This is a genomic window from Cryobacterium inferilacus, from assembly GCF_019599185.1.
Lineage (GTDB): Bacteria > Actinomycetota > Actinomycetes > Actinomycetales > Microbacteriaceae > Cryobacterium > Cryobacterium inferilacus.
Genome location: NZ_JAIEUL010000003.1, coordinates 112303 through 295437, shown reverse-complemented (window position 1 = coordinate 295437; position 183135 = coordinate 112303). Strand labels below are relative to the sequence as shown.

200 protein-coding genes, 1 tRNA gene and 3 pseudogenes (1 of these 204 only partly in view) are annotated in these 183135 nt (G+C 69.0%); 94 read left to right on the top strand and 110 right to left on the bottom strand.

The window, feature by feature from the left end:
* On the top strand, positions 1 to 1191 hold a 1191-nt coding region (locus K2F54_RS04870; RefSeq protein WP_220604722.1), incomplete at its 5' end, for a hypothetical protein.
* A 19-nt stretch (positions 1192 to 1210) separates the two neighbouring features.
* Here the strand turns inward: K2F54_RS04870 and K2F54_RS04865 are convergent.
* Positions 1211 to 1798, bottom strand: a pseudogene (locus K2F54_RS04865) (ABC transporter ATP-binding protein); the annotation flags it as partial.
* 28 nt (positions 1799 to 1826) lie between these two features.
* On the opposite strand from K2F54_RS04865, the gene K2F54_RS04860 reads away from it, so the two are divergent.
* The gene (locus tag K2F54_RS04860; RefSeq protein ID WP_308287516.1) at positions 1827 to 2747 is read left to right on the top strand and encodes a peptidase C39 family protein; all 921 of its coding nucleotides are present in this window, start codon (positions 1827 to 1829) and stop codon (positions 2745 to 2747) included.
* On the opposite strand, the gene K2F54_RS04855 is transcribed toward K2F54_RS04860, so the two are convergent.
* Positions 2744 to 4051 (bottom strand): GNAT family N-acetyltransferase, encoded by a 1308-nt coding sequence (locus tag K2F54_RS04855; RefSeq protein WP_220604742.1) that lies wholly within the window; start codon positions 4049 to 4051, stop codon positions 2744 to 2746. The two genes, K2F54_RS04860 and K2F54_RS04855, sit on opposite strands and share 4 nt — an antisense overlap.
* Positions 4052 to 4105: 54 nt before the next feature.
* On the bottom strand, positions 4106 to 5698 hold the full coding sequence (locus K2F54_RS04850) for an HNH endonuclease signature motif containing protein (protein ID WP_220604719.1): 1593 nt from the start codon (positions 5696 to 5698) through the stop codon (positions 4106 to 4108).
* Between the two features lie 148 nt (positions 5699 to 5846).
* Between K2F54_RS04850 and K2F54_RS04845 the strand changes: the two genes are divergently transcribed.
* A complete protein-coding gene (locus K2F54_RS04845) occupies positions 5847 to 6380 on the top strand; it encodes an NUDIX domain-containing protein (protein WP_220604718.1) in 534 nt (177 codons plus the stop codon).
* Positions 6381 to 6410: 30 nt separating this feature from the next.
* Here K2F54_RS04845 and K2F54_RS04840 read toward each other — a convergent pair whose 3' ends face one another.
* Complete coding sequence (locus tag K2F54_RS04840) at positions 6411 to 7586, bottom strand: alcohol dehydrogenase catalytic domain-containing protein (RefSeq protein ID WP_220604717.1); 1176 nt, start codon at positions 7584 to 7586, stop codon at positions 6411 to 6413.
* A gap of 199 nt (positions 7587 to 7785) precedes the next feature.
* Positions 7786 to 8706: a 5'-3' exonuclease gene (locus tag K2F54_RS04835; protein WP_220604741.1), complete on the bottom strand. Its 921-nt coding sequence runs from the start codon at positions 8704 to 8706 to the stop codon at positions 7786 to 7788.
* 161 nt (positions 8707 to 8867) lie between these two features.
* Here K2F54_RS04835 and K2F54_RS04830 point away from each other — a divergent pair, with 161 nt between their 5' ends.
* Complete coding sequence (locus tag K2F54_RS04830) at positions 8868 to 9245, top strand: PadR family transcriptional regulator (RefSeq protein WP_220604716.1); 378 nt, start codon at positions 8868 to 8870, stop codon at positions 9243 to 9245.
* Entirely contained in the window at positions 9245 to 10591 is a 1347-nt protein-coding gene (locus K2F54_RS04825; protein ID WP_220604715.1) for a permease prefix domain 1-containing protein, read from the top strand. The genes K2F54_RS04830 and K2F54_RS04825 overlap by 1 nt, the downstream gene beginning before the upstream one ends.
* A gap of 13 nt (positions 10592 to 10604) precedes the next feature.
* Here K2F54_RS04825 and K2F54_RS04820 read toward each other — a convergent pair whose 3' ends face one another.
* Both K2F54_RS04820 and K2F54_RS19505 read right to left on the bottom strand, forming a co-directional pair.
* Entirely contained in the window at positions 10605 to 11360 is a 756-nt protein-coding gene (locus K2F54_RS04820) for a GAF and ANTAR domain-containing protein (protein ID WP_220604714.1), read from the bottom strand.
* Positions 11361 to 11366: 6 nt separating this feature from the next.
* Entirely contained in the window at positions 11367 to 11951 is a 585-nt protein-coding gene (locus tag K2F54_RS19505) for an ANTAR domain-containing protein (RefSeq protein ID WP_220604713.1), read from the bottom strand.
* A gap of 276 nt (positions 11952 to 12227) precedes the next feature.
* Here K2F54_RS19505 and K2F54_RS04810 point away from each other — a divergent pair, with 276 nt between their 5' ends.
* On the top strand, positions 12228 to 12728 hold the full coding sequence (locus tag K2F54_RS04810; protein WP_220604712.1) for a DUF6328 family protein: 501 nt from the start codon (positions 12228 to 12230) through the stop codon (positions 12726 to 12728).
* Between the two features lie 25 nt (positions 12729 to 12753).
* On the opposite strand, the gene K2F54_RS04805 is transcribed toward K2F54_RS04810, so the two are convergent.
* The 3 genes from K2F54_RS04805 to K2F54_RS04795 all read right to left on the bottom strand — a co-directional run bounded on the left by K2F54_RS04805 (position 12754) and on the right by K2F54_RS04795 (position 13779).
* Positions 12754 to 12999 carry a hypothetical protein gene (locus tag K2F54_RS04805; protein WP_220604711.1) on the bottom strand — a complete coding sequence of 82 codons (246 nt, stop codon included), beginning with the start codon at positions 12997 to 12999 and terminating at the stop codon, positions 12754 to 12756.
* Positions 13000 to 13141: 142 nt separating this feature from the next.
* Complete coding sequence (locus K2F54_RS04800; RefSeq protein ID WP_220604710.1) at positions 13142 to 13402, bottom strand: GlsB/YeaQ/YmgE family stress response membrane protein; 261 nt, start codon at positions 13400 to 13402, stop codon at positions 13142 to 13144.
* 74 nt (positions 13403 to 13476) lie between these two features.
* The gene (locus K2F54_RS04795) at positions 13477 to 13779 is read right to left on the bottom strand and encodes a hypothetical protein (RefSeq protein ID WP_220604709.1); all 303 of its coding nucleotides are present in this window, start codon (positions 13777 to 13779) and stop codon (positions 13477 to 13479) included.
* Between the two features lie 163 nt (positions 13780 to 13942).
* On the opposite strand from K2F54_RS04795, the gene K2F54_RS04790 reads away from it, so the two are divergent.
* From K2F54_RS04790 to K2F54_RS04770, 5 genes are all read left to right on the top strand, one after another.
* A complete protein-coding gene (locus tag K2F54_RS04790) occupies positions 13943 to 14488 on the top strand; it encodes a MarR family winged helix-turn-helix transcriptional regulator (protein ID WP_220604708.1) in 546 nt (181 codons plus the stop codon).
* Positions 14489 to 14533: 45 nt separating this feature from the next.
* Positions 14534 to 15040: a MarR family winged helix-turn-helix transcriptional regulator gene (locus K2F54_RS04785; protein WP_220604707.1), complete on the top strand. Its 507-nt coding sequence runs from the start codon at positions 14534 to 14536 to the stop codon at positions 15038 to 15040.
* Positions 15041 to 15057: 17 nt separating this feature from the next.
* Positions 15058 to 15798, top strand: coding sequence for a phosphotransferase (locus K2F54_RS04780; RefSeq protein WP_220604706.1), 741 nt, complete (start codon positions 15058 to 15060; stop codon positions 15796 to 15798).
* A gap of 64 nt (positions 15799 to 15862) precedes the next feature.
* Positions 15863 to 16114: a type II toxin-antitoxin system Phd/YefM family antitoxin gene (locus K2F54_RS04775; RefSeq protein WP_220604705.1), complete on the top strand. Its 252-nt coding sequence runs from the start codon at positions 15863 to 15865 to the stop codon at positions 16112 to 16114.
* Complete coding sequence (locus K2F54_RS04770; protein ID WP_220604704.1) at positions 16111 to 16371, top strand: Txe/YoeB family addiction module toxin; 261 nt, start codon at positions 16111 to 16113, stop codon at positions 16369 to 16371. The genes K2F54_RS04775 and K2F54_RS04770 overlap by 4 nt, the downstream gene beginning before the upstream one ends.
* Before the next feature lie 17 nt (positions 16372 to 16388).
* Here K2F54_RS04770 and K2F54_RS19040 read toward each other — a convergent pair.
* Positions 16389 to 16493, bottom strand: a pseudogene (locus tag K2F54_RS19040) (oxidoreductase); the annotation flags it as partial.
* A gap of 9 nt (positions 16494 to 16502) precedes the next feature.
* Positions 16503 to 17222 (bottom strand): alpha/beta hydrolase, encoded by a 720-nt coding sequence (locus K2F54_RS04765; protein WP_220604703.1) that lies wholly within the window; start codon positions 17220 to 17222, stop codon positions 16503 to 16505.
* A 67-nt stretch (positions 17223 to 17289) separates the two neighbouring features.
* Here K2F54_RS04765 and K2F54_RS04760 point away from each other — a divergent pair, with 67 nt between their 5' ends.
* The 7 genes from K2F54_RS04760 to K2F54_RS04730 all read left to right on the top strand — a co-directional run bounded on the left by K2F54_RS04760 (position 17290) and on the right by K2F54_RS04730 (position 22979).
* On the top strand, positions 17290 to 17856 hold the full coding sequence (locus K2F54_RS04760; RefSeq protein ID WP_220604702.1) for a TetR/AcrR family transcriptional regulator: 567 nt from the start codon (positions 17290 to 17292) through the stop codon (positions 17854 to 17856).
* Between the two features lie 69 nt (positions 17857 to 17925).
* Entirely contained in the window at positions 17926 to 18612 is a 687-nt protein-coding gene (locus K2F54_RS04755) for a response regulator transcription factor (protein WP_220604701.1), read from the top strand.
* On the top strand, positions 18609 to 19715 hold the full coding sequence (locus K2F54_RS04750; protein WP_220604700.1) for a sensor histidine kinase: 1107 nt from the start codon (positions 18609 to 18611) through the stop codon (positions 19713 to 19715). Before K2F54_RS04755 ends, K2F54_RS04750 begins: the two co-directional genes overlap by 4 nt.
* Positions 19716 to 19836: 121 nt before the next feature.
* Positions 19837 to 20412 (top strand): M15 family metallopeptidase, encoded by a 576-nt coding sequence (locus K2F54_RS04745; protein ID WP_220604699.1) that lies wholly within the window; start codon positions 19837 to 19839, stop codon positions 20410 to 20412.
* Positions 20413 to 20538: 126 nt separating this feature from the next.
* Positions 20539 to 21192 (top strand): GPP34 family phosphoprotein, encoded by a 654-nt coding sequence (locus K2F54_RS04740; protein ID WP_220604698.1) that lies wholly within the window; start codon positions 20539 to 20541, stop codon positions 21190 to 21192.
* 48 nt (positions 21193 to 21240) lie between these two features.
* Positions 21241 to 22608, top strand: a complete 1368-nt coding sequence (locus tag K2F54_RS04735; RefSeq protein ID WP_220604697.1) for a glucose-6-phosphate dehydrogenase — start codon at positions 21241 to 21243, stop codon at positions 22606 to 22608.
* Between the two features lie 14 nt (positions 22609 to 22622).
* A complete protein-coding gene (locus tag K2F54_RS04730) occupies positions 22623 to 22979 on the top strand; it encodes a hypothetical protein (protein WP_220604696.1) in 357 nt (118 codons plus the stop codon).
* Between the two features lie 56 nt (positions 22980 to 23035).
* On the opposite strand, the gene K2F54_RS04725 is transcribed toward K2F54_RS04730, so the two are convergent.
* From K2F54_RS04725 to K2F54_RS04715, 3 genes are all read right to left on the bottom strand, one after another.
* Positions 23036 to 23109, bottom strand: a tRNA-Gly gene (locus K2F54_RS04725).
* A gap of 97 nt (positions 23110 to 23206) precedes the next feature.
* Positions 23207 to 23617: a VOC family protein gene (locus tag K2F54_RS04720; protein WP_220604695.1), complete on the bottom strand. Its 411-nt coding sequence runs from the start codon at positions 23615 to 23617 to the stop codon at positions 23207 to 23209.
* A 5-nt stretch (positions 23618 to 23622) separates the two neighbouring features.
* Entirely contained in the window at positions 23623 to 24066 is a 444-nt protein-coding gene (locus tag K2F54_RS04715; RefSeq protein ID WP_220604694.1) for a helix-turn-helix transcriptional regulator, read from the bottom strand.
* Positions 24067 to 24220: 154 nt separating this feature from the next.
* On the opposite strand from K2F54_RS04715, the gene K2F54_RS04710 reads away from it, so the two are divergent.
* From K2F54_RS04710 to K2F54_RS04695, 4 genes are all read left to right on the top strand, one after another.
* Complete coding sequence (locus K2F54_RS04710) at positions 24221 to 24703, top strand: DUF1801 domain-containing protein (protein WP_220604693.1); 483 nt, start codon at positions 24221 to 24223, stop codon at positions 24701 to 24703.
* Between the two features lie 71 nt (positions 24704 to 24774).
* The gene (gene dcd / locus K2F54_RS04705; protein ID WP_220604692.1) at positions 24775 to 25365 is read left to right on the top strand and encodes a dCTP deaminase; all 591 of its coding nucleotides are present in this window, start codon (positions 24775 to 24777) and stop codon (positions 25363 to 25365) included.
* Positions 25366 to 25480: 115 nt separating this feature from the next.
* On the top strand, positions 25481 to 26002 hold the full coding sequence (locus tag K2F54_RS04700) for a hypothetical protein (protein ID WP_220604691.1): 522 nt from the start codon (positions 25481 to 25483) through the stop codon (positions 26000 to 26002).
* Between the two features lie 123 nt (positions 26003 to 26125).
* Positions 26126 to 26536, top strand: a complete 411-nt coding sequence (locus tag K2F54_RS04695) for a GNAT family N-acetyltransferase (protein ID WP_220604690.1) — start codon at positions 26126 to 26128, stop codon at positions 26534 to 26536.
* Between the two features lie 59 nt (positions 26537 to 26595).
* On the opposite strand, the gene K2F54_RS04690 is transcribed toward K2F54_RS04695, so the two are convergent.
* Positions 26596 to 28281, bottom strand: coding sequence for a ribonuclease J (locus K2F54_RS04690; protein WP_255576681.1), 1686 nt, complete (start codon positions 28279 to 28281; stop codon positions 26596 to 26598).
* Between the two features lie 382 nt (positions 28282 to 28663).
* Here K2F54_RS04690 and nrdD point away from each other — a divergent pair, with 382 nt between their 5' ends.
* From nrdD to K2F54_RS04675, 3 genes are all read left to right on the top strand, one after another.
* On the top strand, positions 28664 to 30919 hold the full coding sequence (gene nrdD, locus K2F54_RS04685) for an anaerobic ribonucleoside-triphosphate reductase (protein WP_308287515.1): 2256 nt from the start codon (positions 28664 to 28666) through the stop codon (positions 30917 to 30919).
* A 1-nt stretch (position 30920) separates the two neighbouring features.
* Positions 30921 to 31523 (top strand): anaerobic ribonucleoside-triphosphate reductase activating protein, encoded by a 603-nt coding sequence (gene nrdG / locus K2F54_RS04680; RefSeq protein ID WP_220604688.1) that lies wholly within the window; start codon positions 30921 to 30923, stop codon positions 31521 to 31523.
* 133 nt (positions 31524 to 31656) lie between these two features.
* Complete coding sequence (locus K2F54_RS04675; RefSeq protein WP_308287514.1) at positions 31657 to 32910, top strand: endo-1,4-beta-xylanase; 1254 nt, start codon at positions 31657 to 31659, stop codon at positions 32908 to 32910.
* A gap of 27 nt (positions 32911 to 32937) precedes the next feature.
* On the opposite strand, the gene K2F54_RS04670 is transcribed toward K2F54_RS04675, so the two are convergent.
* From K2F54_RS04670 to K2F54_RS04655, 4 genes are read right to left on the bottom strand one after another with little or no spacing between them, the layout of a single operon-like run.
* Positions 32938 to 33579, bottom strand: coding sequence for a 2'-5' RNA ligase family protein (locus K2F54_RS04670; RefSeq protein WP_220604687.1), 642 nt, complete (start codon positions 33577 to 33579; stop codon positions 32938 to 32940).
* The gene (locus K2F54_RS04665) at positions 33569 to 34375 is read right to left on the bottom strand and encodes an alpha/beta fold hydrolase (RefSeq protein WP_220604686.1); all 807 of its coding nucleotides are present in this window, start codon (positions 34373 to 34375) and stop codon (positions 33569 to 33571) included. Before K2F54_RS04665 ends, K2F54_RS04670 begins: the two co-directional genes overlap by 11 nt.
* A gap of 44 nt (positions 34376 to 34419) precedes the next feature.
* Positions 34420 to 34707, bottom strand: a complete 288-nt coding sequence (locus tag K2F54_RS04660; protein WP_220604685.1) for a hypothetical protein — start codon at positions 34705 to 34707, stop codon at positions 34420 to 34422.
* 11 nt (positions 34708 to 34718) lie between these two features.
* Positions 34719 to 35006 (bottom strand): DUF1905 domain-containing protein, encoded by a 288-nt coding sequence (locus tag K2F54_RS04655; protein WP_220604684.1) that lies wholly within the window; start codon positions 35004 to 35006, stop codon positions 34719 to 34721.
* A gap of 302 nt (positions 35007 to 35308) precedes the next feature.
* On the opposite strand from K2F54_RS04655, the gene K2F54_RS19755 reads away from it, so the two are divergent.
* On the top strand, positions 35309 to 35452 hold the full coding sequence (locus K2F54_RS19755) for a DUF7882 family protein (protein WP_489667114.1): 144 nt from the start codon (positions 35309 to 35311) through the stop codon (positions 35450 to 35452).
* On the opposite strand, the gene K2F54_RS04650 is transcribed toward K2F54_RS19755, so the two are convergent.
* Positions 35438 to 36379: an SDR family oxidoreductase gene (locus tag K2F54_RS04650; protein WP_220604683.1), complete on the bottom strand. Its 942-nt coding sequence runs from the start codon at positions 36377 to 36379 to the stop codon at positions 35438 to 35440. The two genes, K2F54_RS19755 and K2F54_RS04650, sit on opposite strands and share 15 nt — an antisense overlap.
* A 194-nt stretch (positions 36380 to 36573) precedes the next feature.
* Here K2F54_RS04650 and K2F54_RS04645 point away from each other — a divergent pair, with 194 nt between their 5' ends.
* The 3 genes from K2F54_RS04645 to heR all read left to right on the top strand — a co-directional run bounded on the left by K2F54_RS04645 (position 36574) and on the right by heR (position 38664).
* Positions 36574 to 37413: a helix-turn-helix transcriptional regulator gene (locus K2F54_RS04645; protein WP_220604738.1), complete on the top strand. Its 840-nt coding sequence runs from the start codon at positions 36574 to 36576 to the stop codon at positions 37411 to 37413.
* A gap of 66 nt (positions 37414 to 37479) precedes the next feature.
* Positions 37480 to 37794 (top strand): TerC family protein, encoded by a 315-nt coding sequence (locus tag K2F54_RS04640; protein WP_374107268.1) that lies wholly within the window; start codon positions 37480 to 37482, stop codon positions 37792 to 37794.
* Positions 37795 to 37860: 66 nt separating this feature from the next.
* A complete protein-coding gene (gene heR / locus K2F54_RS04635) occupies positions 37861 to 38664 on the top strand; it encodes a heliorhodopsin HeR (RefSeq protein WP_220604682.1) in 804 nt (267 codons plus the stop codon).
* Between the two features lie 68 nt (positions 38665 to 38732).
* On the opposite strand, the gene K2F54_RS04630 is transcribed toward heR, so the two are convergent.
* The 3 genes from K2F54_RS04630 to K2F54_RS04620 form a co-directional block, all read right to left on the bottom strand.
* Positions 38733 to 39020 carry a DUF1905 domain-containing protein gene (locus tag K2F54_RS04630; protein WP_308287512.1) on the bottom strand — a complete coding sequence of 96 codons (288 nt, stop codon included), beginning with the start codon at positions 39018 to 39020 and terminating at the stop codon, positions 38733 to 38735.
* A 56-nt stretch (positions 39021 to 39076) separates the two neighbouring features.
* The gene (locus tag K2F54_RS04625) at positions 39077 to 39850 is read right to left on the bottom strand and encodes an isocitrate lyase/PEP mutase family protein (RefSeq protein ID WP_220604681.1); all 774 of its coding nucleotides are present in this window, start codon (positions 39848 to 39850) and stop codon (positions 39077 to 39079) included.
* 82 nt (positions 39851 to 39932) lie between these two features.
* Entirely contained in the window at positions 39933 to 40601 is a 669-nt protein-coding gene (locus K2F54_RS04620) for a GntR family transcriptional regulator (RefSeq protein ID WP_220604680.1), read from the bottom strand.
* Positions 40602 to 40801: 200 nt separating this feature from the next.
* On the opposite strand from K2F54_RS04620, the gene K2F54_RS04615 reads away from it, so the two are divergent.
* Genes K2F54_RS04615 through K2F54_RS04600 form a run of 4 tightly spaced genes read left to right on the top strand, consistent with a single transcriptional unit; the run spans position 40802 to position 46255 of the window.
* Positions 40802 to 42085 carry an NRAMP family divalent metal transporter gene (locus tag K2F54_RS04615; RefSeq protein WP_220604679.1) on the top strand — a complete coding sequence of 428 codons (1284 nt, stop codon included), beginning with the start codon at positions 40802 to 40804 and terminating at the stop codon, positions 42083 to 42085.
* Between the two features lie 16 nt (positions 42086 to 42101).
* A complete protein-coding gene (locus K2F54_RS04610) occupies positions 42102 to 42884 on the top strand; it encodes a LamB/YcsF family protein (RefSeq protein ID WP_220604678.1) in 783 nt (260 codons plus the stop codon).
* A gap of 9 nt (positions 42885 to 42893) precedes the next feature.
* Positions 42894 to 44540 carry a 5-oxoprolinase subunit B/C family protein gene (locus K2F54_RS04605; protein ID WP_220604677.1) on the top strand — a complete coding sequence of 549 codons (1647 nt, stop codon included), beginning with the start codon at positions 42894 to 42896 and terminating at the stop codon, positions 44538 to 44540.
* Complete coding sequence (locus K2F54_RS04600; RefSeq protein ID WP_220604676.1) at positions 44537 to 46255, top strand: acetyl/propionyl/methylcrotonyl-CoA carboxylase subunit alpha; 1719 nt, start codon at positions 44537 to 44539, stop codon at positions 46253 to 46255. The genes K2F54_RS04605 and K2F54_RS04600 overlap by 4 nt, the downstream gene beginning before the upstream one ends.
* 10 nt (positions 46256 to 46265) lie before the next feature.
* Here K2F54_RS04600 and K2F54_RS04595 read toward each other — a convergent pair whose 3' ends face one another.
* On the bottom strand, positions 46266 to 46682 hold the full coding sequence (locus tag K2F54_RS04595; protein WP_220604675.1) for a DUF1761 domain-containing protein: 417 nt from the start codon (positions 46680 to 46682) through the stop codon (positions 46266 to 46268).
* Between the two features lie 96 nt (positions 46683 to 46778).
* On the opposite strand from K2F54_RS04595, the gene K2F54_RS04590 reads away from it, so the two are divergent.
* Entirely contained in the window at positions 46779 to 47672 is an 894-nt protein-coding gene (locus tag K2F54_RS04590; RefSeq protein WP_255576679.1) for a helix-turn-helix domain-containing protein, read from the top strand.
* Between the two features lie 364 nt (positions 47673 to 48036).
* Here the strand turns inward: K2F54_RS04590 and K2F54_RS19030 are convergent.
* The 4 genes and pseudogenes from K2F54_RS19030 to K2F54_RS04575 form a co-directional block, all read right to left on the bottom strand.
* Positions 48037 to 48231: pseudogene (locus K2F54_RS19030) on the bottom strand (MerR family transcriptional regulator); the annotation flags it as partial.
* A gap of 60 nt (positions 48232 to 48291) precedes the next feature.
* Positions 48292 to 48582 (bottom strand): transcriptional regulator, encoded by a 291-nt coding sequence (locus K2F54_RS04585; RefSeq protein ID WP_220604673.1) that lies wholly within the window; start codon positions 48580 to 48582, stop codon positions 48292 to 48294.
* Positions 48579 to 49079 (bottom strand): hypothetical protein, encoded by a 501-nt coding sequence (locus K2F54_RS04580; protein WP_220604672.1) that lies wholly within the window; start codon positions 49077 to 49079, stop codon positions 48579 to 48581. The genes K2F54_RS04585 and K2F54_RS04580 overlap by 4 nt, the downstream gene beginning before the upstream one ends.
* Positions 49080 to 49106: 27 nt before the next feature.
* Positions 49107 to 49730 carry a TetR/AcrR family transcriptional regulator gene (locus K2F54_RS04575; protein WP_220604671.1) on the bottom strand — a complete coding sequence of 208 codons (624 nt, stop codon included), beginning with the start codon at positions 49728 to 49730 and terminating at the stop codon, positions 49107 to 49109.
* Between the two features lie 33 nt (positions 49731 to 49763).
* Between K2F54_RS04575 and K2F54_RS04570 the strand changes: the two genes are divergently transcribed.
* Entirely contained in the window at positions 49764 to 50744 is a 981-nt protein-coding gene (locus K2F54_RS04570) for a DMT family transporter (protein ID WP_220604670.1), read from the top strand.
* Positions 50745 to 50762: 18 nt separating this feature from the next.
* On the opposite strand, the gene K2F54_RS04565 is transcribed toward K2F54_RS04570, so the two are convergent.
* The gene (locus K2F54_RS04565; RefSeq protein WP_220604669.1) at positions 50763 to 51143 is read right to left on the bottom strand and encodes a DUF2255 family protein; all 381 of its coding nucleotides are present in this window, start codon (positions 51141 to 51143) and stop codon (positions 50763 to 50765) included.
* Between the two features lie 156 nt (positions 51144 to 51299).
* On the opposite strand from K2F54_RS04565, the gene K2F54_RS04560 reads away from it, so the two are divergent.
* Positions 51300 to 52418: a DNA alkylation repair protein gene (locus tag K2F54_RS04560; protein ID WP_220604668.1), complete on the top strand. Its 1119-nt coding sequence runs from the start codon at positions 51300 to 51302 to the stop codon at positions 52416 to 52418.
* Here K2F54_RS04560 and K2F54_RS04555 read toward each other — a convergent pair.
* Positions 52415 to 52711: an MDR/zinc-dependent alcohol dehydrogenase-like family protein gene (locus K2F54_RS04555; protein WP_220604667.1), complete on the bottom strand. Its 297-nt coding sequence runs from the start codon at positions 52709 to 52711 to the stop codon at positions 52415 to 52417. The genes K2F54_RS04560 and K2F54_RS04555 overlap by 4 nt on opposite strands.
* A gap of 28 nt (positions 52712 to 52739) precedes the next feature.
* Between K2F54_RS04555 and K2F54_RS04550 the strand changes: the two genes are divergently transcribed.
* The 4 genes from K2F54_RS04550 to K2F54_RS04535 all read left to right on the top strand — a co-directional run bounded on the left by K2F54_RS04550 (position 52740) and on the right by K2F54_RS04535 (position 54614).
* A complete protein-coding gene (locus tag K2F54_RS04550) occupies positions 52740 to 53165 on the top strand; it encodes a hypothetical protein (RefSeq protein ID WP_255576678.1) in 426 nt (141 codons plus the stop codon).
* A gap of 46 nt (positions 53166 to 53211) precedes the next feature.
* A complete protein-coding gene (locus K2F54_RS04545) occupies positions 53212 to 53811 on the top strand; it encodes a TetR/AcrR family transcriptional regulator (protein WP_220604665.1) in 600 nt (199 codons plus the stop codon).
* Positions 53812 to 53818: 7 nt separating this feature from the next.
* Positions 53819 to 54310 carry an FBP domain-containing protein gene (locus tag K2F54_RS04540; protein WP_220604664.1) on the top strand — a complete coding sequence of 164 codons (492 nt, stop codon included), beginning with the start codon at positions 53819 to 53821 and terminating at the stop codon, positions 54308 to 54310.
* A gap of 100 nt (positions 54311 to 54410) precedes the next feature.
* Positions 54411 to 54614, top strand: a complete 204-nt coding sequence (locus K2F54_RS04535) for an ATP-binding cassette domain-containing protein (RefSeq protein ID WP_255576677.1) — start codon at positions 54411 to 54413, stop codon at positions 54612 to 54614.
* A gap of 25 nt (positions 54615 to 54639) precedes the next feature.
* Here the strand turns inward: K2F54_RS04535 and K2F54_RS04530 are convergent, their stop codons facing one another.
* Positions 54640 to 55440, bottom strand: coding sequence for an isocitrate lyase/PEP mutase family protein (locus tag K2F54_RS04530; RefSeq protein WP_220604663.1), 801 nt, complete (start codon positions 55438 to 55440; stop codon positions 54640 to 54642).
* 218 nt (positions 55441 to 55658) lie between these two features.
* Between K2F54_RS04530 and K2F54_RS04525 the strand changes: the two genes are divergently transcribed.
* Positions 55659 to 55925, top strand: a complete 267-nt coding sequence (locus K2F54_RS04525; RefSeq protein ID WP_220604662.1) for a hypothetical protein — start codon at positions 55659 to 55661, stop codon at positions 55923 to 55925.
* A 273-nt stretch (positions 55926 to 56198) separates the two neighbouring features.
* Positions 56199 to 56498 carry a hypothetical protein gene (locus K2F54_RS04520; protein WP_220604661.1) on the top strand — a complete coding sequence of 100 codons (300 nt, stop codon included), beginning with the start codon at positions 56199 to 56201 and terminating at the stop codon, positions 56496 to 56498.
* Between the two features lie 4 nt (positions 56499 to 56502).
* Here the strand turns inward: K2F54_RS04520 and map are convergent, their stop codons facing one another.
* From map to K2F54_RS04500, 4 genes are all read right to left on the bottom strand, one after another.
* On the bottom strand, positions 56503 to 57276 hold the full coding sequence (gene map / locus K2F54_RS04515; protein ID WP_220604660.1) for a type I methionyl aminopeptidase: 774 nt from the start codon (positions 57274 to 57276) through the stop codon (positions 56503 to 56505).
* Positions 57277 to 57380: 104 nt separating this feature from the next.
* Positions 57381 to 58709, bottom strand: coding sequence for an MFS transporter (locus K2F54_RS04510; protein WP_220604659.1), 1329 nt, complete (start codon positions 58707 to 58709; stop codon positions 57381 to 57383).
* 59 nt (positions 58710 to 58768) lie between these two features.
* Positions 58769 to 59272 (bottom strand): GNAT family N-acetyltransferase, encoded by a 504-nt coding sequence (locus K2F54_RS04505; protein ID WP_220604658.1) that lies wholly within the window; start codon positions 59270 to 59272, stop codon positions 58769 to 58771.
* Between the two features lie 9 nt (positions 59273 to 59281).
* Positions 59282 to 59770 carry a 2'-5' RNA ligase family protein gene (locus K2F54_RS04500; protein ID WP_220604657.1) on the bottom strand — a complete coding sequence of 163 codons (489 nt, stop codon included), beginning with the start codon at positions 59768 to 59770 and terminating at the stop codon, positions 59282 to 59284.
* Between the two features lie 190 nt (positions 59771 to 59960).
* Between K2F54_RS04500 and dnaK the strand changes: the two genes are divergently transcribed.
* Genes dnaK through K2F54_RS04470 form a run of 6 tightly spaced genes read left to right on the top strand, consistent with a single transcriptional unit; the run spans position 59961 to position 65100 of the window.
* A complete protein-coding gene (gene dnaK, locus K2F54_RS04495; RefSeq protein WP_220604656.1) occupies positions 59961 to 61829 on the top strand; it encodes a molecular chaperone DnaK in 1869 nt (622 codons plus the stop codon).
* On the top strand, positions 61829 to 62515 hold the full coding sequence (locus K2F54_RS04490; RefSeq protein ID WP_220604655.1) for a nucleotide exchange factor GrpE: 687 nt from the start codon (positions 61829 to 61831) through the stop codon (positions 62513 to 62515). Before dnaK ends, K2F54_RS04490 begins: the two co-directional genes overlap by 1 nt.
* Positions 62508 to 63515: a DnaJ C-terminal domain-containing protein gene (locus K2F54_RS04485; protein WP_220604654.1), complete on the top strand. Its 1008-nt coding sequence runs from the start codon at positions 62508 to 62510 to the stop codon at positions 63513 to 63515. The genes K2F54_RS04490 and K2F54_RS04485 overlap by 8 nt, the downstream gene beginning before the upstream one ends.
* A 7-nt stretch (positions 63516 to 63522) precedes the next feature.
* Entirely contained in the window at positions 63523 to 63936 is a 414-nt protein-coding gene (locus tag K2F54_RS04480) for a heat shock protein transcriptional repressor HspR (protein ID WP_220604653.1), read from the top strand.
* 32 nt (positions 63937 to 63968) lie between these two features.
* Entirely contained in the window at positions 63969 to 64118 is a 150-nt protein-coding gene (locus tag K2F54_RS04475; RefSeq protein ID WP_220604652.1) for a hypothetical protein, read from the top strand.
* 31 nt (positions 64119 to 64149) lie between these two features.
* Positions 64150 to 65100, top strand: coding sequence for a LysR family transcriptional regulator (locus tag K2F54_RS04470; RefSeq protein ID WP_220604651.1), 951 nt, complete (start codon positions 64150 to 64152; stop codon positions 65098 to 65100).
* A gap of 4 nt (positions 65101 to 65104) precedes the next feature.
* Here K2F54_RS04470 and K2F54_RS04465 read toward each other — a convergent pair whose 3' ends face one another.
* The 7 genes from K2F54_RS04465 to K2F54_RS04435 all read right to left on the bottom strand — a co-directional run bounded on the left by K2F54_RS04465 (position 65105) and on the right by K2F54_RS04435 (position 70818).
* Positions 65105 to 65407, bottom strand: coding sequence for a putative quinol monooxygenase (locus K2F54_RS04465; protein WP_220604650.1), 303 nt, complete (start codon positions 65405 to 65407; stop codon positions 65105 to 65107).
* Positions 65404 to 66288, bottom strand: coding sequence for an aldo/keto reductase (locus K2F54_RS04460; RefSeq protein WP_220604649.1), 885 nt, complete (start codon positions 66286 to 66288; stop codon positions 65404 to 65406). The genes K2F54_RS04465 and K2F54_RS04460 overlap by 4 nt, the downstream gene beginning before the upstream one ends.
* Positions 66285 to 67304, bottom strand: a complete 1020-nt coding sequence (locus K2F54_RS04455) for an NAD-dependent epimerase/dehydratase family protein (RefSeq protein ID WP_220604736.1) — start codon at positions 67302 to 67304, stop codon at positions 66285 to 66287. Before K2F54_RS04455 ends, K2F54_RS04460 begins: the two co-directional genes overlap by 4 nt.
* Positions 67298 to 68269, bottom strand: a complete 972-nt coding sequence (locus K2F54_RS04450) for an aldo/keto reductase (protein WP_220604648.1) — start codon at positions 68267 to 68269, stop codon at positions 67298 to 67300. The genes K2F54_RS04455 and K2F54_RS04450 overlap by 7 nt, the downstream gene beginning before the upstream one ends.
* Before the next feature lie 93 nt (positions 68270 to 68362).
* The gene (locus tag K2F54_RS04445; RefSeq protein WP_220604647.1) at positions 68363 to 69322 is read right to left on the bottom strand and encodes an arrestin C-terminal domain-containing protein; all 960 of its coding nucleotides are present in this window, start codon (positions 69320 to 69322) and stop codon (positions 68363 to 68365) included.
* Between the two features lie 145 nt (positions 69323 to 69467).
* Entirely contained in the window at positions 69468 to 70028 is a 561-nt protein-coding gene (locus K2F54_RS04440) for a dihydrofolate reductase family protein (RefSeq protein WP_220604646.1), read from the bottom strand.
* 52 nt (positions 70029 to 70080) lie between these two features.
* Positions 70081 to 70818 (bottom strand): hypothetical protein, encoded by a 738-nt coding sequence (locus K2F54_RS04435; RefSeq protein WP_220604645.1) that lies wholly within the window; start codon positions 70816 to 70818, stop codon positions 70081 to 70083.
* A gap of 176 nt (positions 70819 to 70994) precedes the next feature.
* Here K2F54_RS04435 and K2F54_RS04430 point away from each other — a divergent pair, with 176 nt between their 5' ends.
* Entirely contained in the window at positions 70995 to 71303 is a 309-nt protein-coding gene (locus K2F54_RS04430; protein WP_220604644.1) for a hypothetical protein, read from the top strand.
* The gene (locus tag K2F54_RS04425) at positions 71304 to 71561 is read left to right on the top strand and encodes a hypothetical protein (RefSeq protein WP_220604643.1); all 258 of its coding nucleotides are present in this window, start codon (positions 71304 to 71306) and stop codon (positions 71559 to 71561) included.
* A gap of 10 nt (positions 71562 to 71571) precedes the next feature.
* On the opposite strand, the gene K2F54_RS04420 is transcribed toward K2F54_RS04425, so the two are convergent.
* The 3 genes from K2F54_RS04420 to K2F54_RS04410 form a co-directional block, all read right to left on the bottom strand.
* On the bottom strand, positions 71572 to 72072 hold the full coding sequence (locus K2F54_RS04420; protein ID WP_220604642.1) for a glutathione peroxidase: 501 nt from the start codon (positions 72070 to 72072) through the stop codon (positions 71572 to 71574).
* Positions 72073 to 72212: 140 nt separating this feature from the next.
* Positions 72213 to 73061, bottom strand: a complete 849-nt coding sequence (locus K2F54_RS04415; protein ID WP_220604641.1) for a DUF1206 domain-containing protein — start codon at positions 73059 to 73061, stop codon at positions 72213 to 72215.
* A gap of 7 nt (positions 73062 to 73068) precedes the next feature.
* Positions 73069 to 76431, bottom strand: a complete 3363-nt coding sequence (locus K2F54_RS04410) for a DEAD/DEAH box helicase (RefSeq protein WP_220604640.1) — start codon at positions 76429 to 76431, stop codon at positions 73069 to 73071.
* Between the two features lie 120 nt (positions 76432 to 76551).
* On the opposite strand from K2F54_RS04410, the gene K2F54_RS04405 reads away from it, so the two are divergent.
* Positions 76552 to 77706 (top strand): class I SAM-dependent methyltransferase, encoded by a 1155-nt coding sequence (locus tag K2F54_RS04405; protein WP_220604639.1) that lies wholly within the window; start codon positions 76552 to 76554, stop codon positions 77704 to 77706.
* Between the two features lie 16 nt (positions 77707 to 77722).
* Here K2F54_RS04405 and K2F54_RS04400 read toward each other — a convergent pair whose 3' ends face one another.
* Positions 77723 to 78340: a histidine phosphatase family protein gene (locus tag K2F54_RS04400; RefSeq protein WP_308287509.1), complete on the bottom strand. Its 618-nt coding sequence runs from the start codon at positions 78338 to 78340 to the stop codon at positions 77723 to 77725.
* Between the two features lie 59 nt (positions 78341 to 78399).
* Positions 78400 to 79710, bottom strand: a complete 1311-nt coding sequence (locus K2F54_RS04395; protein WP_220604637.1) for a glycosyltransferase 87 family protein — start codon at positions 79708 to 79710, stop codon at positions 78400 to 78402.
* Positions 79711 to 79871: 161 nt separating this feature from the next.
* Between K2F54_RS04395 and K2F54_RS04390 the strand changes: the two genes are divergently transcribed.
* Positions 79872 to 81146, top strand: coding sequence for an MFS transporter (locus tag K2F54_RS04390; protein ID WP_220604636.1), 1275 nt, complete (start codon positions 79872 to 79874; stop codon positions 81144 to 81146).
* Complete coding sequence (locus K2F54_RS04385; RefSeq protein ID WP_220604635.1) at positions 81133 to 81921, top strand: MerR family transcriptional regulator; 789 nt, start codon at positions 81133 to 81135, stop codon at positions 81919 to 81921. Before K2F54_RS04390 ends, K2F54_RS04385 begins: the two co-directional genes overlap by 14 nt.
* Here the strand turns inward: K2F54_RS04385 and K2F54_RS04380 are convergent.
* From K2F54_RS04380 to K2F54_RS04365, 4 genes are read right to left on the bottom strand one after another with little or no spacing between them, the layout of a single operon-like run.
* Positions 81918 to 83459: an APC family permease gene (locus K2F54_RS04380; protein ID WP_220604634.1), complete on the bottom strand. Its 1542-nt coding sequence runs from the start codon at positions 83457 to 83459 to the stop codon at positions 81918 to 81920. The two genes, K2F54_RS04385 and K2F54_RS04380, sit on opposite strands and share 4 nt — an antisense overlap.
* A 39-nt stretch (positions 83460 to 83498) precedes the next feature.
* A complete protein-coding gene (locus tag K2F54_RS04375) occupies positions 83499 to 84371 on the bottom strand; it encodes a universal stress protein (RefSeq protein WP_220604633.1) in 873 nt (290 codons plus the stop codon).
* Entirely contained in the window at positions 84368 to 86371 is a 2004-nt protein-coding gene (locus K2F54_RS04370) for a primary-amine oxidase (RefSeq protein WP_220604632.1), read from the bottom strand. The genes K2F54_RS04375 and K2F54_RS04370 overlap by 4 nt, the downstream gene beginning before the upstream one ends.
* Positions 86368 to 87798 (bottom strand): gamma-aminobutyraldehyde dehydrogenase, encoded by a 1431-nt coding sequence (locus K2F54_RS04365; protein WP_308287508.1) that lies wholly within the window; start codon positions 87796 to 87798, stop codon positions 86368 to 86370. Before K2F54_RS04365 ends, K2F54_RS04370 begins: the two co-directional genes overlap by 4 nt.
* A 274-nt stretch (positions 87799 to 88072) precedes the next feature.
* On the opposite strand from K2F54_RS04365, the gene K2F54_RS04360 reads away from it, so the two are divergent.
* The 6 genes from K2F54_RS04360 to K2F54_RS04335 all read left to right on the top strand — a co-directional run bounded on the left by K2F54_RS04360 (position 88073) and on the right by K2F54_RS04335 (position 94116).
* Positions 88073 to 89452 (top strand): LLM class flavin-dependent oxidoreductase, encoded by a 1380-nt coding sequence (locus tag K2F54_RS04360; protein WP_220604630.1) that lies wholly within the window; start codon positions 88073 to 88075, stop codon positions 89450 to 89452.
* Positions 89453 to 89465: 13 nt separating this feature from the next.
* Entirely contained in the window at positions 89466 to 90488 is a 1023-nt protein-coding gene (locus K2F54_RS04355) for a methionine ABC transporter ATP-binding protein (RefSeq protein ID WP_220604629.1), read from the top strand.
* Positions 90485 to 91219, top strand: a complete 735-nt coding sequence (locus tag K2F54_RS04350) for a methionine ABC transporter permease (RefSeq protein ID WP_220604628.1) — start codon at positions 90485 to 90487, stop codon at positions 91217 to 91219. The genes K2F54_RS04355 and K2F54_RS04350 overlap by 4 nt, the downstream gene beginning before the upstream one ends.
* 209 nt (positions 91220 to 91428) lie before the next feature.
* Entirely contained in the window at positions 91429 to 92370 is a 942-nt protein-coding gene (locus K2F54_RS04345) for a MetQ/NlpA family ABC transporter substrate-binding protein (RefSeq protein ID WP_220604627.1), read from the top strand.
* A gap of 81 nt (positions 92371 to 92451) precedes the next feature.
* Complete coding sequence (locus tag K2F54_RS04340; protein ID WP_220604626.1) at positions 92452 to 92922, top strand: MaoC family dehydratase; 471 nt, start codon at positions 92452 to 92454, stop codon at positions 92920 to 92922.
* A gap of 264 nt (positions 92923 to 93186) precedes the next feature.
* Entirely contained in the window at positions 93187 to 94116 is a 930-nt protein-coding gene (locus tag K2F54_RS04335) for a VOC family protein (RefSeq protein WP_220604625.1), read from the top strand.
* A gap of 26 nt (positions 94117 to 94142) precedes the next feature.
* On the opposite strand, the gene K2F54_RS04330 is transcribed toward K2F54_RS04335, so the two are convergent.
* Both K2F54_RS04330 and K2F54_RS04325 read right to left on the bottom strand, forming a co-directional pair.
* Complete coding sequence (locus K2F54_RS04330) at positions 94143 to 94352, bottom strand: hypothetical protein (protein ID WP_220604624.1); 210 nt, start codon at positions 94350 to 94352, stop codon at positions 94143 to 94145.
* A 47-nt stretch (positions 94353 to 94399) separates the two neighbouring features.
* Positions 94400 to 94966: a manganese efflux pump MntP gene (locus K2F54_RS04325; protein WP_220604623.1), complete on the bottom strand. Its 567-nt coding sequence runs from the start codon at positions 94964 to 94966 to the stop codon at positions 94400 to 94402.
* A 330-nt stretch (positions 94967 to 95296) separates the two neighbouring features.
* On the opposite strand from K2F54_RS04325, the gene K2F54_RS04320 reads away from it, so the two are divergent.
* Both K2F54_RS04320 and K2F54_RS19500 read left to right on the top strand, forming a co-directional pair.
* The gene (locus K2F54_RS04320; RefSeq protein ID WP_308287517.1) at positions 95297 to 95701 is read left to right on the top strand and encodes a LexA family protein; all 405 of its coding nucleotides are present in this window, start codon (positions 95297 to 95299) and stop codon (positions 95699 to 95701) included.
* Positions 95694 to 96989 carry a Y-family DNA polymerase gene (locus K2F54_RS19500; RefSeq protein WP_220604621.1) on the top strand — a complete coding sequence of 432 codons (1296 nt, stop codon included), beginning with the start codon at positions 95694 to 95696 and terminating at the stop codon, positions 96987 to 96989. The genes K2F54_RS04320 and K2F54_RS19500 overlap by 8 nt, the downstream gene beginning before the upstream one ends.
* A gap of 5 nt (positions 96990 to 96994) precedes the next feature.
* Here the strand turns inward: K2F54_RS19500 and K2F54_RS04310 are convergent, their stop codons facing one another.
* Complete coding sequence (locus K2F54_RS04310) at positions 96995 to 97879, bottom strand: helix-turn-helix transcriptional regulator (RefSeq protein WP_220604620.1); 885 nt, start codon at positions 97877 to 97879, stop codon at positions 96995 to 96997.
* 104 nt (positions 97880 to 97983) lie between these two features.
* Here K2F54_RS04310 and K2F54_RS04305 point away from each other — a divergent pair, with 104 nt between their 5' ends.
* The 4 genes from K2F54_RS04305 (at position 97984) to K2F54_RS04290 (ending at position 103004) form a co-directional block, all read left to right on the top strand.
* Positions 97984 to 98964: an aldo/keto reductase gene (locus K2F54_RS04305; protein ID WP_220604735.1), complete on the top strand. Its 981-nt coding sequence runs from the start codon at positions 97984 to 97986 to the stop codon at positions 98962 to 98964.
* Positions 98965 to 99075: 111 nt separating this feature from the next.
* A complete protein-coding gene (locus K2F54_RS04300; RefSeq protein ID WP_220604619.1) occupies positions 99076 to 101238 on the top strand; it encodes an ATP-dependent Clp protease ATP-binding subunit in 2163 nt (720 codons plus the stop codon).
* A 110-nt stretch (positions 101239 to 101348) separates the two neighbouring features.
* On the top strand, positions 101349 to 102581 hold the full coding sequence (locus K2F54_RS19495; protein WP_220604618.1) for a histidine kinase dimerization/phospho-acceptor domain-containing protein: 1233 nt from the start codon (positions 101349 to 101351) through the stop codon (positions 102579 to 102581).
* A 60-nt stretch (positions 102582 to 102641) separates the two neighbouring features.
* Positions 102642 to 103004 (top strand): sensor histidine kinase, encoded by a 363-nt coding sequence (locus K2F54_RS04290; RefSeq protein ID WP_220604617.1) that lies wholly within the window; start codon positions 102642 to 102644, stop codon positions 103002 to 103004.
* Here the strand turns inward: K2F54_RS04290 and K2F54_RS04285 are convergent.
* Together K2F54_RS04285 and K2F54_RS04280 are read right to left on the bottom strand one after the other, a co-directional pair.
* The gene (locus K2F54_RS04285) at positions 103001 to 104305 is read right to left on the bottom strand and encodes an O-acetylhomoserine aminocarboxypropyltransferase/cysteine synthase family protein (protein ID WP_220604616.1); all 1305 of its coding nucleotides are present in this window, start codon (positions 104303 to 104305) and stop codon (positions 103001 to 103003) included. The genes K2F54_RS04290 and K2F54_RS04285 overlap by 4 nt on opposite strands.
* Positions 104306 to 104316: 11 nt before the next feature.
* The gene (locus K2F54_RS04280) at positions 104317 to 105510 is read right to left on the bottom strand and encodes a MalY/PatB family protein (RefSeq protein ID WP_220604615.1); all 1194 of its coding nucleotides are present in this window, start codon (positions 105508 to 105510) and stop codon (positions 104317 to 104319) included.
* A gap of 141 nt (positions 105511 to 105651) precedes the next feature.
* On the opposite strand from K2F54_RS04280, the gene K2F54_RS04275 reads away from it, so the two are divergent.
* Together K2F54_RS04275 and K2F54_RS04270 are read left to right on the top strand one after the other, a co-directional pair.
* Entirely contained in the window at positions 105652 to 107028 is a 1377-nt protein-coding gene (locus K2F54_RS04275) for an NtaA/DmoA family FMN-dependent monooxygenase (protein ID WP_220604614.1), read from the top strand.
* Between the two features lie 17 nt (positions 107029 to 107045).
* Positions 107046 to 108041: an ATP-grasp domain-containing protein gene (locus K2F54_RS04270; RefSeq protein ID WP_220604613.1), complete on the top strand. Its 996-nt coding sequence runs from the start codon at positions 107046 to 107048 to the stop codon at positions 108039 to 108041.
* Between the two features lie 19 nt (positions 108042 to 108060).
* Here K2F54_RS04270 and K2F54_RS04265 read toward each other — a convergent pair whose 3' ends face one another.
* The 6 genes from K2F54_RS04265 to K2F54_RS04240 are packed head-to-tail and all read right to left on the bottom strand — an operon-like array spanning position 108061 to position 112839.
* Positions 108061 to 108912, bottom strand: a complete 852-nt coding sequence (locus tag K2F54_RS04265) for a ComEA family DNA-binding protein (RefSeq protein ID WP_220604612.1) — start codon at positions 108910 to 108912, stop codon at positions 108061 to 108063.
* A 7-nt stretch (positions 108913 to 108919) separates the two neighbouring features.
* Positions 108920 to 109414, bottom strand: coding sequence for a hypothetical protein (locus tag K2F54_RS04260; protein ID WP_220604611.1), 495 nt, complete (start codon positions 109412 to 109414; stop codon positions 108920 to 108922).
* The gene (locus tag K2F54_RS04255; RefSeq protein ID WP_220604610.1) at positions 109411 to 110154 is read right to left on the bottom strand and encodes a 4Fe-4S single cluster domain-containing protein; all 744 of its coding nucleotides are present in this window, start codon (positions 110152 to 110154) and stop codon (positions 109411 to 109413) included. Before K2F54_RS04255 ends, K2F54_RS04260 begins: the two co-directional genes overlap by 4 nt.
* The gene (locus K2F54_RS04250; protein ID WP_220604609.1) at positions 110151 to 110375 is read right to left on the bottom strand and encodes a DUF2997 domain-containing protein; all 225 of its coding nucleotides are present in this window, start codon (positions 110373 to 110375) and stop codon (positions 110151 to 110153) included. The genes K2F54_RS04255 and K2F54_RS04250 overlap by 4 nt, the downstream gene beginning before the upstream one ends.
* A 23-nt stretch (positions 110376 to 110398) precedes the next feature.
* The gene (locus K2F54_RS04245; RefSeq protein ID WP_220604608.1) at positions 110399 to 112027 is read right to left on the bottom strand and encodes an AAA family ATPase; all 1629 of its coding nucleotides are present in this window, start codon (positions 112025 to 112027) and stop codon (positions 110399 to 110401) included.
* Positions 112024 to 112839: a hypothetical protein gene (locus tag K2F54_RS04240; protein ID WP_220604607.1), complete on the bottom strand. Its 816-nt coding sequence runs from the start codon at positions 112837 to 112839 to the stop codon at positions 112024 to 112026. Before K2F54_RS04240 ends, K2F54_RS04245 begins: the two co-directional genes overlap by 4 nt.
* A gap of 125 nt (positions 112840 to 112964) precedes the next feature.
* On the opposite strand from K2F54_RS04240, the gene K2F54_RS04235 reads away from it, so the two are divergent.
* Both K2F54_RS04235 and K2F54_RS04230 read left to right on the top strand, forming a co-directional pair.
* On the top strand, positions 112965 to 113465 hold the full coding sequence (locus K2F54_RS04235; protein ID WP_220604606.1) for a nitroreductase/quinone reductase family protein: 501 nt from the start codon (positions 112965 to 112967) through the stop codon (positions 113463 to 113465).
* 9 nt (positions 113466 to 113474) lie between these two features.
* Positions 113475 to 114524 (top strand): zinc-dependent alcohol dehydrogenase family protein, encoded by a 1050-nt coding sequence (locus K2F54_RS04230; protein WP_220604605.1) that lies wholly within the window; start codon positions 113475 to 113477, stop codon positions 114522 to 114524.
* Between the two features lie 94 nt (positions 114525 to 114618).
* On the opposite strand, the gene K2F54_RS04225 is transcribed toward K2F54_RS04230, so the two are convergent.
* The 9 genes from K2F54_RS04225 to K2F54_RS04185 all read right to left on the bottom strand — a co-directional run bounded on the left by K2F54_RS04225 (position 114619) and on the right by K2F54_RS04185 (position 124702).
* The gene (locus K2F54_RS04225) at positions 114619 to 115194 is read right to left on the bottom strand and encodes a nitroreductase family protein (RefSeq protein ID WP_220604604.1); all 576 of its coding nucleotides are present in this window, start codon (positions 115192 to 115194) and stop codon (positions 114619 to 114621) included.
* A 163-nt stretch (positions 115195 to 115357) separates the two neighbouring features.
* Entirely contained in the window at positions 115358 to 117064 is a 1707-nt protein-coding gene (locus K2F54_RS04220) for a long-chain-fatty-acid--CoA ligase (RefSeq protein WP_220604603.1), read from the bottom strand.
* Positions 117061 to 118131: a threonine aldolase family protein gene (locus tag K2F54_RS04215; RefSeq protein ID WP_220604602.1), complete on the bottom strand. Its 1071-nt coding sequence runs from the start codon at positions 118129 to 118131 to the stop codon at positions 117061 to 117063. Before K2F54_RS04215 ends, K2F54_RS04220 begins: the two co-directional genes overlap by 4 nt.
* Before the next feature lie 40 nt (positions 118132 to 118171).
* Positions 118172 to 119197, bottom strand: coding sequence for an ABC transporter permease (locus K2F54_RS04210; RefSeq protein ID WP_220604734.1), 1026 nt, complete (start codon positions 119195 to 119197; stop codon positions 118172 to 118174).
* A gap of 107 nt (positions 119198 to 119304) precedes the next feature.
* Positions 119305 to 120189, bottom strand: a complete 885-nt coding sequence (locus K2F54_RS04205; protein ID WP_220604601.1) for an ABC transporter ATP-binding protein — start codon at positions 120187 to 120189, stop codon at positions 119305 to 119307.
* Between the two features lie 97 nt (positions 120190 to 120286).
* Positions 120287 to 120793, bottom strand: coding sequence for a universal stress protein (locus K2F54_RS04200; RefSeq protein ID WP_220604600.1), 507 nt, complete (start codon positions 120791 to 120793; stop codon positions 120287 to 120289).
* Between the two features lie 136 nt (positions 120794 to 120929).
* Positions 120930 to 122369 (bottom strand): HNH endonuclease, encoded by a 1440-nt coding sequence (locus K2F54_RS04195; protein ID WP_220604599.1) that lies wholly within the window; start codon positions 122367 to 122369, stop codon positions 120930 to 120932.
* Between the two features lie 155 nt (positions 122370 to 122524).
* Positions 122525 to 123262 carry a response regulator gene (locus K2F54_RS04190; protein ID WP_220604598.1) on the bottom strand — a complete coding sequence of 246 codons (738 nt, stop codon included), beginning with the start codon at positions 123260 to 123262 and terminating at the stop codon, positions 122525 to 122527.
* A 54-nt stretch (positions 123263 to 123316) separates the two neighbouring features.
* The gene (locus tag K2F54_RS04185) at positions 123317 to 124702 is read right to left on the bottom strand and encodes a sensor histidine kinase (protein WP_255576675.1); all 1386 of its coding nucleotides are present in this window, start codon (positions 124700 to 124702) and stop codon (positions 123317 to 123319) included.
* 91 nt (positions 124703 to 124793) lie between these two features.
* Here K2F54_RS04185 and K2F54_RS04180 point away from each other — a divergent pair, with 91 nt between their 5' ends.
* Both K2F54_RS04180 and K2F54_RS04175 read left to right on the top strand, forming a co-directional pair.
* Positions 124794 to 125435, top strand: coding sequence for a TetR/AcrR family transcriptional regulator (locus tag K2F54_RS04180; protein ID WP_220604597.1), 642 nt, complete (start codon positions 124794 to 124796; stop codon positions 125433 to 125435).
* 96 nt (positions 125436 to 125531) lie between these two features.
* Positions 125532 to 128069: an MMPL family transporter gene (locus tag K2F54_RS04175; protein ID WP_220604596.1), complete on the top strand. Its 2538-nt coding sequence runs from the start codon at positions 125532 to 125534 to the stop codon at positions 128067 to 128069.
* Positions 128070 to 128258: 189 nt separating this feature from the next.
* On the opposite strand, the gene K2F54_RS04170 is transcribed toward K2F54_RS04175, so the two are convergent.
* Together K2F54_RS04170 and K2F54_RS04165 are read right to left on the bottom strand one after the other, a co-directional pair.
* On the bottom strand, positions 128259 to 128936 hold the full coding sequence (locus K2F54_RS04170) for an SDR family NAD(P)-dependent oxidoreductase (protein WP_220604595.1): 678 nt from the start codon (positions 128934 to 128936) through the stop codon (positions 128259 to 128261).
* The gene (locus tag K2F54_RS04165; protein WP_220604594.1) at positions 128929 to 130335 is read right to left on the bottom strand and encodes a DUF6421 family protein; all 1407 of its coding nucleotides are present in this window, start codon (positions 130333 to 130335) and stop codon (positions 128929 to 128931) included. Before K2F54_RS04165 ends, K2F54_RS04170 begins: the two co-directional genes overlap by 8 nt.
* Before the next feature lie 236 nt (positions 130336 to 130571).
* Here K2F54_RS04165 and K2F54_RS04160 point away from each other — a divergent pair, with 236 nt between their 5' ends.
* A complete protein-coding gene (locus K2F54_RS04160) occupies positions 130572 to 131396 on the top strand; it encodes a hypothetical protein (RefSeq protein WP_220604593.1) in 825 nt (274 codons plus the stop codon).
* A gap of 9 nt (positions 131397 to 131405) precedes the next feature.
* On the opposite strand, the gene K2F54_RS04155 is transcribed toward K2F54_RS04160, so the two are convergent.
* On the bottom strand, positions 131406 to 132071 hold the full coding sequence (locus K2F54_RS04155; protein ID WP_220604592.1) for a GAP family protein: 666 nt from the start codon (positions 132069 to 132071) through the stop codon (positions 131406 to 131408).
* A 98-nt stretch (positions 132072 to 132169) separates the two neighbouring features.
* On the opposite strand from K2F54_RS04155, the gene K2F54_RS04150 reads away from it, so the two are divergent.
* The 5 genes from K2F54_RS04150 to K2F54_RS04130 all read left to right on the top strand — a co-directional run bounded on the left by K2F54_RS04150 (position 132170) and on the right by K2F54_RS04130 (position 136888).
* The gene (locus K2F54_RS04150; protein WP_220604591.1) at positions 132170 to 132841 is read left to right on the top strand and encodes a nucleoside/nucleotide kinase family protein; all 672 of its coding nucleotides are present in this window, start codon (positions 132170 to 132172) and stop codon (positions 132839 to 132841) included.
* Positions 132842 to 132863: 22 nt separating this feature from the next.
* Positions 132864 to 133622, top strand: coding sequence for a DNA alkylation repair protein (locus K2F54_RS04145; RefSeq protein ID WP_220604590.1), 759 nt, complete (start codon positions 132864 to 132866; stop codon positions 133620 to 133622).
* A gap of 258 nt (positions 133623 to 133880) precedes the next feature.
* The gene (locus K2F54_RS04140) at positions 133881 to 135518 is read left to right on the top strand and encodes a peptide chain release factor 3 (RefSeq protein ID WP_308287506.1); all 1638 of its coding nucleotides are present in this window, start codon (positions 133881 to 133883) and stop codon (positions 135516 to 135518) included.
* A gap of 99 nt (positions 135519 to 135617) precedes the next feature.
* Complete coding sequence (locus K2F54_RS04135) at positions 135618 to 135791, top strand: DUF1059 domain-containing protein (RefSeq protein WP_220604589.1); 174 nt, start codon at positions 135618 to 135620, stop codon at positions 135789 to 135791.
* Positions 135792 to 135793: 2 nt separating this feature from the next.
* On the top strand, positions 135794 to 136888 hold the full coding sequence (locus tag K2F54_RS04130) for an EAL domain-containing protein (RefSeq protein ID WP_220604588.1): 1095 nt from the start codon (positions 135794 to 135796) through the stop codon (positions 136886 to 136888).
* 13 nt (positions 136889 to 136901) lie between these two features.
* Here K2F54_RS04130 and K2F54_RS04125 read toward each other — a convergent pair whose 3' ends face one another.
* The 5 genes from K2F54_RS04125 to K2F54_RS04105 all read right to left on the bottom strand — a co-directional run bounded on the left by K2F54_RS04125 (position 136902) and on the right by K2F54_RS04105 (position 141748).
* Complete coding sequence (locus K2F54_RS04125; protein ID WP_220604587.1) at positions 136902 to 138371, bottom strand: amidohydrolase family protein; 1470 nt, start codon at positions 138369 to 138371, stop codon at positions 136902 to 136904.
* Between the two features lie 64 nt (positions 138372 to 138435).
* Positions 138436 to 138801, bottom strand: a complete 366-nt coding sequence (locus tag K2F54_RS04120; RefSeq protein WP_220604586.1) for a hypothetical protein — start codon at positions 138799 to 138801, stop codon at positions 138436 to 138438.
* Positions 138798 to 139658 carry a DODA-type extradiol aromatic ring-opening family dioxygenase gene (locus K2F54_RS04115; protein ID WP_220604585.1) on the bottom strand — a complete coding sequence of 287 codons (861 nt, stop codon included), beginning with the start codon at positions 139656 to 139658 and terminating at the stop codon, positions 138798 to 138800. Before K2F54_RS04115 ends, K2F54_RS04120 begins: the two co-directional genes overlap by 4 nt.
* Before the next feature lie 54 nt (positions 139659 to 139712).
* The gene (locus tag K2F54_RS04110) at positions 139713 to 140504 is read right to left on the bottom strand and encodes a citryl-CoA lyase (RefSeq protein ID WP_220604584.1); all 792 of its coding nucleotides are present in this window, start codon (positions 140502 to 140504) and stop codon (positions 139713 to 139715) included.
* Positions 140501 to 141748: a CaiB/BaiF CoA transferase family protein gene (locus K2F54_RS04105; protein ID WP_220604583.1), complete on the bottom strand. Its 1248-nt coding sequence runs from the start codon at positions 141746 to 141748 to the stop codon at positions 140501 to 140503. The genes K2F54_RS04110 and K2F54_RS04105 overlap by 4 nt, the downstream gene beginning before the upstream one ends.
* A gap of 141 nt (positions 141749 to 141889) precedes the next feature.
* Between K2F54_RS04105 and K2F54_RS04100 the strand changes: the two genes are divergently transcribed.
* Both K2F54_RS04100 and K2F54_RS04095 read left to right on the top strand, forming a co-directional pair.
* Complete coding sequence (locus tag K2F54_RS04100; RefSeq protein WP_220604582.1) at positions 141890 to 142696, top strand: IclR family transcriptional regulator domain-containing protein; 807 nt, start codon at positions 141890 to 141892, stop codon at positions 142694 to 142696.
* A complete protein-coding gene (locus tag K2F54_RS04095; protein ID WP_220604581.1) occupies positions 142693 to 143244 on the top strand; it encodes an NADPH-dependent FMN reductase in 552 nt (183 codons plus the stop codon). The genes K2F54_RS04100 and K2F54_RS04095 overlap by 4 nt, the downstream gene beginning before the upstream one ends.
* Positions 143245 to 143260: 16 nt before the next feature.
* On the opposite strand, the gene K2F54_RS04090 is transcribed toward K2F54_RS04095, so the two are convergent.
* Both K2F54_RS04090 and K2F54_RS19490 read right to left on the bottom strand, forming a co-directional pair.
* Entirely contained in the window at positions 143261 to 143701 is a 441-nt protein-coding gene (locus tag K2F54_RS04090) for an SRPBCC family protein (protein ID WP_220604580.1), read from the bottom strand.
* Positions 143702 to 143716: 15 nt separating this feature from the next.
* Positions 143717 to 144676: a CPBP family intramembrane glutamic endopeptidase gene (locus K2F54_RS19490; RefSeq protein ID WP_220604579.1), complete on the bottom strand. Its 960-nt coding sequence runs from the start codon at positions 144674 to 144676 to the stop codon at positions 143717 to 143719.
* Positions 144677 to 144806: 130 nt separating this feature from the next.
* On the opposite strand from K2F54_RS19490, the gene K2F54_RS04080 reads away from it, so the two are divergent.
* From K2F54_RS04080 to K2F54_RS04055, 6 genes are all read left to right on the top strand, one after another.
* A complete protein-coding gene (locus K2F54_RS04080) occupies positions 144807 to 146033 on the top strand; it encodes a sensor histidine kinase (RefSeq protein ID WP_308287505.1) in 1227 nt (408 codons plus the stop codon).
* A complete protein-coding gene (locus K2F54_RS04075) occupies positions 146012 to 146683 on the top strand; it encodes a response regulator (RefSeq protein WP_220604577.1) in 672 nt (223 codons plus the stop codon). Before K2F54_RS04080 ends, K2F54_RS04075 begins: the two co-directional genes overlap by 22 nt.
* A gap of 56 nt (positions 146684 to 146739) precedes the next feature.
* Positions 146740 to 147228, top strand: a complete 489-nt coding sequence (locus tag K2F54_RS04070) for a histidine kinase (RefSeq protein WP_220604576.1) — start codon at positions 146740 to 146742, stop codon at positions 147226 to 147228.
* 86 nt (positions 147229 to 147314) lie between these two features.
* On the top strand, positions 147315 to 148160 hold the full coding sequence (locus K2F54_RS04065; protein WP_220604575.1) for a DUF4097 family beta strand repeat-containing protein: 846 nt from the start codon (positions 147315 to 147317) through the stop codon (positions 148158 to 148160).
* Positions 148161 to 148190: 30 nt separating this feature from the next.
* Positions 148191 to 149168, top strand: a complete 978-nt coding sequence (locus tag K2F54_RS04060) for an ATP-binding cassette domain-containing protein (protein ID WP_220604574.1) — start codon at positions 148191 to 148193, stop codon at positions 149166 to 149168.
* Positions 149165 to 150001: an ABC transporter permease gene (locus tag K2F54_RS04055; protein ID WP_220604573.1), complete on the top strand. Its 837-nt coding sequence runs from the start codon at positions 149165 to 149167 to the stop codon at positions 149999 to 150001. The genes K2F54_RS04060 and K2F54_RS04055 overlap by 4 nt, the downstream gene beginning before the upstream one ends.
* On the opposite strand, the gene K2F54_RS04050 is transcribed toward K2F54_RS04055, so the two are convergent.
* Positions 149998 to 150897, bottom strand: coding sequence for a DUF808 domain-containing protein (locus K2F54_RS04050; protein ID WP_220604572.1), 900 nt, complete (start codon positions 150895 to 150897; stop codon positions 149998 to 150000). The genes K2F54_RS04055 and K2F54_RS04050 overlap by 4 nt on opposite strands.
* 230 nt (positions 150898 to 151127) lie before the next feature.
* Here K2F54_RS04050 and K2F54_RS04045 point away from each other — a divergent pair, with 230 nt between their 5' ends.
* Complete coding sequence (locus tag K2F54_RS04045; RefSeq protein ID WP_220604571.1) at positions 151128 to 151772, top strand: hypothetical protein; 645 nt, start codon at positions 151128 to 151130, stop codon at positions 151770 to 151772.
* A gap of 18 nt (positions 151773 to 151790) precedes the next feature.
* On the opposite strand, the gene K2F54_RS04040 is transcribed toward K2F54_RS04045, so the two are convergent.
* Positions 151791 to 152693 carry a LysR family transcriptional regulator gene (locus tag K2F54_RS04040; RefSeq protein ID WP_220604570.1) on the bottom strand — a complete coding sequence of 301 codons (903 nt, stop codon included), beginning with the start codon at positions 152691 to 152693 and terminating at the stop codon, positions 151791 to 151793.
* A 72-nt stretch (positions 152694 to 152765) separates the two neighbouring features.
* Here K2F54_RS04040 and K2F54_RS04035 point away from each other — a divergent pair, with 72 nt between their 5' ends.
* On the top strand, positions 152766 to 153725 hold the full coding sequence (locus K2F54_RS04035) for a DMT family transporter (protein ID WP_220604569.1): 960 nt from the start codon (positions 152766 to 152768) through the stop codon (positions 153723 to 153725).
* Here the strand turns inward: K2F54_RS04035 and K2F54_RS04030 are convergent.
* Complete coding sequence (locus K2F54_RS04030; RefSeq protein ID WP_220604568.1) at positions 153703 to 154014, bottom strand: hypothetical protein; 312 nt, start codon at positions 154012 to 154014, stop codon at positions 153703 to 153705. The two genes, K2F54_RS04035 and K2F54_RS04030, sit on opposite strands and share 23 nt — an antisense overlap.
* Positions 154015 to 154110: 96 nt before the next feature.
* Here K2F54_RS04030 and K2F54_RS04025 point away from each other — a divergent pair, with 96 nt between their 5' ends.
* From K2F54_RS04025 to K2F54_RS04015, 3 genes are all read left to right on the top strand, one after another.
* Positions 154111 to 154365 (top strand): hypothetical protein, encoded by a 255-nt coding sequence (locus tag K2F54_RS04025; RefSeq protein WP_220604567.1) that lies wholly within the window; start codon positions 154111 to 154113, stop codon positions 154363 to 154365.
* A gap of 30 nt (positions 154366 to 154395) precedes the next feature.
* The gene (locus K2F54_RS04020; protein ID WP_220604566.1) at positions 154396 to 154854 is read left to right on the top strand and encodes a hypothetical protein; all 459 of its coding nucleotides are present in this window, start codon (positions 154396 to 154398) and stop codon (positions 154852 to 154854) included.
* 110 nt (positions 154855 to 154964) lie between these two features.
* On the top strand, positions 154965 to 155438 hold the full coding sequence (locus tag K2F54_RS04015) for a SecDF P1 head subdomain-containing protein (protein WP_220604565.1): 474 nt from the start codon (positions 154965 to 154967) through the stop codon (positions 155436 to 155438).
* A 40-nt stretch (positions 155439 to 155478) separates the two neighbouring features.
* Here K2F54_RS04015 and K2F54_RS04010 read toward each other — a convergent pair whose 3' ends face one another.
* Positions 155479 to 158940, bottom strand: coding sequence for a bifunctional proline dehydrogenase/L-glutamate gamma-semialdehyde dehydrogenase (locus K2F54_RS04010; protein WP_220604564.1), 3462 nt, complete (start codon positions 158938 to 158940; stop codon positions 155479 to 155481).
* Between the two features lie 144 nt (positions 158941 to 159084).
* On the opposite strand from K2F54_RS04010, the gene K2F54_RS04005 reads away from it, so the two are divergent.
* Positions 159085 to 159981, top strand: coding sequence for a LysR family transcriptional regulator (locus K2F54_RS04005; protein ID WP_220604563.1), 897 nt, complete (start codon positions 159085 to 159087; stop codon positions 159979 to 159981).
* On the opposite strand, the gene K2F54_RS04000 is transcribed toward K2F54_RS04005, so the two are convergent.
* The 11 genes from K2F54_RS04000 to K2F54_RS03950 all read right to left on the bottom strand — a co-directional run bounded on the left by K2F54_RS04000 (position 159970) and on the right by K2F54_RS03950 (position 170280).
* Positions 159970 to 160794, bottom strand: a complete 825-nt coding sequence (locus K2F54_RS04000) for an HAD family hydrolase (RefSeq protein WP_220604562.1) — start codon at positions 160792 to 160794, stop codon at positions 159970 to 159972. The two genes, K2F54_RS04005 and K2F54_RS04000, sit on opposite strands and share 12 nt — an antisense overlap.
* A complete protein-coding gene (locus tag K2F54_RS03995) occupies positions 160791 to 161972 on the bottom strand; it encodes a cysteine protease StiP family protein (protein ID WP_220604561.1) in 1182 nt (393 codons plus the stop codon). Before K2F54_RS03995 ends, K2F54_RS04000 begins: the two co-directional genes overlap by 4 nt.
* Complete coding sequence (locus K2F54_RS03990; RefSeq protein WP_220604560.1) at positions 161969 to 163408, bottom strand: phosphoribosyltransferase domain-containing protein; 1440 nt, start codon at positions 163406 to 163408, stop codon at positions 161969 to 161971. The genes K2F54_RS03995 and K2F54_RS03990 overlap by 4 nt, the downstream gene beginning before the upstream one ends.
* Entirely contained in the window at positions 163405 to 164595 is a 1191-nt protein-coding gene (locus K2F54_RS03985; RefSeq protein WP_220604559.1) for an HpcH/HpaI aldolase/citrate lyase family protein, read from the bottom strand. The genes K2F54_RS03990 and K2F54_RS03985 overlap by 4 nt, the downstream gene beginning before the upstream one ends.
* Before the next feature lie 5 nt (positions 164596 to 164600).
* The gene (locus tag K2F54_RS03980) at positions 164601 to 165359 is read right to left on the bottom strand and encodes a hypothetical protein (RefSeq protein ID WP_220604558.1); all 759 of its coding nucleotides are present in this window, start codon (positions 165357 to 165359) and stop codon (positions 164601 to 164603) included.
* Between the two features lie 24 nt (positions 165360 to 165383).
* Positions 165384 to 165935: a TerD family protein gene (locus tag K2F54_RS03975; RefSeq protein WP_220604557.1), complete on the bottom strand. Its 552-nt coding sequence runs from the start codon at positions 165933 to 165935 to the stop codon at positions 165384 to 165386.
* Positions 165932 to 166447, bottom strand: coding sequence for a hypothetical protein (locus K2F54_RS03970; protein ID WP_220604556.1), 516 nt, complete (start codon positions 166445 to 166447; stop codon positions 165932 to 165934). Before K2F54_RS03970 ends, K2F54_RS03975 begins: the two co-directional genes overlap by 4 nt.
* Positions 166448 to 166480: 33 nt before the next feature.
* Positions 166481 to 167683: a toxic anion resistance protein gene (locus K2F54_RS03965; RefSeq protein ID WP_220604555.1), complete on the bottom strand. Its 1203-nt coding sequence runs from the start codon at positions 167681 to 167683 to the stop codon at positions 166481 to 166483.
* A 42-nt stretch (positions 167684 to 167725) separates the two neighbouring features.
* The gene (locus K2F54_RS03960) at positions 167726 to 168304 is read right to left on the bottom strand and encodes a TerD family protein (RefSeq protein WP_220604554.1); all 579 of its coding nucleotides are present in this window, start codon (positions 168302 to 168304) and stop codon (positions 167726 to 167728) included.
* Between the two features lie 55 nt (positions 168305 to 168359).
* Positions 168360 to 168950, bottom strand: a complete 591-nt coding sequence (locus tag K2F54_RS03955) for a TerD family protein (RefSeq protein WP_220604553.1) — start codon at positions 168948 to 168950, stop codon at positions 168360 to 168362.
* Between the two features lie 148 nt (positions 168951 to 169098).
* Positions 169099 to 170280, bottom strand: coding sequence for a TerC family protein (locus tag K2F54_RS03950; protein WP_220604552.1), 1182 nt, complete (start codon positions 170278 to 170280; stop codon positions 169099 to 169101).
* A gap of 149 nt (positions 170281 to 170429) precedes the next feature.
* Here K2F54_RS03950 and K2F54_RS03945 point away from each other — a divergent pair, with 149 nt between their 5' ends.
* Complete coding sequence (locus tag K2F54_RS03945) at positions 170430 to 170924, top strand: MarR family winged helix-turn-helix transcriptional regulator (RefSeq protein WP_220604551.1); 495 nt, start codon at positions 170430 to 170432, stop codon at positions 170922 to 170924.
* 10 nt (positions 170925 to 170934) lie between these two features.
* Here the strand turns inward: K2F54_RS03945 and crcB are convergent, their stop codons facing one another.
* From crcB to K2F54_RS03910, 7 genes are all read right to left on the bottom strand, one after another.
* The gene (gene crcB / locus K2F54_RS03940; RefSeq protein WP_220604550.1) at positions 170935 to 171312 is read right to left on the bottom strand and encodes a fluoride efflux transporter CrcB; all 378 of its coding nucleotides are present in this window, start codon (positions 171310 to 171312) and stop codon (positions 170935 to 170937) included.
* Positions 171309 to 171767 carry a CrcB family protein gene (locus K2F54_RS03935; RefSeq protein WP_220604549.1) on the bottom strand — a complete coding sequence of 153 codons (459 nt, stop codon included), beginning with the start codon at positions 171765 to 171767 and terminating at the stop codon, positions 171309 to 171311. Before K2F54_RS03935 ends, crcB begins: the two co-directional genes overlap by 4 nt.
* Positions 171767 to 172507 (bottom strand): 2,3-bisphosphoglycerate-dependent phosphoglycerate mutase, encoded by a 741-nt coding sequence (locus K2F54_RS03930; protein ID WP_220604548.1) that lies wholly within the window; start codon positions 172505 to 172507, stop codon positions 171767 to 171769. Before K2F54_RS03930 ends, K2F54_RS03935 begins: the two co-directional genes overlap by 1 nt.
* A 38-nt stretch (positions 172508 to 172545) precedes the next feature.
* A complete protein-coding gene (locus tag K2F54_RS03925) occupies positions 172546 to 173004 on the bottom strand; it encodes a universal stress protein (protein ID WP_220604547.1) in 459 nt (152 codons plus the stop codon).
* Between the two features lie 104 nt (positions 173005 to 173108).
* The gene (locus K2F54_RS03920; RefSeq protein WP_220604546.1) at positions 173109 to 173924 is read right to left on the bottom strand and encodes a siderophore-interacting protein; all 816 of its coding nucleotides are present in this window, start codon (positions 173922 to 173924) and stop codon (positions 173109 to 173111) included.
* A 46-nt stretch (positions 173925 to 173970) separates the two neighbouring features.
* Positions 173971 to 174441, bottom strand: coding sequence for a hypothetical protein (locus K2F54_RS03915; protein ID WP_220604545.1), 471 nt, complete (start codon positions 174439 to 174441; stop codon positions 173971 to 173973).
* Between the two features lie 178 nt (positions 174442 to 174619).
* A complete protein-coding gene (locus K2F54_RS03910) occupies positions 174620 to 175336 on the bottom strand; it encodes an MBL fold metallo-hydrolase (protein WP_220604544.1) in 717 nt (238 codons plus the stop codon).
* A gap of 53 nt (positions 175337 to 175389) precedes the next feature.
* Here K2F54_RS03910 and K2F54_RS03905 point away from each other — a divergent pair, with 53 nt between their 5' ends.
* Positions 175390 to 175938 (top strand): TetR/AcrR family transcriptional regulator, encoded by a 549-nt coding sequence (locus tag K2F54_RS03905; RefSeq protein ID WP_220604543.1) that lies wholly within the window; start codon positions 175390 to 175392, stop codon positions 175936 to 175938.
* 9 nt (positions 175939 to 175947) lie between these two features.
* Here the strand turns inward: K2F54_RS03905 and K2F54_RS03900 are convergent, their stop codons facing one another.
* From K2F54_RS03900 to K2F54_RS03885, 4 genes are read right to left on the bottom strand one after another with little or no spacing between them, the layout of a single operon-like run.
* Entirely contained in the window at positions 175948 to 176859 is a 912-nt protein-coding gene (locus K2F54_RS03900) for a carbohydrate ABC transporter permease (protein ID WP_220604542.1), read from the bottom strand.
* The gene (locus tag K2F54_RS03895) at positions 176856 to 177794 is read right to left on the bottom strand and encodes a carbohydrate ABC transporter permease (RefSeq protein WP_220604541.1); all 939 of its coding nucleotides are present in this window, start codon (positions 177792 to 177794) and stop codon (positions 176856 to 176858) included. The genes K2F54_RS03900 and K2F54_RS03895 overlap by 4 nt, the downstream gene beginning before the upstream one ends.
* 1 nt (position 177795) lies before the next feature.
* Positions 177796 to 179109 carry an ABC transporter substrate-binding protein gene (locus tag K2F54_RS03890; RefSeq protein WP_220604540.1) on the bottom strand — a complete coding sequence of 438 codons (1314 nt, stop codon included), beginning with the start codon at positions 179107 to 179109 and terminating at the stop codon, positions 177796 to 177798.
* A gap of 25 nt (positions 179110 to 179134) precedes the next feature.
* Positions 179135 to 181261, bottom strand: a complete 2127-nt coding sequence (locus K2F54_RS03885) for an alpha-galactosidase (protein ID WP_220604539.1) — start codon at positions 181259 to 181261, stop codon at positions 179135 to 179137.
* A 247-nt stretch (positions 181262 to 181508) separates the two neighbouring features.
* Between K2F54_RS03885 and K2F54_RS03880 the strand changes: the two genes are divergently transcribed.
* Positions 181509 to 182660, top strand: a complete 1152-nt coding sequence (locus K2F54_RS03880) for an ROK family protein (protein ID WP_220604538.1) — start codon at positions 181509 to 181511, stop codon at positions 182658 to 182660.
* An 18-nt stretch (positions 182661 to 182678) separates the two neighbouring features.
* On the opposite strand, the gene K2F54_RS03875 is transcribed toward K2F54_RS03880, so the two are convergent.
* Positions 182679 to 182876: a hypothetical protein gene (locus K2F54_RS03875; RefSeq protein ID WP_220604537.1), complete on the bottom strand. Its 198-nt coding sequence runs from the start codon at positions 182874 to 182876 to the stop codon at positions 182679 to 182681.
* Between the two features lie 95 nt (positions 182877 to 182971).
* Positions 182972 to 183135, bottom strand: partial view of a D-2-hydroxyacid dehydrogenase gene (locus tag K2F54_RS03870; RefSeq protein ID WP_220604536.1) — the 3' end only. It continues 922 nt past the right edge of the window; 164 of the gene's 1086 nt are visible here — the last part of the coding sequence; its start codon lies off the right edge, out of view — the gene reads right to left on this strand; it ends in the stop codon at positions 182972 to 182974.

The window sequence follows — 183135 nt, the reverse complement described above, 5'->3', positions numbered from 1 at the left end:
GAACGACACGATTCATGGTTCGACGCAGCGGCCTTCACCCGCACCACCCCTGGCTCCCCTAGAAGCCAATATTCACTTGTGACGCTGCACGCTGAAGATCTGCTCGCCGGACCTCGGGGTCGTCGGCTGTGTCTGGACGTGGCGCTCGCCCCGCGTGCGACGGAGGACACCGAGATGGAGGAACTGCGCACGGCCGTGTTCTACGCCGTCTACGATCTTGACCCCGGCCAGGGCGCGTCGCGAGTGCTCTTCGGGCCAGGGGTGGACGAGCGGTCGGGCCCGCCGCCTGCACCCACGCCGCACGAAGTCGCACGACTTCTAGATGCCGTGGGCCTCCCGGTCATCGACGACAACACCCTGCTGCTCGCTCTCGCGACGGCCGTGGACACCGCCAGGTACTGGCAGGAGCCGGGCGGCGAAGACGTGCTTGCGGGCACGCCGGAGGTGCGCGCGGCGCTCGGCCGGGTGGCCGAGGCCATCGCCGTCGCTCCAGGGAGCGCCCGGTGGGTCGACCCGATGCACGTCCGCGAGCAGTGGGCGGTCACGTTCGCCGACCTCCCCGGCATCCCTCGGCCGCCGACCGAAACCGCTCGGGAGATTCTCGACCGCTGGCAGGCGCTCCAGGTCGAGGAGGAGGCCAGGGCCCAGCGCGATCGCCCCGCCAATCCGGCCGGGAATTTCAGCGGCACCTGGTGGTCACGCCCGGCCCTCGGGCTGTTCAGCACCACCCGTGCGCTCGGCCAGGGGCCGATGGGCCTGCGGTTCGTTGAAGACACGCTGGGTTGGGAGTCGGCCACGGTCGAGCGCGTGCACATTACGGCGGATGCCCGCACCTTCGAGATCGACGGCGCCGCGGCCTGGGCGCACCTGGCGAGGCGTTACCCGTTGGAGGTAACGGCGTCCCGCCGACACGACTGGTACCGCATCACGGGACGCAACGGAACGTGGGTCATTCCGGACTGGTCGCTGGTGCGGCACGACTACGACGCCGTGCACTTGAGCGTTGCCGGCTATCTGAGCGCGGCCGGAACGGGCATCCGCCTCGATGATGACCGCGCGACGGTGCTCGCCGGGTCGGACCCGGGCGCCACCTATTGGTTGACAGACCTGGACCGCGACGCGTCAACCGCCGCGGACTGGCACCTCGATGGCGCGGACAGTGTGTGGAGGCCGTCGCCGGCAGGCGCCTAGAGGTGCGTCAGGCAGGAAGTTACGAGCCGGCGCGCACGTGGTGCCGACCACTCGGGAGCACCATCGGCTTGCCGGTGAGGGGGTCGTCGATCACCAGGCTCTCGAGCCCGAACACCTCGCGCACCAGCACCTCGGTGATGACCTCGGCGGGGCCGCCGATCGCGTGCACGTGGCCGTCACGCACGGCGACGAGCTCGTCGGCGTACCGCGCGGCCAGGTTGAGGTCGTGCAGCACCATCACGATGGTCGTGCCGCGCGTGCGATTGAGGTCGGTGAGCAGGTCGAGCACCTCGATCTGGTGGGTCACGTCGAGGAACGTCGTCGGCTCGTCGAGCAGGAGGATGTCGGTCTCCTGCGCGAGCGCCATCGCGATCCACACCCGCTGCTGCTGCCCACCAGACAACTCGTCGACCGATCGTTCGGCGAGGTCGGAGATACCGGTCGCGGCGAGGGCGTCGGAGACCGCCTCGTAGTCGCGGGGACTCCACCTGGCGAGCATCTTCTGGTGCGGATGCCGTCCACGCCCCACCAGGTCGGCCACGGCGATGCCCTCCGGAGCGAGCGGCCGCTGGGGCAGCAGGCCCAGTGTGCGGGCGACCTCCTTGGAGCGCGCCGCGGGGCGCCCGATCGCTGCGGTGATCACGACTCGTCGGCCGGCGACCGCGGCGTCGAAGATCGCGCACGTTTGGCAGGCAGCGGGGGTGGCCGGGGCGGAAGCCGCACTCGAGAACCTCGTGGCCGAGGTGATCGTCGACGCCGAGCGGCGGGGCGATGTGGCCGTTAAGTGGGAGTCCGATGTCGGCATCCGCCTGCCCGAACGACTCGGATTCTCGCGGATGCGCTCGCCGTATCGCTCGGCCGCCGGCACGGAGGGCGTGACGGGCTACATCCGCTGGCTCCGTGCCGACGCCCACGACGAACCGCCGTATTACTCGCAGACCAGCTCCTTCACCTGCGGTGCCGTCGCCGCCATTCTCGCTCTGGAGATCCGCGGTTCGGGCGGCTTCGCAGCCGACGACAGCAACCGCGACAGCGAGATCGATTTCTGGCGGCGGGCCAGCAACTACCCGTCCTGTGAGCCGATCGGTCTCGCCGTGGCCCTGCGGGAATCCCTCGTGGATGCCGCGGGCACCTCGCCGGTGGAGGTCTTCCTTGACACCGGGGAGGCGGTGCTGCTCGAGTCCTACCCCGACGGCTTTGACCGCAGGTTTCGCGAAGAGTTGCAGGCCCACTCGCTACGGAAGGCGCTGACGAGCGACATCGGTGTTCGACGTGAACGCGTTTCGATCGACGAGATTGCGGCTCGAGTGGGCGCCGGCGAGTTGGCGCTGCTGCTCATCGACCTCGAGCCGATGATGGGCTTCGCGGTGCCGCACTGGGTGTTGGCGCACGCTGCCGCCGACGGCGTGGTGTACATCGACGACCCGTGGATCTCCTCGACCTGGGGCGAGAGTTGGGTCGACTCGCACGAACTGCCGATTGCGGTCGACGATCTCGACCGGATGATCGCCTGGGGAGACACGGGGTACCGCGGAGTGGTCTTCCTCCGCCGCTAGAAGTGCGTGAGGCAGTGCGCCGGGCGCTCGACGGCGAACAGTCGGGCGAGCAGGAATGCTGCGCCCGCGGTGTGTTCACGCAGCTTGTTCGCCGCCGCCAGTGACACGGGGTTCACCGCGCCCAGGTAGATCGACGAGAGAGCGGCGATGTCCAGGTGCAGATCGGGTGCCTCATCGGAGACGGTCACCCGCGCCGTGCCGCCCTGCACCTCGAGCGAGAAGGTGCCCGCGGTGAGACCCAGTTCGTCGGTGACCCGCAGAACCAGTGTGCCGTCGGCGGCGAACTGGCGCGCTTCGAGTGCCTGGCGCACATCCAGGATGCGCAGCCAGAGCAGGTCGCGCGGGTTCGACGCCGCCACGCACCGCGCATCCACCAGGGCCCAGCTCAGTGGGTTGTCGACCGGTGACTCGTTCCAGGTGATCCGCTCCACCAGGTCGATGGCCGCCAGATACTGCCAGAGCTCCAGGTAGGCCGCCGGGGTCGCCGCCACCAGGTCCACGATCTCCATCGTGGCGGGAGTCTTGTCCCAGCCGCCGAAACGGTACGAGACGTAACCGTCGACCGTTCCCACGGCCGAACCGTCGCCGGTCTCGGCGGGCGCATAGTGCAGTGCCACCTTCACCTTGGTGTCTGGCCCGCCCTCACGGCTCGTCTTGCCTGCGGCCAGCTGGCGGTAGAACTCCTGCCGCCCGATCGATCCCGGCTGTTCGGCGTGCAGCTGGGCGAAGACCTGGGGTGCCAGCTCGAGCAGCACCTCGGGGTCGGCGACCTCCACGGTTCCCACCGGCTGATGAGCAAGCTTGAACTTGGCGCTGGTATCAACCGTGATGCTCTGCTCGGCGGTGGCCACACCGAACCCGAAGCGACCATAGATCGACGCCTCGGATGCCGTGAGCGCGGCGATGCCGACGCCGGCGGCCTTCGCCAGGGCGAGGTCTTCGGTCATCATCCGGCGCAACAGGCCGCGTCGACGGTGCGATGTGCGCACAGTGACTCCGGTGATCAGATGCGCATCCAGCAGCCTGCCGAACCCGATGTTGAGAGTGCTGCGTCGGGTGCCGAAGGTGGCGACGGGCACCTCGATGCCCAGCGAGTGCGGAGCCGGCTGACCGGTTTGGTAGGCACCCGTGTAGACGGCACCGTCCACCCGGCTCATGGCGATGGATTCCTTCATCCGCTCGTCGGTGCTGCGCTCCTCATGGAACCCGAACGACACCGCCTTGTCCCACGCCGTGGCCTCGGGGTAGCCGGGCTCGTCTGGTGCTGCCGGCTCAAACCGGCGGATCTCGTACTCTGCACTCATCGGGGACATGGATCCGAGTCTAGGGAACCACCTCCTCTGAGCTCGTCGCTCGACTCAGAACGGCGGGTTCTCGGGTACCGGCGGTGACGGGCGACGTGTGGGCTGATGTTCGGGCATCAGGTAGCTCGCCGCGGCCGGTCGTCTGCGGCTTTTAGGTGTCACCACCGGGGGTCTGGGTCGGGGTGGTGCGACCGGGTTGGCCGGGTCGGTGCGGTAGCTGCGCCTGCCCGGCGAGGTCCAGAGCAGCACCCCACCGGGCTCCTGAACGACCTGCCACCGGGAGAGGTGTTTGAGCCGGTGGTGGGCTTCGCAGAGATGGGCGAGGTTGTCGCAGTCGGTGCTGCCGCCGTTGGCCCAGTCGTCGGTGTGATCCACATCTGATTTCACCGCGGGCCGGTTGCAGCCGGGGAACCGGCAGGTTTCGTCGCGCATCCGCAACCACTTCTTCATGGCCTTCGTGTTCTTGTACTGGGTCTTCCCCAGCGAGAGCACGACGCCGGTCTCCGGGTGTGTGAGCAGCCGGGTGAAGCTGGGTGCGGTGGCGGCGATTTCCCTTGCGGTCTCGGGGGAGATCGGCCCGTAGCCCTCGAGAGTGGCGGGTTCATCGCTCTGGCCGAGGAGGGTGAGGACCGGCACGGTGATCATCACCGTGCCGCGGATGCCGGCGCCGAGCCCGTCGGGGGTGACACCGTCCAGCAGCAGGGCCCGGGTGATGTCCGCCCGGAGTTGGGCGAGGCCGCGCTTGCGCTGCTGCTCGGCCTCCGCCCGCTCAGCCGCCGAGCCCGAGCCCGTTGCCGCGCCCGTTCCCGCGTCGGTGTCGCCGTGCTTCTGCAAGGTCTTGGCAGTGGTATCGATGCGGTCGAACGCGGATTTGGTGTCGTGGGCGGTGCCGTACCAGTGCAACCAGCCCATCCCGTCCGCGGCGGGTTCCCACCGGGTGTGCCGGTCGGCGAGAGCGTTCTTGGTGCGGGTCACGATGGATTCCGGGTGCTGTTTCTCCCGCAGCCGTTGGGCGCGATTGGTGAACCGGCCCACCGGCAGGGTTTTCGCGTGCGGCAGCACCGCGTCTTCGAACGCGGCCTGGTCGGCCTCGGGCAGGGTGCGCATCTGGTCGATCAGCGCCTTGGCGTGCGGGTAGCTGATCTCGCCGGCCGTCAAAGCATCGAACGTCGCCGGGGCTGAGAGCAACCACAGTGATTCGTCCAGCAGCCGCTCGACGGTGCGTTCGTGCAGGTTGAGCAGGCACGCCGTCTCGCTCACGATCGTGCGCCGGGCCACCTCCCGGTCCTCCCACCGGCCGAACGCGACCGCCCGGGCCTGACACGCGCTGAGCGTCGCGGCGTCCCGGTCGGCCAGGTGAATGGCTTCCAGACTGCCCTGCAGTCGGCACGCCACCTGTGGTTCCTCGCTCCAGAGCTGCAGCTCGACCAGCCGTTCGGCCTGCCGGGCTTGCGCTTGCGCGATGGCGCGGTGCTCGGCCGCGATCAGCTCGGTGCGGCGCACGAGCTCCGAGCGCACCCACTCGGGGTCGGCCGGATCAGGCCCGGGCGGATGGTCAGGGGCGGGGGTGGATCCGGGTGGAACGGGTTCCGGAGAGTAGTCGTCATCATCCGGAACTGGCGGTGGTGCCTGGTCTGGGCTACTCATACTGAGATCATCTCAGCTACCACCGACACTGACGCTCGCCCGCACACGCCACCGGCGCGACGGTCTTCCGCAAACGATTGGTTTTCGAGGCCCCGGTTACCGGCCGCGGAACGAGGCTGATTGGATGGGAGCGGAGAGGCGGTGCCCCATGACTGAAGCCGTATCCACCCGCGAGGTGTACAGCAACGCCTGGATGACCGTGCGCGAGGACGTGGTGCGCCGGCCGGACGGGTCGGAGGGCATCTACGGCGTCGTCGACAAGCCCGACTTCGCCATCGTCGTGCCGTTCGCCGACGACGGATTCTGGTTGGTGGAGCAGTTCCGCTACACCGTGGGGCGGCGGGCGTGGGAATTTCCGCAGGGCTCCTGGCCGACCGAGAACGACGGCAGCCAGGAGGACCTCGCCCGCGCCGAGCTGGCGGAGGAGACCGGGTTGCGGGCCGGGAGCATCCGTCACCTGGCGCACTTCTACACCGCCTACGGTCACAGCAGCCAGGGCTGCGATCTCTACCTGGCCACCGAGCTGACGCCAGGGCCGCCCGAGCGGGAGATCACCGAACAGGACATGGTGCACCGTTGGTTCAGCGAGAGCGACTTCCGGCGGATGATCCGCGACGGTGACATCGTGGATGCGGCGACCCTGGCCGCGTACACCTACCTGCTGCTCGACCGACAAGACTGACCCGGGCGTCCACGGGTGGGCAGCTGGCGGTTACGGCGTGAGCACAACCTTGATGCAGCCGTCGTCCTTGGCGCTGAAGGTCTCGTACATCTCCGGCGCGCGGTCCAGGGCCACCCGGTGGGTGACGAGGTCCATCACGCCCAGCGGGTCGGCCGGGTCCTCTACCAGCGGCAGCAGGTCGTCGATCCAATGCTGCACGTTGCACTGCCCCATCCGCAGCTGAATCTGCTTGTCGAACATGTTCATCAGCGGCATCGGGTCGGCGACGCCAGAGTACACGCCGCTCACCGACACCGTGCCGCCGCGGCGCACCAGGTCCAGCGCCATGTGCAGCGCGGCCAGGCGGTCCACGCCCACCGTGGTGAAGACCTTCTTGGCCACCGCATCCGGCAGCAGGCCGGCGGCGTACTGGGTGAACGCGGCGGCGGGGTTGCCGTGCGCCTCCATGCCTACGGCGTCCACGACCGAGTCCGGTCCGCGGCCGTCCGTGGTGGCCTTGAGGGTGGCGACGATGTCGTCGTCGAGGTCGAAGACCTCCACACCGTGCCGTGCGGCCATGTCGCGGCGCTCCTTCACCGGGTCGACACCGAGAACCCGCAAGCCCAGGTGGCGACCGATACGGCTGGCGAACTGGCCCACCGGGCCCAGCCCGATCACGGCGAGGGTGCCGCCGGCCGGTACGTCGGCGTACTGCACGCCCTGCCAGGCGGTGGGCAGGATGTCGCTGAGGAACAGGTAACGGTCGTCGGGCAGGTCGGCGCCGACCTTGATGGCGTTGAAGTCCGCGAACGGAACCCGGAGCTTCTCGGCCTGGCCGCCGGGAACGGAACCGTACAGCTCGCTGAAGCCGTAGAGGCTGGCGCCGGTGCCCGAATCGCGGTTCTGGGTGGTCTCGCACTGGGTGGTGAGGCCCTGGTCGCACATGAAGCAGTCACCGCAGGCGATCACGAACGGGATGACCACCCGGTCGCCGACCGACAGCGAGGTGACGCCGGCGCCGACAACCTCAACAACGCCCATGGTCTCGTGCCCGAGAACGTCGTCCTTGGCCAGGAACGGCCCCATCACGTTGTAGAGGTGCAGGTCCGAGCCGCAGATGGCCGCGGAGGTGACGCGGATGACCACATCCGTGGGCTTCTCGATCACGGGATCGGCGACGGTTTTGACCTCGACCTTTTTGGAGCTCTGCCAAGTGAGTGCTTTCACGGTGTCCTCTTCATGGTGCGTCGAGATTCTGCGTCGAGACGGCGGGTATGGGCCGTCTTCGCGGTGCGCCCGGATGAGGGCGATTCCCACCAGCTTTGTTCAGCCCACAACAGAACTCAAGCAACCTGGACGTATCTCCAGGCTTCACCTGGAGGCGTGACGAATCGCGAAAATCCGCGTCGCAACCCTGTGATTTCGGTCAAGCGAGGGCGGCAAGGGCCTCGCGAGCGCGCTTCATCGACGTGCTCAGACCCCACTCGGCGCTCAGGCGTTCCAGCTCGGCCACCTGATCCGGCGTGCTGGGGCGGATGCGCGCGTCGACGTCGGGTAGGTCGAGGTCCCGCACCACGTTCACCACGGCCGGTGCCACCTCGAGGTAGTCCGCGGCGGCGACGATCTTCGCGCGCACGGATGCCCCCATCTTCACGGCGGGGTCGGCCGCGGCGGCCACAATGCCGGTGAGGTCACCGAACTCGGCCAGCAGCGTTGCGGCGGTTTTCTCGCCCACGCCGGCCACCCCGGGCAGGCCGTCGGAGGCGTCGCCGCGCATTGCCGCAAAGTCGGCGTACTGGGACGGGGTGACGCCGGTCTTCGCGGTGAGGGACGCGTCGGTGAGGACCTCCAAATTTGACATGCCGCGCCCGGTATATATCACCCGCACGTCGCGGGAGTCGTCGACGAGCTGGAACAGGTCACGGTCGCCGGTGATCACGTCCACGGGAATCTCGCCGTGGGAGGCGAGGGTGCCGATCACGTCATCGGCCTCGTGCTCGGCGACGCCGACAATGGGGATGCCGAGGGCGGTGAGCACCTCACGGATGATCGGCACCTGCGGGCTGAGCAGGTCTGGCACGTCTTCGATCGACGGGTCGGCATCCGTGGCCGGTTCGGCGGCCACCCGGTGGGTCTTGTAGGTCGGGATGAGATCGACTCGCCACTGCGGGCGCCAGTCGTCGTCCCAGCAGGCCACGATCTCGGTCGGCTGGAACTCGGTAGCGAGCCTGGCGATCATGTCGAGCAGGCCGCGCACGGCGTTCACCGGCTCACCGCCCGGCGACCGCACGGTGTCTGGCACACCGTAGAAAGCGCGGAAGTACAGGGCGGCGGTGTCGAGGAGCATCCGGCGTTCGGGTTGAGTGGTCACGGCGGCATTGTGCCACACGGAGGTGCTCGCTGTCCCGCCCATTCCGGTGTTATACCTAGAGGTGCTAGGGTTCCATACCTAGCAGCTCTAGGTAGAGACGCTCATGATCACAAATCCCTGACCACCAAGGAGGCGCCGTGCGCATCGAGAAAGACCTGGTTGCCGCCGCAGCGACCCCGCTCGTGCTGGGGATCCTGCTGGACGGTGACCTCTACGGGTACGCCATTCTCAAACGGGTCGGCGAGCTCTCCGGCGGCAGCCTGCAGTGGACAGACGGCATGCTCTACCCGTTGCTGCACCGCTTGGAGCGGCTGGGCTACGTCACCTCGCTCTGGGCCACGTCGGAGGTCGGTCGCCGTCGTAAGCACTACGCCATCACCGACGCGGGCCGTGAGCAGTTGGCCGAACGGCAGGCGCAGTGGACCGTGATGGCGGATGCCCTGCGTCAGGTCTGGCAGGACGCGCCCCGGCCGGCTCCACCCCGGTTGGCGACGGGCGCGGAGGGGTGGGCCTGATGGGCCTCGACGCCGACCTCGAAGCCCAGGTGGATCGCTGGCGCGGATACGTGCAGCGCCGCCAGGCGATTGCGGCGGCCGATGTCGATGAGCTCGAGGACCACCTGCGCGGGCAGATCGATGACCTGCTGGCCACCGGTCTCGATCACGACGAGGCCTTTCTCGTGGCGATCAAGCGACTGGGCAACCTCGACGCCGTCTCCCAGGAGTTCGCCAGGGAACACTCGGATCGGCTCTGGAAGCAGCTCGTTCTGGTTCCCGACGACAGCGACGCCCGCACCCCGGCCTGGCGGGAACTGGCCGTGGTGCTCGCCGTCGCCGTCTGTGCGGGCGTCGCCGTCAAGATCGGCTTCAGTTGGTCCGAGGGCGGCACCGGCCTGGCCCGCAACCTCGGGCTGCTGATCCTGCCGTTCCTTGCCGGTTACTTCGCCTGGAAGCGTCGGCTCACGGCTCCGGTGCTCGCCGCCCTGGTCGCCTCGGTCGCCGGACTCGCGGTCCTGCTCAACGTCTACCCCTTCGCCGAGAGCGGCTCCACCGAGCTGCTCGCCGCACTGCACGCACCGGTGCTGCTCTGGGCGCTCGTCGGGGTCGCCTACCTCGGTGGCCGCTGGCGGTCCGATGCCCGACGGATGGATTTCGTGCGGTTCACCGGTGAGCTGGCGATCTACTACACGCTGCTCGCCCTCGGCGGGGCCGTGCTCGTGGCGCTCACCGTCGCCGTTCTGGCCGTCGTGGGCATCGACCCTGAGCCGGTGCTTGGCGGCTGGATTCTGCCGTTCGCCGTGCCGGGAGCCCTTGTTGTGGCCGCCTGGCTCGTCGAGGCCAAACAGAACGTCGTGGAGAACATCGCCCCTGTCCTCACCCGGGTGTTCACGCCCCTCACCATCGTGATGCTGCTGGCCCTGCTCGCGGTTCTGGCCACCGCCGGTGGTCTCGGCACCGTGGACCGTGACCTGCTCATCCTGATGAACGCCATCCTGGTGCTCGTGCTCTGCCTGCTGCTCTATTCGATCTCGGCTCGTGACTCCCTGGCCCGGCCCGGCCTGTTCGACATGCTGCAGCTGGCGCTCGTGATCGTGGCCCTCGCTGTAGACGGCGTCATGCTCACCGCGATGCTGGCCCGCATCACCGAATTCGGCTTCAGCGCCAACAAGATCGCCGCCCTCGGGCTCAATCTGCTGCTGCTCGCACACCTGGTGCGCTCGGCCTGGCTCACGGTCGGATTCCTGCGCGGCAGAACGCCCTTCAGCGCTCTCGAGCGCTGGCAGACCCGGTACCTGCCGGTCTACGGGCTCTGGGCCCTGGTGGTTGTCGTGGTCTTCCCGTTGGCCTTCGGGTTCGCCTGACCTCTCGCGCGGTCTAGCGGGCCTGGCCCACGAGCTCGTCGACGGAGATGGTGCGGTTCACCACGCCCTCCGCCGCGCTGCGCAGGGTGACGCTGTGCTCGCGGGCGTAGCTGCGCAGCGCGTCGAACGCCTCGGACATGGTGCAGGAGCGCAGCTGCGCCAGAACGCCCTTGGCCTGCTCCACCAGGATTCTGGTGTCCAAGGCGAGGTGTAGTTGGGCGGCGACGATCTCGGGCTGGCGAAGACTGCGTTCGTGCAGGATGCCGACGGTCGCCACATCCGCCAGCGCCTGGGCGAGCTGGGCGTCGCGGTCGCTGAGCGCGCCGGTTGTGGTGCTCAACAGGTTCATCGCCCCGATGACCTCGCCGTGCAGCCGGAGGGGAGTGGCATGGGCGGCCTTGAAGCCCTGTTCGAGCGCCGTGCGACGGAACCGCGGCCAGTCCCTGAGGTCGCGCTCGATGTCGGGGACGCTGACCACCGTGCCGGTCTCGAAGCAGTCGATGCATGGGCCTGCACCGGCCGCCACGATCATGATTTCCACCAGTTCGGCTTCTTCGCTGGTCGAGGCGACCAGCTCCAGTTCATTGCTGCTGTCCAGAAGGAGGATGCCGCCGGCTTGAACGCTGAGAAGTTCAGTGCAGGTGTTCATGAGGGTGGACAGCATGTCGAGGACGTCGTAGCTGTCGACCAGGGTGCTGGCCACACGCACGAAAGCGTCGTTGATCAGTTCTTCACGGTTGCTGTCCGCAACGGGTTGGTTGTCGTTCATGTCTGCCTACTCTGGAAGCTGTGCGAAATTGAGGCGACGGCCGACGACGTCGTGTGCAATCTCCTGAACGGTGTATCCGCTGGAAAAAGCGTAGGCCCGAATTCGGGATAAAGCATCTGTTGCTGACACATCCAATTGGGTGAGGACCATGCCGGTCGCCTGGTGGATCTCCCGCCGCGACTCGATGGGTTCCTCATTATCGGGCGTTTCGCGGTCCGCCAGAACGATCGCTCGTCGGAAGGCGGGACCGGCGATGGCCCGGCACAGGGAGACGCCGAGGTCGCTGGCCTCGGTATCCAGCGTGCCGGGGAGGGTGCGATAACAGGTGACCGTACCCGTGCAGGCCGCGCCGAGCATGAGGGGAAAGGCGAAGATCGCGCCGACGGTCAACTCGGCCGCGCCCTCGAGGAACGCCGGCCACTGGTCGGCATCGGTGAGGTTTGCAACCGTCACCAGCTCCGCTCGCGCGTAGGCATCGACCGAGGGACCCTCACCCAGGTCGAACTGCAGCTCTTCCAGGCGGCGGGACGTGTCGTCCGTGGCCTGGATGAGGGTGGCACGGCGATTCTGGTCGAAAACCGAAATGGCCACCCCGCTGACGGGGAGCAGCTCGAGAAACGGGGACGCCAATTGAGCGCCGGCCCGGCGTGGCGTTCCCGATCCTTCACTCATCCGCGTCACCAGTCGTCTGCGTTGTCACGTCGAGGCCGGGCACCTACGTCGGTACGAACCCGGCCACACCTACACGTTAGTCCTGCGCGCCGGGCGCCGGGTGGCGTCGGTCTGACCGAGTCGGATGCCCCCGGGATGGGTAGTGTCTGAGCAGGTTCGCCACGCAGGTGCCGGCGACCGACGAAAGGTGCACCGATGCCCCATCACCCTGCCGTGCCCGAGGAACCAGACGCGTCCTCCGACAGCCGCGCGGAACCAACCTACGAACGCCTGGACCGCAACTGGGCCGAGTTGCTCCAGGAACTCCGCGTGATTCAGACCGGGACGCAGATCCTCACCGGATTTCTGCTGGCCGCGGTCTTCCAGTCCCGGTTCGAGGACCTCGACGCCTTCCAACGTGACGTCTACCTGGTCCTGGTCGTCTCGTCGATCCTCACCACCCTGGTGGGCCTGGCGCCGGTAAGCCTGCACCGGGTGCTGTTCCGGCATCGGGCCAAGGAGCGGATCGTGCGGTTCACGGACTATTTCGTGCAGGCCACCCTGGCCGGCGTCGCGCTCACGGTCGCCGGCATCGGCTTGCTGATCTTCGACCTGGTACTCGGTCGGGCATGGGGGATCGCCTTCGCGGTGTTCATCCTGCTCGTCGTGCTCACTATTTGGGTGGCCATGCCGCGCAGGATTCGCCGAAACGTCTAGCAGCGGGGTGGTGCTGACGGGGTGGCTATTTGGTGGAGAACTTATTCGGGTCGAGGCCGGCGATGCGGTGGGCGTGCTCCCGCAGGTCGTCGTCGCTGATCGACTGGCCGGCATCGGCGAAACGCTGACGCAGGGCATCCACAATCTGGGCCTCGTCGTGGCCGGCCAGGTCGGCCTCTTCCTGCACGAGGATTCCGGCGACCTTGTCGGCGTCCGGTTGAAAGTGCTGGTCCTGGATTGGTTCATCCTGGGTATCACCATTGCGAGTCATATCGTCCTCCGATCACCGGAACTGCCTGGAGTCAATTGTGCCTCACCCGGTCAGTCTCGCCGACCGTCGCCGTGGGTGACCGGCTTAACTGACACAGCACCGACCCCGAGGGGCCGGTGCTGTGCGGTCAAGTGCGAGTTGCCTACTTGCGGCGGCCGGTGAGGGCGCCGTAGATCACCAGAACGATGATCGATCCGCCGATTGCCAGCAGCCAGGTCTGGATGGAGAAGAAGTCCTCGAGCGGAGCGTTGAAGAGCAGGCTGCCGAGGAACCCGCCGAGGAGGGCGCCGACGACGCCGAGCACGAGGGTGATCACCCAGCCGCCACCGTTCTTGCCGGGGAGGATGAGCTTGGCGATGGCTCCCGCGAGGAGGCCGAGGAGGAGGAATCCGAAGAAGCCCATGAGTGTGTCTGCTTTCTGTTCTGGGTGGTGGTGAGGGTACTGCTGGTGGAACGGGAAATAGAGAAGGTGGGTGCCTAAGCGGCGAGGGAGGTGCGGAGGTAGACCGGGCGCGGCATCCGCTTGGCGAAGATGCCTGCGGGAGCGGCGACAGGTTCGTCGAGGTAGCGAACGAGTGCGGCCTGGGCGTGCGGGATCGTGGCGGCTTCGGCAATGGCCTCGCCGACGCTGTTGCGAACAACAAAATGCCCGTCGATGAACTCCACCAAGCCGGCGTGCTCACCGTTCGCTGCGGCGACCCAAAGATTGTTCTCCGGCATGTACCAGGCGATGTCGGTCGTTCGGGCGTCCGTGCCCGGTCGGTTGCTGAGAAGCGTCATCACTATCCCTTTAGCTAGCTGGTCTATTAGTTCGGCTGTCTAGTAATAAATTACACGAAGCAAAGCGAAACGCAAACAAGACTCATTTCCCGACCGTCCCGCTCTGCCTGTAAGACTCCTGACCATTGAGAAGACAACTTGTTAGATGAACTAGTCTCTGTGAATGGCTTATTCGGTGCAGGATGCGGACACGCACTACTGGTACTCCGACGACGCCCAGCGCGAGCGGAGCGTGGCCGTTCTGGAGGCGATGCGCACGTATCGGGCGGCAGAATCGGCCATGCGCAGCAGAACCCAGCGATCGATGGGACTCGGCGAGAACGACATTCTCGCCTTGCGCTACCTGCTCACGGCCAAGCAGGACGACCGGTCGGTGGGACCCAAGGAGCTGACCGCATACCTTGGCATCTCCAGCGCCTCCACCACCGTGCTGATCGACCGACTGGAGCGTTCGGGGCAGGTGCGGCGAGAACACAGCCCGTTCGACCGCCGCGCGTTGATCCTGGTGCCCACCGCCAGCACGGATGCCGAGATTCAGGCCGCGCTCGGCGACGTGCCGGCCCGCATGGTTGAGGTCGCCAACCGGCTGGACCCTGCCCAGGCGAAGGTCGTCGTGGACTTTCTGCAGAGCATGAAAGCGGCCGTCGACGAGATCGACACGCACTCCGGGGCCGAGGCACCGCCTGCAGGATCGCCCGCCGCGCCATAGCGAGCCTGCTCCGAAACGGCTCTGGCCCGGTAATAAACTGGGCCTATGGAGAACTTTCCTCACGAACCGGGGGACCTGTCGGACCTGGTGAGGGCGCCACATGCCGCCGAAGTGATTGCGACGCTCTTGGACTACCGACTGGCCGAGGAAGCGATGCGCCGGCGCACCCGGGACTCCATGCGGATGGGCACCATGGATCTGGCGGCCCTGCGGTTTCTGATCAAGGCGCAGGGCGAGCAGCGCATCGTGTCCGGGCGCAATCTGGCCGATCACCTGGGCATGACGAGCGCATCCGTGACCGCCCTGTTGGACCGGCTGACCGCGAGCGGCCACGTGCAGCGCACACCGCACCCCACCAACAGGCGCAGCAACATGATCACCGCCACGCCGGGTTCCGACGAGGAGGTTCGCCAGACCCTCGGGGCCATGCACGGTCGCATGATCGACGCGGCTCGGGCGTTGAGCCCCGCGGATGCCGCCCTTATCCAGCAGTTCCTCGAATCGATGACCACCGCAGTAGACGGCGTCGACCTGGCGGGCCCCTCGACCTGATCGCGTAGCCTGAGCGGATGATTCCCGATCACCCGATCACCATCCTGGCCGGCGGCAACATGAACGAGGTGAGCCGGGACGGCGACACCGTGCTGCGCACCGGCGGCCCGTGGACACCGACGGTGCACGCCTACCTGGAGTACCTCGCCCTGGCCGGAGTCACCTGGGCGCCGCGGCCGCTCGGGGTGGAGGGCGACCGTGAGCGGCTCACCTTCATTAACGGCGAGGTTCCGGTGTATCCGCTGCCGGAGTGGGTCTGGGCGGAGAGCGTGCTCACCGAGGGTGGCCGGTTTCTGCGCCAGTTGCACGATGCGAGCATCGGCTTCGCCCTCGACGACCGCATCTGGCAGTCCCGGGCCAAGGTGCCCAGCGAGGTGATCTGCCACAACGACTTCGCCCCGCACAACCTCGCGTTCACCGACGGCCGTCTCATCGGGGCGATCGACTTTGACATGTGTTCACCCGGCCCGCGCCTGTGGGACATCGCCTACTTCGCCACCCGGGCGGTGCCGCTGACGGGATCGACCCCGCCGAACGCGCCCGGTATGGAGCGGGCCCGGCGGCGCACCCAGCTGATCCTCGACGCCTACGGGTCGGAGGCGACCTGGGCGGATGTGCTGCGGGTCGCGATCATCCGGCTGCACGACCTCGCCGACATGTCGAGGCTGAAGGCCGACCAATTGGGCAAGCCGCACCTGCTCGACGAAGCCGACGGCTACGCCAGCGACGCCGCGTTTCTCGGTGCCTGGACCGGCTGACCTTTCGAATGGCCACGCACAAGTCGAGAACCGGACGTACACTATTACGTACAGGAGGCCCTTAATGCGAACCATGACCTATTCAGAATCACGCGCCAACTATGCGGCGACGCTCTCGGCGGTCGTGGATGACCGCGAGGAAGTCATCATCACTCGGGCTGGACACGAGCCGGTGGTCATCGTCTCCCTGGACGAGTACGAGTCACTCAAGGAGACCGCGTACCTGCTCCGGAACCCGGCGAACGCACGACGACTTCTCGGATCCATCGAAAGGCTTGAAGCCGGGCGCGGCGCCGAGCACGATCCGGTCGAGTGAAGTTCGTCTGGGACGAGGACGCCTGGGCCGACTACGAATGGTGGCAGGCCCAGGACCGCAAGATCCTCAAGCGGATCAATGCACTTCTTCATGACGTGGCTCGAAACGGGAACGAAGGCATTGGCAAGCCTGAGCCCCTCAAACACGGCTTTCACGGCTATTGGTCCAGGCGCATCACCGATGAGCACCGTCTGGTTTACAAGGTCGAGGGCGACGAAGTTCGCATTGCCGGCTGCCGCTATCACTACGGGACCTAATGAACCGACGGTTCGGCCTAAAGCACTCCCGTGAGCACCCCACCATCGACTCGAACCGCCGCCCCGTTCGTCGCGGATGCGAGCGGGCTTGCGAGGTAGGCCACCATCGACGCGATCGTCTCGGCTGGTCGTCATCCGCGTCTGTCGCCGACGCCCGACAGTGCCGAGATCTGCTCGACTATCAGGTCGGGACGCGTGATGAACGGGTGGTGGCCGGTGGGGAGCTGGACGGATCGGGTTGCTTTATCGGCATGATGCCGTTGGAGGGCCAGCGACGTGCTGCGGTCCTGGCCGCAGATGATGTAGGTCGAATCGACCCCGCGCCATCCGGCGGAGCTGGTCGGCGTCATGAACGCACTGGCGGCCTGGCTGGTCACGCGCGCCCAGGCGTGGCGCTGGGTGTCGCAGTCGACGTCCTGCAGGAACCGTGCGCCGAACGAGCTGGCGTCATAGCCCGCGACGCTCAACGTGCCATCGCCGTTGTCACCGATACTGACCGGATCGGGCTCCCCACTCATGATCATGCCCTGCGCCTGTCCGACGTCTGGCAGATAGGAGGACACATAGAGGAGGTGCTCGATTGCGGGGTGCGCACCGCACTCAGCGATGACAGTCCCGCCATAGGAATGACCGACAACGATCGCCGGTCCTACGTCGTCAAGCGCAGCGCGCAGAGCCGCCGCATCAGCCACGAGTCCTCCAGTGACCTCCTCGGGTGTCGTTTCGCCGCACGATGGCAGCGCAACGGCACGGCTCCGAATTCCTGTCCTGCTCCGCAACAGGTCAGCTGTCGGCTGCCACCACCACTCGCCATCTCGCACCAGGGCCCCATGAACAAATAGCAGCTCCACGTTGTCTCCCTCTGTCGTCGGTACTATCAACGATAGACGTAGTGATTATTACGCGAAAAGGAGTGGGATGGGTCGGCTCAAGCAACCGCAAATCGCCACCGAGATTCTTGAGCGATGCACCGATTATTCGTTGGCGCACGGGTTGCCGGATCGCCTCGATCCTCTCGCACGAGCCAGCGGCACGTCCGCGCGCATGCTGCTGTATCACTTCGGGACCAGAGACGCCCTCTTGCAGGCGATCCTCCGGCGCGCGCGGCAACGGCAGGTGTCGAGTTTCACCGAGTGGCTGCGCGCCCGGCCCGATGAGGCCTACACCGAGACCTTGGCGCGCGCCTGGGCCGAGATGACTGGCCCAGACGGGCAACCGTTTGTGCGCATGTTCAACCAGCTTCGCGAGAACGCGGAACAGTCGCTCTGGCCCGATTTTCGACGCATAGCCACGACCGACTGGCTGAAGCCGCTGGAAGAGGGCCTGCGTACGATCGGCCGTCCGGAGTCGGCGACCCTCGTCCTCGCCGTGATCCGCGGCCTGCTCATGGATCGAGAAGCGACCGGAGACGCCGCGAGAACCGATCGAGCGTTTCGTGAATTCCTCGGGACCCTAGGTTCCGGTGCATCGGGGATCAGCGACTGAACGATCCTCCGCAGCCGGCTGTCCGGGATGCATACGCTGGCGATACCGCCGGCTGCCTACGATGAGGGCATGCGCGTACTGATCGTCGAAGACGAGCTCTACCTGGCCGAAGCGATCCGCGACGGCCTCCGACTCGAGGCGATCGCCTCGGACATCGCCGGCGACGGAGACACCGCGCTCGAGAACCTGGCGGTGAACGAGTACGACGCCGTCATCCTCGACCGCGACATCCCCGGCACCCACGGCGACGATGTCGCCCGCTGGATCATCGCGGCCGGCCTGCCCTGCCGCATCCTGATGCTGACCGCCGCCGACCTGATCGACGAGAAGGTGCGCGGCTTCGAGATCGGCGCCGACGACTACGTGACCAAACCGTTCGAGCTGCGCGAGCTGGTGATGCGGCTGCGGGCGCTGGGCCGTCGCCCGGGCGAGGGCGCCCCGCCGGTGCAGGAGTTCGCCGGCCTGAAGCTCGACACGTTTCGGCGTGAGGTGTACCGCGACGGGCGCTACGTGGCCCTCACCCGCAAACAGGTCGCCGTGCTCGAGGTGCTGCTCGCGGCCCGCGGCGGCGTGGTGAGCGCCGAAACGCTGCTCGAACGGGCGTGGGACGAGAACGCGGACCCATTCACAAACGCCGTGCGCATCACCATCTCCTCGCTGCGCAAACGCCTCGGCGACCCGTGGCTCATCCACACCGTCGCCGGCGTCGGCTACCGGTTGGCTGTCGCGGACGCCACCGGCCCGGGCCGCTCATGAGCGCCCGCCTCCGGCTCACCCTCAGTTACGCCGGCTTCCTCCTCGTGGCCGGCATCGCGCTCATGGCCCTCGTGTTCTACATCCTCCGGTTCGTGCCAGACGGCAACATCGACACCGGCGGCCCGTTCGTGCCCAGCCGCAGCGACCTGCTGGCCGCGCTCTGGCCGCGCACCTGGCAGGTGCTCCTCGTGCTCGTGCTGATCGGGTTCGGCGGCGGCTGGTTTCTGGCCGACCGGATGCTGCGTCCGCTGCAGGAGATCAACGGCGTCGCCCGCCGCGTCGCCGCGGGGTCGCTCGATCATCGGGTGCATCTCGGCGGCCCACACGACGAGTTCCGCGAGCTGGCCGAGACCTTCGACTCGATGCTCGACCGGCTGCAGGGCTCGTTCGACGAACAACGCCGGTTCGCCGCCAATGCCGCGCACGAGCTGCGCACCCCGTACGCGATCGAACGGTCGATGCTCGATGTTGCCCTGGCCGATCCGACGGGAATCGACGTGGACCGCTTGCTGCACCGGTTGGATGAGACCAACCGGCGCGGCATCGAGGTGGTCGAGGCGCTGCTCGCTCTGGCGACCATCGACGCCGGGCACGCCCTCGAACGCGCCCCGGTCGACGTGGCCGAAACCGCGGCTGACGTCATTCGGGAACTGCGCCCGCTCGCCGATGAGGCCGGGGTCACGATCTCCAGCGTGCTCGGCGAGGGAGACATCGACGCAAGTCCGACCCTGGTGCGCCAGCTGGCGGCCAACCTCATCCTCAACGGTATCCGTCACAACACCGCGTCGGATGGCTGGCTCGAGGTGCGCACCGAGACCCTGCCCGACGGCTGCGTGGCACTCACCGTCAGCAACTCCGGACCTGTCGTCGCCCCCGAGCTGCTGCGCACACTCACGGAGCCGTTCATCCGCGGAGTCGGCCGCGTCGGCAGTCGATCGGCCGGCCAGGGCCAGGCTCCGGTGGGCAGCGGGCTCGGTCTCGCCCTCGTGGCCCGGGTGGCGGGCGTGCACGACGCAGCGCTCGACATCCGGGCTCGCCCGACCGGCGGGCTCGACGTGACCGTGCGGCTCCCCGGCCCTGGCTCGCTCGACCCCGCGCGGTGACCGGGCTCTGACCGGTCTGCCCCGGCCGCGGGGCATATCGCGAACGTATCGATAAGTCGAAACGCTCCGGCAACGGCGCCCCTGCTGGACTGAAGTCTCCATGAAAGAAGGAGACGCATCCGTGTTGAAGAAGAGAACCGCCGCGATACTCGGCCTGGTGGCGCTGGGCGGTCTGGCCATCGGCCTGATCATCGTGACCGCACCATCCCGCGACGAGGCCGCCGCTGCCGGAGCGTTCTTCACCCCCGACACCGTGGTGGGGGTCGAGGACGGCGTGGTCGACGAGGTCGACGGCATCTCGCCCTTCGCCGACGATCTGCCGGCCATCGCCAAGCTCGATCCCGAACTGCGCACGGCCATGCAGGGCGCGGCCCGTGACGCCATCGCCGACGGCGTCGAGTTTGTCGTGACGAGCGGATGGCGCAGCGCCGCCTACCAGGAGGCGCTCTTCAACACGGCCGTGATCGAGTACGGCAGCGCGGAGGTGGCGGGGGAGTTCGTGCTCTCGCCGGAGGAGTCCAGGCACGTCACTGGTGAGGCCGTGGACATCGGGCGCACGGATGCGAACAGCTGGCTCAGCCAACACGGTGCCGACTACGGGCTCTGCCAGACCTACGCCAACGAGATGTGGCACTTCGAGCTCGCGACCGAGCCTGGCGGGGAATGCCCGCCGCAACTGCCCAACGCCCACGGCTGACCCGGGCGTCGTGGACGGCCCAAATGGAGGGATGCCCCCAGATCGGGAATAGTCAGACCTCTGCTGCGTTACATCATATGCCGGCTAACGCATATATGCCATCCGGAATCACCGAAGGAGCCAGCCATGACGGATTGCCTCGTGCGACCGAGTGCCGATATCAGGACCACCACTACCGACCTGAGCCTGCCCGAAGAGCTGCAACTGGCCCTGCCCACCCTCAGCGGTCACCTCCGGTTCGGGGCGATGGACATCGCGGTCGCCGCGATCATCGACCTGGCGTTGCGGGGGCGACTCGTCGCCACGAAGTCCCGCTTCGGGCAGCCGTCTGGTGCCAAGCTCACCCTGGTGGATGCATCCGCCACCGGCAGCGCGCCGCTGGATGCCGCGGTGCAGGCGTTCGTGGCCCGGGGCAAGCCGTGGAAGGTCTACGCCGCCGTGGCCGGTCTGTGCGCCGTGGTGTCGGAGGCGACCACCGCCAGCCTCGTGGCCCGCGGGTCGCTGACCGCCAACGGCACCATGCGGGATCGCGGCAGCCACCTCGAACCTGTGGACCTGGCCCTGCGCGACGAGCTGATGGCCAGTATCGACCAGGCGCCGTCGGCCGCGGATCCGCGCGCCACCGTGCTGTTGGACATCCTGCAGCACTCGGCATTCGGCTTCACGCCCAAGCCCGGCCAGCGACGCCCGCCGGTGCTCGGCGACTACCCCGAGAACGCCGGCATCACCGCTCGCGGAGCCCTGAGCGCGCTGTACGTCGCCACCGGATCCGCGGTCTGACCGCGCCGAATGTCGGTTCTTCCTGGGTCGTTCGACTAGGTTCGAACAATGGCTGCACACCGTAAAACCCTGGTAATTTTCGGCGCCGGCGGAGACCTGAGCACTCGCTTGCTCCTCCCCGGACTCGGCCAGCTTCTCGCGGCCGACCGCGACATCGAGCTGGAGCTGATCGGAGCGAGCAATATCGAGCTCTCGCCGGACGCTTGGCAGGAGATGCTCCGCACCGCATTCGCCAAGGGCGGGGCCGACCCGGATGCCGCCGAATCGGTCATCGCCCGCAGCCGCTACTTCGTTGCCGACGCCACCGACGCCGACGACCTGCGCCGCATCCTCGGCGAATGCGCCACATCGCCCGCCCTGTACTTCGCGCTGCCGCCGGCGGTCACCGAGGCCAGTTGCCGGGCACTGGACACCATCGAGCTGCCCGAGGGCACCTCGCTCGCCCTGGAGAAGCCGTTCGGCACCGATCTGGATGGCGCCGTGGCGCTCAACCGCCTGGTCTCGCGCCTCGTGCCTGAGTCGCGGATCCACCGGGTGGACCACTTCCTCGGCAAGTCCACGGTGCTCAACCTGCTCGGCCTGCGCTTCGCGAACCGGATCTTCGAGCAGAACTGGAATGCGGACAACGTCGAGAAGATCGAGATCAACTACGACGAGAAACTCGGCCTGGAGAGCCGCGCCGGGTACTACGACAAGGCCGGCGCCCTCGTCGACATGATTCAGAGTCACCTGCTGCTGGTGCTTGCCCTGGCCACCATGGAACCGCCGTCGACCCTCGACTCCGACGACCTGCGCGGCGCGATGGCACAGGCGCTGCGCGCCACCCGCCTGTGGCCTGGGGAGCCTCAGCTGGTCGCGCGCCGTGCCCGTTACACGGCCGGCACGATCGACGGACGCGACCTGCCCGCCTACGCGGACGAGAACGGCGTCGACCCTGCGCTGGGCACCGAGACCCTCGCCGAGATCACCCTCGCCGTCGACAACTGGCGCTGGGCCGGGGTTCCGTTCGTGTTGCGCTCTGGCAAGGCCCTCGATGACACCCGCAAGGACATCGTGGTCACCTTCAAGCCGGTGCCGCACCTCCCCATCGGGCTCTCCGGACCGACCGCACCCACCCGGCTGCACATCGCGCTGGACCCCAACGGGATGAAGCTCGACATCAACGTCAACGGAGAGGGCGACCCCTTCACCCTCGAGACGGTGTCGCTCGAAGCCGATCTCGGGGCCGGACAGCTGGATGCCTACGGCGAGGTTCTCGCGGGCATCCTCACCAGCGACCCGTCGATCTCGGTGCGTGCGGATGTGGCCGAGGAGTGCTGGCGGATCCTCACCCCGATCCTCGAGGCCTGGAAGTCTGGCGCCGTGCCGCTGGACGAGTACCCGGCCGGCAGCGCCGGGCCGGCCGGTTGGCGCTAGTCGAGCGCACGATCATGTTGCCGGAGCACTGGATCGAACATCGCCGCGACGATCGCGAACCCGTGGGCTGGATTGTGCCCGAGGGGGAGGGCTTTCGCCCGGTTGACCGCCTGGGCCGGTGGGTCACGGCCGAACCGGTCGACTGGTTGGCGGCCGAGGAGATCCTGGAGGAGCTGGGGATCGGGTTCCTCGCCGACCGGTATCTGCTGCGCCTGCCGGATGGCACCGAGCGGCCGGTGCGCATCAGCGAGGCGAGCCCCGACGGGATCACCGTCGTGGCTGATGAGTACGGCGCCGCCTCCGCGGTCGGAGCCAACAGCGACAGCTATCGGCTGCCGTTCCCCGCGCCGGAGGAGCTTCGCGCGGAGTGATCGCGACACGAAAAACCCCTCCGACCCGAGGGGTGGAGGGGCATTCTGTCTGCGTCTGGAGCGGATGACGGGAATCGAACCCGCGCTATCAGCTTGGGAAGCTGAAGTTCTACCATTGAACTACATCCGCGCATCCAGGCTGCCGAAGCTGCACTGGAAGAGTGCCAGCCTATCAAGACTCCGCTGGTAGACGGGCACCGGCACGGATCCGCGCGGGCGCTGCGCGCCTAACTGCTCTGCTGGATGCGGATCAGGTTGCCGGCCGGGTCACGGACGGCGCAGTCGCGCACGCCCCAGTCCTGGTCCATCGGCTCCTGCACCACCTCCGCGTTCGCGGCCTCGACCCGTGCGAACGTGGCATCGAGGTCGTCGGTCGCGAGGAGCACACCCGAATAGGTGCCCTTCGCCATCATCTCGGCGATGGTGGTGCGCTCCTCGTCGGTCACGCCTGGGTCGGCCGCCGGCGGTTCCAGCACGATGGCTGCGCCGGACTGGCCGGGCGGGCGCACCGTGATCCAGCGCATGGCCTCGTAGCCGACGTCGCCGAGCACCTCGAAACCGAGGACGTCGCGGTAGAAGGCCAGCGAGGCATCCGGGTCGGTGTGGGGCAGGAAACTTGAGTGAATGGTGATGTTCATGGCAGTCACGCTACGCGCGGGGTGGGCCGCAGGGCTTCTCGATTCCTGACCGGTCGGGTGATCTCCCTGGTCACGCATCCGGGCAACCCGACCGGCGCGTTCGGGGAGCGGCGATACACACTGGGCGGGGTGCCCACCAGCTCGGTGAAGCGGCTGCTGAAGGTGCCGAGCGACGAAAACCCGACCGCGAAGCACACCTCGGTGACGCTCAGCTCTGCCCGGCGCAGCAACGTCATTGCCCGCTCGATGCGCCGCGTCATCAGGTATTGGTACGGCGACTCCCCGTAGGCGCGCTTGAACTCGCGGCTGAGGTGCCCGGCCGACAGGTGCACGCCGCGGGCGAGGTTCTCCACATCGAGGGGTGCCGCGAATTCGCGATCCATCCGATCGCGCACCCGCCGCAACAGAGCGAGATCGCTGAGGCGTTGCTCGCGGGTTGAGGTGGTCATCGGCACTCCAAGCTGGAGGGGCAGGTTTCTGGGTGTCCAGAATAGGACGGTCGCGGCGAGGAGCCAACGGATCAGAAATCGAGAAGCGCACCCGCAACGGGCGGCGCTAGCGTAAACCCCACAGAGCCGACACGACCACACGAAAGGACCAATCATGGCAACCTCAACGACAACCGGCACGGCCCGCAACGACGGTGCGAAAGACGGCGGTTTCTCCGCCGAGGAGCGCGCCGCGATGAAGGCCCGTGCCGCCGAACTCAAGGCCGACGCGAAGCGCGGCCGCGCCGAGGACAAGGCGGCCGCCGACAAGGCGACGATGATGGCGAAGATCGCCGAGACCCCGCAGCCTGATCGCGGCATGGCCGAGCGGCTGCACGAGATCATCACGGCCGCCGCGCCTGAGCTGCTGCCCAAGCTCTACTACGGTCAGCCGGGCTGGTCGCGGGCGGGCGGCAAGGTGGTGGTGTTCTTCCGCAGTGGCCAGACCGACAAGGAGCGCTACTCGACCCTCGGTTTCAGCGCCGACGCGAATCTCGACGACGACGGCGGCATGTGGGTGACCGCCTTCGCGCTGCGCGAACTGACCGAGGAGAGCGCGGCGACCATCTCCGCACTGGTCCGAAAGGCCGTCTCCTGATCGCCATATCCACGAGCACCGGATGCCGCTTCCCCGCCCATCGGGGAACATTGCGCCGATAGGCTGGCACCGTGCTTCTCTCGGATCGTGACATCAAGGCCCAGATCGACGCTGAGCGCATTGCGCTTTCGCCCTACGAACCGGAGATGATCCAGCCGTCGAGCATCGACGTGCGGTTGGACCGGTTCTTCCGGTTGTTCGACAACCACAAGTATCCGTTCATCGACCCCGCCGAGGACCAGCCCGAACTCACCCGGCTGATCGAGGCCAAGGACGACGAGCCGTTCATCCTGCACCCGGGCGAATTCGTGCTCGGCGCCACCTTCGAGGCCGTCACCCTGCCAGACGACATCGCCGCCCGACTCGAGGGCAAGAGCTCGCTGGGCCGGCTCGGCCTGCTCACCCACTCCACCGCCGGGTTCATCGACCCGGGCTTCACCGGGCACGTCACCCTCGAGCTCAGCAACGTCGCCACCCTGCCGATCAAGCTCTGGCCGGGCATGAAGATCGGCCAGCTCTGCTTCTTCCAGCTCAGCTCCTCGGCCGAGAACCCCTATGGCTCGGCCGCATACAGCTCCCGCTACCAGGGCCAGCGCGGCCCCACCGCCTCCCGATCGCACCTGAACTTTCACCGCACCAACACCTCCTCCCGCGAATCCTGAGAGCAGCGCCCCGTCGGGCGCTGGTGTTGCCGCTCGACGCGCGGTCGGCGGCAGGTGGAACACCGTGTTCACGCGGACGTTACGTGGGGATACCCCTGGGCGGTAAAATCGGGGCATGACCGACTCAGAGTCCCGCTTTGCCGAGGCGCTGATCGCCGACGGCCCCACCCCCGAATACCCAGGGCGGATGCGCCGGTTCGGCCAGCTCGTTGGCACCTGGGCGGCGCACGGCAGCCGGCTCGACGAGGCCACTGGGGAGTGGACCGAACGCGACTTCACCTGGATCGTGCAGTTCATCCTCGATGGACGTGCGGTTCAAGACGTCGAGGTCGTGGCCAGCAGTACGCATCCGTCTGGCTTCGAGACCGTCGCCACTGCGGTGCGGGTCTACGACCCTTTCGCCGGCGCCTGGCGGGTGAGCTACTTCGCCCCGACGATGGGGGAGTACTGCCACCTCGTGGCCACCCCGTACCGCAACGGGCTCCGCCAGGACGGCACCGGCACCGACGGTCGCCCGGTGCGCTGGAACTTCACCTCGATCACCGAGGAGGGCTACACCTGGGAGGGCTGGGTGAGCGACGACGAGGGCGCCACCTGGCACCTCGTGGAACACAACGAAGCCGTGCGGGTGCACTGACCCCACCCGGCCGTTCGGGAACGGCCGAGGGGCGGTGGCCAGGGGCACCCGGTAGCCTGTGCCTGACACCTGAGCGAATCGAGGAACACCGTGCGACTGGAACCACTCTCCGCAAGCAACATCGTGGCTGCCAACAGCCTGAGCCTGAAGCCCGGCCAGGAGCAGTTCATCGAGCCGGTCTCGTATGCGGTCGCCGCCGAGGCGACCAACCCCACCACGGCCTGGCAACGCGTGGTGGTGGCCGACGACGTGGTGGTGGGTTTCATCCACGGCAACTTCGACCCAGAGGCCGAGCTCGACGAGTTCCGGGCCTGCCTGTGGCGCATCAGCGTTGCCGCCGAGGCTCAGGGCACCGGCGTGGGCGCCTTCGCCGCCAACGCGCTCGCCGAAGAGGCCCGCAGCCGCGGCGTGGGTCGCATCACCGTCATCTGGGAGCCCGGCCCCGAAGGCCCCGAGGCGTTCTTCCACCACATCGGTTTCTCCGACGTGGGGCAGACCCAGTACGGCGAGACCATCGGAGCGCTCACGCTCTGACCCGAACACGTGCGAAGGGCCCGTTCAGTTGAACGGGCCCTTCGCTGTGTCCGCGCCGGTCAGGCGTCGACGACGACCGACGTGATCACGGGCATGCGGCGGTACTTGCGCTGCATCCACCTGGACACGCTGGCGGTGAAGATCTCTTCGGCCGCGCGGCCGTCGACTCTGGACGACTTGTTGGCCACGGCCATGGCGTCGTTGATGGCCTTGGTGGCGCCGGCGACCCACTCGGAGTCGTGCACGAAGCCGCGGGAGATGAACTCGACGGGCTCGGCCAGTTTGCCGGTATCGGTGTCGAGGATGCCCAGGATGGTCACGGCGCCGTCGTTGGAGAGCTGCAGCCGGTCGGCGAGGGCCTTGTCGGCTCCCTCGCCGCCGACGGTCATGCCGTCGACGAAGACCAGCTCGGCCGCGACTCGGCCGGTGACCTTGGCGACACCGTCGACGAGGTCGACGACGATGCCGTCTTCGACGATGAGCACCTGGTCCGCGGGCACACCGGTGCGGATGGCGAGGTCGGCGTTGGCCTTGAGGTGGCGCCATTCGCCGTGCACGGGCAGCACGTTCTTGGGCTCGATCAGGTTGTAGCAGTAGACGAGCTCGCCGGCGCTGGCGTGACCGGAGACGTGCACCTTGGCGTTGCCCTTGTGCACGACATTGGCGCCCCAGCGGGTGAGGCCGTTGATCACCCGGTAGATCGAGTTCTCGTTGCCGGGGATCAGCGAGCTGGCCAGCAGCACGGTATCGCCCTCGCCGATCTGGATGGTGTGTTCGCGGTTGGCCATGCGGGCCAGCGCGGCCATCGGCTCGCCCTGAGAGCCGGTGCAGATGAGCACGGCCTGGTTGTCCTTCATCCGTTCGAGCGCCTTGGCGTCGACGAGCACCCCCTTGGGGATGTTCAGGAAGCCGAGCTTCTCGGCGATGCCCATATTGCGCACCATCGAGCGGCCGACGAAGGCCACCTTGCGCTTGTTCAGCACGGCGGCGTCGATGACCTGCTGGATGCGGTGCACGTGGCTGGCGAAGCTGGAGACGATGATGCGGCGCGGGGCGGTGCGGAACACCGCATCGATGGCGGGGCGGATGTCTTCTTCCGTCATGGTGAAGCCGGGGACCTCGGCGTTGGTGGAGTCGACCAGGAACAGGTCGACGCCCTCGTCACCGAGCCGGGCGAAGCCGGGCAGGTCGGTGAGGCGCTTGTCGAGGGGGAACTGGTCCATCTTGAAGTCACCGGTGTGCAGCACCAGGCCGGCCTCGGTGCGGATCGCGATGGCGAGTCCGTCGGGGATGGAGTGGTTCACGGCGAGGAACTCGAGGTCGAACGGGCCCATCGTGCGGCGCTGGCCTTCTTCGACCTCGATGAGCTTGGGCACGATGCGATGTTCTTCGAGCTTGGCGCTGAGGAACGCCAGGGTGAGCTCTGAGCCGATGACGGGAATGTCTTTGCGCTCGCGGAGCAGGTAGGGGACGCCGCCGATGTGGTCTTCGTGGCCGTGCGTGAGCACGATGGCCTCGATGTCGTTGAGGCGACCGCGAATGGAGGAGAAGTCGGGCAGGATCACGTTGATGCCGGGCTGGTTCTCCTCGGGGAAGAGCACGCCGCAGTCCACGATGAGCAGCTTGCCCTTGTGCTCGAAGACCGTCATGTTGCGGCCGATTTCGCCCAGGCCGCCCAGCGGGGTGACGCGCAGACCGCGTTTGGGCAGCGACGGCGGGGTGGACAGGTCAAGTTCGTGCTTCAAGAAAGACTCGTTTCTAGTGGGGAGGTGGTGGGGGTGACGCAAAGTGTGTGGGCGACCTGCTGCCGCTGGGCAGGCTGAGGAATGCGCAGAATGTTGAGCTGTTCCTACTGGTCGTTTCGTCCCTCATGTCAGGGTACTGTCACCGGCCCGCCCTGGGCGGCTGCGATGCCCGCCCGACCGGTCGTCGCGGTGCCGGGCGCAGCTCTCAGTGCGGACACGCCGACGCGGTTCGGGTGCACAGATGTGCACCAGAACCGTGGGCAGTTTTGTGTGGCGTGATTCCGGCCATCCGTGCCGCTTGGCCACTACATGTAGCGGCGCTAGGGACCAAAGGCACCCAAATATAGGGATTGTGCGGGTTCGGCGTCCCTATGCTGAAGGCGTGAAATCCCCCATCAGCGCCCCGGCCCAGACCACCGCCACCCGCGACGACGCCGTCGACCAGACGACGCCGCTGCAGGCCCCCGAGGTCGGCCCCATCCAGGTGGTCAAACGCGACGGCCGCCGGGTGCCCTTCGACGATACGAAGGTGTATGAGGCGCTGGTCAAGGCTGCCGTGGAGATTCACACCGAGATGACGCCGCTGGTGCACCGCGCGATCGTGGACATCGTCGTCGCGGTCAACCGGGAGATCGCCGGCCGCTTCGCCACCGATATCAAGATCTACGAGGTGCAGAACATCGTGGAGCACGCGCTGCTCGAGAGCCACGAGTACGGCCTGGCCGAGAAGTACATCGGCTACCGTGCCCAGCGTGACTTCGCTCGCAGCAAGTCCACCGACATCAACCACTCGATCATCAACCTGCTCAGTAAAGACTCGAGCGTGGTGAACGAGAACGCCAACAAAGACAGCGACGTCTTCAATACCCAACGAGACCTCACCGCCGGGGCCGTGGGCAAGGCCATCGGCCACAAGATGCTGCCCCCGCACGTGTCCAACGCGCACCAGAAGGGCGACATCCACTTTCACGACCTGGACTACAGCCCGTACGCGCCGATGACCAACTGCTGCCTGATCGACTTCGCCGGCATGCTCAGCCGGGGTTTTCGCATCGGCAACGCCGACGTGGAGCCGCCCCGCTCCATCCAGACCGCCACCGCGCAGATCTCGCAGATCATCGCGAATGTGGCGTCCAGCCAGTACGGCGGATGCTCCGCCAACCGCACGGACGAGCTCCTGGCCCCCTACGCCAGGGCCAACTTCGCCAAGCACCTCGCCGACGCCAAACGGTGGATCGGTGACGAGAGCCAGCACCGCGCGTACGCGGAGGAGAAGACCCGCAAGGACATCTACGATGCGATGCAGAGTCTCGAATACGAGATCAACACACTGTTCACCTCCAACGGGCAGACCCCGTTCGTGTCGCTCGGCTTCGGCCTGGGCACCGACTGGTTCGAACGGGAGATTCAGCGGGCGATCCTGCAGATCCGCATCGACGGCCTCGGCAGCGAGAAGCGCACCGCGATCTTCCCCAAGCTGATCTTCACGCTCAAGCGCGACCTCAACCTGGTCGAGGGCGACCCGAACTACGACATCAAGCAGCTCGCGCTGGAGTGCTCCACCAAGCGGATGTACCCGGACGTGCTCAGCTACGACAAGCTCATCGAGATCACCGGCAGCTTCAAGGTGCCGATGGGGTGCCGCTCCTTCCTGCAGGGCTGGACCGACGCCGACGGCAATGACGTCTCCGAGGGCCGGATGAACCTCGGTGTGGTGACGGTGAACCTGCCGCGCATCGCACTGGAGGCCGCCGGCGACCAGGCCAAGTTCTGGAGCATCCTCGAGGAGCGCCTGCAGATCACCCGCGACGCCCTGGTCTACCGCATCGAACGGTGCAAACAGGCGACCCCCGCGAACGCGCCGATCCTCTATGTCTACGGCGCGTTCGGCCAGCAGCTGGCCCGCACCGACTCGGTCGACACCCTCTTCAAGGACGGCCGCTCCACGGTGTCGCTGGGCTACATCGGCCTCTACGAGGTGGCCGCGGCGTTCTTCGGCGGTGCCTGGGAGGGCGACGCCGACGCGAAGGCGTTCACCCTCGACATCCTCAGGGCCCTCGACGCGCACACCAAGGCGTGGAGCGCCGAGTACGGCTACCAGTTCAGCGTCTACTCCACCCCGAGCGAGAGCCTGACCGACCGGTTCTCCAAGTTGGACAAGGTGAAGTTCGGCTCGGTGGAGGACATCACCGACAAGGATTACTACACGAACAGCTTCCACTACGACGTGCGCAAGAACCCCACCCCGTTCGAGAAGCTCGACTTCGAGAAGGACTACCCGGTGTTCTCCTCCGGCGGCTTCATTCACTACTGCGAGTACCCGGTGCTGCAGCAGAACCCCAAGGCGCTCGAGGCGGTCTGGGACTACGCCTACGACCGGGTGGGCTACCTGGGCACCAACACCCCGATCGACCGTTGCTACAAATGCGACTTCGCCGGCGACTTCACCCCCACCGACCGGGGTTTCGCCTGCCCCGACTGCGGCAACGACGACCCGGCCAGCTGCGACGTGGTCAAGCGCACCTGCGGCTACCTCGGCAACCCGCAGGCCCGCCCGATGGTGCACGGCCGCCACCAGGAGATCGTCTCCAGGGTGAAGCACATGGCCGGTGCCACCGGCAGCAGCGGCTCGCTCTGACATGCGCCATCCGGACCCAGGCGAATGGCTCTCCGACAAGCTCAGCCAGGGCTTCGTGGGCGACTACAAGCCGTTCATGTTCGTCGACGGTGAGGGCGTGCGCTGCAGCCTCTACGTGAGCGGATGCCTGTTCGCCTGCGAGGGCTGCTTCAACCGGGCCACCTGGAACTTTCGGTACGGTACCCCGTACACGGCCGAGCTCGAAGACCGGATCCTCGCCGACCTGGCCCAACCGTACGTGCAGGGGCTCACCCTGCTCGGCGGCGAACCGTTCGTGAACACCGGGGTCTGTCTGTCGCTGGTGCGCCGGGTGCGCGCGGAACTCGGCGCGACGAAGGACATCTGGTCGTGGACCGGCTACATCTTCGAGGAGCTGCTGCAGGACAGCCCAGACAAGCTCGAGCTGCTCGGCCTGATCGACGTGCTCGTCGACGGCCCGTTCGACGAGACGCTGAAAGACCTGCGGCTGCAGTTTCGGGGCAGCAGCAACCAGCGCATCATCGACGTGCCGAAGTCCCTGGCCGCCGGGCGGACCGTGCTCTGGGCGGCCAGGGTCGACGCCACCCGCGGCTACGAGCAGCTCGAGAAGCAGGCCCTGATTTAGCGGCTCGCGCCGCGCGCGAAGGTAGCCGTGGGCGGCAGCGCAACCCAATCGAAAGTGCGACGAAAAGTCTGGGCTGATCGGGCACCGGCCGGTAGGTTTCAGGGAGATCCCCCCCGTACCGAAGGACGCCGCCGTGCCTGAACTCACCCACCGCCTTGCCGATGCCCGCGTCAGGCTGGTCGATTCGTTGGGGCGGCCACTTGCCGATGCGGAGGTGTTCGTGGAGCAGACCCGGCACGCGTTCGGGTTCGGCAACATCGGCTTCGACTTCATCGACTGGCTCGGCGGGCCTGCGGCATCGGGCGCGGTGCCTGGGTCGCCTGACGCACCGCCGGACCCGGCCGCGCTCGCCGAAGACTGGCTCGGCCTGTTCAACACCATGACCCTGCCCTTCTACTGGCGCGGCTTCGAGCCGGAGCGCGGCCACCCCGACACGACGCGGTTGCGCCGCACCGCCGAGTGGTTCACCGACCGAGGTGTGACCGTGAAGGGCCACCCCCTGCTCTGGCACACCCTGGCGCCGGAATGGCTGCTCGACCTCGACGACGCGGAGGTTGAAGCGGCCATTCGCCAGCGCATCCGCCGAGACGTCACCGACTTCGCCGGTGTTGTGGACCTGTGGGACGCGATCAACGAGGTCGTGATCCTGCCGGTCTTCACCGCGGAGGACAACGCCGTGACCCGGCTCGCCCAGCGCCGGGGCCAGGTGGGCATGGTACGGCTGGCCTTCGAGGAGGCGCGGGCCGCGAACCCGACCGCCCGGCTGGTTCTCAACGATTTCGACCTCTCCGCCGATTACGAGAGGTTGATCGAGGACTGCCTGACGGCGGGCATCCGCATCGACGCCATCGGCCTGCAGACCCACATGCATCAGGGTTATCGGGGCGAGGAGCAGGTGTGGGGGATCCTCGAGAGGTTCGCCCGGTTCGGGCTGCCGCTACAGCTGACCGAAACGACGCTGCTGTCGGGCGAGCTGATGCCCCCGGAGATCGTTGACCTCAACGACTTCCAGCCGGAGTCGTGGCCGTCGACGCCAGAGGGGGAGGCCCGCCAGGCCGACGAGATCGTGCGGCACTACCGCACGGTGGTGTCCCACCCCGCGGTCGAGTCGCTGACCTATTGGGGCATCACCGATCACGGGGCCTGGCTCGGGGCGCCGTCGGGGCTGATCCGCCGGGACGGCAGCAAGAAGCCCGCCTACGACGCGCTGCAGGCGCTGGTGCGCGGTGAGTGGTGGCACCCCGAGACGCGCATGACCACGGACGCCGATGGCGTCGTGCCGGTGCGCGGCTTCGCCGGGCAGTACCGAATCAGCACCCTGGCCGGGGTTGCCGAGGTGGAACTGGTTGCCGGGGCCGGTTCGGCGACCGTCGAAATCAGCCGGTGACCGAGGCACGCTGGCGCAGGGGCTGATCTAGCCCAACGGGATGTCCTCGATGGTGCGCCACTCGTACTGCCGGTTGTCCCGGTGCAGTTCGATGAGGGAGAGCAGCGGCGAGACCGCGACGGCGGCCGGCGTCGGCGTCTGGTCGACGGCGCGGGAAACGTGCAGCCCGGCGGAGTCCGCGTTGACGTAAGCCACGCTGACGTGAGGCACGAACGCACGTGGGGCAACGGCTGGTGCCGGCGCGGCTGGGAGCGATTCGCTGACCACCGCGGTCAGCATCCGCCGCAGGTCCGCCAGTGACTCATTCGGCTCAGCCACGAGCGCGACCGCTTCGTTCAGGACGACCGCACGCTGAAACGTTAGCGCGACCGGAGGCAGCACCGCGGCCTCTCGCCGCACCCGATCCGCGATGCGGCACACCTGCGCATGGGTGACGGCCGTGGCGTCACCCACGCCAACCAGGGTCAGGTGCAGCCACTCCATCGGCACCGCATCCAACTGGGCAAACCCGGAAAGCGTGTGTTGGTACGAGCCGACGAGTCGACGGAACGGCGGCTCAGCCGGAAAGGTGAGATGCCAGGTGTAATACCGTGTGCCGAGCTGCCACCCGGGCCGCCACCACCAGTGATTTCGCAGTTCGATGCCATCGTGACCAGGGTCAGCTGTCATGGTGCTCCGTCCCGTGAGCCGGCGCGAGAAAAGCCTTGAGTGCATCTATCCACTGGGGGAAGGCGTCGAGATGGGCGTCATGACTTCCTCCGTCGAGGTCGACCCGTTGAACGTGGCGACCACGGGACACGAACTCATCCTTCACTGCCGCGGAGAACATCCCCTCGGCACCGAAGACAGCGAGGGAGGGGACGTCGAGGCTGCACCACTCCTGCCAGCGTGGGTGAGCGTCGACGTGAGCGATGGTGGCGACCATGACGTCGGGATCGAAGCGCGGCCACAGCCCATCCGGCCGCACCTCGAGATCGGCCATCCAGGCGCGTGCAAGAGAGGAGTCACCGAGGAATGCGCGTGCGTGCGTTTCGTCAACGAACGGTGCCGGCCAGGAGGTGAAGAAACGATGCAGGTCACTTCGGCTTCGATCATCGCCATCCCCGCCGACACCGGCTTCCAGGAGAACGAGCCGTTCCACCAGATCGGGCCGTGCACTCGCGACGAGCAGGGCGGTGTGGCCGCCCATGGACTGGCCGACCAGGGAAACGGGTCTCCCGAGCACCGACTCGATCACGAACACCACGTCAGCCACATGGGCCTCCCGCGACACGTCATCAGGAAATCGCGTGCTCCGACCGTGCCCTCGCGCGTCAAGCGTGACCACTCGGTGATCGCCGAGGGCCGCGGCCGTCGCCGCCAGCTCGGTGCTGCTGCCCGCCAGACCGTGAAGGATCACGACCGGATGCCCAGAGCCTGCGGTGTCTGTGATGTGGAGCTCGATCGAGCCTCGTCTGATCTTCATCTCAGGTGTCGGGAATCCTGGTCGAGCACGGCTCTGCCGGAACGTCACAAGCGTTCGAGCCTGCTGATTCGGTCTTCGAGACGAACGCGCCGGAGGTTCAGCCACCACAGCGAGGTGACGCCGCGCACAAGGGCCTTGCCCTGCTCGGCCGCACTGGGCAGCGCTTGGTCGGCGAGGGCGACCTCGACGGCGTCCTTGCCCGCGTCGCGATGCTCGGCAACAACCGCGCGAGCATCCATCATCGGGTTGCTGTTGAGTGGGTGGTTGTCGATTCGCACGTTGATGTCGGCGAGCTCGGTCTGAGCCCGGGCGAGCTTCTCGCTGGCAGCCACTGGACGTCTCCTCAGGTCAATCGTTCTGACAGCTGCACGGTGACGTCGTCCCCGGCCTCTTTGCCGAGCTTCGTGCGGAGCTTGGCGCTGATCGAAAGCATGTGGCCACCCGATCCGGTGGGCATCAGCCCCGCGGTCACCGGCTGGTCATCCACCTGCGCGACCACCCGGACGGCCTTCCCGGTGCCGAACAGCTCCACCGAGCCGGGGACCTCGACACACGACCACATCTCCCCTTTCACCAGCACTCCAATGGGAGCGGTGAAGGAAAACTGCATCGGGCCTTTCGCGGTGCTCATGACAAGGATCTCCAATCGACACGCCTGGGATGGGCCATCCGTTCACAGTATCGGCCGCCCGTGGCTCATCCCAGTAGGGGGTGCCCATCTGGTCAGAGTCTCTTACGGTGATGGCATGACGCTCAAACTGGACTTCATCGGGATCGTAACGGGAATCATGACTGCCTCGCCGGCCTTTTGTCGAGCGCCAGACGACCGGCGCGAGGAAAGTCAGGGGTGGATATGGTGTTCTCGTATCGAGATCTACCCGATGAGGGGTGGAGGGGCATCCGTCGTATCTGCTGAGTAGGCGAGTCGGTGCAATGGGACGATTGATCTACACCTCAACCTTGACCATTTTTCTCGATGATCGAATTCTCGCGCAGCTGCAAGCGGTCATCAGTAGCACCTTGCACGCCAAGGAGAGCTGCTCTCCTTTCCCGCGAGTAAGGTCAGGCGGCAGGTAGGGCGGCCCCAGTTAGCTCCTCGGACACCTGCCAGATGCGGCGGGCGTCTTCCTCGCTGCGAAGGCGCGAGAAGAGCTTCTGTTCGGCCGGAGCGCCGCTGGTGTGTCCGGGGCCTTTCGGGCCGTAGAACCGACCCGCGGCATCCGGTGCGGTGGCCGCGGTGAGGGAAGGGAGCGCAGCGGTCTCTGGAGTGCCGGCGAGGATTCCGCGAGCGGACAACCAGCGGATGAGGCGCACGCTCCGCGTGTCCTCGCCCCTGCCGAGCTCGGGACGGGCGGAGAGCAGGCTGGTGGGGGCGACTCCCGGGTGGGACAGGTTGCTGCTGATGCCCCATCCGTTCGTGATGCTTCGCCGTTGCAGCTCGAGGCCGAACAGGCCGAACGCGATCTTCGACTGGCTGTAAGCGTGCATGCCGTGGTACCCGCGGTCCCAGTTGAGGTCGTCCCAGTTGATGGCGCCCTGGTTGGCCGCGACGCTCACCTGCGAGGTCACCCGGGCGCGGCCCGCCCGAAGCAGCGGGAGCAGCCCGGCCACCAGGGCGAAATGACCCAGGTGGTTGACGCCGAACTGGGACTCGAATCCGTCGACAGTGGTCTGCCGGGTGGGCGGGGTCATCACGCCGGCATTGTTGATCAGCAGATGGATCGGGTCACCCTCGCCGCGCAGGGTATCGGCCAGAGCCGTCACGGATTCCAGGGAAGACAGGTCGAGCTGTCGCAGCGAGATCTTCGCTGCCGGGGCCGTCCGGCGGATGCCGGCGATGGCGGCCTCGCCCTTGCGGGGGTTGCGCACCGGCAGCACCACCTCGGCGCCGGCCAGGGCCAGCCGGGTGGCGATGCGGAGGCCGATGCCGTCGCTGCCGCCGGTGAGAACGGCGCGCCGGCCGGTGAGGTCGGGAAGGGTGATGTCGATCGGTGTGCGTGGCATGGGCCTGCTCCTCAAGTCGTGTCGGTCCTTCGACTCTGACCGCCGCGAGGATGTCTATCCAGGACTCGTCAGGTCACTGATGCCGAGTCCCCGTTTCCCAGGGGTGGATCATCAATCAGTGGATGTTGCCGCGCGAGTGAGCTACAAAGAAGACCTAGTGGAAAGTGGGACCCCGCGTGATCGACACAACCGGCCTGATCGACAGAACCGGCCTGGCCGAATTCCTGCTGCGACGGCGGGAAGCGCTGCAGCCCGAGGACGTGGGCCTCACGCGCGGACAACGCCGCCGCACCAGCGGACTCCGCCGCGAAGAAGTGGCCGTGCTCTGCCACATGTCCACCGACTACTACGCCCGCATCGAGCGCGGCACCGGACCGCAGCCGTCCGAGCAGATGATCGCCTCGATCGCACAGGGCCTGCACCTGTCGGTCGAGGAACGCGACCACCTGTTCCGCCTCGCCGGCCACCATCCGCCGGCCCGCGGTGCCTCGAGCGACCACATCAGCCCCGGGCTGCTGCGCATTTTGGACAGGCTGCAGGACACGCCCGCCGAGATCGTCACCGAGCTCGGAGAGACCCTGAGGCAGAGCCCGCTCGGCATCGCGTTGACCGGCGACACCACCCATTTCGCCGGCCCGCACCGGAGCCTGGGCTACCGCTGGTTCGCCGACCCGTCGAGCCGGGCGCTCTACGCGCCGGACGAGCATCCGTTCCTCGCCCGTCTCTGGGTCTCCGGGCTGCGCGAGGTGGCGACCCGGCGGGGCCCGTCCTCCCGGGCGGCTCAGCTGGCCGAAGCCCTCCTGGAGCAGAGCGCGGAGTTCCGGTCGCTCTGGGAACTGCACGAGATCGGCGTGCGCCCCCGGGAGACCAAGCACTTCGTGCACAGCGAACTGGGTGATCTCGAACTCAGCTGCCAGACCCTGATCGATCCCGCCCAGTCGCACTTCCTGCTGGTCTACACGGCGTCACCCGGAACCGAGAGCTACGAGAAGCTGCAGCTGCTCTCGGTCATCGGCAGTCAGCAACTGCGCTGAGGCAGGTCGCGGCACGGTCAGCTCACTCTGATCCAGACCTCTTGACCGGCCAGGAAAGTACATGATCTGATAGTTCGCAGGAGGGGAGTATCCCCCGATCACATCGTCGCCAGTACGGCGCCTCGGCCGGCTTGGCTTGCCGTCTTCGCCATCCTGGGGTTGCGCGCCATGTACTTCCTGCTGGCCGATCTGATCCACCGCTTCAACTACCTCAATATCGGGCTGGCCGCCATCCTCATCTGGGTCGGCGTGAAAACGGCCTTCGCCACCCGCGGGCAAGGGCGGCGAGCTGTCGAGCCGACCGGAGCCGAGATGTTCCGCGATGCCACACCAGACGAGGTGGCGAGCCTCAGCCCGGTGGTCGGCCGGCGGCCTCGATAGCCCCGTGGAAGTGCCAAGATGACCACACGGGCGCGTGACGCCCGCCGAATGCAAAGGAGCTGGCCCATGGCCAAGAGGGACTACACGCCGGACCAGCAGATCGATCGGCTGCGCATCTACAACGTCGTCGCGGGGAGCCTGCACCTGGTTCAGGCCATTGGTTTCGCGGTGATCCTGACGATGCTCAGTTCGCAGGTTCTGTTCGCTGTCACCACTGACTACCTGGCCGGCCCGCCCGGAGTCCCGATCCCTCCGGAGCGGGTGACGCTCTTCGAGGTGAACATTGGCATAGGGGTCGTCGCCTTCCTCGCGCTGAGCGCCTTCTTCCATTTCCTCATCTCGAGCCCCTGGTTCTTCAACCGCTACAAGACCGGCCTCCTGAACAACCACAACTACTTCCGGTGGGTCGAGTACTCCCTGAGCTCATCGATCATGATCTGGCTGATCCTGGCGATCAACGGCGTCACCGACATCGGCGCGTTGTGCGCGGTCTTCGCGGTCAACGCGGCGATGATCATGTTCGGAGCGCTACAGGAGAAGTATGAGCAGCCGGGATCGGGCGGGATGCTGCCCTTCATCTTCGGTTCCATGGTCGGCATCGTTCCGTGGATCCTGATCCTGATCTACTTCCTCCGCCCAGGCAGCGCCAGCGACGTTGCGGCCCCCGGCTTCGTCGTCGGCATCGTCATCTCGCTGTTCGTGTTCTTCAACACCTTCGCCATCAACCAGTGGCTGCAGTACAAGCAGGTGGGCAAGTGGAAGAGCTATCTGCAGGGCGAACGCACCTACATCACCCTGAGCCTGGTGGCGAAGACTGCGTTGGCCTGGCAGGTGTTCTCCGGCGCCATCATTCCCGCGATCGCCAGCTGAGCCAGTCCACGGCACCCACGACCTGGACCCCTCATGGGCGAAGGGCATGTTCACCAGGAGCAGCCCGCTCAGGTCAAGCGTTCCGACAGCAGCACTGTCACGTCGTCGCCGAGGTCCTTGCCGAGCTTCTTACGCAGTTTGGCGCTGATCGACAGCATGTGCCCACCTGACCCGGTAGGCATCACCCCGATCGTCACCGGTTGGTCGTCCACCTGGGCGACCACGCGCACGGCCTTGCCGGTGCCGAACAGTTCCACAGAATCCGGTATCTCGACGCAGGGCCACAGCTCGCCCTTGACAAGCACCCCGATGGGAGCGGTGAAGGCGAAGTGCATCGGGCCGGTATCCGTGCTCACTGAGACTCCAAGCGTCGAGATTCTGATGATCCTCGACCCTATTCGGTGTGACGCGGTTACTCACTGAATGTCTCGAGGCGCGACTGCATCTCCCAGTAGGACGTCGCGGCCGGCGTCCGCTGGTTGTCACGGAGCGCGACGACGACGTTCACCGCCGCATCCACGGCTGCGCGGTAGGGCAGCGAGCCCGAACTCACCCGGCGGATGCCTAGGGCACCCAGCTCGGCCACCGTCAGTGTGGGGTGGGCCAGCGAATTGACCGGCAGGCCGAGGCCGGCGGTGATGCTGCGGATGTCCACCGGGTCCGTCACTCCGGGGACGAAGATTCCGTCGGCGCCTGCATCGGCGTAGGCATGGGCGCGGAGCAGGACGGCCCGCACCGTGGCCTCTTCCTCGAACCAGAAGTTATCCACCCGGGCGTTCACGAACACGTCCGGGCTGTGTCGCTTGATCGCGGCTACCTTGGCGGCAAGGATCGCCGGATCCACCAGGTGCCCGGCTCTGCTGTCCTCCAGGTTGACCCCGACGACCCCCAGGTCGGCCAGCTCGGCCACGAAGGCGGCGACTTCGGCCGGGTCGTCGGAGTACCCGTCCTCGACATCCGTGGTGATGTGCACGGGGAGGCGGCACAGGAGCGCCGCGAGGGCCGCGGTCGCCGCCCGGGTGGACCCGCCGCCGTCGGGCAGGCCGGTGCTGGCCGAGATGCCGAAACTGGTGGTACCGATGGCGGGAAAACCCGCCGCCTCAAAGGCCAGGGCGGAGCCGACATCCCAGGCATTGGGCAGCAGCAACGGTGCATCTGCCTGGTGGAGTTCCCGGAACGTGTCCATCCTTGATTTCCTCCCGCGCCGACGGTACTTGATTCACGCTACTAGCGTGCCGCCCGCGCGCAAGAGGGGCCACAGTGCTGGCTCAGGCGGGCAACTGCCGCGCGTAGGCGGCCACGATGGTGCGCTCGGAGAGCAGCAGGTAGTCCTCCAGAACGGATGCGGCTCCGGCCGAGTCGCCCGCGAGGTAGAGCTCGAGCACGGCGGCGTTCCGGTCCACGTAGGGGCGGTGCAGGTACTCCGGGTCATCGAGCAGGCCGAAGGCCAGGCGCAGTTCGGCGGAGATGTTCGCGTAGAGCCGGTCGAGGTGGTCGCTGTCGGCGAGGGCCACGATCGCGGAGTGGAACTCCATGTTGGCGGTGCCCACGGCGAGCCAGTCGTCGGCGTCGCGGCTGGCCTGGGCGGATTCCATGGCGGCGCGCATCCGTCGGCTGGCCGGGTGCCGGGCGGGGGAGGAGCGCAACGCCTGGCACTCGATCATGCGGCGCACCCGGTAGATGTCGATGATCGAGGCGAGCGACGGCACCGCCACGAACACCCCGGCGTGCGGCTTGTGCACGAGCAGCCGTTCGTGGGTGAGCATCCGGAACGCCTCGCGCAGCGTGTTGCGGGAGACGCCGAGCCGCTCGCTGACGGCGGTCTCGGACAGGCGTTGACCGGGCACGAGGTCCCCGGCGATGAGTAGCCGGCGCAGCTGCTCGGCGGCCTGATCGGCGCGCGAATTACTGTCTTCCGCTTCGTCGAGTTGAGCCACGACGACACTCTACCTAACGCGGCCTCCGCCCCGGCAACGATGCTCCAGCCTCCGTTCACCGAAACATGACTGAAACACACTATTTACTCGATTGATTGTTCAACAATCACTAACCTGTCGTTCACGCGCTTAGGCTCGTTGCGTGGGGTTCCGGTCCCCTCAAGCAGAAGTACACCCGCTGAATCCTTCCCCCCGACGAAATGGATGTGCCCGTGACCGACCCCACCCCGACCGCCACCGCGGCGGAAACCACCGAACGGCCCGACGTTCGCACCGTCGCCAAGAGCCGCCGCACCGCGCTGATCGGCGCCCTGTTCCTGATGGCCACCTCGGCCATCGGCCCCGGCTTCATCACCCAGACGGCCACCTTCACCGCGCAGATGGGCGCGGCGTTCGCGTTCGGCATCCTGGCCTCGATCCTGATCGACTTCGCCGTGCAGCTGAACATCTGGCGCATGATCACCGTCAGCGGCAAGCGCGCGCCGGAGCTGGCGAACCTCGCCATCCCGGGCAGCGGGTTCGTGCTCGCCTTCCTCGTGATCCTCGGCGGCCTGGTGTTCAACATCGGCAACATCGCCGGCGCGGGCCTCGGCCTGAACGTGCTGACCGGCCTGGACCCGAAGATCGGCGGGCTGCTCAGCGCCCTGTTCGCCATCGCGATCTTCCTCGCCAAGCGGGCCGGGGCCGTGGTCGACCGGGTCGTGGTCATCGCCGGGCTGATCATGATCGTGCTCACCGTGATCGTCGCGTTCATCTCCCAGCCGCCCATCGGGGATGCGCTGCGCCAGACCGTGCTGCCCGATGAGATCAACTTCGCCACCATCACCACCATCGTCGGCGGAACCGTCGGCGGCTACATCACCTACGCCGGCGCTCACCGCCTGCTCGCCAGCGGCACCGCCGGGGCCGAGCACATCAAGGAAGTCTCCCGGGCGGCGTTCAACGGCATCCTCGTCACCGGCATCATGCGCTACGTGCTGTTCCTCGCGATCCTCGGTGTCGTCGCCGGCGGCGTGGTCATCGACATCTCGGGCAGCGCGGCCAACCCCGCCGCCCAGGCGTTCCAGGCGGCGGCCGGCGAATTCGGCCTGCGCGTCTTCGGCGCGATCTTCTGGATCGCCGCGATCACCAGCATCATCGGTGCGGCGTACACCTCGGTGTCGTTCCTGCCGGTGTTCTCGAAGAAGATCGTCGGGCGCCCCGCCGACCTGGCCACGATCGTCTTCATCGTCGTCTCGCTCGTCGTCTACCTGCTCATCGGCACCGCCCCGGCCACCCTGATGGTGTTCGTCGGCGGCTTCAACGGCCTGATCCTGCCGATCGGCCTCACCATCTTCATGTACATCGGCTGGTTCCGCGGCGACCTGATGAACGGCTACCGCTACCCGAAGTGGCTGCTCATCATCGGTACGCTCGCCACGGTGCTCACCTGGTACATGGCCGCGAACGCCGTCGTCCCGATCTTCTCGCTGCTGACCGTCTAACCCAAAGGGCACCCTCATGAGCACCATCGACCTGAACAGCGACCTCGGCGAAGGCTTCGGCCGGTGGACCCTCGGCGACGACGCGGAAATGCTCGGCATCGTCACCAGCGCGAACATCGCCTGCGGCTTCCACGCCGGCGACCCGCAGGGGATCCGCGAGACCGTGCTCGGCGCCCGGGAGGCCGGGGTGGCCATCGGCGCGCACGTGGGCTACCGCGACCTGGCCGGCTTCGGCCGGCGCAACATGGACGTCTCCAGCGCCGAACTGGTCGCCGACGTGATCTACCAGATCGGCGCCCTGCAGGGCATCGCCCGGGCCGCCGGCACCATCGTCACCTACGTCAAGCCGCACGGCGCCCTGTACAACACGATCGTGCACGATGCGCGGCAGGCGCAGGATGTGGTGACCGCGATCCGCGAGATCGACCCGGCCCTGGCCGTGCTGGGCCTGCCGGGCTCCGAGGTGCTGCGGGCAGCGGATGCGGCGGGCCTCCGCAGCGTGACCGAGGCGTTCGCCGACCGGGCCTACACGCCCGCCGGCACGCTGGTGTCGCGGCGGGAAGCCGGTTCGGTGCTGCACGACGCCGAGCAGGTCGCCGCGCGCATGGTGCAGCTGGCCACCGAGGGCACCCTGACCGCCATCGACGGCAGCACCATCCGGGTGTCGGCCGAATCGATCTGCGTGCACGGGGACAGCCCGGGGGCCACCGAGATGGCCGCGCACGTGCGGCGCGCCCTCACCGCGGCATCCATCGGCATCACCGCCTTCGCCCCGCGGGCCGGCGAGACGCGCGCCTAGGGCTGGCGGATGCGTTTTCTTCCGGTGCGCGACGACGCCCTGCTCATCGAGCTCGACGACCTGCCCAGCACGCTGGCGCTGTTCGACTCGCTCAGCAGCGACCCCATCAGCGGCGCCGGCGAGCTGATCCCGGGCGCCCGCACCCTGCTGGTGTTCTACCGGCCGAGCGCCGTGACGCCCGAACAGATCGTGCGGGCCGTGCGCTCCCGCGACCTCGACGGCCGCGTCGCCGGGGAGGGCGCCCTGATCGAGATCCCGGTCACCTACGACGGCGAAGACCTCGACGAGGTCGCCGGCCTGCTTGGCCTCAGCGCCGCCGAGGTGGTGCGGCTGCACACCGGCCAGGACTACGCGGTGGGCTTCACCGGCTTCGCCCCGGGGTTCGCGTACCTCTCCGGCGGCCACCCGGTCCTGGACGTGCCGCGCCGCAGCTCCCCGCGCACCCGGATCCCCGCCGGCTCCGTGGCCCTCGCCGGCACCTTCAGCGGGGTCTACCCGCGGGAGAGCCCCGGCGGCTGGCAACTCATCGGCACCACCGCGGCGCGGATGTGGGACCTGTCCCGCGAGCGCCCCGCCCTGCTGCTGCCCGGCGACCGGGTGCGCTTCGTGGACGTGTCCGGGGGAGCCCGGGCCGCCGTGACGGTGGCCGCCGATGCCGATGCCGATGCCGATGCCGATGCCGCTGCCGGTTCTGCTGCGGAGGTCACGCACGGGCTGGAGATCCTCGACCCGGGCATGCTGGCGCTGCTGCAGGACCTCGGCCGGCCCGGCTACGCCAGCATGGGCGTCTCCACCTCCGGCGCCCTCGACCCGGTGTCGCTGCGCGCGGCGAACCGGCTGGTCGGCAACCCCACCGGCACCGCCGGACTTGAGCTGACCTTCGGCGGCCTGCGCCTCACGGCCCGCGGCGAGCAGGTTCTCGCCGTCACCGGGGCGCCGGTGCCGCTGACCATCAGCACCCCCGCGGATGCCGACGGCGGCAACCCCCGCAGCCGCGACGTCGCGATGCACCGCCCGTTCGCGCTCGGCGCGGGCGAAGAACTCGTGCTCGGCCGCCCGACCTCTGGGCTGCGCAGCTACCTCGCCGTGCGCGGTGGCTTCGACCTGGAACCGGTGCTCGGGAGCCTCTCCACCGACGTGCTGGCCGGGCTCGGGCCGGAGCCGGTCACCGCCGGAGCGGTGCTGCCGGTCGGCCGGCCCGCGCGCGGCATCCCCGCCGTGGCGGTGCCCGACGCGTCTGCCGTCGAGGGTGCGGCTACCCCGGCCGAGGTGGTGCTCGACGTGGTGCTCGGCCCGCGCACCGACTGGTTCTCCGCCGACGCCGTCGAGACCCTCACCGGGCAGAGCTGGCTGGTCAGCGCCCGCTCCAACCGGGTGGGACTGCGCCTGGAGGGTGAACCCCTCACCAGGGTCGTCGGCGCCGAACTGCCCAGCGAGGGCACCGTCTCCGGGGCGATCCAGATCCCGCCGAACGGCCAACCGGTGCTGTTCCTCGCCGACCACCCCCTCACCGGCGGCTACCCGGTGATCGGCGCCGTCGCCACCCACCACCTGCCCCTCGCCGGCCAGCTGCCGCCGGGTGCGCGCATCCGTTTTCGTCCCATCGGCCCGTTCAGTGAGTACACGCTCGCCGACAACCCAGAGGTAACACCATGAAGAAAGTCCTGATCGCCAACCGGGGTGAGATCGCCGTGCGCATCATCCGCGCCTGCGCCGACCGCGGGCTGGAGACCGTCGCGGTCTATGCCGACAGCGACGCCGACGCCATTCACGTGCGGCTGGCCGGCGAGGCCTGGGGGCTGGGCGGCGACAGCCCGGCCGAAACGTACCTCGACGCCGAGAAGCTCATCGCCCTGGCCGTGCAGAGCGGCGCCGACGCCGTGCACCCCGGCTACGGATTCCTCTCCGAGAGCGCCGACTTCGCCCGCCGGGTGATCGGCGCCGGACTCACCTGGATCGGACCGAGTCCCGAAGCGATCGACCTGCTCGGCGACAAGATCGCCGCCCGCCAGCTCGCCGCCAGCGTCGGCGCGCCCCTGGTGGCCGGCACCCCCGACCCGGTGGCCTCCGCGGCCGAGGCGGTCGCCTTCGCCGAGGAGCACGGCCTGCCCATCGTGATCAAGGCGGCCTTCGGCGGCGGCGGCCGCGGCATGCGGGTGGCCCGCAGCCTGGACGAGGTCGCCGAACAGTACGACGCCGCCGTGCGCGAGGCCGTCACCGCGTTCGGTCGCGGCGAGTGCTTCGTCGAGCAGTTCCTCGATGCGCCCCGGCACGTGGAGGTGCAGGTGCTCAGCGACAGCCACGGCAACGTCGTGGTGCTCGGCACCCGGGACTGCTCGCTGCAGCGCCGCAACCAGAAACTCGTCGAGGAGGCCCCGGCCCCGTTCCTCACCGACGAGCAGCGCGAACGCCTGCACCGATCGGCGGCCGACATCTGCGCCGCGGCGCACTACCGGGGCGTCGCGACCGTGGAGTACCTGCTCAGCGTGGACGGCACCATCTCGTTCCTCGAGGTGAACACCCGGCTGCAGGTGGAGCACCCGGTCACCGAGGAGACCACCGGCGTCGACATCGTCGCCGAACAGCTGCGCATCGCGGAGGGGCTGCCGCTGTCGGTGCAGGCCACCCCGGCGCCTACCGGGCACTCGATCGAATTCCGTATCAACGCCGAGGATGCCGCGCGCGGCTTCCTGCCCACGCCCGGCGTGATCACCCGGTTCGCCCCGCCCACCGGGCCGGGCATCCGGGTCGATTCGGGTGTCGAGACCGGCACGGTGGTCTCCGGCCGGTTCGACTCAATGCTGGCCAAGCTCATCGTCACCGGCCCCACCCGCCAGATCGCCATCCGCCGGGCCCGCCGCGCCGTGGACGAGTTCGCGCTCGAGGGCATCGCGTCGGTGTTGCCGTTCCACCGGGCGGTGCTCGGCGACGACGACTTCACCGGCGAGGCGCTGCGGGTACACACCCAGTGGATCGAGACCGCTTTCTCCGAGCGGATCCCCGCCGAGACGCTGCAACCCGAGCCCGAGCAGCCCGGGATCACCAGCAGCTGGATCGAGATCGACGGCCGCCGCCATACCCTGCGGATGCCGGCCGGTGCCGGGGCCCTGCCCGTGGCATCCGTCACCGTGGCACCCGGCTCGGCGACCCCTGCCCATGCGCCCGCGGGCCTGGTCGCGCCGATGGCCGGCACGCTGATCGCCTGGCTGGTCGAGGACGGCACCGAGGTCGCCGCGGGTGACCCCGTGGCGGTGATGGAGGCCATGAAGATGGAGACCACGATCACGGCGGAAGGCGCGGGCACCGTGCGGCAGCTCCGCGCGCCGGGTGACGCACTCGCGGCGGGGGAGCAGCTGGCCGCCCTCGACTGACCGTTCACCGCTAGCCGGCGAACGTGCCGAGGATCAGCCCCACCAGGGTGCAGCCGACGAGGTGGTAGCCGCCCATGATCGCGGCGAAGAGGTAGGGATTGGGCGTGTGCGGTGTCAGCGCGTTCGTGAGTGTGGCCCCGGCGATCGCCCCACCGACCCCCACCCCCACCGCCGCCGAACCCAGGAGGGTGCCCGGGTCGATCAATGCAGTGAAGATGGCGACGACGAGGGTGCCGATCGCGGCGCCGATGAGCGGGACCACGTAGTACGAGACCGGGAACCGCACCGAGGTGGCCGCCCGGTCGTAACCGATCGAACGGTCCCAGGCGCGGCCGAAGAGCGGGGTGAACCACAGCGCCCCGAGAACGTAGTACCCGAATGTGGCGAGCAGCACGGCCCACCAGTTGATGTCGCTGAGAGTGATCATGTTCGTGCCAATCTGCCGTCGGAGTGACTCTTCACCTCCCCAACATTTCTCTCCTTCTCTCTTCAGGTATTGCAGAATCGCGCCACGATGGACGCCATGAGGCGCAGGATCGATGCCGACGAGCGCTCAGGCGTGCTCGTGCCGTCGAACCTGGCCAGGTTCTCGGCCGAATGGGTTGAGCCGGCGGCCGGGCTCAGCGACGTCGTCGAGACCTACTGGTCGGTGAACTGGAGGCTGCCGCCGGGCGAGCAGGTCAACCAGCGGATCGTCGACTTCCCGGCGATCACGTTCAGCATCGAGGCAGGGGATGTGCCGGCGGCATTCGTCGTGACGACGGTGCGGCCCCGGGCGTGGTCCCGGGTGATCCAGGGAGCGGGGTCGGTCTTCGCGATCCGCCTGCGGCCGGCCGGACTCGCCGTGCTGTCGGACCTCGATCCGCTCCGGCTCGCGGCCGAGCAGGAGATCTCCCCGCAGGTGGACGGGCGACTGTTCGAGCTCCTGCGCGGGATCGCGGCCGAACCCACCACCGAGCTGCGCGCGCGGGCCGCCGACGAACGGGTCAGGGAGGCGTTGCGCGAGCATCCGCCCGCGCCGGCCCAGGGCCTGGCGAATGCGGCGGTGCGCCTGCTCACCGCCAGCCCCCAGGTGCGCTCGGGTGGCGCCGTGGCGGCGGAGTTGGGCACGAGCGAACGCACTCTGCAACGCGCCCTGCGGTGCACACTCGGGCTGGGGCCCAACGATGTCGCACGGCGCATCCGGCTGCAGGAAGTGGTGCGCCGACTCTCGGAGTCGAGCGCGAGCATGGCGGGCATCGCCGCGGACCTCGGTTACGTGGATCAGGCGGACCTGATCAATGAGTTCCGTGCGGTGTCCGGCACCACGCCCGGGCGGTACGTGCGGATGGTTCAGGCTGCTGACGCGCACCTGCGCGATCCACCGCCGGGAGTAGCTCGACCTGCGCCCGGCCCAGGTCTGCCCGGGGGTCCGTGAGCGCGGCGACCGGAACGAACAGGGTTGCGGTGCCCCGCTCGTGCAGGAACAGGTCGGTGTCCCACAGGCCGCCCCGGGGTCCGGCCGGGTGCAGGCCAGTGACCTGCAGCAGCCGCGCGAGTTCCCGGGTTGCCTCGGTGTACCAGTCGCCGAGGTCGGTGAGATCTATGGTGGCGCGGATGACGAGTGCCGGCATAGCGGGCTCGCTTCGGTGCGTGATCTCCGGCGTCGTCGCCGGCGGTGCGAGCAACCCCTGCAGGCCGGCCACCGCCGCCCGGGTCTCGTCGAGCTGGGCCTGCAGTCGGGTGAGGTGCCCGGCGATCAGGTCGTTGCGGGCCGTGATGCCGGGCGCGGCGAGGACCTCGCCGATGAGCTGCACGGGCATGTCCAGCGAGCGGAAATGACGGATCACCTGGGCGTCGTTGATCTGGTCTGCGGTGTACATGCGATAGCCGTTGACGGGATCCACCCGGGCAGGTGCGAGGAGGCCGACCCGGTGGTAGAACCGCAGCGTCTTGGAGCTGAGGCGGGTCGCGCGGGAGAAATCCCCGATCGTCATCATGTCGCTCACCCGCCTATCCTGCCTCGTGGTCGGGGTCGACGGGGAGACCTGAACGCGTTACCGGCCGCCCAACAACCCGCGCAACCGGTCGAGGTAGGTCGTGTAGGCGGTACGGCCCAGGGCGGTGATGGCGAAGATCGTGCTGCCGCCCCGGCCGATGCCCGTCTTACGCGTCTGCACGTATCCGGCGTCGACCAGGGCTTTCATCTGCTTGGACAGGTCGGAATCACTGATCTCCAGCCGCTCGCGCAGGTAGGAGTACTCCACGCTGTGCGAGTTGGCCAGGATCGACATCGCGGCCAGGCGCTTGACCGGGTGGATCACCGGGTCCAGACCGGCAGTGGTCATCCGGCGCTCGCACCGATCCGCCTGGCCGTGCGCTCGTACGCACGCCAGATCAGGCCGAACACCACGCTCGACGCCACGAACGTGGCCGGCAGTGCCACCCAGATCGGCGCGAAAATGACCAGGGCCAGGATGCCCAGCTCCAGTGGGGCGCTCAGGATCACCGCCCGGGTCTGAAATCTCTGCAGTTCGCGGGGCTGGTTGTTCTGGACGGGAGCCACCCCGTACCGGCGCCGCACCAGTCGGGACGCGAAGCTCCAGCCGAGTGGTGCCGCGAGCGGAACGAGCAGCAGCACCCAGAGGAGCCAGAGCACCTCGTCGCGAACGATGAGAAACAGCAACCACGCCAGAACCGTGTTGAGCGCGCTCGCCGCGACCACCGCCCACCAGCTCACGCCGCTTCCATCCGTGTGTGGTGCGAGCGTCGACCGGTTGATGACGGCGGCGCGCTCGCGCAGCTCAGCAGCTGTGGACGCTTCGGGCCGGCTATCGCTTTCCATAAATGAAACCTATCGGATGCGGCGAGGTCACGCCACCGGCGCGGGGCTCCCGCTCGTGAGGGCGATGGCGTGGAGAATCGCGGCGGCCGCGGCGCGCCCGGCGGCGAACGGGTCGGCGAAGGTGCCCATGCCCACGGTCACCAGGCCACCCTCGTAGAGCAGCATCAGCATGTCGGCCACCCGGTCCGCGTCGGTCGCGCCGGCCTCGCGGCAGAGTCGAGCGAAGACGTCCCGCATCCATTTCTTCTGCCGAATGGCCTCGACGGCCACCGGATGTGCCGGGTCGTTCGTCTCGGCCCGCGCGTTGATGGCGCTGCAGCCCTTGGCGCTGTTGGTAACCGCCCAGCGGGCCGAAATGTCGAACACCGCGAGGACGCGGTCCACGCTGCCGGACGGCGAGTGCGCCAGTTCCTGCTCCAGGAACTCCCGCCAGCGCGCATCCCGGCCGCGCAGGTAGGCGACGGCCAGGGCCTCCTTCGACCCGAACCTGTCGTACAGGGTCTTCTTGGTCACCCCGGCGGCCGCCGCGATGGTGTCGACGCCGACGGCGTGGATGCCCTCGCGATAGAAGAGGTCGGACGCCGCCGCCAGCAGCCTCTCGGCGCCCGGCGTGTAGTGCGGTATCGCCTCGGGCTGAATATCGGTGGTCATGTCTCAACTATACCGTTCTGTATACTCGACCGAATGAGTACACAGATCGGTATACCCCGGCGACTGCTGCTGGTCGGAGCCTCCGCCGCCTTCGTGCTGACCTGGAGCAGCGGTTTCATCATCGCCAAGGTCGGCACCGACACCGCCCCGGTGCTGACCGTGCTGGTGTGGCGCTACCTCGTGGTTGCGGCGATTCTCGCGGTCGGGATGCTGGCCATTCGGCTGCGTGCCCGCGCCATCTGGCCGGCCTGGCGGGACATCCGCCCGCACCTCACCATCGGCCTCTTCGCCCAGGTGGGCTACGTGCTGCCCATCTACCTGGCCGTGGCCGCCGGGGTGTCGGCCGGCACCACGGCCCTCATCGACGCGGTGCAGCCTCTCCTGGTGGCCACCCTGGTCGGGCCGCTCCTGGGCCTGCGGGTGCGCGCGCTGCAGTGGCTGGGCCTGGTGCTCGGCGCTATCGGGGTGGTGCTGATCGTGGCGGCGGATGCGTCGGCGACCACATCCGGGTCGCCGACCCCCGCGTACCTGCTGCCGCTGGTCTCGCTGGCCAGTCTGGTCACGGCCACCTTCCTCGAGCGGCGCACCACCGCCCGACTCGGCATCTTCGCCACCCTGACCACCCACGCCGCCGTCGCCCTCGTGGCCGTGACGGTGATGGCCGCCCTCTCCGGCGCGCTGGTCCCCCCGGCCACGAGCGGTTTTTGGCTCTCCACGGTGCTCATCGCCGTGTTCCCCACCCTGATCGCCTACGCGCTCTACTGGTACCTGCTGCGTCGCCTGGGTATCACCGCCCTCAACGCGTTGCTCTACCTGGTCGCGCCCACCACCGCCGTCGCCGGCACTCTGCTCTTCGGCGACCCGTTCACGCCCGCCACCCTGGTCGGGCTGGTGCTCGGGGCCGGCGCGATCGCGCCCGCCCGCCGCCGCCCCGAACGTATAGGGGGAGAATCTCGGGACACGCCGAGTTCAGTCCGCGAAACCACGGCCCGTCGCGAAAAACTCCGCCTGTAGCGACCGAGCGACGGCGGGTCAGCTGTCGCGCGGGCTGAGCCGGAACGTCGTCGCCGCGGCATCCGCCCCGGTCACGGTCCCCACGATGGCGGGGCCGTAACGGTCGTACTTGGCGTGGTAGGCCGCGTCGATGGCGGTGTGCGCATCCGTCGCCGCCGCGGTGAAGGTGACGTCTTTCTCCACTCCGCCGGCACGGATGCGACCGGTGCCGCTGGTCTTGGCCCGCACGAACCACGGGTTGGTCGCGCCATAGGCCGAGCGGATGTAGATCTCGTCGCCGACGCGCACCACCCAGATGGTGACGTAGGGGCGCAGGGTGCCGTCGGCGCGGGTGGACGCAACCTTCAGCTCCTCGGCCGCGCCGATGCGAGTGAGTTCGTCTGCGGTCCAGTCGCTCATCCGGGGCTCCATTCGTGTCTGCCTAGCGTTGACGCTACCCAGCGGGCCGCACCTGCAACAGGCACTGTGAGTACCGGTCGGCCGGTGTGCCACGCTGGAATCCTCACCGCACTGCCCGCCGCACTTCCAACCGCACTGCCCACCGCCAGGAGTCTCATGCCATTCGCCGACGAACTCATCGGAGTGCCCACGGCGCGCGCGCTCGCCGCGGCGATTCAAGCCGCCGCGCCGCAAGCGGGGCTCGCCGCGCTGCCCGCCGCCGCGGATGCCCTCGGCCCGCTGTCGCTGCGGGAGCGCAGCGACCTGCTGCGCGATGCCCTGCTGGCCGATCTGCCCGGCGACTACGACTCGTTCGCCGCCACCATCCGCGCCGCCGCCTCCGGCGCCCTGCCGTTCACCGGCTGGCTGATCTGGCCGGTCACCACCGCGATCGCCGCCAAGGCCATCGAGGCCGGCACCGAGGCCGCATTCGACGACGGTATGCGGATGCTCGCCGCACTCACCCCGCGGCTCACCGCCGAGTTCGCCATCCGTCCGCTGCTCAACCATGACATCGACCGGGCCATGCCGATCGTGCTCGGCTGGACCGGCTCGACCGACCCGGCCGTGCGGCGGCTGGCCACCGAGGGCACCCGGCCGTTCCTGCCTTGGGCCGTGCGGGTGCCCGCGATCCTCGCCGACCCCACCCTGACTTTGCCGGTGCTGCACGCGCTGTACCGCGACGAGGACGAGGTGGTGCGCCGCTCGGTGGCCAACCACCTCAACGACCTCAGCCGGCAGCAGCCGGAGCTCGTGGTCGCGACCACCGCCACCTGGCTGGCCGCACCCGACGAGAACACGGCCCAGCTGGTCAAGCACGCCCTGCGCACCCTGGTCAAGAAGGGCCACCCGCAGGCCCTCGCGCAGCTGGGTTTTCACCCGGCGGAGGTGCAGGTGACCGGCCCTGTGCTCGACGCCCAGACCGTGGAGTTCGGCGGTGCGATCGGCTTCACCGTCGGCATCCGCAACGCCGGCGCCGACCCGGCCCGCCTCGCCGTTGACTACGTGATGCACCACCAGAAGGCCAACGGCAGTCTCACCGGCAAGACCTTCAAGCTCAGCACCGTGACCCTGGCGCCCGGCGAAACCGTGCGGCTGGCCCGGACGCACTCATTCCGGGCCATCACCACCCGGCGCTACCACCCCGGCGAGCACGCCCTCGAGGTGCAGGTGAACGGGGTGGCTTCTGGCCGGGCTGAGTTCACGCTGCTGCCGGCTGCCGGGCCGCTCGGCTAGGTCAGGCTCACCACGAGCTTGCGGGCGGAGACGCCGCGGCGCAGGGTGTCCAGCGCCGGCTGCACCTGCTCGAGCCCCACACCCACGACCTCCGCCGTCGGTGCCGCCTGATAGCGGCCGTCCGCGAGGGCGGCCGGTAAGAAGTCGGACCAGAGCATCGGGCCGACCTCGTTGGTCATCAGCGAACTGCCCCAGACGAACTTGGCGCGGATGCCGTGCACGAGGCAGCGCGCCTGCAGCGCCACGTTGCCGCCCACCGTGCCGCAGATCGCCCAGCGGGCGGGCCTGACCACGCGCACCTTCTTTCGGCACTTCGCCGATATGCGTGAGGTCTTGTTCCTGCGGGACCGGGAATTCCCCATCGTCGTCGCCACGGTGCTGGCCTCCGCTCCGACCGGACTCACGCCACTGGGGCTGGTGATGTTCGGGCTCGAAACCGTGACGGCCGAGAACTTCGACGGTTGGCGTCGCGGCATGATCGTGCGCCGATCCATCATCCGGTCGGACGAGGGCCTGCGCGAGCGGGAGTTGCTGAAATCCTCACGGCTCGCCGCCGCCATCGAGAGCGCCCTCGTGACCGAGGAGGTTGACCCGGCGGCCGCCGCTCTCGTGGCGCCGTTCGGAGTGCTCGTCTTCGAGACCGCCCTCACCGAGTGGCTCGACGCGGACCCCGACGCCGGCGATGTGCGCCCATTGCCCGAGGTGCTGCGCGCCACCCTGGCTCGGCTGCGCACCCTCACCGCATAATTTGCCTATAGGCTGTAGGTAATTACCTACGACTCATTGGACGCCCGTGAAACGACCCGGACTGACCGAGGCCAAACTGGTGCGCGCCGCTGCCGAGCTCGCTGACGAGGCCGGCCTGGGCGCCGTGACGGTCTCGGCCCTCGCCCGCCACTTCGACGTTCGCCCGGCGAGCATCTACTCGCACATCGATGGCCTCGACGACCTGCTCGAGCAGACCACGGCGCTCGCCCTCCAGGAACTGGCCGACAACCTGGCCGCCGACCTGCCCGGCAAGTCCGGTCGAGACGCCCTGTTCGCCTTCGCGCAGACCCAGCGCGACTACGCCATTGCCCACCCCGGCCGCTGGCAGGCCGCGCAGCGCCGGCTCACGCCGGAGGCCGCCGAGCGCACGGCGGGTCGGGTCATCGCCCGGTCGGCCCAGGCCATTGTGAGCGGCTACGGCCTCACCCCCGACGACGAAGTGCACGCCGTGCGACTGCTCGGCAGCGCCATCAACGGCTTCGTCGCGCTCGAATCCGGCGGGGGATTCGACCACTCCGACCCGCCCGCCGCCGACAGCTGGACCCGCGTGCTCGACGCCATCGACACCTCTCTGCGCAACTGGCCCACGGCCGCCGCGCCACCTGACGACCGACCCACTGATTGAGACCCGTATGCTTCCGCTCGACACTGCCACCCTCAAGACCGTCTTCGCCAACGCATCCCGCAAGGTCGTCGCCGACATCACGCTGCCCGTCGGCTTCGACACGATCGAGTGGAGCGCGCTGGACTACCTGGGCTGGGTCGACCCGAAAATCAAGCGGCGCTCCTACGTTGTGGTGCCCGTCGACGGCGAACCCGTCGGTATCGTGCTGCGGCAAGCGGATGCGTCGCCGAGCCATCGCGCGCAGTGTTCCTGGTGCCGCGACGTGAAGCTGCCCAACGAGGTGGTGCTCTACAGCGCTCAGCGGGCCGGGGCGGCCGGCCGCAACGGCGACACCATCGCCATCTGGGTCTGCGCCGAATTCCAGTGTTCGGCCAATGTGCGGAAGCTCCCAACGATGGCCTACATCGGCTTCGACGTCGACGCGGCCCGCGAGGAGCGGATGCGGATGCTGCGCGAGCGGTCCGCGGGTTTCGTCGCGGAGGTACTCGCCTCGCGTTAGACCGCCCGGCCGGACGGCGACTCAATTTAGGTAAGGCTTACTAACAGCCCGAATTGAGGGCCGCTTTGTTCGCCCGCCACCTCAGGAGTTCCCATCTCTCGTGGCCCTGCGCGACCTCAATCTCGCGGCCATGTTCTGCGACAGTGTGCTGGTGCTGCGCGCCGGCCGGGCCGTCGCCGGCGGCCGGCCGCGCGACATCCTCACCCCGGCGCTCATCGCCGACGTCTACGGGGTGCGGGCCAGGGGCGCCGAAGACGCCGTGACGGGCCGCGCTCACGTCGTGTTCGACCCCGCCCCGCTCTGACGGATGCCCGCCCCGCCTCGCCGGGTTAGAGCTCGAACTTGAAGCCGAGGTCGTCGGGGTAGTCGCCCAGCGCGGTGAGGCTGGTGGCCGCACGCTGCAGGGACGCGAGGGCCAGGCCCAGGGTGCCGGGGCCGAAGCTGACCCGGGAGATGCCGAGCTCGGCCAGGCGCTTCAGCGGCACCAGACCGGGCGCACCGATCACGGAGATGCGGCCGTTGACCTCGTCGAGGGCGCGCTTCACCTTGTCCTCATCGGAGAGGCCGAGGAAGAAGATCACGTCGGCGCCGGCGTCGAGGTAGGCGTTCGCGCGCTGCACGGCCTCGGCCCAGTCGCCGCCACCGGCGAGGGTGTCGACGCGGGCGTTGATCACCAGTGGGACCCCGGCGGCCTCGGCGCCTGCGCGTGCCGCGGCCACGCGGGCGGCGGCGGTGGGGATGTCGAACTGCGGTGCCTTGGCGGCACCGATCGAGTCCTCGATGTTGATGCCGGCAGCTCCGGCCTCCTCGATCAGGCGACGCACGTTCTCGGCCACGCCCGCGGCATCCGTCGCGTAGCCCTTTTCGAAGTCGATGGAGACGGGCAGGTCGGTGGCGCCGGTGATGATGCGGGCGGCGATGATGGCTTCGTCGACGGTGAGGCCCTCACCGTCTTGCAGGCCGCGCACGTTGGAGACCGAGTGCGAGGCGCTGGCCAGGGCCTTCACGCCGGGGGCGTCGGCGACGATCTTCGCGGTGATGGCGTCCCACACGTTCGTCACGATGAGCGGGGTGCCGGGAACGTGCAGCACGTTGAGGAGTTCGGCCTTCTGGATCAGTGTGTTGGTCATGGCTTCAGTCTGCCGGTCCCGCTCGGGTTGGAGCTGGTGGGTTTCGGACAATGACGTGATATTCAGCGGAGTGCCAGAGAGTGTTCAGGTTCACGGCTGGTTCCGAATTCCGGGACCGTGGCCGTATCGGGCCGGCGAGGGCGGTGCCAGGCTGTTTAGGTTCGGTATACAGTCGGTGGCTTTGGCCCTAACCTGAGGTATCGGTTGAGGGAGGCGCAGTGCAGGCAGTCACGCTCAGCATCGGTGACCGCCAGTTCCGGTTGCGCATGACCACAGATCTGGCGGAGTTCTCCGAACGCCTCGTCGCCGCCGTACGCTCCGGTGGTGGCATGGTCGACATTCCCGTGGCCGGCGCGGTCGGGGTGCGGGTTCTGGTGTCTCCGGGCATGAGTATCGTGCTCGAAACCTACGAGGTGGATCCCGACGCGTTGCTGCAGCCTGCGTCGATGACCCCCTGGCTCGCGGCCGACGACATCGAGTACTGACCGGCAGGACCGGCCTGACGCCGGCATCGCCCCGAGCGCGAAATAGTATGCAATTCGGGTGTATTTACCGGCGACCGAGCCGCCCTCGTTCTGGCGCTGACCGCGTGCACACCGGTCGAAACGGATGCCGCCCGCAGCGCCGCGCCGACGCCCACGATCACGCCCACGCCCACCGCCACGGCAACGACCGCACCCACCTCGGGTGGGGACCCGGCCGAGACCGCCGCGTGGGCGGCGGAAGCGGTGCCGACGGGCGGGGCGGACGGGTTCGTCATGGCGCAGAACGGCCGCATGGACGCCGGGTCGCCCGGAGCCTTCACGATGGTGACGTCGACCCTTCCGGCGGGCGACTACTCGGTCTACCTCGCCTGCCGCGGCGACGCCGACTCCACGGTGACGCTCACCGTTGACACCACAGGGAGCGCCGTGACCGGTCCCTGTGACGGCGCATCCCAGGGTCTGGACGTCACCCTGCCCACCGACGGCGCCACGTTCAACCTGCTCGGTGGCGGCGGGCCGGCGGTGGAGTGGGCGCTGGCCATCACCGACCGGCTACCGCACGCGGAGGGGTGACGGACTACTCGGCCGCCCGCCGGGTGAGCACGATTGGCTCGGTCTCGGTGATGGCGATGGTGTGCTCGGAGTGGGCGCCCCTGCTGCCGTCGGCGCTGCGCAGGGTCCAACCATCCTTGTCGGTCTTGAGCTTGTCGGTGCCGCTGAGGAACCACGGTTCGATCGCGATGACCAAGCCGGGCCGCAGCGGGTAGCCGCGGTGCGGACGGCCGGCGTTGGGAACGTGCGGGTCGCCGTGCATGGTGCGACCAACGCCGTGGCCGCCGAAGTCCAGGTTGACCCGCAGGCCGGCCGCCTCGGCCAGGCTGCCGATGGCGTGGGAGATGTCGCCGATCTTGTTGCCGACCACGGCCGCCGCGATGCCCGCCGCCAGGGCGTCTTCGGTGAGCCGGATCAGGGCGAGGTCCTCGGCGCTTGCGGTGCCCACCACCAGGCTGATCGCCGAATCGGCCACCCAGCCGTCCACGGAGCTGGCGAAGTCGAGGGTGAGCAGGTCGCCGTCTGCCAGCGTGTAGTCGTGCGGTTTGCCGTGCAGCACGGCGTCGTTGACCGAGGTGCAGAGCACAAAGCCGAACGGTCCGCTGCCGAAGGACGGCGCGTAGTCGAGGTAGCACGACTCGGCGCCGCGCTGCCGGATGAGCTCGTGGGCGTATGCATCCAACTCCATGAGGTTCACCCCCACGTCGGCGCGGGCCTTGAGCGCCGTCAGCGTCTCGGCGACGAACGTGCCGGCCGCCTGCATCTCGGTGAGTTCTGTCGGGGTGCGCAACTCGATCATTCCGCCACCTTTCTTCTGTTCGCGTCGGCAGCCGCAGGTGAAGCGGCCACTCCCAGTGTGCCGGATGGGCCGGGCCGACGAGCGAGCCCACCCCGTCGGCCGGCTCAGCCCAGCTTGTTCTGCCTGGCCTTCACCGGCAGCAGCAGCACCAGCCCGACCAGCAGCACCAGCATGATGCCCAGGATGCCCCAGTAGGTTTCGCCGAAGATCGTCACCATGAGCGCGAACGCGGTGGGGGCCAGGAAACTGGCGGCCCGGCCGGTGGTGGCGTAGAGGCCGAACACCTCGCCCTCCCTGCCGGCCGGGATGAGGCGGGCGAGGAAGGTGCGGCTGGCCGATTGCGCCGGGCCGACGAACAGGCAGAGCGCCAGGCCGGCGGTCCAGAACACGATCTGGCCGCCGTCGTGCAGCAGGAAGACGAGGCTGCCGCTGACGATGAGGCCGATCAGGGCGGTGACGATCACGGGCTTGGCGCCGAGCCTGTCATCGAGCGCTCCCACGCTGATGGTGGCAATGCCGGCGACCACATTCGCCGCGATCGCGAAAATGATCACCTCCCCGGCCGAGAAACCGAACGCCGACGCCGCGAGCACGCCGCCGAAGGTGAACACCCCGGCCAGGCCGTCCCGGAAGATGGCGCTGGCGACGAGGAAGTACACGGTCTGCCTGCTGGTGCGCCAGAGCCCGGCCACGTCCCGGCCCAGATCCAGGTAGGACTGCAGGAAGCCGACCCTGGGGCGGAGCGCGGTATCCGGTGCCCGGTACTCCGGCACCCGCAGGAGGAGGGGCAGCGCGAACAGGCCGAACCAGGCCGCCGCGATGAGCATGGTGACCCGCACCGCGAGGCCGTTCTCACCGGTGACGCCGAACAGGCCCACCTCGGGGTTGATGAAGCCGAAGTAGACGATGAGCAGCAGCACGATGCCACCGATGTAGCCCATGCCCCACCCGAAACCACTGACCTTGCCGATGGTGCGCGGCGTGGAGACCTGCGCGAGCATGGCGTTGTAGCTGACGCCGGCGAGCTCGAAGAACACGTTGCCGGCGGCCAGGAGGATCAGGCCGAGCAGCAGGTATTCGGGGGAAGGGAAGACGAAGAACATGCCGGCGGTCAGGGCCACCACGATGAAGGTGTTCACGCCCAGCCAGAACTTCCGCCGGCCGGAGGAGTCAGAGCGGGCGCCGGTGACCGGGGCGAGCACGGCGATGAGGAACCCGGCGATGGCGAGGGCCCAACCCAGCTGCGCGGCGATGGTGTCTTCATCGCCGAAGGAATCACCGGTGAGGTAGACGGCGAAAACGAAGGTGGTGACCACGGCGTTGAATGCGGCCGAGCCCCAGTCCCACAGGCTCCAGGCGAAGACTGCGGCGCGAGTGGGGGTCGGGGCCGCGGGTGCTGAGGCGGCGCCGTTACCGTCGAGTGTCTCGGTCATGAGGCAAGACTAGGACCGCCCGGTGAACAACGGGGGACGGATGTGCGCGAGCGCGCCGCCTAGTCTGGGCGGACGCCCTCGAGGGAGCGGTGCATCACGTGCAGGCCGACGAAACCGTGCACGGGGTGACGGAACGCCTGCGGCACCGTACCGACGATGCTGAACCCGAGCGACTGCCAGAGCCGCACCGCGGTGTGGTTCGTCTCGACGACGGCGTTGAACTGCATCGCGCGGAAACCCGCGTCGGCGGCCTGCGTGAGCACGTGGCCGGCGAGGGCGCGGCCGATGCCGCGCCCAGACGCATGCGTCGCGACCATGAAGCCCGCGTTGGCGACGTGGGCGCCGGCGGCCGGCTGGTTGGGGTGAAGTTCGGCGGTGCCGAGCACCCGGCCGTCGTCCTCCGCCACGAAGACCCGCCCGCCTGGCTTGCCCATCCACCAGGCCCTGGCGGCCTCCTCGGTGCTGTCCCGCGGCCAGCAGTAGGTCTCCCCGGCGGCCACGACCTCCTGCAGGAAGCCCCAGATCTGTTGCCAGTCGCCCTCCTGGGCCTCCCGTATCTCCATGGGTACAAATTACCGGAGCTGCTCGTGCAGCCGGTGAGCGGCCAACACCGTGCGCCCGGCCGTGTGGGCACGGGGGAGCATGTCGACCAGGGCGAGTTGGCTGAGGGTGAGGGTGGCGCCTTGGTGCAGGCGGGCGGGCGGCTTGTGCGTGACGTGCGCACGAAAGCCACCGCCGGTGAAGGCCGGTTCATCCGGCACCGCGGCGAACGGGCGGATGGCGTCTACCAGCGCGTGGTGCAGCGCCGTCAGCACCTCGTTCGGGAGGATCAGGCTGACGGGGATGTCGTGCCTGCGCCCGAACAACTCGTCGTCACCGACGGCCACAGTGAGGGGCGACCGGCCCAGAGCGACGCCGGCCATGGCCGCCGCGATCTCGCTGCTCGGCGCATCCGTGAGAAACGGCGGCAGCACCGTGACGTGCAGCGGCCACGCGCTCACCGCGAAGGAATCGCCGACCCGCAGCGGCGTCACCGGGAGCACAATCACGAGTCGAGGCATGCCGTCACGTTACGCGAACAGGCTCCCCACACCGCTCCTGAAATGTGAAAGTCCTGGGAGTTGAGCCAGATGGACTCAAGTCTGGGGCAGCCAGCTTGACTCGATTTTCGACGGGTGCCACACTTGAGTCAGCAACACTCAAGTCTCAGAAATGGGCCTTGAACCCACACTTTGAAGGAGATACTCTCACATGGCTCGTGCAGTCGGAATTGACCTCGGAACCACCAACTCGGTGGTGGCCGTCCTCGAGGGTGGAGAACCCACCGTCATCGCCAACGCTGAAGGCTTCCGCACCACGCCTTCCGTCGTCGCATTCACCAAGGACGGCGAAGTCCTCGTCGGAGAGACTGCCAAGCGCCAGGCCGTCACCAACGTCGACCGCACCATCTCGTCGGTCAAGCGTCACGTCGGTACCGACTGGACCGTCGCCATCGACGACAAGAAGTACACCCCGCAGGAGATCTCCGCCCGCATCCTGGCCAAGCTCAAGCGCGACGCCGAGCAGTACCTGGGCGACAAGGTGACGGATGCCGTCATCACCGTTCCCGCGTACTTCAACGACGCCGAGCGTCAGGCCACGAAGGAAGCCGGCGAGATCGCCGGCCTCAACGTGCTGCGCATCATCAACGAGCCCACCGCGGCCGCCCTGGCCTACGGCCTGGACCGCGGCAAGGAAGACGAGCTCATCCTGGTCTTCGACCTCGGTGGCGGAACCTTCGACGTCTCCCTCCTCGAGGTGGGCAAGGACGACGACTTCAGCACCATCCAGGTGCGTTCGACCGCCGGTGACAACCGCCTCGGCGGCGACGACTGGGACCAGCGCATCGTCGAGCACCTGATCAAGCGCTTCAAGGACTCCACCGGCGTCGACGTCTCCAAGGACAAGATCGCCAAGCAGCGCCTCAAGGAAGCCGCGGAGCAGGCCAAGAAGGAACTCTCCTCGAGCATGTCCGCCAGCATCCAGCTGCCGTACCTGTCGCTGACCGAGAACGGCCCGGCCAACCTCGACGAGACGCTCACCCGCGCCCAGTTCGAGAAGATGACCGAAGACCTGCTCGACCGCACCAAGAAGCCGTTCCAGGACGTCATCCGTGAGGCCGGCGTCAAGGTCGAGGACATCGCGCACGTCGTTCTCGTCGGTGGCTCCACCCGTATGCCCGCCGTGTACGAGCTCGTCAAGGCCGAAACCGGTGGCAAGGACCCGAACAAGGGCGTCAACCCCGATGAGGTCGTCGCCGTCGGCGCCGCACTGCAGGCCGGCGTGCTGAAGGGTGAGCGCAAGGACGTTCTGCTCATCGACGTCACCCCGCTGAGCCTCGGCATCGAGACCAAGGGCGGCATCATGACGCGCCTCATCGAGCGCAACACCGCCATCCCCACCAAGCGCAGCGAAACCTTCACCACGGCCGACGACAACCAGCCGTCCGTGGCCATCCAGGTCTTCCAGGGCGAGCGCGAGTTCACCCGCGACAACAAGAACCTCGGCACCTTCGAGCTCACCGGCATCGCGCCGGCGCCGCGCGGTATCCCGCAGGTGGAGGTCACCTTCGACCTCGACGCCAACGGCATCGTGCACGTGTCCGCCAAGGACAAGGGCACCGGCAAGGAGCAGTCGATGACCATCACCGGTGGCACCGCTCTGGGCAAGGAAGACATCGAGCGCATGGTTCGCGAGGGTGAAGAGCACGCGGCAGAGGACAAGCGCCGCCGCGAAGCCGCCGAGACCCGCAACGGTGCAGAGCAGCTCGCCTACTCGATCGAGAAGCTGATCAAGGAGAACGACGAGAAGCTGCCAGAAGAGGTCAAGACCGAGGTTCAGGCCGACGTCGACGCCCTCAAGTCCGCCCTCGCCGGTGACGACGACGACGCGGTGAAGACCGCGTTCGACAAGCTCACCGAAAGCCAGGGCAAGCTCGGCGAGGCCATCTACGCCTCCAGCCAGGCGGATGCCGCGGCCGGCGCGTCCGAGACCGCCGAGCCCACTGCCGAGTCGGGCAACCCAGACGAAGACGTTGTCGACGCCGAGGTTGTCGACGACGAGGACGAAGCGAAGAAGTAATGACAGACACCAACCGTCCGGACGAGAACCGTCCAGAAGACGAGTCAGCCGCTGCTGCGGGAGCGCCCGAATCGGGCGCCCCCGCGGCGGGCGGGCCCGACAACGGGTTCGACGTTGACGCGGAACTGGCCGCAGCGGTCGACGCGACCGAGGCCTCAGAGGTGAAGCAGGGCGAGAGCCCCGACGCCGCGACCGCCGAGGGCATCGAGGAGGACGAGCTGACCGTGCAGGACATCCTGGACGCGGCCAACCTCGAAGCAGCCGAGCCGAGCAGCGAGCACCTCGCCGACCTCAAGCGGGTCACCGCCGAGTACGCGAACTACCGCAAGCGCACCGAGGCCAACCGTGAGGTGGAGCGGGAACGCGCCACCGGCGAGGTGATCAAGGTACTGCTGCCGGTGCTCGACGACCTGCACCGGGCCGAGAAGCACGGCGACCTCGAGGGCGCCACCGCCTTTGCGACCATCGCCGCCAAGCTGCGCGCCAGCACCGAGCGGATCGGCCTCAAGCCGTACGGCGCGGTCGGCGACGTCTTCGACCCCACCGTGCACGAGGCCATCTTCCAGCAGCCCAGCGCTGACGTCGACGTGGAAACCGTCGGCGATGTCGTCGAGACCGGCTACTACCTCGGGTCCTCGCTGCTGCGGGTGGCCAAGGTCGTCGTGCAGGTACCGAGCGATGGCTAGCCAGGACTGGTTCGACAAGGACTTCTACAAGGTTCTCGGGGTCGCCAAGGATGTCTCCGCTGCCGATCTGAAGAAGGCGTATCGCAAGCTCGCGCGCAAGTACCACCCGGACTCCAACCCGGGTAACGCGGCGGCGGAAGCCAAGTTCAAGGAAATCAGCGAAGCGCACTCGGTGATCGGCGACCCCGAACAGCGCAAGGAGTACGACGCCGTGCGGGCCATGGGCGGTGGGGCACGCTTCACCGCCCCCGGCCAGGGCGGCCAGCAGGGCGGCTTCGACGACGTCTTCGGCGGCATGTTCGGTGGCGGAGGAGCCAGACAACAGGGCTACTCCTACGACCAGGCCGGTTTCGACGATATCCTCGGCGGCATGTTCGGTCGTGGAGCCCAGGGCGGTGGTGGCCGGTTCGGCACCTCCACCGGCGGCTTCCGCGGCGCCGGTGGACCGACCAGGGGACGCGACGTGATCGCGTCGACCACGGTCGACTTCATCACCGCCACCCACGGCGACCAGATCACCCTGCAGACGCAGGATGGTCGGCCGATCAAGGTCAAGATCCCGGCCGGGGTCGCCGACGGGCAGAAGATCAAGCTGCGCGGGCAGGGGCAACCCAGCCCGGACGGCGGCGAGCACGGCGACATCGTGCTCACCGTCACCGTGCGCAAGCATCCGGTGTTCGAACGTGAGGGCCTCAACCTGCGCGTGAACGTGCCGGTGACCTTCGCCGAGGCCGCACTGGGAGCCACCATCGAGGTGCCGACCCTTGGCGGGCCCCCGGTGAAGCTGCGCGTGGCGCCCGGCACGCCGAGCGGACGGGTGCTGCGGGTCAAGGGCCGCGGCGTCGTCACGCCGAAGGGCACCGGCGACCTGCTCGCCGTGGTGCAGGTGGCCGTGCCATCGCACCTCTCCAAGGACGCCGAGGAGAAACTGATCGCGTTCAACGAGGCGCTGCCCAAGGAGAACCCGCGCGACGAACTGCTCGCCAGGGCCAAGGGGTAGAACCTGCATGGATGAGAACAGCCGGGTCTTCGTGATCAGTACTGCCGCAGAGTTGGCGGGCATGCACCCGCAGACCCTGCGGCAGTACGACCGGTTGGGTCTCGTCAGCCCCGGCCGCACGCCGGGCCGCTCGCGCCGCTATTCCATGCGCGACGTGGCCCGGCTGCGGGAGATCGCGGACCTGGGTGCCGAGGGCGTCAGCCTGGAGGGCATCCGTCGTATTCTCGCGCTGGAAGACACCGTGCGCGTGCTCGAGGGCCGGGTGAACGAGCTCGAGACGGCCCTGGCCGACGAACTGCTCAACCGTCCGGGCCGTCGGGTCTTCGCGGCCGGCTCTGCCGGGGACGTCATCTCGATGCGTGCGGGTACCCGCACCCGCCGCTCCAACCAGATCGTGATCTGGCGCCCGCTCGACAAGTAATCCCGGGATCGCTCCCATCTCGTTGGTCGAGCTTGTCGAGACCCCGTGAGCCGGTCTCGCAGCGCACGTCACCTGGTCTCGACAGGCTCGACCAGCGCGACAGGCTCGACCAGCGCGACAGGCTCGACCAGCGCGACAGGCTCGACCAGCGCGACAGGCTCAACCAGCGTGCCGTCTTCTGATCGCTTCCGCACTGAGTTGTAGGGTTGCTGAATGGAATTGCGCCAGCTTGAGCATTTCGTGACGGTCGCCGACGAGCGTCACTTCACCCGGGCAGCCGAACAGCTGCAGATCTCCCAGTCGGGCCTGTCCGCGTCGATCCGGGCGCTCGAGATCGAACTGGGCACCTCCCTCTTCATTCGCAGCACCCGCCGGGTCGAGCTCACCGCCGCCGGTCAGGCCCTGCTCACGGATGCGCTCCGCACCCTGGCCGCCGCCGCCGCGGCCCAGAACGCGGTCGCCGCGGTCCGCGGCCTCATGCGCGGACGCCTGACCGTGGGCGCCGAACCCTGCCTGGGCTCCGTGGACCTGCCCGCCGAACTGGCCCGCTTCCGCACCGCCAACGAGGGTGTGGAGGTGCGCCTGCGGCAAGTGGGCTCGGTGGAACTGATCGAGGGGGTCGCGAGCGGCACCACCGATGTGGCGCTCGTGGTCGTCACCGGCGATATCCCGCCAGGGGTGCGCCTGCACCCGCTGAGCAGCCAGAAGATGGTGGCGCTCTGCCACCCAGACCACCCCGTGGCGCAGCTGGCCGAGGTGGACCTGGAGACCCTCCGCGCCGAACCGCTGATCGGGTTCCAGGCGGGCTGGGGCGCGCACATGCTCGCCCGGCGGGCGTTCGCCGCCGCGGGCTTCGAGTATCGGGCGGCGATGGAGGTCAACGACGTGCATCCGCTGCTCGAACTGGTCGGCTACAACCTGGGGGTGGCGATCGTGCCCACCAGCTTCGCCCTCAAGCGCCCAGACGACCTCGTCGCGGTACCGCTGCCGGCCACCGTGCCCGAATGGACCGTGGCCGTGGCGGTCGCCGACGAGCCGAGCCCGGCCGCGTCCGCCTTTCTCGAGCAGCTGCTCGAGGACGTCGCCGTGGCCAGGGCCGCCGCGTCCGTCGCAGCCGAGCCGGTGGCCGCCGTGCCGGCCGATACGATCGGCACGGCAGCCTGAGACGCTAAAGGCCCAGCGGAATCCGCTCGGAGAAGATCGTCTTCACCGGCGGGGCGGCGAGAACCTCACCGAGCCGGCTGACGCCCTCCGGCGTGGTGCGCCACGCGGCGTAGGCCTCGTGGTCCGCGGCCGTGGCCCACAGCTCGACGACGATCACGTGGGCGGGGTCGGCGTCGTCGACGATGACCTCGAGCCCCTCGTTGCCCGGCCAGGCGCGAGTGGCGGTGAGCACCTCGGTGAGGAGGGCCGGCACGGTCTCCAGTGCGGCCGGGTCCAGGTGCAGGTCGAGGTGTACGACGGCGGTCATGCGGTCACCGCGGCGTCGGTCACCGCGGCCGAGAGCGTGCTGATCTCGTCCGCCGTCAGGGTCACGTCGGCGGCGCGCGCCGAGTCGATGATGCTCTCCGGCCGGCTGGCACCGGGGATGGGGATCACCTGCGGCGACGCGGCCAGGTGCCAGGCCAGGGCGGCGACCTGCGGGCTCACGCCGTGGGCATCCGCCACCTGCTGGAACGGTGCGAACCTGGTGCCCAGGTCGGCCGCGGACTTGATGCCGCCGAGCGGGCTCCAGGACAGGAACGCGACGCCGAGCTCGGTGCAGAGGTCGAGTTCGGGCTGGCTGCTGAGGAACGCGGGCGAGTACTGGTTCTGCACGCTGGCCAGCCGGCCGCCGAGGATGTCGTAGGCCTCGCGGATCTGCTCCGGGTTGGCATTGGAGATGCCGGCCAGGCGGATGGTGCCTGCGTCGAGCAGGTCGCGGATGGCGCCGATCGAGTCGGCGTACGGCACAGCGGGGTCCGGCCGGTGGTGGTGGTACAGGTCGATGGCGTCGCCGCCCAGTCGCTTGAGCGAGGCCTCGGCGGCCTGCTTGAGGTACTCCGGGCGGCCGTCGACGTACCAGGTGCCGTCGCCGGGCCGCAGGTGTCCGCCCTTGGTGGCCACGATCACCTGCGCGGTGTCGCCGCCCCACGAGGCGATCGCCTGGGCGATCAGGGACTCGTTGTGGCCGACCTCGTCGGCGTGCAGGTGGTACGCATCCGCGGTGTCGAACAGGGTGACGCCGGCCTCGAGGGCGGCGTGGATGGTGGCGATGGAGCGGGCGTCGTCCGGCCGGCCCTCGATCGACATGGGCATACCGCCCAGGCCGATGGAGCTGACGGTGCGGTCGCCGATGTGTCGGGTCTTCATAGGGTGTCCAATCTGTGCTGCTCGATGAGCGTGTCAAGGGTGGCGTTCAGTTCCGCGTCCACGACCTGGTGGTCTGGATGCGCGTCGTACCAGGCCATGGCCTGCCGAAAACCGAGAGCTACGGGGGTGGTGCAGACGAAGTCGGGTACGAGCGCCTTCACCTTGCTGTTGTCGAAGATCACCGAGTGCGAGCGGTCGCCGAGCAGCCCACCGCTCCACTCCGGGTTCGCCGCGGCCATGGCGTCACTGGTCACGTGCACGATCCGCGGTGCGGGCGCTCCGGCGGCGCGGGCGTACTCGGCGTAGATCGCGTCCCAGGGCAGGTACTCGTCCGAGGTGATGGTGAAGCTGTCACCGATGGCCTGCGAGCGGCCGAACAGGCCCACGAGCGCCTTGGCGAGGTCGGTGCTGTGCGTGAGCGTCCAGAGCGAGGTGCCGTCGCCGTGCACCACCACCGGCTGGCCGGTGCGCATCCGATGGATGTCGGTCCACCCGTTCAGCAGCGTGATCTGGGTGCGGTCGTAGGTGTGCGAGGGGCGGATGATCGTGACCGGGAAGCCCTGGTCACGGTAGGCCGCCATCAGCACGTCCTCGCAGGCGATCTTGTCCCTGGAGTACTCCCAGAACGGGTTGTGCAGCGGGGTCGACTCCCGCACCGGCAGCGCGGCCGGTGGCTTCTGGTAGGCCGAGGCTGAGCTGATGAACACGTACTGACCGGTGCGACCGGCGAACTGGGCGATGTCGGCGCGCACGTGCTCGGGGGTGAACGCCACGAAGTCCACGACCACATCGAAGGTGCGCTCGCCGAGGGCCGCCGCGACCATAGCCGGGTCCCGTACGTCCACGGTTAACGACTCCGCCGCGTCGGGAAGCGAGCGCAGCGTGGACTGGCCGCGGTTGAGCACGGTGAGGCGGTGGCCGCGGGACACGGCCAACTCGGCGGCCGCGGCGCTGATCACGCCGGTGCCGCCGATGAAGAGGACGCTCAGCGCGGATTCGGTTGCGGGCGTCACCAGGCGTAGTCTTCCGGCGCGGTCTTGTATCCGGGGAAGATCTCATCCAGACGCTGCAGCGCAGCCTGGTCCAGCTTCACGTCCACGGCCCGCAGGCCGGCGTTCAGCTGGTCCATGGTGCGCGGGCCGATGATCGGCGCGGTGACGGCGTCCTGGTGCATCAGCCAGGCCAGGCCCAGATCTCCAGGCTCGTGGCCGAGCTCGGCGGCGAAGTCCTCGTAGGCGCCGATGGCCTCCCGGTTCTTCTCCAGCTTCTCGGCGTTCGCGCCTGACGTGCGGCGGCTGCCGTCCCGCTCCTTGCGCAGCACTCCGCCGAGCAGGCCGCCGTCCAGCGGCGACCAGGGCAGGATGCCCATGCCGTTGGCCTGAGCGGCCGGGATGACCTCGCGTTCGATGTCGCGCTTGAGCAGGTTGTACAGCGACTGCTCGCTGACCAGCCCGGTGAAGTGGCGGCGGCGGGCCTCGGCCTGTGCGGTGGCGATGTGCCAGCCGGCGAAGTTGCTGCTGCCGGCGTAGAGGATCTTGCCCTGCGTGACGGCGGTCTCCATGGCCTGCCAGATCTCGTCCCAGGGAGTGTCCCTGTCGACGTGGTGGAACTGGAACAGGTCGATGTAGTCCGTCTGCAGGCGCGTCAGGCTCTCATCCAGGCTGCGGCGGATGTTCAGCGCGCTCAGCTTGCCGTCGTTGGGGCGGTCGGACATGGTGCCGTAGACCTTGGTGGCCAGCACGGTGTTCTCGCGACGGTCCCCACCCTGGGCGAAGTACCGACCGAGGATGCTCTCGGTGGCGCCGCGCCCCTGCTTGGAACCGTAGACGTTGGCGGTGTCGAAGAAGTTGAGACCGGCGGCCTGCGCGGCGTCCATGATGTCGAACGACGTGGCTTCGTCAGTTTCCGGGCCGAAGTTCATGGTGCCCAGACAGAGACGCGAAACCGAGAGGCCGGAGCGACCGAGGTGTGTGTATTCCATAACCTCAGGCTGCTCCTGCGGCCACGCACTGTCCAACAGGAGAGATGGATGCTATCCATCACTCCGGCTTCTCAATCGCGCCGTCTGGTCGGGTCAGTCGGTGTCGAGCAGGCCTGGCCGCCCGGAATCATGCGGTTGCCGGGTGGCGGTGACGGCGAGCAGGTCGAGGGCGAGGGTCGGATCCGGGCGTAGGGCCAGGCTCAGCACCGCCCGGATTTCCCAGCGCACGTGCAGGTTGTCGACCGACAACGACGGAGCGGGCAGCCCGGCGGGTGTTTCCACGGCGAACGGGAGGTTTACCACGGTGCCGGCGGTGAGGGCGCCGGCCGGTCCGGCGAGCGCCGTGGCCATCACCGCTTCGGAGTGCCGGTAGCCCTCGGATTCGCTGGCGTCGCGGTCGGCGGCCTGACCTGGGCCGCCCCAGACCTCCTCGCAGCGCACCAGCTGAACGCGCACTCCGCGGGTGTTGAGGTCGTCGCGGGCGCGCATCCGCAGCACACCGGTGAGCGGGGTACCGGGTTCGAGCACTCGGGAGGACAGGGCGATGAACTCCAGGGCGACCTGGTCGAGGTGCGCACCCACCGGCGGGTGGCCGATATCGGTGGCGCTGGTCTGGCCCCAGGACTGCACGTCAATCAGGCGTTCACGCTTGATCACCTGGCCGTTTGCGGTCTGCAGAACGACCTTGACCGACCAGCCCACGTCGATGAGGTCTCCGCGCACGGAGGCGAGGCCATCACTGGGAATGGCGAGGCTCTGGGTGAGCACCCGACTCTGCCCCGCCGGGATCGCGCCGGGGGCGGGTACCGAGACCGAGGTGAGCAGTTCGGTGGTGCGTTCCCTGGCCGGGAAGACACCGCCGTAGATGTTGCCACGACCGTAGGTGTAGTTGACCTTGCGGATCAGGGAAAATTCGGCCCTGTCGATCAGTGCGGGGCGCAGTGCCGTGATCCGCACCGTGACCCCCAGCGAGTTCCCCTCGATCACCACTCCGTCCGAGGGAGAGAGTTCCACCGAAACCTGCACTGCTGTGTCGGTTGTTGTGACAGCCATGTCGCACCAAACTTCCTGTAACCCGTTGCCAGAGACCCACTCGAGGGGACAACGTAGAGACAGTAAAGCCGGGGTGTGTGCCGCGTTCAAGGGGATTGACTTGCCCCACACTGTCTGCATCGCGGGCTGGTCGCAGGGCTGCGTGTCAGCGCACCGCGTACCCCAGGTACACCACGCCGTTCCGGAACGAGTACTCGTCCTTCAGCTCGAGGGCGAGGTGCAGATTGTCTGGCAGGCACCGGGTGCCGCCGCCCACCACGACGGGGGAGACGAACAGGTGCAGCTCGTCGACGAGCCCGGCCGTGAGGGCCTGCGCGGCCAGGTCGGGGCCGCCGATCGAGAGGCTGGCGGAGGCGGACGCCTTGAGCGCCCGCACCGCCTCGGGGTCGAAGGTGCGCTCGATGCGGGTGCGCCGGCTGGACACCGCTGCCAGGGTTGTGGAGTACACGATCTTGTCCGCGGCCTGCCAGATCGCGGTGTAGTCCCGCATCACGGCCGGCTGGTCGTCGTCGTTCAGGTGCATGGTCTCCCACGCCGTCATCACCTCGTACAACCGGCGGCCGTACAGGTAGGTGCCCACCGACCGCTCGAGGTCGTTGATGAAGGTGTGCACCTCGTCGCTCGGTGCGCTCCAGTCGAAGTTGCCCTCCGTGTCGGCCACGTAGCCGTCCAGGGAGGTGATGAAGGTGGCGATCAGCTTGGCCATGCGACCATTCTGCTCGCGAGAGGGCGAATGTTCCACAGCCTCGGTGGGCGCCCTACTTGATGGTGCTCGCGACCTCGAGGGCTTCCTTCTGGTCGTGCAGCAGGTCGCCGGCGTCATCGGACGGCGTGAGGCCGATGGTGAAGGTGATCGGCGAGCCGGCCTGGTACTCGAAGTTGTCACCGTAGGAGAACGACTCTCCTGGGGCCCAGACGAACGGCGCCTCTGCACCGGTGGAACCGAGAGCGAAGGAATTGACCTGCAGCTGCTCGCTCAGTGCGCTGTCGACGATGCCGTCCATGCCCTGCATGTAGGGCCAGTCGTCGTACTGCGGGACGACATCCACCAGCAGGGCGGTGAGCTTCTGTGACTCGGTTCCGGTGTTGGTGACGACATAGTTCACGAACACGATCTCGTCACCGACCTCGATCAGCGGTGTGTTCGTTTCGGCATCGACGAACGATCCGGTCGAGGTGGCCGCCGCGGTGCCCACCTGGTAGATGTCGACCCGGAAGTTCGAGCCGTCGACCGAGGTGAGGAGATCGCCGGGCGAGGTCGCCGTGGCGGCCCAGGCCGGGGTGACGAGGTCACCGGCGGGCGCGGCCGCCTCGGTCTCCTCGGGTTCGGCGGTTGCCTTATCTGTGGCCTCCGCGGTGGTCTCCGGCGTCTCGGCCGGAGCCTCTGCGGCGGCCGACGGGGTGGGTTCGGGGGCATCCCCAGGCGCGCAGCCGACCAGGCTGGTGCTGACGAGTGCGGCAAGGAAAAGTGGGGCGACGGAACGAGAGATTCTCATGGAAGATCACCGTGATTGGATGGGGAGCAACCCGTTGAGGGGCTACCCGGATGTCGCGGGAATAGTCGTTCTCATCAGCACCCCCACGCTGGCCTTCAGTGTAGTGGTGCTCGTGCTCGTGCTCGTGCTCGTGCACGGCGCTGCGCTACCCTCGGCAACAGACGATGGGGGCTGGGATGGCTGGCAGCGGCATGGTGCGGACGATTCTGATCGTAGGCGGGACCACTGTCGTCGCCGCGGTGGCCGGCGGGATGGTGGCCGTGCCGCCGCTGCCGGCCGGCGCTGCGCCCGGCACCGCGCCCACTCCGGTGACCTCCACCCCGGTAACCTCCGCCACACCGGTGCCCGAGCCGACCCGCGCACCCGTGGATTGGGACACGCTGTCCGAGAAAGAGGAGGCGGCCCTTTTCGAGGGGCAGAATGCCCAAGGGACGGCGCTGGCGCTGGTACAGGAGACCTACCCGGACGACTTCGCCTACGGGTAGATGCTTGACCTGCAGCCACAACTCAGCCGGGCCGTCGACTTGGTGCAGCAGGCCGTGGGAGAAAGCGGCATGAGCGCTGCGGCGAATGTGTTCACCGTGACGGTCGAGATCGAGCTGTACCCCGACGCTGGCGACGCCGACCCGGTCGTGCTCGACGGCGCTGCGCTGCACGCCCTCGAGGACGACATCCGTGCGGTGCTTTATCCCGGCTTCGACGTGGAGATCACCCAGGTGGGCGGGGTCCAGATCGGCTTCTAGCCGCTAACTGTTAGGCGGCGGGCTTCAGCTCGGCCAGGCCGGCCTCGATCGCGGCGATCACCTCGGGGGAGTCCGGCAACGTCGTCGGGCGGAACCTGGAGACCGCACCGGAGGGGGAGATCACGAACTTCTCGAAGTTCCACTTCACCTTGCCGGCCTTACCCGCGCCATCCGGCGTGTGGGTGAGCTCGGCGTAGAGCGGATGCTGCGAGCCGCCGTTCACCTTCGTCTTCTCCATCAACGGGAAGGTGACGCCGTAGGTGGTGGAGCAGAACGCGTCGATCTTCTCTGCGGAGCCGGTCTCGCCGAGGCCGAACTGGTTGCACGGAAAGCCCAGCACGGTGAAGCCCTGGTCGGCGTAGGTGCGCTGCAGCTGCTCGAGGGTCTCGTACTGCGGGGTGAGGCCGCAGCGGGAGGCGACGTTGACAACGAGCACAACCTTGTCGGCGTACTCGGCCAGCGACGTGGTAGAGCCGTCGGCGGCGGTGAGCGGGATCTCGCGAATGTTCATGACCACAGATTACTTCGAAATCGAAGCAGTCTGGCCGGTGCGCACCCAACTCCCAGCCTCGCGCGACTGAGGGGCTAACTGTTGCCAATGCGGACAATTGGGCCCGGTGTGCCGGAACCAAATGTCCGGACGGGGAACAGTTAGTGCCGCAGGAACGCCGCCCGGGCCACGAGGTAGAGGCCGAACGCGATCAGGCCGGCCGCGACGATGTTCAGCAGCACTGGGCCGGACTGCAGGGTGAGCAGGTAGCGCAACCCGGCGTCGAGGCCGCCCACCCAACGGGAGTCGGCGAACACCGCGGCGGCGACCAGCAGGCCGCCGGTGACCAGGAACGCGACGCCCTTCATGGTGTGGCCGAAGACGCCCAGGGTGAGGACGATCACCTTGGTGGGGCCCCAGAGATAGCGCAGCTCCTCGCGGAAGTTGCGGCGCACACCGCGCCAGACCAGGCCGCCGCCGATGATGCCCACCGTGGTGCCGACCGCGAGCAGCACGAACAACCCGATCGGGCTCTCCACGATGGCGGTGTCGGCACGGCGCACACTCTCGGCTCCGCCCGCGCGGGCACCGAGCGCCACCCAGAATGTGACGGTGCCCAGCAGGGCGAAGCCGAGGGCCTTGCCGACGTTGAGCGAGCGCCGGAACACGAGGATGCGCCGGTTGGGCGCGACGCTGAACGCGGCGTTGGTGCCCTGCCAGAGGGCCAGGCCCCACAGCGCCACGGTCGACAGCCAGAGCACGGCGAGGCCGCCCGGGCGAGTGGCGATGGCGCTGAGCGCGCCGAGCTGGTCGGCCTCGCCGGCCCCGCCGTTCGCGACCTGCAGGCCGATGGCGCCGATCAGGGCGTGCACGAGGCCGTTGGCGAGCAGGCCGATCCGGGCGGAGGCGCGCACCGACCGGTTGCGGTGCGCGCGCTGAGCGGCCTGCTTCATGCGCCCGCGGGCATCGCCGGGCCTGTCCGCCTCAGGGAGGGCGGGAACGCTGGTCACGGGCGGGCTACTCGAGCAGTTCGCGGATGTCGGAGGCGGTGAGGCCCTGGCCGGTGCCGCGGGTGGCGCCGTCGGTCATCACGCTGTCGAAGAGCTTGGCCTTGACCGCCTTGAGCGCCATGACCTTCTCCTCGATGGTGTCTGAGGCCACCAGGCGGTAGACCATCACGTTCTTGGTCTGGCCGATGCGGTGCGCCCGGTCGACGGCCTGCGCCTCTGCGGCCGGGTTCCACCACGGGTCGAGCAGGATGCAGTAGTCGGCCTCGGTGAGGTTGAGGCCGAACCCGCCGGCCTTGAGGCTGATCAGGAACACCGAGGTGTCGCCGTTCTTGAAGTCGTCGATGGCCGCGGCCCGGTTGCGGGTGCGCCCGTCGAGGTAGGAGTAGCTGACCTGCGCGGCGTCCAGGCGGGCCCGAACCTTGGCCAGGTAGCCGGTGAACTGGCTGAAGATCAGGGTGCGGTGCCCCTCGGCCACGACGTCTTCGAGCAGCTCCATCAGTACGTCGAGCTTGCTCGACGGAATGTCGGAGTACTTCTCGTCGTACAGGCTGGCATCCAGGCTGAGCTGGCGCAGCATGGTGATCGACCGGAAGATCTCGAACCGGTTCTGGTTGAGGTCGCCGAGCAGGCCGAGCACCTTCTGCCGCTCGCGCTGCAGGTGCATCTGGTACACCCGGCGGTGCCGCGGGTGCAGGTCGAGCTCGAGCACCTGCTCCTGCTTGGCGGGCAGGTCGCTGGCGACCTGGTCCTTGGTGCGGCGCAGCATGAACGGGCGGATGCGCCGGCGCAGCTGGCTGAGCCTGTCGTTGTCTGCCTGCGTCTCGATGGGGCGCTGGTAGTACTCGGAGAACCGGGCGGCATTGGGGAACAGACCTGGCGCGGTGATCGAGAGCAGCGACCACAGTTCCATCAGATTGTTCTCCAGCGGGGTGCCGGTGATGGCGAGCTTGAACGGGGCCTGCAGGCGCTTGGCGCACTGGTGCGCGCGGGACTTGTGATTCTTCACGAACTGCGCCTCGTCGAGCAGCAACCCGGCCCAGCTGACGGCGTCGTACTCGTCGAAGTCCAGCCGGAACAGCGTGTACGAGGTGATCACGACATCCGCCGTTGCCAGGGCGTGCGCCAGCGAGCCGCCGCGCTTGGCGGTGGTCTCGGTGATCGCGGCCACCGAGAGGCTGGGCGCGAACCTGGCGCACTCGGTGGCCCAATTGTGCACCACGCTGGTGGGCGCCACCACCAGGAACGGCTTCGTGTCGTTCCCATCGGCCTGACGCCCGCGGGCATCGACGATGAGGGCGATGGCCTGCAGCGTCTTGCCGAGCCCCATGTCGTCGGCGAGGACCCCGCCGAGGCCGGTGTCGTAGAGGAAACCGAGCCAGTCGAAGCCGGTCTGCTGGTACGGCCGGAGCGACGCGTTCACCGCGGCCGGCAGCGGCCGGTGCGCGATCTCGGCGCCGTCGGCCAGCCCGGCGAGGGTGTCGCGCCAGGCGGCGGCCTCGGCTTCCGCGGTGCCGAGGTCCTGCAGTTCCTCCCAGAGGTCGGACTGGGCCCGGTTGATGCGCAGCGAGTCGTTCGGCGAATCCTGCAGGCCGCGGGCCTCTTCGATGAGCCGGCGCAGCTGCTGCAGTTCGGGTCGGTCCAGGCTGAAATAGGTGCCGTCCTGCAGGATCATCAGCTCCTGGCCGGTGGCCAGGGCGCGGAAGACCTCGTCGAAGGGCACGTCGTCGCCGTCGACCGTGACCCGCACGGACAGGTCGAACCAGTCCCGGCTCTCCGAGCGTGCCGAGGTGGCGAAGGTGAGGGTGGGCGGCTCGGCCGCTTCACGGTATTCGGGAGCTTCGCCCACGAACCGCACCAGGATTTCGTCCGCCGACTCGAGCACGGGCAGCACCGACCCGAGGAATTCGATCATGCGGGCGCCGTCGAGGCTGGAGTCGGCGCGCAGGATGCCCGGGGAGTCGGCGACGCTGGCGGAGCCGGTGAGCTCCGCTGCGAACAGTGCCGGCTGGTGAGCCGGGAAATCCGCGAATATGCCGGTGACGGCATGCAGGATGCGGGCCTCGTCGGCGGCGTCCCGATACCCGGCGGGAGCGTCGGTGGTGGCCGGACCGCGCAGGGGCGCGATCGCCGGTTCGCCCGAGCCGCCTGCGCCGCCGGTGTACTGCCACTCCCAGTGCAGGTTGATGCGGGCATCCGCCTGGGCGCTGATCGAGAGGGCCAGCACGGGACGGGCGGTGTCTGGCAGGTCGAACGACGCGTCGGTGCTGGTGAGCGAGAGCTGACCGCGCAGGAACGGGTAGAAGTCGGCGAGGAAGACGTTCTCCTCGTCTGGCGGGATCGTGATGGGGGTGTGCGCGGACGCGAGCACGCGCAGGTCACGGCCGACCTGCCGGGCCAGCGGGGCCAGGGTGAGGCGTAGGTCGGCGGTGTCGGCCGCCCAGGTGAACAGGCCGTGCGCCGGGTCGCCGATGTAGCCCAGGGCGCTGCGGTCGAGGGTGCGGCCGTCCAGCGAGATGGTGGGGAAGAGGGTGAGGCCGTTCTCGTCCCGTCGGATGTCGAGCGAGAGTTCGGCCGGTTCCTCGCTGATCTGCACGGGATCTTGCCCGGGGGAGGTGCCGATGAAGGGGATGCCGGCCTCACGGGCCTCCCCGAGCAGACCCCAGAGGGCGCGGTTGGCGAATCCGTCCAGGTGCAACCAGGGGTCTGTGGTCACGTGGTAGCGCTGCCCGGAGGAATACAGCTCGAACAGGGCGGTGAGCACCCGCAGCTGCGCCCGGTTGAGCATGCCGCGGGAGTAGGCCAGGTTGTCCCAGGTGAGGTTGCCGCGGATCCACTTGCCCTTCTTGCCGCGCACCATCGGGCGCACGCCGAGCCGGGCGAGCGAGACCGTGGGGGCGGGAGCTCGTGCGGCGCGGGGCGGCGGCAGCAGTTCGAACTGCAGGGCCAGGGCGGTGCCCGTGCTCGGCTCGGCCTCCGGGGCACGGGTGAGCGGCGCCAGCGCGCTCTGCCAGGTGGCCGGAGCGGCGGTCCTGGCGCGCTGCGCCTCCGCGTGGTGCGGTGCCCTGGCCAGCTCGGCCGCGGTCGACCGGCTGGCGAGCAGCAGGGCAACGACGTGCTTGCAGTTGATGGCCATCGGGCAACTGCAGGTGCCGGAGGCGCGCACGACCGTGCCGTTGGAATCCTGCTGGAAGGTGACGGTGACGTCGTATGGCCGAGCCTGCGTGCCGCCGACGGTGCCGAGCAGCCGGCTGCCGCCGAGCTGCCAGACCTGGTCCTCGACCCGACCCTCCTTGGCATACCGCACCCCGCGCGAGTACGCCTGCGGCCCGACGAGGCGGGCGATCTGCAGGTCGCTGAGGTTGTGGGCCATGGGGTGCGGTGTCCGAGACGGTCGGTGAACAGGAGTCTCTTATTGTCCCACGCCGCGGCGGCCTCCCCGAGCCGCTCCGGTGGGCGGGGCCGCGGGCGTGCGGGCGGCTATCCTGAGCGGATGTCTGACTTTCCTTTCGAGCGCCTGCGCCGGTGGCCCGATGTCGAGGCGGCCAATCTCTTCGCCGTCGACGCGAGCGATCGCCTCATCCTCGACGAGGCGGCGGCGGTGCTGGCCGCCGCCGGCCCTGCCGAGGTCGTGGTGCTCGAGGACCACTACGGTGCGCTGACGCTCGCGACGGCCGCCGAGCTGGGGGAGCGGCTGGGCGCGCCGGCCGGCATCCGCGTCTACCAGGATGCCCTCTCCGGCGAGCACGCGCTGGCGCGGAACGCGACAGAGCTGGCCGCCACCGTGCCCGGTCTGGCCGACTCCTACCGGCAGGTGGCGTTGGGTGCTGAGCTGTTCACCGGCGCCCGCGTGGTGCTGATGCAGCTGCCGCGCAGCCTGGCCGCGCTCGACGAACTGGCCGGCGCGATCGTCCGGTTCGCCGCCCCCGACGTGACGGTGGTCGCCGGTGGTCGCATCAAGCACATGAGCGTGGCGATGAACGAGGTGCTGCGCCGCCACTTCGGCGAGGTCGCGGTGAGCCCGGCGCGCCAGAAGTCCCGGGTTCTGCTGGCGACACGGCCCATCGGGTCGATGGAGTCCGGCCCGCCACGCTCCGTCGTGCACGAGGACCTCGGGCTCACCGTCTGCGCGCACGGCGCCGCGTTCGCCGGCACCACCATCGACATCGGCACCCGGTACCTGCTCGACTTCCTCGACCGAATGAAGCCGGCCGCGACGACGGCCATCGACCTGGGCTGCGGTACCGGAGTGCTCGCCGCCGCCCTCGCCCAGCGGCGGCCCGGCCTGCGCGTGCTGGCCACCGACCAGTCTCAGGCGGCGGTGGCGTCGGCCGCGGCGACCATGCGCGCCAACGGGGTAGCCGACCGGGTGCGGGTGCTGCGTGACGATGCTCTCGGTTCCCAGCCGGACGCATCCGCCGAACTGATCGTGCTCAACCCGCCGTTTCACATCGGCTCATCGGTGCACGCGGGCATCGCCCTCAAACTGTTCGAGGATTCCGCAAGGGTGCTTCGCCCCGGCGGGGAGCTCTGGACGGTCTGGAACACCCACCTGGGCTACCGCTCCCCGCTCACCCGCATCGTGGGCCAGACCCACCAGGTGGGCCGGAACACCAAGTTCACGGTCACGGTCTCCACCCGCCGCTGAGCGCGACGGGGAACAGCTACAGGGCGGCGAGGGCCCCGGCGTCGAGGGTGTCGGCGTCCAGCAGCTCGTTGTTGATCACCGAGGCGCTCCACCCAGACTCCGGGTTGTACGCCACGATCGACATGGCGGCGTTGGTGATCGGCGGGATGTCGCGCTCGAGCGCGGCACCCAGGCTCAGCCGGATCAGCGTGCCGTGGCAGACGACGATCACACGGGCGCCCGGGTAGTCCTCGGCGAGCTTGAGCAGGGCGCCCAGGCCACGGCCGGACACGCTCTCCTCGGCTTCGGCACCGCGGAACGATCCGTAGCTGCCGTCCACACGCAACGCGTCGAGCTTGGGCCCGGCGGACAGGCCCTCTGCCGGTCCGTAGTTGCGCTCGACCAGGCCGGGCAGGTGCCGGATCACTTCGAGCTTGAGGTCGTCGGCGATGATGTCGGCGGTCTCGACCGCGCGCGACAACGGCGACGCCACGACGAAGTCCCACTCGTGCTGCGACAGGGGCCCCACGGCCTCGGTCGCCTGGCCGCGGCCGATGTCGTTCAGCGGTACATCCGTCGCCCCCTGGATGCGCCCGGCGGCGTTCCAATCGGTCTGGCCGTGGCGGACAAGGGCGAAGGTCGTTGTAGCAGTCACCTCCCTATTCTGCCCTGCGCCGCCTGGCAACCCGTATTCCCGGTCGGTGGGCATGACCGTCACCGGGCCGGCAGGCCGCTGTCGGTGCGGCGGCGACGGGCGACGGATGCCGGTCGGCGCAGCCGCGCCGTGCCCCACAGGGCCGCCACCGACCAGCAGAGCAGCACCACGAGCAGGCCGTTGCGCAGGGTGAGCAGCAGCACGGCGCCGGCGTCGCCGTGCACCAGCGGGAGGTAGAAGATCGGGAAGACCAGCGTGGTCAACCCGCCGATGACGACGGTGAGGTACGCCGGCACCCGCCAGCGTGCCCAGTCGTGCAGGATGCCAACGGCCACGACCGGAGCGATCCACAGCAGGTACTGCGGGGAGCCCACCTTGTTGAACACGACGAACACGCTCACCAACGCCAGCGCGCCCAGGAGCACCAGCTGCGCACTGCTGCCGGTGCGGCGCACCGCGACCAGCAGAAGCACGACGATGCCGGCGACGGCCAGGAACATCAGCGGGGTCATGGCGGCCGCGGCCACGCCGGCGCCCGGCCCGCTCACCTCGCGGGTGGCGATGTCGAGGTTCTGGTAGACGGTGGTGTCGCGGTGCCCCAGCGCCGCCAGCCACACCCACGGTGTCGTCACCGGCGCCTCCAACTGCAGCGCCCGGTCGGTCTGCTCCGTGATGAAACCGGTGAGGAAGCGCAGCCCCCCTGCCGCCCAGACGACGACACCGATACCGGCGGTGATCGTGGCGCCGGTGAAGATGACACCCAGCCGGCGGCGCCAGGCGACCACGATGGCGAGGAGCACGGCCGCCGGCCACACCTTGATCCAGGTGGCCAGGGTGAGCAGTGCGGCGGCGATCACCGGCCGCCGGGCCAGTAGCACCAGGCCCATGATCACCAGCGGTGCGCTGAGCCCCTCCAGCCGGAGCAGGCCGACCGGGCTGAGCAGCAGGCTGAAGCCCAGCCAGAACCAGGCGGCCGGGTAGCCGGCGCGATCGCGACCCCAGTCGGTGAGGACGCCGACGGCCGCGGCGTTGAGGGCCAGCGTCATCAGGAACCAGAGCAGCTGATAGAGCAACGGGCCGGCGGCATCCGCCAGCACGATCGGCAGGATCGCGCCGACGGGATACACCCAGCCCACGTCGATGCCCTGCCAGACGTTGTGCACCAGCGCCTGCTCGGCCCAGACCCGGTAGAGCGGCAGGTCGCCCAGCACCCGGCCGGTGAGGATGGTGGGCAGCAGGGCGAACAGGAACACGGCGTGCAGACCGGTGAAGCCCAGCAGCAGGGTGCGCGGCCGTAGCAGCGCGGCGCGCCTGACCGGGGTGAGGTAGCCCGCCAGCCGGGAGTCGACCAGATCGATGACTGAGGACATAAGGCAGGTCACTTTCCACACGTCGAGACGATCACGGTTTCACTGGGGAGTGTACGAACCGAAGGTAAAAGGGAAAGGGCGCGCAGCTGTCCGGGAGGGGGTGGGGCCTGAGAGTGCGCACAGCTTGACTACGACGCAGGGTCATAGTTTTGAGTAGCAGTATGAGTCCCGTTCCCGTGCTGTACCTCGCCTCGTACGCCCTGTCACTGCTGGGCAACTCGATTGCCGCCGTGGTGTTCCCCCTGATCGTGCTGCAGCTCACCGGCAGCCTGCTGTCGGCGGGAATCCTGGTGGCCGCCACCGCCGTGCCCGCCTTCCTGGCCGGGCTGTTCGCGGGCGTCGTGATCGACCGGATCAACCGCCGCACCTCCTCGGTCGTGGCCGACCTGATCTCGGCGGTGTCCATCGCCGCCCTGCCGATCGTGGACCTGGTCACCGGGCTCAACCTCGGTTGGTTCATCCTGTTCGGCATCATCGGCGCGTTCGGCGATGTGCCGGGCATGACCGCCAGGGAGGCGATGCTGCCGGCCATCGTGCGCAACTCGACCCTGTCCGCCGAACGGTTGATCGGCATCCGGGAGAGCATTGCGGCCCTCGTGATCATCGTGGGACCCGCCGCCGCCGGCACCCTGATGGTGTTGTTCGAGGGGTCGACGGTGCTGTGGATCACCGCCGCGACCTCCCTCGCCGCAGCGGTACTCACCCTGCTCATCCCGCGCCGGGTCGGCGCGCTCGCCGCCATCCCCGGCCGCTCCGTGGCCGGCGACACCGCCACCCGGCCGATGGGCTCGGTCTGGGCTCAGCTGCGCGAGGGCTGGAGCGTGCTGTTTCGCAGCAACCGAATGCTGCGGGCGGTCACGCTGCTCAGCCTGGCCATGGTCGCTGTGCTCACCGGGCTGCAGGGGATGCTGTTGCCGGCGCATTTCGCGTTCATCAACGAACCCGGGCTGCTCGGGTTCGTGCTCACGGCGATCGCCGCCGGCACCCTGGTGGGCGGCGGTCTCTACGCCGTCTTCGGTACCAGGGGCAGCCGGCGCGCCTGGTTCGTCACCGGGCTCAGTGGCACCGTGCTCGGCATCGGCCTGGTCGCCGTGCTGCCGGCGGTACCGGTGCTCTTCGCCGGGGCGTTCCTGTTCGGCTTCTCCTCCGGCCTGTTCGGCAGCCTGATCGGGGTGCTGATGCTCGAAGGCATCCCCGAGCGGATGCGCGGCCGCATCATGGGCACCCAGAACTCGCTCATGATGATCGCAGCGCCCGTTGGCATGGTGGCCGTGGCGGCGCTTGGCGAGCAGTGGGGTCTCCGCACGGCGGGCATCTGCGTGGCCGCGGTGTGGCTGGTCGCGGCGATCATGGCGCTGATCGCGCCGGTGCTGCGTACTCTGGAGGCATCGGACACCGAGCCCGCGGAAGGGAGCCTGGTCGATGAGAAGCCATGACCTCGCCACGCTCGCCCAGGTGACGGTGCGCACCCTGCGGCACTACCACCGGGTGGGGGTGCTGCCGGAGCCCGAGCGCAGCCGCAACGGTTACCGCGACTACACCGTGCACGACCTGGTGCGCCTGCTGCGCATCAAACGGCTGGCCGCACTCGGCATCCCGCTCGAGAAGATGCCGGCGATGCTCGCTGACGAGACCGGCAGCCAGACCGAGCTTCTCAACCAGCTCGACGCCGAAATCGACGCCGAGATGGCTCGGTTGCAGGCCCAGAAAACGCTGATCGGCCTGGCCCGGATGCACGACGCCGCGCCAGACCTGCCGCCGGCACTGGCCAGCAGCCTGGCCCGCTTCGCGGCGTCGGGAGCGTCACCGGCGATGAACCGCATGGACCGCGACCAGGTGATCTTGCTCGCCCACCTGGCCGGGGAGGACGGGATCGACCGTCTGGCCCGGGTCTACGGCCGGCTCGCCGAACCAGACGTCCTCTCCGGGGTCGCCGCCGTCAGCCGTCAATTCGACGACCTCGCCGACGACGCGTCCGAGCGGGAGATCGACGCGATGGTGGCGGAGTTCGTCGCCCGGCTCTCACCGCTGCTGGCCGATCTCGACGACGGCAACGACGAGCCGCTCTTCGACGAAGCCGCGGTGGCACCCCTCTTCGACGCCTATCAGGCGGATGTGCTCAATCGCGCTCAGCGCAACGCCCTCGCGCAGGTCACCGAGCGGCTGCAACAGCTGACCGAGGCACCCGTCGACGACAGCCAGGACCCCTAGGACGCGTCGCGGGAGGTGCCCTTGGTGAGGGTTTTGCCCTGGAAGAACGCCGGGTCGACCCGGCGCATGATCAGCATCAGCACGATGCCGGTGATGAAGAGCACCATCGCGAGGATGAACACCAGCCCGACCCCGCCGATCTCCGATCCGCTGCCGTAGTCCGGGCTGGTGCTGTCGATCAGGGTGGTGGCGAAGATCACCGCCAGAATGATGCCGCCGGCCAGCGGGGCCAGCAGCTTGAGCAGGAACGCCCGGGTGCTGCTGAAGACCTCTCGGCGGAAGAACCAGACGCAGGCGAACGCGGTGACCCCGTAGTAGAAGCAGATCATGATGCCCAGGGTGAGGATGGTGTCGGTGAGCACGTCGGTGCTCAGCACCCGCATCACCGCGTAGAACCCCCAGGCCACCACGCCCGCGATGACGGTGGCGAAGCCCGGCGACTGGAACCGGGGGCTGATGGCGGCGAAGCGCTTGGGAAAGGCCCGGTAGTGACCCATCGACAGCATGGTGCGCGCCGGGCCGACGAAGGTGGACTGCAGCGACGCGGCCGAGCTGGACAGCACGGCGAGGGACATCAGAATGGCGAACGGTCCCATCACCGGTCCGGCCAGGGCGGCGAAGACGTTGCCCTGGATGTCTTCGTTGCCGAGCCCCAGCTCGCCCGCGCCCACACCGGAGAACATCAGCGCGGACACCGCAACCAGGATGTAGAGCACGAAGATGATCGCCACGGTGAGGGTCGCCGCCCGCCCCGGGGTGCGCTCCGGATCCTTGGTCTCCTCGTTCATGGTCAGGGTCACGTCCCAGCCCCAGTAGATGAAGATCGACAACGACACCCCGGCGGCGAAGGCCGAGAACGACGGGGTGAGGAACGGGTTGAACCAGGAGGCATCGAAGCCGAGGGCGTCGAAGGCGGTGCCGTTGGAGAAGTGCAGGAGCGCCGCGACACTGAACCAAACCAGCACGAGCAACTGGAATCCAACCAGCACGTACTGCACCATCTTGGTCGCCTCCATGCCCCGATAGGACACGTAACAGGCGCCGACCATGAAGGCCAGACAGGTGAAGATGTTGATCCAGACATTGCCGGCCAGATCGGCCAGGCCCGGGTTGTCGAACACCTGCGCGAGCATGAGGTAGAAGAAGTCCACGGCCACGCCGGCCAGGTTGGAGAGCACCACCACGGTCGCCACGATCAGGCCCCAGCCGCCCATCCAGCCCAGCCACGGCCCGAACGCGCGGGTGGCCCAGGTGAAGGAGGTGCCGGCATCCGGCATGGCGTTGTTGAGTTCGCGGTAGCCGAGGGCCACCAGCAGCATGGGGATGAAGCCGACCATGAAGATGCCGGGCATTTGCGTGCCGACGGCCGCGACCGTGGGGCCGAGAGACGCCGTCAGCGTGTATGCGGGGGCGATGCAGGAGATACCGATGACGGTGGCACCGAGGAGGCCCACGGAGCCGGAGCGCAGGCCCTTGGCCGAGAGTCCGCCGGCGCTGGTGGATACCGGCGTGGGGCGGGGAGCGGATGACTGTGCCATGGACTAGTCCTTTGGTCGAACGGCTACGGGTCGAATCAACTACGGGCGGGCGGATGTGGGAACGACGACGAGCGGCACCGGCAGGGCGTGCAGCATGCGGTGGGCGGTGATGCCGAGGAAGATCGTGCGGGGTGCCGCCAACCGGCTGGACCCCACGAAGGCCAGTTCGTCCGGCCGCCAGTCCAGGGCCTCGACCGCGTCCTCCACGTTCTTGCCGGCGCCCACCTCGGTGGTGATGGTGCCGCGGCTCTGGGCGTGCCGCTGGTAGTAGGCGAGCACGGCGTCGAGGTGCGCGGTACTGCCGGCGGCGGCCGGTGACTGCTTCTCGCGGGCGGCGTCGACTTCCACCAGGGTCACGAACCGCAGCTCGAGGTCGAGATCCCTGGTGAACGCCACCAGCGAATCGAGCAGAGCCTCCCAGCCGGGTCGGGTGCCGATCGCGCAGGTGATTCGGGTGAGCTGGGCCGGGGCACGATAGCCGCTCGGGGCGAGGGCCACCGGCACGGGGGAGGCATGCAACAGGGCGTTGGCGACACTGCCGATGGTGAACCGGTTGAGGATGCCGCCGCGGGCCGCGCCCACGACGATGCGGTCGGAGTCCAGGTCGGCGGCGGCCTGGATCAGGCCCTCCGAGGTGGAGTCGGCCCAGAGCTGGTGGGTGCTGGCGGTGACATCGTTCGGCACCCAACCCGCCGCCTCGTTCAGCCACTGGGTGGCCTGATCGGCCAGGAGCCCCTCGTAATCCGACCGGGCGGCGTGGATCTTCGCCGGTGCGGCACTCAGGCGTTGCAGCACCAGGCAGATGCGCAGCTCGGCGCCGGTGGCGCGGGCCAGGGCGATGCCCAACTCGAGGGACTCGCGGCCCTGAGCGGTGGCCTCGTAGGCCACCACGTAGTTCGCTACTCGGCTCACGCTGTTCTCCTCGGTTCGGTGCCGGCGGCATCCGGCTCGTGGTCATGCCCGTCGTGGTCATGCCCGTCGTGCTCGTGCCCGCTGTGGTCCATGCCAGGGGCGCAGTGGGCGGCGCTCGGTTCCACGTCCAGCGACGGGTTGCGGTCGAAGAACCCCACCGGCTTCAGCCAGAACGAGACGATGTCCGCCGGCATCACCGGCCACTCCTCTGGCCGGGTGATGTGGTGGATGCCGAAGGTGTACCAGAGCACCAGGTCGGTGTCGCGCACGTCCCGACCGGCCTCGACCCACTCGGGGAGCCCGTGGTCGACGCCGCTCTGGTTGACGAACTCGCCGCAGGGCCAGCGCTGGGACTCGGTATTGGGCGTGACCCAGACCGTGTGGCCGATCACCTGCGCGCGCAACAGCGCCGGGGCGGTGGGGTGGAAGAACGACGGGATCGCCCCACCGGGCACCAGCTTGTACGACACCGGGGTGCCGAGCGCATTCAGGGACTGCTCGTTCACGACCTTCCAAGCCCGCTGCGTGTTCCAGTCGAAGTCGTCGAAGCCCTCGGTCTCGATCGGGGTGTTCTGTTGGGTGATCGCCAGTCCCAGCGGGTTCGACTCGTCGATCGGTTCGATCCGGGTCTCACTGCGGAACACCGTGTTGGTCGGGCCGTCGATGTCGAGGTCCATCCTGGCCACGATGAAGTGCTGGTGGAACGGCGCGTAGGTGCGGTCGTCGACGAGCGTGCCGTTGGGGTGCGGCTGGCCGGGTTCGAGGTGGGTGACCACCATGATGCCGGTGGCGCGCACCTCGCACTCGATGTTGCCGTCCTGGTAGAACCGCCAGTAGACCAGGTATTCGTAGTTCGCCACGGTGACGTGGAAGGACACCACGAGTCGGCGCATCCGGCGTACCTCCGCGCCGCCGTCGTGGTCGACGTGCTTCCAGAGCACGGCGTTGTCCTCCTCGTGAATGCAGAACGCATTGGGGATCGTGTACGGCTCGCCGGCACTGTTGTGGAGCACTGCGTCGAGGTAGCGGATCTCGCCCAGGCAGTCGCAGCCGAGCTCCAGCGAGGTGGTCATGAACCCCAGACCCCACTCGCCGATGTCGAACGCGGTGCGGCGGAAGTGGTCGACGCTCGGGTCGCGGTACGGCACCACCATCTCGGCGAACGACAGCCGGTTGGCGATGGAGCGCTCGCGGCCGGCATCCGTGTAGGTCACCCGGTGCAGCGTCATGCCCTCGCGGTAGTTGAAACCCACCCGCAACGACCAGCCCTGCCAGCGCACCCGGTTGCCGTCGACGGTGAAGCTCGGGCCCTCCGGTTGCACGATGTCCAGCGGTTTGAGGGGCGGCCGGGTGCCGGCGTTGCGGATGCGTTCCGGCACCAGGTGCGGCACGTACTCACCCATCACGTTCGGCGGGTCGACCGTGAATGTGTCTTCGACCTCGAGCAGGTTCATGGTGTTCACGTCGATCACGAAGTGCAGCCCGCTGACCGGCCCCGCGTACGGGTTGGCGCCGGCCTGGCCGCGCACCCAGACATCCGCCCAGCCCAACCGCAGGCCCCGGTAGACCTCGGGGATCACGGCGTCGCCGTAGGTCCAGGTGTCGATGAACACGTTCTCGAGGTCGGTGATGCCGCGCTTGGCCAGTGCCGCGATGACCTCCGGATGCGCGCGCAGCGCCGCGTCGGCCTCCTCCCACTCGTCCACGGTGAAGTTCGCCTGCACGCCGACGGCTTGCTCCCAGGTGAGCAGGGCGTCCGCATCGAGGGACACCACCGCGACCCAGGTGCGATTCTCGGGGCGGTGCAGCACCACCAGGCGGGCGCGGCGTTCTGGAGCGACGCCTGAGGCCTCGAACGCGGCGACGGCTGCCTTGGCCGGTTCAACGAGTTCGATCGAGGCGAACCGCCAGCCCGCCCCGACGCCGTGCTCTCGGGCGAGCACGGCGGCGGCCTGGCTGAACTCCGCGGCGGTGAGGGAATCGAGCGGGTGGAAGGTCATGCGAGCGAGCTCATCACGTGCTTGATCCGGGTGTAGTCCTCGACGCCGTACATGGAGAGGTCCTTGCCGTAGCCCGAGTACTTGAAGCCGCCGTGGGGCATCTCGGCGGTGAGCAGGATGTGCGTGTTGATCCAGACGGCACCGAAGTCCAGGTCCCGCGACACCCGCAGCGCCCTGGCGTGGTCGCGGGTCCAGACGCTCGAGGCGAGCGCGTAGCGCACATCGTTGGCCATGGTGATGGCCTCCTCCTCTGTGCCGAAGCTCTGCACGGTGATCACCGGGCCGAAGGTTTCGTCCTGCACGATCGGGTCGTCCTGGCGCACCTGGGTCACCACGGTGGGTTCGAAGAAATAGCCGTCATCGCCCACCTGGTGCCCACCGGTGCTGATCACCGCGTGGGCGGGCAGCGCCGCCACCCTGTCGACCACGTCGGTGAAGTGCCGCACGTTGTTGAGTGGGCCGAAGTAGTTGTCGGCGTCGTCCGCAGACCCGGTGGTGCGCAGCTCGGCCTCCGCGGTGAAGGCCGCCACGAACTCGTCGTGGATGGTCTCGTGCACGAGCACCCTGGTGATGGCCGTGCAGTCCTGGCCGGCGTTGTAGAAGGAGAAGTCGGCGATCGCCGAGGCGACCTTGGCCACGTCGACGTCACCGAAGACCACGGCGGGCGCCTTGCCGCCGAGTTCGAGGTGCGCGCGCTTGAGGGTGTGGGCGGCGCCGGAGGCGACGGCGATGCCGGCGCGCACGCTGCCCGTGATCGAGACCAGGCCGGGCACCGGATGCTCGACGATGAACGAGCCCGTGCTGGCGTCGCCGAGCACGATGTTCATCACGCCGGGCGGCAGGATGCCCCGGCTGATCCTGGCCAGTTCGAGGGTGGATTCAGGGGTGGTGTCGCTGGGCTTGAGCACCAGGGTGTTGCCCACGGCCAGGGCGGGGCCGATTTTCCAGATCGCCATGAGGAACGGGAAGTTCCACGGGGTGACCTGCCCGACCACGCCGATCGGCTCCCGACGCACCCAGGAGGTCATGCCCTCGAGGTACTCGCCGGCCGACTTGCCCTCGAGCAGCCGGGCGGCGCCGGCGAAGAACCGCAGCTGGTCGGCGCCTGCGGCCACCTCGTCTGCGCCGATCGTGGCCCGCGGCTGCCCGGTATTGCGGTGCTGCGCCTCCACGATCGCGTCGCTGTTGGCCTCCACGGCGTCGGCGAGCAGGAGCAGGGCACGCTGCCTCTCGCCGGGGGTGGCCCGGCTCCAGGCGGGGAAGGCGGCCTTGGCGGCCCGCATGGCGTCGTCGACGTCTTCCGCCGTGGAGATCGGGGCCCTGGCCACGACGCGTCCGTTGGTCGGATCGATGACGTCGAGCATCTCCGTGCCGGCCGGAGTGACGAATTGGCCATCGATGAAATTGGACAGGTTCGGGGTACTCACGGGGCTCCTCTGCGTCGAGTAACACGGCCGGATCGCCGCCGTGCAACCTGGCGGCGGCAGAGCAGCGATTCGGGGCCAGTATGGCACTTGGCCGGGAGAAAAGGCACCCCCGCAGTGCGGGTGAGTCGTCGGCCCCCGTACGTCACTGAGCGCAGTTTCTTGCAAGGCTGAGCCGCTCAAACGGGCGGCGTCGCAGCTACTGCGATGCATCCGTCTGTGACGTCGTGTTTCGCCCGAGGATGTGTTCCGCGCGCGGATTCGTGAGCATTGGTCCATGCCCAGACAGATTCGATTCAACGCCTTCGACATGAACTGCGTCGCCCACCAGTCCTCCGGCCTGTGGCGCCACCCGGATGACCGGTCGCAGAGTTACACCGACCTTGCCTACTGGACCGAGCTGGCCAAGCTGCTCGAGAAGGGCCGCTTCGACGGCATCTTCCTGGCCGACGTGCTGGGCACCTACGACGTGTATGGCGGCACCAACGAGGCCGCGATCCGCAACGGGGCGCAGATCCCCGTCGCCGACCCGCTTCTGGTCATTCCCGCAATGGCATATGTCACGGAGCACCTCGGTTTCGGCGTCACGGCCGGCACCGCGTACGAGCACCCGTACCCGTTCGCCCGGCGCATGTCCACGCTCGACCACCTCACCAAGGGCAGGGTCGGCTGGAACGTCGTCACCGGGTACCTGCCCTCCGCCGCCCGCAACATGGGCAACGAGGACCAGCTCGAGCACGACGACCGGTACGACTACGCCGACGAGTACCTCGAGGTGCTCTACAAGCTCTGGGAAGGCTCCTGGGAAGAGGACGCCGTGGTGCGCGACGCCGCATCCGGTGTCTTCACCGACCCGAGCAAGGTGCACTCGATCGGGCACTCCGGCAAGCACTTCCAGGTGCCGGGCATCCACCTCTCCGAGCCGAGCCCGCAGCGCTCTCCCGTGATCTACCAGGCCGGGGCCTCCAGCCGCGGTATCGCCTTCGCCGCAGGCAACGCCGAGGCGATCTTCGTGGCCGCCTCCACCAAGGAGGTGCTCAAGGGCACCGTCACCAAGATCCGGGACGCCCTCGAGTCCGCCGGACGCGACCGCTACTCCGCCAAGATCTACACGCTGCTCACCATCATCACCGACGAGACCAGCGAGAAGGCGCAGGCGAAGTACCTGGACTACCTCAGCTACGCCAGTGAGGAGGGCGCGCTCGTGTTCATGTCCGGTTGGATGGGTGTCGACCTGTCCGAGTTCGCGCTCGACGAGCCGATCGGCAACGTCAAGAGCAACGCCATCCAGTCGGCCGTGGCCAACTTCCAGGCCGCGAACCACGACGGCTCGGAGTGGACCGTGGGCGACATCGCCAGGGCCGGCGCGATCGGCGGCCTCGGGCCGTTCATCGTGGGCTCCGGCGTGGAGATCGCCGACCAGCTCGAGGAGTGGGCCGCCGAGACCGACGTGGACGGGTTCAACCTGGCCTACGCGATCACGCCAGGCACCTTCGAAGACGTGGTCACCTGGGTGGTGCCCGAGCTGCAGAAGCGCGGCGTCTACCCGACCGAGTACACCGAGGGCACCCTGCGGCAGAAACTGCACGGCCGCGGCGACCGCCTGCCAGACGAGCACCACGGCGCGAACTTCCGCGTCGGCGTGCCCGTGTCCTGAGGAGACCCGAAGCATGATCAGCCTGGAACAGCTGACCAAGGTCTACGGCCACGGTGAGCAGCGCACCGTGGTGCTTGACCGCCTCGACTTCAGCGTCGACGCCGGCGAGATCTTCGCCGTCGTCGGCCCGAGCGGCGCCGGCAAGAGCACGCTGGCGCAGTGCGTCAACCTGCTCGAACGCCCCACCAGCGGGTCGGTTCTGGTGAACGGGGAGAACCTCTCCCGGCTCACCGAGAAGCAGCTGCGGGTGGCGCGCCGCCGCATCGGCACGATTTTCCAGTCGGATGGCCTCTACTCGCGGCGCACCGCCGCCCAGAACGTGGCGCTGCCGTTGGAGTACCTCGGCGTGACGGCCGCGGAGACCCGCGCCCGCACCGCGGAGTTGCTGGACCGGGTGGGCCTGGCCACCAAGGCCGGGCACTACCCGCACCAGCTCTCCGGCGGTCAGCGGCAACGGGTGGGCATCGCCCGCGCGCTGGCCCTGCGCCCCTCCGTGCTGCTCAGCGACGAGGCCACCTCTGGCCTCGACCCCGATTCCACCCGGTCGATCGTGGCGCTGCTCAAGGAATTACGCGACGACCTGGGTCTGTCGATCCTCTTCATCACCCACGAGATGGACACCGTGTTGCAGGTCGCCGATTCCGTCGCCCGCCTGGACCACGGCCGGATCGTGGAGAGCGGCCGCATCGTCGAGCTGCTGCGCGACCCCGCGTCTGGACTCGGCCGGGCCCTCCGCCCGGCACGCTCGCACGAGCGCGCCGCCGCCGACGCGACCGAGTGGTTCGTCAGCTATACCTCCGCGACCGTTCCGGCCGACTGGCTCACCCGGCTGGCCGACCGGCTCGGCGTCACGGTGTCGCTGCTCGGCGCATCCATCGAAACCGTCGACGGCGCCACCGTCGGGCACGCCAGCATCGGCGTCGTCGGTGCCGACCACGAGCACCTCATTGCCGCAGCCCGCAGCCTCGGCCTCGACGCCCGCCCCGCGCAGGCCGAGCAGGCCGCGCAGGCCGAGATTCTGGAGCGGGTCGCATGAGCATCCTGACCATTCCCAGCAAGAACGTGCCGATCGATCAGATCCCGGCGCTGGTCTTCCCCGCGTTGCTCGATACCCTGCTCATGGTCGGAATCGTGATGGTGATCGTGGTGCTGGTCGGCATCCCGCTCGGCGCCCTGGTGCACAATCTCGCCCCGGGCGGCCTGTTCGAGAACCCCGCCCTGCACAGCACGATCAGCTGGATCGTGAGCATCGGGCGGTCGCTGCCGTTCCTCATCCTGATGGCGTCGATCGTGCCGTTCACCCGGTTCATCACCGGCACCAACATCGGCATCGCCGCCGCGGTGGTTCCCATGTCTATTGCCGGCATCGCGTTCTTCACCCGCATCGTGGAGAACTCGCTGCGCGGGGTGCCACCCACCCTCGTGCGGGTCGCCAAGGCCTCCGGTGCGTCGCCGCTGCAGATCATTCGTACCGCGCAGCTCAGCGAGGCGTTGCCGTCGATCATCGGCGGGCTCACCATCAATACCATCGCCATGATCGAGTACTCCGCCATCGCCGGCACCATCGGTGCGGGCGGCATCGGCTACGTCGCGGTCACCTACGGCTACCAGCGCTTCGACAACACCGTGATGCTCGCCACCATCGTGATCCTCGTGGCCACCGTGGCCTCGGTGCAACTGCTCGGCGACCGACTCGTGCGCCTCACCACCCCGCACGCCCAAACCCGCGCGCCCCGCGCCTCACGCCGCGAAGCGAGCCTGGTATGAACCGCCGACCCGCACGGACGCCCGCACGGATGCCCGCGCGCACGCCCCGCCGAATGCCCGGGGCGACCTGTCCGGCCTGACGCGCTTGTCCTGAGTCGCTCGGCCTGATTCGCCCGCACGCTTCGCCCCGCGCCCCACGCACGCGCCCGCTCCGTCCCGTCATCCCGCACGCCTGCACAGCACGCAGACCACACTTCCGAAGGATCCCCATGTCTACGCCCACCAACTCCACGCCCACCAACTCCACTCCCACCAATTCCGCTCCGGCCGCCGAACCGCACGGTTTCGCCCTCAAGAAGCGTCGCCGCTGGCCCTGGATCGCCGGCATCGCCGTCGTGGCCGTCGGTGCCGCCGCGGCCATCGCGGTTCCGCTGCTGAACCCGCCGGTATCCGCCAACGCCACCGAGGGGGCCACGCTCATCGTCGCCACCGCAGAGGGCAACGCCGCAGAGCAGGCGCTGGTGAACTTCGTCGCCGAGGAGGTCGCCCCCGACTACGGCATCACCGTGGAGTTCAAGGGCCTGGCCGACAGCAACACCATCAACCGGGCCGTCAGCGAGGGAGAGATCGCCGGCACCGTCTACCAGCACAAGCTCTGGCTCAGCCAGGTCCTCGAGTCCAACCCCGACTTCAGGGAGACCGCCGCCGTGCCCGTCTTCCGCTGGGGTTTCGGCCTGTGGAGCGACAAGTACACCAGCGTCGACCAGGTGCCGGATGGCGCGACCGTGTCGCTGTACTCCGACCCGGCCAACGAGGCCCAGGGCCTCTGGCTGCTGCAGGAGGCCGGCCTGATCACTCTCGCCGAGGGCACAACGGCCGGCGCCGCCACGCAGGACGATATCGTCGACAACCCGAAGAACCTGCAGTTCACGCTGCTCGACTTCGCTGCGCAGTCTCGTGCGCTGCCCGACCTCGACCTGGCCGCCGGCTACACCGAGTACTACCTCGCCGCCGGCATCCCGATCGAGCAGCAGATCTTCGCCCCGGCCGCGCCAGACGAGTTCGCCGGCCAGCTCACCATCGGCAGCGACTTCGCCGACACCGAGAACATCAAGAACCTCGTTGCCGCGTTCGCCGACCCGGCCGTGCAGGAGTTCCTGGCCACCGACCCCGCCGTCGCCGGCATCCTGCTCCCCATCGACGCCGAGTAGTCCCCGCCCCGCCCCGCCCCGCACCCCGTGCAGGGACCGAGATAACGCCGGGTGCGGCGGGGTGCGTACAGTTGCATCCCTATGGATGACATCTTTTCCGTGCCGCTGGCCGACCGCTACCTCGAGGACTACCGGGTGGGCCTCGTCGCGGAGTACGGGGCGGTGCCCGTGAGCGAAGAGAGCATTGTGGCGTTCGCGGCTGCGTTCGACCCGCACCTGATGCACGTCGATCCGGTTGCCGCGCTCGTCGGACCGTTCGGCGGTCTCATCGCCAGCGGCTGGCACACCACCGCCGTGATGATGCGGATCATGGTGGACAACTACCTGAACGAGCGCACGAGCCTGGGCTCACCGGGAGTGAACGACCTGCGCTGGCACCGTCCGGTGCGAGCCGGCGACATCCTCTCGGCCCGCTTCACCGTGCTGTCGGCGCGGGTATCGGCATCCAAGCCCGATCGTGGTCTCGTGCACACCCGTATCGAGGTGAGCAACCAGGCCGGCGAGCTGGTCATGTCCCAGGTGATGATGAACCTGATCCTGCGCCGCCCCTGACGCTGCCCCTCCGACCGCTTTCGTGGTGCGGGACCTACTGCGCGGAGTAGCCGCCGTCGACGAGGTGGTAGCTGCCGGGGCCGACGGCGTTGGTGCGCACGCCCTGTGCGGTGTACTCCACTCCCGCAAGATCTCCGCGCCGATGCCGCAAGCACTTCCTAACCTGTGGATGGTGGGATATTCCTTGCCGCCGGTCGGGCATCCGCCGTCATCGTGATGTATAGTTGTAGTTACAAGTATTTCGAGGACCCACTGGGAGCCACCATGACCGACACCACACCGAGCGACACCGTACGCGAGCAGATTCTCAACGCCGACACCTCGATGGGTGCGGTGACCCTGCGGGTCGGCGACCTCGAGACGATGTCGGACTACTACTCCCAGGCCTTCGCCATGGAGCCGCTCGAGGAGCAGAGCCGCAGCCGAGAGGTGCACCGGGTGCTCGGCCGCGGGGCCACGCCGTTGGTACGGCTCATCCACACTCCCGACCTGCCCGCCGTCGATCCGCGCCAGGCCGGCCTGTTCCACACCGCGTTCCTGTTCGAGACCCCCGGCAGCCTGGCCGCGACGGTGTACCGTGCCGCGCAGGACCCGCGCAGCCGCTTCGTCGGCTCGAGCGACCACCTGGTGAGTGAGGCGTTCTACTTCACCGACCCCGAGGGCAACGGTGTCGAGTTGTACACCGACCGTGACCGCTCCACCTGGATCCACGACGGTGAACAGATCCGGATGGCCACCGAGTACCTCGACCCGAACGCCTACCTGCAGTCTCACCTCGACCAGGCCGTCATGGATGCCGGGCCCGCCCTGCCCGGTGTCGTCGGGCACGTGCACCTGCAGGTCGGCGACGTCGCCGTGGCCCGCGCGTTCTATGTGGACGCCCTCGGCTTCGAGGCGACCCAGGGTAGCTACCCGGGTGCGCTCTTCGCCTCGGCCGGCGGCTACCACCACCACATCGCCATGAACACCTGGAACAGCCGCGGCTCCGGTCCCCGCGCGGCCAGCCTCGGTCTGGGTGATGTGGCTGTCACCGTGCCCACGGCCGCCGACCTGCAGCTGCTCACCGCACGCCTCGGCGCCCGCCGCATCCCGTTCAGCAGCGACGGCCGATCGGTGGCGGTCATCGACCCGTGGGGCACGCAGGTCACCGTCAGCCTGCCCGACCTCAGCACCGACGAGCTGATCGCCCGCTGACCGCAGGCGCCGGTGGCGTTGGGAATCTAGTCGATGACACGGCCTGCGCGGGCAGACGCTGCGCGATGCCGATGCCAGGCGAGAGCCGCGACGGCGACGACGCCGCCAAGGACGGCGACCGGCATGAACAGCACGATGTTGGCGATCGACTCCACGGCCGTGGGGGAGAGGTAGGGCACGGCGACAGTGCAGGCGACTTCCGGCTGGGGGTCGCCCTCAGGGTAGAGCGTCAGCACCGCAACACCCAGAGCTGCGCAGGACCAACCTGCTTGAGCGGCTCAGCTCACCAGATGCCCAGGTGGTCGAGCAGAATGCGGGTGCCGATTAGAATCAGGACGATCCCGCCCACGATCTCGGCCGGCTTGCCGAACCTGGCTCCGGCGCGCCGGCCGATCACCACCCCCGCCAAGGCCAACACGAACGTCGTCGCCCCGATCAGCGCGATGGACCAGCCGATCGAGATGGGCACGAAGGCGAGGGTGATTCCCACGGCCAGCGCATCGATGCTCGTGGCCAGCGCCAACACCAACAGGGTGCGGATGTCGAGCCGATCGAAGTCGCGCTCGGTGTCCGGATGCGCCGAGAAGGCCTCCCAGAGCATCTTGCCGCCCACGAGCAGCAGGAGCCCGAAAGCCACCCAGTGATCGAATTCGGTGATGTATCGGGCGAACTGGCTGCCGAGCATCCACCCGATCAGGGGCATGACGGCCTGGAAGAGCCCGAAGGTGAGGGCGATGACCATGGCATGGCGCAGAGTGAAGGTGCGCATGTGCACACCCTTGGTGAGGGCCACGGCGAATGCGTCGGCCGAGACGCCGAGGGCGATGAGAAAAAGGGCCCAGAAGGACATGGCGGGATACGGCCTTTCGTACAGGGCCGAGCCGCAGTGAAGGGTGCGTTCGGCATGGGTGGGTGCCGAAGGTCTCGTTCGCCCTGCCGTTCGGCCGGGTGGCACGCCGGGTGACGAAATCACCAGTATGTCGACGTACCTCCGTGTCCCCACTTTCGGGACAGGTCGGGAACTACTCCCCTTCGCTCACCAGTATGCCAGCCGCGTTCCTCACGGTAGGTTCCAAGGTCGCCGCACGACACAATGAGTGGTGTGCGACCGTTAGGTCCCGCGCCGCAGAAAGCAGACACCGTGCACGCTCAGAACCCGCTCGTCTTCCCGGTTTCCGGGGTGTCAACGGACGCAGGGCAACGGTTTGCGCAGGAGGCGCCCGAATCCGTGCACGCCGGCTTCCCCTCCCCGGCCCAGGGCTACTACAACGGGCCGGTCGACCTCAACCGGCACCTGATCAGGGATCCGACCGCCACGTTCATCGTGCGGGTCAGCGGCGACAGTATGACCGGTGCGGGCATCTACGACGGTGACGAGGTGATCGTGGACCGCTCGCTGGAGGCCAGGGACGGCAGCGTGGTGATCGCGGTGGTCGACAACGAGCTCACCATCAAGCGGCTGCGGCTCGACGGTGACACCGTGCGCCTGGTGCCCGAGAACCCCGCCTATCCCGATATCGTGCTGCACGAGCTGACCGAGCTGTCGGTATGGGGCGTCGTCACCAGGTGCCTGCACCGTGTCTAGGCGCACCGGGTCGTCAGCACCGTCGATAGCGATCGTCGACGCCAACAACTTCTACGTCTCCTGCGAGCGCATCTTCGACCCCAGCCTCGAGGGCAAGCCGGTGGTGGTGCTGTCGAATAACGACGGATGCGTCATCGCCCGCTCGCAGGAAGCCAAGGCCTTGGGGCTCGACATGGCGGCGTCGTGGCAGAGCATCGCCGCCGAGGCCACCGCCAAGGGGGTCATCGCCCGCTCCAGCAACTACGAGCTCTACGGCGACATCTCCGCCCGCTGCGTGGAACTGCTCGGGCGGTTCACCTCCTCCCAGGAGGTGTACTCCATCGACGAGAGCTTCATCAGACTCACCGGCACCGCCGCGCAGGTCAGCGGCATCGCCAGGGAGATCCGGCTGGCGACCAAGAAGCTGATCGGCCTGCCCGTGAGCATCGGCATCGCGCCGAGCAAGACCCTGGCCAAGCTGGCCAACCGGGGCTCCAAGTCGTCGCCGGCGCTGCAGGGGGTGTGCAACCTCGGCATGTACTCGCCCGCGCAGCTCACCGCGATCCTGGCATCGGTGGAGGTGGGCGAGGTGTGGGGGATCGGCTCCCGCACGGCACAGAAACTCGCCGGCATGGGCATCCACACCGCCGCTGACCTGCGCGACACCGACGCCGTGCAGCTGCGCCGGCGGTTCGGCGTGAACCAGGAGCGGGTGGTGCAGGAACTGCGCGGCATCGACTGCCTGCCGCTGGAAGAGGAACGGGCCGACCGGGAGCAGATTCAGTTCTCGCGTTCGTTCGCGGTGCCGATCAGCACCGTGGCCGAACTCGAAGAGGTGCTGTCGGTCTACACCCAGCGCGCGGCGGCCCGGCTGCGCGAGCAGGGTTCGCTGGCCCGCATGATGAGCTGCACCGCGTCGACGTCACCGTTCCGCGACAACCACGTCAGCCACGCCGTCTCGCTGGCGTTCCCGAACCCCACCGACGATCCGGTGGAAATGTACCGGGCGGCGGTCACCGCGCTTGGTCCGCAGCTGCAGGCCGGCCAGCAGTACGTGCGGGTGGGTGTGAGCCTGTACGAGTTCTCGTCACGCGACTCGCACGCTGCCCTGGACATCTTCGGCACCGACCCCACCCCGTTCGCGGCCGGCGCCGTGCTCGACTCCATCGCGGCCAAGTACGGCCAGGAGAACCTGGGCCTCGGCCGCGCCGGCCTCAAGACCAACCGGGCCTGGACGATGCGGCGGGAGATGGTCTCCCCGCGGGCGACCACGCACTGGGACGAACTGATCACCGTCGCCGCCAAATGACGGGCCTAGCCGATGCGGAGGCCTGGCTCGGTCGCATCGGTGCGTAGGCTCGCCCAGTTCGCGAGTAACTGCAACCCGTCATGGGACGGTGAACCGGGCTCGGCCGAGAACACCAGCATGTGCAGGCCCCGGTCCGAGGTGAGGTCCATGCCCTGATAGGTGAGGTCGAGGTCGCCGACTACGGGGTGGTGGATGCTCTTGGTGCCGGTGCGGTGCTCGCGCACGTCGTGCGCGCCCCACAGCATGCGGAACAGGTCGCTCTGGGTGGAGAGTTCGCCCACGAGGTCGCTCAGCTGGCGGTCATAGGGGGAGCGGCCCGCCTCAGCCCGGAGGATGGCGACGATCTGGCGGGCATTGCCGTCCCAGTCCGGGTAGAACGTCTGCGCCCGGGGGTCGAGGAAGATAAATCTGGCGGCGTTCACCGGGGGAGGGACGTCGTCGAGCATCACGGAGAACAGGGCGCGGCCGAGCCGGTTGGCCGCGATGGCATCCAGACGGCCGTTCTGCACGAAGACCGGCACCGTCGACATGGCGTCGATGGTCTGCTGCATGCCCCCACTGAGCTGGGGCTTGCGGGTGGGTCGGCGTCGCTGCGGGTGGGCGCCGGCGTTGGCCGCGCGCACGAGGTCGTAGAGGTGGGCGTGCTCCGCCTCGTCCAGTTGCAAGGCGCGGCTGATGCCATCGAGCACACCCTCGGACACCCCGGTCGCGTTGCCCCGCTCGAGACGCTTATAGTACTCGGCACTCATCCCGGCGAGGAGCGCGACCTCCTCCCGACGGAGGCCGGGAACACGACGACGGCCGCCGAAGTCCGGCAGGCCCGCCTGCTGCAGGCTCAATTTCGCCCGCCGCGAGACGAGAAACTCGCTGATGTCGTCGGTGGGGTGCATGCACTCGAATTTACGCCGCCGGGACACTGCAAGAGGGTCCCTGTCAGGGAACCCGTAGACGGGGCCACGCTCAATCCGGCCGATGCGGCTTGACTCGATCCATGATGAAGATTGCACAGCTCGGCGCGCTCAGCGTCTCCCGCATCGGCCTCGGAGCCATGACCATGGCCGGCACATATACCTCCGAAGGTGGTCTGGACGACGCCGAGTCGATCCGCACCATCCATCGTGCCCTCGACCTCGGCGTCACCCATATCGACACCGCCGAGATTTACGGGCCTTTGCTCAGCGAAGAAATCGTGGGTAGGGCCCTGGCCCACCGCCGCGATGACGTCGTCATCGCTACCAAGTTCGGCCTCGTCTCCCACTCCGGCGGGGGCCCAGGAACCGTGGACAGCTCGGCCGCGAATGTGCGGGCGGCCGTCGAGGGGTCCCTCCGACGCCTCGGCACCGAATACATCGACCTGTACTACCAGCACCGCGTCGACCGGAACACTCCCGTCGAAGAGACCGCCGGGGCGGTGGCGGACCTTATTCGTGAGGGCAAGGTGCTGCACTTCGGGCTCTCCGAGGCCGCGCCCGCAACGATCCGCCTCGCCCACGCCGTGCAGCCGCTGGCCGCCCTGCAGACCGAGTACTCGCTGTGGACTCGCGACGTCGAGGCCGAGATCCTGCCGCTGTTGCGGGAGCTCGGCATTGGGCTGGTGCCGTACTCGCCGCTGGGCCACGGCCTGCTCACCGGACAGGTCCAGAGCGTCGACGACTTCGCCGACGACGACTGGCGCAAGACCAACCCGAGGTTCACCGGCGGGAACTTCGTGCGCAACCTGGCCATCGTCGACGAGGTGCGTGCAATCGGCGCGGAGATCGGGGCGACGCCCGCGCAGACAGCTCTGGCCTGGCTACTCAGCCAGGGCGACGACATTGCCCCCATTCCTGGCACCCGCCGTGTTTCTCGGGTCGAGGAGAACACCGCCGCCGCCGGCATCCAGCTGAACGACCGGCAGCTGAATCGCCTGAACGATCTGACACCCGCGTCCGGTGCACGCCACGACGAAGCCAACATGGCCAGCATCGACCGCTGATCGTGCGCCGTGCGTCGTTGGTCGAGCCGCCGCGAACCCGGCTAGCGCATCCGTCACGCGCGGTCTAAACTTGAGTCGGGTCAACTCAAGTATTGCGAAGGATGTGTGTACATGGCCAACATGCAGGGCGCCCCCGGAACCGACGAGAAGCAGAAGACCGCGCTGGAGCAGTACGGCGTGAACCTCACCGAGATTGCCAAGAGCGGCAAGCTCGACCCCGTGATCGGCCGGGACGCCGAGATTCGCCGGGTGAGCCAGGTGCTCACGCGCCGCACGAAGAACAACCCGGTGCTGATCGGCGAACCCGGCGTGGGCAAGACTGCTGTGGTGGAGGGCCTGGCCCAGCGCATCGTCGCCGGTGACGTGGCCGACTCGCTCAAGGGCAAGCAGCTGGTGGCGCTCGACCTGGCCGCCCTCGTGGCGGGTGCCAAGTATCGCGGTGAGTTCGAGGAACGGCTCAAGGCCGTGCTCAAGGAGATCAACGACGCCGACGGCCAGATCATCACCTTCGTCGACGAACTGCACACCCTGATGGGCGCGGGCGGCGGCGAAGGCTCGGTGGCCGCATCCAACATGCTCAAGCCCATGCTCGCCCGCGGTGAACTGCGCTTGATCGGCGCCACCACGCTCAACGAGTACCGCGAATTCATCGAGAAGGATGCCGCGCTCGAGCGGCGTTTCCAGCCCGTGCTGGTGGACGAACCCAGCGTCGAAGACACCGTCGCCATTCTCCGCGGACTCAAGGAGCGCTACGAGGCGCACCACCAGGTCTCGATCGCGGATGCCGCGCTCGTCGCCGCGGCGTCCCTGTCGAACCGGTACATCACCGCCCGCCAGCTGCCGGACAAGGCCATCGACCTCATCGACGAGGCCGCGAGCCGGTTGCGGATGGAGATCGACTCCTCCCCGGTGGAGATCGACGAGCTACGCCGCAGCGTCGACAGGCTCAAGCTCGAAGAACTCGCGCTGAAGAAGGAGAAGGACGACGCCTCGAAGGCCCGCCTGGAGAAGCTGCGCGACGACCTGGCCGAACGCCAGGTGCGGCTCGACGATTTGCAGGAACGATGGCGCCAGGAGCGCGCATCGCTCAACCGGGTCGGCGACCTGCGGAAGCGGCTGGTCAGTGCGCGCAGCCAGGCCGAGGTGGCCGAACGCCGCGGTGACCTGGAGAAGGCGTCCCGACTGCTCTACGGTGACATCCCGGTGATCGAGCGGGAACTGGCCGAAGCCGAACAGACCGAGCAGGAGGGCGCCCGGATGGTGGGTGACCAGGTCACCGCCGAGGACATCGCCGCCGTCGTCGCCGCCTGGACCGGCATTCCCGTTGGCCGGCTGCTGCAGGGCGAGACCGAGAAACTGCTCAACCTCGAGGGCGAGCTGGCGCACCGCCTGATCGGCCAGAAGCGGGCCGTGCGGGCCGTCGCCGACGCCGTGCGCCGCTCCCGCGCCGGCATCTCCGATCCCGACCGGCCCACCGGCTCATTCCTGTTCCTCGGCCCCACCGGCGTGGGCAAGACCGAACTGGCCAAGGCCCTGGCGGAGTTCCTCTTCGACGACGAGAAGGCCATGGTGCGCATCGACATGAGCGAGTACGGCGAGAAGTTCTCCGTCTCCCGCCTGGTCGGCGCCCCTCCCGGCTACATCGGTTACGAACAGGGCGGCCAGCTCACCGAGGCCGTGCGCCGCCGGCCATACTCGGTCATCCTCTTCGACGAGGTGGAGAAGGCCCACCCCGAGGTGTTCGACGTGCTGCTGCAGGTGCTCGACGACGGCCGGCTCACGGATGGCCAGGGCCGCACGGTCGACTTCCGCAACACGATCCTGGTGCTCACCTCCAACCTCGGCTCGCAGTACCTGGTCGACCCGTCGCTCGGCTGGGACGAGAAGGAGGCCGCCGTGCAGCAGATGGTGCGGCAGGCGTTCAAGCCGGAGTTCGTCAACCGGCTCGACGACATCGTGGTGTTCTCCGCGCTCTCCACCGACGACCTCGCCCAGATCGTGGAGCTCTACGTGGACAGGTTGCAGCGCCGCCTCGGCGAACGTCGGCTCGAGTTGGCGGTGACCCCTGACGCCCGTGCCTGGCTCGCCGAGCGGGGGTACGACCCGATCTATGGGGCCAGGCCGTTGCGCCGGCTGATGCAAACCGAGATCGACGACAGGCTCGCCACGGCGTTGCTGGGCGGCAGCATCCGCGACGGTGAAACCGTTCTGGTTGACCTCGCCGAGGACGGTGACTCGCTCACGGTGGCGTCCGTGCCGCTCGGGCACGCCTGAGCGCGGATCAATGTCCTTGTTTAGGGGGACAATTGCGCCCGGACCTGCTTGAATGCTGGAGAGGGCAGGCAACAGGGCCGTGGGTGCCTCGTTAGCCTGAGGACGTTCACGTGTCGCACCATCCGCAGAGCCCGATTCCGGGCGCCGTGCCGCGCACCCGCGAATTCCCGATCGCCCAGCTGGCCTTCCTGGCCGGGGTATGCGTGCTGATGTTCTTCGTGTTCCTCGGAGCGCCCGATTCCTTCGGCGAGACCGGCGTGCAGGTCGGGCTGGGGTTGGCGGTCCTGGCCACCCTGGCGGCCTTGCTCGTGCCCTGGCAGCGGCACGGACACCAGTGGCTCGTGATCGTTCCATTGCTCGACGTCCTGGTCGTGACGCTCCTGCGTGACGGTGTGCGTGACAGCTTCATCGCGGTGGGCATGCTCATCGTGCTGCCCGTGCTCTGGCTCGCCTACGGGTTCGCCTGGTGGGCCCTCGGTCTGGCCCTGATCGGAGCGGTCTTCGTCAATGCCTTCCCACTGATCCAGGAGGCTCAGTGGCCCACCGATGCGCTGGGTTGGGGGAGCCTGCTGCTGTTGCCGATCATCACCGCTTTCGTCGCGATCACCGCCAGGGTCGCCGCCAACTTCCTGCGCGCACAGCAACGCAAACTGGTCGCGGTGTCCGCAGAACTGCGCACCGCCCTACTCGAGGCGACGGACCGTCAGGCCACTTTCGAGGCCGTGATGGAGACTGTCGACGCCGGTATCGAGTTGTACAGCCCCGACGGCGAGGTGATCTTGAGCAACGCTGCTGCCCGCGCCCTTGCGGTGCGCACGGATTCCGCGAGTGGCGGCTACGGCCGGGATGCCTCCCTGGTCTTCGACGTGGATCGAACCACCCTGGTGTCGCTCGACGACCAGATCGCGGCCAGAGCCCTGCGCGGCGACCTGGTGGCCGGGCGCATCTACTGGGTCGGCGGCGAGGACGACCAGAGCGCCATCATGGCCACGGCCGGCGTGGTCGAGCGGGCATCCGGCTTCGCGTTGGGCACCGTGGTGGTGGCCACCGACGTCACCCCGCTGGTGGAGGCCATCGCCGTGCGTGACGACTTCCTCGCCACGGTGTCGCACGAGCTGCGCACCCCGCTCACCTCGATCATCGGCTACCTCGGCCTGATCGATGCCGACGAGCTCGGCATCACCATGGAGATCGGCGTGATCGAGCGCAACGCCGAGCGTCTGCTGAGCGTGATCGCGCATCTGCTCAGCGCCACAGACGGGCAGCCGGCCGTGCACCGGGTCGAAGCCGACCTCGGCCAGATCCTGCGGTCCTGCCTCGACACGGCCCGGCCGCGCGCGTAGTCCGCCGGTGTCGTCATCAGCGCCCGCGATGACACCGAGGTTCTCGCCGAGGTCGACTCGGTGGCGATCGAGCAGGTCATCGACAACCTGCTCACCAACGCCATCAAGTTCGCCAGACCCCAGGGGTCGGTCACCCTCAGCGTCGACACCGAGGGCACGGATGCGGTGTTGCGGGTGACCGACGACGGCATCGGCCTGAGCGCCGAAGACCAGCGTCAGGTGTTCGACAGGTTCTTCCGGGCCCGCAACTCCACCGAGCTGGCCATTCCCGGCATGGGCCTGGGACTGGCGATCGTGCGCGCCTTCGTGCACGCCCACCAGGGCACCGTGTCGCTGCAGAGCACGCTCGGCGAGGGCACCACGGTCACGGTGCGCCTGCCCCTGCAGGTGCACGCCGTCTCGCCCGCGGCTGTTCCCGGCTAGGCCAGGGCCTGGTCGAGGTCCGCAATGAGGTCGGCGGGGTCTTCGATTCCCACCGAGAGGCGGATCAGGCCGTCGGCGATGCCCAGCCGGTCGCGCATCTCCTGGCTGAACGAGGTGTGCGTTGAGGTGGCAGGGTGCAGCGCCATCGACCTAGTGTCCCCGATGTTGGTCATGTGGCTGATCACCCGCAGCCGGTCGAGGAACGCACCGGCGCCGGCCTCGCCGCCGCGCACGGTGAAGGAGAACACCGAACCGCTGCGCCCGCCGTACAACCGCTGCGCCAGGGCGTAAGCCGGGTTGCCGGGCAGGCCCGCGTAGTCGACGCTCTCCACCCCCGGATGCTCGGCCAGCCACTGGGCGATGGCCAGCGAATTCGACAGGTGCCGCTCCATGCGCAGCGAGAGGGTCTCGATGCCCTGGTGCAGCAGGAACGAGTTGAACGGAGAGAGCGCCGGTCCGATGTCGTTCACCACGGCCTCCCTGGTGGCCCTGGCGTATGCCGTGCGGCCGAACCTCTGCGCGATCGACGGTAGGGCGCCGGCGGACTGGGTGATCAGCGGAAACGACCGAGGCGACCCGGCCCAGTCGAAGCTGCCGCCGTCGACGATGGTGCCGGAGATCGCCGCGCCGTGGCCGCTGAGGAACTTGGTCGAGGAGTGCACGACCACATCTGCCCCGTGCTCGAACGGGCGGATCAGGAACGGCGACGCGATGGTGTTGTCGACCACGAACGGCAGCCCGTGCCGGCGGGCGACGGCGGCAACCCGGTCGATGTCCACGATGTCGTTGCGGGGGTTGGGAATGGTCTCGCTGAAGATGGCCTTGGTGTTCGGCCGGATGACCCGGTCCCACTCGTCATCATCGAATTCGTCCCAGACGTACTCCACCGTGACCCCGAACCTGGCGAAGCTGCGACCGAAGAGGATGCGGGTGCCGCTGTAGATGCTGGCCGTGGAGACGATGTGGTCGCCGGCCTGCGCTATCGACAGCAGGGCGGCGGTGATCGCGGCCTGCCCTGAGGCCACCACGATGGCTTCGGTGCCGCCCTCGAGCGACGCGATCCGGCGTTCGGCGACACCACCGGACGGGTTGCGCTGCCGGGAGTAGATCAGCCCGTCGGCCTCACCGTTGAACCGGGCCCTGGCATCCGCGAAGGAGTCGAACCTGAACCCCGCGGTCATGGCGATCGGGGGGATGCGGGCGCCGTTGGTGAGCTCGTCGTACTCGCCGGCGTGCACCTGGCGGGTGTCGAAGGCGTAGCCCTGCCAGTCGTACTCAGGGCCGGAGGCGGCTGTTCTCATCCGGTCGGGGCTCATGCGCTCTGGCTCACTTTCAGCCGGCGCACGGCCGCGGCCATGCTCCGTACGGCCTGCTCGAGGATGGGGCGCGGCATGGCGAAGATCAGCCGGGCATGACCGGCGTAGCCCTGTCCGCAGAGCGACCCGTCGGTGAGGGTGACCCCGGCCTCACGGCGGAAGAACTCGGCGATGGAACCCTCGATGGGCAGCGCCGAACAGTCCAGCCAGGCGATGTAGGTGGCGTCGGGCGCCGTGTAGCGCACCTCGGGCAGGTGCTCGGCGAGCAGCGTCTGCAGCGCGCGCCGGTTGCCGTCGAGGTAGTCGACCACCTCGGCCAGCCAGTCGCCGCCGTTGGCATACGCGGCCGTCTGTGCGATCACGCCGGGGGTGGACGCCCCGTGCACCACCGAGAAGCCGTAGACCTGGTAGATCTCCTCGTCTGCGGCGTTGCTGGTGATGAACTGCGCGGTCTTGAGCCCCGGCACGTTCCACGCCTTCGACGCCGAGGTGGCGGTGACGGTGTGCTTGGCGGTCTCGGCCGAGATGGAGGCGTACGGGATGTGCCGGGTGTCGCCGTAGCGCAGCGGCGCGTGGATCTCGTCGGCGAAGACCCGGCCGTTGTGGCGCTGCACGACCTCGGCGATGCCCTCCAGTTCGGCTCGGCTGAGGGCGGTGCCGGTGGGATTGTGGGGGTTGCACAGCACCAGGGTGCGGGCGCCGGCGTGGAAGGCGGCGTCGATGCCGGCGAGGTCGTGACGCCACCGGCCGTCGACCTGGCTGCCCGGCACCTGCACGATCGCCCTGCCCAGGGTGGGGGTGAAGCTGAGGAACGGCATATACGCCGGCGTGGGCACGATGACGCCGCTGCCGGCCGGGGAGAACCGGCGCACGGTGACGTCGAACGCGCTCATGACATCCGACACCGGGTGGATGTTCTCCGGCGGCACCTCCCAGCCGGAATCGGCCAGCAGCCACGCGGCGGTCGCCTCCGCCATCCGGCGAGTGGTGCTGGGGGCGAGGTAGCCGAGGTCGCCGGACGTGACGGCGTCGTGCAGCGCCGCGGTCACCGCCGGGGCGGTACCGAAGTCCATCTCCGCCACCCAGGCGCCGATGGTGTCGGGGTGCAGGCTCCACTTGCGGCTGCCGGCACGACTGAGCTCGTCGCGCGTGATCGCGTCGAGCCGGGCGGCGAATGGTGATGTCGTCATCCACCCGACACTAGTAATCGACCGTGCCCCGGCCGGTTAGATGACGTTGAGCGTCTTCGCCCCGTTACGCCGTGTGTCAGCATGCGGCGTTGTGTTGCGTTCGCCGTGCCCTGGTCGGCGCCGGCGGCCTAGTGTCGACGGATGACGACTCGCGACCATCTCGTGCTCAGCACCATGGTGCGCACCCTGGGTGCGTTCCCGTCCGGCTGGCGCTACCCCGGCGCGCATCGCGACCCGGCCAAGGACGCCGCCGCGCTCAAGCGGGTGGCGAGGGCCGCGGAGAAGGCCGGCTTCGATTTCCTCTTCCTCGGCGACTGGCTCTCCACCGATACCGACCTGGAGTTCACCGACCCGCACCTGCTCTCCCGCGCTGACTCGCTGAGCACGGCGTCGTTCCTGGCTGCGGCGACCACGCGCATCGGCATCGTCGGCACCGTGAACGTGGCCCACTCCGAGCCGTACGCCACGGCCAGGACCGCCGCCTCGATCGACCGGCTCAGCCAGGGCCGGTTCGGGTTGAACCTCACGGTGGGCACGGATGCCCGTGGCGCGGCCAACTTCGGCCGGGCCGGGCACATGCCCCCTGTCGACCGGTTCGACGAGGCGCACGAGTACGTGCAGGTCTTGCAGGGGCTGTGGGACGGCTGGGATGAGGCGGCGTTCGTGCACGACGCCGTCTCCGGCTCGCTGATCGACCGGTCGCTGGTGTCGACCCTGAACCATGTCGGCCGGTCGTACGCCGTGGCCGGGCCGCTCAACGTGCAGCGGCCGGTGCAGGGGCACGTGCCGCTCATGCACGCGGGCACCTCGCGCCGGGCGCAGGAGTTCTCGGCCGCATCAGCCGACATCCACCTGGTGGCCCCCGCGACCCTGGACGAGGCGGTGGGCCTGTACGCCGAGACGCACCGGCTGGTCGCGGAGTTCGGCCGGCCCGCCGGGTCGCTCGCCGTCGTGGCGCCGATCCTGCCGATCGTGGGGGAGACCCGCGCACAGGCCTACGCGGTGTACGACACCCTGGTCGGGTTGTTCCAGGTGGACGACGGCACCGGCACCGCGGCCGATCTGGCCCTGCCCGCCGATCGGAGTGTGCAGAGCCTGCGCCGGGCGGTGGGCCTGCCGTTGGCGGACCGCGGCATCGACGATGTGGTGACGGCGCAGACGGCGGCCAGGTTCAACCCGGCCGGCCAGCGGTTGTTGGGCATCGTGGCCGAACGCTCCGGCCGCACCGTGGGTGGGGATCGCCCGGTCACCTACCGGCAGCTGTTGGTGGCGCAGCTGGTGCGCTCACCCATCGTGGTGGGCTCTGCCGAGGACGTGGCGGACCGGATGGAACTGTGGTTCCGCGCCGGCGCCGTGGACGGGTTCGGCGTGCTCAGCGCATTCCTGCACGAGCAGTTCGAGGAGTTCACCCGCCTGGTGGTGCCCGAGCTGGTTCGCCGTGGGCTGGTGCGAGACGGCTACGCGTCCGGCACCCTGCGCGGGCACCTCGGCTCGACCGTGCCCGAGCGTATCCGGTGACATGGCAGGCTGGGGCAATGACTTCCAGCACTCCCGCCGCCACCCCCGTCATCCACGTCCTGCACGAGAACCCGGACTGGTTCGGCCCGTTCCAGGCCGCATTCGAGGCCGCGGGGGTGCCGTACCGGGAGTGGCTGCTGGTGGACGGTGTGCTCGACCTCGATGAGGCCCCGCCGGCCGGCATCTTCTGGTCGCGGATCAGCGCATCGGCGCACACCCGCGGGCACGGCCTGTCGAAGGACTACACCCGCAGCGTGCTGAACTGGCTGGATGCCTACGGCGTACGCACCGTGAACGGCCGCCGCACGATCGAACTGGAGATGAGCAAGGTCGACCAGCTCACCCGGCTGCGCGCGCAGGGTTTCGACGTGCCGCGCACCCGCGTGGTCGTCGGCACGCACCTACTCACTGAGGCCGCTGCCGACTTCCCGACCCCGTTCATCACCAAGCACAACCAGGGCGGCAAGGGCCTGGGCGTGCAGAAGTTCGACAGCGCCGCCGAACTGGCCGCGGCCATCGACGCCGGCCTGTACGAGGAGCCCGAAGACGGCATCTCGCTGCTGCAGGAGTTCATCGTGGCCGCCCAGCCCGAGGTCACCAGGGTGGAGATCGTGGGAGACGAGTTCATCTATGCGATCAGGGCCGACACGGCCCGCGGCGGTTACCAGCTCTGCCCGGCGGATGCCTGCGCCATCGACCCGACCACCGGAGCGCTGCTCATGCCGCCAGGCGCGAGCATCCTGCCGGAGGCCGGGCAGCAGATCTTCTCCCTGCGCGAGGGGTTCGAGAACCCGATCATCGACCGCTACCGGGCCTTCCTCCGCACCGAGGGCATCGAGGTGGCCGGAATCGAGTTCATCGAGACCGCGGACGGCCGGATCGTGACCTACGACGTGAACACGAACACCAACTACAACGCCGAGATCGAGGCCGTCGCTCCGCGTTCGGGCCCTGGCGCGATCGTGGGCTACCTCGGTGCCCTGCTCGCCGAGGCCTACCCGACCGCGCGATAGCGCGCTTTCGTCACCGGGTTCAGTAGTCGACGCGCCGGCCGAAGCTGCGGTCGGCCCGCGGGCGGGGGGAGCAGTAGGCCTCGGCGCGCAAGCGCACCAGCTCGTGCGGCTGCAGCCCGGCCGACGAGGCGAAGGCCTCGAGGGACGCGAAGCCGCCACGGCTGGTGCGCTCGGCGATCGCGGCTTTGGCCCGTGCGCGGTCCAGGCCGGTGAGCCTGGCGAGGGTGCGCTGGTTCGCCGTGTTCACGTCGATCAGTTCGGCGGGCGTCGCGGGCTCCGAACGGGCCGCCGCCGCCCGGGTGTCGGCGCGAGCCTCTGCGGCCGCCTGCGCGCGCCGTTGCGCGCGGCTCAACCCGCGCCGCTGGGGCGCCGGCTCGGGCGCGGACTCGTCCACGTAGTCCGACTTGGCGGTGCCGTCTCCGCCGAGCAGAGCCTCGGCCTCCTTCGGAATCGCCGTCTTCCGCCGGCGTGGCGTGGCCGCCCTGGCCCGTGGCTTCGACCCGCGCGGAGTGCCGATCAGCGTGAGGCCGTTCTCATGCCGGCCCCAGAGCAGCAGCAGCCAGCGGTGGTTGATGATGAGGCCGTGCAGCAGCGCCACCAGGTACAGGCTGCCCTGGGCGATACCGCCCACCGGCTCCTCCGGAATGCGCACGATGATGGCCGCCAGCCCGTACACGCCGGAGGCGATGCCCCACGAGAGACGCCGGCCGATGAGGGAGAGAATCCCGAACGCCACCCAGGCGACGCCGCCGCCTGGCCCGAAAACCAGCAGCAGCAGCCAGGAGCTCGCGCCCAGGCGCCAGGCGATCGACGGGACAGACGCGTTCGCCGTGGCGGACGCGCCGCGCGAGCGACCTGAGGCGGTTGTCATGGGTGAGTCACGCCTGGGCGCGAACGTTGAGCACCATGGTCACGGTGTCATCCGCTTCTCTGGTCTCCGAGACGAGGTCGAATCCCGAGGTCTCGGCGCGGGCACGGATCTTCTCGGCGACGGCCTGCTGCACCATCGCTGCGTACTCGCCGTCGAGGCGCTGCAGGAGCTCGGTGGCACTGAGAACCGTCACCTCGTTGCCGTCCCGGCCTTCGACGTGGGCCTCCCAGACCCCGTCGTCGGTGAGGGTCATCGTGAGCGTCACGCCGTCGAGCTTCGCGGTGACGCGGCTGCGCGACACGGTGATCGCCGTGGCGCCGAGGTTGGTCAGGGCGTCGGCGAGCAGCGTGCTGTCCTTCATCCGGGTGCGCACCCGAATCTGGGCCGCCGGCCCGGCACCGTCGCCGGCCTTGGCCGTGACCGCGGCGCCGAGAACACCCACTCCGCCGGCCGCGGCCGCCGCGGCCAGGGCGATGGGAAGCAGGATCAGGGTGACACTCATGCGAGTCTCGCTTTCGTTACAGGGCGGTGCTGAACAGGGCGGTCCTGGCGGGGGCCGAGGTCGTGCAGCAGGTCGTTCAAAGCCGCGTCGTCGGCCCAGCCGTTAATGTCGATCCGCCCGTCGGGGCGGATGCGGATCTCCAGCCTGTCCCGCCCGCCCTCGAGGTCGATGCGGGCGACCTCATCGGCGTAAACGGGGGTGAGCGCGCGAATGCCCTGGTTGGTCGAGCCGAGCCAGGGCCGCACGGCGTCGGGTCGGTCGCGCAGGTATGGCCCGTCGATCAGCAGGTCGGTGGCGGCCAGCAGTCTGGCGATGTCTGGCCGCGTCGCCGACCACTCGGTGAGCAGCTCCAGCGGGTAGCCGGAGAAGGTCATCACCGAGAGCCCAGCGGCGCGGAAGGCCTCTGCGATGGTCGCGAGGCTCGCGGCCTGGTCGAAGGGTTCGCCGCCGAGGAGGGTGATTCCCTGCACGCCCGCGCCCAGCGCATCCGCCACGAACCGGTCGGCGAGCTCGGCCGTGTTCTCGACCCGGCCGCCGATCTCGGCCCAGAGCTGCGGGTTGAAGCAGCCTGGGCAGTGCACGCTGCAGCCCTGCACCCACAGGGCCGAGCGCCGGCCGGGCCCCTCTGCCGTGGTCGCGGTCAGGAATCGTGACCAGCGCAGCTCGGTGCCGGGCTTGGCACCCGGTTCGACGGTGCCTAGTAGGGACGCCCCGAGCAGAGAGCTGCCGAGCAGGGTCACCTGGTCCCGTCCCAGTTCTGCGTGCTGGACTGCTGCTGCGCGGCCACCTGGGCGTAGGCATCCGTGAACGACGACGCGGTGGTCTCGGCGTCGAGCATGTTCTCGAGCACGGCGATGTAATCGAGGCACTCGTCGCCGTACATGCCGATGGTTTCGGCGTGCACGCTGCCGTCGGGGCGAACCTGCACGATGAGCTGCTTGTCTGTTGCGTTCTGTGCCATGGGGTGTCCTGTTCGAAAAGCGGCTAGAAGTCCACGGTGCGGCCGCCGCGACGGCTGGAGAGCCCCGCACCGGTCGTGTCGACGGCGCCGACCAGGGCGTCTTCGGCGGGGTCGATGTCTTCGCTGCCGGTCGCCCGAACGGCGCGAACCTCGGCCCAGGCGCGGATGGTCTGCACCTCTTCGGACTGGGTCACGGCGAGGGGGATCATGTTGGTGATCGCCTCGGTGAGGTCGTGCAGGGTGGCCGGGCGGCGTTCGGCGAAGGCCTCGTAGAGGGCCACGATCACGGCCTGTTCGATCTCGGCGCCGGAGTAGTTCTCGCTGTCGGCGACGAGCTTCTCGACGTCGTCGGCGCCGATGGCCGACAGTCCGTTGCCGCCGGTGGCGTTGGCGGCGAGCTGGATGGTCCAGATGGCGCGTCGTTCGACGTTGGTGGGCAGGTCGACGAAGAAGATCTCGTCGAAGCGGCCCTTGCGCATGAACTCGGGCGGCAACGAGTCGATGTTGTTGGCCGTGGCGACGACGAACACCGGATGCTTCTTCTCCTGCATCCAGGTGAGGAAGTAACCGAACACCCGGGCGGTGGTGCCGGAGTCGCCGGTGCCGGTGGTGTTGGAGAAGCCCTTCTCGATCTCGTCGACCCAGAGGATGCACGGGGCGACGGCCTCTGCGGTGGCCAGGGCGGTACGCAGGTTCTGCTCGGAGGAACCGACCAGTCCGGAGAAGATCCGGCCGATGTCGAGCCTGAGCAGCGGCAGGCCCCAGGACGCGGCCATGGCCTTGGCGGTGAGCGACTTTCCACAGCCGGGCACCCCGGTGATGAGCACGCCCTTCGGGGCGGGCAGGCCGAACTCCTCGGCCTCGGCCAGCCACGAGCCGTCCCGCCGGGACAGCCAGCGCTTGAGGTTGTTCAGGCCACCGACGGAGTCGAGGTCGAGGGCCTTGGTGACGAAGTCGAGCAGGCCGGACTTGCTCACGATCTGGCGCTTCTCGTCGAGCACCACGCTGATGTCGCTCGCGGTGAGCTGGCCGTCGTCGACCATGGCCCTGGCGAAGGCGTTCTCGGCCTCGGACATGGTGAGTCCGCGGGCGGCCTGCACGAGGCTCTCCAGGGTCTTCTCGTCGGCCGCAACTTTGATCCGGCCGCTGCCGGAGGAATTGTTCTGGATCATCGTGTCGAGCATCTGCCGCAGCTCGGTGGTGTCTGGCAGCGGGAACTCGAGCAGGTGGGCGAGCTTGTCGAGCTCTGGCGGGATGCACCGCACCGGAGCCGTCACGATCAGTGCGCGGGCGGCATCCGCGTGCCGCAGTTCGAGCACGGTCTCGCGCACCTTGCGGATGATGACCGGGTCGCCAGGGCGCTGCTCCGTGCCGAAGTAGGCGTGCAGGTCGCAGAAGACGAAGACCGCGTTCTCGGGGATGCCGACGATGTGGTCGAGCGCCCTGGCCGGGGTGCTGGTGTTGGTCACGCCCTTGCCGTCCGGGCCGATCAGGCCGGTGGCGCTGGTCCAGGTCCACACCTCGCGCGGGCGCCGCAGCGCCTGGGCGGCACGGGTCACCTCCTCGAGGGCGCGCACCTCCTCGCTGGTCTCGATGTAGAGCAGCGGCAGGCGGGCCTTGAAGGCCTGGTCGAGCGTCTGGGCGAAACTCATCGAGGGGTGCTTTCTGTCGTGGTGGGTGGTGCAGGTGTCGGGGCATCCGTCGCCAGCTCGTCGATGTCAACCGACCAGGCGCCGCGCTCGGCGTCGGCCTCGATGCTGATGTAGACGGCCTCGGTGGGGTCCCAGGACTGGCGCTGGTCTACCTCACCGGACTCGATGATGGGCTGGTCGGCGCGGCCGCCGAGAGTCTGCACGGTGACGTAGAACAGGCCCTCGCCGCGGTGCACGAAGCGTGCGCTGACGGCGTCGCCGCGGTAGACGAGGAAGTCGTTGCCCTTTCCGCTGACGAAGCCGTCGGTGATCTCGGCGACCTCGGTCTTCTGCAGGGTGAGCTCCCAGGGCTCGTCGGTGCGCACCCAGAGTTCGAGGTCGGCGTCGGGGGGGAGCAGCAGCAGCTCGTCCGTGGTGTCGTAGAGGTAGCCGACATTGGCGGGGTAACCACGGTCGTCGTCGGGGCGGCCGAGATCCTCGGTGCGGGTCAGATAGAAGTCGAGGTACTCGCCGGAGGTGAGGCTCACCAGGTAGGGGTCCTGGGTGTGTTCCTCGAGTGGGATGCGGATCAGGCCGGCACCCTCGCCGGAGTAAGTGGTGCCGTCGGCCTCGAAGACCGGTGGGTTCTCGACATCCCACGGGTTCTCGCCGTCGCCGATGATGGCCAGGCCGTCGTCGCCGATCCCGACGTCTGCGTAGGTGTTCAGTGCGCCCAGGAAGAGCACCAGGGCGCCGGCGACCCAGACCCAGACCGAGAACGAGCGGATGCGTGCCCTGGCTGCGCTCGTCACCGAACCATCCGTCATGCTCATCTGCGCCTCCCCCCGGCCTGTGTTGCTGATTCACAGACTACTGGGGTGGCAGCGGCGGGAACGGTTGTACAGTCGCGCTGAACGGGCCGAGGCGCGGCCGGTGGTGAGAGTGGAGGCGAGCGCTCATGACGACATCCAGTGCTGCGGGTGGAACCGGCGAACGGCCCCCGCGGCTGCCGCCGCGCTGGTTCGTGGTGCTGGCGTGGAAGGTGCACCGGGCGATTTTTCGGGTGACCGGTGGGCGCAGGGGACTGTGGCCGGCGCGGCCGGAGAAGTGGGGCGCGCTGCGCTTGACCACGACCGGGCGGCGCAGCGGTCAGGAGCGCGCCGTGATCGTGGGCTATTTCGAGGACGGCCCCAACCTGGTGACCCTGGCGATGAACGGCTGGGGTGAGGCGGAACCCGTCTGGTGGCTCAACCTGCAGTCCGACCCGAACTGCCGGGTGCAACTGGCGACCGGGTCTCGCGCCGTGGTCGCCCACGCCGCGACCGGGCCTGAGCGCGCCAGGCTGTGGGACCGCTGGCGGGCGCTGGACAAGGATCTGGACGGGTACGCCGCCCGCCGCCCGACCGAGACCGCCGTGGTGGTGCTTGAACCCGCCACCGCCCGGGGGCTGCGGGGGTAGGGTTTTTTGATGCGAGCAACTGTTATTTACGGCGAGCGGGATGTCCGACTCGATGAAGTTCCCAACCCTGTCCTCTCCACCGGTGGCGACGCCATCGTGCGGGTGGTGGCGGCCTGCGTCTGCGGGTCCGACCTGTGGCCGTACCGCGGCGTGACCCCCACAGACGAGCCCCACCGGATCGGCCACGAGTTCGTCGGCATCGTCGACGAGATCGGCCCAGACGTGTCGACCGTCAAGGTGGGCGACTTCGTCATCGCCCCGTTCTACGACTGCGACAACACCTGCGTCAACTGTGTCAACGGCGTCAGCACCTCCTGCCTGAACGGCGGCTGGTGGGGCTCAGACGACCGCCTCGGCGGGTTCGCCGACGGCGCCCAGGGCGAGCGCGTGCGGGTTCCGCACGCCGACGGCTCGCTCGTGGCCACCCCCACGGCGCCCACGGATGACCAGATCCCCGGCCTGCTCACCCTCGCCGATGTGATGGGCACCGGCCACCACGCCGCCGTCTCGGCCGGTGTCACCACCGGCAGTACCGTGGTCGTGGTCGGCGACGGGGCCGTGGGCCTCTGCGCGATCATCGCCGCCAGGCGCCTCGGCGCCTCCCGCATCGTCGCGATGTCCAGGCACGCCGACCGGCAGGCCGTGGCCCGTGAATTCGGCGCCACCGACATCGTCGAGGAGCGTGGCGGTGCCGGGGTCGAGCGCATCCACGAGATGTTCGACGGCGTGGGCGCCGACTGCGTGCTCGAGTGCGTCGGCACCGAGGAGTCGATGGACCAGGCGATCCGTTCCACCCGCCCCGGCGGAATGGTCGGCTACGTCGGCGTGCCCAACGGCGGCGCCGAGCTGCCGATCAAGACCCTCTTCGGCCGGAACGTCGGCGTGAACGGCGGGGTCGCATCCGTGCGCGGCTACGTGGAAGAGCTGCTGCCGGAGGTGCTCTCGGGCGCCATCAACCCCGGCCGGGTCTTCGACCTGCAGCTACCGCTGGCCGAGGTGGCCGAAGCGTACGCCGCCATGGACGAGCGCCGCGCCATCAAGGTGCTGCTGCGCCCGTAGCTCCTGCGCCCATTCGGGCGCAACTGTTGCCCAAGCGGACAATTGCGCCCGGTGTGCCGGGCGCAATTGTCCGCACGAGGAACGGTTGGACTGGCTAGTCGTTGACGAGGACGATGTCGCTGACGGGCTTGCGGGTGCGCGGGGCGATCTCGCGGGCGAGCAGCTCGGGGGTGAGCGCCTCGGCCTCGCCGAGCACACCGAGCACCGTCACGGTGACGGCATCCTGGTTGTCCTTGAGGCGGAAGGCCTCGGCCAGCGCCTTGCGGTCGATGCCGCCGAGCTGGTGGGTGAACAGACCCTCGTGCTGGGCCTGGATGGTGAGGTGCGCGACGGCCTGGCCGAGGTCGTACTGCGCCCAGGGGTTGTCACCCTCGGCGATGTTGAGGATCAGCACCGAGGCCTTGTCGGTCCAGGCCTGGTTGAAGCCCATCAGGTTGGAGTGGATCTTGCGGAAGCTCTCCGAGCCGCGGCGGGCGACGATGAACCGGGCCGGCTGGTTGTTGTTGCCGGACGGCGCCCAGCGGGCGGCCTCGAGCAGGGTGGTGAGGGTGTCCTCGTCGATCTCGGCGGTCGGGTCGAAGCCGCGGGGGCTCCAGCGCTCGGCCATGGCCGGAAGGATCGGCGCCGTGGTGTCGGCGGCGCGGCTGTGGGTGTCGGTGATGAGGGTCATGGTGCCTGAGCTTTCTGTAGAACCAAGAGGCGGATCGGATACGGGGCACCGTTGTCCCAGTCACGTAGAACGCAGAGCGCGCGCAGTTATTCCATGCACCTGCATGTGAATCCGCGGCGCGCTACGCGGTCGGCCCTGCGCCGTCGGCCCTGCGCGGTCGGCCCTAGGCGGTCGGCTCTGCCGGCGCCTCGAGGCTGTCGCGCACCTTGCGGCGCAGAACCTTGCCGATCAGCGACCGGGGAAGCTCGTCGACCTCGATGATCTTGCGGGGCACCTTGTAGGCGGAGATGCGGGTGCGGCAGTACTCCCGCAGTCCGGCCACGTCGAGGGTGGCGCCGGCGATGAGCACCACGGCGGCCACGACATCCTCGCCGCCGTGCTCGCTCTTGAGACCCACCACAGCGGCATCGGCGATGTCGGGGTGCGAGAGCAGGGCGGCCTCTACCTCGGAGGGGGCCACGTTGAAGCCGCCGGTGATGATCAGTTCCTTGATGCGGTCCACGATGGTGACGAAGCCATCCGGAGACACCGTGACGATGTCACCGGTGCGCAGCCAGCCATCCGCCAGCAGTGTCTGGGCGGTTTCGGTGGGGCGGTCCCAGTAGCCGGAGAACACCTGCGGGCCACGGATGAGCAGCTCGCCCTCTTCGTCGAAGCCGCGGTCGACCGACGGGTCCTTGGGGTCGACGACCCGGATCTCGGTGCTGGGGAACGGTACTCCCACGGTGCCGTTACGCCGGCTCTCGCCCATCGGGTTGCCCACCGCGATCGGCGAGCACTCGGTCATGCCGTACCCCTCGACGAGCACGCCGCCGGTGGCCTCTTCCCACAGCTGCACGGTGCCCTGGGGCAGGCTCATCGCCCCGGAAATGGCGTACTTGGTGCCGCGAAGACTGACCTTCTGCTCGTTGGCGGCCGTGACGAGCTTCTCGTAAATCGGGGGCACAGCGGGCAGGAAGGTGGGCGGGGTGCGCTTGACGGCGTTGAGCACCAGGCCAACGTCGAACTTGGGGAACAGCACCAGCCGGGCGCCGATCGACATCGCGACGGTGAGGCAGAGGGTGAGGCCATAGGCGTGGAACATGGGCAGGACGCCGTAGAAGACCTCGTTGCCGCGTTCGAGTCCCGGCACCCAGGCCTCGCTCTGCTGGGCGTTGGCCTGCAGGTTGAAGTGGGTGAGGATGGCGCCCTTGGGCGACCCGGTGGTGCCGCTGGTGTACTGCAGCACGGCGGTGTCGCCGAGCAGCGGGCGGGGATGCGCGGTGCGCAGCCGGCGGGAACCGACCAGGGCGTTCCACTCGATGGCGTCCTTGAGCGGCTGGGCCACGGTGAGGGCGGCGCGGGCGGTGCGGGCCTTGGGGATCGGCAGGCGCAGCGCCAGCCGGGTGGTCAGCGGCATCGACCTGGTGACGTCGACGGCGACGACGGTGTGCAGGCCCATATCGCGGGGGAAGCCGCGCACCGTGGTGTAGACCTTGTCCCAGACGATGGCGACGCTGGCGCCGTGGTCCTCGAACTGGTGGCGCAGCTCGCGCTCGGTGTAGAGCGGGTTGTGTTCCACCACGATGGCACCGAGCCGCAGCACGGCATAGAACGCGACGATGTGCTGCGGGCAGTTCGGCAGCACGAGCGCCACCCGGTCACCCGGCTTGACGCCGAGCCGGCGCAGCCCGTTGGCCACGCGGGAGATCTCCTCACCGAGCTGGCCGTAGGTCATGGTGCCGCCGAAGAAGTCCAGTGCCACCTTGTCGGCGAACCGGCGGGTGGAGCCCTCGATCATGTCGACGAGGGTCTCGGTGGGATCCGCGATGGTGTTGGGCACGCCGGGGGCGTAGGAGCTCAACCAGGGCTTGTTCGTGAAGACGTTCATGCGCTGATCAGTTCCTTCTTCAGGGCGGCGACGAAATCGTCGACGTCGTCGGGGGTGGTGTCGTAGCCGCACATCCAGCGCACCTCGCCGGTGGCCGGGTTCCAGTCGTAGAACCGGTAGAACTCGCGTACCTTGTCGGCGACTCCGGCGGGCAGTACGGCGAAGATCGCGTTGGCCTGGGTGGGCTGGCTGAACGAGACGCCGGTCACCGAGCCATCCGCGATGCCCTCTTCAAGCGCACCGCGGAGCCGTGCGGCCATGGCGTTGGCGTGGTCGGCGTTGCGTTGCCACAGGTCACCATCGAGCAGGGCGATCAGCTGGGCCGAGATGAAGCGCATCTTCGACGAGAGCTGCATGTTGAGCTTGCGCAGGTACGTGAGCCCGGTGGATGCAGCGGGGTTGAGCACCACGATGCACTCGCCGAGCATCATGCCGTTCTTGGTGCCACCGAAGCTGAGCACGTCGACGCCCGCGTCGCTCGTGAACTCGCGGAACGGAACCCCGAGGGCGGCCGCGGCATTGGAGATGCGGGCGCCGTCCATGTGCAGCAGCATGCCCTTGGCGTGCGCATGCTCGGCGATGGCGCGCACCTCGGCCGGGGTGTACAGGGTGCCCAGTTCGGTGGTCTGGGTGATGGACACCACGAGCGGCTGGGCCCGGTGCTCGTCGCCCCAGCCCCAGGCCTCCTGGTCGATCAGCGCTGGGGTGAGCTTGCCGTCCGGCGTGGCGATCGGCAGCAGCTTGAGCCCGCCGACCCGCTCGGGGGCACCGCCCTCGTCGGTGTTGATGTGCGCGGTGCTCGCGCAGATGACCGCTCCCCAGCGCGGCAGCATCGACTGCAGCCCGGTGACGTTGGCGCCGGTGCCGTTGAACACCGGGAAGGCCTCGACGCCGTCGCCGAAGTGACGCGCGAAAACGCGCTGCAGTTCGGCCGTGTACACGTCGTCGCCGTAGGCGATTTGATGGGCGCCGTTGGCTCGCACGATCGCGTCGAGAATCTCCGGGTGAACGCCGGAATAGTTGTCGGATGCGAAGCCGCGGGAGAACAGGTCATGGAGGGAGGTCACCCCACCATCTTGGCGCAAACGGGCGCGGTGAATCTGTGCGTCAGCCGCGCAGCGCCTGCTTGTAGGTGACCCGTCCGCCCATCCGCAGCAGCGAGTTGCGGTAGATGCGGGAGCCGAACAGGATCACCCCGGCGGTGGTGAGGGCGAGGATGAGCAGCGACAGCACCGGCTCCCACCATTCGGCCGTGCCGAGGAAGACGCGCACGGGCATCCCGACCGGTGCGGAGAACGGCACGTACGACATGATCGTCATCACCAACGGGTTGTCATTGAAGAAGAGCACCAGGATGTACGGGATCATCACCAGATAGGTCACCGGTGCGGTGGTGGTGCCCACATCCTCCTGACGGGCGACCATCGACGCCGTCGCGGCGAAGAGCGCGGCGATCATGACGAAGCCGAAGGCGAAGAACACCGCGAACCAGCCGATGGCCGGGCCGAGGTCGGCCAGCAGCACCCGTTGGCCGGTGACCGCCATGCCGAGGCCCACGAGCAGGGCGATGGCCACGATCTGGGCCAGGGCCATGATGGAGTTGCCCATCACCTTGCCGGCCAGGAGCGCCCGCACCGGAATGGTGGACATCAGGATCTCCACCACCCTGGTCTGCTTCTCTTCGACGACGCTCTGCGCGATGGTGCTGCCGAAGGTGAGCGCCGACATGAAGAAGACCAGGCCGAAGCCGATCGCCACGATGTAGACGAGGAAGCCGTCTTGCGCCGCCGGTTCGAGCAGCTCGACGGTGGGGGAGACGCTGAGCGCGCCCATGACATCGCCCGGCGCGGAGTCCAGGGCGATGACGCTGACGCCGATCAGGGAGTCGTCTGGCACGACGGCCGCGGCGACGGTGCCGTCACGCACGAGCGCTTCGGCCTCGGCGACGTTCTCGGCGGGGACCGTGCTGAGCCCGGGGGTGTCACCCACCACGGCCTCGGCGGCGCCGACCACGGCCACCGAGGTGGTGGACGGGTTGGCGCTCACCAGGCCGCCGGCCACGACCGAGCCGACCGCGAGGAGCAACAGGATACCGGTGGAGATGAGGAACGCCTTGCTGCGCAGGCGCGACATGATCTCCCGGTTGGAGACCAGCCAGACGCTGGCCCAGAAGCTCGGCGCGGTGTGGCTGGCGCGGGAGCCGACGACGGCGGTGTCGGTGTTGGGTCTGGTGTCGGTAGTCACTGCACGACCTCCTTGAAGATTGTGGCGAGGGATGGCCGGACGTGGCCGAAGGAGTGCACGGCGCCGCGGGTGACGGCTTCACGGAGAACCTGCTGGCTGGCCGCGTCTGACGCTGCTTCGAAGACGGCCTCGCCGCCGTCGAAGTCGATCACGGTGATGCCGGCGACGCCGCGGATCCAGCCGGTGTCGGCATCCGTCTGGATCTCGAACCTGGGGGTGCTGAACTGGTCGCGCAGGCGCTCGCGGGAGCCGTTGGCGCGGATCTCGCCGGCGGCGATGATGACCAGGTCGTCGCAGAGGCGTTCGACGAGGTCGAGCTGGTGGGAGGAGAACAGCACGGGGGCTCCGGCGGCGGCGTGCTCCTTGAGCACCGTGAGCACCACCTCGACGGCGATCGGGTCGAGGCCGGAGAAGGGTTCGTCGAGCACCAGGAATTCGGGGTCGTGCACGAGCGCAGCGGCGATCTGGGCGCGCTGCTGGTTGCCCAGTGACAGGGCCTCGACCAGGTCGTTGGCGCGCTCGCCGAGGCTGAGCCGCTCGAGCAGGTCGCTGGTGTTGCGCTTGGCGGCCGCCGGGCTCAGGCCGTGCAGCCTGGCCAGGTAGACCAGCTGTTCGGCCACCTTCATTTTCGGGTACAGGCCGCGTTCCTCCGGCATGTAGCCGAATCGGCGCCGGTCACCGTCGGTGAGGGGCTCGCCGTCGAGCAGAACGCTGCCGGAATCCGACGACAGCACCCCCAGGATGATGCGCATCGACGTGGTCTTGCCGGCGCCGTTCGCGCCGACGAAGCCGGTCATGCGCCCGGCGCCCACCGTGAAGCTCACATCGGTGAGCACCTGATGGGTGCCGTAGTGCTTGTTGATGTCCCTGATCTCGAGCATGTCTGCCCTTTCGTGTCTTGACTCAACGCTAAGGATGCAGATCCGCGGCCGCATCCGCCTGCGGGCTGAGTGGATGGCTCCGCCTGGCGGGTGAGGCTCAGGCCTCGTCCCAGGGTGGTTCTTCGCCGAACGGGATGGGGTTGAGCGGGATGATCACGACCGGGCGCTGCTGGCCGTGCGAGAGGCGCATTGCCACCGAGCCGAGGAACAGATAGCGCAGGGAGTGCCGCACGGTGGGTTCGCGGGAGCCGACGACGATCATCACCGCCCGCACGGTTCCGGCCAAGTGACCGAGGGCTTTGGCCGGGTCACCGGCGAGGGCGCGGGTGGACCACTCGACGGGGCGGCCATGCAAAACCCGTTCGATCTGGGCGCGCAGGCCGGGGTCGAACTCCATCTCCGTGGTCTCCAGCGAGTCGGGGTCGAAGGACGCGCTGGTCATGCTGCCGTCTGGCCGTTCCTCGAGCAGATAGCGGCTGGGATCGACCGAGGCGCAGATCAGTTCGGCGCCGAATTGGGTGGCGAATTCCGAGGCGGCCAGAACCACGGCGTCGGGCTGGCCCGAGGTGACACCGACGACGATGGGCGGGGGCTTGCGCGCCATGGCTGCTCCTTTGGGGCGGAGTGCCCCGGCGCCGGTCACCCGGTGCCGGGCTCTTCCTCCGACCCTAGCGGGATGTCGGCCGTGAGCGCTGGCGGATATCCATGACCGGCCGGGAAACGGTCGGGGAACCGGTCGGTCAGAACGGCGGCGGGTCGTCGGTGTCTGGTCGCGGTGCGGGGAGCGGCCGCCTGACCGGGTCGTGCGTGACCGGGTCGTGCGTCGCCGGGTCATGCGTCGCCGGGTCGGTCTTCGCGGGTGCCGAGACGTAGGTCTTGCCGCCGGGGGTGGTCCAGGTGAGGGTGCCGCCGGGGCCTTGGCTGGTGTGGAAGCTGGATTGGTGTTTCAGCCGGTGGCACGGTTTACAGAGGTGCACGAGGTTGTCGACGTCGGTGCTGCCGCCGATGTTCCAGGGGCGGGTGTGGTCGATTTCGCTGAGCGTGGCCCGGCGGGTGCAGCCGATGCCCTGGCAGGTGTGGTCGCGGGCCTGCAGGTACCGGCGCATGTCCGCCGGTGGCGCGTACTGCTCGCGGCCCATGCTGAGTCGGCAGCCGGTCTCGGGGTGGGTGAGGATGCGGGTCCAGCTGGGCGCGGTGCCGGCGATCCGCCGGGCCGTCTCCGGGTCGATCGGCCCGTACCCCTCGAGGATGGCGGGTTCGTCGCTTCTGCCGAGCAGGGTCAGCGCGGGCACGGTGAGGTGCACGGTGCCGCGGATGCCGTGGCCGAGCCCGTTCGGGCCGATGCCGTCCAGCAGCAGGTCGCGGTAGGCGTCCGCGCGGCGCTGGTCCGTGGTGCGGCCGGGGTGCGCGGGGTCGGTGCCCGCGCCCGGTGCGGTGTCGGTGTCGTCCTTCACCTCGGCAGCGATGTGGCTGAGCCGGTCGTAGATCGCCTGGGCATCCTCGGCCTTGAGGTAGGCGTTCAACCAGGCCATCCCGTCGGCGTCGGGGTTCACTACGACGCGGCGCTTCACAAAGCCGGTGTCGGCGCGTTCCTGCAGCGGTACCGGGTGCATCCGTTCCAGGATGCGGCCGGCGACCCGGGCGAACTGGGCGGAGGTGAGTTTCTCCGCGGCGGGCAGAGCTTTCGCTTCGAAGTCGGGCAGGATCTCTTCGGGTACTCCGTCGGTGAGGGCGAGCATCTTCAGCGCGTGCCCCCAGGTGATCCGGCCCTCGGCCAGAGCCTTGTGGAAGCCCGGCAGTTGGTTGGTGAGGCGGCACGCGGAGAAGATCATGAGGCCGGCGGTGCCGGCCTTCAGCCGCAGGGCGCCAGCGGCCTCGGCGGCCATGCAGCGGCGGGCGAGTTCCTCGTCGTCCCAGGTCGGCCCATGCGCGCCGGTATCGGGGTCATTCCGGCCGGACTCGACCGGGTCGCCGCAGAGGCCAGCGATGATGGCCGGGTCGTGGCCGAGCCGATCGAGTTCGGCCAGCAGTCGGGTGCGCTCCGCATAGCCGGCCGCGAGTACTTTCTCGTTCTCGATCAGCGGGTCGATGACCGCGCGGATCGCCGCCGCGACCGGGTCCGCCAGCTCAGCCGAGGCATCGTCGGGGAGGTCGTCTGGGGTGGCATTCGAGGGGGCCATAGACACAGTCAAGCACCCACCACCGACACTCCCGATGCCAATGAATCACTGGTGGAGAACCTCGAAAGCCACCCCCTGTGGAGGAGGGGCGGCCGCTGAAATTAACGTTGTCCAAACCGCCGAATCGGCGGCCATCGCACCAGAGAATCGGAGGGTCAGCGCTGCGTGGCCCCCGGCACGACGATGCCGTGTTCGTAGGCGTAGACGACGGCCTGAATGCGGTCGCGCAGGTCGAGTTTCTGCAGCACCTTCGACACGTGGGTCTTCACCGTGGCCTCGCCGAGGTAGAGCCGGCCCGCGATCTCGGCGTTGGCGAGGCCCAGCGCGATCAGCTCGAACACCTCCCGCTCGCGATCCGTGAGCTCTCCCACCGCGGCGGGCTCAGGCCGCGCCGGCGACGGGGCGGCCGCGGCATCCGTGCTGCCGGTGGGGACCGTGCCAGGGAGCGGGCCGCGGGAGAACCGCTCGATGACGCGGCGGGTGATCTCGGGGGAGAGCAGTGCGTCGCCACGGGCGAGCACCTGCACCGCCTCCACCAGGGCCTCGGGGGTGGAGTTCTTGAGCAGGAACCCGCTGGCGCCGTGCTGCAGGGCGGAGAACAGGTAGTCCTCCCGGTCGAAGGTGGTGAGCACGAGCACCGCGCTGCGGCTGGCGGGGTCGGCCACGATCGCGCGGGTGGCGGTGAGGCCGTCCATGCCGGGCATCTGCACGTCCATACAGATCACGTCCGGCTGCAGGGCGGCGGCCTGGGCGATGGCGGTGGCGCCGTCGGCGGCCTCACCGACCACCACGATGCCCGGCTCGGATTCGAGGATGATGCGGAAACCGGCCCGCACCAGGGCCTGGTCGTCGACCAGGAGCACCCGTACTGCCGGTGTGTTCGCTGCGATCATGCCCCCACGCTATCGGGTGCACAACTCCTGCTGGTTTTCACAAACTGCCCCAAATCAGCTGATTTCGGCCCGATCCGCAGAAATTGCAGGAGTTATGCCCGCCAACGGCACCCGGGCGCGCACCAGGTAGCCGCCGCGAGGCCGGTTGGCCAGCTCGAGGGTGCCGCCGACGGCCGCGACCCGCTCGCGCATGCCCTGCTGGCCGAGCCCGCCGGCCACGCCGACGCCAGTGCCGGTGCCCGCGCTCGGGGTGACGGATGCGCCGGCCGGCCGCCCGGCGCCCCGCCCGGTGTCGGTGACCTCCAGCTCCACCGCATCCGGTTCGTAACGCAGCCGCAGCTCGGCGGTCGCACCGGCCCCGGCGTGCTTGCGCGTGTTGGTGAGGGCCTCCTGCGCGATGCGGTAGAGGCTCAGCCCGGTGGTTCCCGGCACCGGGCGCGGGTCGCCGATCACCTGCAGTCGCACGTCGAGCCCGGCGTCGATGTTCTCCTGCACGAGCTCGGCCAGCTGATCGACGCCGCGGGTGCTCGTGGTCTGATGCGCCGGCTGGCCGGCATCGCAGTCGGCGTCGTCGGCCCGGAGGGCGCCGAGCATGGTGTGCAGTTCTTCCACTGCGGTACGGGCGCTCTCCTCGATCACCGTGATCGCGCGGGCCGCGGCGGCCGGGTCGCGATCCAGGATGCGCCGCGCGGCGCCGGCCTGCACACCCATCACCGACACGTGGTGGGCGACCACATCGTGCAGCTCGCGCGCGATCCGCACCCGCTCCAACGACACGGCCTGGGCGGCGGTGCGTTCACGTTCGGTGGCGAGCTCCCGGGTGCGAGCCTCGAGCGCCGCGGATCGCCTGGCGGCCTGCCAGGCGGTGTCACCGAAGTAATACGCTGCCCAGAAGTAGACCAGATTGAGCAGCACCTGCAACATTCCATAGGCGGCATATGGCGAAAAGAAACCCTCCCGCGACAGCTCGGGGATCATGGTGGCCTGGTTGGCCTGTTCGATCAGCACCCAGAACAGCCAGATGAACATGCCCACGATGATGCCGAGCCTGGTCCACCTGGCGATGGCGCGGTGGTGACTCCAGGCGCCCACCGAATAGATGGCCACGTAGAGGCAGATGCTCGAGAACAGGGTGTCGGTCACGCCCATCGACCCGAAGACGCCGAAGACGATGGACACCAGCAGCGCCACGGCCTCGGGGAACCGCCGCCTGGCCGCCAGCGGCAGGGCGATCAGGCCCACCCACAGGGCGGCGAGCCACCATTCAGCCTCACCCATCAGCCCGGTGCCGAGGGTGAGCGAGATGCTGAGCGCGGTGCCGCCGGCCAGTGCCAGCGCCACCCAGGCATCCACCCGGTAGCCGGCGCGGGGGCCGCGCGGCCGGCGCCAGCCGTCGGCCAGGGGATCTGTGGCCATGCTCGGGTGGGCATCGGTACTCATGGCTCCACGCTAGCGTCGCGTCTGCGCGGGCGCCTCAGCCCAGAGGGGGAGGCACTTGCACTTCGTGCGTCGTTGCACTTAGTGTAATCACGTGACATCCGTGAACCTCGCCCCCGACCGCCGCGCCGAGCTCAAGGCGCGACACCGTGAGGCGATTCTGGCTGCCGCCGATTCGCTCATTCGCGAGCGCGGCAAGCCGCAGTTCAGCGTCGACGAACTCGCCGAGCGCGCCGACGTCTCCCGGCGCACCGTGTTCAACCACTTCGGCTCGCTCGATGACGTGATCATGACCACCTGCACCCGGTTGCTCAGCGCGGTCGTCGACGAATTCCGGGCGGCGACGCAGGCGACTCCCGCGGGAGACGGCAGCCTCGTGGCTCTCTTCGACGAGATCACCTCGGCCGTGCGGGCCATCGACCTGCCCACCGTGGTCGCCTACCTGTGGGGGGTGCTCGACGCCGATTGCGAGACCGGCCGTTCGCCGCACGCCCTGGGGGATGTCTTCACCAGGGCGACCGAGCAGCTCTCCATCGAAATCGCCGACCGCAACACCGCGATCGACGGGTTCGAGGTGGCGATCCCGGTCAGCTCGCTCATGAACGGCGTCGCCGTGGTGTCCAGCCACTGGATCGCCCGCACCGGCGGCACGCTCGACGACAGCTCCAGAGCCGTGTGGGACGACCTGCTCGACCGTCTCATCGACTCGGTGCGCACCGGCTACCCCGCGGCCTGACCTCGACCTCTCCCCGCTCCACCCCCAGCTCTCTTCCCGATGACGCGATGCGAGACACCTGCAGTAACCCGACATCAAGAAAGAACCTCTAGGACAATGGCATCCCTCCTTTACCGACTCGGTCGGTTCTCCGCCCGCCGAGCCTGGCTGGTCATCGTCGCGTGGGTGGTCATCCTCGGCCTCGCCGGCGGTGCGTTCGCCCTCTTCGGCGGAACGCTCACCTCCTCCGTCAGCATCCCGGGCACCGCGACCCAGGCGGTCAGCGACGAGCTCGCCGAGAAGTTCCCCGCCGCCAGCGGTGGGCGGGGCACCGTGGTGTTCACCACCACAGACGACGCGGCGTTCACCGAGGAGCAGAAGGCCGCGATCGGTGAGCTGCTCACCGACACCGTCGAGCTCGACAATGTGACCTCGTCGACGAACCCGTTCGACACCCAGGCGCAGATCGACTCGCAGGCCCAGCAGATCGTTGACGGCCGCCAGGCGATCGTCGACGGCACGACTCAGCTCGAGGCCGGTCAGGCGCAGATCGACGCAGCGACAGCCCAGCTCGAGGCCGGTCAGGCGCAGCTGGATGCCGCCATCAGCCAGGCCGAGGCGGCCGGGCAGCTCGCCGCCGCGCAGCCCACACTGGATGCGCAGCAGGCCCAGATCGATGCCGGCCTGGCCACCATCGCCGAGCAGCAGGCCACCCTCGATGCGGGTCGCACCGAGCTCGAGACACAGAGCACCACCCTCGAGGAGGGCTCCGACCTGCTCGACCTGGCCGTGGACATCCGTCAGGTCTCGGCCGACGAGACGACCGCTGTCGCCAGCCTGCAGTTCGACACCTCGCTCAACCAGGTGCCGGCCGAGTCGAAGGAGGCGATCGTCGAAGAGATGGACAACGCCGGTATCGACGGCGTCGTCGCCGAGGTGTCCAACGACATCGCCGCGAGCATCCCCGAGATCCTCGGCCCGGGCGAGATCGGCGGCGTCATCATCGCGGCCGTCGTGCTGTTCGTCATGCTCGGCACCCTGATCGGTGCTGGTCTGCCGCTGCTGAACGCCCTCGTCGGCGTCGGCGTCGGCGTGCTCGCCTCCCTCGCGCTCTCCGGCTCTGTCGAGATGCTCTCGGTCACCCCGGTTCTCGGTGTGATGCTCGGCCTCGCCGTCGGTATCGACTACTCGCTGTTCATCCTCAACCGGCACCGCACCCAACTGCGCAACGGCGTGGACCTGCAGGAGTCGATCGGCCTGGCCAACGGCACGTCGGGCAACGCCGTCGTCTTCGCCGGAGCCACGGTGCTGATCGCCCTGCTCGCCCTCAACCTCACCGGCATCCCGTTCCTCGGGCTGATGGGTACGGTCGGCGCGGTCTGCGTGTTCGTTGCGATCCTCATCGCCATCACCATGACGCCGGCGATGCTGGGCCTGGTCGGCGCGAAGATCCTCACCAAGAAGGCCCGCGCGCAGATCGGCACCCCCGCCGTCAAGGTCGTGGCGCCCATCAAGCCGATGAACACCGTGCGCGCCGTCGTGACCGTTGTCGCCGGCATCGCCGTGCTGCTGATCGTCGCGATTCCCGCGCTCTCGATGCGGCTGGGCCTCCCGGCCGGTTCGTCCGAGCCGCTGGATTCCAGTGCCTACCGGGCATACAAGCTCGTCGACGACAAGTTCGGCGCCGGCGTCAACGGCCCGCTGCTCGTGGTCGCCGACCTGGAGTCTGCCGTCACTGACGAGGAACTGATCGGCGAGCAGGTGCGAATCGGCACCGCGCTCAAGGCGGAGAACGACGTCGTCGCGGTCGCCCCGATCGGTGCGTCAGACGACGACCTGCTGCTCGCCTTCCAGGTCATCCCCGAGGAGGGGCCGACCAGCGAGTCGACCGAGCAGCTCGTGCGCGATCTGCGGGGCCTGGACATTGAGGGCGTCAGCTCCCTCGGCGTCGCCGGCAACGCATCCGGCAACATCGACGTGAGCGAGAAGCTCGCCGACGCGCTGCCGCTCTACCTGCTGGTTGTCGTGGGGCTGTCGTTGGTCATTCTGATCTTCGTGTTCCGCTCGATCCTGGTTCCCCTCACCGCAACGCTGGGCTTCGTGCTGTCGCTGTTCGCGGCGTTCGGCGCCATCACGGCGGTCTTCCAGTGGGGCTGGCTGGGGTTCCTGTTCGGCATCCACGACCCGGGGCCCATCCTGAGCTTCCTGCCGATCCTCGTTGTCGGTGTGCTGTTCGGCCTGGCGATGGACTACCAGCTGTTCCTGGTCAGCGGAATGCGCGAGGCGTACACCCACGGTTCGTCTGCACGACTGGCGGTGCAGCGCGGCTTCCACGCCGGGCGCACCGTGGTGATCGCGGCCGCACTGATCATGGCGTCGGTCTTCGCCGGCTTCGTGTTCTCGAACTCGGTGATGATCCAGTCGATCGGCTTCGGCCTGGCCATCGGCGTGCTGCTGGATGCGTTCGTCGTGCGACTGCTCATCATCCCGGCCGTCATGCACCTGCTGGGTGACGCGGCCTGGTGGCTGCCGAAGTGGCTGGATCGCATCCTGCCCAACGTCGACGTGGAGGGCGCGTCGCTCGAGCGCACGCATCCGCTGCACCCGAGCGAGCACGAGCCGGAGCTCGAGCCCGTGCCGGTGCCGCGCAGCTAACCGCCGGCCCTGCTCAACGCGGCCCAGTCCCTCACCGGGGCTGGGCCGCGTTCGTGTGTCCCCGGCGTGCGCGGCATAACTCCTGCAATTTCTCAGAATCCGGCCGGATCAGCCCCAAATCAGCCAGATTCGCAAAAAATTGCAGGAGTTATGCACCTTGGCGCCGGGCCGGGGTGGGCAGGGCAGGGGCTAGGGGGTGAGGATGCGGCGGGTGTTGTTGAGGGCGGCGGCGGGGGCGTCCCAGAGGGCCACGACCTCCGCCGCGAGCCGGGGTTCGAGGCCGTCGAGGGAGCGCACCGCGAAGATCACGGCGGCGGCGGTATCGCCGGACTTGGCGAAGCCGTGCCCCACCGCCCTGGTCCAGGTCTCGGCCGCCGCCTTGGCGCTGGCGTAGTTGGCGCCGCCGGGAGTGGGCGCATCCACCGACACCGACGACACGATCGCGAGCCGGCCGGTGAACGAGGCCAGCAGGTCGGCGTTGAATGCGCGGGTGGTGTTGCGCAGAGTCTGCACGACCCGCTCATGCAGAAAGTCCCAGTCCGTATCGGTCTGGCCGTCGAGGCCGCCGCCGCCGCGCCAGCCGCCCACCAGGTGCACGAGGCCGTCGATGGGCCCGTGCTCGGCGTGCAGTGTCGCCGCCAGCGCCGTGACCTGGGCGTAGTCGGCCAGGTCGCAGACGTACACGGATGCGTCCGGCGCCACCTCGATCACCCGCTCCAGGCGCTCGGCGTCAGACCCCACGGCCAGCACCTGGGCGCCCGCCCCCGCCAGGGCGGCCGCGACGGCTACCCCGGCTGTGCTGGTCGCCCCGGCGATGAGAACGGTATGCCCGGCGACGCCGGCTGGGTCGACCACGGGCTCAGGCATGCGCCGTGATGCCCACGGTCGACTCGATGACCGGCTTCATCTTCTTGTCGAGCGCCTCGAAGAACATCGACAGCGGGAACTCGTCGTCCAGGACCAGGTCGGTGTAACCCTTCGGCGGCCCGGCCAGTACCTCCAGCGGCAACCCGCGCGCCCAGGTGGACGCCGGGTTGGGGGTGAGGGTCTCGGTGAGCATCGCGTAGGCGGCCAGCCAGTGCGCCTTCTTCGGCCGGTCGATCGACGCCCAGTACAGCTCGTCGATCTGGGCGCCGAGCGCGATGACCACCTCTGGCACCGCCTCCCAGTCGAAGGAGAGCGCCGTGTCGGTCCAGTGCAGCACGTGGTGCTGGTGCAGCCAGGCGAACAGCAGTTGCCCGCCCAGGCCGTCGTAGTTGCGCACCCGGCTGCCGGTGATGGCGAACCTGAAGATGCGGTCGAAGATCACCGCGTACTGCACCAGCTTCGCGTGCCGGCGAGCCTCGTCGCTGGCGGTGTCGTCGTGTTCGATCTTCACCGATTCGCGGAACGCGGTGAGGTCGCAGCGCAGTTCCTCGAGCGAATAGAGGAAGAACGGCATCCGCTGCTTGATCATGAACGGGTCGAACGGCAGGTCGCCGCGCATGTGGGTGCGGTCGTGGATGAGGTCCCACATCACGAAGGTCTCTTCGGTGAGGTGCTGATCGTCCAGCAGCGCGGCGGCCTCCGCGGGCAGTTCGAGCCGGGTGATCGAGGCTGCGGCGCGCACCACGGTGCGGAACCTGGCGGCCTCGCGGTCGGCGAAGATCGCGCCCCAGGTGAAGGTGGGGATCTGCCGCATCGCCACGGTCTCGGGGAAGAGCACCGCCGAGTTGGTGTCGTAGCCGGCCGTGAAGTCGAGAAAACGGATGGGCACGAACAGCTTGTTGGTGTACTCGAGCTCCAGCTCGGCCACGAATTCCGGCCAGATCACCTCGATCAGCACCGCCTCGACGAGCCGGTTGGTGCTGCCGTTCTGGGTGTACATCGGGAACACCACCAGGTGCCGGATGCCGTCGACCCGACTCTGTTGCGGCTGGAAGGCCATCAGCGCGTCGTAGAAGTCGGGTACACCGAACCCCTCGGCCACCCAGCGGTCGAAGTCGGCCACCAGCGCGTCGAGGTAGGCGGCATCGTGCGGAAAATGCGGGGCGAGCTCGCGGACGGCCGAGGTGATCTCGGCGACGGACGCGCGCGCATCCGTGTGCGCACCGGGCTCGGGAATCGAGCCGTCCTGAGCCTGCACGGTCTGCAGGGTGGTGGCGGCGTTCTTCAGTCGCAGCCAGGCGGGCGATCCGGTGAGGTCGGCGGCGCGGGTGTTGTTCAGAGCGGCGTCTTCGAGAACCTCGGGCTCACCGACCAGTGCTGCTGCAATGTAATTCGACATGGGAACCTCCCGTCCTCGTGCGTGCCGCGGTCGCGGCCGGTTGATGCGCGCGCGGGTGCGCGCCGAACTCAGCGTATCCGGGCGTCGGCGGCGTTTTCATGCGAATGACCGCAACGAATCATCGGTATCGGGCGGCCTGACGCTGGATCAGTGCGCTCACGGGTTCCCCGGATTGGGGGGACCGGCCGGTGCCGGCGCCGATTACCCTGTGTCGTATCGGATGTGGGGGAACAGTCATGATCGGTTCATTGCGCTCTTCGGCTCAGCGGCCCGGCCGGCCCGGGTTGTCGGTGGTTCTGGCCCTGGCCGCCGTCACCTCCGTCGCGCTGACCGGATGCGCCGCCACCCCGGCGGCGTCGATCGGCCCGACCGCGTCAGCGGCGGTCACGCCACCGGCCGCGGCGCCACCGGCTGCAACGCCATCGGCGCAGCCGGCGGACACGGCCGAGCCGGCGGACACGGCGGCCCCCGCACCCGACGCCACCCCCGCTGCCGGAGCGATCACGGCCGAGACGCCGCTCGACGCCCTCGCCGCCTGGGCGATCTGCAAGGCGCTCGGCGACGGTGGCAATCAGAGCGTGCACCGCCTGACCCGGGTGTACGACCCCGCGAACATCACTCCGACCGGAACCGGCTTTTCCGTGCAGCTCATCGGCGATGTCGGCGCCCAGAGCGACACCGACTCCTGGTGCGACGTCTCCGGAACCTTTGGCGACCCCCGAGTCACGTTCCACCTGTTGCAGGCCGAGCCGTCCGGCCTCACCCCGAGTCCGGCGTTCACGGTCGCGGCGCCTGCCGACGGTGAGCGCACCGCGGGGTCGCCCATGGACGCGCTCACGGCCTGGGCGGTGTGCACAGGCTTCGAGCGCGGCATTGACCTGGAGCTGGAGTCCGAAACGGGTATAGCCACGAACGCCTACGACTCCGACCTCATCTCGGCGGCGGACGGGACGTTCACGGTTTACATTCTGGGCTCGGCCGACTCCACCGGCCCGACCGCCACATGCACGGTGTCCGGTGCGCTCGGCGACCCGATCGCCGAGTACCTGCTGCCCCGGTAGCGGCAGTCGTCACAGCCCGGACAGGCCGCCGCCGATCAGCACGGCACCGATCACGAGCAGCACCACGCTCATGATCGCCGTGTTGTGGCGCACCAGCAGTGCCCTGGCCTCATCGAGTCGGTCGCGCATGCGATCGCCGGCCACGACGAAGGCCAGCACCGGTGCGGCGACGCTGGCGCAGGCGAGCAGAGTGTAGGCGCCGGCCACCGTGAGCGTCTGGGCCAGGGGCAGGCCGGCCGCGCCGATGGTGATGCCCGCACCCACCCCGAGGAGGAGCTCCTTGGGGTTGGCCACCGAGAGCAGGAACGCCAGCCAGGCGGCCCCGGTGGGGGAGCTGCCCTCGATCGCTCCCATCCAGCCGGGCAGGGCGGCGTCGTCGTCGGTGCGGGGCCGACCCCGCCACTTCCACCCGGCCAGCACCACGAGTGCGACGCCCACGAGAACGCGCGCCACCGCGACGGCGGGTGACGCGTCGTCGGAGCGTTCGATGAGGTCGGAGATGGCGGCCACGAGCACGACGATCAGCGCAACACCCAGCACCCGGCCGGCCAGGAACGCCAGCCCCGTCGGCCGACCGGCGGGGGACAGCAGCACCAGCACAACCGCGATGATCGGGATTGGGCTGAGGGCGACCGCGACCGCCACGGGCAGCACCGCGCCGAATGCCTCGATCACGACGGGCCACCTCCAGTTCGGTCAGGCCAATCGTGCCACCGCTCTGGCGTGGGCAGAAGGGCAGGCGAATGGGCCCCCGCACCCGGGATAGTTGTCTTATGAACATCGAAGAGGGGCCTCGCGTGTCCACTCCTGACCTGGCCACGGCCGACCTGGCCCGGCGGGTGCTCGGCCTGCTCGGCGGGAACAGCCGGATCATCGTGGGCATCACCGGCAGCCCCGGTGCGGGCAAGACCACCCTCGCCAGGCAGCTGGTGGAGCACCTCAACGCCGGTGGGGCCGACTCCCGGGCGGTCTACCTGCCGATGGACGGCTTCCACCTGGCCAACGCCACCCTCGACCGGCTCGGCATCCACGACCGCAAGGGCGCCATCGACACCTTCGACGGCTGGGGATTCGTCGCGCTGCTGAACCGGGTGCTCGCCGAGCAGCACCATACCGTCTACGCGCCGAGCTTCGAGCGCACCGTCGACGAGGGCATCGCGGGGGAGGTTGCGATTGCGGCCGGCACCGAGATCGTGATCGTGGAGGGCAACTACCTACTCGTGGACCAGGAACCGTGGAACCGGATACCGGGTCTGTTGGCCGAGGTCTGGTTCTGCGAGACCGCGGCAGACGAACGGCTCGCCCGCCTGGTCGACCGGCACACCAGGCACGGTCGCAGCCCGGAGGCCGCGCACGCCTGGGCGAGCTCGGTGGACGGCGCGAACGCGATCCTGATCGAGGAGAGCAGGGCGCGGGCCGATCTGGTGGTCTCCGGGGCGGACTGAGCTGTCGGGCTAATCTGCTGCCATGACGGATGCCGCGCACCACACCAGCCCGACGGCGGCCGAGGTACGCGCCGCGCTCGCCGCGGTGGCCGACCCTGAACGCGCTGCCGGTGCCGCCCGGTACTTCCAGACCGGTGTGGGGCAGTACGGCGAGGGTGATCTCTTCATCGGGGTGACGGTGCCAGAAGCCCGTGCGGTGGTCAAACGGTTCTCGTCCCTGCCGGCGAACGAGACCGAGCTGCTCCTGGCCGACCCGGTGCACGAGCACCGGCTGACCGGCCTGCTGATCCTGGTGGCGCAGTTCGCCCTGGCCAGCGCCGCCCGCACCAGGGACGACCAGGAGCGTCGGGCGCTTGCCGAGTTCTACCTCGAGCAGGTGCGGGCCGGCCGGGTGAACAACTGGGACCTCGTCGACCTGTCGGCGCCCGGCCTGCTGGGCGAGTACCTGTTCGACCGGCCCCGCGGGCTGCTCTACGAACTCGCGGCCAGTGGCATCCTCTGGCAGCGCCGCGTGGCGGTGATCGCGACGCACACCTTCATCCGCCACGGTGACGCATCCACCACCCTCGACCTGGCCGAGCGGTTGCTGGGCGACCCCGAGCCGCTGCTGCACAAGGCCGTGGGCTGGATGCTGCGCGAGGTTGGTGCCCGCGTGGATCGGGCGGTGCTCGTCGAGTTTCTCGACCAGCACGCCGGGCGGATGCCGCGCACCATGCTCAGCTACGCCACCGAGCACCTGAGCCCTGAGCTGCGGGCGCACTACCGCGCTGTGCCCCGCTGACGCTGCCGTGCCGCGCTGACGCCGACGTGCCCCGCTGCGGACGAGTTGCCCCGTTGCAGCGGGGCAACTGGTCCGAAAGAGGGCAACTCGCGGCGGTTGGCCAGCCGTGCAGGTTAGGTTTGAAGGACGTGCGCGCGTCAGCGTCGCGCGTTTGTCGTGCCCAGCGCCACCGCAACCCAGTTTGCGGCGGCCGAACGGGGCCGGCACCAGACTTGAGGCGCTCATCCGCGCCACGCTATTAGAGGTAGGAACGCGAACGTGGCTGAAGCAACACTGACCCCGGGCACCGAGGTGTCCCCGAAAGAGGTCGAGGCCCAGGCCATCCGCCGGCGCACCTTCGCCGTCATCTCCCACCCCGACGCGGGTAAGTCCACGCTCACCGAAGCGCTGCTGCTGCACGCGCGCGCCATCACCACCGCCGGCGCCACGCACGGCAAGGCCGGCCGCCGCGGCACCGTCTCCGACTGGATGACCATGGAGCAGGAGCGTGGCATCTCGATCACGTCCGCCGCCATCCAGTTCGAGTACCGCGACAGCGTGATCAACCTCGTCGACACCCCCGGCCACGCCGACTTCTCCGAGGACACCTTCCGGGTGCTCTCCGCGGTGGATGCCGCCGTGATGCTCGTCGACGCCAGCAAGGGCCTCGAGGTGCAGACCATGAAGCTCTTCGAGGTCTGCAAGCAGCGGGGGCTCCCCGTCATCACCGTGATCAACAAGTGGGACCGGCCCGGCTCCGCCGCGCTCGACCTGATGGACGAGATCCGCACCCGCACGGGCCTGATCCCCACCCCGCTCACCTGGCCGGTCGGCATCGCGGGTGACTTCCGCGGTGTGATCGAGCGCGACAGCACCGACTTCATCCGTTTCAACCGCACCGCAGGCGGCGCCACCCGCGCCGACTCCGAACGCACCACCGCCGAGGAGGCCGCCGCCGCAGAGGGCGACGCCTGGATCGCCGCCGCCGAGGAATCCGAGCTGCTCGCCGAGGAGGGCCAGAACCACGACGAAGAGTCGTTCCTGGGCGGCGTCACCACCCCGGTGCTGTTCTCCGCCGCAGTGCTCAACTTCGGTGTGCAGCACATCCTCGACACCCTGGTGGACTTCGCCCCGCCCGCCGAGGCGCGCCTCGACGCCGCCGGCGGCCACCGCCCGGTGACCAGCCCGTTCTCCGGCTTCGTCTTCAAGGTGCAGTCGGGCATGAACTCCTCGCACCGCGACTACGTCGCCTTCGTGCGCGTCTGCTCCGGCCAGTTCCGCCGCGGCATGGTGGTCACCCACTCCGCCACCGGCCGCCCGTTCGCCACGAAGTACGCCCAGCAACTGTTCGGCAAGGACCGGGAGGTCGCCGAAGAGGCCTGGCCCGGCGACATCGTCGGTCTGGTCAATGCCTCAGCACTGCGCGTGGGCGACTCGATCCACGAGGGTGCCCCGGCCGTCACCTTCCCGCCGCTTCCGATGTTCGCGCCCGCGCATTTCCGCGCCGTGCGCCCCGCCGACACCAGCAAGCACAAGCAGTTCCGCCGCGGCATCGACCAGCTCGACCACGAGGGCGTCATCCAGGTGATGCGCTCCGACCTGCGCGGCGACCAGGCGCCGGTGCTCGGCGCCGTGGGCCCGATGCAGTTCGAGGTGGTCGAAGAGCGGATGTCGCACGACTTCGGTGCCGCCATCCGCAGCGATGTGCTGCCGTACCAGCTGGCCCGCCGCACCGACAAGGAGAGCGCGCTGATCCTCGGCCACGACCGTCAGGTGGAGGTGCTGCGCCGCAGCGACGGCACCCTGCTGGCCCTGTTCAGCACCCCCTGGCGGCTGCGCAACACCGTGCGCGACCACCCCGAACTGCTGCTCGAAGACCTCGCCGGCGGCGGCCCGATCGACGAGGTTCGCTACTAGCCCGCCAACCCCAATCCGAAACCGCATCGTCGCCGAACTACACTCTGAAACATACGTACACATCACGTCGCCGGTGGCGACAAGGTCAAGGGGTTTGTCATGAAGTCATTTGCGTGCGGAGATGTCGTGCCGGGTTGCACGGCCAGCTGGGTCAGCTCCACCGATGACGAGATCCTCGTCCTCGTCGCCCAGCACGCCAGCGCCGCCCACGGCATCGAGACCGTCACGCCCGAGTTGGTCGAGAGCATCACCGACCGTATCGTCTCCGTCTGACGATGCCGCACTCCGCCGCGGAGTGGACCGAGTTGTTGGATACGGTCGCCTCCGGAACCGGTGTGTCCGCGGTCTTCCAGCCGATCGTGGACACCGCCAGGGGAACCGTGGTGGGGTACGAGGGGCTGGCGCGGTTCGAGATGCCAGCGGGGATCGGCGTGGAGGACCTGTTCGCCCAGGCTCGCGCCGCCGAGCGTTCGGCGGAAATCGAAGCGATCTGCCTGCGCGTGATCCTGGCGCACCGCGCCTCGATCCCCACCAACTGCTTCCTCACCGTGAACGTGTCACCACACGTGCTGCAGCAGGAAGCGATTCGGGCGGTCTGGCGCGATCAGGGCGACCTCGCCGGGGTGTTCGTCGAGCTCACCGAACAGTCCGCGATCGACTCCGCCACCGATCTCGAGCCCGAGCTCGACGCCATCCGTGCTGCCGGAGGCCTGATCGCCGTGGACGACCTCGGCTCGGGCTATGCCGGCCTCAGTCGCCTGCTGGTGCTCAAGCCCGCGCTGATCAAACTCGACCGGGAGCTCATTCAGGGCATCGACACCGACGAGGCGAAGCGGGCGCTGGTGGAGATGGTCGGCACGTTCGCGAGCCGTATCGACTCGTGGGTGCTGGCCGAGGGCATCGAAACCGAAGCCGAATACGACGCCATCACGGCGCTCGGGGTGCCCCTCGCGCAGGGATACTTCCTCGCCCGCCCCGCACCCGCGTGGCCAGAGTTGTCCACACTCGTGCTGCCCAGCGCCGACCCGAAACAGATCGCCACGGTGCGGGACCTGCTCGACACCGCGCCCGCCGTGGAGTCGGTGGCGGAGGCGGCCAGGGTCTTCAGCGACCACGCCGGGGTGCGCGCCGTGGTGCTGCTCGACCGGCACGGCCGCCCCGTCTCGGTTCTCGACAGCGAGAGCGCCTCCCTCGGTGTCACCGCCGACGCCATGCGGGTCAACCTCGACACCCCGGTGACGGATGCGCTGCTGCGCGCGGTCACCCGCGACAGCACCCACCGCTACGACCCGCTCATCGTCACCGACAACGCAGGCCGCTACGCCGGCATCGTGCGTCTGGAGCGCCTCATCACCGCCGCGGTCGGGTGACGCTGCCCGCGGCTCAGACCTCCGCGGCCTCGTGGGTGGAGCTGGTGCGGTACTCGGTGTAGGTGTACGGGTTGTCGAGGATCTTCGTCTCGGGGATGTCGGGGTTCATGCCCGCCCGCCAGACGTCGTCGCCCAGGGTGGACTGCAGGTGTGTGATGGTGTCCTCCACCGCGGTGCGGGCAGCGGCGAGCTGGTTGCCGACCAGCGCGTGGGCGTACTTCACGATCCTGCCGTTGACCAGCACGGTGTGCACGTCGGCCCGGTTGGCCTGCAGGGCGATGTGCCCATAGGGGTTCAGGATCGGGAACATCGACGGGGAGTCGTCGTTCTTCACCAGCACCACATCCGCCTTCTTGCCCACCTCGATCGAGCCGAGCGTGGCCTCCTTGCCTAGCGCCGCGGCGCCGCCTCGGGTGGCCCAGTCCACCACGTGCTCGGCGCGCAGGTGCGAGTGGGTGACGGTGTCGCCCAACTCGTGCGCCTTCATGTGCTCGATGGACCGGTCGGCGCCGAGCGTGGTGCGCATGGCCGCGAACAGGTCGCTGCTGAACCACACGCTGGTGTCCACCGACAGTGACACCGGGATGCCGTGTGACCGCAGCACCCACGACGGCGGGTAGCCCTGGCCGCAGCTCTGCTCGCTCTCGGTCGACAGCGAGACCGATCCGCCGGTGGCGGCGATGCGCTGGTAGGAGTCGTCGGAGAGTGTGGCCGCGTGCACGTAGACCGTGCCGGGGGTCATGAAGCCGTTCTCGTACATCAGCCGGATGCCGTCGTCGTTGGTGGCACCCCACACGCCGGCGTGCGTGGTCACGGCCAGGTCCAGGTCGCGGGCCACCTCGAACGCGCGCCGCTCTGGGAAGGTGGGGTCGCCGGTGACATCGAACGCCATCTGGAAGCCGGTCATCTCGTTGCCCTTCTCGCGGGCGGCGGCGAAGGCCTTGAACTCGTCGGAGTCCGACCACTCCCAGGGGCCTGCGAAGATGTTGCCGTAGGCCAGCACCGACCGGCCCGGCGCCTCCTGCAGCGCAGCGAGCGCGGCCTCGGCGTGGCCAATGGTGCGCAGGCCATGCGACCAGTCCACCGTGGTGGTGATGCCGGCGTCGATGGCGTCGAGGGAGGAGAGCAGGTTGCCGGCGTAGACATCCTGCGGCCGGAAGTGCTTGCCGTGCTCGAGGTAGTACCAGACGAAGTACTGGGTGAGGGTCCAGTCGGCGCCGTAGCCGCGCATCGCGGTCTGCCACATGTGCCGGTGGGTGTCGATCATGCCGGGCATCAGGATGCCGCCGGCCGCGTCGATCTCGAAGGTGCCGTCTGGCACGACCAGGTGCGGGCCGATCGCCGCGATGCTGTCGTCGACGACGAGCACGTCGGTGTGCGGCAGGACCTGCCGTGCGGAATCCATGGTTAGCACTGTGGCATCGCGGAAGACGGTGCCCGGCGGCGTGTGGTCTGGCAGGGCGGGAATGGGGGTGGCGGGCATGACGGGCTCCTTTGCCTGGGTCGAGCGGATAGCGAACGGCGGAACGGGTGCGCGGTGCGGTGGATTACAGGGCGACGCTGGGGTACTCCTTGCCCATCCAGTGGGCCAGGTTGGCGGCGTACTCGCGCTGGAAGGACAGCGGTCCGGTGCGGGCCGCGTACTCGGCGTCGTAGAGGGCGATGAAGATGGTGAGCGAGAGGAAGAAGTGCGCGCCGAGCTCGAACAGGGTGACGTAGTCGTGCTCCACGAGGGCGCGGCGTTCGGTGTCGGTGAAGCCCAGCCAGGTGGTGCGTTCCACCCGGTTCAGCCACGGGCCGCGCTCGGTCTCCCACCAGGTCACCAGTTCGGCCGGGTCGGCCTTGTACCGGGCGAGCAGCTCGGGGTCGCCGTCGACCTGGAAGAGGAACTTGTTCACGTAATAGGTGCTCACGACGGCGCCCCCTCCGGGTACCAGGTCACGTAGGCCTCACGGGTGTGGAAGAGGTCGAGGCTGTCGACGTAGGAGGCCTCGATCGGGCCGGCGATGCCCATCATCAGGATCAGGTCCATGAACCCATGGGTGGCATTGCCGGCACCCGCCATGCTCTCGTGGGTGACGTTGGCGAGGATCCCGTCGATGTCGCCCGTGCGCAGCCACTCGATGGCCTGCAGGTCGAATTCGGGGTCTGGCCCGGTCTCGCCGAACTGACGTGGACCGCCGAGCTCGAGGGAGAGGTGACCGCTGCCGACCGCGGCCACGCGCAGGTCACTCGGCCACTCGTCGATGATCGAGCGGATGGCCCGGCCCAGGTCCCAGAACCGCTTGGGGCTGGGCAGCGGGGGAGCGAAGATGTTCGTGTAGATCGGCACGATCGGCAGGTCGGCATCCGGCCGGGTGGTGATGATCGGGCAGATGATCGAGTGGTCGATCTTGAGCTCGTGGCTGACCGAGAAGTCGAAGCCCCGGTCGAGCAGCCCCTGCAGCATGTAGCCGGAGAGCTCCTCGTGGCCCTGCAACAGGAATGTCGGCAGGCCGAACTCGCGGGTCTCGTTGTAGAAGGTGGCGTCGTACATCGGCTGCTTGCCGATGAGGAAGGTGGGGTAGTTGTCGGAGAAGAACTGGTGGAAGTGGTCGGCGCCGACCATCACCAGGATGTCGGGCTTGGCGACCGTGAGCGTCTCTCGGTAGGCCTCCACCTTGGCCTTCCACTCGTCGGCCTGCGGCATCCGCTCTTCGGGCGGCGCCGTGGTGGCCTTGAGGTAGAACGGGTGGTGGGTGGTGGCGAGCACCGCGCTCAGGGTGGCCATTACTCTCCTTCGAGGTTGCTGGTTCGGGACTGCTGGTTCGGGACGGCTGGTGGACTAGTCGGTGGATGTGGCGGGAACATAGACGGCGTTGCGGTCGACCTCGGCGTAGATCGCCGGGGCGATGGGGTGCAGGCGTTCCTCGGCGAGGTGGCCGATCAGCCCGGCGGTGCGGGCGAGCAGCGCGAAGCCGCGCAGCAGCTCGATCGGCAGGCCCAGGTCGGCCAGGGCGGCTCCGGCGATGCCGGCGCCGTTCAGCGGCAGTTGCTTGCCGAGCACCTGGCCGTTGGTGCGGCCGATGGCCTCGAACAGGCGCAGGTGCGGCCCGCGCAGGCCCTGTTCGTCGGCGATGCGGATGATCACGGCCGTGCGGGGGTCGCGCTGCTTGTGCACCGGGTGACCGAGGCCCGGCACGCGGCGGCCGGACTGCTTGGTGGCGGTGAGCAGGGTGATCGCGGCGGCATCCCAGTCGTCGTCGGTGAAGCCGGTGGTGTCGCCGAGGTCGGCCAGCGCGGTGTGCAGGAACAGGCCGGTGTCTTCGGTGACGCCGAGGAACCGGCTGCCGCCGCCGAGCAGGCCAGCGGCGATGGCGCCCTGCAGCGAGTCGGGTGCGGAGTAGTAGGTGAGCCTGGCGGCGATGGCCGTGGGGGTGAAGCCGTGGTCGGCCAACGACACGAGAACGGCCTCGAACACGCGCAACTGCCCGGCGGTGGGCCGCTGCTGAGTGGCCAGCCAGAAGGCGAGCTCGCCGAAGGTGACGGTGCCGAGCAACTCGCCGGCGAGGTCGTGGCCGAGCAGCGAGATGGTGTCGCGGTCGCTGGTGCCCAGGCCGGTGGGGTAGTCGGTCACAGCTCGTACTCGCTCTCGTAGTGGTCTGATCGGTGCTCGGGGTCGGGCCGGGCGAGCCAGGCGCGAATCTCGTCGGCATCCTGGCCCAGCGTGGGCGGCGGCGACAGGTACCGGGCGGGGGTGAGCGAGAAATCGATGGGATTGCGCACCATGGGGATCGCGTCGTCGCCCTCGCCGACCTGCACGACGGGGTTCAGGCCGAGCCGTTCGGCCAGGGCCACGCCACCGTCGATGGTGTTGATCGGGCCGCAGGCCACGCCGGCCCGGGTGAGTTCGTCGAACCACTCGGCGGTGGTGCGGGCGGCGAGGGCCTCCACCAGCAGGGGGCGCAGCTCCTCACGATTCTGGTTGCGCGACACGGTGCGGGCGAATTTGTCGTCCTCGGCCCATTCCGGGTGGCCGAGCGCGGTGGCGAGTTTGAGAAACTGCGGGTCGTTGGCGGCCACGATCACGATGTCGCCGTCGCTGGCCGGCAGTGGTTCGTAGGGGAACAGGCTGGGATGGGCGTTTCCCATGCGGAACGGCACGGTGCCGCCTGCGACGTAGGTGGAGGAGTGGTTGGCCATGGCCGACAGCGCGGTGGAGAGCAGGTTCACCTGCACCTGCTGGCCCTGACCGGTGCTGTTGCGGTGGTTGAGCGCCGCGAGGATGCCCACGGTGGCCTGCATGCCCGTCATGATGTCGAAGACCGAGACGCCGCTGCGAAACGGGGTGCCGTCTGCGTCGCCGGTGAGGCTCATCAGGCCGCTCATGGCCTGCACAATGAGGTCGTAGCCCGGCAGTGCGGCCCCGCCGGCGGTGCCGAATCCGCTGATCGATGCGTAGATCACGGCCGGGTTCGTGGTGCGCACCGAGGCGTAGTCCAGGCCGAATTTGGCCAGGCCGCCCGGCTTGAAGTTCTCGATCACGATGTCGGCCCTGCGGGCGAGCTCCTGGGCCAGCACGCGGTCATCGGCGTCGGCCAGGTTGAGCGTGATGCTGCGCTTGTTGCGGTTCACGCCGAGGTAGTAGGTGGAGACGCCGTCGCGCTCCGGCGGCGCCCAGTCGCGGGTCTCATCGCCGGACGGACCCTCGACCTTGACGATGGTGGCGCCGAGGTCGCCCATCAGCTGGGTGGAGTACGGGCCCGCCAGCACGCGGGAGAAGTCGGCCACGAGGAGGCCGTCGAGGGGGCCGGCCTGATGGGCGGGCGCCTCGAGAGGACTCGCGGTATCCGTGGGGGTGGATGCGAAAGCTGGAGGCATCGTTGCCTTTCAATTCTGCGGACGACTGTCCGCTGGGCGGACATTGATCTATAGTGAACCCCACAAGCGATCGACGGTCAAGGGCGGCGAGCAGATTCCTGCGCACTCTGCCACCCGGCCTCGGCGGCAAGGGAGGGCATGATGGGACGCGACACCGAGAGCCCGGATTTCATCGAGGCGATCGCCAGGGGACTCGACGTGCTGACGGTCTTCGGTCCCGGCCGCCCCGTGCTCAACCTCACCGAGGTGGCCACGGCCACCGGGCTGGCCCGCCCGACCGCGCGGCGCATCCTGATCACCCTGGCCGAGCTGGGGTATGTGCGCAGCGACGATGCGGGGTTCAGCCTCACCCCACGGGTGCTCGAGCTGGGCATGGCCTATGTGTGTTCGAGCAACATCTGGGAGCTCTCCCGACCGCACCTGACCGACCTGAGCAGCCGAGTGAACGAATCCTGTTCGGTCGCCCAGCTCGACGGGTCGGATGTGGTCTACGTCGCGCGGGTGGCGGTGCCCAAGCTGGTGGCCCTCTCGGTCACCATCGGCACCCGGTTTCCCGCCGTGGCGACCTCGCTGGGCAAGGTGCTGCTGGCCGGGCTGAGCACAGAGGCCCTCGACGCGGCCCTGAGCCAGCCGAGCCGGTCGCCGGTGACGGCGGTCTGGGCGCCGAGCCGGCCCGAGATCGACGCGGCGCTCGCCGAGGTGCGCGAGCGCGGCTGGGCCATCACCGACCAACAGCTGGCCCCGGCCATCCGGTCGGTCGCGGCGCCCATCCGCAATGGCGCGGGTGCGGTCGTCGCGGCTGTCAACCTCAACACGCACGCCTACGAGACCAGCATGCAGACCCTGGTGGACGACTACCTGCCGCAGCTGCTGGTCGCCGCGGACGGCATCAGCGCCGATTGGGCGCGCTGGGATGCCCGGCCCGTGCGGGAGGTGGTGGGCGCATGAGACTGATGGTGCTGATCGCGAGCACGCGGGTGGGTCGGGCCGGTGGTCCGGTGGGCGCCTGGGTGGCCGAGTCCGCCCGGCAGGCCGAGGACGTGGAGGTGGATGTGGTGGACCTTGCCGAGTTCGCGCTGCCGATGCTCGCCGAGCCGAACCATCCGCGGCTGAAGGCGTACACGAGCGAGCTCACCTGGGAGTGGAGTCGCCGGGTGGAGGCGGCGGACGCGGTGGTTTTCGTGCTGCCGGAGTACAACCACAGCTACTCGGCGCCGCTGAAGAACGCGATCGACCACCTGCACGGCGAGTGGGCCGGTAAACCGGTGGGGCTGGTCAGTTACGGCGGTCTCTCCGGCGGTACCCGCGCCGTGGTGGCGCTGCGGCCGGTGCTGGTGAATCTGGGCATGCGCACCCTGGCCGCCAACGTGGAGATCGCGTGGGTCGCCGAGCACCTCGTCGACGGGGTGTTCCTGCCCTCCGAGCGTCACGAGCGGGCCCTGGCGGCCCACCTCGTGGCGCTGGCCGAGCTGGTGCCAGCGGTCGACACCGTCTGAGCGGCGTGGCAGCGGGTCAGTCGCGGCCGGCGAGCATGATCTCCATGCTGTCGAAGAACGCGTTGTAGCCGAGCAGGGTCTGGGCCAGCTGCTCGTCGGTGAGGTCGTCGCGTGGCTGGGTGAGCCGCATCTCGGTGCCACCGGCGGCAGGCGCGAATGTGACCACGACCGGGTCGGTGGTATCCACGGCCGGGTCGTCGTCCATGGTGAAGGCCAGGCGCCGGGGTGGGTCGACCTCGGTGTAGCGGCCGTGCCAGTAGATGGAGCTGCCGTCCGGTACCCGCATCTGGGCGGTCCACAGGCCGCCCTCCCGCACATCCATCGATACCGTCTCGGCCGGAACGTCGACGGCATCGCCGCCGAACCAGACGGCGAATTCCTCCGGGCGGGTCCACGCGGCATAGACCCGCTCCGGCGGTGCGGCGATGGTGCGGCTGATGGTCAATCCGACAGGCATGGTCGGCCTCCTGGGTCAGAGCGTCGTGTCGCCTCGACCATAGCGCGCCTCCGCCCCACGGGCGGGGTGCGCCTGCAGGCGGGTGACCACGACGACGAAGGTGAGCGTCATCAGCAGCGAGAACACCAGGTCGACCGGGCCCAGATCGGTGCCGTTGGGATCGACGAGCCCGATGGCGCTCAGGCCGAAGATGGACAGGTTGTTCACGACGTGCAGCGCGATGGCGGCCTCGAGACCGCCGGTGCGCCAGGTGAGCCAGCCGGCGGCGGCCGCGAACACGGCCACATCGATCATGCCGATCAGCTCGTAATCGTGGCCGATCACGAAGAGCGGGATGGGCAGCAGGATGGCGAATGCCGGATGCCGCAGCCAGCCGCCGATGGTCTGCATGAGGTAACCACGAAAGACGTACTCCTCGGCCGCTGACTGCAGCGGAACCAGCAGCACGGTGAGGATCAGCAGCACCGGCAGCTCTGGCCGGCCGAGGTCGGGGGCCACGCTCTCGCCGCCGAGCGCCGAGACGGCGAAAATCACCAGGTAGCCCACCAGGTAGACGGCCGCCGCAACGGATGCGCAGCGCAGCATCCACCGCCAGCGCAGCCGGCCGGCCACCGACGACAGCAGCCCCACCCGCTGGGCGCCCACGATGCGGGTGGCCAGCAGCAGCGCCGGCAACAGGGGGATCAGCGAGAGCAGCACCACCGCGAGGGTGACCGGGTCGGTCAGGTCGAAGGCGAGCGAGTCGGTGAAGACGGTGTTCAGCGACCGCCCCACCTCCGGCACCACCAGCCCGGCCAGTACCGCTCCGAGAAAGAGCAGCACGAGCGCAACCAGGTAGAACACCGTGCCGAGGAGTCCGACGAGCAGCGGCTTCCACCAACGGTAGCTCGGCGAGGTGCGGCCGAGGCGGTGGTAGGCGGCGGAGCCCGGGGCGGGGTGTTTGATCGGGTCTGAGGTCACAAGGCTGTCGGTCACAGTTCCAGTGTCGGCGGAACGGGCGCTCGGCGCATCCGCTTTCGGCCGGAATGCGCTGGCCTAAAGGATGAGGTCGCGCTCCTCCCGGTGGCGGTGCCCGGCGTTGGGTCGGAGAACTAGGGTTGGTGCCGTGACCACCACGAAACCCCTGCTGCGGCCGCCCCGCCGTGCCGCGCGAGTGTGGGGCACCCTGTGGCGGATGGCCCTGGCCCTGTTCGTGGGCATCGGCGCGCTGTTCATCGCGTATTCCCTGGCCCTGGACACCGTGGACCCGACCGGGCCGGAGTCGCTCGAGGTCGGCGCCCGTCTGCTGCTCGACGTGATGCTGGGTTTCGTCGCGATCGGGCTTGTTCCGCTGCGCCACCGGGCGCCGCTGCTCGTGGCGATCGTGATCATCGTGATGTCGGTGGTCTCCGCCACGGCGACGGGTGCCGCGGCGCTGGTTCTGGTGTCGCTGGCGACCCGCCGGCGTTGGCCGGAGATCACCGTCGCCGCGGTGCTGTTCGCCGCGGTCACCGTGCTCTTCGATGTCGCCCTGCCGGTGCGGGAGGAATCGCCGCTCTGGCAGCTCGTGCTGACCGCGGTCGTGATCAGCGCCATCCTGGTGGTCACCGGCATGTATATCGGCGGGCGGCGGCAGCTGCTGGTGAGCCTGCAGGACCAGGCCGACAGCGCCCTGCGCGAGCAGCACGCCCAACGTGACCAGGCCCGGCTGAGCGAGCGGGCCCGCATTGCCCGCGAGATGCACGATGTGCTCGCCCACCGGCTCTCCCTGGTGGCCCTGCACGCCGGCGTGCTCGAGTCCCGGCCAGACCTGTCGGCTGCCCAGCGGGCCAGCACCGTCGGCATCGTGCGGGAGAACGCCCACCTGGCGCTGGGCGAACTGCGTGACGTGCTCGGTGTGCTGCGGGACCCGGCCGAGGCCGAAGGGTCGCAGCGCACCCAACCCCAGCCCACCCTGGCCGGTCTGACCGACCTGCTCGAGGACAGCCGGCGCGCCGGAACCCCCGCCAGCGTCGAGGTCGACGAAGCCGCGGCCGGACACCTCGACGGGCTCGCCGACGCCACCAGCCGGCACCTGTACAGGTTCATCCAGGAGGGCCTCACCAACGCCCGCAAGCACGCCCCAGGGCAGACCGTGGCGGTGCGCCTCGGCGGGGAGCCTGGAGGCCGCGTCACCCTGCGCCTGCACAATCCGCTCGGTGCCGGTGCGCCAGAGGCCGCCGGCGCGCCGCCGCCGTCCGGGCTGGGACTGACCGGACTTCGCGAACGCGCCCGCCTGGCCGGCGGGGAGCTCACCGCCGGGGTCGCTCGGGGCTCCTTCACCGTGGAAGCATGGTTGCCGTGGACGAGGTGACGCGCATCAGGGTGGTCCTCGTCGACGACGAAGCGCTGGTGCGCTCCGGGCTCCGGTTGATCCTCGAGGGCGACCCCGAGCTGCAGGTTGTGGGCGAGGCCGGGGACGGCCGGGCAGGCATGCTGCTGACCATCGACAGTCAACCCGACGTCGTGCTGATGGACATCCGGATGCCGCAGCTGGACGGCCTCGCCGCCACCCGGGAGCTACTCGCTGCGCAACCCGACCTCAAGATCATCGTGCTCACGACCTTCGACACCGACGAATCCGTGCTCACCGCCCTGCGCCTGGGAGCGAGCGGCTTTCTGCTCAAGGACACACCGCCCGCGGAGCTGATCGACGCCGTTCGCCAGGTGGCCGCCGGCCGCACCATTCTGTCGCAGCCGGTGATCGGTCAGCTGATCAAGGTGGCCGCCGCCCAGCCAGGGCCGCGGCAGTCAACGGATGCGGCGGCCAGGCTCGACCTGCTCACCGCCCGTGAACGAGACGTGGCTCTGGCCATCGCCCAGGGGCTCTCCAACGCCGAGATCGCCCGGGCCCACTTCGTGAGCGTGACGACCGTGAAGACCCACGTCGGGCGCATCCTCGACAAGCTCGCCGTGGACAACCGGGTGCAGATCGCCATCTGCGTGCACAGCGCACTCAACTAGAGACGTGACACCACTCCAAGCTTGACGTGACACCATCGTGGTGTCACTATGGTGGCATGGAACTCGGACAGTACGTCAACGACCTGCAGCGCCAGCTGGTGGATGCCGCGGCGAACGGCGCGGAGGACACCCGCGCCGCCGCCGAACGACTCGCCGCCGGCCTGGATGCCGCGGTGCGGCTCGTGCTCCTCGACGCGCTGTCCGCCGCGGCCGGCGAGATCACCCGTGACCTCGCACCCGGGTCGGTCGACGTGCGGCTGCGCGGGCGCGAGGTCGAGTTCGTCGTGACGGCGCCGGCCGCCGAGCCGGAGGGCGAGGAGCGGCCGGCCCCATCCGTCGACCTCGACGACGCCAGCACGTCGCGCACGACGCTGCGCCTGCCGGATGCCCTCAAGGCGCGGGTGGACGATGCGGCCGCGGCCGACGGCCTCTCGGTCAACGCCTGGCTGGTGCGCGCCACCGCGGCCGCCCTGCAACCCAAACAACGCCGATCGGCGCAGCGCACCCTGCGCACCGGCGACAACTTCGCGGGTTGGGCCCGCTAGAGCCGCCCAATTCGAGCTAGGCCAGCCACGCGCATCCGCGGGGTCGGTTCGTTGTACCCAGAACCCAGAGAGAGGGACGCATCAGTATGCCCACCTTCAGCACCCCGAACCCGATCGACCTCGCCATCAAGCTGCCCGTCGGTGAGATCCACGTGGTCGCCAGCGACCGGGTCGACACCGTTGTGACCGTCTCGGCGACCAGCCCGGCCAAGGCGGTCGACCGTCGCGGCGCCGAAGAGACCCAGGTGGACTTCGACGGTGAACGCCTCACGATCACCGGACCCAAGCCCCGGTTCAGCATCATCGGTCCCACCGAATCGGTGGACCTGACCATCGAACTGCCCGCCGGATCGCGCCTCACCGCCGACATTTCCGCCGGTAATGTGCGCACGACCGGGCGCCTCGGCGCCACCCGGCTCAAGTGCTCCACCGGGTCGGTTGACCTGGACGGCACCGGTGACCTCTGGCTGCGCGCCGGGCACGGCAGCACCACCATCGCCGCCGCCGATGGCGACATCGAGATGACCGCCGACCACGGCCAGATCCGCATCGGCACCGTCACCGGTGACGCCATCCTCAAGGCGTCGCACGGCAGCATCACCGTCGGGGAGTGCGGTGGTGACCTCGACGCGAAGCTGTCCTACGGCGACCTCGACATCGAGCGGGCCCTGGCCGGAGTCACGGCCAAGACCGCATACGGCACCATCCGGTTGGGGGAGATCTCCGCCGGCTCCGTGCAGGTGGAGAGCGGCTACGGCCAGATCACCATCGGCGTACAACCCGGGGTGCCTGCCTGGCTCGACCTGGCGGCGAAGACCGGCCGCCTGCGCAACGAACTCGCCGGCGACACCGCACCAGACCCGGCCGAACAGACCGTCGCGGTTCGGGCGCGCACCCAGTTCGGCGATATCGGCATTCATCGCGCCCGGTGACCCGGACGCCCCAGAGAAGGGAACGAACCCATGACCGCACCAGCCATCGAGATCCGCGGGCTGCGCAAGGCCTACTGCAGCCAGACGGTACTGGATGACGTCGACCTCACCGTGCCCACCGGCACCGTCACCGCGTTGCTCGGCCCCAACGGTGCCGGCAAGACCACGATCGTGCACATCCTGTCCACCCTCGTGCGGCCCGACGCCGGCACCTTGACCGTGGCCGGCTGCGACGTGCGGCGGGACGCGAACGGCGTGCGCGCCGCCATCGGCCTCACCGGCCAGTTCTCGGCCGTCGACGGCCTGCTCACCGGCGAGGAAAACCTCCTGCTGATGGCGCGGCTGCGTCACCTCGGTGACAGGCGCGGGAAGGCGCGCGTGGCCGAGCTGCTCGACCAATTCGACCTCGTCGACGCCGCCCGCAAGCCGCTGGTCACGTACTCCGGCGGCATGAAGCGTCGCCTCGACCTCGCCATGACCCTGGTCTCCACACCGAGCGTGATCTTTCTCGACGAACCCACCACGGGCCTGGACCCGCGCAGCCGCCGCACGATGTGGGACATCGTGCGAGGCCTGGTCGCCGAGGGCACCACGGTGCTGCTCACCACGCAGCACCTGGACGAAGCCGACCAGCTCGCCGACCGCATCGCGGTGCTCGACAGAGGCCGGATCGTCGCCGACGGCACGCCGGAGGAGCTCAAGCGCCTCGTGCCCGGTGGGCACATTCGGCTGCGATTCACGGATGCCGCGGCGCTCGACACCGCAGCCCGTCTGCTCGACGGCTCTGCCCGTGACGGCTCTGCGCGTGACGACGCCGCGCTCACGTTGACCGTGCCGAGCGCCGGTGGGGTCGGTGCCCTGCGCGACGTGCTCGGCCGCCTGGCCTCGGCCGACCTCGAGGTCGACGACCTCAGCATCCACACCCCGGATCTTGATGACGTCTTCTTCGCCCTGACGGGCGCGCAGACGTCGTCGGTTCGGGCCGATTCGAAAGGACACGAACAATGACCACCGTCACCGCACCGCGCACCACCGCTCAGGGCGCCCAGCCGCGCTCGCACGTCGTCGCCGACGCGGTCACGATGCTGCGCCGCAACCTCCTGCACATGATCCGGTACCCCGGCCTGTCTGTGTTCACGATCGTGGGCCCGGTGGTGATCCTGCTGATGTTCGTGTTCGTCTTCGGCGGCACGCTCGGGGCCGGCCTGCCCGGTGTCGATCCGACCGCAGGGCGCGCGGCCTATCTCGCCTACGTCATACCGGGAATCCTGGCGATCACGATCGCCGGTACCGCAGGGGGCACAGCGACGACGGTCTCGATGGACATGACCGAGGGCATCACGGCGAGGTTTCGCACCATGGCGATCTCCCGGGCCGCTGTGCTCGCCGGGCACGTGCTCGGCAACACCATCCAGGCGCTCATCGCCGTCGCTCTCGTGCTCGGGGTCGGGGTGCTGATCGGGTTCCGCCCCACGGCCACACCCATGGACTGGCTCGGTGCCGCTGGCCTGCTCACCCTGCTCGCATTCGCGATCACCTGGCTGGCCGTCGGCATGGGCATGCAGGCCAAGTCGGTGGAGACGGCCAGCAACCTGCCGCTCCTGCTGGTACTGCTGCCCTTCCTCGGCAGCGGCTTCGTTCCCACCGAGTCGATGCCGGCCGGTCTGGAATGGTTCGCGGAGTATCAGCCCTTCACGCCGGTCGTCGAGACCCTGCGCGGCCTGCTGCTGGGTACGCCGATCGGCTGGAGCGCGGTGCTCGCGGTCGGGTGGTGCGTCGCGATCACCGTCATCGGCTACGTCTGGTCAATGGTGATCTACGAGCGCAAGTCGGTGCGTTAGACCGGCACGTGGTGGTCGGCCGGCTGGTTGCGCTTGAAGAGGCGCGTGATGGCCAGAACGATCCCGACGACGATCAGGCCCAGCGCGAGCCCGAACACGGCGGACATCGCCGTGTCGGCGAGCCAGACGACGACCGGGCCGGCCGACTCCACCGCGTGCGTCACCACGTGCAGCAGGTCGTACGGGCCGTGCCAGAACGTCTCGGCCAGGTTCGTGATCACCAGGTGGCCACCCACCCAGAGCATGGCGACGGTGCCGATGATGCTGATCACCTTGAAGACCGCGGGCATGGCCGCCACGATGCGCGCGCCGGTGCGGCGCACCCCGCGGGCCGGGTTCTTCATCAGGGACAGCCCGATGTCATCGATCTTCACAAGCAGGGCGACGGCGCCGTAAACCAGCACGGTCATACCGAGGCCGATGACGACCAGCGCGCCCAGCGTCATCCAGATGCCGAAGTCGGGGTCGAGGCTGGCCAGGGCGATGAGCATGATCTCGGTGCTCAGGATGAGGTCGGTGCGGACGGCGCCGAAGACGAGCTTCTTCTCATCCCGCGCCCCGGTGTCCTCCACGACGTGATGCACACCGAACCACTCGGTGACCTTCTCCGCACCCTCGAAGCACAGGTAGGTGCCGCCGAGGATCAGCAGGAACGGCAGCACCCAGGGCGCGAACGCCGACAGCAGCAGCGCAAGCGGGATGATGATGACGAACTTGTTGAACAGGCTGCCCAGCGCGATGCGCCAGACCACGTGGAGTTCGCGAGCGGGCGACAACCCCTGCACGTACTGCGGGGTGACGGCCGCGTCGTCGATGACGACGCCGGCGGTCTTAGCGCTGGCCTTGAGGGCAGCGGTAAGAATGTCATCGACTACGGCGAGCAGGCCGACCGACATCTGGTTCTCCTTGGATCGGGGGCGTCGTCCCGCGATGGCGGGCGACATATCGAAGTCCACAGTACAGCGCTGCAGTCCCGTCCCTCCCGTCACGATCGATGACGCGGCAGTGTTCCTCGGCACCACACCAAGTCACCGCCCACGAGTCACCTGCTTCGTAGCCCCTGGTCGGGTCCTTGCGTGACGACGGCCGGTCGGCGAGGGTAGGGGGACCGACCTGAGGGGGAGACGTGCGATCCAGCGAACCGATACCGGGCGAGCAGTGGCCCCACGACATGATGCTCACCATCGAGGATCGACCCACTGCGCTACTGGAGCTGCTCTGGATTCGGGAAGCGTACGGGCTGGCACCGCGCGGGGACGACTTGCCCCCGGTGCTGTCCGACTCGCCCGCGGCCGTTCACGACGACACGGTGGGCACGGATGCCCGGGCGGCGTGGGCGGAGGCCTGGCCGCGCCTCTGGCAGCAGACGGCCGCGCACGCCGGCGGGGAGAAAGATCCGAGAATCTTCGAGGAACTCCACAGCACCGCGGACGGGTCGGCCGAGCGGGCCGACCTCCTCCGTCGCCTGATCGGCCCGAGCTGGCGGGATGATGTCGGCGGTGCCGCCCTCGACAGCCCTGCCTATCGGGCCTGGTCGGAGAGCGGGGCCGCCGCGCACGCGACGGCGCTGCCGACCAGACTCGAGGACAGCCCGGAGAGGCGCGATCTCGCGACTCTCATCCCCGCTTGGCGGGCCGGCCTGACGATCATCATCACCATCCCCTGCGTGGGTGAGTTCACCCGTCGCATCGGCCCGAATGCCCTACTGGTGACCAGCGCCACCCGGGCAGACAGCGCCGCGTACCGGCGCGCCCTCGGCACGTTCGGTTGAGGCGGTCGGTCCTCGCGGTCAGCGGGTGAGCGCGGTGACGATGGTGGTGATCTGCGCGAGAACGGTCTGCGCGTTCCGTCGCTCGAGCGTCTCCGGGCGGGCCAGGCAATCGATGTGCCGGCCGAGGCCGGGGCGAGCGAGCGGGAGCAGGACCAGGTTCGGGTGGTCGCGCATATCCGTGGTGTACCGGGGCATCAGGGCGATGCAGTCACTGGCTTCGACCACCGCGGCCGCGACGGAGAACTCGTTGATCCGGTGACGGATGCGCGCCTCGCTCCCACCGATACCCGCGATGACGGCGAGCGCCTGCTGCAGCGGGAATCCCTCGTGCACGGCGACCCAGTCCTCGCCCTGCAGGTCGGCCGGCTGAATCTCGGCCGTGGTCGCGAGGTGATGCTCGCGTCGAACGGCGATGTCCAGCGGCTCGTCGAGCAGCGGTTCCACCCGCACCGACCCCGGCCATGGCGGGCTGCCGACCAGCCGGTGCGCGAGAACAAGGTCATGATCGGCGGTGAGAGCCGGAAAGTCGTTCTGGGCCACATCAAAGTCGCTGACGCGCACATCCGGCTGGTCGGCGCCGGCGCTCGCGGCGATCAACGGGCCGAAGACCGCCAGACCGGCGCTGTGGAAGGCCGCCACCGACACCGTGCCGACCGGCTCGGAGCGGAAGAGTGCCACCGCCTGGTCAGCGCGTTCGAGGGCCACCTCTACGTCGATCGCCGCCATCGCCAGTGCCCGCCCGGCGTCGGTGAGCGCGGTGCGGCGCCCGTCCCGGTAGGTCAAGGGGGCGGTCGAGTGGCGTTGCAGGGCGCTGATCTGCTGAGAGACCGACGAGGGAGTGACGTACAGCGCCGCGGCGACCGCGGCAATGCTGCCCCGGTCGCCGAGTTCCCGCAGTGCACGCAGCTGACCGAGTTCCATAAGTTCAAACTAAACCATGGCGCACGAAACTGCTCTCTAGTCTTATGTGCGCGCGGACCGGACGATAGGGGGATGCCCGCTCTTCTCAGTCGTTTCCGTGTCGACCTCCTCCTGCTCCTGGTCGCCGCGACCTGGGGATCGACCTACCTCGCCGCCAAGGAACTCGTCACGGCCGACTCGGTGGTGGCACTGCTCGCCCTGCGCATGCTGCTCGCGGCGGCCGTGATGGCCGCCATCGTGGCCGCGCGGCGCGGCCGGGTGAGTGCGGCGGAACTTCGAGCGGGTGTGGTCCTCGGGGTGATCCTGGCCGCCGTGTTCGCGTTCGAGACCTTCGGCATCGCCCACACCTCGGCCACGAACGCCGGCCTCATCATCAGCCTGACGATCGTGTTCACGCCGATCCTCGAGTCCGTGGCATCCGGTCGGCGGCTACCAGGGCGGTTTTACCTCGCCGGTGCCACCGCCATCGTCGGTGTCGCGCTCCTCGCCGGCAACGGGGCCTTCCACCCGCCCAGCCTCGGTGACCTGCTCATTCTCGGGGCGGCGATCGTACGGGCCGTGCACGTCACCACGATGTTCAGCCTCACCGCCGCCAAGCCGATGGATTCGCTGCACCTCACGACCGTGCAGCTGGCAACCTGCGCGCTACTCTTCCTGGCGGTGTCGCTGGTCCAGGACGACTCGGTCCCGCATTTCATCGCGCAGCTCGACCCGGCGAGCGGTGCGCTCTTCCTCTACCTCGTGCTCGCCTGCACGGTCTTCGCCTTCCTGGTGCAAACCTGGGCGGTGCGGCGCACCTCGCCCACGCGGGTGAGCCTGCTGCTGGGAACCGAACCCATTTGGGCGGCGATCATCGGCATCACAATCGCTCATGACCCCGTGGCACTCGCGGGTTACGTCGGCATCGCGCTCATCCTCGCGGGAACGGCCTGGGGCCGCACCATCGAACAACGGCACCGGCTGGCGCTAGCGGGCGTGCCGCGGCAACGACGGCAGAGTGCGGTGAGGATCAGCGCGGTGAGGAGGTCGTGATGGTGAACGGTTGATGGTTGAAGAAGCCGTTGCGGGCGTGCACGACCACACGCTCGTCCGCCTGCACGGTCACGGGTGTGTCCACAGCGCCGAGCAGCGGCCGGGTGCCTCGATACCGAGCGCCCACCGCCACCAGATGGTCGCCGGCGGTGACCTCCACGACGTGGGGACGGCCCCACCGGGCCGCGTGCTCGATACCGTCGACCACGACAACGGCTCGGGCACACGAGCGCAGAAACCAGCCGTTGAACCAGTGCGTCCCTGGCCGCACGACCATCGCTGTTGCCATGGCCACGAGCGTATCGGGTGCCTCAGGGCAGAACAGGCTTGCGCATCCGCGGAAACTATGCCAGCGTAAAGACGCGAGGCACTCGGGGGAGAAGACATGAAACGGTTGATCATCGCCGCAGCCGCCCTGCTCGGCGCCAGTATCGCCGTACTGCTCGGCGTGGTTGCCTACGTCGAGATCGGCCGCTCCCGCGGCGAGAACTGGAGCAGTCTGACCGGCGAACCGGTCTGGCCGGCGGTCCTGGGTTTCGGCGCGCTCTGGGCGATTCCGATCAGCGCCACCGTCCTCGTCGCCCTTGTCGTGATCGCCATCGTGCGCGCCTACCTGCCTCGGTCGCACTCCGGCGCGTGACCTGCGACACGCATGTGGGACGCTATCTGCATGGGGACGCCGAACGCACGCGACGCAATGGTGTGGGACCCGGGGGCAATCATCGGCACGATGGCGCTCGGGGTGCTGGCCGGTGTGGTCTCGTCGGTGGTTCTGACCGTCGCGACGCATGTCTTCGGTGCCATCGCCAACCCCGAGATGGCGGCTCCGTCGCTCGGGTTGGAACTGTATTTCGCCACCCTGCTCGGTCTGCTGTTCGGTGTCGCCGCGGCCGTCGGCGCCGCTGTGGCGCTGGCCGTGGTCGACCACCGCCTGGCGGCCTCGCGAGTCAAGCAGGGCGGCGTCGCCGGGGTGGGCGCCGCATTGGCCGGGCTGGCCGTATCGGCCTACCTGGGGCCGACGGTGGTGGTCAGCGGCGGCGGACTGGCGGGCGTTCTCGCCCTGATGGCGGCGGCAACCTTCGGTCTGATGGTCGTGCGAGCGGGTACGCACACGGTCGTCGGCTCGTAGCCCCGGTAGCTCCCGCCGACGAATTCGCGGCGGCGAGCGAGCTCCCTCGGTAGGGTTAGGCGCGAACCCGCGGTCCGGATTCGGACCCACGCGTCTGACGAAAGGCAACCATGACCTCTCGAACACCCCTGCTTGCTGTGATCGCTCTCGTCGTGGTGGCTCTCAGCGGGTGTTCCGCTCCCGTGGGCGCCGCCGAGACACCTACGGATGGCGGTGGCGCGATCGAGTTGGCTGCGGCGGAGACCTGCACGGACGGGTCCGACCCGGAGTGCCTGGTGATCGACGGTGAGAGCCTGCTGCTCCCGTCCGCTTTCGAACGAGCCGGGGTAGAGGATGCCGTCGTTGCCGCCGGCGACCAGAACGCGGTTGACGTGACCTTCGACGCAGACGGGACGTTGGTTCTACAGGCCGTCACGGAGCAGGTCGCCGACGCCGGGGACACGGCGCGCCTCGTCATCCGGATCGATGGCGAAGTGGTGGCCGCAGTTGTCGTCATGGAGGCGCTGACGGATGATGAGGTACAGATCGCCCTGTCGCCGGAGGACAGCGCCCAAGACATCGTGGACGGCCTCCGGGCAGGCTGAGGGCCGTCGCCGCAGGAGACGACGGCCGGGGCCAGCGGGCCTAGAGCAGGGTGTCGGTGAGGTGGTTGGGGGTGCCGAACCGGTGCGCCGTGATGGAGACGGCCTGCTCACGCAGGAACGGCAACAGGTCGACGCGCCCGGACTCGGTGGCCGGGTTGGCATAGATCGCCAGGTCGGGCCGGGCGCCGCTGGCTGCCGCGATGCTGCCGGCAGGGGCGCCGAGCAGACGCACCCGGCCGGCACCGTAGCCGGCCACCCGGCGGTTCCAGGCCGACTCGTCGTCGACGACCAGTTCGTGGGCGATCGCGCCGACGGCATCCGCCAGCCGGGCCGGCAGCGCCGCGTCGGTCGACACCGTGATCGGGGTGCCGGTGAGTGCGGCGGCGGCGACCGTGCGGGCGAGCTCACCGATGGCGCCGCCGGGAGCGAGGCGCACGAGGACGTGCTTGCTGAACGCCAGGTAGCGGAAGACGTTGCGCTCGGCGGAGAGCGCTGAGATGTCGTCGGCCAGGCCGAACCGGGTCGCCCAGGCGGCCGCGTCACTGCGGGCGGCGCGGTCGATGCTCTCGGCGGCCGGGGCGGGCAGTTCGGCGCGGGCGGCGGCCACGAGCCGGGCGACGCGCTGGTCGGTCACCGGTGCGCCGGTCTCGGCCGGAGCCGAACTCCAGGAGCCCAGGCCGACGAGGTAGTTCGGGCCGCCCGCCTTGGTGCCGGGGCCCACGGCCGACTTCTTCCAGCCGCCGAACGGCTGCCGGCGCACAATGGCGCCGGTGATGCCGCGGTTCACGTACAGGTTGCCGGCCTGGATGGTGCGCTGCCACTGGTCGATCTCACGCGGATCGAGGGCGTGCAGGCCGGAGGTGAGGCCGAAATCGACGTCGTTGACCGTCGCGATCGCCTCGGCGAGGGTGGGCGCGGTCATAAGGCCCAGGATCGGACCGAAGTACTCGGCCCGGTGGCAGTCGGAACCCCGGGTGACGCCGTCGCGCACGCCCGGTGTCCAGGACCGGCCGGTGTCATCGAGCTGGCGTGGCTTGAGCAGCCAACTCTCCCCGGCGCCCAGCGTGGTGAGGCCGGCGAGCAACTTGCCCGCGGCCGGTTCGATGATCGGGCCCATCTGGGTGGCGGAGTCCGTGGGGTAGCCGACGGTGAGCGACGACACCGCGTCGAGGAGCTGGGTGCGGAATCGGGTGGAGTCGGCAACGGAGCCGACCAGGACCACCAGGGACGCCGCGGAGCATTTCTGGCCGGCGTGACCGAAGGCCGAGGAGACGACGTCCTTGACGGCGAGGTCCAGGTCGGCCGACGGCGTCACGATGATGGCGTTCTTGCCGCTGGTCTCGGCCAACAGCGGCAGATCGGCCCGGAACGAGCGGAACAGCTCGGCGGTCTCGTAGGCGCCGGTCAGGATCACCCGGTCCACCTGCGGGTGCGCCACCAGCTGGGCGCCCAGGTCGCGTTCGCTGACCTGGATGAGGCGCAGCAGGTCGGCGGGAACACCCGCCGCCCACATCGCCTCGGCGATGATCGCACCGCACCGGGCGGTGAGTGCCGCCGGCTTGAGGATGGCGGCCGACCCGGCGGCGAGGGCGGCGATGGCGCCACCGGCGGGAATGGCGACGGGGAAGTTCCACGGCGGGGTGATCAGGGTGACGGCGGCGGGGGTGAACTCGGCGCCATCCACCGTGTCGAGTTCGGCGGCGAGTTCGGCGTAGTAGTGCGCGAAGTCGACGGCCTCTGAGACCTCAGGGTCACCCTGGTCGATGGTCTTGCCCGCCTCGGCGGCCATCACCTCGAGGAACTCGGCGCGGCGCAGCTCGAGCTCCTCGCCCACCCGGTGCAGCACCAGGGCGCGCTCGGCGCCCGGCAGGCGGCCCCAGGCTTCGCCCGCCACTGCGGCGGCGGCCACGATGCGGTTCAGCTCGGTCGGGTCCTGCACCTGCGCGGCGGCGACGCTGGCCACACCGAGTTCCGAGGTCGGTACCCGCTGCAGGATGGCCTGGGCCCAGTGGCGGTTCGCGGCGACCGACGGGTCGGTGTCCGGGGTGTTCGCGAACGCGCCCGCCTCCGGGCGGGCAACGGCAGCGTACCGGTCTGCGACCTTGTGCGTGGCCGGAACGAGCCCATCGAGGGCGGCGATGGACGCGAGGAAGCGGTCCCGCTCCCGAGCGAACAGGGCTTCGTTCTGGTCGAGTTCGAAGACCGCAGACATGAAGTTGTCGCTGGACGCGCCCTCTTCGAGACGGCGGATGAGATAGGCGATGGCCACGTCGAACTCGGCCGGGGAAACCACCGGTGTGTAGAGCAACAGGGAGCCGACCTCACGACGCACGGCCTCGGCCTGCCCCTGGGCCATGCCCAGCAGCATCTCGTACTCGATCCCCGCGCGCACGCCGCGCCGCCCGGCGAGCAGCCAGGAGTAGGCAACGTCGAAGAGGTTGTGGCCGGCGACGCCCACCCGCACGTTCTGGATGCGGTCCGGCTGCAGGGCGTAATCGATCACGCGCTTGTAGTTGGTGTCGGTCTCCAGCTTGGAGTGGCAGGTGGCGAGCGGCCAGCCGTGCACGGAGGCCTCGACCTGCTCCATCGGCAGGTTGGCCCCCTTGACGAGCCGCACCTTGATGGCCGCGCCACCGCGGGCCCGCCGGGCGGCGCTCCACTCCTGCAGTCGCATCATCGCCGTCAGGGCATCCGGCAGGTAGGCCTGCAGCACGATGCCGGCCTCGAGGTGCAGGAATTCGGGCCGGTCGAGGATGCGCGTGAAGACCGCGATGGTGAGGTCGAGGTCCTTGTACTCCTCCATGTCGAGGTTGACGAACTTCGCGGTCGGGGCGGCGGCTGCGCGGGCGAACAGCGGTGTCAGCTCCTCCACGACGTCGTCGACGGCCTGGTCGAAAGCCCATGGGTTGTGCGGCGCCACGGTGGAGGACACCTTGATCGAGACGTAGTCGATGTCGTCGCGGGCCAGCAGCCGGTGGGTGCCCTCGAGGCGCCGGGCGGCCTCGCCCCGGCCGAGCACGGCCTCGCCGAGCAGGTTGACGTTCAGCCGCACGCCGTCCTTCTTGATCTTCGCGATGGCCGGGCCGAGCTTGGCCTCGGTCGCGTCGATGATCAGGTGGCCGACCATTTTGCGCAGCACCGCGCGGGCGATCGGCACGACCACGGCGGGCAGCACCGGGGCCATCGTTCCACCCAGCTTCACCACTGACCGCAGCGGGGCTGGCAAGAAGCCCGGCACCTGGGGTGCGATCGACTTGAGCGTGGCCGCGGCCACCCCGAGGTCCTCAGGACGCACCACGCCGTCGACGAAGCCCACGGTGAAGTCGAGCCCCTTCGGGTCTTTCAGCACCCCGGCCAGCTGGGCCCCTGATGCGTCCACCGGCACCGTGGCCGCCTCGCGCAGCCAGCGGCGCATCAGCGCGATGGCCTCACGGCTCAGGGTGGCGTCCACGGAGTCGGCGGACGGGGCGGTAGAACCGCCCACGGCGTTGAGGAGGGTCATGGGTATCTTTCCGGGTACTGAGCTGGCCGGGGGTTCCGAGCGGTGCCGGGGGCCATTCCCCTAGTATTCGGAGAAAGAAGCGTAATGAAAAGCGATCGTTTCTTACTGGTATTCGTAAGAACTGCTGATGTGAGGGTGGAGCCCGTGCTGGACGTACATCGACTGCTCCTGCTGCGTGAATTGGCCATCCGCGGCACCATGGCCGCCGTCGCCGAGGCGCTGGCCTACAGCCCGTCGGCGGTGTCGCAGCAACTGACTCTGTTGGAGAAAGAAGCGGGCACCGTACTGCTGCGCAGGTCAGGCCGCAGGGTGCAGCTCACCCCGCAGGCGGAAATCCTGGTGGCGGCCGCGAACGAGCTCTCCAACATCCTGGAACGGGCGGAAGCCGAGTTGCAGGCGTCACACACCAGCGTGCGCGGCCGGGTGCGGGTGGCCGTGTTCCAGTCCGCCGCTCTGGCGCTGATGCCCTCAGCACTGGCGACGATGTCGGCCGACTACCCGGATGTGCGGGTGGAGATGGTGCAGAAGGAGCCGGAGGAGGCGCTGCACGAAACCTGGGCGCGGGACTTCGACATGGTCATCGCCGAGCAGTACCCCGCGCACTCCGCACCGTGGCTTCCCGGCCTGCACCGTCAGGATCTGACGACCGACGCCATCCGCCTGGCCGTGCCGGCCGGGTCGACGGCGACCGAGCTGCGCGAGATGCGCGACCTGGCCTGGGTGATGGAGCCGCGCGGCAGCGCCTCCAGGCACTTCGCCGAACAGGCCTGCCGCTCGGCCGGCTTCGAACCCGATGTGCGCTACGAGGCCGCCGATCTGCAGTCGCAGATCCGGCTGATCGAGTCGGGTAACGCCGTGAGCCTGATGCCCGACCTGGTCTGGACCGGCCGGGACATCCCCTGTCGGTTGATCGATCTGCCCGGGCACCCGCGACGCACCATCTTCACCGCGCAGCGCGAGGCCGGACTGGGCTCGCCCGCCACCACCGCGCTGCTGCGCGCGCTGGACCTGGCGGCGAGCCAGCGCCGCTCAGCCCCGTGAGGTCTCGAGCACCCGACGGGTGATGGAGCCCAGCAGTTCCTCGCCGGCGAGGATGCCCCTTCGGGTGGTGACCGTGAGGTGGGGAGCGCGGAAGTCGGCATCGTGCAGCTCGCCGTGCGCCGGCCGGTAGGCGAAGTCGGCCTCCTCCAGCATCCGCTGGTCGAGCAGGGAGTCGCCGGCGGCGAGCACCGTGGGTTCGCCGAGCCGGCGGTGCACCTCGGCGACGGCCGCGCTCTTGTTCACGGCGGCCGGCACACAGTAGAGCTTGCGGCCCTGCACGGACACCGTCCAGCCGCGAGCCAGGCACTGCTCGTGCAGTGCGGCGATCCAGTGCGCCGGCATCGCGTCCCGGTCGATGATCGCGTAGGTGAACAGGTCTTCCGCGGTGAGCACTCGCTGGATCCAGCCCGCCGCGGCCGGGTCCTCGAGCAAGGCCTTGACCTCGGCCAGCGGTGCGGCCTCTGACCCCAACCGTGCCCGCAGAGCCTCCGACCAGTCGGGGTCGGGGTGCCCGTCGACCAGGATGGTGCCGCCGTTAGTGGTGATGGCGAAGCCCGGCACCGCTCCGGGCAGCTGCACCCGGCTGTACTGGGCCACGGTGCGGGTGGTGACGGGCACGAACACGGCCGTTTCGCTGAGACCCTGCAGCAGCAGCTCGGCGGCGCGGGTCATGAACGAGATCGGTGCGCCCTTGTAGACCTCGGCGACGATGATCGGGGGAGCGTCGGCGTCGATGGTCTCGAGCCAGAAGGCGCGCGACGAGTAGATCAGGGTGCGGTCCAGGTCGCAGGCCACGATGGGCGCCAGGCTCACTGGATGCCCGCCGAACCGGTCGTGTCGGCGGTTGGGCTGCCGCCGCCGGGGCGGATCAGCCCCACACAGCTGTACGGCAGGTCGGGCACGATCTCGATCGCGACGCCGCGCTGTTCGGCCAGCAGCAGCACGTGCGCGATGTCCGCCACCGCGTCCGGTCGCACCAGCACCTTCCAGGGGATGCGGCGCAGCAGCACCCTGGTAGTCTCGCCCACGCCCGGCTTGACCAGGTTGACGTTGTTGATGCCGTAGTCGGTGCTGATCTGTTCCACGGCCTTCCAGCCGACCCACGACGGAGTGCGGTCCTCGGCGGCGGCCGCCGCGACCCCGGCCGCGACGTCGGCGGTGACCTCGGCGAAGTACCCGCAGACGGTGTCGAGGAACTGCCGGGACACGTCGTTGGGGGAGAGGTCGGCGTAGAACTTGGCGCCGTGGAACTCGTCGTCCGCGATCAGGCGGCGGTTGTAGACGGTGCGCGACACCAGTCCGGACACCGTGGAGTTCAGGCAGGCAGAGGGGATCAGGTAGTCCTCGCGGGTGCCGTGGATGGTGACGCAGTGGCCGGGGTCGGCCAGCACCGCCAGGTCGTCGCGGAAGTGCACACCGTCGGTCTGGCCGAACAGGGCGATCGCCGCGGACAGCTCCCTGGCGATGGCGCCCTTGCCGGTCCAGCCATCCACGAAGATGACCTGCTCAGGGTCGTGATGCTCGGCCAGGTAGCGCAGCGCGGTCTGGTCGAGTCCCACGCCGCGCACGATGCTCATCGTGTAGTGCGGCACGTCGATTCCGTGGGCGGCCAGGGCCCAGCGGCGCATCAGGATGCCGATGGGCGTGCCCGCCCTGGCGAGCGAGACGAACACCGGCCGGTTTCCGCGGGCGGCGAGGGCGAGCTCGGTGACGACACCGACGGCCACGGCGAGGCGGCGCCCCGAACGCTCCAGCGCCTCCCGGTAGAGGGCCTCGTACTCCGGCGACGGCAGGTACTCGATGGGCAGCGACTCGGCGTAGTTCGCCTCCCCGCTCTGGATGGCGTGCTCACGTTCCTCGGCGGGCGCCTCCAGGGCGACGCCCTGCAGGTCCTGCAGCAACCAGCTCACGTCGTCGGCGGCATAGGAGCCGAAGGCGGGGCCGTGCAGTGGGGCGGGCAGCACGGCCGCGGGCGGGGTGAGACTCGTCATGGGTGGGGCATCCCGTCGGTGGGGTCTGTCTGGGGCAGGAGCGGCTGAGGCAGGAGCACGACCACCACGTGGTCGCTGACGCGGCGGATGGCGTGAACCACGCCGTCGTCGCCGTGCAGCAGGGCCGGGTCTGTGCCCGGTTCGGGCAGGAACACCACCGTGCCGAAACGACGAACGCCTGCCGTGAGGTTGTAGGCGAACCGCACGCCGACACCGTCGGAGGTGGTGTCGTGGCTGCGGAACGTGATGGCGCTCCGGATCGGGTAGTCGGCCTCATCGAGCGCGGCGATCGGTGACCGGGTGCTGGTGGAGAATCGCACCGGGCCGGGCGCAGCGGCGCGTTCCAGCTCGTGGGCGGTGAGCATCGGCAGGGCGATGAACTCCTCTGAGCCGACCACGAGAATGCCGCGGTCGCCGGGCTGAATGTGGGGCTGGCCGCCGGGCAGCACCGCGGCGACCCGGTCGGCGATCGCCGCGGCCAGCCGGCTGTCGACCGGGGCCGTGGTGCCGAAGCGTGCGCTCCGCACTGGCGTCAGGTCGGTGCAGTCGAGCAGCAGCACCTCGCCGACGGGCTCGCCCACCGGGGTGACGGCCGGCATCGACTCGATCATCCGCTGGGCCCTGGTGAGCACGTCGGCGGGTAGCTCGATCGACCCGGCCCCGAGGCAGACCACGGAGATGCGGGTGCCCAGGGTGGCGGCGAGCTCATCGAATCTGGCGAGGTCGGCGCTCGAGCGCAGGTCGATCAGCGCGGCGACCACCCAGTGCCGTTGCGGTATCAGAGCCTGCAGCGCCGTGATGGTGTTGATCACCGTGGTGCCCGTGCTCAGTTCGTCATCGACCAGAACGAGGGTGCCGTTGACCTGCAGCCAGTGCGGATCGGAGGGCAGCAGGGCGTGGTCGGTGGCGTGGGAGTGCTCTTCGGCGAAACCGGCGAACGACGTGGTGCCGGCCGGTGCGTGCCGGGTGGAGTGCAGGTAGTACGAGCCCAGTGCGTCGGCCACCAGCTGGCCGAGCCCTGTGGCGGTTTCGGCGTAGCCGAACGTGACCACCTCGGGTTGGGTCGTCGTCACGTGGCGGATATCGCGGCGCAGCTCGGCGAGATCACGGCGGGCCTTGTCGACGGCACCCGCATCTGTTTCGCCCGGACCCTCGGCGAGGCGGGTGAGCAGCTCGCCGAGCCGGTCGCCGAAGCCGGCAGCGGCGGGGACCGTGGCGCCGGCGACGGCGGCGGACACGAGCAGGCCGAGCAGCTCACCGGCGGCCAGGGCGATACCGGGCACGGTCGGAACGTGCTTGGCGAGCACGGTGGAGACCAGCAGGTGGGCTCGCTTGGGATTGCGACGAAGCGCGATGCCGACGAGCTCGTCGACGCCGAGGATGCTGCGGGCGGCATCCGTCTGCACCCGAATGTCGAGCTCCGTGGCCACGGTCACCGCATGCTCGCTTCGAGGAGGTCGACGAAGGTGGTGGACTCGCTGGCGACCCCGAAGGCCTCGGCGCGCAGCATGGTCTTGTGCGCCCAGGCGGAGTGCGGCTTGGCCTCGTTCATCTTGTTGCCGTACGGTGACGCGCTCGCGCCCCCGTTGGCGTTTCCCAGAATGACGGTGGCGTCGCTGTATTCCTCGTGGCTCACCACCGACATGGCGTGCACGACCGACACGTGGGTGGGGTGGATCACGGTCTTGCCGAGCAGGCCGTTGGCCTGGTCGAGCGAGATCTCCCTGATCAGCCCGTCCAGGCCGCCGAGCAGCAGCTTGTGGCGCAGTTCCTTCTCGTTGGCCTCCACGAACGGGGTGAGGCGCAGTTGGGGGCGCAGGATGCGCTCGGTCTCGTAGTGTTCCCAGACGGTGCCGGTGATCACGAAGGAGTCCTCTGTACGGCCCAGCACGTTCACGATGTCGGAGATCACCGACGCGACCACCTGCACGTCGTAGACGGTGAGGTCGCGCGAGCGCCGCAGCCCGAACGCACTGGACAGGTCGGTGGCGCCGATGCGGGCGGCGAGCACGTCGTCGCGGTTGTCGTGCAGGATCTCGCGGATCGACGAGAGCGCCGAGGTGCGGGTCTCGCTGTGGATCATGCGCGGCGACTCGAGGATCGGCATCAGTCGCAGCCGCTGGCTCCCCGCCCGGCCGTCGGCGCCGCTGTGGCTCTGGATCACGTGCAGTGCGTCGAAGAACGCCTCGGCGTAGCCGTTCTTGTTCTCGAACTTGGGCACCACAAAACCGCTCAGGAGAGTGATGGCCTCACCGCAGGACTCGGCCAGACGCAGCATCTGGTCGGCGCTGCGCACGCGCACGAAGAGCAGCGGAAGGGCGGTGTTCGGCTTCTCCACCGCGAGCGTGTGGAGGGTTCTGATGGCCTCGGCCACGTTGACCTCCGCGGCCGGCACGGCGCTGTCGGCGATGGCGTCTTCGAGGCAGAGCACCATGCTGACGCAGCCGCGGGCCGCCTGCTTCACCACGGCCTTGGCGATCTTGGGCCGGTCGCCGGGGCAGTACAGCGTGGCCCCCAGCGCGGAGGCGAGCAACGGAGCGGGCGAGTCGACCGAGAGTTCCTGCGGCAGTCGGTGGAACAGCTGGTGGGCCTGGGAGTTCTTCAGAAAGCCGAAGTGGCGCATGGGGGTTATCGGCTCCGGGTTTCTCGGGTGCTGACGTAGGGGGTGAGGGTGAAGCCGAACTGCGCCAGAATCGTCGCATCGGAGGCGGTGCGGTCGACGGGTTCCGCCCGCAGCTCGAGCAAATTGTCGATTCGCAGTATATAGAGCACAAACATCCGGCTGTCGTCGCCCGGCGCGGTCGTGACCGTCGAGCCGTCGAAGATCTGCACGCCGAGCGGATGCGCCCCGCGCGGGATGAGCAGGGCGCGGCCGAGTTCGCGCACATGCCGCAGGGTGACGATGGCGTCGGCCTCGTCGAAGCCCAGCAGCGGCCGGTTGCCGCGCGTCAGCACCGGGGTGCCCGCGGTCTCTCCGCCGGCGGTGATCGAGCCGGTCACCCGGTCGGCGTCCTCCCAGACCGCGGTGGCGGCACCGCTGACGATGAGGCTGCCCACTGCGGACTCGCGGGCGTTGAGCCTGAGCACCGGGTCGGTCTCGCCCAGCTCACGGACGTCGTCGATGGTGGGGGCAGGGAACGGCCGGGACTCGGGGCGCACGGCGGCCGTCGCCGCCGGGGTCGCCGGACCGGGTGACAGCGAGAGTCCGGAAGCGGACGGGGGTGTCGGGGTCGCGGGTCTCGGTGCGGTGCGCGCGGGTGCGAGCGAGAGCCCCGCGGTCGGCGGTCGGGTGGCCGACGGCTCGTCTTCGGTGACGGCCGGTGTGGCGGGCTCGGGGGTCGGGGCGGGCTTGACGCGCCTGCGCAGGAACCCGACGTCGCTGCGCACGGGGGAGGTATTGAGCGCCACGCCTCAGAGATCGATTCCGAAGTCGGCGGCCACCCCGCGCAGGCCCGTGGAGTAGCCCTGGCCGAGCGCGCGGAACTTCCAGTCGTCACGGTGTCGGTAGAGCTCGCCGAACATCAGCACGTCGTCCGAACGGTGCTCGCCTGCCGGCACGTCGAAGCGCACCAGTTCGCGATTGTCCCGGGTGGCCACCCGCACGTAGGAGGAGCGCACCGAGGAGAAGTCGCCGACGCCGCGGATGTCCGGGTCGACGTAGACGACGAAGACGATCTTCGCGACCTCCGCGGGCACCCGGGCCAGATCCACGTCGATCTCCTCGGCGTCCCGGTCATCGTGGAACGCGACCGAGCCGTCCTGGCTGACGATCTGGTTGAAGAACACCAGGTGGTCGTTGGAGAGCGACTTGCCGTGCGCGTCGCAGAGGATGGCCAGAGGTACGAGTTCGGCCTGCGGACCGCGGCTCGGGATGATCTCCCAGCCGAAGCCGATCAGCAGCTCGGTCAGGCCCGGGTTCTCGGCCGTGAGGGCGGCGTTGGCGCCCGGGATCAGGGCGCTCACGCGCGTCCGTCCAGGGTGAGGGTGGGCGCCTGGAACTTGTCGGCGAGGAACCGACCGTGGGTGGACAGCTCGGCGATGGCGCCGATCCGGACCTGGTTGAGCAGGTCTCTGATGGTCTCTTCGAGGATGCCGAGCTGGCCGGAGAATTGCAGGGTGGCGGGGGAAGTGTTCCCGCGTTCGCGCTCGCCGAGGGCGAGGTAGGCCCGAAGCGGGGTGGGCAGGTAGTCCCGGATCATGGCGTCCAGCAACACGCGCTGCTCGGTCGAGGCGCTCTGAGCGGCGATCATCTCGATGACCTGGCGCAGCAGGTCGTCGATCTGGGCGAGCCGGGAGATGAGCAGGGTGGGCAGTTCGCCGCCGGAGCTGCGCACCGCCGCGCGCAGCTGGTCGAGGGCGTGCCGGGTGGCCTCGTCCTCCGACATCGCGGCGGCCGGCGGCTGCGCGGCGACCGAGAGGGCATCCGTCGTGGCCGGACCCTTGAACAGCGAGTCTACGAACCTGCCGAATGCCATCTACGTCCCGTCCCCGTTGTGTCGCTCGACTACCTAGCGTAGCTCCCGCTGCTCGCCCTGCTTGCTGCGTTCCAGGTAGGGCTTGGCCTTCTGCAGGCCGTCTTCGAGGGCCGAGACGGTGCCCTCCATGTTCTTGGCCGCCGACGCGCGGAAGGTGTCGATGGCGTCCATGGTGGCGAACACATTGTCGAAGGCCTTCTGCAGCGTTTCGACGCTGACGCCCGAGTTCGACGCCTGCTCGTGGATGCGCACGGTCTGGTCCTTGAGCATCTCGCTGGTCTTCAGGATCATGTTGTTCGTGGTGGTGTTGATCGCGTCGATCTGGTCGAGCACCATCTTCTGGTTGGCCAGGGCCTGCGCGACGATGACTGCCGTGCGGAGCGCCGCGATGGTGGTCGTGCGGGCCCGGTCGACACCCTTGATCAGCTCGAGGTTGTTCTTGCGGATCAGGTCCATCGCGAGGTAGCCCTGCACCGACACGGCGAGCTGGGTGAGGATGTCCTGGTGACGCTGGCGGATCGGGAACAGCACGTCGGCTTCGAGCTTTTGCGCCTCCTCGATGCGGCCCGCGGTGCGGGACGCGTCGATCTTCTCGACCGTGGCGTTGTCCAGCGCCTTCGCGAAGACCGCGTACTCGCTCAGGGTCTGCATGGTCTCCCAGAGCTGCACCTTCTCGCCGGCCAGGGAGGCGTTGTCCTTGAGGAGTTCGTCCTGCCCGCTCATCAGCGACTTGATGATCGCATCCAGCTGCGTCTGGGCGGACTCGTACTTCTGGAAGTACTTCGCCAGCTTGTTGCCGCCGGGGATGAAGCCCAGGATCTTACGTCCCACGCCGAGGTCTGCCTCGTTGGGCGTGAGGTCCTCCACCGTGGAACGCAGGTCGCCGAGGGTGTTCGCCACGGTGATCTGGGCGCTGTTGCCACTGCGCTTGGCCCCCGCGACCGAGGTCGACGAGCGCTCGAGCATGCGGGTGGAGTAGCCGCTGGACTGCACCATCTCCGCACTCGCGAGAGCGGAGATGCCCTCGATCTTCGCTCCGAACTCGGGGGTGCGCGGGTCGAGGGAGGACACCTCGGCCACGAAGTCCCGCGCCTGCCGGGCGATCTCCTGCTGGCGCTCGGCCGGAACCGGAACCATGCCGGGAGCGTCATCCGCCACCACGATCTCCGGCGCATCGGGTGCCTTGAGCACCAGGGCCATCTCGGAGGAATCCGGGGGAGTGAGGGGAGTGCTCATGCGTGATCCTGTCTGCTGTGGTGGCGGGGACGGGCGGGGTGATTAGTCGAGCGCGATGCCGAAGTCGGTGGCGATGCCGGCGAGGCCCGAGGTGTAGCCCTGGCCGACGGCCTTGAACTTCCAGTCGGAGCCGTTGCGGTAGACCTCGGCGAACAGCATGGCCGTCTCGGGGGCGGCGTCTTCGCTGAGGTCGAAACGCACGATCTCGGCGTCGTCCTGGTCGACGATGCGGCAGTAGGCGCCGCGCACCTGGCCGAAGTTCTGGCGGCGGGAGTCGGCCTGGTCGATCGAGACGACGATGACGACGCGGGAGACATCGCTGGCCACCAGGCGCAGGTCGATGGTGATCTGCTCGTCGTCGCCGTCGCCAGCGCCGGACCGGTTGTCACCCAGGTGCACGACGGAGTTGTCGGCCGCGGCGGGCTGGTTGTAGAAGATGAAGTCGGCGGAGGAGCGCACCTTGCCGTTGTCCCCGATCAGGAGCGCGGAGGCATCCAGGTCGAAGGCTTCGCCGCTGGTGGTGCGCGGGTCCCAGCCGAGGCCGACGGTGGCCACGGTGAGTCCGGGGCTGGCCTTGGTCAGCGAGAGGTTGTTGCCTTTTGCGAGGGTCAGACCTGCCATGGGGATGTTCTCCTTGTGTGAGTCGGGTGGTGAGAGGGCGGTGCGAATGGAACGGTTAGAGGACCTTCGCCGCGGCGGTGAGCAGGTCCATGGCCGAGCGACCGGTGGCGCGTTCGCCGATGGCCTTGAAGGTCCAGCCGGCTCCGTCGCGGGAGACCTTGGACATGATCATCGCGGTGTGCGGGCCGCTGTCGGTCAGCTGGTAGCGGGCGACCTCGGGGGTGCCGGCCGAGGAGTCGTCGACGAGGCGGCTGAACGCGTTCTCGACGGCGTCGAAGGTCTGCTGGCTGTAGCTGCTGATCACGAACACGATCTGCGAGACCGCGGGGGAAACCTGGGTGAGGTCGACGAGGATCGTCTCGTCGTCGCCATCGCCGGCTCCGGTCAGGTTGTCGCCGGTGTGCCGGGTCGAGCCGTCCTTGCTGGCCAGCTGCTGGAACCAGACGGTGTCGAGGACCTTGCCGGCGGCGTCGAAGAAGATCGCCGAGGCATCCAGGTCGACCTCGACGGCCTTGCCGCGGCCGAAGAGTCCGCGCTTGACGGGGGCGGCGCTGTCCCAGCCGAGGCCCATGCGAACCTTGGAGAGGTTGCCGCCATCCGCCTTGGTGAGCGAGAGTGACTGGCCCTTTGACAAGCTCAAACCCATTAGTTGTTCTCCTTCATAAGACGTTCGTCGTGGATCCTGCCCGTGCGCGCCCAGTCTAGAGGCCGCCGACAGGGAAATTCATGCGAGAAGCGGGCGGCGACGCGGAGGTGTCCGCTGGTCGCCGCCCGCTCTCGAGGTGCTGCGGGTGTTACTGGGTGACGCCCTGGTGGGTCTCGTGCGCCTCGGCCAGCAACGCCTGCAGTTCGGCATCCTCCGCGGCCTGCGTCTGGTGCTTGGCGGAGAGCAGGCCGAGCGCGCGCTCGTGGGCGACGACGAGAGCGTAGAGCTCGTCGCGGGTCTCACCCTTGCCGCTGAAGTCACCGACGAGGTACTTCTTGGCCGAGTTCTTGCTCAGCGCGATCGCGCTGTGGGCGCGGCCGGCCGGGCTGACCAGCGAGGCGATGACCGTGACCGTGAGAACCCCGATGATCACGGCGAGCGAGACGCCGGTGCTGATCTCGAAGACCGGCACGTGCTCGCCGCCGTTGATGAACGGCAGCGTGTTCTCGTGCAGGGCGTGCAGCACGAGCTTGATGCCGATGAAGCCGAGGATCGCTGCCAGGCCGTAGCTGAGGTAGATGAGGCGGTCGAGCAGTCCGTCGATGAGGAAGTAGAGCTGACGCAGACCCATCAGCGAGAACGCCGTGGCGGTGAAGACGATGAAGACGTTCTGGGTGAGGCCGAAGATCGCGGGCACGGAGTCCAGCGCGAACAAGAGGTCGGTGCCACCGATGGCGACCATGACCAGGAGCATCGGCGTCATGACCTTCTTGCCGTTCTCCACGGTGAACAGGCGGTCACCGTCGTAGCGCTCGGTGGTGTGGAAGAGGCGCTTGGCCAGGCGGATGATGAAGTTGTCGGCCTCGTCACTCTCCTCTTCGGGCTTGAGCAGCTTGACCGCGGTGTAGATCAGGAACGCGCCGAAGATGTAGAACAACCAGGCGAACGAGTTGATCAGGGCCGCGCCGAGGAAGATGAACCCGGTGCGGGCGATCAGCGCGAAGACGATGCCGAAGAGCAGCACCTTCTGCTGGTCGGCGCGGGGCACCTTGAAGCTGGCCATGATGATCAGGAAGACGAAGAGGTTGTCGACCGACAGCGCCTTCTCGGTGATGTAGCCCGCGAAGTACTCGGTTCCCAGGGTGGCGCCGCCGAAGAAGAGCACGCCGAGACCGAAGAGGATCGCCAGACCCACGTAGATGGCCGACCACTTGGCCGCCTCGCGCAGTGTCGGCTCGTGCGCCTTGCGTACGTGGAAGAAGAAGTCGAAGGCGAGCAGCCCGATGATTCCAACGATCGTGAGGAGCCAGACGTATCCGGGTATGTCCATGGGTGGTGTTCTCCGCGGGGGTAGTGGGGTGTTGACGCCGGGTCTGCCCGGCATGATGCCGGTCCTGCCGAGGTAGGGTGGCTTGACTATGTTAGTTGGATCCGTCCAACTAATTGTCCACTCTCCGAAAAGTCAGGAAACATTCAGCTATGCGTCAGAGTCGGGATCCCGCCCAGGCGGTCGGTGAGGCCGTGGAGTCGGCACTGTCCACGATCCTGCGCTGGTCGACGCGCGCCGACAACCGGCGGATGCTGCACGATTCCACCGGCGCCGCTCTGTCCAGCACGGATTCCTGGCTGTTGGAGAAGGTGGTGGTGGCCGGGCCGCTGCGGATGTCGAAACTGGCCGGCTGGATGGCGGTGGACAAGTCCACCATCACCACCGAGATCCGCCGGCTGGAGAAGGCCGGACTGGTGAACCGCCGGTCCGACCCCAGCGACCGCCGCGCCGTGCTCGTGACCGCCACCGAGGAGGGCCGCACCGCAATCGCCACGCACCGCCGTCTCGCCCAGGACGTCTACGAGACCCTGGTGGGCAAGTGGACGCTCGAGGACCGCACCGAATTCGCCCGGCTGCTGGGCCGCTTCGTCGACGAGCTCTCCTGGGTGACGGATGCCGTGGCCCGGCACAACGAGTCCATCTGAGCCGGCCGAGCTATCCGCCCAGACCCACCCAGAGGCCGAGGCCGGCGCAGCTCACCGCGAGGACGAGCATCCCCAGCCCGTTGGCGATCGCCGACAGGGCCCGGCGCTCCAGCGCCAGGCGCACGGTCTCGTAGCTGGCGGTGCTGAAGGTGGTGAAGCCCCCGAGCAGGCCGCCGCCGAGAACCAGGTGCCAGGCCTCCGGCAGCCAGGCGGACAGGGCGAGGCCGGTGAACAGGCCGAGCAGCAGCGACCCGACCACATTGATGAGCAGGGTGCCCACCGGCAGGGCGATCCTCACCCTGGACCGCACCAGGCCGTCCACCACGAAGCGCAGGGTCGCGCCCGCGCCGCCGGCCAGGGCCACGGCGATAAAGAGCGGCGGGGTCATGAGGCGACCGATCGGGCGGTGCCGGTGCGCCGCCGGTGCAGCGCGGCGCCGGCGGCGATGCCGGCCCACGAGGCCAGCGCACCCACGACCACAGTGCCGAGCGCGTAGAGCACCGCCGTGCCGAGCCTGTCGTCGGCCAGCAGCAGACCGGTGTCCGTGGCCAGGGCGCTGTAGGTGGTGAAGCCGCCGAGCAGTCCGGTGCCGAGGAACAGCCGCAGCTGCCGGCGCCGGCCCTCGTCTGCACCCAGCCCGGCGAGGGTCTCCAGCAGCAGGCCGAGCAGGAACGCGCCGACGACATTGATGCCCACGATCACGACGGCCACCCCGGCGACCGGCGGCACCGAGATGGCCAGGAGCTCGCGCAGGGCGGTGCCCACGGTTCCGCCCGCGAAGACGAGGGCGAGATAGGGCCAGCGCAGGTGCACGGGCCGGGGCAGGGCGCCAGGGGCGAACATCAGGTGCCACCGTCGAGGGTGAGGGCCAGCGCGGCCGCCTCTGCACGAGCCGTGTCGAGGTAGTGCCGGTCGCCGCTCCGGTACACCAGCGGGTGCCCGGTGGGCAGGTTGAGCCGGTGGATGGCCGGCTTGTCGAGGTCCTCCAGCACGGCGCAGTAGGTGCGCAGTGAGTTGCCGTGCGCGACGACCAGCACGGTGCGTCCGGCGGCCAGCAGCGGCAGCACCCGCTCGCTGTGGAAAGGGGTGACCCGGCGCATCACGTCACGCAGGGACTCTGTGCGGGTGAGTGCCCTGGCGGGCAGACCGCGGAACAGGTCGGTGTCGGCGAAGGTGGCCAGCTGCTCGTCGGACATCTCCGGCGGTGCGGTGTCGACCGAACGCCGCCAGGCCAGGAACTGGGCCTCGCCGGCCTCTGCGCGCACGTCGTCCTTGTGCCGGCCGGTGAGGGCGCCGTAGTTGCGTTCGTTCAGCCGCCAGTCGACGCTGACCGTGCCGGTGGGCAGGCCCAGCGCGTCTGCGACGATGGTCGCGGTCTGGCCGGCGCGCTGCAGGGGCGACACGAGTACGGCATCCGGCACCAGGTCGTGCGTGGTCAGCAGGTCGGCGGCTGCCCTGGCCTCCGCGGCGCCGACGGCGGAGAGGCCGGGGTCGAGGATGCCGGTGAAGAGATTGGCCGCGTTCGCGGTGCTCTGGCCGTGGCGCAGCAGAACCAGGGAACCCGGGTTCGGACTGCCTGTCACCGTTCACCCCACAGTCTCACGGCAAAAGGCTACACCGCTCAGTCGGACTCCCACGGTCCGTCGTCGTCGAAGGAGACCGGCGCCAACGGGATGACCACGACGGGCCTGTTCTGCCGGTGCGCGAGGGTCATCGCGATCGACCCGGCGAAGAACTCCTGCAGGCTGCCGCGCACGGTGCCGTCTCTGGTGCCGACCACGATCATCGCCGCCCGCAGTGACTCGGCGAGCTGGCCGAGCGCCCTGGCCGCATCGCCGGTGAGCTGGCGGGTGCTCCAGGCGATGTCGTGGCCGCCCAGGATGCGTTCCAGGTGCGCGGTGAGGTACGGGTCGAACGACGTGCCCCGAGGTGCCGGTTCCGGCAGGCCGGGTCGCCCGGGCTCCACCCAGGCGCAGACGAGTTCGGCATCGAAGCGTGCGGCGAACACTGCCGCCTGCAAGACGACACCGTCGGCCTGACCGGGGTACACGCCAACCACCACATGGCTTCGGATGCTCATGGCGCATACAGTGACAGAAGACCCGGCACCGCAATAGGTGCGCGAGCCGTGACCAGGGGCCCCAAAACGGGCGGGTTTTCGGGCCTCAGGTCACCGTGCGCGAGCTAGATCTGTCCGATCGGTTCGCGCTTTTCGGCTTGGAACCTGTCTTCGGTGCGGCCCTGGGCCCAGTAGCCGGACAGGGAGAGCTCGGAGCGCTGCACTCCGCGGGCCGCGAAGACGTCGCGCAGGGCCTTCATGGCGGTGCGCTCGCCGTGCGCGAAGACCTGGGGTCGACCGGCCGGCCAGGTCGCCGTATCCACCGCATCGGCCAGCAGTGCGGGACCGTGGCCGAACAGCCAGCGCACCTCCACGCCCGGCGGCGTGGTGAGCTGCAGGATCTCGCCGGCGTCGGCGACCTGGATGAAGGCCACCCCGGTGGCCGTGCCCGGCAGCGCCTCCAGCGCCGAGGCGATGGCGGGAAGCGCGGCCTGGTCGCCGGCGAACAGGTGCCACGCGGCGTCGGGGCTCGGAGCGTATGCCCCGCCAGGGCCGGAGAAGGTGAGGGCGTCACCCGGCTGGGCGTTGGCGGCCCACGGACCGGCCAGGCCCTCGTCACCGTGCACGACGAAGTCGATGGTGAGCGTACGGGCCACCGGGTCGACGGCGCGCACCGTGTAGGTGCGGGTGACGGGGAGGTCGTCGGGGGCGAGCGTCTGGCGCAGGGCGGCCAGGTCGAACGGCGGGGTGAGGCCGAGGTCTGGTTTGGCGAAGTAGACCTTCACGTAGGTGTCGGTGCAGCCGTTGGCGCTGAAGCCGTCGAACTGGTCGCCGGTGAGCACGATCCGCACCAGGTGCGGGCTGAGCAGCTCCCGGCGCAGCACCTGAAGGGTGATCTGCGGTCGAACAGGACGGGCCGGGGCAAGCGTGGGAGTAGTCATCCCGACCAACCCTAAGTTAGGTTACCCTCACTTGGCAATGCCGGCGTCAGCCGAAACGCAGGATGCGGAACCCGGCCGCGTCGAGCGTGGTGAGGCCCAGCCGTTGACGGAACGTGCGTTCGCGGTGGCCGGGCACGACGTTGGCGAGCGCCAGGGCCACGTGGAACATCACCTCGGAGGCGACGAGGCGTTGCAGCTTCGGCGGAGCGAGCTTGGACCTGGCGCTCTGCACGACCACGATCCGCACGGCGTCCGGTGCGACACGGGTGTCCAGGTCGCGCAGCAGTCGGGTGGCCTTCACCAGAGACGACCGCCGGGCATCCCGCTGGATGGCGAGCACGACCACCCGCGCCGGCTGGGTCGCCGAGGCCCCGTCGGTGATGGGGATGCCCGCAGACCCGGCGCCGTCGCGCATGACGGTGAGGAGCTCGGCGGCGTCACCATCGAGCAGGGCCGGCGCGGTCAGGAGGTGCGCCGCGATGGCCCGGAGTTGTTCCGCCCGCTTCGTGCGCCACATGCTGCCCCCTCTGTTGCTTCTATTCTCCGCTACCCGCGGCGGCTCCGGCGGCGGTGAACCATCCCTGTTTAGCGAGTTGAGGTTGGTTTAGTAGATCTAGATAAAGTGGGCTCAACCACGCATGTTTCCGCCGACGCAAGGCCAGTACGCAGCCACACGGCAAGAAGTAGATGCGAATTCAGCGTCGGGCGGCTTGCTCTGCGGCGTCAACGGCGGCCGCCACGCCACCGTTCCACGGGGTGCCGTGGCCCGGCAGTACCCAGGTCGCGCCGGTGGGCAGCAGGGCCCGGAGCGAGGCGATCGCCTGCTCCGGCTCATCGGTGAACGGCGCCGGCTGCGGACCGACCTGACCGGTGAGCACGTGGCGGGTAGTGAGCCCGTCGCCGACGAACACGGCGTCGGCGACCGGAACGTGGATGGCGATGCTGCCGGCGGAGTGGCCGGGCAGGCCGATGATGCTGGGGGCTCCCGGCAGGTCGAGCGTCTGGCCGTCGCGCACCTCCACGACCTCGGTGAGGTACCCGGTGCGCAACCCGCCCTTGCGGATCGAGTAGGCCGCGAAGCCCAGCAGCGCGCCCGGTTTCATCGACTGCTTGGCGGTGGGCGGTTTCTTGCCGCCCTTCGCCCGGTCGGCGTCGCCGGCGTGGATGTACACGGGCACGCCGTGGTCGCGGCGCAGGCGCTCGGCGAAGCCGAGGTGATCGGCATCGCCGTGGGTGAGGATGAGGCCCTTGACGTCTGAGAGGGTGCGGCCCATCGACGAGAGCTCGGTGAGAAGCTCGCGCCAGTGGCCGGGGAGACCGGCGTCGATGACGGTGACCCCGTCATCGGTGTCGACCAGGTAGACGGCCACGATGTCGTTGCCGATGCGGTGGAGGTGAGGTCCGAGTTTCATGATGGCTATGCTACATAGCCATCATGGCTATCGTCAATAGCTATACTCGAAAGATGCCCACGCCAGACCGAACCTCCCTCGACGCCATCGTCGGTGCCGCCAGCGACCTGCTCGAACAGACCGGACTCGCGGGGGTGACCATGCAGGCCGTTGCGCTCCGTGTGGGCGTGCGTGCGCCCTCGCTCTACAAGCGGGTGCCGAGCAGGGAGCGGCTGATCCAGCTGGTCGCCGAGTCGACGATCACCCAGCTGGCGAGCCGTCTGGATGCCGCCGACGGCCCGGTGGAACTCGCCAACACCCTGCGTTCCATCGGCCACGAGCGGCCCGCCGCGTTCCAGCTGATCATGACGCCTGGCCCCGGGGTGCCCGCGGTCGGCGACGAGTTCCGCCTGGCCGCGAGTGCGGCCATCCTGCGCGTCGCCGCCGAGCTCGCGGGCGAGGAGCACGCTCTCGAGGCCGCCCGCACCCTCACGGCCTGGGCGGCCGGTTTCATCAGTATGGAGCTGAACGGCGGGTTCGGGCTGGGTGGGAACGTCGAGAGAGCGTGGGAGTTCGGTGTGGGCCGGATCGTCGAAGCGATCACGGCCACACCGGTGGGGTGACTCGGTCGGCTACTTCACCGAGCCGCGGGTGACGCCGCTCACCACCCACTTCTGGGCGATCACGTAGACCACCAGCAGCGGCGCCAGTGCCATCAGGTAGGAGGCGAACGCCACCGGGTAGTTGGTGTTGAACTGGCCCTGGAAGATGAACTGCGCCAGCGGCAGGGTCTGCGCCGATGGATCGGAGAGCACCACCAGGGGCAGCAGGAAGTCGTTCCACGCCCAGACACAGGTGAGGATGCCGACCGTCGCGTTCATCGGCGACAGCAGCGGGAAGATCACCTTCCAGAACACCGTCCAGGTGCTGGCGCCGTCCAGCCGCGCGGCCTCCTCCAGTTCCACCGGGATGGAGTTGATGTAGGCGACGAAGATGAAGATGTTGAACGAGAGCCCGTAGACCGTGTACAGCAGCACCAGGCCCACCGGGGTGTCCAGGCCCAGCAGGGCGGTCTCCTTCACCACCGGCAGCATGATGATGGGGAACGGCACGAAGATCGCCGCGAGGAAGTAGAAGTACAGCCCCTTGAAGAACCTCTTGTGCATGTTGCGGGCGATGGCGTAGGCCACCAACGAGTTGGTGAGCAGGGTGAGGAACACCGCGCCCACCGTGATCAGGGCCGTGTTCATCAACGCCCGGGGGAAGTTGGTCAGCTGGTAGGCATCCGCGAAGTTCTCCCAGCGGATGCTGGTGGGCAGCTCGAACCCGGTGCCGCCGAGCTGGTCCGGCGTCTTCAACGCCGTGACGACGGTGAAGTACAGCGGGATGAGCACGGTGAGCGAGCAGACCGCGATGAGGGCGGTGAGCCACCAGTTGGTGCCGCCGTTGCCGCCGTCGAGGCGCCTGCGGGTGCGCGGGGCGCGGGTGGGCGCATCCGGCTCGCCGGGCAGCGGGGCGGTTGTCTGGGTGAGGGTGTCGGTCATGAGAAGCTCGCCTCCCGGCGCTGCAGGATGCGCAGCTGGAGAAATGAAACGATGATGATGACGAACAGGTAGACCACGGCGTTGGCCATCTGGTACCCGTATTCGCCGCCCTGGAAGCCGCCGCGGAAGATCACGAGGGCGATGGATTCGGTGGACGTTCCCGGTCCGCCTGCGGTGAGGGCCACGATCTGGTCGAAGACCTGCAGGAACGACTTGAACGAGAGCACCATGTTGATGGTGAAGTACGCACCGATCAGCGGGAACGTGATGGAGCGGAACCGGCGCCAGCCACTCGCGCCGTCGATGGCGGCGGCCTCGTACAGGTCAGCGGAGATGGTCTGCAGCCCGGCCAGGTACAGGATGACGTTGAACGCCGCCGCCTGCCAGACCGTGGTGATGACGATGCCGACCCAGGCGAAGTCGGGGCTGGCCAGCAGGTTGCCCGAGAGCCCCGGCAGGCCCAACGCGGTGAAGATCGCCGGGAACGAGTTGGCGAACAGGTAGTTGAACACGTAGCCGATGATCAGGATCGCGAGCACGTACGGGATGAAGAACACCCCGCGGAACGCGGCCTGGAACTTGATCTTCGAGTTCAGGCCCAGCGCGATGGCCAGCGCGATCACGTTCACCAGGATGGTGGACACGATGGCGAAGCCGAAGGTGAAGCCGTAGGAGTTGAGCACCCTGTCGTCCTGGAACAGGTTGATGTAGTTCGAGAAGCCGACCAGGTCCCAGGTGCCGTAGCCGGCGTAGTTGGTCAGGCTGAAGAACATGCCGCTCAAGACCGGAATGGTGTGCAGGGCGAAGAAAATCACCACGGCCGGCACCACCATCCAATAGAAGGTGCGGGGCGTGCGGGCGATGTTCGACCGCACCCGGGCCGGTGTACCGGGCGCCGCGGCGGGCGTCTTCGCCCGCGTCATCGTGGCGGTCATCTCACTTCCCCTGTCTCTGCGTGGTGGTGCGGGCGGCGACCTTGCCCCATTCGGAATCCAGGTCGGCGAGGAAGGTCTCGGTGTCGCCGGTGATCACCAGCGTCTGGAGCAGGTTCACCAGCGGCACGGCCGCGGGAATCTGGTGGTCGATGAAGCCGATGATGGTGCCGGCGGAGAAGTACGGTTCGAGTCCGGCCAGGGCGGGGTCGCTGTTGGGCGCGGCATCCTTGAGCGGTGAGAAGGTGCTCTGCGCTTCGGAATATGCGGTCACGACCTCGGGCGACATCAGGTAGTCCACGAACTTCTGCGCCTCAGCGGCGTGCGGGGTGTCCCGGCCGATCATGATGCCAACGTCCACCCCGGAGACCACGACGCGGGCGTCGGCGTCGTCGGTGACCGGGTAGGGGAAGGAGCCGATGGCCGCGTCGGGGTTGTTGGCGCGGATTGCCGGGATCGCGTAGGAGCCCTGCAGATACATCGCCGATTCACCGTCGGCGAAGGCCTTGTTGCCGGCGTTGTAATCGCGGCTGGCGAAGTTGTCCTGGCAGTACTCGAACAGCGTCGCCTCTTTGTCGGCGGCCTCGGCGAAGTCCTCGGCGAATGAGACCGTGCCGGCCCCGCTGGTGCTCTCCTCGCGGAGGGTGTCGAAGAAACCGTCGGGCATCAGCGTGCCGCCGAGGTTGACGAAGGCGGGGTTGGCGGTCCAGGAGTCCTTCATGGTGCAGAAGAACGGCGAGACCCCGTTGGCCTGGAAGGTGTCGGCGGCGGCGACGAGCTCGGTCCAGGTGGTCGGCACCTGCACGTCGTTCGCGGCGAAGATGTCGGGGTTGTAGAGGATGCCGGAGGCGTTGCTGGCGAACGGCAGCGCGTTGACCTCGTCGGCGCTGTCGGTGGAGCAGGTTCCCAACGACTGCACGATGTCCTGCACGGCCGGTTTCACAGTTTCGGCGACCGGGTTCTCGCCGAGGTCGGCGAAGATGCAGGCCCTGGCGAGCTCGCCGTAGTTGCCGTTGACGTTGAGCGTGAGCACGTCGGGCACTTTGTCTTTCACGAGCAGGGTGCGGATGGCGGTGTCCGGGTCCGGCACCGAGTTCTGCGAGACCCTGATGCCCGGGTTCGCGGCCTCGAAGTCCTTGATGATGGCGGAGAAGTTGCCCACCGCCTCCGGCTTGAACTGGAAGAAGTTGAGGGTGACGACGTCGCCGGCGCCGGCGGAGCATCCGCTCAGGGCGACGAGGGCCGCGGCCGCGACGACCATGGCCCGCGCCCGCCGCCGCCGAGGTCTGGGGTGGAACGTGGTGCGGGGTGTCGTCATGGCGCCTCCTTGCGCTCGGTCCGCTTTACGCGGACGTGATCTGGAAAACAGCGAGGTGTTCGGGGAAGAGCGCCGGCCCCTGCAGGCCGATGGTGCGCAGTGCCCGGCCGGTGAGGGTCAGTGGCCGTTCGGCCCAGACCAGCGGGGACTGGCCGGTGCCCACGCCGGTGTGCTCCCGGTTGACCAGACGCACGCTGTAGCGGGTGTCGTCGGCCAGGCCGGTGAAACGCAGCAACCCGACCGGGTAGGCCGCGCTGCTGGCCACCAGGCTGAAGACGAACATCGCCTCGCTCTGGTCGGCGGCGACCACGCCGCGGAGGTCCACGGCCGGGTCGCCGTGGTCGACGTGTACCGAGGTTCCGGTGTGGAAGAGGGCGCGGTTGGCCTTGTAGAGGTCGATCCAGCTGATCAGCTCGGCCTCGTCGGCCGCGGACAGCGCACTGATGTCCCACTCGATGCCGAGGTGGCCGAACAGGGCGACGCCCGCGCGCAGCGACAGGTCGTGGCGGCGCCCGGTGGAGTGCGATTCAGGGCCGCTGATGTGTGCCCCCAGCAGTTCGTAGGGAACCAGCAGGCCGGTGTACTTCTGGATGGTGAGGCGTTCGATGGGGTCGATGCAGTCGCTGGTCCAGATGCGGTCGGTGTGGTCGAGGATGCCGAGGTCGACGCGGGCGCCGCCGGAGGCGCAGCTCTCGATCTCCAGGCCCTGGTGGCGGGCCTTGAGCTCGTCGAGCAGGGCGTACAGGGCCACGACGTTCTCGTGCACGGCGGCGGTGCCGGTGCGGGTGCTGCCGGCGTCGACGAGGTCGCGGTTGTGGTCCCACTTGAGATAGCCGATGGGGTATTCCACGAGCAGGGCATCGAGGCTCTCGAGGATGTACGCGTAGGCATCGGGGTGCGAGAGGTCGAGGACCTGCTGCTGGCGGCCCTCGACGGGCAGCCGTCCGGCGGCCTGCAACAGCCAGTCGGGGTGCGCGCGGGCCAGGTCGGAGTCCGGGTTGACCATCTCGGGTTCGACCCAGAGGCCGAACTGCATGCCGAGGCCGGTGACGGTGTCGATCAGCGGTCCGAGGCCGTCTGGCCAGACGTCGGCGTCGACGACCCAGTCGCCGAGGCCGGCGGTGTCGTCGCGGCGGCCGTGGAACCAGCCGTCGTCGAGCACGTACCGTTCGACGCCGACGCGGGCGGCGGCCTGCGCCAGAGCGGTGAGCCGGCCCAGGTCGTGGTCGAAGTAGACCGCCTCCCAGGTGTTGAGGGTGACCGGGCGCGGGGTGCGCGGGTGCACGTCGCGGGAGCGTAGGCGGGTGTGGATGCGGGCGGAGAGCTCGTTGAGCCCGTCACCCCAGGATGCGATCACCGTGGGGGTGCTGTAAGCGGCGCCGGGGGCCAGACGGATCTCGCCGGCGGCGAGCAGCTCGCCGGCCTGCAGGAACGCCGACCCGGTCACGAGCTTCTCGGCGGCCAGGCGGTGGTTGCCGCTGAACGCCAGGTGCGCGGCGTGCACGAGGCCGGTCTCGAAGCCGAAGCCGGGGGTCCCGGCAGCCAGCAGCAGGGTCGCATCCGCGCCGGGACGGCCCTTGCGGCTGTCGCGCTGGTGCCGGCCCTGGGTGAAGGCGTGCCGCTGCGGGGAGCGTTCGCGCAGGTGCCGGCCGGTGGTGTCCAGGATCTCGTCGGCGCTGGCGGGCAGCGGCAGGGTGACGCAGAGGTCGACCAGGTCGTAGTCGTCGTCGCCGGTGTTGGTGAGCGTGAGGCTCGAGCTGAGCACGCCGGCCGCATCGACGGCCAGGTCGATGCGAAGGGCCAGACGGTTGATGTCATCGGTGGCGTGCACGATGAGGGTGTCGCCGGTGTGGTCGATGGCGGTGGTGACCAGCGCGGGGGAGAAGAACCGGCCGGCGCGGCTGCCGGTCAGGCCAGGGGTGCCCTGCCAGCCGGTGGACTCCTGGGGAAGCAGGCCGAGGCGGGCCGGCACGTCGAGCCCGCCGGAGACGCGCTGGGGCAGGGTGGCCAGCACGATGGCGTCGAGGTCGGCGGCGTCGGGGGAGCCCAGGTCGGCGCCCCAGTGCACGATCACGGGTAGGGCGGGGCCGCTCGTATCGAGGAGAACGCTGGTGCCGCCATTGCGGAGATGGACGACGGCACTGTTATTCATGACGGCACTGTTATTCACGACGACACTGTGGGACATGCATATATTTCTATATTGCAAGTAAAGCAAAGTCAAGTCGGCTGGATTCAGCCGGGAACCCGCAATCCGGCGGGCTCGGCGGCGCGGTTTTCTTGCGTTTTGCAACATAACCGGGCGAGCGGAACCGGTATTCTGATCGTACTCACCAGCCCGTGAGCGCCGCTGGCGCCGGGGCGCCGTGCCGGCACTGTCGATCGAAAGTTGCCCACCCATGTCATCCGTCGATGCCGCCGAACGCCGCTACCGCGCACCGTCCAGCGAGTTGGCCCGGGAGGTCCTGATCCACGGGCCGATCCTGCGGAGCGTGCTGGCCCAACGGCTCGGCCTGTCACTGGCCACGCTCACCCGTCTGGCACGGCCCCTGCTCGACGGCGGCCTGCTGGTGGAGGTGAACGAGCAGCTCGAGGGCGCCATGGGCCGACCGGCGAAGCCGCTGGATGTGGTCGCGGACGCCCGACAGTTCCTGGGCGTGAAGCTCACCGGCGACACCGCCGTCGCCGTCACCACCGACCTGCGCGCCGCGGAGGGGAGCAGGGCCAGCCGCCCGCTGCCCAGCCACGAGCTGGCCGACGTCGTCGCGGTGATCGTTGACCTGGCCCGGGAGCTGGCGAACGAGCAGGAGTTCTCCGCGATCGGCATCAGCGTCGGCGGCCAGGTGTCCGACAACCGGGTGGTGGACCGCGCACCGTTCCTGGGCTGGCGCGGGGTGCCACTGGCGGATGCCGTAGAGGCACAGCTGAAGGTGCCGGTCATGGTCGAGAACGACGTCGTGGCGCTGGCGGCGGCTGAGCACTGGTTCGGCCTGGGCCGCGGGTTCTCCAACTTCGCCGTGCTCACCGTCGGCGCCGGCGTGGGCTACGGCCTCGTCATGCACGACCAGGTGGTCAGCACCTCGCAGGCCGGCCTCGGTCTCGGCGGGCACTTCCCGCTCGACCCGACGGGCCCGCTGTGCTTCCTGGGCCATCGCGGCTGCTCAACGGCGATGCTCACGATACCCAGCATCCGGGGGCAGGTGGAGGTGGCCCTGGGACGCACGGTCAGCTACGCGGAGGTGCTCGACCTGGCGCAGAACGGCAATCCGGTGGCGCTCGCCGTGCTGCGCGCCGCCGGCACCGCGCTGGGCCGGCTGATCGCCGCGGTGGCCAACCTCGCCATGGTCGAACACGTGGTGCTCGCCGGCGAGGGGCTGGGCTTTCTCGAGATCGCCCGCGCCGAGATGGACGCCGCGATCCTGGCCGACCGCGACCCAGAGGCCGTCGAGGTCGACGTGCTCCTGGAAGCCAGCGGCTTCATCTCCTGGGCGCAGGGCGCGGCGGCCGTCGCCATCCAGCGCACCATGGACACCCTCGCCGCCGGCGGCTGACTCAGCCGCTGGACGCGGTCAGCGCTTGCGGGCGCCCCGGCCGGCGGCGCTCCGGGCTGGGTGGGCCGGAGCGTTGCGGGCTCGGGCCCGGCGGGCATCCGCCGCTCGCAGTCGATCGGGATCGCCGTTGCCGCCGCCCAGCCAGTAGAGGGCGAATTGGGTGATCTCGGTGAGTGCCACGGCGCCGCGCTGAGTGAGTCGCACAAGGAGGTTCATCCGGCCACCCTAGCGGGCGCACCCCTCCGCGAACCGTGAGAAAAGCACCTCAAAACGCGAGTTTTCGGGGCTTAAGTCACGGTTCGCGGAAGGGCTTAGTAGAACTCGACGGTGTCGACCGTGTTGCGCAGAGGGCGGCCGTCGAGCAGGGCGGTGGCGTTCTGGGCGAACAGCTCGGCGATGCGGCGCTCCTCGCCGGGGTCGAGGGCGGCGGTGTGCGGGCTGACGAGAACATTCGGCAGGTCCCAGAGCGCGCTGT

Excerpts from the sequence above, each read along its gene's own strand:
- K2F54_RS04220 (WP_220604603.1), bottom strand. The coding sequence starts at position 117,064 with ATGAACGTCTTCACGAACAAGCCCTGGTTGAGCTCCTACGCCCCCGGC.
- K2F54_RS04505 (WP_220604658.1), bottom strand. The coding sequence starts at position 59,272 with ATGGAGATACGGGAGGCCCAGGAGGGCGACTGGCAACAGATCTGGGGC.
- K2F54_RS04425 (WP_220604643.1), top strand. The coding sequence starts at position 71,304 with ATGCTTGACCTGCAGCCACAACTCAGCCGGGCCGTCGACTTGGTGCAG.
- K2F54_RS04025 (WP_220604567.1), top strand. The coding sequence starts at position 154,111 with ATGAAACGGTTGATCATCGCCGCAGCCGCCCTGCTCGGCGCCAGTATC.
- K2F54_RS04730 (WP_220604696.1), top strand. The coding sequence starts at position 22,623 with ATGTTGCCGGAGCACTGGATCGAACATCGCCGCGACGATCGCGAACCC.
- K2F54_RS04360 (WP_220604630.1), top strand. The coding sequence starts at position 88,073 with ATGCCCAGACAGATTCGATTCAACGCCTTCGACATGAACTGCGTCGCC.
- K2F54_RS04450 (WP_220604648.1), bottom strand. The coding sequence starts at position 68,269 with ATGGAATACACACACCTCGGTCGCTCCGGCCTCTCGGTTTCGCGTCTC.
- K2F54_RS19755 (WP_489667114.1), top strand. The coding sequence starts at position 35,309 with ATGGGACGATTGATCTACACCTCAACCTTGACCATTTTTCTCGATGAT.
- K2F54_RS04530 (WP_220604663.1), bottom strand. The coding sequence starts at position 55,440 with ATGACCAACACACTGATCCAGAAGGCCGAACTCCTCAACGTGCTGCAC.
- K2F54_RS04625 (WP_220604681.1), bottom strand. The coding sequence starts at position 39,850 with ATGGACACGTTCCGGGAACTCCACCAGGCAGATGCACCGTTGCTGCTG.
- K2F54_RS04480 (WP_220604653.1), top strand. The coding sequence starts at position 63,523 with ATGGATGAGAACAGCCGGGTCTTCGTGATCAGTACTGCCGCAGAGTTG.
- K2F54_RS04115 (WP_220604585.1), bottom strand. The coding sequence starts at position 139,658 with ATGGCCACCCTGAGCGCGGTGCTCGCCACCACCCACCACCCGTTCTAC.
- nrdG (WP_220604688.1), top strand. The coding sequence starts at position 30,921 with ATGCGCCATCCGGACCCAGGCGAATGGCTCTCCGACAAGCTCAGCCAG.
- K2F54_RS03960 (WP_220604554.1), bottom strand. The coding sequence starts at position 168,304 with ATGGCAGGTCTGACCCTCGCAAAAGGCAACAACCTCTCGCTGACCAAG.
- K2F54_RS04020 (WP_220604566.1), top strand. The coding sequence starts at position 154,396 with ATGGGGACGCCGAACGCACGCGACGCAATGGTGTGGGACCCGGGGGCA.
- K2F54_RS04715 (WP_220604694.1), bottom strand. The coding sequence starts at position 24,066 with ATGACCACCTCAACCCGCGAGCAACGCCTCAGCGATCTCGCTCTGTTG.
- K2F54_RS04850 (WP_220604719.1), bottom strand. The coding sequence starts at position 5,698 with ATGAGTAGCCCAGACCAGGCACCACCGCCAGTTCCGGATGATGACGAC.
- K2F54_RS04230 (WP_220604605.1), top strand. The coding sequence starts at position 113,475 with ATGCGAGCAACTGTTATTTACGGCGAGCGGGATGTCCGACTCGATGAA.
- K2F54_RS04395 (WP_220604637.1), bottom strand. The coding sequence starts at position 79,710 with ATGTCCTCAGTCATCGATCTGGTCGACTCCCGGCTGGCGGGCTACCTC.
- K2F54_RS04205 (WP_220604601.1), bottom strand. The coding sequence starts at position 120,189 with ATGCTCGAGATCAGGGACATCAACAAGCACTACGGCACCCATCAGGTG.
- K2F54_RS04135 (WP_220604589.1), top strand. The coding sequence starts at position 135,618 with ATGAAGTCATTTGCGTGCGGAGATGTCGTGCCGGGTTGCACGGCCAGC.
- K2F54_RS04580 (WP_220604672.1), bottom strand. The coding sequence starts at position 49,079 with ATGGAAAGCGATAGCCGGCCCGAAGCGTCCACAGCTGCTGAGCTGCGC.
- K2F54_RS04460 (WP_220604649.1), bottom strand. The coding sequence starts at position 66,288 with ATGAAGACCCGACACATCGGCGACCGCACCGTCAGCTCCATCGGCCTG.
- K2F54_RS04720 (WP_220604695.1), bottom strand. The coding sequence starts at position 23,617 with ATGAACATCACCATTCACTCAAGTTTCCTGCCCCACACCGACCCGGAT.
- K2F54_RS04105 (WP_220604583.1), bottom strand. The coding sequence starts at position 141,748 with ATGCCTCCAGCTTTCGCATCCACCCCCACGGATACCGCGAGTCCTCTC.
- K2F54_RS04070 (WP_220604576.1), top strand. The coding sequence starts at position 146,740 with ATGGAACTCGGACAGTACGTCAACGACCTGCAGCGCCAGCTGGTGGAT.
- K2F54_RS04700 (WP_220604691.1), top strand. The coding sequence starts at position 25,481 with ATGACCGACTCAGAGTCCCGCTTTGCCGAGGCGCTGATCGCCGACGGC.
- K2F54_RS04485 (WP_220604654.1), top strand. The coding sequence starts at position 62,508 with ATGGCTAGCCAGGACTGGTTCGACAAGGACTTCTACAAGGTTCTCGGG.
- K2F54_RS04820 (WP_220604714.1), bottom strand. The coding sequence starts at position 11,360 with ATGAACGACAACCAACCCGTTGCGGACAGCAACCGTGAAGAACTGATC.
- K2F54_RS04500 (WP_220604657.1), bottom strand. The coding sequence starts at position 59,770 with ATGCCTCGACTCGTGATTGTGCTCCCGGTGACGCCGCTGCGGGTCGGC.
- K2F54_RS04410 (WP_220604640.1), bottom strand. The coding sequence starts at position 76,431 with ATGGCCCACAACCTCAGCGACCTGCAGATCGCCCGCCTCGTCGGGCCG.
- K2F54_RS04355 (WP_220604629.1), top strand. The coding sequence starts at position 89,466 with ATGATCAGCCTGGAACAGCTGACCAAGGTCTACGGCCACGGTGAGCAG.
- K2F54_RS04150 (WP_220604591.1), top strand. The coding sequence starts at position 132,170 with ATGAACATCGAAGAGGGGCCTCGCGTGTCCACTCCTGACCTGGCCACG.
- K2F54_RS04335 (WP_220604625.1), top strand. The coding sequence starts at position 93,187 with ATGACCGACACCACACCGAGCGACACCGTACGCGAGCAGATTCTCAAC.
- K2F54_RS04340 (WP_220604626.1), top strand. The coding sequence starts at position 92,452 with ATGGATGACATCTTTTCCGTGCCGCTGGCCGACCGCTACCTCGAGGAC.
- K2F54_RS04185 (WP_255576675.1), bottom strand. The coding sequence starts at position 124,702 with ATGAGTACCGATGCCCACCCGAGCATGGCCACAGATCCCCTGGCCGAC.
- K2F54_RS04370 (WP_220604632.1), bottom strand. The coding sequence starts at position 86,371 with ATGACCTTCCACCCGCTCGATTCCCTCACCGCCGCGGAGTTCAGCCAG.
- K2F54_RS03970 (WP_220604556.1), bottom strand. The coding sequence starts at position 166,447 with ATGGCATTCGGCAGGTTCGTAGACTCGCTGTTCAAGGGTCCGGCCACG.
- K2F54_RS04130 (WP_220604588.1), top strand. The coding sequence starts at position 135,794 with ATGCCGCACTCCGCCGCGGAGTGGACCGAGTTGTTGGATACGGTCGCC.
- K2F54_RS04310 (WP_220604620.1), bottom strand. The coding sequence starts at position 97,879 with ATGCACCCCACCGACGACATCAGCGAGTTTCTCGTCTCGCGGCGGGCG.
- K2F54_RS04385 (WP_220604635.1), top strand. The coding sequence starts at position 81,133 with ATGAGAAGCCATGACCTCGCCACGCTCGCCCAGGTGACGGTGCGCACC.
- K2F54_RS04570 (WP_220604670.1), top strand. The coding sequence starts at position 49,764 with ATGAGTACACAGATCGGTATACCCCGGCGACTGCTGCTGGTCGGAGCC.
- K2F54_RS04305 (WP_220604735.1), top strand. The coding sequence starts at position 97,984 with ATGAAGATTGCACAGCTCGGCGCGCTCAGCGTCTCCCGCATCGGCCTC.
- K2F54_RS04145 (WP_220604590.1), top strand. The coding sequence starts at position 132,864 with ATGACGGATGCCGCGCACCACACCAGCCCGACGGCGGCCGAGGTACGC.
- K2F54_RS04810 (WP_220604712.1), top strand. The coding sequence starts at position 12,228 with ATGCCCCATCACCCTGCCGTGCCCGAGGAACCAGACGCGTCCTCCGAC.
- K2F54_RS03950 (WP_220604552.1), bottom strand. The coding sequence starts at position 170,280 with ATGGACATACCCGGATACGTCTGGCTCCTCACGATCGTTGGAATCATC.
- K2F54_RS04190 (WP_220604598.1), bottom strand. The coding sequence starts at position 123,262 with ATGATCGCAGCGAACACACCGGCAGTACGGGTGCTCCTGGTCGACGAC.
- K2F54_RS03955 (WP_220604553.1), bottom strand. The coding sequence starts at position 168,950 with ATGGGTTTGAGCTTGTCAAAGGGCCAGTCACTCTCGCTCACCAAGGCG.
- K2F54_RS04095 (WP_220604581.1), top strand. The coding sequence starts at position 142,693 with ATGAGACTGATGGTGCTGATCGCGAGCACGCGGGTGGGTCGGGCCGGT.
- K2F54_RS04605 (WP_220604677.1), top strand. The coding sequence starts at position 42,894 with ATGCGTTTTCTTCCGGTGCGCGACGACGCCCTGCTCATCGAGCTCGAC.
- K2F54_RS04440 (WP_220604646.1), bottom strand. The coding sequence starts at position 70,028 with ATGGCCAAGCTGATCGCCACCTTCATCACCTCCCTGGACGGCTACGTG.
- K2F54_RS04090 (WP_220604580.1), bottom strand. The coding sequence starts at position 143,701 with ATGCCTGTCGGATTGACCATCAGCCGCACCATCGCCGCACCGCCGGAG.
- K2F54_RS04585 (WP_220604673.1), bottom strand. The coding sequence starts at position 48,582 with ATGACCACTGCCGGTCTGGACCCGGTGATCCACCCGGTCAAGCGCCTG.
- K2F54_RS04665 (WP_220604686.1), bottom strand. The coding sequence starts at position 34,375 with ATGAAGATCAGACGAGGCTCGATCGAGCTCCACATCACAGACACCGCA.
- K2F54_RS04760 (WP_220604702.1), top strand. The coding sequence starts at position 17,290 with ATGGGTCGGCTCAAGCAACCGCAAATCGCCACCGAGATTCTTGAGCGA.
- K2F54_RS04225 (WP_220604604.1), bottom strand. The coding sequence starts at position 115,194 with ATGACCCTCATCACCGACACCCACAGCCGCGCCGCCGACACCACGGCG.
- K2F54_RS04125 (WP_220604587.1), bottom strand. The coding sequence starts at position 138,371 with ATGCCCGCCACCCCCATTCCCGCCCTGCCAGACCACACGCCGCCGGGC.
- K2F54_RS04550 (WP_255576678.1), top strand. The coding sequence starts at position 52,740 with ATGCGTGAGGTCTTGTTCCTGCGGGACCGGGAATTCCCCATCGTCGTC.
- K2F54_RS04195 (WP_220604599.1), bottom strand. The coding sequence starts at position 122,369 with ATGGCCCCCTCGAATGCCACCCCAGACGACCTCCCCGACGATGCCTCG.
- K2F54_RS04650 (WP_220604683.1), bottom strand. The coding sequence starts at position 36,379 with ATGCCACGCACACCGATCGACATCACCCTTCCCGACCTCACCGGCCGG.
- K2F54_RS04825 (WP_220604715.1), top strand. The coding sequence starts at position 9,245 with ATGGGCCTCGACGCCGACCTCGAAGCCCAGGTGGATCGCTGGCGCGGA.
- K2F54_RS04300 (WP_220604619.1), top strand. The coding sequence starts at position 99,076 with ATGGCCAACATGCAGGGCGCCCCCGGAACCGACGAGAAGCAGAAGACC.
- K2F54_RS04575 (WP_220604671.1), bottom strand. The coding sequence starts at position 49,730 with ATGACCACCGATATTCAGCCCGAGGCGATACCGCACTACACGCCGGGC.
- K2F54_RS04795 (WP_220604709.1), bottom strand. The coding sequence starts at position 13,779 with ATGACGCTTCTCAGCAACCGACCGGGCACGGACGCCCGAACGACCGAC.
- K2F54_RS04595 (WP_220604675.1), bottom strand. The coding sequence starts at position 46,682 with ATGATCACTCTCAGCGACATCAACTGGTGGGCCGTGCTGCTCGCCACA.
- K2F54_RS04405 (WP_220604639.1), top strand. The coding sequence starts at position 76,552 with ATGTCTGACTTTCCTTTCGAGCGCCTGCGCCGGTGGCCCGATGTCGAG.
- K2F54_RS03935 (WP_220604549.1), bottom strand. The coding sequence starts at position 171,767 with ATGTTCGCCCCTGGCGCCCTGCCCCGGCCCGTGCACCTGCGCTGGCCC.
- K2F54_RS03910 (WP_220604544.1), bottom strand. The coding sequence starts at position 175,336 with ATGAAACTCGGACCTCACCTCCACCGCATCGGCAACGACATCGTGGCC.
- K2F54_RS04520 (WP_220604661.1), top strand. The coding sequence starts at position 56,199 with ATGGCGCAGAACGGCCGCATGGACGCCGGGTCGCCCGGAGCCTTCACG.
- K2F54_RS04285 (WP_220604616.1), bottom strand. The coding sequence starts at position 104,305 with ATGAGAACAGCCGCCTCCGGCCCTGAGTACGACTGGCAGGGCTACGCC.
- K2F54_RS04780 (WP_220604706.1), top strand. The coding sequence starts at position 15,058 with ATGATTCCCGATCACCCGATCACCATCCTGGCCGGCGGCAACATGAAC.
- K2F54_RS04390 (WP_220604636.1), top strand. The coding sequence starts at position 79,872 with ATGAGTCCCGTTCCCGTGCTGTACCTCGCCTCGTACGCCCTGTCACTG.
- crcB (WP_220604550.1), bottom strand. The coding sequence starts at position 171,312 with ATGACCCCGCCGCTCTTTATCGCCGTGGCCCTGGCCGGCGGCGCGGGC.
- K2F54_RS04750 (WP_220604700.1), top strand. The coding sequence starts at position 18,609 with ATGAGCGCCCGCCTCCGGCTCACCCTCAGTTACGCCGGCTTCCTCCTC.
- K2F54_RS04260 (WP_220604611.1), bottom strand. The coding sequence starts at position 109,414 with ATGAGTGTCACCCTGATCCTGCTTCCCATCGCCCTGGCCGCGGCGGCC.
- K2F54_RS04855 (WP_220604742.1), bottom strand. The coding sequence starts at position 4,051 with ATGAGTGCAGAGTACGAGATCCGCCGGTTTGAGCCGGCAGCACCAGAC.
- K2F54_RS04785 (WP_220604707.1), top strand. The coding sequence starts at position 14,534 with ATGGAGAACTTTCCTCACGAACCGGGGGACCTGTCGGACCTGGTGAGG.
- K2F54_RS04100 (WP_220604582.1), top strand. The coding sequence starts at position 141,890 with ATGGGACGCGACACCGAGAGCCCGGATTTCATCGAGGCGATCGCCAGG.
- K2F54_RS03915 (WP_220604545.1), bottom strand. The coding sequence starts at position 174,441 with ATGTGGCGCACGAAGCGGGCGGAACAACTCCGGGCCATCGCGGCGCAC.
- K2F54_RS04800 (WP_220604710.1), bottom strand. The coding sequence starts at position 13,402 with ATGGGCTTCTTCGGATTCCTCCTCCTCGGCCTCCTCGCGGGAGCCATC.
- K2F54_RS04615 (WP_220604679.1), top strand. The coding sequence starts at position 40,802 with ATGGATGTGCCCGTGACCGACCCCACCCCGACCGCCACCGCGGCGGAA.
- K2F54_RS04265 (WP_220604612.1), bottom strand. The coding sequence starts at position 108,912 with ATGACAACCGCCTCAGGTCGCTCGCGCGGCGCGTCCGCCACGGCGAAC.
- K2F54_RS04015 (WP_220604565.1), top strand. The coding sequence starts at position 154,965 with ATGACCTCTCGAACACCCCTGCTTGCTGTGATCGCTCTCGTCGTGGTG.
- K2F54_RS04470 (WP_220604651.1), top strand. The coding sequence starts at position 64,150 with ATGGAATTGCGCCAGCTTGAGCATTTCGTGACGGTCGCCGACGAGCGT.
- K2F54_RS04790 (WP_220604708.1), top strand. The coding sequence starts at position 13,943 with ATGGCTTATTCGGTGCAGGATGCGGACACGCACTACTGGTACTCCGAC.
- K2F54_RS03880 (WP_220604538.1), top strand. The coding sequence starts at position 181,509 with ATGTCATCCGTCGATGCCGCCGAACGCCGCTACCGCGCACCGTCCAGC.
- K2F54_RS03875 (WP_220604537.1), bottom strand. The coding sequence starts at position 182,876 with ATGAACCTCCTTGTGCGACTCACTCAGCGCGGCGCCGTGGCACTCACC.
- K2F54_RS04805 (WP_220604711.1), bottom strand. The coding sequence starts at position 12,999 with ATGACTCGCAATGGTGATACCCAGGATGAACCAATCCAGGACCAGCAC.
- K2F54_RS04465 (WP_220604650.1), bottom strand. The coding sequence starts at position 65,407 with ATGACCGCCGTCGTACACCTCGACCTGCACCTGGACCCGGCCGCACTG.
- K2F54_RS03905 (WP_220604543.1), top strand. The coding sequence starts at position 175,390 with ATGCCCACGCCAGACCGAACCTCCCTCGACGCCATCGTCGGTGCCGCC.
- K2F54_RS04740 (WP_220604698.1), top strand. The coding sequence starts at position 20,539 with ATGACGGATTGCCTCGTGCGACCGAGTGCCGATATCAGGACCACCACT.
- K2F54_RS04670 (WP_220604687.1), bottom strand. The coding sequence starts at position 33,579 with ATGACAGCTGACCCTGGTCACGATGGCATCGAACTGCGAAATCACTGG.
- K2F54_RS04445 (WP_220604647.1), bottom strand. The coding sequence starts at position 69,322 with ATGGCTGTCACAACAACCGACACAGCAGTGCAGGTTTCGGTGGAACTC.
- K2F54_RS04655 (WP_220604684.1), bottom strand. The coding sequence starts at position 35,006 with ATGAGCACCGCGAAAGGCCCGATGCAGTTTTCCTTCACCGCTCCCATT.
- K2F54_RS04540 (WP_220604664.1), top strand. The coding sequence starts at position 53,819 with ATGCTTCCGCTCGACACTGCCACCCTCAAGACCGTCTTCGCCAACGCA.
- K2F54_RS04835 (WP_220604741.1), bottom strand. The coding sequence starts at position 8,706 with ATGCTCCTCGACACCGCCGCCCTGTACTTCCGCGCTTTCTACGGTGTG.
- K2F54_RS04845 (WP_220604718.1), top strand. The coding sequence starts at position 5,847 with ATGACTGAAGCCGTATCCACCCGCGAGGTGTACAGCAACGCCTGGATG.
- K2F54_RS04420 (WP_220604642.1), bottom strand. The coding sequence starts at position 72,072 with ATGAACATTCGCGAGATCCCGCTCACCGCCGCCGACGGCTCTACCACG.
- K2F54_RS04275 (WP_220604614.1), top strand. The coding sequence starts at position 105,652 with ATGACGACTCGCGACCATCTCGTGCTCAGCACCATGGTGCGCACCCTG.
- K2F54_RS04175 (WP_220604596.1), top strand. The coding sequence starts at position 125,532 with ATGGCATCCCTCCTTTACCGACTCGGTCGGTTCTCCGCCCGCCGAGCC.
- K2F54_RS03895 (WP_220604541.1), bottom strand. The coding sequence starts at position 177,794 with ATGACCGCCACGATGACGCGGGCGAAGACGCCCGCCGCGGCGCCCGGT.
- K2F54_RS04055 (WP_220604573.1), top strand. The coding sequence starts at position 149,165 with ATGACCACCGTCACCGCACCGCGCACCACCGCTCAGGGCGCCCAGCCG.
- K2F54_RS03925 (WP_220604547.1), bottom strand. The coding sequence starts at position 173,004 with ATGAGCATCCGAAGCCATGTGGTGGTTGGCGTGTACCCCGGTCAGGCC.
- map (WP_220604660.1), bottom strand. The coding sequence starts at position 57,276 with ATGATCGAGTTGCGCACCCCGACAGAACTCACCGAGATGCAGGCGGCC.
- K2F54_RS04560 (WP_220604668.1), top strand. The coding sequence starts at position 51,300 with ATGCCATTCGCCGACGAACTCATCGGAGTGCCCACGGCGCGCGCGCTC.
- K2F54_RS04010 (WP_220604564.1), bottom strand. The coding sequence starts at position 158,940 with ATGACCCTCCTCAACGCCGTGGGCGGTTCTACCGCCCCGTCCGCCGAC.
- dnaK (WP_220604656.1), top strand. The coding sequence starts at position 59,961 with ATGGCTCGTGCAGTCGGAATTGACCTCGGAACCACCAACTCGGTGGTG.
- K2F54_RS03965 (WP_220604555.1), bottom strand. The coding sequence starts at position 167,683 with ATGAGCACTCCCCTCACTCCCCCGGATTCCTCCGAGATGGCCCTGGTG.
- K2F54_RS04040 (WP_220604570.1), bottom strand. The coding sequence starts at position 152,693 with ATGGAACTCGGTCAGCTGCGTGCACTGCGGGAACTCGGCGACCGGGGC.
- K2F54_RS03920 (WP_220604546.1), bottom strand. The coding sequence starts at position 173,924 with ATGACTACTCCCACGCTTGCCCCGGCCCGTCCTGTTCGACCGCAGATC.
- K2F54_RS04350 (WP_220604628.1), top strand. The coding sequence starts at position 90,485 with ATGAGCATCCTGACCATTCCCAGCAAGAACGTGCCGATCGATCAGATC.
- K2F54_RS04165 (WP_220604594.1), bottom strand. The coding sequence starts at position 130,335 with ATGTCGAATTACATTGCAGCAGCACTGGTCGGTGAGCCCGAGGTTCTC.
- K2F54_RS04235 (WP_220604606.1), top strand. The coding sequence starts at position 112,965 with ATGACGACATCCAGTGCTGCGGGTGGAACCGGCGAACGGCCCCCGCGG.
- K2F54_RS04280 (WP_220604615.1), bottom strand. The coding sequence starts at position 105,510 with ATGACGACATCACCATTCGCCGCCCGGCTCGACGCGATCACGCGCGAC.
- K2F54_RS04710 (WP_220604693.1), top strand. The coding sequence starts at position 24,221 with ATGGCAACCTCAACGACAACCGGCACGGCCCGCAACGACGGTGCGAAA.
- K2F54_RS04200 (WP_220604600.1), bottom strand. The coding sequence starts at position 120,793 with ATGGCGCGCAAGCCCCCGCCCATCGTCGTCGGTGTCACCTCGGGCCAG.
- K2F54_RS04065 (WP_220604575.1), top strand. The coding sequence starts at position 147,315 with ATGCCCACCTTCAGCACCCCGAACCCGATCGACCTCGCCATCAAGCTG.
- K2F54_RS04490 (WP_220604655.1), top strand. The coding sequence starts at position 61,829 with ATGACAGACACCAACCGTCCGGACGAGAACCGTCCAGAAGACGAGTCA.
- K2F54_RS04250 (WP_220604609.1), bottom strand. The coding sequence starts at position 110,375 with ATGGCACAGAACGCAACAGACAAGCAGCTCATCGTGCAGGTTCGCCCC.
- K2F54_RS04600 (WP_220604676.1), top strand. The coding sequence starts at position 44,537 with ATGAAGAAAGTCCTGATCGCCAACCGGGGTGAGATCGCCGTGCGCATC.
- K2F54_RS04610 (WP_220604678.1), top strand. The coding sequence starts at position 42,102 with ATGAGCACCATCGACCTGAACAGCGACCTCGGCGAAGGCTTCGGCCGG.
- K2F54_RS04510 (WP_220604659.1), bottom strand. The coding sequence starts at position 58,709 with ATGACCGAGACACTCGACGGTAACGGCGCCGCCTCAGCACCCGCGGCC.
- K2F54_RS04060 (WP_220604574.1), top strand. The coding sequence starts at position 148,191 with ATGACCGCACCAGCCATCGAGATCCGCGGGCTGCGCAAGGCCTACTGC.
- K2F54_RS03890 (WP_220604540.1), bottom strand. The coding sequence starts at position 179,109 with ATGACGACACCCCGCACCACGTTCCACCCCAGACCTCGGCGGCGGCGG.
- K2F54_RS04075 (WP_220604577.1), top strand. The coding sequence starts at position 146,012 with ATGGTTGCCGTGGACGAGGTGACGCGCATCAGGGTGGTCCTCGTCGAC.
- K2F54_RS03885 (WP_220604539.1), bottom strand. The coding sequence starts at position 181,261 with ATGAATAACAGTGCCGTCGTCCATCTCCGCAATGGCGGCACCAGCGTT.
- K2F54_RS04325 (WP_220604623.1), bottom strand. The coding sequence starts at position 94,966 with ATGTCCTTCTGGGCCCTTTTTCTCATCGCCCTCGGCGTCTCGGCCGAC.
- K2F54_RS04590 (WP_255576679.1), top strand. The coding sequence starts at position 46,779 with ATGAGGCGCAGGATCGATGCCGACGAGCGCTCAGGCGTGCTCGTGCCG.
- K2F54_RS04035 (WP_220604569.1), top strand. The coding sequence starts at position 152,766 with ATGCCCGCTCTTCTCAGTCGTTTCCGTGTCGACCTCCTCCTGCTCCTG.
- K2F54_RS04030 (WP_220604568.1), bottom strand. The coding sequence starts at position 154,014 with ATGGCAACAGCGATGGTCGTGCGGCCAGGGACGCACTGGTTCAACGGC.
- heR (WP_220604682.1), top strand. The coding sequence starts at position 37,861 with ATGGCCAAGAGGGACTACACGCCGGACCAGCAGATCGATCGGCTGCGC.
- K2F54_RS03900 (WP_220604542.1), bottom strand. The coding sequence starts at position 176,859 with ATGACCGACACCCTCACCCAGACAACCGCCCCGCTGCCCGGCGAGCCG.
- K2F54_RS04775 (WP_220604705.1), top strand. The coding sequence starts at position 15,863 with ATGCGAACCATGACCTATTCAGAATCACGCGCCAACTATGCGGCGACG.
- K2F54_RS04210 (WP_220604734.1), bottom strand. The coding sequence starts at position 119,197 with ATGTCGCGCCTGCGCAGCAAGGCGTTCCTCATCTCCACCGGTATCCTG.
- K2F54_RS04435 (WP_220604645.1), bottom strand. The coding sequence starts at position 70,818 with ATGAGAATCTCTCGTTCCGTCGCCCCACTTTTCCTTGCCGCACTCGTC.
- K2F54_RS04245 (WP_220604608.1), bottom strand. The coding sequence starts at position 112,027 with ATGAGTTTCGCCCAGACGCTCGACCAGGCCTTCAAGGCCCGCCTGCCG.
- K2F54_RS04755 (WP_220604701.1), top strand. The coding sequence starts at position 17,926 with ATGCGCGTACTGATCGTCGAAGACGAGCTCTACCTGGCCGAAGCGATC.
- K2F54_RS03945 (WP_220604551.1), top strand. The coding sequence starts at position 170,430 with ATGCGTCAGAGTCGGGATCCCGCCCAGGCGGTCGGTGAGGCCGTGGAG.
- K2F54_RS04050 (WP_220604572.1), bottom strand. The coding sequence starts at position 150,897 with ATGTCGGTCGGCCTGCTCGCCGTAGTCGATGACATTCTTACCGCTGCC.
- K2F54_RS04735 (WP_220604697.1), top strand. The coding sequence starts at position 21,241 with ATGGCTGCACACCGTAAAACCCTGGTAATTTTCGGCGCCGGCGGAGAC.
- K2F54_RS04270 (WP_220604613.1), top strand. The coding sequence starts at position 107,046 with ATGACTTCCAGCACTCCCGCCGCCACCCCCGTCATCCACGTCCTGCAC.
- K2F54_RS04565 (WP_220604669.1), bottom strand. The coding sequence starts at position 51,143 with ATGAGCGACTGGACCGCAGACGAACTCACTCGCATCGGCGCGGCCGAG.
- K2F54_RS04170 (WP_220604595.1), bottom strand. The coding sequence starts at position 128,936 with ATGCCTGAGCCCGTGGTCGACCCAGCCGGCGTCGCCGGGCATACCGTT.
- K2F54_RS03985 (WP_220604559.1), bottom strand. The coding sequence starts at position 164,595 with ATGCGCCACTTCGGCTTTCTGAAGAACTCCCAGGCCCACCAGCTGTTC.
- K2F54_RS04380 (WP_220604634.1), bottom strand. The coding sequence starts at position 83,459 with ATGGCACAGTCATCCGCTCCCCGCCCCACGCCGGTATCCACCAGCGCC.
- K2F54_RS03995 (WP_220604561.1), bottom strand. The coding sequence starts at position 161,972 with ATGACGAGTCTCACCCCGCCCGCGGCCGTGCTGCCCGCCCCACTGCAC.
- K2F54_RS04430 (WP_220604644.1), top strand. The coding sequence starts at position 70,995 with ATGGCTGGCAGCGGCATGGTGCGGACGATTCTGATCGTAGGCGGGACC.
- K2F54_RS04345 (WP_220604627.1), top strand. The coding sequence starts at position 91,429 with ATGTCTACGCCCACCAACTCCACGCCCACCAACTCCACTCCCACCAAT.
- K2F54_RS04160 (WP_220604593.1), top strand. The coding sequence starts at position 130,572 with ATGATCGGTTCATTGCGCTCTTCGGCTCAGCGGCCCGGCCGGCCCGGG.
- K2F54_RS04240 (WP_220604607.1), bottom strand. The coding sequence starts at position 112,839 with ATGAGCATGACGGATGGTTCGGTGACGAGCGCAGCCAGGGCACGCATC.